Source organism: Allorhizobium ampelinum S4, from assembly GCF_000016285.1.
In the GTDB taxonomy this organism is placed as follows: Bacteria; Pseudomonadota; Alphaproteobacteria; order Rhizobiales; family Rhizobiaceae; genus Allorhizobium; species Allorhizobium ampelinum.
In genome coordinates, this window is record NC_011989.1 from 1,380,661 (window position 1) to 1,609,124 (window position 228,464).

Annotated in this window: 224 protein-coding genes, 8 tRNA genes and 1 pseudogene (1 of these 233 running past the window's edge); 144 read left to right on the forward strand and 89 right to left on the reverse strand. The window is 56.9% G+C overall.

Annotated features, from left to right (window positions below):
* Positions 1-6 precede the first annotated feature (6 nt).
* Entirely contained in the window at positions 7-639 is a 633-nt protein-coding gene (locus tag AVI_RS06450) for an ankyrin repeat domain-containing protein (RefSeq protein WP_015915605.1), read from the forward strand.
* 269 nt (positions 640-908) lie between these two features.
* Positions 909-1,205 carry a PAAR domain-containing protein gene (locus AVI_RS06455; protein WP_041696428.1) on the forward strand — a complete coding sequence of 99 codons (297 nt, stop codon included), beginning with the start codon at positions 909-911 and terminating at the stop codon, positions 1,203-1,205.
* Between the two features lie 278 nt (positions 1,206-1,483).
* On the opposite strand, the gene AVI_RS06460 is transcribed toward AVI_RS06455, so the two are convergent.
* Together AVI_RS06460 and AVI_RS06465 are read right to left on the reverse strand one after the other, a co-directional pair.
* Positions 1,484-2,200, reverse strand: a complete 717-nt coding sequence (locus AVI_RS06460; protein WP_015915607.1) for an N-acyl homoserine lactonase family protein — start codon at positions 2,198-2,200, stop codon at positions 1,484-1,486.
* 81 nt (positions 2,201-2,281) lie between these two features.
* A complete protein-coding gene (locus AVI_RS06465; protein WP_197522883.1) occupies positions 2,282-3,133 on the reverse strand; it encodes an AraC family transcriptional regulator in 852 nt (283 codons plus the stop codon).
* Between the two features lie 470 nt (positions 3,134-3,603).
* Here AVI_RS06465 and AVI_RS06470 point away from each other — a divergent pair.
* Positions 3,604-3,680 (forward strand) — tRNA-Pro (locus AVI_RS06470).
* 502 nt (positions 3,681-4,182) lie between these two features.
* Positions 4,183-5,211, forward strand: coding sequence for an extracellular catalytic domain type 1 short-chain-length polyhydroxyalkanoate depolymerase (locus AVI_RS06475; protein ID WP_015915609.1), 1,029 nt, complete (start codon positions 4,183-4,185; stop codon positions 5,209-5,211).
* 98 nt (positions 5,212-5,309) lie between these two features.
* On the opposite strand, the gene AVI_RS31025 is transcribed toward AVI_RS06475, so the two are convergent.
* The 6 genes from AVI_RS31025 to AVI_RS06505 all read right to left on the reverse strand — a co-directional run bounded on the left by AVI_RS31025 (position 5,310) and on the right by AVI_RS06505 (position 11,441).
* Positions 5,310-5,459, reverse strand: a complete 150-nt coding sequence (locus AVI_RS31025; RefSeq protein WP_015915610.1) for a hypothetical protein — start codon at positions 5,457-5,459, stop codon at positions 5,310-5,312.
* Between the two features lie 111 nt (positions 5,460-5,570).
* Complete coding sequence (locus tag AVI_RS06485; protein ID WP_015915611.1) at positions 5,571-6,830, reverse strand: glycosyltransferase; 1,260 nt, start codon at positions 6,828-6,830, stop codon at positions 5,571-5,573.
* A gap of 31 nt (positions 6,831-6,861) precedes the next feature.
* Entirely contained in the window at positions 6,862-8,088 is a 1,227-nt protein-coding gene (locus AVI_RS06490; protein ID WP_015915612.1) for an O-antigen ligase family protein, read from the reverse strand.
* On the reverse strand, positions 8,085-9,635 hold the full coding sequence (locus tag AVI_RS06495; RefSeq protein ID WP_015915613.1) for an undecaprenyl-phosphate glucose phosphotransferase: 1,551 nt from the start codon (positions 9,633-9,635) through the stop codon (positions 8,085-8,087). The genes AVI_RS06490 and AVI_RS06495 overlap by 4 nt, the downstream gene beginning before the upstream one ends.
* A gap of 100 nt (positions 9,636-9,735) precedes the next feature.
* Positions 9,736-10,872, reverse strand: a complete 1,137-nt coding sequence (locus tag AVI_RS06500; RefSeq protein WP_015915614.1) for a glycosyltransferase family 4 protein — start codon at positions 10,870-10,872, stop codon at positions 9,736-9,738.
* A complete protein-coding gene (locus AVI_RS06505; RefSeq protein ID WP_015915615.1) occupies positions 10,872-11,441 on the reverse strand; it encodes a polysaccharide biosynthesis/export family protein in 570 nt (189 codons plus the stop codon). Before AVI_RS06505 ends, AVI_RS06500 begins: the two co-directional genes overlap by 1 nt.
* A gap of 177 nt (positions 11,442-11,618) precedes the next feature.
* Here AVI_RS06505 and AVI_RS06510 point away from each other — a divergent pair, with 177 nt between their 5' ends.
* Complete coding sequence (locus tag AVI_RS06510) at positions 11,619-13,862, forward strand: GumC family protein (protein WP_015915616.1); 2,244 nt, start codon at positions 11,619-11,621, stop codon at positions 13,860-13,862.
* Between the two features lie 51 nt (positions 13,863-13,913).
* Here AVI_RS06510 and AVI_RS06515 read toward each other — a convergent pair whose 3' ends face one another.
* Positions 13,914-15,128, reverse strand: coding sequence for a GNAT family N-acetyltransferase (locus AVI_RS06515; RefSeq protein ID WP_015915617.1), 1,215 nt, complete (start codon positions 15,126-15,128; stop codon positions 13,914-13,916).
* Positions 15,129-15,207: 79 nt separating this feature from the next.
* A complete protein-coding gene (locus AVI_RS06520; RefSeq protein ID WP_041696430.1) occupies positions 15,208-15,417 on the reverse strand; it encodes a DUF2842 domain-containing protein in 210 nt (69 codons plus the stop codon).
* A gap of 155 nt (positions 15,418-15,572) precedes the next feature.
* Between AVI_RS06520 and AVI_RS06525 the strand changes: the two genes are divergently transcribed.
* Positions 15,573-16,667, forward strand: a complete 1,095-nt coding sequence (locus tag AVI_RS06525) for a COX15/CtaA family protein (protein ID WP_015915619.1) — start codon at positions 15,573-15,575, stop codon at positions 16,665-16,667.
* On the opposite strand, the gene AVI_RS06530 is transcribed toward AVI_RS06525, so the two are convergent.
* The 9 genes from AVI_RS06530 to rplM form a co-directional block, all read right to left on the reverse strand.
* Positions 16,647-17,474 (reverse strand): DODA-type extradiol aromatic ring-opening family dioxygenase, encoded by an 828-nt coding sequence (locus tag AVI_RS06530; protein ID WP_015915620.1) that lies wholly within the window; start codon positions 17,472-17,474, stop codon positions 16,647-16,649. The genes AVI_RS06525 and AVI_RS06530 overlap by 21 nt on opposite strands.
* A gap of 62 nt (positions 17,475-17,536) precedes the next feature.
* Entirely contained in the window at positions 17,537-18,415 is an 879-nt protein-coding gene (locus tag AVI_RS06535; RefSeq protein WP_139192374.1) for an aminoglycoside phosphotransferase family protein, read from the reverse strand.
* A gap of 4 nt (positions 18,416-18,419) precedes the next feature.
* Positions 18,420-19,352, reverse strand: a complete 933-nt coding sequence (gene argC, locus AVI_RS06540; RefSeq protein ID WP_015915622.1) for an N-acetyl-gamma-glutamyl-phosphate reductase — start codon at positions 19,350-19,352, stop codon at positions 18,420-18,422.
* Positions 19,353-19,421: 69 nt separating this feature from the next.
* Positions 19,422-20,375: an agmatinase gene (gene speB / locus AVI_RS06545; RefSeq protein WP_015915623.1), complete on the reverse strand. Its 954-nt coding sequence runs from the start codon at positions 20,373-20,375 to the stop codon at positions 19,422-19,424.
* Positions 20,376-20,433: 58 nt separating this feature from the next.
* Entirely contained in the window at positions 20,434-21,279 is an 846-nt protein-coding gene (locus AVI_RS06550; RefSeq protein ID WP_015915624.1) for a hypothetical protein, read from the reverse strand.
* Positions 21,280-21,397: 118 nt separating this feature from the next.
* On the reverse strand, positions 21,398-22,243 hold the full coding sequence (locus tag AVI_RS06555) for a CgeB family protein (protein ID WP_015915625.1): 846 nt from the start codon (positions 22,241-22,243) through the stop codon (positions 21,398-21,400).
* Between the two features lie 71 nt (positions 22,244-22,314).
* Positions 22,315-22,647, reverse strand: a complete 333-nt coding sequence (locus AVI_RS06560) for an antibiotic biosynthesis monooxygenase family protein (protein ID WP_041696434.1) — start codon at positions 22,645-22,647, stop codon at positions 22,315-22,317.
* 145 nt (positions 22,648-22,792) lie between these two features.
* The gene (gene rpsI / locus AVI_RS06565) at positions 22,793-23,260 is read right to left on the reverse strand and encodes a 30S ribosomal protein S9 (protein ID WP_015915627.1); all 468 of its coding nucleotides are present in this window, start codon (positions 23,258-23,260) and stop codon (positions 22,793-22,795) included.
* Between the two features lie 2 nt (positions 23,261-23,262).
* On the reverse strand, positions 23,263-23,727 hold the full coding sequence (gene rplM / locus AVI_RS06570; protein ID WP_015915628.1) for a 50S ribosomal protein L13: 465 nt from the start codon (positions 23,725-23,727) through the stop codon (positions 23,263-23,265).
* Between the two features lie 166 nt (positions 23,728-23,893).
* Between rplM and AVI_RS31030 the strand changes: the two genes are divergently transcribed.
* Together AVI_RS31030 and AVI_RS06575 are read left to right on the forward strand one after the other, a co-directional pair.
* Positions 23,894-24,052 carry a hypothetical protein gene (locus AVI_RS31030; RefSeq protein WP_156597737.1) on the forward strand — a complete coding sequence of 53 codons (159 nt, stop codon included), beginning with the start codon at positions 23,894-23,896 and terminating at the stop codon, positions 24,050-24,052.
* Positions 24,053-24,952: 900 nt separating this feature from the next.
* Positions 24,953-25,417, forward strand: coding sequence for a CoA-binding protein (locus AVI_RS06575; protein ID WP_015915630.1), 465 nt, complete (start codon positions 24,953-24,955; stop codon positions 25,415-25,417).
* Positions 25,418-25,498: 81 nt separating this feature from the next.
* Here the strand turns inward: AVI_RS06575 and AVI_RS06580 are convergent, their stop codons facing one another.
* Positions 25,499-25,843 (reverse strand): hypothetical protein, encoded by a 345-nt coding sequence (locus AVI_RS06580; protein WP_322267438.1) that lies wholly within the window; start codon positions 25,841-25,843, stop codon positions 25,499-25,501.
* A gap of 242 nt (positions 25,844-26,085) precedes the next feature.
* Here AVI_RS06580 and AVI_RS06585 point away from each other — a divergent pair, with 242 nt between their 5' ends.
* A complete protein-coding gene (locus AVI_RS06585) occupies positions 26,086-26,538 on the forward strand; it encodes a CoA-binding protein (protein ID WP_015915632.1) in 453 nt (150 codons plus the stop codon).
* A 139-nt stretch (positions 26,539-26,677) separates the two neighbouring features.
* Entirely contained in the window at positions 26,678-27,961 is a 1,284-nt protein-coding gene (locus tag AVI_RS06590) for an O-acetylhomoserine aminocarboxypropyltransferase (RefSeq protein ID WP_015915633.1), read from the forward strand.
* A gap of 65 nt (positions 27,962-28,026) precedes the next feature.
* Here AVI_RS06590 and AVI_RS06595 read toward each other — a convergent pair whose 3' ends face one another.
* Positions 28,027-29,157: a metallophosphoesterase gene (locus AVI_RS06595; RefSeq protein WP_015915634.1), complete on the reverse strand. Its 1,131-nt coding sequence runs from the start codon at positions 29,155-29,157 to the stop codon at positions 28,027-28,029.
* A 386-nt stretch (positions 29,158-29,543) separates the two neighbouring features.
* Here AVI_RS06595 and AVI_RS06600 point away from each other — a divergent pair, with 386 nt between their 5' ends.
* Positions 29,544-29,888 carry a cupin domain-containing protein gene (locus AVI_RS06600; protein ID WP_015915635.1) on the forward strand — a complete coding sequence of 115 codons (345 nt, stop codon included), beginning with the start codon at positions 29,544-29,546 and terminating at the stop codon, positions 29,886-29,888.
* 11 nt (positions 29,889-29,899) lie between these two features.
* Here AVI_RS06600 and AVI_RS06605 read toward each other — a convergent pair whose 3' ends face one another.
* Together AVI_RS06605 and AVI_RS06610 are read right to left on the reverse strand one after the other, a co-directional pair.
* On the reverse strand, positions 29,900-31,144 hold the full coding sequence (locus tag AVI_RS06605) for a cytochrome P450 (protein ID WP_015915636.1): 1,245 nt from the start codon (positions 31,142-31,144) through the stop codon (positions 29,900-29,902).
* A gap of 44 nt (positions 31,145-31,188) precedes the next feature.
* The gene (locus tag AVI_RS06610) at positions 31,189-32,424 is read right to left on the reverse strand and encodes a GGDEF domain-containing protein (protein ID WP_049777154.1); all 1,236 of its coding nucleotides are present in this window, start codon (positions 32,422-32,424) and stop codon (positions 31,189-31,191) included.
* A 396-nt stretch (positions 32,425-32,820) separates the two neighbouring features.
* Between AVI_RS06610 and clpP the strand changes: the two genes are divergently transcribed.
* The 6 genes from clpP (at position 32,821) to AVI_RS06635 (ending at position 40,343) form a co-directional block, all read left to right on the forward strand.
* Entirely contained in the window at positions 32,821-33,453 is a 633-nt protein-coding gene (gene clpP / locus AVI_RS06615; protein ID WP_015915638.1) for an ATP-dependent Clp endopeptidase proteolytic subunit ClpP, read from the forward strand.
* Positions 33,454-33,741: 288 nt separating this feature from the next.
* Positions 33,742-35,019, forward strand: coding sequence for an ATP-dependent Clp protease ATP-binding subunit ClpX (clpX, locus tag AVI_RS06620; RefSeq protein WP_015915639.1), 1,278 nt, complete (start codon positions 33,742-33,744; stop codon positions 35,017-35,019).
* Between the two features lie 587 nt (positions 35,020-35,606).
* Positions 35,607-38,027 carry an endopeptidase La gene (gene lon / locus AVI_RS06625; protein ID WP_041696436.1) on the forward strand — a complete coding sequence of 807 codons (2,421 nt, stop codon included), beginning with the start codon at positions 35,607-35,609 and terminating at the stop codon, positions 38,025-38,027.
* Positions 38,028-38,330: 303 nt separating this feature from the next.
* Positions 38,331-38,630 (forward strand): DNA-binding protein HupB, encoded by a 300-nt coding sequence (gene hupB, locus AVI_RS06630; protein ID WP_470207171.1) that lies wholly within the window; start codon positions 38,331-38,333, stop codon positions 38,628-38,630.
* A 193-nt stretch (positions 38,631-38,823) separates the two neighbouring features.
* Positions 38,824-39,009, forward strand: coding sequence for a DUF2256 domain-containing protein (locus tag AVI_RS29520; RefSeq protein WP_080516965.1), 186 nt, complete (start codon positions 38,824-38,826; stop codon positions 39,007-39,009).
* A complete protein-coding gene (locus AVI_RS06635) occupies positions 39,006-40,343 on the forward strand; it encodes an MFS transporter (protein ID WP_015915642.1) in 1,338 nt (445 codons plus the stop codon). Before AVI_RS29520 ends, AVI_RS06635 begins: the two co-directional genes overlap by 4 nt.
* Here AVI_RS06635 and AVI_RS06640 read toward each other — a convergent pair whose 3' ends face one another.
* Positions 40,344-40,862: a MarR family winged helix-turn-helix transcriptional regulator gene (locus AVI_RS06640; RefSeq protein ID WP_015915643.1), complete on the reverse strand. Its 519-nt coding sequence runs from the start codon at positions 40,860-40,862 to the stop codon at positions 40,344-40,346.
* A 219-nt stretch (positions 40,863-41,081) separates the two neighbouring features.
* Between AVI_RS06640 and AVI_RS06645 the strand changes: the two genes are divergently transcribed.
* From AVI_RS06645 to AVI_RS31035, 3 genes are all read left to right on the forward strand, one after another.
* Positions 41,082-42,680 (forward strand): AMP-binding protein, encoded by a 1,599-nt coding sequence (locus AVI_RS06645; RefSeq protein ID WP_015915644.1) that lies wholly within the window; start codon positions 41,082-41,084, stop codon positions 42,678-42,680.
* Between the two features lie 11 nt (positions 42,681-42,691).
* A complete protein-coding gene (locus AVI_RS06650; RefSeq protein ID WP_015915645.1) occupies positions 42,692-43,525 on the forward strand; it encodes a p-hydroxycinnamoyl CoA hydratase/lyase in 834 nt (277 codons plus the stop codon).
* A gap of 412 nt (positions 43,526-43,937) precedes the next feature.
* Entirely contained in the window at positions 43,938-44,099 is a 162-nt protein-coding gene (locus AVI_RS31035; RefSeq protein ID WP_156597728.1) for a hypothetical protein, read from the forward strand.
* Between the two features lie 17 nt (positions 44,100-44,116).
* On the opposite strand, the gene AVI_RS06655 is transcribed toward AVI_RS31035, so the two are convergent.
* The 4 genes from AVI_RS06655 to AVI_RS06670 form a co-directional block, all read right to left on the reverse strand.
* Positions 44,117-44,989: an AbiU2 domain-containing protein gene (locus tag AVI_RS06655; RefSeq protein WP_139192373.1), complete on the reverse strand. Its 873-nt coding sequence runs from the start codon at positions 44,987-44,989 to the stop codon at positions 44,117-44,119.
* Positions 44,956-45,648 carry a hypothetical protein gene (locus tag AVI_RS06660; protein WP_015915647.1) on the reverse strand — a complete coding sequence of 231 codons (693 nt, stop codon included), beginning with the start codon at positions 45,646-45,648 and terminating at the stop codon, positions 44,956-44,958. The genes AVI_RS06655 and AVI_RS06660 overlap by 34 nt, the downstream gene beginning before the upstream one ends.
* A gap of 256 nt (positions 45,649-45,904) precedes the next feature.
* On the reverse strand, positions 45,905-46,165 hold the full coding sequence (locus AVI_RS29525) for a hypothetical protein (protein ID WP_234617906.1): 261 nt from the start codon (positions 46,163-46,165) through the stop codon (positions 45,905-45,907).
* Positions 46,166-46,243: 78 nt separating this feature from the next.
* Positions 46,244-46,319, reverse strand: a tRNA-Val gene (locus AVI_RS06670).
* A 504-nt stretch (positions 46,320-46,823) separates the two neighbouring features.
* On the opposite strand from AVI_RS06670, the gene AVI_RS06675 reads away from it, so the two are divergent.
* The 21 genes from AVI_RS06675 (at position 46,824) to mce (ending at position 66,185) form a co-directional block, all read left to right on the forward strand.
* A tRNA-Asp gene (locus AVI_RS06675) sits at positions 46,824-46,900 on the forward strand.
* Between the two features lie 62 nt (positions 46,901-46,962).
* Positions 46,963-47,039, forward strand: a tRNA-Asp gene (locus tag AVI_RS06680).
* Between the two features lie 225 nt (positions 47,040-47,264).
* On the forward strand, positions 47,265-47,630 hold the full coding sequence (locus AVI_RS06685) for an NADH-quinone oxidoreductase subunit A (RefSeq protein ID WP_041697832.1): 366 nt from the start codon (positions 47,265-47,267) through the stop codon (positions 47,628-47,630).
* Positions 47,621-48,208, forward strand: a complete 588-nt coding sequence (locus AVI_RS06690; RefSeq protein ID WP_015915649.1) for a NuoB/complex I 20 kDa subunit family protein — start codon at positions 47,621-47,623, stop codon at positions 48,206-48,208. The genes AVI_RS06685 and AVI_RS06690 overlap by 10 nt, the downstream gene beginning before the upstream one ends.
* A 17-nt stretch (positions 48,209-48,225) precedes the next feature.
* Positions 48,226-48,828: an NADH-quinone oxidoreductase subunit C gene (locus AVI_RS06695; RefSeq protein WP_015915650.1), complete on the forward strand. Its 603-nt coding sequence runs from the start codon at positions 48,226-48,228 to the stop codon at positions 48,826-48,828.
* A gap of 19 nt (positions 48,829-48,847) precedes the next feature.
* Positions 48,848-50,038, forward strand: coding sequence for an NADH-quinone oxidoreductase subunit D (locus tag AVI_RS06700; RefSeq protein ID WP_015915651.1), 1,191 nt, complete (start codon positions 48,848-48,850; stop codon positions 50,036-50,038).
* Positions 50,038-50,277, forward strand: coding sequence for a hypothetical protein (locus tag AVI_RS06705; protein ID WP_041696442.1), 240 nt, complete (start codon positions 50,038-50,040; stop codon positions 50,275-50,277). The genes AVI_RS06700 and AVI_RS06705 overlap by 1 nt, the downstream gene beginning before the upstream one ends.
* An 18-nt stretch (positions 50,278-50,295) precedes the next feature.
* Positions 50,296-51,096 carry an NADH-quinone oxidoreductase subunit NuoE gene (gene nuoE / locus AVI_RS06710; protein ID WP_015915652.1) on the forward strand — a complete coding sequence of 267 codons (801 nt, stop codon included), beginning with the start codon at positions 50,296-50,298 and terminating at the stop codon, positions 51,094-51,096.
* Positions 51,097-51,099: 3 nt separating this feature from the next.
* Complete coding sequence (nuoF, locus tag AVI_RS06715) at positions 51,100-52,404, forward strand: NADH-quinone oxidoreductase subunit NuoF (protein WP_015915653.1); 1,305 nt, start codon at positions 51,100-51,102, stop codon at positions 52,402-52,404.
* 44 nt (positions 52,405-52,448) lie between these two features.
* Positions 52,449-53,180 carry a hypothetical protein gene (locus AVI_RS06720; RefSeq protein ID WP_015915654.1) on the forward strand — a complete coding sequence of 244 codons (732 nt, stop codon included), beginning with the start codon at positions 52,449-52,451 and terminating at the stop codon, positions 53,178-53,180.
* Positions 53,181-53,462: 282 nt separating this feature from the next.
* A complete protein-coding gene (nuoG, locus tag AVI_RS06725) occupies positions 53,463-55,544 on the forward strand; it encodes an NADH-quinone oxidoreductase subunit NuoG (RefSeq protein ID WP_015915655.1) in 2,082 nt (693 codons plus the stop codon).
* 12 nt (positions 55,545-55,556) lie between these two features.
* On the forward strand, positions 55,557-56,600 hold the full coding sequence (gene nuoH / locus AVI_RS06730) for an NADH-quinone oxidoreductase subunit NuoH (protein WP_015915656.1): 1,044 nt from the start codon (positions 55,557-55,559) through the stop codon (positions 56,598-56,600).
* Between the two features lie 40 nt (positions 56,601-56,640).
* Entirely contained in the window at positions 56,641-57,132 is a 492-nt protein-coding gene (gene nuoI / locus AVI_RS06735; RefSeq protein WP_015915657.1) for an NADH-quinone oxidoreductase subunit NuoI, read from the forward strand.
* Between the two features lie 155 nt (positions 57,133-57,287).
* On the forward strand, positions 57,288-57,902 hold the full coding sequence (locus AVI_RS06740) for an NADH-quinone oxidoreductase subunit J (protein ID WP_015915658.1): 615 nt from the start codon (positions 57,288-57,290) through the stop codon (positions 57,900-57,902).
* A gap of 32 nt (positions 57,903-57,934) precedes the next feature.
* On the forward strand, positions 57,935-58,243 hold the full coding sequence (gene nuoK, locus AVI_RS06745; protein ID WP_015915659.1) for an NADH-quinone oxidoreductase subunit NuoK: 309 nt from the start codon (positions 57,935-57,937) through the stop codon (positions 58,241-58,243).
* Positions 58,244-58,250: 7 nt separating this feature from the next.
* Positions 58,251-60,242 carry an NADH-quinone oxidoreductase subunit L gene (gene nuoL / locus AVI_RS06750; protein ID WP_015915660.1) on the forward strand — a complete coding sequence of 664 codons (1,992 nt, stop codon included), beginning with the start codon at positions 58,251-58,253 and terminating at the stop codon, positions 60,240-60,242.
* Complete coding sequence (locus tag AVI_RS06755) at positions 60,242-61,753, forward strand: NADH-quinone oxidoreductase subunit M (RefSeq protein WP_041696444.1); 1,512 nt, start codon at positions 60,242-60,244, stop codon at positions 61,751-61,753. The genes nuoL and AVI_RS06755 overlap by 1 nt, the downstream gene beginning before the upstream one ends.
* 17 nt (positions 61,754-61,770) lie before the next feature.
* Positions 61,771-63,210 carry an NADH-quinone oxidoreductase subunit NuoN gene (nuoN, locus tag AVI_RS06760; RefSeq protein ID WP_015915662.1) on the forward strand — a complete coding sequence of 480 codons (1,440 nt, stop codon included), beginning with the start codon at positions 61,771-61,773 and terminating at the stop codon, positions 63,208-63,210.
* The gene (locus AVI_RS06765; protein ID WP_015915663.1) at positions 63,207-63,995 is read left to right on the forward strand and encodes a biotin--[acetyl-CoA-carboxylase] ligase; all 789 of its coding nucleotides are present in this window, start codon (positions 63,207-63,209) and stop codon (positions 63,993-63,995) included. The genes nuoN and AVI_RS06765 overlap by 4 nt, the downstream gene beginning before the upstream one ends.
* A complete protein-coding gene (locus AVI_RS06770; RefSeq protein WP_015915664.1) occupies positions 63,992-65,659 on the forward strand; it encodes a ribonuclease J in 1,668 nt (555 codons plus the stop codon). The genes AVI_RS06765 and AVI_RS06770 overlap by 4 nt, the downstream gene beginning before the upstream one ends.
* A 121-nt stretch (positions 65,660-65,780) precedes the next feature.
* Positions 65,781-66,185, forward strand: a complete 405-nt coding sequence (gene mce, locus AVI_RS06775) for a methylmalonyl-CoA epimerase (RefSeq protein ID WP_015915665.1) — start codon at positions 65,781-65,783, stop codon at positions 66,183-66,185.
* A 30-nt stretch (positions 66,186-66,215) separates the two neighbouring features.
* Here the strand turns inward: mce and AVI_RS06780 are convergent, their stop codons facing one another.
* Positions 66,216-66,614: a RidA family protein gene (locus tag AVI_RS06780; protein WP_015915666.1), complete on the reverse strand. Its 399-nt coding sequence runs from the start codon at positions 66,612-66,614 to the stop codon at positions 66,216-66,218.
* Positions 66,615-66,771: 157 nt separating this feature from the next.
* Between AVI_RS06780 and AVI_RS06785 the strand changes: the two genes are divergently transcribed.
* From AVI_RS06785 to dnaE, 6 genes are all read left to right on the forward strand, one after another.
* A complete protein-coding gene (locus tag AVI_RS06785) occupies positions 66,772-67,365 on the forward strand; it encodes a TetR/AcrR family transcriptional regulator (RefSeq protein WP_015915667.1) in 594 nt (197 codons plus the stop codon).
* A gap of 155 nt (positions 67,366-67,520) precedes the next feature.
* A complete protein-coding gene (locus tag AVI_RS06790; protein ID WP_015915668.1) occupies positions 67,521-67,790 on the forward strand; it encodes a DUF1467 family protein in 270 nt (89 codons plus the stop codon).
* A 618-nt stretch (positions 67,791-68,408) separates the two neighbouring features.
* Positions 68,409-69,731 carry a proline--tRNA ligase gene (gene proS, locus AVI_RS06795; RefSeq protein ID WP_041697837.1) on the forward strand — a complete coding sequence of 441 codons (1,323 nt, stop codon included), beginning with the start codon at positions 68,409-68,411 and terminating at the stop codon, positions 69,729-69,731.
* A 19-nt stretch (positions 69,732-69,750) separates the two neighbouring features.
* Complete coding sequence (locus tag AVI_RS06800; RefSeq protein WP_015915670.1) at positions 69,751-71,058, forward strand: lipoprotein-releasing ABC transporter permease subunit; 1,308 nt, start codon at positions 69,751-69,753, stop codon at positions 71,056-71,058.
* 14 nt (positions 71,059-71,072) lie between these two features.
* The gene (locus tag AVI_RS06805) at positions 71,073-71,762 is read left to right on the forward strand and encodes an ABC transporter ATP-binding protein (RefSeq protein ID WP_015915671.1); all 690 of its coding nucleotides are present in this window, start codon (positions 71,073-71,075) and stop codon (positions 71,760-71,762) included.
* A gap of 581 nt (positions 71,763-72,343) precedes the next feature.
* A complete protein-coding gene (dnaE, locus tag AVI_RS06810) occupies positions 72,344-75,832 on the forward strand; it encodes a DNA polymerase III subunit alpha (RefSeq protein WP_049777155.1) in 3,489 nt (1,162 codons plus the stop codon).
* 73 nt (positions 75,833-75,905) lie between these two features.
* Here the strand turns inward: dnaE and AVI_RS06815 are convergent, their stop codons facing one another.
* The 4 genes from AVI_RS06815 to AVI_RS06830 all read right to left on the reverse strand — a co-directional run bounded on the left by AVI_RS06815 (position 75,906) and on the right by AVI_RS06830 (position 79,728).
* On the reverse strand, positions 75,906-77,141 hold the full coding sequence (locus tag AVI_RS06815; RefSeq protein WP_015915673.1) for a L,D-transpeptidase family protein: 1,236 nt from the start codon (positions 77,139-77,141) through the stop codon (positions 75,906-75,908).
* 248 nt (positions 77,142-77,389) lie between these two features.
* A complete protein-coding gene (locus AVI_RS06820) occupies positions 77,390-78,676 on the reverse strand; it encodes a DNA polymerase IV (protein WP_015915674.1) in 1,287 nt (428 codons plus the stop codon).
* A gap of 108 nt (positions 78,677-78,784) precedes the next feature.
* Positions 78,785-79,432 carry a hypothetical protein gene (locus AVI_RS06825; RefSeq protein WP_015915675.1) on the reverse strand — a complete coding sequence of 216 codons (648 nt, stop codon included), beginning with the start codon at positions 79,430-79,432 and terminating at the stop codon, positions 78,785-78,787.
* Positions 79,432-79,728, reverse strand: coding sequence for a DUF3572 domain-containing protein (locus AVI_RS06830; RefSeq protein WP_139191392.1), 297 nt, complete (start codon positions 79,726-79,728; stop codon positions 79,432-79,434). Before AVI_RS06830 ends, AVI_RS06825 begins: the two co-directional genes overlap by 1 nt.
* A gap of 254 nt (positions 79,729-79,982) precedes the next feature.
* On the opposite strand from AVI_RS06830, the gene AVI_RS06835 reads away from it, so the two are divergent.
* On the forward strand, positions 79,983-80,354 hold the full coding sequence (locus AVI_RS06835) for a response regulator (RefSeq protein WP_015915677.1): 372 nt from the start codon (positions 79,983-79,985) through the stop codon (positions 80,352-80,354).
* 187 nt (positions 80,355-80,541) lie between these two features.
* The gene (locus AVI_RS06840; protein ID WP_041696447.1) at positions 80,542-81,912 is read left to right on the forward strand and encodes a PleD family two-component system response regulator; all 1,371 of its coding nucleotides are present in this window, start codon (positions 80,542-80,544) and stop codon (positions 81,910-81,912) included.
* 1,039 nt (positions 81,913-82,951) lie between these two features.
* Here AVI_RS06840 and rpmG read toward each other — a convergent pair.
* The 5 genes from rpmG to topA form a co-directional block, all read right to left on the reverse strand.
* The gene (gene rpmG, locus AVI_RS06845; RefSeq protein WP_015915679.1) at positions 82,952-83,119 is read right to left on the reverse strand and encodes a 50S ribosomal protein L33; all 168 of its coding nucleotides are present in this window, start codon (positions 83,117-83,119) and stop codon (positions 82,952-82,954) included.
* Between the two features lie 93 nt (positions 83,120-83,212).
* Entirely contained in the window at positions 83,213-84,397 is a 1,185-nt protein-coding gene (locus tag AVI_RS06850) for an MFS transporter (RefSeq protein WP_015915680.1), read from the reverse strand.
* 253 nt (positions 84,398-84,650) lie between these two features.
* Positions 84,651-85,106 (reverse strand): DUF983 domain-containing protein, encoded by a 456-nt coding sequence (locus AVI_RS06855; protein ID WP_015915681.1) that lies wholly within the window; start codon positions 85,104-85,106, stop codon positions 84,651-84,653.
* 146 nt (positions 85,107-85,252) lie between these two features.
* The gene (rnr, locus tag AVI_RS06860; RefSeq protein WP_234617908.1) at positions 85,253-87,529 is read right to left on the reverse strand and encodes a ribonuclease R; all 2,277 of its coding nucleotides are present in this window, start codon (positions 87,527-87,529) and stop codon (positions 85,253-85,255) included.
* 98 nt (positions 87,530-87,627) lie between these two features.
* Entirely contained in the window at positions 87,628-90,342 is a 2,715-nt protein-coding gene (topA, locus tag AVI_RS06865) for a type I DNA topoisomerase (RefSeq protein WP_015915683.1), read from the reverse strand.
* Positions 90,343-90,592: 250 nt separating this feature from the next.
* On the opposite strand from topA, the gene AVI_RS06870 reads away from it, so the two are divergent.
* Positions 90,593-90,799 (forward strand): hypothetical protein, encoded by a 207-nt coding sequence (locus AVI_RS06870; RefSeq protein ID WP_041696451.1) that lies wholly within the window; start codon positions 90,593-90,595, stop codon positions 90,797-90,799.
* A 35-nt stretch (positions 90,800-90,834) separates the two neighbouring features.
* Here AVI_RS06870 and dprA read toward each other — a convergent pair whose 3' ends face one another.
* From dprA to AVI_RS06890, 4 genes are read right to left on the reverse strand one after another with little or no spacing between them, the layout of a single operon-like run.
* The gene (dprA, locus tag AVI_RS06875; RefSeq protein ID WP_015915684.1) at positions 90,835-91,986 is read right to left on the reverse strand and encodes a DNA-processing protein DprA; all 1,152 of its coding nucleotides are present in this window, start codon (positions 91,984-91,986) and stop codon (positions 90,835-90,837) included.
* Positions 91,987-91,992: 6 nt separating this feature from the next.
* Entirely contained in the window at positions 91,993-92,622 is a 630-nt protein-coding gene (gene plsY, locus AVI_RS06880) for a glycerol-3-phosphate 1-O-acyltransferase PlsY (protein WP_015915685.1), read from the reverse strand.
* 17 nt (positions 92,623-92,639) lie between these two features.
* Positions 92,640-93,932 carry a dihydroorotase gene (locus tag AVI_RS06885; RefSeq protein WP_015915686.1) on the reverse strand — a complete coding sequence of 431 codons (1,293 nt, stop codon included), beginning with the start codon at positions 93,930-93,932 and terminating at the stop codon, positions 92,640-92,642.
* A complete protein-coding gene (locus AVI_RS06890; protein WP_015915687.1) occupies positions 93,929-94,885 on the reverse strand; it encodes an aspartate carbamoyltransferase catalytic subunit in 957 nt (318 codons plus the stop codon). The genes AVI_RS06885 and AVI_RS06890 overlap by 4 nt, the downstream gene beginning before the upstream one ends.
* 307 nt (positions 94,886-95,192) lie before the next feature.
* Here AVI_RS06890 and AVI_RS06895 point away from each other — a divergent pair, with 307 nt between their 5' ends.
* The 4 genes from AVI_RS06895 to AVI_RS06910 all read left to right on the forward strand — a co-directional run bounded on the left by AVI_RS06895 (position 95,193) and on the right by AVI_RS06910 (position 97,976).
* Entirely contained in the window at positions 95,193-96,836 is a 1,644-nt protein-coding gene (locus tag AVI_RS06895) for an acyl-CoA dehydrogenase family protein (RefSeq protein ID WP_015915688.1), read from the forward strand.
* 60 nt (positions 96,837-96,896) lie between these two features.
* Complete coding sequence (locus AVI_RS06900) at positions 96,897-97,325, forward strand: GNAT family N-acetyltransferase (RefSeq protein ID WP_015915689.1); 429 nt, start codon at positions 96,897-96,899, stop codon at positions 97,323-97,325.
* A 133-nt stretch (positions 97,326-97,458) separates the two neighbouring features.
* Positions 97,459-97,659, forward strand: coding sequence for a hypothetical protein (locus AVI_RS06905; RefSeq protein WP_041696454.1), 201 nt, complete (start codon positions 97,459-97,461; stop codon positions 97,657-97,659).
* Positions 97,656-97,976 (forward strand): DUF6105 family protein, encoded by a 321-nt coding sequence (locus AVI_RS06910; RefSeq protein ID WP_015915690.1) that lies wholly within the window; start codon positions 97,656-97,658, stop codon positions 97,974-97,976. Before AVI_RS06905 ends, AVI_RS06910 begins: the two co-directional genes overlap by 4 nt.
* Here AVI_RS06910 and ruvX read toward each other — a convergent pair.
* On the reverse strand, positions 97,931-98,407 hold the full coding sequence (gene ruvX / locus AVI_RS06915; RefSeq protein WP_015915691.1) for a Holliday junction resolvase RuvX: 477 nt from the start codon (positions 98,405-98,407) through the stop codon (positions 97,931-97,933). The genes AVI_RS06910 and ruvX overlap by 46 nt on opposite strands.
* A 144-nt stretch (positions 98,408-98,551) precedes the next feature.
* Here ruvX and AVI_RS06920 point away from each other — a divergent pair, with 144 nt between their 5' ends.
* The 5 genes from AVI_RS06920 to AVI_RS06940 all read left to right on the forward strand — a co-directional run bounded on the left by AVI_RS06920 (position 98,552) and on the right by AVI_RS06940 (position 102,359).
* A complete protein-coding gene (locus AVI_RS06920) occupies positions 98,552-99,256 on the forward strand; it encodes a metal-dependent hydrolase (protein WP_015915692.1) in 705 nt (234 codons plus the stop codon).
* Positions 99,257-99,419: 163 nt separating this feature from the next.
* Entirely contained in the window at positions 99,420-99,707 is a 288-nt protein-coding gene (gene gatC, locus AVI_RS06925) for an Asp-tRNA(Asn)/Glu-tRNA(Gln) amidotransferase subunit GatC (RefSeq protein WP_015915693.1), read from the forward strand.
* Positions 99,708-99,778: 71 nt separating this feature from the next.
* Entirely contained in the window at positions 99,779-101,260 is a 1,482-nt protein-coding gene (gene gatA / locus AVI_RS06930) for an Asp-tRNA(Asn)/Glu-tRNA(Gln) amidotransferase subunit GatA (RefSeq protein WP_015915694.1), read from the forward strand.
* The gene (locus AVI_RS06935; protein WP_080516966.1) at positions 101,211-101,744 is read left to right on the forward strand and encodes a GNAT family N-acetyltransferase; all 534 of its coding nucleotides are present in this window, start codon (positions 101,211-101,213) and stop codon (positions 101,742-101,744) included. The genes gatA and AVI_RS06935 overlap by 50 nt, the downstream gene beginning before the upstream one ends.
* Positions 101,745-101,840: 96 nt before the next feature.
* Complete coding sequence (locus AVI_RS06940) at positions 101,841-102,359, forward strand: GNAT family N-acetyltransferase (protein ID WP_015915696.1); 519 nt, start codon at positions 101,841-101,843, stop codon at positions 102,357-102,359.
* Positions 102,360-102,371: 12 nt separating this feature from the next.
* On the opposite strand, the gene AVI_RS06945 is transcribed toward AVI_RS06940, so the two are convergent.
* From AVI_RS06945 to AVI_RS06955, 3 genes are read right to left on the reverse strand one after another with little or no spacing between them, the layout of a single operon-like run.
* On the reverse strand, positions 102,372-103,814 hold the full coding sequence (locus AVI_RS06945) for an ArnT family glycosyltransferase (RefSeq protein ID WP_015915697.1): 1,443 nt from the start codon (positions 103,812-103,814) through the stop codon (positions 102,372-102,374).
* A 15-nt stretch (positions 103,815-103,829) separates the two neighbouring features.
* On the reverse strand, positions 103,830-104,153 hold the full coding sequence (locus tag AVI_RS06950) for a lipid-A-disaccharide synthase N-terminal domain-containing protein (RefSeq protein ID WP_015915698.1): 324 nt from the start codon (positions 104,151-104,153) through the stop codon (positions 103,830-103,832).
* Positions 104,146-104,913 carry a glycosyltransferase family 2 protein gene (locus AVI_RS06955; protein WP_015915699.1) on the reverse strand — a complete coding sequence of 256 codons (768 nt, stop codon included), beginning with the start codon at positions 104,911-104,913 and terminating at the stop codon, positions 104,146-104,148. Before AVI_RS06955 ends, AVI_RS06950 begins: the two co-directional genes overlap by 8 nt.
* A gap of 346 nt (positions 104,914-105,259) precedes the next feature.
* Between AVI_RS06955 and gatB the strand changes: the two genes are divergently transcribed.
* The 5 genes from gatB to AVI_RS06985 all read left to right on the forward strand — a co-directional run bounded on the left by gatB (position 105,260) and on the right by AVI_RS06985 (position 108,934).
* The gene (gene gatB / locus AVI_RS06965; protein ID WP_015915700.1) at positions 105,260-106,762 is read left to right on the forward strand and encodes an Asp-tRNA(Asn)/Glu-tRNA(Gln) amidotransferase subunit GatB; all 1,503 of its coding nucleotides are present in this window, start codon (positions 105,260-105,262) and stop codon (positions 106,760-106,762) included.
* A gap of 6 nt (positions 106,763-106,768) precedes the next feature.
* On the forward strand, positions 106,769-107,287 hold the full coding sequence (locus tag AVI_RS06970) for a GNAT family N-acetyltransferase (protein ID WP_015915701.1): 519 nt from the start codon (positions 106,769-106,771) through the stop codon (positions 107,285-107,287).
* Positions 107,288-107,326: 39 nt separating this feature from the next.
* Positions 107,327-107,788, forward strand: a complete 462-nt coding sequence (locus tag AVI_RS06975) for a GNAT family N-acetyltransferase (protein ID WP_015915702.1) — start codon at positions 107,327-107,329, stop codon at positions 107,786-107,788.
* A 100-nt stretch (positions 107,789-107,888) separates the two neighbouring features.
* Positions 107,889-108,287, forward strand: coding sequence for an NADH:ubiquinone oxidoreductase subunit NDUFA12 (locus AVI_RS06980; RefSeq protein ID WP_015915703.1), 399 nt, complete (start codon positions 107,889-107,891; stop codon positions 108,285-108,287).
* Between the two features lie 254 nt (positions 108,288-108,541).
* Positions 108,542-108,934 (forward strand): DUF2155 domain-containing protein, encoded by a 393-nt coding sequence (locus AVI_RS06985; protein WP_234617909.1) that lies wholly within the window; start codon positions 108,542-108,544, stop codon positions 108,932-108,934.
* Between the two features lie 30 nt (positions 108,935-108,964).
* On the opposite strand, the gene aat is transcribed toward AVI_RS06985, so the two are convergent.
* The 5 genes from aat to AVI_RS07010 form a co-directional block, all read right to left on the reverse strand.
* Entirely contained in the window at positions 108,965-109,603 is a 639-nt protein-coding gene (aat, locus tag AVI_RS06990; RefSeq protein WP_015915705.1) for a leucyl/phenylalanyl-tRNA--protein transferase, read from the reverse strand.
* 9 nt (positions 109,604-109,612) lie between these two features.
* Positions 109,613-110,965 carry an acetyl-CoA carboxylase biotin carboxylase subunit gene (gene accC / locus AVI_RS06995; RefSeq protein ID WP_015915706.1) on the reverse strand — a complete coding sequence of 451 codons (1,353 nt, stop codon included), beginning with the start codon at positions 110,963-110,965 and terminating at the stop codon, positions 109,613-109,615.
* Positions 110,966-110,969: 4 nt separating this feature from the next.
* Positions 110,970-111,458 carry an acetyl-CoA carboxylase biotin carboxyl carrier protein gene (gene accB, locus AVI_RS07000; protein ID WP_015915707.1) on the reverse strand — a complete coding sequence of 163 codons (489 nt, stop codon included), beginning with the start codon at positions 111,456-111,458 and terminating at the stop codon, positions 110,970-110,972.
* A gap of 25 nt (positions 111,459-111,483) precedes the next feature.
* Entirely contained in the window at positions 111,484-111,921 is a 438-nt protein-coding gene (aroQ, locus tag AVI_RS07005; RefSeq protein WP_015915708.1) for a type II 3-dehydroquinate dehydratase, read from the reverse strand.
* Positions 111,922-112,046: 125 nt separating this feature from the next.
* A complete protein-coding gene (locus tag AVI_RS07010; protein WP_417883608.1) occupies positions 112,047-112,802 on the reverse strand; it encodes a DsbA family protein in 756 nt (251 codons plus the stop codon).
* Positions 112,803-113,115: 313 nt separating this feature from the next.
* Between AVI_RS07010 and AVI_RS07015 the strand changes: the two genes are divergently transcribed.
* Both AVI_RS07015 and AVI_RS07020 read left to right on the forward strand, forming a co-directional pair.
* Complete coding sequence (locus tag AVI_RS07015) at positions 113,116-114,273, forward strand: pyridoxal phosphate-dependent aminotransferase (RefSeq protein WP_015915710.1); 1,158 nt, start codon at positions 113,116-113,118, stop codon at positions 114,271-114,273.
* Between the two features lie 123 nt (positions 114,274-114,396).
* On the forward strand, positions 114,397-114,969 hold the full coding sequence (locus tag AVI_RS07020; protein ID WP_015915711.1) for a GNAT family N-acetyltransferase: 573 nt from the start codon (positions 114,397-114,399) through the stop codon (positions 114,967-114,969).
* 104 nt (positions 114,970-115,073) lie between these two features.
* Here AVI_RS07020 and AVI_RS07025 read toward each other — a convergent pair whose 3' ends face one another.
* The gene (locus tag AVI_RS07025; protein WP_015915712.1) at positions 115,074-118,181 is read right to left on the reverse strand and encodes an Rne/Rng family ribonuclease; all 3,108 of its coding nucleotides are present in this window, start codon (positions 118,179-118,181) and stop codon (positions 115,074-115,076) included.
* Positions 118,182-118,921: 740 nt separating this feature from the next.
* Here AVI_RS07025 and AVI_RS07030 point away from each other — a divergent pair.
* The 4 genes from AVI_RS07030 (at position 118,922) to pyrF (ending at position 125,187) form a co-directional block, all read left to right on the forward strand.
* Entirely contained in the window at positions 118,922-120,142 is a 1,221-nt protein-coding gene (locus AVI_RS07030; RefSeq protein WP_234895286.1) for an N-acetylmuramoyl-L-alanine amidase, read from the forward strand.
* 325 nt (positions 120,143-120,467) lie between these two features.
* Complete coding sequence (locus AVI_RS07035; protein WP_015915714.1) at positions 120,468-122,924, forward strand: penicillin-binding protein 1A; 2,457 nt, start codon at positions 120,468-120,470, stop codon at positions 122,922-122,924.
* Positions 122,925-123,028: 104 nt separating this feature from the next.
* Positions 123,029-124,157 (forward strand): peptide chain release factor 2 gene (gene prfB, locus AVI_RS07040; protein ID WP_139192372.1). Its coding sequence is split into 2 segments (ribosomal slippage): positions 123,029-123,097 and positions 123,099-124,157, totalling 1,128 coding nucleotides; the frame shifts between segments, so codons are not numbered across the junction.
* 130 nt (positions 124,158-124,287) lie between these two features.
* The gene (gene pyrF, locus AVI_RS07045) at positions 124,288-125,187 is read left to right on the forward strand and encodes an orotidine-5'-phosphate decarboxylase (protein WP_015915716.1); all 900 of its coding nucleotides are present in this window, start codon (positions 124,288-124,290) and stop codon (positions 125,185-125,187) included.
* A 6-nt stretch (positions 125,188-125,193) separates the two neighbouring features.
* Here the strand turns inward: pyrF and AVI_RS07050 are convergent, their stop codons facing one another.
* Both AVI_RS07050 and AVI_RS07055 read right to left on the reverse strand, forming a co-directional pair.
* Complete coding sequence (locus AVI_RS07050; RefSeq protein WP_015915717.1) at positions 125,194-125,739, reverse strand: hypothetical protein; 546 nt, start codon at positions 125,737-125,739, stop codon at positions 125,194-125,196.
* 42 nt (positions 125,740-125,781) lie between these two features.
* Positions 125,782-126,555 carry an NAD kinase gene (locus AVI_RS07055; RefSeq protein ID WP_041696464.1) on the reverse strand — a complete coding sequence of 258 codons (774 nt, stop codon included), beginning with the start codon at positions 126,553-126,555 and terminating at the stop codon, positions 125,782-125,784.
* 241 nt (positions 126,556-126,796) lie between these two features.
* Here AVI_RS07055 and AVI_RS07060 point away from each other — a divergent pair.
* Positions 126,797-126,872, forward strand: a tRNA-Thr gene (locus tag AVI_RS07060).
* A 64-nt stretch (positions 126,873-126,936) separates the two neighbouring features.
* Here AVI_RS07060 and AVI_RS31040 read toward each other — a convergent pair.
* The 3 genes from AVI_RS31040 to rlmB form a co-directional block, all read right to left on the reverse strand.
* Entirely contained in the window at positions 126,937-127,086 is a 150-nt protein-coding gene (locus AVI_RS31040) for a hypothetical protein (RefSeq protein WP_015915719.1), read from the reverse strand.
* Positions 127,087-127,308: 222 nt separating this feature from the next.
* A complete protein-coding gene (locus AVI_RS07065; RefSeq protein ID WP_041696466.1) occupies positions 127,309-127,500 on the reverse strand; it encodes a hypothetical protein in 192 nt (63 codons plus the stop codon).
* A 240-nt stretch (positions 127,501-127,740) separates the two neighbouring features.
* Positions 127,741-128,622, reverse strand: a complete 882-nt coding sequence (rlmB, locus tag AVI_RS07070) for a 23S rRNA (guanosine(2251)-2'-O)-methyltransferase RlmB (RefSeq protein WP_015915720.1) — start codon at positions 128,620-128,622, stop codon at positions 127,741-127,743.
* A gap of 218 nt (positions 128,623-128,840) precedes the next feature.
* On the opposite strand from rlmB, the gene AVI_RS07075 reads away from it, so the two are divergent.
* The 15 genes from AVI_RS07075 (at position 128,841) to rpoC (ending at position 145,516) form a co-directional block, all read left to right on the forward strand.
* Positions 128,841-128,925: transfer RNA gene (locus AVI_RS07075), tRNA-Tyr, on the forward strand.
* 26 nt (positions 128,926-128,951) lie between these two features.
* Positions 128,952-129,025, forward strand: a tRNA-Gly gene (locus AVI_RS07080).
* Positions 129,026-129,235: 210 nt separating this feature from the next.
* Positions 129,236-130,411 carry an elongation factor Tu gene (tuf, locus tag AVI_RS07085; RefSeq protein WP_015915721.1) on the forward strand — a complete coding sequence of 392 codons (1,176 nt, stop codon included), beginning with the start codon at positions 129,236-129,238 and terminating at the stop codon, positions 130,409-130,411.
* A gap of 267 nt (positions 130,412-130,678) precedes the next feature.
* Entirely contained in the window at positions 130,679-131,368 is a 690-nt protein-coding gene (locus AVI_RS07090; protein WP_015915722.1) for a glycosyltransferase family protein, read from the forward strand.
* Positions 131,369-131,370: 2 nt separating this feature from the next.
* Positions 131,371-132,228, forward strand: coding sequence for a 3-deoxy-manno-octulosonate cytidylyltransferase (locus tag AVI_RS07095; RefSeq protein ID WP_139192371.1), 858 nt, complete (start codon positions 131,371-131,373; stop codon positions 132,226-132,228).
* 137 nt (positions 132,229-132,365) lie between these two features.
* On the forward strand, positions 132,366-133,019 hold the full coding sequence (locus AVI_RS07100) for a hypothetical protein (protein ID WP_015915724.1): 654 nt from the start codon (positions 132,366-132,368) through the stop codon (positions 133,017-133,019).
* A 121-nt stretch (positions 133,020-133,140) separates the two neighbouring features.
* A tRNA-Trp gene (locus AVI_RS07105) sits at positions 133,141-133,216 on the forward strand.
* Positions 133,217-133,398: 182 nt separating this feature from the next.
* Positions 133,399-133,599 (forward strand): preprotein translocase subunit SecE, encoded by a 201-nt coding sequence (gene secE, locus AVI_RS07110; RefSeq protein ID WP_015915725.1) that lies wholly within the window; start codon positions 133,399-133,401, stop codon positions 133,597-133,599.
* A 16-nt stretch (positions 133,600-133,615) separates the two neighbouring features.
* Positions 133,616-134,146, forward strand: a complete 531-nt coding sequence (nusG, locus tag AVI_RS07115; protein WP_015915726.1) for a transcription termination/antitermination protein NusG — start codon at positions 133,616-133,618, stop codon at positions 134,144-134,146.
* A gap of 146 nt (positions 134,147-134,292) precedes the next feature.
* Complete coding sequence (gene rplK, locus AVI_RS07120; protein ID WP_015915727.1) at positions 134,293-134,724, forward strand: 50S ribosomal protein L11; 432 nt, start codon at positions 134,293-134,295, stop codon at positions 134,722-134,724.
* Between the two features lie 2 nt (positions 134,725-134,726).
* Entirely contained in the window at positions 134,727-135,422 is a 696-nt protein-coding gene (rplA, locus tag AVI_RS07125; RefSeq protein WP_015915728.1) for a 50S ribosomal protein L1, read from the forward strand.
* Between the two features lie 343 nt (positions 135,423-135,765).
* Positions 135,766-136,284, forward strand: coding sequence for a 50S ribosomal protein L10 (gene rplJ, locus AVI_RS07130; protein ID WP_015915729.1), 519 nt, complete (start codon positions 135,766-135,768; stop codon positions 136,282-136,284).
* A 68-nt stretch (positions 136,285-136,352) separates the two neighbouring features.
* Complete coding sequence (gene rplL, locus AVI_RS07135; protein ID WP_015915730.1) at positions 136,353-136,727, forward strand: 50S ribosomal protein L7/L12; 375 nt, start codon at positions 136,353-136,355, stop codon at positions 136,725-136,727.
* A 253-nt stretch (positions 136,728-136,980) separates the two neighbouring features.
* Positions 136,981-141,120 (forward strand): DNA-directed RNA polymerase subunit beta, encoded by a 4,140-nt coding sequence (gene rpoB, locus AVI_RS07140; RefSeq protein WP_015915731.1) that lies wholly within the window; start codon positions 136,981-136,983, stop codon positions 141,118-141,120.
* A gap of 184 nt (positions 141,121-141,304) precedes the next feature.
* On the forward strand, positions 141,305-145,516 hold the full coding sequence (gene rpoC / locus AVI_RS07145; protein ID WP_015915732.1) for a DNA-directed RNA polymerase subunit beta': 4,212 nt from the start codon (positions 141,305-141,307) through the stop codon (positions 145,514-145,516).
* Between the two features lie 149 nt (positions 145,517-145,665).
* Here rpoC and AVI_RS07150 read toward each other — a convergent pair whose 3' ends face one another.
* Positions 145,666-146,100 carry an NUDIX hydrolase gene (locus AVI_RS07150; protein WP_015915733.1) on the reverse strand — a complete coding sequence of 145 codons (435 nt, stop codon included), beginning with the start codon at positions 146,098-146,100 and terminating at the stop codon, positions 145,666-145,668.
* 10 nt (positions 146,101-146,110) lie between these two features.
* Positions 146,111-146,404 (reverse strand): hypothetical protein, encoded by a 294-nt coding sequence (locus AVI_RS07155; protein ID WP_015915734.1) that lies wholly within the window; start codon positions 146,402-146,404, stop codon positions 146,111-146,113.
* 679 nt (positions 146,405-147,083) lie between these two features.
* Here AVI_RS07155 and rpsL point away from each other — a divergent pair.
* From rpsL to AVI_RS07315, 32 genes are all read left to right on the forward strand, one after another.
* On the forward strand, positions 147,084-147,455 hold the full coding sequence (gene rpsL / locus AVI_RS07160; RefSeq protein ID WP_003507760.1) for a 30S ribosomal protein S12: 372 nt from the start codon (positions 147,084-147,086) through the stop codon (positions 147,453-147,455).
* A gap of 82 nt (positions 147,456-147,537) precedes the next feature.
* Positions 147,538-148,008 (forward strand): 30S ribosomal protein S7, encoded by a 471-nt coding sequence (gene rpsG / locus AVI_RS07165; RefSeq protein ID WP_015915736.1) that lies wholly within the window; start codon positions 147,538-147,540, stop codon positions 148,006-148,008.
* Between the two features lie 34 nt (positions 148,009-148,042).
* Positions 148,043-150,142 (forward strand): elongation factor G, encoded by a 2,100-nt coding sequence (gene fusA / locus AVI_RS07170; RefSeq protein WP_015915737.1) that lies wholly within the window; start codon positions 148,043-148,045, stop codon positions 150,140-150,142.
* A gap of 71 nt (positions 150,143-150,213) precedes the next feature.
* The gene (tuf, locus tag AVI_RS07175) at positions 150,214-151,389 is read left to right on the forward strand and encodes an elongation factor Tu (RefSeq protein WP_015915721.1); all 1,176 of its coding nucleotides are present in this window, start codon (positions 150,214-150,216) and stop codon (positions 151,387-151,389) included.
* Positions 151,390-151,710: 321 nt separating this feature from the next.
* Positions 151,711-152,019, forward strand: a complete 309-nt coding sequence (rpsJ, locus tag AVI_RS07180) for a 30S ribosomal protein S10 (RefSeq protein ID WP_006728688.1) — start codon at positions 151,711-151,713, stop codon at positions 152,017-152,019.
* A gap of 171 nt (positions 152,020-152,190) precedes the next feature.
* Positions 152,191-152,832, forward strand: coding sequence for a 50S ribosomal protein L3 (gene rplC / locus AVI_RS07185; RefSeq protein ID WP_015915738.1), 642 nt, complete (start codon positions 152,191-152,193; stop codon positions 152,830-152,832).
* Positions 152,833-152,844: 12 nt separating this feature from the next.
* Complete coding sequence (rplD, locus tag AVI_RS07190; protein ID WP_015915739.1) at positions 152,845-153,465, forward strand: 50S ribosomal protein L4; 621 nt, start codon at positions 152,845-152,847, stop codon at positions 153,463-153,465.
* Positions 153,462-153,755 carry a 50S ribosomal protein L23 gene (locus AVI_RS07195; RefSeq protein ID WP_015915740.1) on the forward strand — a complete coding sequence of 98 codons (294 nt, stop codon included), beginning with the start codon at positions 153,462-153,464 and terminating at the stop codon, positions 153,753-153,755. Before rplD ends, AVI_RS07195 begins: the two co-directional genes overlap by 4 nt.
* Before the next feature lie 11 nt (positions 153,756-153,766).
* The gene (gene rplB / locus AVI_RS07200) at positions 153,767-154,603 is read left to right on the forward strand and encodes a 50S ribosomal protein L2 (protein WP_015915741.1); all 837 of its coding nucleotides are present in this window, start codon (positions 153,767-153,769) and stop codon (positions 154,601-154,603) included.
* 15 nt (positions 154,604-154,618) lie between these two features.
* Positions 154,619-154,897, forward strand: a complete 279-nt coding sequence (gene rpsS / locus AVI_RS07205; RefSeq protein WP_015915742.1) for a 30S ribosomal protein S19 — start codon at positions 154,619-154,621, stop codon at positions 154,895-154,897.
* 2 nt (positions 154,898-154,899) lie between these two features.
* Positions 154,900-155,289 (forward strand): 50S ribosomal protein L22, encoded by a 390-nt coding sequence (gene rplV / locus AVI_RS07210; protein ID WP_015915743.1) that lies wholly within the window; start codon positions 154,900-154,902, stop codon positions 155,287-155,289.
* Entirely contained in the window at positions 155,289-156,002 is a 714-nt protein-coding gene (gene rpsC, locus AVI_RS07215; RefSeq protein WP_041696471.1) for a 30S ribosomal protein S3, read from the forward strand. The genes rplV and rpsC overlap by 1 nt, the downstream gene beginning before the upstream one ends.
* A gap of 37 nt (positions 156,003-156,039) precedes the next feature.
* Entirely contained in the window at positions 156,040-156,453 is a 414-nt protein-coding gene (rplP, locus tag AVI_RS07220) for a 50S ribosomal protein L16 (RefSeq protein WP_015915745.1), read from the forward strand.
* Positions 156,454-156,463: 10 nt separating this feature from the next.
* Complete coding sequence (gene rpmC, locus AVI_RS07225) at positions 156,464-156,664, forward strand: 50S ribosomal protein L29 (protein ID WP_015915746.1); 201 nt, start codon at positions 156,464-156,466, stop codon at positions 156,662-156,664.
* Between the two features lie 15 nt (positions 156,665-156,679).
* On the forward strand, positions 156,680-156,916 hold the full coding sequence (gene rpsQ / locus AVI_RS07230; protein ID WP_015915747.1) for a 30S ribosomal protein S17: 237 nt from the start codon (positions 156,680-156,682) through the stop codon (positions 156,914-156,916).
* A gap of 233 nt (positions 156,917-157,149) precedes the next feature.
* Positions 157,150-157,518: a 50S ribosomal protein L14 gene (rplN, locus tag AVI_RS07235; protein ID WP_015915748.1), complete on the forward strand. Its 369-nt coding sequence runs from the start codon at positions 157,150-157,152 to the stop codon at positions 157,516-157,518.
* A gap of 15 nt (positions 157,519-157,533) precedes the next feature.
* Complete coding sequence (rplX, locus tag AVI_RS07240; RefSeq protein ID WP_015915749.1) at positions 157,534-157,842, forward strand: 50S ribosomal protein L24; 309 nt, start codon at positions 157,534-157,536, stop codon at positions 157,840-157,842.
* Entirely contained in the window at positions 157,835-158,392 is a 558-nt protein-coding gene (gene rplE / locus AVI_RS07245) for a 50S ribosomal protein L5 (RefSeq protein WP_015915750.1), read from the forward strand. The genes rplX and rplE overlap by 8 nt, the downstream gene beginning before the upstream one ends.
* A 33-nt stretch (positions 158,393-158,425) precedes the next feature.
* Positions 158,426-158,731 (forward strand): 30S ribosomal protein S14, encoded by a 306-nt coding sequence (gene rpsN / locus AVI_RS07250; protein ID WP_015915751.1) that lies wholly within the window; start codon positions 158,426-158,428, stop codon positions 158,729-158,731.
* Between the two features lie 12 nt (positions 158,732-158,743).
* Complete coding sequence (gene rpsH / locus AVI_RS07255; RefSeq protein WP_015915752.1) at positions 158,744-159,142, forward strand: 30S ribosomal protein S8; 399 nt, start codon at positions 158,744-158,746, stop codon at positions 159,140-159,142.
* Between the two features lie 42 nt (positions 159,143-159,184).
* Positions 159,185-159,718: a 50S ribosomal protein L6 gene (gene rplF / locus AVI_RS07260; protein WP_015915753.1), complete on the forward strand. Its 534-nt coding sequence runs from the start codon at positions 159,185-159,187 to the stop codon at positions 159,716-159,718.
* A gap of 12 nt (positions 159,719-159,730) precedes the next feature.
* The gene (gene rplR / locus AVI_RS07265; protein WP_015915754.1) at positions 159,731-160,093 is read left to right on the forward strand and encodes a 50S ribosomal protein L18; all 363 of its coding nucleotides are present in this window, start codon (positions 159,731-159,733) and stop codon (positions 160,091-160,093) included.
* Positions 160,094-160,238: 145 nt separating this feature from the next.
* A complete protein-coding gene (gene rpsE, locus AVI_RS07270) occupies positions 160,239-160,808 on the forward strand; it encodes a 30S ribosomal protein S5 (RefSeq protein ID WP_015915755.1) in 570 nt (189 codons plus the stop codon).
* Positions 160,809-160,819: 11 nt separating this feature from the next.
* Entirely contained in the window at positions 160,820-161,023 is a 204-nt protein-coding gene (rpmD, locus tag AVI_RS07275) for a 50S ribosomal protein L30 (RefSeq protein WP_015915756.1), read from the forward strand.
* A gap of 16 nt (positions 161,024-161,039) precedes the next feature.
* Positions 161,040-161,519 carry a 50S ribosomal protein L15 gene (gene rplO, locus AVI_RS07280; protein ID WP_015915757.1) on the forward strand — a complete coding sequence of 160 codons (480 nt, stop codon included), beginning with the start codon at positions 161,040-161,042 and terminating at the stop codon, positions 161,517-161,519.
* A 341-nt stretch (positions 161,520-161,860) separates the two neighbouring features.
* Positions 161,861-163,201: a preprotein translocase subunit SecY gene (secY, locus tag AVI_RS07285; RefSeq protein ID WP_015915758.1), complete on the forward strand. Its 1,341-nt coding sequence runs from the start codon at positions 161,861-161,863 to the stop codon at positions 163,199-163,201.
* Entirely contained in the window at positions 163,198-163,848 is a 651-nt protein-coding gene (locus tag AVI_RS07290) for an adenylate kinase (RefSeq protein WP_015915759.1), read from the forward strand. Before secY ends, AVI_RS07290 begins: the two co-directional genes overlap by 4 nt.
* A gap of 229 nt (positions 163,849-164,077) precedes the next feature.
* Positions 164,078-164,446, forward strand: a complete 369-nt coding sequence (gene rpsM, locus AVI_RS07295; RefSeq protein ID WP_015915760.1) for a 30S ribosomal protein S13 — start codon at positions 164,078-164,080, stop codon at positions 164,444-164,446.
* Positions 164,447-164,578: 132 nt separating this feature from the next.
* Complete coding sequence (rpsK, locus tag AVI_RS07300; RefSeq protein WP_015915761.1) at positions 164,579-164,968, forward strand: 30S ribosomal protein S11; 390 nt, start codon at positions 164,579-164,581, stop codon at positions 164,966-164,968.
* Between the two features lie 99 nt (positions 164,969-165,067).
* Positions 165,068-166,078 carry a DNA-directed RNA polymerase subunit alpha gene (locus tag AVI_RS07305; protein WP_015915762.1) on the forward strand — a complete coding sequence of 337 codons (1,011 nt, stop codon included), beginning with the start codon at positions 165,068-165,070 and terminating at the stop codon, positions 166,076-166,078.
* A 119-nt stretch (positions 166,079-166,197) separates the two neighbouring features.
* Complete coding sequence (gene rplQ, locus AVI_RS07310; RefSeq protein WP_015915763.1) at positions 166,198-166,623, forward strand: 50S ribosomal protein L17; 426 nt, start codon at positions 166,198-166,200, stop codon at positions 166,621-166,623.
* A gap of 248 nt (positions 166,624-166,871) precedes the next feature.
* On the forward strand, positions 166,872-167,930 hold the full coding sequence (locus AVI_RS07315) for a purine-nucleoside phosphorylase (protein ID WP_234617903.1): 1,059 nt from the start codon (positions 166,872-166,874) through the stop codon (positions 167,928-167,930).
* A gap of 133 nt (positions 167,931-168,063) precedes the next feature.
* Here the strand turns inward: AVI_RS07315 and AVI_RS07320 are convergent.
* A pseudogene (locus tag AVI_RS07320) lies at positions 168,064-168,935 on the reverse strand (DUF817 domain-containing protein).
* A gap of 123 nt (positions 168,936-169,058) precedes the next feature.
* On the opposite strand from AVI_RS07320, the gene AVI_RS07325 reads away from it, so the two are divergent.
* The gene (locus AVI_RS07325; protein ID WP_015915765.1) at positions 169,059-169,442 is read left to right on the forward strand and encodes a ribosomal maturation YjgA family protein; all 384 of its coding nucleotides are present in this window, start codon (positions 169,059-169,061) and stop codon (positions 169,440-169,442) included.
* Between the two features lie 124 nt (positions 169,443-169,566).
* On the opposite strand, the gene sseA is transcribed toward AVI_RS07325, so the two are convergent.
* From sseA to bcp, 8 genes are all read right to left on the reverse strand, one after another.
* Positions 169,567-171,000 carry a 3-mercaptopyruvate sulfurtransferase gene (sseA, locus tag AVI_RS07330; protein WP_015915766.1) on the reverse strand — a complete coding sequence of 478 codons (1,434 nt, stop codon included), beginning with the start codon at positions 170,998-171,000 and terminating at the stop codon, positions 169,567-169,569.
* A gap of 17 nt (positions 171,001-171,017) precedes the next feature.
* On the reverse strand, positions 171,018-171,755 hold the full coding sequence (locus AVI_RS07335) for an alanyl-tRNA editing protein (protein WP_015915767.1): 738 nt from the start codon (positions 171,753-171,755) through the stop codon (positions 171,018-171,020).
* Between the two features lie 5 nt (positions 171,756-171,760).
* Positions 171,761-172,798, reverse strand: a complete 1,038-nt coding sequence (locus AVI_RS07340; RefSeq protein WP_015915768.1) for a cysteine synthase A — start codon at positions 172,796-172,798, stop codon at positions 171,761-171,763.
* 144 nt (positions 172,799-172,942) lie between these two features.
* Positions 172,943-174,394, reverse strand: coding sequence for a cryptochrome/photolyase family protein (locus AVI_RS07345; protein WP_015915769.1), 1,452 nt, complete (start codon positions 174,392-174,394; stop codon positions 172,943-172,945).
* 119 nt (positions 174,395-174,513) lie between these two features.
* Complete coding sequence (locus tag AVI_RS07350) at positions 174,514-174,738, reverse strand: hypothetical protein (protein WP_041696474.1); 225 nt, start codon at positions 174,736-174,738, stop codon at positions 174,514-174,516.
* 166 nt (positions 174,739-174,904) lie between these two features.
* Positions 174,905-176,194, reverse strand: a complete 1,290-nt coding sequence (locus tag AVI_RS07355) for a M23 family metallopeptidase (RefSeq protein ID WP_417883610.1) — start codon at positions 176,192-176,194, stop codon at positions 174,905-174,907.
* A gap of 143 nt (positions 176,195-176,337) precedes the next feature.
* Positions 176,338-177,120 carry a ferritin-like domain-containing protein gene (locus tag AVI_RS07360; RefSeq protein ID WP_015915771.1) on the reverse strand — a complete coding sequence of 261 codons (783 nt, stop codon included), beginning with the start codon at positions 177,118-177,120 and terminating at the stop codon, positions 176,338-176,340.
* Positions 177,121-177,221: 101 nt separating this feature from the next.
* Entirely contained in the window at positions 177,222-177,695 is a 474-nt protein-coding gene (bcp, locus tag AVI_RS07365; protein ID WP_015915772.1) for a thioredoxin-dependent thiol peroxidase, read from the reverse strand.
* A 220-nt stretch (positions 177,696-177,915) separates the two neighbouring features.
* Between bcp and AVI_RS07370 the strand changes: the two genes are divergently transcribed.
* On the forward strand, positions 177,916-181,341 hold the full coding sequence (locus tag AVI_RS07370) for a YhdP family protein (RefSeq protein WP_015915773.1): 3,426 nt from the start codon (positions 177,916-177,918) through the stop codon (positions 181,339-181,341).
* Positions 181,342-181,401: 60 nt separating this feature from the next.
* Here the strand turns inward: AVI_RS07370 and AVI_RS07375 are convergent, their stop codons facing one another.
* The 4 genes from AVI_RS07375 to AVI_RS07390 all read right to left on the reverse strand — a co-directional run bounded on the left by AVI_RS07375 (position 181,402) and on the right by AVI_RS07390 (position 187,104).
* The gene (locus AVI_RS07375; protein WP_015915774.1) at positions 181,402-182,574 is read right to left on the reverse strand and encodes a DUF2865 domain-containing protein; all 1,173 of its coding nucleotides are present in this window, start codon (positions 182,572-182,574) and stop codon (positions 181,402-181,404) included.
* Between the two features lie 191 nt (positions 182,575-182,765).
* The gene (locus tag AVI_RS07380; protein ID WP_015915775.1) at positions 182,766-183,410 is read right to left on the reverse strand and encodes an acyl-homoserine-lactone synthase; all 645 of its coding nucleotides are present in this window, start codon (positions 183,408-183,410) and stop codon (positions 182,766-182,768) included.
* Between the two features lie 300 nt (positions 183,411-183,710).
* Positions 183,711-184,451, reverse strand: coding sequence for a helix-turn-helix transcriptional regulator (locus tag AVI_RS07385; protein WP_015915776.1), 741 nt, complete (start codon positions 184,449-184,451; stop codon positions 183,711-183,713).
* Between the two features lie 346 nt (positions 184,452-184,797).
* The gene (locus tag AVI_RS07390; RefSeq protein WP_015915777.1) at positions 184,798-187,104 is read right to left on the reverse strand and encodes an NADP-dependent malic enzyme; all 2,307 of its coding nucleotides are present in this window, start codon (positions 187,102-187,104) and stop codon (positions 184,798-184,800) included.
* Between the two features lie 181 nt (positions 187,105-187,285).
* Here AVI_RS07390 and AVI_RS07395 point away from each other — a divergent pair, with 181 nt between their 5' ends.
* The 5 genes from AVI_RS07395 (at position 187,286) to AVI_RS07415 (ending at position 192,367) form a co-directional block, all read left to right on the forward strand.
* Positions 187,286-188,146: a UDP-2,3-diacylglucosamine diphosphatase gene (locus AVI_RS07395; RefSeq protein ID WP_015915778.1), complete on the forward strand. Its 861-nt coding sequence runs from the start codon at positions 187,286-187,288 to the stop codon at positions 188,144-188,146.
* Positions 188,147-188,333: 187 nt separating this feature from the next.
* The gene (locus tag AVI_RS07400) at positions 188,334-189,464 is read left to right on the forward strand and encodes an ABC transporter permease (RefSeq protein WP_015915779.1); all 1,131 of its coding nucleotides are present in this window, start codon (positions 188,334-188,336) and stop codon (positions 189,462-189,464) included.
* Positions 189,465-189,488: 24 nt separating this feature from the next.
* Positions 189,489-190,349, forward strand: a complete 861-nt coding sequence (locus AVI_RS07405; RefSeq protein WP_015915780.1) for an ABC transporter ATP-binding protein — start codon at positions 189,489-189,491, stop codon at positions 190,347-190,349.
* 6 nt (positions 190,350-190,355) lie between these two features.
* Positions 190,356-191,723, forward strand: coding sequence for an MlaD family protein (locus AVI_RS07410; RefSeq protein ID WP_015915781.1), 1,368 nt, complete (start codon positions 190,356-190,358; stop codon positions 191,721-191,723).
* Between the two features lie 29 nt (positions 191,724-191,752).
* Complete coding sequence (locus tag AVI_RS07415) at positions 191,753-192,367, forward strand: ABC-type transport auxiliary lipoprotein family protein (RefSeq protein ID WP_015915782.1); 615 nt, start codon at positions 191,753-191,755, stop codon at positions 192,365-192,367.
* Positions 192,368-192,385: 18 nt separating this feature from the next.
* Here AVI_RS07415 and AVI_RS07420 read toward each other — a convergent pair whose 3' ends face one another.
* Complete coding sequence (locus tag AVI_RS07420) at positions 192,386-193,810, reverse strand: aminotransferase-like domain-containing protein (RefSeq protein WP_015915783.1); 1,425 nt, start codon at positions 193,808-193,810, stop codon at positions 192,386-192,388.
* Between the two features lie 96 nt (positions 193,811-193,906).
* Between AVI_RS07420 and AVI_RS07425 the strand changes: the two genes are divergently transcribed.
* On the forward strand, positions 193,907-194,236 hold the full coding sequence (locus AVI_RS07425) for a DUF1127 domain-containing protein (protein WP_041696479.1): 330 nt from the start codon (positions 193,907-193,909) through the stop codon (positions 194,234-194,236).
* 25 nt (positions 194,237-194,261) lie between these two features.
* On the opposite strand, the gene AVI_RS07430 is transcribed toward AVI_RS07425, so the two are convergent.
* The 6 genes from AVI_RS07430 to AVI_RS07455 form a co-directional block, all read right to left on the reverse strand.
* Positions 194,262-194,819, reverse strand: coding sequence for an acyloxyacyl hydrolase (locus tag AVI_RS07430; protein WP_015915784.1), 558 nt, complete (start codon positions 194,817-194,819; stop codon positions 194,262-194,264).
* A 150-nt stretch (positions 194,820-194,969) separates the two neighbouring features.
* Positions 194,970-195,356, reverse strand: a complete 387-nt coding sequence (locus AVI_RS07435; RefSeq protein WP_041696481.1) for a hypothetical protein — start codon at positions 195,354-195,356, stop codon at positions 194,970-194,972.
* Between the two features lie 44 nt (positions 195,357-195,400).
* Positions 195,401-196,075 (reverse strand): phosphoribosylformylglycinamidine synthase subunit PurQ, encoded by a 675-nt coding sequence (gene purQ, locus AVI_RS07440; RefSeq protein WP_015915786.1) that lies wholly within the window; start codon positions 196,073-196,075, stop codon positions 195,401-195,403.
* 196 nt (positions 196,076-196,271) lie between these two features.
* Complete coding sequence (gene purS, locus AVI_RS07445) at positions 196,272-196,514, reverse strand: phosphoribosylformylglycinamidine synthase subunit PurS (protein WP_015915787.1); 243 nt, start codon at positions 196,512-196,514, stop codon at positions 196,272-196,274.
* A gap of 16 nt (positions 196,515-196,530) precedes the next feature.
* Positions 196,531-197,295 (reverse strand): phosphoribosylaminoimidazolesuccinocarboxamide synthase, encoded by a 765-nt coding sequence (gene purC, locus AVI_RS07450; RefSeq protein ID WP_015915788.1) that lies wholly within the window; start codon positions 197,293-197,295, stop codon positions 196,531-196,533.
* Between the two features lie 295 nt (positions 197,296-197,590).
* Entirely contained in the window at positions 197,591-198,151 is a 561-nt protein-coding gene (locus tag AVI_RS07455) for an RBBP9/YdeN family alpha/beta hydrolase (protein ID WP_015915789.1), read from the reverse strand.
* Between the two features lie 142 nt (positions 198,152-198,293).
* Here AVI_RS07455 and AVI_RS07460 point away from each other — a divergent pair, with 142 nt between their 5' ends.
* Both AVI_RS07460 and AVI_RS07465 read left to right on the forward strand, forming a co-directional pair.
* Positions 198,294-199,964: a tannase/feruloyl esterase family alpha/beta hydrolase gene (locus AVI_RS07460; protein WP_015915790.1), complete on the forward strand. Its 1,671-nt coding sequence runs from the start codon at positions 198,294-198,296 to the stop codon at positions 199,962-199,964.
* 814 nt (positions 199,965-200,778) lie between these two features.
* Positions 200,779-201,687: a GGDEF domain-containing protein gene (locus AVI_RS07465; RefSeq protein ID WP_187152380.1), complete on the forward strand. Its 909-nt coding sequence runs from the start codon at positions 200,779-200,781 to the stop codon at positions 201,685-201,687.
* A gap of 110 nt (positions 201,688-201,797) precedes the next feature.
* On the opposite strand, the gene AVI_RS07470 is transcribed toward AVI_RS07465, so the two are convergent.
* Together AVI_RS07470 and AVI_RS07475 are read right to left on the reverse strand one after the other, a co-directional pair.
* Entirely contained in the window at positions 201,798-202,421 is a 624-nt protein-coding gene (locus tag AVI_RS07470) for a glutathione S-transferase family protein (RefSeq protein WP_015915792.1), read from the reverse strand.
* 202 nt (positions 202,422-202,623) lie between these two features.
* Positions 202,624-203,838: an NADP-dependent isocitrate dehydrogenase gene (locus AVI_RS07475; protein WP_015915793.1), complete on the reverse strand. Its 1,215-nt coding sequence runs from the start codon at positions 203,836-203,838 to the stop codon at positions 202,624-202,626.
* A gap of 222 nt (positions 203,839-204,060) precedes the next feature.
* On the opposite strand from AVI_RS07475, the gene AVI_RS07480 reads away from it, so the two are divergent.
* Both AVI_RS07480 and murI read left to right on the forward strand, forming a co-directional pair.
* Positions 204,061-204,921 (forward strand): RNA methyltransferase, encoded by an 861-nt coding sequence (locus tag AVI_RS07480; protein WP_015915794.1) that lies wholly within the window; start codon positions 204,061-204,063, stop codon positions 204,919-204,921.
* On the forward strand, positions 204,890-205,711 hold the full coding sequence (gene murI / locus AVI_RS07485; RefSeq protein WP_080516968.1) for a glutamate racemase: 822 nt from the start codon (positions 204,890-204,892) through the stop codon (positions 205,709-205,711). The genes AVI_RS07480 and murI overlap by 32 nt, the downstream gene beginning before the upstream one ends.
* A gap of 30 nt (positions 205,712-205,741) precedes the next feature.
* On the opposite strand, the gene AVI_RS07490 is transcribed toward murI, so the two are convergent.
* Entirely contained in the window at positions 205,742-206,203 is a 462-nt protein-coding gene (locus tag AVI_RS07490; RefSeq protein ID WP_041697873.1) for an SRPBCC family protein, read from the reverse strand.
* 830 nt (positions 206,204-207,033) lie between these two features.
* Here AVI_RS07490 and AVI_RS07495 point away from each other — a divergent pair.
* From AVI_RS07495 to AVI_RS07505, 3 genes are all read left to right on the forward strand, one after another.
* A complete protein-coding gene (locus AVI_RS07495) occupies positions 207,034-208,326 on the forward strand; it encodes a hemolysin family protein (RefSeq protein WP_015915797.1) in 1,293 nt (430 codons plus the stop codon).
* A 142-nt stretch (positions 208,327-208,468) separates the two neighbouring features.
* Positions 208,469-209,983: a helicase HerA domain-containing protein gene (locus tag AVI_RS07500; RefSeq protein WP_041696486.1), complete on the forward strand. Its 1,515-nt coding sequence runs from the start codon at positions 208,469-208,471 to the stop codon at positions 209,981-209,983.
* 149 nt (positions 209,984-210,132) lie between these two features.
* Positions 210,133-211,023 (forward strand): alpha/beta hydrolase, encoded by an 891-nt coding sequence (locus AVI_RS07505; RefSeq protein ID WP_187152381.1) that lies wholly within the window; start codon positions 210,133-210,135, stop codon positions 211,021-211,023.
* Between the two features lie 46 nt (positions 211,024-211,069).
* Here AVI_RS07505 and pepT read toward each other — a convergent pair whose 3' ends face one another.
* On the reverse strand, positions 211,070-212,305 hold the full coding sequence (gene pepT, locus AVI_RS07510) for a peptidase T (RefSeq protein WP_015915800.1): 1,236 nt from the start codon (positions 212,303-212,305) through the stop codon (positions 211,070-211,072).
* Between the two features lie 797 nt (positions 212,306-213,102).
* On the opposite strand from pepT, the gene AVI_RS07515 reads away from it, so the two are divergent.
* Positions 213,103-213,807, forward strand: coding sequence for a carbonic anhydrase (locus tag AVI_RS07515; RefSeq protein ID WP_015915801.1), 705 nt, complete (start codon positions 213,103-213,105; stop codon positions 213,805-213,807).
* A 4-nt stretch (positions 213,808-213,811) separates the two neighbouring features.
* Positions 213,812-215,338 (forward strand): SulP family inorganic anion transporter, encoded by a 1,527-nt coding sequence (locus AVI_RS07520; protein ID WP_015915802.1) that lies wholly within the window; start codon positions 213,812-213,814, stop codon positions 215,336-215,338.
* An 81-nt stretch (positions 215,339-215,419) separates the two neighbouring features.
* Here the strand turns inward: AVI_RS07520 and AVI_RS07525 are convergent, their stop codons facing one another.
* A complete protein-coding gene (locus AVI_RS07525) occupies positions 215,420-216,409 on the reverse strand; it encodes a TerC family protein (RefSeq protein ID WP_041696488.1) in 990 nt (329 codons plus the stop codon).
* Positions 216,410-216,741: 332 nt separating this feature from the next.
* Between AVI_RS07525 and rpsD the strand changes: the two genes are divergently transcribed.
* The 6 genes from rpsD to AVI_RS07555 all read left to right on the forward strand — a co-directional run bounded on the left by rpsD (position 216,742) and on the right by AVI_RS07555 (position 222,089).
* Entirely contained in the window at positions 216,742-217,359 is a 618-nt protein-coding gene (gene rpsD, locus AVI_RS07530; RefSeq protein WP_015915804.1) for a 30S ribosomal protein S4, read from the forward strand.
* 155 nt (positions 217,360-217,514) lie between these two features.
* A complete protein-coding gene (locus AVI_RS07535; RefSeq protein WP_015915805.1) occupies positions 217,515-218,441 on the forward strand; it encodes a glutaminase in 927 nt (308 codons plus the stop codon).
* 140 nt (positions 218,442-218,581) lie between these two features.
* Positions 218,582-219,376 carry a ChbG/HpnK family deacetylase gene (locus tag AVI_RS07540; RefSeq protein ID WP_234613862.1) on the forward strand — a complete coding sequence of 265 codons (795 nt, stop codon included), beginning with the start codon at positions 218,582-218,584 and terminating at the stop codon, positions 219,374-219,376.
* A 96-nt stretch (positions 219,377-219,472) separates the two neighbouring features.
* Positions 219,473-220,360, forward strand: a complete 888-nt coding sequence (gene ttcA / locus AVI_RS07545; RefSeq protein ID WP_015915807.1) for a tRNA 2-thiocytidine(32) synthetase TtcA — start codon at positions 219,473-219,475, stop codon at positions 220,358-220,360.
* 43 nt (positions 220,361-220,403) lie between these two features.
* Entirely contained in the window at positions 220,404-221,240 is an 837-nt protein-coding gene (locus AVI_RS07550; RefSeq protein WP_015915808.1) for an inositol monophosphatase family protein, read from the forward strand.
* A 27-nt stretch (positions 221,241-221,267) separates the two neighbouring features.
* Positions 221,268-222,089 (forward strand): inositol monophosphatase family protein, encoded by an 822-nt coding sequence (locus tag AVI_RS07555; protein WP_015915809.1) that lies wholly within the window; start codon positions 221,268-221,270, stop codon positions 222,087-222,089.
* A gap of 73 nt (positions 222,090-222,162) precedes the next feature.
* Here the strand turns inward: AVI_RS07555 and AVI_RS07560 are convergent, their stop codons facing one another.
* The 5 genes from AVI_RS07560 to purL all read right to left on the reverse strand — a co-directional run bounded on the left by AVI_RS07560 (position 222,163) and on the right by purL (position 226,791).
* Positions 222,163-223,368: a multidrug effflux MFS transporter gene (locus AVI_RS07560; RefSeq protein ID WP_015915810.1), complete on the reverse strand. Its 1,206-nt coding sequence runs from the start codon at positions 223,366-223,368 to the stop codon at positions 222,163-222,165.
* A gap of 257 nt (positions 223,369-223,625) precedes the next feature.
* On the reverse strand, positions 223,626-223,961 hold the full coding sequence (gene grxD, locus AVI_RS07565; RefSeq protein WP_015915811.1) for a Grx4 family monothiol glutaredoxin: 336 nt from the start codon (positions 223,959-223,961) through the stop codon (positions 223,626-223,628).
* A 101-nt stretch (positions 223,962-224,062) separates the two neighbouring features.
* The gene (locus AVI_RS07570) at positions 224,063-224,263 is read right to left on the reverse strand and encodes a hypothetical protein (protein ID WP_041696492.1); all 201 of its coding nucleotides are present in this window, start codon (positions 224,261-224,263) and stop codon (positions 224,063-224,065) included.
* Positions 224,264-224,278: 15 nt separating this feature from the next.
* Positions 224,279-224,515: a BolA/IbaG family iron-sulfur metabolism protein gene (locus AVI_RS07575; protein WP_015915812.1), complete on the reverse strand. Its 237-nt coding sequence runs from the start codon at positions 224,513-224,515 to the stop codon at positions 224,279-224,281.
* Positions 224,516-224,553: 38 nt separating this feature from the next.
* The gene (gene purL, locus AVI_RS07580) at positions 224,554-226,791 is read right to left on the reverse strand and encodes a phosphoribosylformylglycinamidine synthase subunit PurL (RefSeq protein ID WP_015915813.1); all 2,238 of its coding nucleotides are present in this window, start codon (positions 226,789-226,791) and stop codon (positions 224,554-224,556) included.
* Positions 226,792-227,156: 365 nt separating this feature from the next.
* Between purL and AVI_RS07585 the strand changes: the two genes are divergently transcribed.
* The 3 genes from AVI_RS07585 to AVI_RS30485 all read left to right on the forward strand — a co-directional run.
* Positions 227,157-227,750 (forward strand): DnaJ domain-containing protein, encoded by a 594-nt coding sequence (locus AVI_RS07585; RefSeq protein ID WP_085946625.1) that lies wholly within the window; start codon positions 227,157-227,159, stop codon positions 227,748-227,750.
* 99 nt (positions 227,751-227,849) lie between these two features.
* Positions 227,850-228,053 carry a hypothetical protein gene (locus tag AVI_RS30480; protein WP_139192370.1) on the forward strand — a complete coding sequence of 68 codons (204 nt, stop codon included), beginning with the start codon at positions 227,850-227,852 and terminating at the stop codon, positions 228,051-228,053.
* A gap of 99 nt (positions 228,054-228,152) precedes the next feature.
* A protein-coding gene (locus AVI_RS30485; protein ID WP_139192369.1) for a helix-turn-helix domain-containing protein crosses the window boundary here: on the forward strand, positions 228,153-228,464 show its start. The gene runs 501 nt beyond the window's last position; 312 of the gene's 813 nt are visible here — the first part of the coding sequence; it begins with the start codon at positions 228,153-228,155; its stop codon lies off the right edge, out of view.

Below are 228,464 nucleotides of genomic sequence, written 5' to 3' on the forward strand. Positions count from 1 at the left end.
AAAGACATGAGCGTAAACTTAGACCGTTTGGAGAGATGGGAAGAAAAATTTCTGAGGGGCGATCATTCCGATGATTCGTGGGTTATATCCCAGTTGAAATCCGAGCCGTCTGTGAATGGCATTCCGTTGCTGTTTCGAGCAGCATACTCAACCGAAGGATTACGATTTCTGGCGGAAAACGGCGTGAATATTCTCCAAAGGAGTGAGGATGGCTCGACACTTTTAATGGAGGCCCGAAGTGGATTTGACATCGAAACATATCGGTGGCTGGCAGGAGAGTTTGCAAAAAGGGATGCCATTGACCTTCATGACGAAGAAGGGTTCACGGCGCTTTCCGTGAAAATCAAATTTGGAGAGTTAGAAGAAGCGCGCATTCTTCTGGAAAATGGCGCTTCAATTCGTACCTTTGCGACAGTGGCCCGATATGGGAACAGACGACTGACTATTCCGCGACAGGCTGTTATTTGCACGAGCAGGAGTGAGCTGGACCCACAGCAGGTGTCGATTGAAGCACTTAAGCTGTTGCAGGAATTCGGTTATGATCCCTCAAAGGAGGAGGTTGCGGAGCTCCTGTCCGGCGTCAGCGAGGATAAGCCAGAGCTTCGGAAATGGGTTTCCGAGAATTTGGCTTCGGGGTAGGCATATAATTCTTTCTATACTCGGCAAATTTGGCCGCACCGGAGATCGAGATGGACGACCCCATGTGGCGGAGAGGTGGTCTTTCCAGGTAGTTTGGTTTTTCTTCCAATTTCTTCGCGAAAGCAGTTCACAGGGCGGCTCCGAAGCTCCTGTTGACGGAGATATTGCGGAGCGGAGTGTGACATTGCGAGCCACGCCCAGCCATGGCGGCACGGATTTGTCGCTTTATAAGCTACTAACCCTCTGAATTGCAAAAGGCAGGTGAACCCATGTCCGGGAGAATGGTAACCTTGAAAGGCCACATGCACAGCTGCCCGATGGCCGATCCGAAAGCTCATATCGGCGGACCAGTCGTGTCGACGCAGCAAACTTTCGTAACGGTCGATGGTGTTCCGATCGCCACTGTCGGCGATACCTGCATTTGCACAGGCGTACCGACCTCAGACGGCGTTGCTGGCGGTTCCTCTGTCGCCAATATCAACGGTCGGAAGATCGCTCGAATTGGCGATCCTTGCAATCACGGCGGAAAGCTGACGCAAGGTGTGGCATGGATAACGTTTGAATGATCCGCGCCAAGCAAGGCGGCGTGATTTTAACGGATGTGAACACAAAGCGCTCAGGCGTTTGTTTCACACCGGGGATAAGCAACGATAGCGATTTTTCCCTCACCCCGCGTTAGCTGGATATTTCTTGGCGAAGTCTTGAGCTCCCGTTGAATTTTCGCATGCACTGATCAGTGCGACCGGCATATCCTGCTCGGGCTTTGATTGCAGGTGGCGTAAAGAGTCACGATTTTCACGTCAGCACGGCTGCAATGCAGGCTCGCGGGAGATTGGCATGTAGATCATTCGTAGAACGCTGGGGAGTGACGTAAGGATGCCCATTGCTCGGCATCATGTCCGTACACGACACATGCCGCGCATTCGCGTTCCGCGATGTCGGAGATCTTCTGCGTGCTTCGTCGAATGGCCGTTTCATCATCCATATCGGTGATAAACATTTGCCGCGTTGCAGCGTCAGCCATTGAGTGGTGCATAACGGCGTCAGCGGCAAGCAGCACGGTTCCTGTCTGCGGAAGACGAACCATCACAGACTGATGGCCGGGAACATGTCCGCTGGTTTCCAGCAATTCCACATCCGGCACCAGTTCGATGTCCCCTTCGATGAGACGATAGAGAAGCGACGTATGATTCCATGCAGCCCGGTTGGCCGCAAACCGGGGATGCCCGCCTTTCGCCAGCTCGTAGTGTTGTCTCTGGATTACGCATTCGGCGCTGGTGAACAGATCGTGGTTGCCGGAATGGTCATCATCGAGATGGGTGCATATGAGATAGTCAATGTCGGAAGGCTGAAAACCTATGGCCGCAAGGCGAGCAACGACCGTATCCTCCGGCCTCATTTCGACTGAGAGTCCTGGCGGGTTTCGCGGATCTTCGACGAAGGATCGCGGCCAGCCTGTATCAATCAGGATGTTGATGCCATCTGGTGTCTGGATGAGGTAACCCGGAACGGGCATATCGCCGGGCTGCATGAGGCCCAGGTGGAGCAGATAAAGGCGCATGGTTTGTTTTGATCTCCCTTCGACACAATCCGACTATTCACAGAGAGCGGCTGGTGTCTTGAAAGAATGGGACAGGCGGCGTCACAAATAATAGGCGATCCCGGGCACGGCGCCCTGCGCATCGAACTGATCGGCCAATGGTGCGCGCGCCGCACGGGCATAAGCACCTGGTGTTACGCCCAATCGCCGCTGCCAGCTTCTGATCTGATGGGCCTGGTCGCTGAACCCCTGCATTGGCTCGCCTCGACCGGACTGAACGCCCTTCAGGCTGAAATGCAATCGCTCCAGATCTGCGAGTTCCTTTGGCCCCACGCCGAGATGTCGGTGAAAAAGACGGTGCAGTTGACGGCGATTAATCTGGGCAGCCTCCGCGGCCGTGTCGACGGTCCCGCCACGGCGCAGGATTGAATGGGCCATAGCGATCTGCCGACCTTCCGAAACAGGCCGCGTGCGCATCATTCTGGAAAGCAGCCACTGATCCAGGAAAGCCGCGATCCGTCGAGGCTCCTGTTCCAGGCCAACACCATTTTTTAGAGATTGGGCGGAAGCATCACCGATAAGCTCAGCAAGATCAAGAAGCATGTTGGCACTGCATGATCCTGTATGGGGAAACAGCCGGACAAGTCCCGGAATCGTTAGCATCACCATGACGAAATAGGTGTTTAAACATGAATGCCATGCCCGGCTTCGAGACTGTAAGCCGAGAAAGGACACGCTCGGCACCAGTTCGCCATCCTCCGTCGCATTGGGACGGCCCATATTGACGGATAGTACCGCCAGAGGGATGGGGCTAGTTCGGATTAGACGTCCTGCATGTTCTCCTGACAGATCTTCAACGAACCAATAGGCTTTAATAAGCGCAGCGAGATCGGGAGCAGGAGGAATAATTAGGAACATGAAGCCTCCTTCCTTCTGGCTGCTTATCTCAGTCATCAAATGCGCTGATCCGGCTTTCGCAAAAGTCCCACTGCCTGTGCAGCGATTTTGCCGAAATCTATCCGAGTGTCGAGATCGAATCGGCCATAGGGACTAAAATGAACGTTGATCAGCGGTATGAGGTCTTAGCACTGAATAAGGTGAGCTATCGGGTCGGCTTTCGCGGCCTCGTGTCGAGCGTATGTGCTCTCGCATTCCTGGTTCATGGTGTATTTTTTCCATTATCAGGCGGGTAAGGGCGTAAATGTTGGTGTCGATGTTCTCATTACGTTCCGTTTTATTTTGAAGTCAAGAAAGGGCTGGATTGTCTTGTCGAAGCGTGCACAAAAGCAGAACATCCGTGGGACTTTTTGTCCCGCTGTTTGCATTTGATGTCTTTTTGTTCTGATTTTTATTATTTCAGCCGCATTTTTCGCTTGCGCGCCAAAGGCAGAAAACCTATAGGCATCTTGCTCTTAGGAGCGGGTCGGGGCGTAGCGCAGCCCGGTAGCGCACTTGACTGGGGGTCAAGGGGTCGCAGGTTCAAATCCTGCCGTCCCGACCATTTATTTCAATCACTCCCCCAATTTTGGGTGATTGCCTCTCTTCAAACCATATGCCTATTTTCAGCGTTACAGCGCCTTGCACTCAGGTTTGCTGAAGCCCTTTTATTTTGGGGAGAGGCTGCGGCTTTGTGCTCGCGTATTCCATTCAGGGCGTAAGCTAATCTCAAGAGTTTTATGTTTATAATGTATAATGCTTTTTTTGCGGTGCACATAATAGGCAGATTTTTCTGTAACCATCTATATTCTAAGGGCTATTCTCAGATTTTCTGGGCTTTGAAGAGATTGAACAGGCTGCAAAAGCGCCAAATGGTGCTGCACTGGTATCGATAAAGTCCGGTCTCTGCCTTATATTGGGTGCAGTGCAGCAATATGCCTTGTCGTTGGTCCTCATAACCTTCGAGATTAGCATGAGACGATATTCACCATGAGTTTCTGAGGGCCAGAAGTATTGGCGGCTTGTGAAGCAGACGAGAGAATGCAGCCGTCAGGAAGGCAGATGCGATGCGATTGAATGTTCCAAAATCGGTGGCCGCCATGGTTCGCCGCCAAAAAAAATTACAAAAGGCATTTGTGGATCTGGTTGAGAGTGCCACGCCGCGCGAAAAGGTCGCGCCGAAACCAAGAAAGCCCGCCCAGCCGCGCCTTGTTGAAAACACCAGCTTCGGTAGTAATCCCGGACATTTGCGGATGATGACCTATGTGCCTCCCGGCTTGCCGCCGCGCGCGCCGCTGGTGGTCGTGCTGCACGGCTGTGGGCAGACGGCCAAGGATTTCGATGACGGCAGCGGCTGGAGCCGTCTGGCGCGTCAGCATGGTTTCGCGCTGCTTTACCCCGAACAGCGCAACTCCAACAATCCGAATGGGTGTTTTAACTGGTTTCGCCCGAGTGCTGTTGCCCGTGATCGCGGCGAGACTGGCTCGATCCGCCAGATGATTGACACCATGGTCGAGGCTCATGGCCTCAGCACCGACAATGTTTTCATCATGGGCCTGTCGGCCGGTGGGGCGCTGGCTGCCGCGGCTCTTGCCGCCTATCCCGATATCTTCAAGGCGGGTGCGGTGGTTGCCGGGTTGCCGGTTGGTGGTGCGCGCGATGCAATGAATGCCTTGAACATCATGCATAACGGTGTGGCCAAAGCCCCGGATGAATGGGCGCAACTGGTCTATCAGGCCGCGCCCGAAGGTCGGGACTGGCCAAGGATTTCGATCTGGCAGGGTAGGGATGACAATGTCGTCCATCAGAAGAATGCCGATGCGCTGGTCATCCAATGGCTTGCCGTGCATGGCTTGCTGGACGGCAAGGCAAAGCCCGTGGCCTATGGCCGGAACGACGGCTATGTCTGGCATGACGAAGACGGTGCGATCAAGGTGGAATATGCCGTAATGGATGGCCTGGGACATGGTCTGCCGATCAAGGCGGGTGAGGGGCAGGCAATGCCCTATATGCTACCTGGCGACCTGCATTTGCCATCCCTACTGGTGGAAAGCTGGGGTCTTGACGGGACAGAAGGCAAACGCAAGGTCGCGTGATTTGCCTGCACTTGAAAATTACGCATGAATTATAAAGCCTTACAGAGCTGTGCGTTTTAAAACGCACAGCTCTGTAAGGCAAACGCGCGGGCTGGAGATTATTTCTGTTCGACGGCGACGCCGTCTTTGCCAATGCTGAGTTCAACGCCCTTGGGCTTGGTTTCCTCGTGATAGGCATAGGCCCCGAGGCCAACCACGATGACGACCAGTGCGCCGATGATCAAGTAAAGACCGTTTGTGCGGTTCATGCTGTCCCTCTTCTGTCCGTCCGCCAACTGTTTCGGCTGAACGCGCTGCTTAATGCGACAGAAGAGAAATTGTTCCATGCGTGTGAAAAAATACCTGCCAGTCTCCCTGGATCATTCGCCAATCTGATTGGCGAGCCGCAAGGTCGTGTGATCCCCGGTCGTTCGAAGTCTGCTGTCAGTTTCGTGTTTGATCATCGGGCATGGCGTGGTTTGCGGCAGTAGGTCCCGGTAGATCGCCAATGTTTCGGCCACCATTTTTTCAAGCCGATAATTGTTACGGCGGCTCAAGGCGCCAGCCGTAAGCTGTGCCCGCGTCAGGGGATCGCGAAAAGCGGCCATGGCGTCTGCAAGCGGCTTGATCTCATCGCTATTGGGAACGGCAAAGCCGTTGACACCATTTTCCAGCACGACGCTCGTTCCGCCCACGGATGTCAAAACGAGGGGAAGGCCACCGGCTGCGGCTTCCAGCATCGCATAGGACATGGCCTCGTATCGGCTCGGAGCAACCAGGATGTCAAAGGCCTGGATGGCGTCATGTCCACTTATATCGCTACGGATCTGGGCCTTGCCGTCAAGGCCAAGGGTCTGGATCATGGCGCGCAGTTCCGCTTCCCGCTCGCCGCTGCCGATCATCACCAGCCGGGCCTGGGGCATCAGGTCTGCAATGCTGGCAAAGGCGCGGATTAACCGCTCCGGGGCTTTCTGGGCCACAAGCCTGCCGATGAAACCGAAAACCAGTTGCTCATGGGCAATACCGAAGCGTGTGCGTGTTTCCGAGCGCCCGTCGCCGGGCGGATATTTGACGCCATTGGCGACAATGCGGAGGGTTCGGGCTGGAATACCCAGCGCCACGGCATGATGATATTCGTCCGGCGAAACGCAAATCACCCGGTCGCTGAAAAATCGTCCAAGCAGCCGTTCTACGCCGCCATAGACCAGGCGGCCTTTGGAGCCGAGCGTCGGGTCCATGGTGCGGAAGGCGTGGGGCGTGTAAAGCACCGGTGGATTGCGCCCGGGCAGGGTTGCCAGCCGGGTCAGCGCGCCTGCTTTGGAACTGTGGCCATGCACGATGTCGAATGGGCCTTTGTCGCGGATCAGCCGCCGCAGCGCCCGATAGGAGGCGAGATCCCAGGGGCCGACCGCACGATGCATGTCTAGCGCGATGATCTCGTGTAGCGGCAGCGCCAGCAATTCGGCAACGAACCGGCTCTCGGCTCTCAACGGAGAATAGACGGCGGTCACCGTCTGGCCGCAGGCAGCGAGGCCTGCACAAAGATCGATGAAATGACGGCCGGAGCCACCGCCGCTCGGTTCCAGCACCTGCAAGATTCGCAGACGCTGCCCACCGGCAATTTCCTGGCCATCCGTCACGTTTTCCTCCACCAAACGCTTCCCCCGATGTTCATCTGTGTCTTTGCCAATTGATTTCCAGTGCTCTGCATCCCCAAAGGATTCCGAACAGCAGGTACACATGTCGCCAGTGATCGATATCGATGACATTGCCGATCAGGGCGTGGCCGATCAGCACGATCCACGCAATCATCAGATAGGGTTGCCAAGGGCGGTCATAGAGCAGACATTTGAAGCCGAAGCAAATGCTCCAGATCAGCATGGTGATAAAACAGACAAAGCCGAGCCACCCATAGGATGTCAGGGTTTTCAGCCAGATATTGTGCTCATCCTCTGGAAAGATCTTGCTGAACACCATGGGGCCGATCCCGAGTGGCTTTTCCATCGACATCAGAAAGCCGATTTTGTGACGCTCGAAGCGACCGAGATGGCCGCCATCATAGTCCTGCACAAGCTGGGTGCGGCTGGAAAACAGGTCGCGCACCTGCTGGAATTGCAGAGCGACGGTCAGCGCCACAACGAGAGCGATGGCAGCCGTCAGCGCCAGCAGCACAATCTTCAGGCGGAAGGCACTGCTGCGCTCCTTGATCAGCAGGATCAGCACCATGGCAATGGCGCTAAACAGGAAAAGCGCCCAGGCCGCCCGTGAAAACGACAGGAACACCCCAAGTGCGAGGATCAGCAGGCAAAGGATCTTCCACGGTGCGTCCAACAGCCGGCCAGTCAAAAGCCCATGGATGAGATAGAGCGATGGAGCGATCAGAAACGGCCCAAACACATTGGGGTCCTGAAAAGCCCCCATGGCCCGGTCATAACGCGTAAACATTTCAGCGCCCGGAAAGGCGTGAAAATAGCCCAGAATACCCAGAAGGGACGTGGCGACTGCGGCAAGAACCCAGGCATTGAAAATCAACCGCAGCCGTTGATGCCGCTCCTCGACGATGGCCGCATAAAACACTGAGGTCACGGCCAGGAAGGTCGAGACGGCAACATAGAGGGGGCCTTGATCGAGGTCCGTCATTGTCGTCAGCGAGATCATGCCGCCGACATTGAAGGTGAGCATCAGCGCCAGAAGCGGTGCGACGCTGCGGGAAATCTTCAGACCCAGCAGGAACCACAGGGGAATCTGCGCCGCCATGAACAATTCGTAAGGGGCTGGCTCCATGAACACGAAGCCGAGCAGAAAGACGCCAAAACCGACCAGCGCCGATCCCGTCAGCGTTATGGCCGCAAAGCCTGGCCGGAAAGGCGGGCTGCGATGGTGGCTGACCGCGCTCAATAAGCGTTTTCCGTGTTGAACAGGCTGATCGGCGTCATCAACAGGATTTTCAGGTCAAACAGCAGCGACCAGTTTTCGATATAATAGAGGTCATGGGCGGTTCTGCCCTTGATCTTGTCGTCGGTATCGATCTCGCCACGCCAGCCCTTGATCTGCGCCCAACCGGTGACACCGGGCTTGACCCGGTGGCGGGCGAAATAGCTTTCGACGATTTCGCTGTAATGGCGGTTGCGGGTTTGCGCCATGACCGCATGCGGGCGCGGCCCGACCAGCGAAAGATCGCCACGCAATACATTGAACAGTTGCGGCAATTCATCCATCGAGGATTTGCGCAGCCAGCGGCCGACGGGCGTGACGCGCGGGTCGTTCTTGGTGACGGCCAGTTTGGCGGTCGGGTCGCTCATTTCCGTATACATCGAGCGGAATTTCAGGACTTTGATGACCTCATTGTTGAAGCCATGGCGCTTCTGCACGAAGAGCACCGGCCCTTTCGACGTGGATTTGATGGCGATGGCAGCCAGAACCATGACCGGCCAGAAGACGGCGAGTGCCGCCAGACTGAAAATGATGTCAAAGGCACGTTTGGCAACCTGGTCCCAGTCACGGATCGGCTTGTCGACCAGATCCAGCATCGGCAGGTCGCCGACATGGGAATAGGCGCGGGGTCTGAATCTGAGGCTGTTGGAATGGGCTGCCAGCCGGATATCCACCGGCAGGACCCAAAGTAGTTTCAGCAATTCCAGAATACGCGCTTCTGCGCTGATCGGCAGGGCGATGATCAGCATGTCGATCCGTGTTTCGCGCGCAAAAGCCACCAGTTCGGCAACGGTGCCGAGCTTGGGATAGCCCGCGACGATGTTAGGGGACCGGTCGCCTTGACGATCATCAAAAATACCGCAGATACGGATATCGTTATCCTGCTGGCTTTCCAGCGTGCGGATCAATTGTTTGGCAGGCTCCCCTCCGCCGACCACCACGGCGCGTCGCTCGATGATGCCGTTGCGGGTCCAGCTGCGAATGGCCAATGCCATGCCATAGCGTTCCAGCAGGAGAAACAGGGCAGAGGTTGCCGCCCAGGTCGCCAGCCAGCTGGCGCTAAACAGCTGGGCATTCCAGGCGAAGTGGATGCCGACCATCAAGGCGACAACCAAACACCAGCTGGTCAGGGCCCGCTTCACCGAGCGGAACGGACGGCGGAGTGTGTATATCTGGTAGCCATCGGCAAATTGCGTGAACAGGATAAAAACCACCGCACCAAGGGCGCCAAAGGCACCAATGTGCAGGAGAGTGTCAATCGGTCCGTCCATCGTCAGCCAGCCGGAAATCAGGCTGGTGGCGATCAGCCAGGAAAATTCCAGCAGACCGAACTGCCCGAGCATGATGCTTGGCGAGCGATTGGCACGGCGTAATTGCTCCGCCACCCGGCTGGCGAGTGGCGACAATTCGACCGTTGGAGACGATGAAGAGCCGCTTGCGCGGGTCTGTTCAGCCTCTTCCTTCAGTTTTTGACGGAGCTTTGCTACATCCAAAGTCTCTAGCGTCCTCATCGCGGCAATTCATTTTGCAACGTTGGATTACCGCAAATGTGCTAAAAAACCTTTAGCTTTGGCAGGACCCGTCCCACGATGATGCAGGTCGTGGCGGCTGTCAAACCGAATGATCGCGGTAGAGCGCCAGCATTTGCGCGGCCATGGCAGAGGCTGAAAATCGCGCATGGAAGAGCGTTGGGTCCGGCATGACAACCTGTTTCCAGTCCGGCTGGGTCAGGGCCTGCACCATGGTCGCGGCCAGTTCCTCGACATTGTCGGGCGCAACAAGTGCGGCGCTGGTTTTGCCGAGCGCCTCCGGAATGCCGCCAACGGCGCTGGCAATCACCGATTTTCCGGCGGCGATCGCCTCCAGCACGATATAGGGCATGGATTCGGCCCTGGAGGGGACGACGACAATATTGCTGAAGGTAAAGGCCTCCGAGACCCGCATGGCAGGCAGCAATTGCATGCGAAGCCCAAGGCCGCGCTGGTGAATCTGCTGCTCGTATCTGTCACGGTCCGGGCCGTCGCCGATGACTGCGGCGGTCAGCGGGCGACCCAGCAGCCGTTCAGCCTCCAGCACGGCGTTGATGAAGACGTCAGGGCCTTTCAGATCCCGCAACATGCCGATGAAAACGAAATCCACGGCTGCGTCACGGATTGGCACAGGTCGAAACTCGCTTTCGCTGATCCCGTTCAAAATCAATCGGGAGTCGCAACTCGGCTTTCCCACCTTTTGCCCGTAGGACCATTGCTCGAAGCCGCAGACAAAGGCGATGGCTTCGGTCTGGCGTTCCAGCAGCTTTTCCAGTGCAAAGATCAGTCTGCCAACTGGCCTGTTGCGGCGATAATGCAGGCTACCGCCATGCGGTGAATAGAGGCGGACAACCTTTGATCCCTGCATGCGAAGGGCCGTGCCAATGATGCGGGCGAGCGCGCCGCCTTTGGCGCCGTGACCATGCAGTATATCGGGTTTCAGGCTCTTTATATGCCGGTAGCAGGAGCGCACCGCGCTGATATCGTCAAATCCAATGGCACGCCGGATCGGCTGGCGAATAAGGCCGAGTTTCAGGCGGGGCTGCAATTCTGCGAACAGGGCGTCCTCATGGGCGCCACCCGTGCTGCTGTCGCAGATGATGCCGACGGAATGGCCAAGCGCGTCATGATGCTCGACCAGATCGCGCACATGCCGGAAAATGCCGCCAATTGGCGAGCGGAAACAATGAATGATCCGCAGCCCATTTTCATCCGGCATCAGAACAGCCGTTCGCGCACATAAACCGTGTCACCGGCGATGATCGGGTCGGTGATCGGCACTCGGCCCGTGGCGATGGTGCCGTTCACCTTGCGGGTGACATCCACGTCGCGCTCGTTGGCGCGGCTGGTGAACCCGCCAGCTACCGCGATGGCATTCTGCACCGTCATGCCCGGTACATAGGAATATTGCCCCGGTTGGCCGACTTCGCCCATGACGAAGATCGAGCGGTAGCGGTCGATCTCGATGCTGACGTCGGGATCGCGCAGATAGCCCTTGCGCAGCCGCTGGGCAATGGTGCCTTCCAACTGAGGCATGGTGGTGCCGCGCGCCGCGACCTGACCGATCAGCGGAAAGGCGATATAGCCGGCCTGGTCTACGGTATAGGTATTGCTCAGATTGGCCTGGTCGAACACGGTGATGCGCAACCGGTCGCCGCTATCCAGCCGGTAGGGCTGGATCGTCGCTTCCTGGAAGACTTTCGAAGCTGGCTTATAGGTGGCGCAGCTGGAAAGCACCGCCAGCAGGGTGACGGCAACAGCCAGCAAGATCTGTTTGGCGGTGACCATGCGCACGCTCCCATAGAAGATAATCATGTTCTTATCGGCCAGTATGGTTAAGGGAGTGTAAAGATCAGAGCGCAAGTCCCGCTAGCTTATCTTGCAATCACCGCGATGACCACACTCGGTTAACGCTTGAGTTACTATGTTCGTTTACGCTCCGGACAGATTTGAAGGAGGGATGGAATGTCGGGTCAGCCGGTCGCCGCCCATCAGGACGTGGATATCGATCTCTTGCAGCTGTTTCGCGCCGTCTGGCAGCGAAAGGGCAGGGTATTGCTTGTCACCTGTCTGGCCGCAGGCGTCGCCTTCGCCGGGGCCAGCATGATCCGTCCAACCTACCGCGCCGAAACCACGGTGCTGATTGAACCGCGTGCGCCCAATTACGATGCGGAAAACGCCAAATCGGCGGCCTCGGAACCGGTGCTGGACGAGCTGAATATTGCCAGTCAGGTGCAATTGTTCCGCTCGGTGGATCTGATCCGGCAGGTGGTGAAGGATCTCAAGCTCTATGAATTAACCGAATTCGATCCCGATCTGCATCCCTCAGCCCTGTCGGATCTGATGGTGATGCTGCATCTGAAAAAGAACCCGCTCGATCTGGCGCCTGAAGACCGGGTGATCCGTACTTTCCTGGAAAAGCTTCAGGTCTATCAGGTGGAGAAGTCGCGGGTTATCGGCATCGAGTTTTCCTCCAAGGATGCACGGCTCGCCGCAGCCATTCCCAATGAAATGGTCAAGGTCTATCTGGCAATTCAGAGCGGTGCCAAGCTTGATAGCAATGAGGATGCGGCCCGCTGGCTGGAACCTGAAATTTCCAATCTGCGTCAGAAGGTTTCCGACGCCGAAAAGAAAGTCGCGGATTATCGCCGCAGCGCCGATCTGCTGTCGACCGGCGAGGGCGGTACATTCGCCTCCAAGCAGCTCAATGATATATCGACGGAATTGGCGCGGGTGCGCACCGACCGGGCCAGTGCGCAGGCGCGGGCCGAAAACGCCAAGGCGTCGCTGAAGGCCGGGCGATCGACCGACAATCTCGATATCGTCATGGCCTCTCCTGCCGTGCAACAATTGAAACAGGCGGAAGCCGCGGTACAGGCACAGATTTCCGACCTCTCCACCAGTCTTCTGGATGGCCATCCGCGCATCAAGGCGCTGCGGGCACAATTGGCAAATCTGCGCCAGCAACTGGCCGAAGAGACCAGAAAAGTCGTTTCCAGTCTGGAAACCGAGGCCAATGTCGCTCGGATGCGTGAAGCGGAGCTTGACCGACAGCTGACCACCCTTAAGGCACAAAGTGCCAAGGCCGGGGACAGCCAGGTTGGGCTTGCGGCATTGGAGCGGGAAGCGAGCGCCCAGCGGCAATTGCTGGAAACCTATCTTGCCCGCTACCGCGAAGCCACCAGCCGGCTAGACAGCAATGCCAGCCCTGCCGATGCCCGGGTGATTTCCCGTGCGTCTGAGCCGAGTGAGCCGAATTTCCCCAAGGTTCTTCCAATAACAGTGGTGGCCGCCATGGCGGCTCTGGTTTTGAGCGTGATCGTCATCATGCTGGCGGAGCTGTTCAGCGGCCGGGCGCTGAAGCCTGTCGGCCCTGTTGATCCAGACCGCAGCGGGCGGTTTGCGGAGGAATATCCTCGCCGCCGGACCGGTGAACCTGCCTTTGACGAACCGGTAGCCGCGCCTGCAAGGCAGAAGCCAAGACTGGATACGGCGGCTGCCGCTGTCGCAGCGACGGCAGCCGCCGAACGGATCGAAAAGGAAACCCCGCCCATCGCACCGGCAGATACTGAAAGTGAAAGCGATCAGCATCGGGCGGCCTTTACCGATGCCGATCATGAGTTTTCAATCGCGTCGGTGGCGCGTTATCTGACGCGGCATGGTATTTCCAAAGCAGTGGTCATCTCGCCTTCCGGCGATGACGGTTCAGCGGCAACGGTGCTTTTGGCACGCGCTGTGGCCAAAGCCGAACGCACGGTGATCCTGATCGACATGACTGGCTCCGGCTATCCGACAGCGCTGATGGCCGAGCGAAACGATCTGCCCGGCGTGACCGATCTGCTCTGCGGCGACGTTACCTTTGGCGAAACCATCCATTCCGACAGATTGTCAAACGCCCATATCGTGCCGAAGGGCAATAGCGATATCCGTCAGGCGCTGCGCGGCATCGAGCGCCTGTCCATGGTGGTCGAAGCGCTTGCTGATGTCTATGATCTGGTCCTGATCGAATGCGGCCCGGCCAGCGCCGATAATGTCGTTGGCCTGTGCAAGGCCCAGGACCATGAAGTCATTCTCTCCGCGCCCAATCCGGACCGCAAGCAATTGGCACAGATCATGTCCTCCTTCGAAGCTGTGGGCTATAGTGATCTGGTGCTGATGAGCGACGACAGCCCGGTGCCACCGGATGATGGGGACCGGCGGGTGGCTTAGACTTTGCCTTAGGAAAGGTGGAACCCGGGTTTCCCTGACAGGTTCCAGGTTTCATTCCTTACCCTGATCATGTGCTTGCGCATCGCTACGAGCGCGGAGTTTTTGCAGCGCGCTATAGAGTTGGGGATGCCCCTTGATGAACGCCTTGGAGCGGGTCAGGCTACGCTCGGCTGTGGCTGCGAGGTGCCCCAGAGGGGTCACGGGCAGCAAAATATCGTGTTGCACGGTTTCCATAGGGCACCAGCTTCGCTTGTAGATCTGGTCGCCGAGGCCGAAGTCGAACAGGGCGGCCCCCTCGGCGCAGCATTGTTCAATCATCAGCCAGAACAGCAATTCGCCGGGGCTGGTCTCCGGGGCGATGCTTTCATCTATCGAGCCGAACTGGCAGATAACGTGATCGCCCTTGCGTGAAAGACCGGCGATGGCGGCAATCTTGCCGTTATGATGGCTGCCCGACAACCGCAGTGCATGCAGTTCCAGTGGCACGTTCAATCCACCTGCCTCGCTTTGCAGCAGCAACTGGAAGAATGCCTGTGTCTCCGGCTCCTGAAACACGTCCGGCAGACCGAGGGTTTCGAAGCGGACGGCTTTTTGCCGGAAGAACAGATCCAGCAGCCAGGCTTTCTGCTCCTCACCGCACGCAATAATATGCTCAAAGCCGCCGCTTGCTTCCAGCTTGCGGACCTGATTGCGGTATTTCTTGCGCCGCCGCTTGGCGTTGATCTGGGAGAGCGTCTGTTCGAAGTCGCCTAGAAGCGGCAGTTGGAAGGCATGGTTCTGATGTTCGACAGCCGGTAGGCCGACCAGCGGATGAGTAAATCCACGCCAGGAGAGCGGACTATTGCCGAGATGAACGAGATCGGCATGCCCGGTCATTGCCTGGACAATCTGCCTTCCCAACTGTTTGGCTGTGTCCGACTCGATTTGCTGGAGAAAAGCCGGGTCGAACAGGCCGGTATTGATATTGGTGAAGCGGGTGGCGATGAAACTGGCCTTGCGGACCATGGCGTGACGGGTGATTTCCAGCGGTAGGATGAACAGGCTGCGTCCGTTGCTGTTGCCATGCAGAATGGCCAGCGGATTGCCATGGGTTTTCACCCAGGCGCGGCACCAGTCGTAACCTTGATGCAGCGACAGATGGTTGTTGCGCTCCAGACAGCGCCAGTCGGCCTCCAGCGGCTCCATCACGGGCAGAACGTCCACGACGATATCTGCCACAAAAGTTTGACCGCTGGCCGTTTCAGTCAGCCGTTTCGGATCGATCATCGCCACGCTGCATTCTCCGGTCCTGTCGAAGCAGCACCAGTTTATCCGGTTTGTATTTAAGGATTATGCAATGCGCGGATTATTTGCGAACCGGACCCGCCATCCATTTGATGATCGCCATGGCTGGCAGAATCCAGACCACGCCCGACAGCAGGAAATAGGTGAGATGTACCCACCAGGGCGACTGTGCCAATGTCAGTGTGGCAATGGTGGTGGCCAGCACCGCGTAAAGCATGACAAGCACGACGATCAGAATCGTCCCGATGAATTTGCGCAGTCTGACCGGCATGCTATGACCCTGATTGCAGGACGCGACGCGATGTCGCAAACCTTCTGCCCTTGTTTTGCACCGGGTGCTGATGCAAATCAACTGGAATGCACCCGTTCCGCCCGCAAGACAGCGTTCGGACCGGGATTATGCCGTAGAATGGAGAGATTGGACCGATGACCATCGCCAGCACCGCTTCACCCGTCCCGGCGGCAGCCGGCCTCGACCGTCAGAGCCGCAACCGCCGCGCCCTTCGCCTCTGGCTTGGGCTGGTGATTCTGGCGCTGTTTGCCCTGGTTCTGGTCGGGGGCGCGACCCGACTAACCAATTCGGGCTTGTCGATTACCCAGTGGAAGCCGATCCACGGTGTCATTCCCCCGTTGAACGCGGCGGAATGGGAGGAAGAGTTCAAGCTCTACCAGCAGATTCCGCAATATGAACTGGTCAACAAGGGCATGACGGTCGAGGCGTTCAAGACGATTTTCTGGTGGGAATGGGCGCATCGCTTCCTGGCCCGCAGCATCGGCGTGATCTTTGCCCTGCCGCTGGTGTTTTTCTGGGCCACAGGACGGATCGAGAAACGTTTGCGCTGGCCTCTGGTTGGCATCCTGGCGCTCGGTGGCTTTCAGGGTTTTATTGGCTGGTGGATGGTGTCATCAGGGCTATCGGAACGCACCGAGGTCAGCCAATACCGCTTGGCAACTCATTTGGTTACAGCCTGTCTGATCTTTTCGGCCTGTGTCTGGGTGATGCGTGGCCTTGCCCGCCATAGCGCCGATCCGGCCCCGACCGCGCATTCGAGGCATTGGGCGATTGCGCTTCTTTGCCTTGTGCTGTTCCAGATCTATCTTGGCGCGCTGGTGGCAGGGCTGGATGCTGGCATGTCCTACAATACCTGGCCGCTGATGGATGGGGCGCTGATCCCCGGCGATCTTCTGGTTCAGCAGCCGGTCTGGCTGAATTTCTTCGAAAACCCGAAGACGGTGCAGTTCGTGCACCGCATCGGTGCCTATACCGTGTTGCTGGTGGCGCTCTATCACATGGTCTCGTCGCTGCGGGCCGCACCGGGAACGACCCATGCGCGCCGCAGCGTCGTGCTGTTTGCCATCGTCTGCTGTCAGGCAGTGCTGGGAATTTCTGCACTGCTGTTGCAGGTGCCACTGGATGCAGCGCTCGCCCATCAGGGCGGTGCGCTGATCCTGCTCGGCTTTACGGTCGCGCATCTGCGCGGCTTCTATGGTGCCTATCCGCTACCCAAACCTGTAGCCTGAATAGGCCTTGCCCAGCGCCAGACCGTTGAACGTCCGCACGCCCTTGTCGGTGCCCGCAGCCCCCGCGGCCACAAACAACGGCACAAGATGGTCATGGTCAGGCACATGGCAGGCAAGCGCGTCCGGGTTTTGATCCCAGAGGCTGAGCTTGGCTGCACGGGCATCCGGGTCGGGCAGTTCGACCGCTGCCGTCAGCCAGTCATCGAACCGTTTGGCAACGGCTTCGTGGTCGGCATCGCGGCGGCGAAACATCTGCATATTATGGTAGCTCATGCCGGATGCAATGATCAGTACATTGTCATCGCGCAACGATTGCAAGGCCTTGCCGATCTCCAGATGGCTTTCCGCATCCAGCGTATTCTTCAGCGACAACATCACGACAGGCACATCCGCATCTGGATAGGCGACCATCAACGGAATGAAGACACCGTGATCGAAGCCGCGCGTATCGTCTTCAGCCGAGGCAATGCCTGCCTGTTGCAGCAGGTCGCGGACATGGGTGGCCAGTGCCGGATCGCCCTTGGCGGGATAGGTTATCTCATAGGTATGGGCGGGAAAGCCGTAGTAATCATAAAGCATGCCGGGGGCTGCTGCTGTGCTGACGGTGACCTGCGGTTCCTTTTCCCAATGGCCGGAGACGATGAGAATGGCTTTCGGCGTGACGCCGAGATCGGCAGGCAGGCCTTGCAGAAAGGCCGCGAGATCGTCCCAGGGGCCTTTGCCCTGGTCGTCTTTCGGGAAATCCATGAAGGGCCATGGCCCGCCGCCATGAGGGATGAAATAAACGGGAAGACGGCTATCGGTCATGGCTTGCTCCTGAACATATGGCCGGAATATACGCCGTGGCGGCAACCAGCACGAGAGGCGGATCAGTCGACAAACTGTTCAGCAAGTATGGACCGGGCAAGCCGGGCAAAGCCAAGTCGCTCGGCAAGATTGGCATTGCCGGATGCGGTCAGTGGACGGCTCAGTGTCCAGGCGCAGGAGAGACCCGAATGAGCTGCGGCATAGCTGAGGATTTTGCGCGGCGAACAGCCCAGCGCCACCGAAAACCGCTGGCTGAGGTCCATCGCGCGCCGGGGATCGAGAACGAGATCTGGGGCGTGCAGCGGATTGCCGAACACATTGGCGACGTCATAGGCCGGATCGCCCAGCAGGCCCTGTGGATCGATGGCCAGCCAATTGCCACCGTCATCGCCGATGACATTATCGTGATGCAGGTCGCCATGCAGCGGTTTGATATCCTGTTGCTCCGCAAGCAGGCTGCGGGCAAGTGCTGCCGTCCAATGGATGATCTCGGCGATAGCAGGGTCCGAAATGGTTTTTTCGAGCGCAAACAGCGCGTTGAAATGGGCCTGTAGAGGCGTCAGCGCATCGGGAACAGGGGCGTGCGAGGGCGCATGCAGGCGCACCAGCACCTTGACGATGATCTCTGTTGCTGCCGGGTCTCCGACCTTGCCAAGATGATGGCGCAGCAACAGGTCGCCCGCATCGTCCAGCAGGGCGATGTCGCCAGCCTGAGCAATGAGCTTGATGGCACCACTGCCGTCCCGCCAGCGCAGAAAATCCAGGCCGGGCCGCTCACCACTGCCTTCTGGCTTCAGCGCTTTGGCAACCACCGGGCGTTCACCTTGCATGGCGCGGAAAACGAGACTGCTATGGGTGTCGGCGATTAGCCTGATATGCGAAAGCCCCCATGTCTCCATCAGAGATGGAGGAAAGACGGGGGCTTTCAAAAGGTTGTTCAAACGATCACGCCGACAGCATCAGGTCCATGTTTTGAACCGCTGCACCGGACGCACCCTTGCCGAGATTGTCCAGAACGGCGACGAGATTGACATGGCCGGTGCCCGGATTGCCGAACGCGAAGAGCTTCATCGTGTCCTGGCCCACCAGTTCCTCGGCGTCGACGCGACCGAGCTTGGCGCTGTCTTCCAGGGCGACGACCTTGACGATGTCCTGCCCGGCGTAATGGGCGGAAAGCGCCGCATGGATGCTTTCTACGGTCGCGCCATCGGCCAGATCCTCCAGGAACAACGGAACCTGCACGATCATGCCCTGCGGGAAGCGCCCGACAGATGGCGAAAACAGCGGGGCGCGATCTAGCAGGCCATGGGCCTTCATTTCTGGCACATGCTTGTGCTTGAGGTTCAAGCCATAGACATAGTTGTTGACGGTCAGATGCTCGGGATGGCTCTCGTCCTCCATCTGCGCGATCAGCTGCTTGCCGCCGCCGCTATAGCCGGACACGGCATTGACCGAGACCGGATAGCCGTCCGGCAAGATGCCAGCAGCCCGAAGCGGCCGGATCAGCGCGATAGCGCCCGTCGGGTAGCAACCGGGATTGGCAACGCAGCGGGCCGAGCGGATCTTGTCGCCCTGGGCTTTGTCCATTTCGGCAAAACCATAGGTCCAGTCCTGGGCAACGCGGAAAGCGGTGGACGTATCGATGATCCGCACATTGTTGTTGCCAGCCAGCATCGACACGGCCTCTTTCGAGGCATCGTCGGGCAGGCACAGAATGGCGATATCGGCACTGTTGAGCAGATCCTCGCGCAGGGCGGCATTGCGGCGTTGCTCTTGCGGAATCGACAGCAACTCCACATCGCGGCGGTCGGCCATGCGGCTGCGGATTTGCAGGCCGGTGGTGCCGTGTTCGCCGTCAATGAAGATTTTCGCTGTCATTTTACCCTCTCTTTTCAGGGAATTGCCCGCTTTTGCGGATTCAAATCCTGAATTGCTTGAATCAGTTTATCAACCAGATCGCGCCAGTCGTTCAGCGCGCAGACCCAGCATATACATCGCCACCGTTGCCCCCGCAATGGCAGTGATATCAGCATGGTCATAGGCGGGTGCCACCTCGACTATATCGGCTCCTCTTATGTCGAGCGGATGAAGGTTTTGCAGAACTGAGAGGATTTTTGCGCTGGATGGTCCACCTGCGACCGGCGTGCCGGTGCCGGGGGCAAAAGCAGGGTCGAGGCAATCGATGTCGAAGGTGAGATAAGCGGGTTGGCCCGCCGTATGTTCGAGGATCAGCGCTGCGATCTCGGCAGCGCGCATCTCCTCCACCTGATGACCGTAGAGCATGCGGATGCCGCAATCGTCAGGCGCATGGGTGCGGATGCCAATCTGGATCGAACGGGACGGGACGATCAGGCCCTCGCGCACCGCCCGCCCGACGAAGGAACCATGGTCGATCCGGTTTCCGTCATCGAACCAGGTGTCCTGATGGGCATCGAATTGCACCAGCGCCAGAGGGCCATGTTTGGCGACATGGGCCTTCAGCAGAGGCCAGGTGATGAAATGGTCGCCGCCAAGCGTCAGCAGGAAATTCGCCTTTGAGAGAATATCGGCCGCTTCCTTTTCAATGGTCGCTGGTGTTTCCCAATGGTTGCCATAGTCCAGACGGCAATCGCCGTAATCCACGGTGGGCATGGCCGCGAACAGGTCGCGCTCGAACGGATATTGCGGGTCATTGTCGAAAATGGCTGAGGCACGTCGAATCGCCTGTGGCCCGAATCGGGCGCCTGGCCGGTTGGAGGTGGCGGCATCGAAGGGAATGCCCCAGACCGCGGTGTCCACCCCATCCAGCAGTTTGGTATAGCGCCTGCGCATGAAGGAGAGCACCCCGGCATAGGTCGGGTCGGTGGCTGCCGATGTGAGATCGGTTGCCGTGAAGGCGTGGTCTATGGATTTATCTGCCAAGGTATTTGATCCGCGTCAGCTGTTCGATGCGGCAATCCTATAGAGGCCTCGGCCTCAGTCAAAGCAGCATTTGCGTGAACGCCGTCTGTGGATAGGGCGTGATGGCGTCGCGGGCGATGATGCGCTGCCGTGCGAGCCTTTCCGGGTCGCGCACCAGCTTTTCCGTGACATCGATGAGATTGTCATAGGTTGCGGCAACGATGCCCTGCGCAAATCGCTCCTCGATGTGTGTCGCCTGTCCGTTGACCTCACCGACAACAGGCACGCCGTTGCTGAGGAGATAAAAGACCCGCACGACCTCGAAAATCTGTGCGTCGAAAAAATGCATGTTCAATACGGTTTTGGAACGGGCGATCCAAATGTCACGGTCGCGCCCATAGGCGTTGAACATGCGCTTGACGGCAAGGCCCCTGTCGCGCAAACCATCGATGATGGCGGCACGCCGGTCGTTCATCGAGCCATAGAACAGCACGTCGATATCCTGGCGCGGCGCGGGCGTAATGCGATCCAGTTCCTTCTGGAAGCCCAATTGCAGATATTTGGCTGGCCGTCCGCCGATCTGGCTCAGGATTTCGATATTGGCCCGGCTATAATCCCAGATTTCCAATCCGGTCTCAAGCCAGGTGAGAATGCGCTCACGTACCGGCGCATCAATCGCCGAGAGCGGTTCGGCATTGACGATGATCGTGTTTGGCTTGAGATCGGCTATATCTTGGGGCGTCAGCAGATGGGCGCCGAAAATGATGTTGATTGCGTCATGCGCGAAGGCGTTAAAATTCACCATCGACTGATGCCCCAGCGCTCGCAGCGAATAGCCCAGTGCCTCAGCGACTTCCACGAAAGCCATGGAGTGTATGAAGCCGTCAGGCCTCACGATGCAGATATTGTATTTTTCAGAACTCATGTCACCGACCAGCTGTTACGAGGCCGTGATGCACGCTCGGTGCATGACGGTAAGGGCTGTGACCATGGCGCAGCTGGCTTTCGTAAACCTGTAGGCCGTCCATTTCTACCATCAGACATCAAAGAAGCTGTTGGGTGAAGGTCACTTGCGGATGACGCTTGATGGCGTCGCGGGCCAGGATGCGTTGTTTCTCGAGCCTGGCAGCATCACGCACCAGCTGTTCCGTAACGTCGATCAGATCACCATAGGGTGCGGCGACGATGCCCTGCGCAAACCGCTCATCAATCAGCGTTTCCGGTCCATTCACTTCGCCGACGACGGCCACGCCATTGATGAGCAGATAGAACACCCGCACGACTTCGAAAATCTGCGATTCCAGCAGATGCATGTTCAAAACCACTTTGGACCTGGCGATCCAGGCATCGCGCTCGCGTCCATACACATCGAACAGATGCTCGATGACAAGCCCTCGGGCTTGCAAGCCGTAGAGAATCTCTGCGCGACGTTCATTCATGGAGCCATAAAAAAGCACGTCGATATCCCGCACCGGTGCAGGCGCTATACGGTCCAGTTCTTTCTGAAAGCCCAATTGCAGATATTTGACGGGCCGCCCACCGATTCGGTTGAGGATCTCGATATTTGCGGGACTGTAATCCCAGATTTCCAAACCGGCATTGAGGCAGATGAGAACCCGCTCACGTGTCCGTTCTGAAGTTGCAGATAGCGGTTCGGCATTGACGATGATCGTGCTCGGATGAAGGCTGTGAAGGTCCTGCAAGGGGAGGAGATGCGCCCCAAAGATGATGTTGACGGTGTCGTCGGTCACTCTGTTGACTGAAAGGGCCGTCGGATACCCCAATTCTTTCAAGGAATAGTCGAGGGCCTCGGCGACTTCCTCGAAGGCTTTCGAGTGTCCGAAGCCTTTCGGCTCCACGATGCAAATATTGTAAGGCCGTTTTATCATCTTCAATTCCAAGGTTCCGCCTGCGTCACCGGTCAAACTGAAGCCAGTGGCAATCGGTAATCCTTGCTGTGTCAGGCTTTCGCAAAGCTGTAGGACCGCTCCACTTTTGCCACGCGCACCTCATAGCGGCTATACCATTCCGCACGGCCCTGGTTTTGCGCTGCCAGATGATCCACGACCTTTTTCCAGGCCCGGATCGAGTCTTCATCGCTCCAGTAGGAATTGGTTATGCCGAACCCGGTCGCATCGCGGGCGGATTCCACACCGAGAAAGCCTGGCTGCTGGCTGGCAAGCGTCACCATGGCCTCTGCCATGTCATCGTAGCCATTGCTGACTTCGGTTCTGACCGAGGAAAAACAGACGACGTAGTAAGGGGGAGAAGGCAGTTTGGCAAAACCGGACATCACGGGCGACTCTCTGTTGGGTTGAGGCATGGCGTGTTGTCAATTTGCTCCTTCAGCCGAAATAGACAAATTCAAATTGATGATCGATCATAAAAAAAGCGGAGCCGAAGCCCCGCTTTTCCAATGTAAAATTCCAGAAGCGCGATTAGCGCTTGGAGAACTGGAAGGACCGGCGAGCTTTTGCCTTGCCGTACTTCTTACGTTCAACAACGCGGCTATCGCGGGTCAGGAAGCCACCCTTCTTCAGAACCGAGCGCAGGCCCGGTTCGAAGTAGGTGAGTGCCTTGGAAATGCCGTGACGCACAGCGCCAGCCTGGCCGGACAGACCACCACCGGTCACGGTGGCGATAACGTCGAACTGACCGGTGCGAGCAGCAGCAACGACAGGCTGCTGCAGAATCATCTGCAGAACCGGACGGGCGAAGTAAACCGGGAAATCGCGGCCATTGACCGTGATCTTGCCAGTGCCGGGCTTGACCCAGACGCGGGCAATTGCGTTCTTGCGCTTGCCAGTCGCGTAAGCGCGGCCTTGAGCGTCGACCTTACGGACGTGAACGGGAGCCGAAGCTTCCTGCGCAGTGCCGAGATCCTTCAGGGAAGAGAGGTCAGCCATACTTAGGCGCTCCTTACGTTCTTGCTGTTCAGCTTGGCCACGTCGAGAGCGACAGGCTGCTGGGCTTCGTGGGGGTGGGCGGACCCGGCGTAAACGCGCAGGTTCTTCATCTGGCGACGGCCAAGCGGACCGCGGGGAATCATGCGCTCGACAGCCTTTTCAAGAACGCGCTCCGGGAAGCGGCCTTCGATGATCTGGCGCGCCGTGCGTTCCTTGATGCCACCCGGATAGCCGGTGTGCCAGTAATAGGTCTTGTCGGTGTATTTCTTGCCGGTCAGGACAACCTTTTCGGCATTGATGACGATGACATTGTCGCCATCATCGACGTGGGGAGTGTACGTGACCTTGTGCTTGCCACGCAGATAGGTGGCGATCACGGTGGCGAGGCGACCAACAACGAGCCCTTCGGCGTCGATGATGACCCACTTCTTCTCCACCTCTGCAGGCTTCTGAACGAAGGTAGACATGAGGTTCAACTTTCTTTTGGACCCTTTCAGCCGTTAACGGCCGGTCGGGCGTTTCTTGTTGCTTGTCTTGTGCGCTTTCACACGCACAAAAAGAATGCGGTCCATAGGGCCGCAAGCTGCCGGCTTTATAGTCGCGGTGCCGGGTTCGGTCAAGGATGGTTGCTTGATGGCGGAGTTCGAAAAATCCATAGAAAACAGAGGATTAGATGTGTGGTATTATTTTACCGCAAAATACTTTGCCGTCTTGTCTGGATTTCGGCCTTTTCCGTGGTGCAATCGGCTGGGCGGTCATGCTGAACTCGCCAACTGCTCTATGACGCTATGAGGCGCGCTTGTCTTTTTCCTCTCGGACGAGGGCGGGGAGCTCCGTGTTTGATGCCTGCTTCCTCCTGGAGAAGACATGAGGTGGTTGCTTCGTTTTGAGACAAGCCACTCTGTTATTTCGCCTTGTTTCTAGATAATTAATTTTCAATCAAGAGTAGTATAAACTTAACTCTGACATACGTAACCCGAGGCTATTGCGTTAACGCAGGCTTACGCAAGTGGGTTGATCGACAATCAAATCGATTTAAATTCTAGTGCGTCTAGCGGCATTATAAGTAAAATAATTTTTGCCTAAAACTACTTGTAATCATTAGGGAATTCAATGTTTGAGAGTGCTAAAATGCAAGTGAACAAAAAAAGAATATTAAGTGAACATAAAGGCATTAGACTTCATTGATGTGATGGTTATCACATCAAGCTTGAAAATTCCCTTAAAAAGAGCATACTAATGATAGCGATAACATGACGACCGCTTCACTGTCTCCTCTGGAGGTGGAGGGGTATTGGTGCGTCTTTATCTCAAGGGTTGTATTCGGCGTTTCCGATTCTGGGTCGGCAGAGGGATGGTTGTGCAAAGAAAGGTTACTTAATCGGGAAATGATGGCGCGAATGGGAGCGCGTAATGTGTCATTGCGGGACTTTACGTCTTTGCAAACAGTTAAGCCAAATTTGCTATCCTGCGACCGGGACCTAGAGTTTGCCTTAGGAAGAGTGGAGCCCGGTTTTCCTGAAAAGACAAACGACAGCACGAGAGCAAAGCATATCTTCAGGGTAGCTTTTCATGCTTTGAATTTTTGTTTTGCTGCATGTCGTCATCGCAAAACCGCTGCCCACTTTTAAGCGACAGGTTTTAGGGACGGATTGTCTGGAGAAACGGCTGTCAAGCCGGGAAGGATAAGCCATGAACCACGACCATTATTCCGATGACTATCTCTGCAAGATTCTGGCGCGCACCCACACCGTCGCGCTGGTTGGAGCGTCCGCACGCGATGACCGGCCCAGCCATTGGGTGCTCGGTTTTTTGCTCGGCAAGGGCTATCAGGTCTTCCCCGTGAATCCGGCGCTTGCTGGCACCACGATTCTTGGTCGCCCTGTGCATGCACGCCTTGCCGATATAGGGGTGCCGATCGATCTCATCGATGTGTTTCGCCGCTCGGAATCCCTCAGTGAGGTGGTGGATGAAGCCCTGGCGCTGGAGAGACGACCAAAAGCGATTTGGGGTCAATTGGGTGTCCGCGATGATGACGCGGCGGCAAAAGCCGAGGCGGCAGGCATCGCTGTCGTGATGAACCGAGCGCTGGTCGCGGAATATCCGCTGGTCTACCACGCCAGTCATATTGCCCATCGCTCCCCCACCGCCGCCTGATACCAAGCTGCACCAACGATAATCGCGCTGCCTTGCGCGATTATCGCCGTCTTGCGGGCTTATCCACGGGCTGCTTGTCGCTCAGAGGGAGTAATGCGGAACGAAGCGGATAAAGCCGTCCTGCAGGTTGTCCACCGGTTTGCAGTTCAGCACCGGGCAGGCAGGGTTGTCGCGTGTCGGTACTGTGGCGCGTTCGGCATACTCGCCTGGCGAACAGGAATTGGTGTTGCGAACGTAGCGATCATAAAGCGCCATGCCCGGCACCCGCTTCGAGGGATAGCGTAGAACGGCAGCCCCCTGGTCTCGCAGGATTTGCCGGACATTTTCGCAGGCAAGCGTGGTCGAGTTGTAGCGCTCTATCGCCAGTGCACTGCTACCCCATAAAGAAATAGCAACGCAAAAACCTAGTCGTATCATTGGGTTCATTGGAATATCTCCATCAAAAAGCATTTGCCAATGCCTATAGCATGTCGCGTGATTCCGGATTCACCCGACATGTTATAGGTTTTTGTTTTCGCATGTCTTTTTCTCAAAACCGCCGCACACTTTCGGGTGACGTGCTGTATATCCTCTTCTTAACTGGGGCGCTTTCGCTTACGATCAAGACAGGGCGCAGTTCCAAAGGATCACAGGAGCTACTCATGCAGTAGCGTCTTGGGGAGAATGACATGCAGCATGACGTTTATGAGAGCGATTATCTCAGGACCATTCTGGAAACGGTCAAGATCATTGCTCTGACCGGGGCTTCGCCCAATCCGGCGCGGCCAAGCCATGGGGTCATGCATTTTCTGCTGAACCATGGCTACCGCGTTATTCCGGTCAATCCGGGGCAGGCGGGAAAGGACATTCTGAGGCAGACTGTTTTTGCGTCGCTTGGGGACATTCCCGAGCCCGTCGATATGATCGATGTGTTCCGCGCCTCCGAATATCTGCCCGCAGTGGTGGATGAAGCCTTGGGACTCAAGCATTTGCCGAAGGTGATCTGGGCTCAGCTTGGCGTGCGCGACGACCAAGCCGCCGCCCGCGCCGAAGCAGCCGGGATCAAGGTGGTGATGAACCGCTGCCCGGCCATCGAATATCCGAGAATTTTTCAAGGGACACTGGAGCCGGACAGGCATTAGGCTGATCGGATAAGAGATCTATAGGCATCAAACGATTGTGCAATTGTCCAAAAAAGCCAGGACGTTCAAACAGGGCATGAGGTAGCGTTTCATCGGCATCGGTGTAATGCTCTGCCGCAATATTTCAGGGAGGATAACCATGGCAAACAACAATCCGGGCTTTGCGACGCTGGCCGTACATGCCGGTGCGCAGCCGGACCCGGCGACCGGCGCACGTACGACGCCGATCTACCAGACGACGGCCTTTGTGTTTGAAAATACCGATCACGCCGCCGCCCTGTTCGGCCTCAAGCAATTCGGCAATATCTATACAAGGATCATGAACCCGACCCAGGGCGTGCTGGAAGAGCGGGTGGCTGCTCTGGAAGGTGGCACGGCGGCATTGGCGGTGGCATCGGGACATGCCGCGCAGATGCTAGTCTTCCATACTCTGATGCAGCCGGGGGATAATTTTGTTGCCGCCAAAAAGCTCTATGGCGGATCGATCAACCAGTTCGGTCACGCCTTCCAGAATTTCGGCTGGCAGGTGCGCTGGGCCGATACCGACAATCCGGCAAGCTTTGAGGCGCAGATCGACGAGCGAACCAAGGCGATCTTCATCGAAAGCCTTGCCAATCCCGGTGGTACATTCGTCGATATTGCCGCGATTGCCGATGTTGCACGACGCCACGGCCTACCGCTGATCGTCGATAATACCATGGCCAGCCCTTATCTGGTCCGGCCTCTGGAATACGGTGCCGATATCGTCGTGCATTCCGCCACCAAATTTCTCGGCGGCCATGGCAATTCCATGGGCGGCGTGATCGTCGATGGCGGCACGTTCGACTGGTCGCAATCGGACAAGTTTCCGAGCCTGTCGCAGCCGCGCAGCGAATATGGCGATGTGGTTCTGCATGACGCCTTCGGCAATATGGCATTTGCCATTGCCTGCCGGGTGCTCGGTCTGCGTGACCTGGGACCGGCGATTGCGCCGATGAATGCCTTCCTCATCCTGACAGGCATCGAAACCTTGCCGCTGCGCATGCAGCGCCACTGCGACAACGCCCTCAAGGTCGCCCACTGGCTGAAGGCCCATGCCAAAGTCTCCTGGGTGCATTATGCGGGCCTGCCTGACGATCCGAACCATGCGCTGCAACAGCGCTACGCGCCGAGAGGCGCTGGCGCCGTTTTCACCTTCGGGCTGAAAGGCGGCTATGAGGCGGGCAAGACGCTGGTGGAAGGATTGCAGCTGTTTTCCCATCTTGCCAATATCGGCGATACCCGCTCGCTGGTCATTCATCCTGCCTCGACCACCCACGCCCAATTAACCCCGGAGCAGCAGGTGGCGGCCGGTGCCGGGCCGGAGGTCGTGCGCCTGTCCATCGGCATCGAGGACCCCGACGATATCATCGCCGATCTTCATCAGGCCTTGTCAAAACTCTGATGGGGCTTGCTGACGATGGGTGCTTTCAGAGCATTTCAGCGTTTCCGTGGAAAAGCTGAAATGCTCTAAATCCCGCCAGGCGCCTTCGCTTTCAGGGTAATCCTCGTCAGTTCTGACGGCACGCCGAGCCGGAGTGCAAAGCCGGGCCAGAGCGCTGTCCCATTGTTCACATAGAGCGTCATGCCACCGATGCCGTAGCGGCCTGAAACAAAGCCGTTATTGGCACGGGCGACCAGCCGGTCAAGGCCCAGAACCATGCCGCCATGCGTATGACCCGACAGTTGAAGAGCTATCCCTGACGCGGCCGCCTTGGCTGCCGACATCGGCTGATGGTCGAGGAGAATGATCGGCGCATCTGCAGGCGTCCCCTGGAGCGCCGCTGCGAGGTCCGGGGCTGGTGCGCCGTGCGCGGCGGCGGAGCGATCCGTGACGCCTGCCAAGGCGAGTTTTGCATCGCCTTTTGTGATCACAGCATGGGCGTTCGAGAGCATGTTCATCTTCAAGGTCGCGAGATGGGCCATCCAGCCCTGGAAATTGAAGAAGTATTCGTGGTTGCCAGGAATGGCGTAGACGCCGTCGCGCGCCCGCAAGTTTGCAAGCGGTGCGACATCATCCTGCCGGCTGGCAACGTCACCGTCGATAAAGTCTCCGGTGATGACGATGAGGTCGGCATCGAGCCCGTTGGTTTTCGATACGACCTCCTCGGTCCAGCGGGCGGGGAACAGGCGGCTGATGTGGAGATCGGTCAGTTGCACGATGCGGTAGCCGTCAAATGCCGGTGGTAGTCCTGCAATTGGAATTTCGATGTCCTTTAACGGCGGCACCCGGATTGCCTGGCTGACCGCGTATGCGGAAAGGCACAGCGCTACGCCTCCAAGGGCATATCGCAGACTGGCCGGAATCGACGGGAAATTGCCCTTGAACAGCATGATCACAAGGGAAATAACGTCCAGCACGATCTGGAACACGGCGAGCAGGATGATCGCGCCAAACAGGAGATTGAACGCGATGATCAGCGGGCGCGGGAACTCGGGCGAAAACACCGAACCGGACGAGAGGCGGCTGAAGAAATGATATTGCGAGGCGATCAACAGGAGAACTGCCAGCGCCACCTTCGCCGACCAGATCCAGGGCAAGGGCTGGATGAAGCGGATGGCGACGACCAGCCAGGGAAGTCCAAAAATCAGATGAAACATCAATTCTATTCTTTCGGGGTGTAGACGGGCAACGCGACCTGTTCCGTGCTGTTGTTTCCGGCTTCTTAACTGTCACGATCGGATGTCGCAGCATGTAGCGACTTGATTTGGTCAAGGCCTTGAATGTTGTTCGCACCAGTCCGTTAGACAAGAGCGTATCGACTACAACGGTGAAAACACCAATCTGGATCTCTGCTGCTGCATGAGTCTTTAAACGGGTTATGGCTGTAGACGGAAATCATGCAGCTTGCTGCCGTACAGATACGGAAATCGCTGTCTTGGTGGAGACATTTGGCGCAGCCAAGTCTATTCTGCAATCAAATCAGCATTGCCGACAATTGATGGCATTGATGAACCCCATTTAATGGATGTGCGAGACAGAGATCATGATCACATCGCTTCGCTTCGATTTGTCCGCCGTTCAACCGGAAGAGGGCGCTCCCGCCCCGGACAGGCTGGTCGCTGGAGATCCGCGCTTCCTGACCTGGAGTATCGATGAGCCCGGTCAAGGGCTCTATGCCGGTGTCTGGCAATCCACACCTGGCACGTGGCGGATCGTCTACGACGAATGGGAATATTTTTCCGTTTTGGAAGGCTATTCTATCGTCACGGAAGACGGTGGTGAGCCGATGCATCTGCGCAAGGGTGACAGGATGATTCTGCGGCCCGGCTTCACGGGACTTTGGGAAGTGGTGGAAACCACGACGAAGGATTACGTCGTTCGGTTTTGAGGCGGCTGCCGTTACCAGACGAGATCGAGCTTTTCCAACCCGTGGAAATGATAGAGATCCTTGACTTTTGGGGTGCCTGCCAGCGCCAGACCTGGCAGGCGCTGGAACAGCAGCGGCAGCACCAGTGACAGTTCCAGCCGGGCGAGTGGCGCACCGATGCAGAAATGAATGCCGGCGCCGAAAGAAAGATTGGCACCGTCATTGCGCTGCGGCTTGAAGGCCAGTGGATCTGGAAATTTGCGTGGGTCGAGATTGGCGGCGGCCAAGATCAGGCCGATCTTATCGCCTTGGCTGAAGGAGACGCCATCGATCTCGCAAGGCTCCAGGCAATAGCGCTGAAAAATATGCACCGGCGCGCAGATCCGCAGACATTCCTCGACCGTCCGCTCGGTGGCGGCTGTATCGCCAAACAACCCTGTTGGGTCCAAGCCGCTTTCGAGAATGATCCGCACTGCATTGCCGATCTGGTGGACGGTCGCTTCATGTCCCGCATTGAGCAGGACCACGGTCGTTGAGATCAGCTCGTCATCGGTGAGATACTGGCCCTTATGCTCGGTATGGATCATGTGGCTGAGCAGGTCGTCACGCGGCTCGCTGCGGCGCTCGGCAATGACACCGCGCAGATAATCGGAAAACTCCCGGGCCGCGCGCTCGGCGGCATCCTCATGGGCGCGGGTGCGGTTGAACACATACATGCCGACATAATCATGGCTCCAGGCCAGCAATTGCGGCCCCATCTCGTCGGGAATGCCGATCATCCTGGCAATCATTGTCACCGGAATGATTTCGGCGAAGGAAGACAGCAATTCCGTTTTGCCTTGCGCTTCGAAATCATCGATCAAGCTGTTGGCGAGCGCGAGAATATCCGGCGTCATTTTCTCGACATGGCGGGACACGAACGCGCGGTTAACCAGCGTGCGCAGCCGCGTATGTTCCGGGGGCTCCAGTTCCAGCAGTGACCAGGCCTCGGCAGCATCGAAGGCTCTCGTATGGGCGGCAGGCTCCGGCCAGCCCAGCTCTTCACGGCTGGCGATCTGAAGGATCTGCCGACCGAACCGCTTGTCGCGCAACAAACCATTGACCAGATCGTAACCGGTGAAAAACCATTGCTGCTGTTCACGCCAGAAAAATGTCGGCGCCTGGGCATGCAGCATGGCATAGACCGCATTCGGAGCTTCGAAAAAACCGGGATGACCCGTGTCGAGACTGACCGATCTCTGGTGGGGATCGACGGAGAAAAACGAGGAGTGCGGCATGATCGGTTCGTGGATGCTTTCTTGACGAGGCTGAAACAGCCTCCTCACTCGAGATGTTGCTGTGTCGAACGCTGGCTGAGACGGCGCAGGGCTGCGACCTGACGGTCTGCTTCATTGTCGATTGCCGCCGGTGTGCCGCGTTCCTCGTTGGGCGTCAGGCAAAAAACGGTTTCCCCGCGTGCCACGGCAGTTCTGTTACGGCCATCTGCCTTGGCCGTATAGAGGCCATGATCGGCCTGACGCATGGCTGTATCGAAGTCGAAGGCCTCGACAGTGGCCGCTGAGAGGCCAATGCTGGTGGTCAGCCTGACAACGCCCTGTTCTGTGGTGATCGGTGTTGAGGCAATCATGTAGCGGATCCGCTCGGCAACACCGGCAGCTTGGCGCAGGTCCGCAACAGCCATGACGGCGCAGAATTCCTCGCCGCCGGAGCGGGCGAAAATCGCGTCATTGCCAAGCGCGCCACCTGTCATCTGCGCAAAGCTGGACAAGACAGTATCGCCCGCCTGATGGCCGAATGTATCATTGATATGTTTGAAATAATCGAGATCGAACACCAGAAGTGCCAGAAGCCGGTCTCTGGCGACCGTGTGTTTCAGCTCGCCTACGGTTTCGATCAGACCACGCCGGTTCAGCGCGCCGGTGAGGGGATCGGTGCGCGACAATTGCTTCAGTTCCCGTTCGTTCCGGTCCATGACGATTCGGGCCAGAAGCACCATGGCCGACACCAGGCAGACAATGACGAACAGGCCGATATAATCGCTGAGGGCAACCTCGTGCTGGCCTTCCGGCATGCCGATCAGGCTGGCGGAACCGATCACCGCACATGACAGCGCTTGCAGGCTCCACAAGGCCGCGAGCATCCGACGATATTTCCGTGCTGTCATGCGTGACGTCATGGCCGTGACCGCGAGCATCACGAAACAAAGCATGCTGGCAAATTGATGGGTCGCCAGACGATAGGCGTAGGTGTCCCGTATGATCGGATGGATCAGGACGAGGCCCCAGAGCAGCAGCGGTGCCGCGATCCACCAGCCGGGTTTGCGCCCGTCAAACAGCCGCAACGCGCAGATCCAGAAACAGAAGCCGCACAGCACAATGGCATTGCCGCCGTAAATTGCCACAGGCGGCGGCAGGTCGTTGCGAAGCGCGATCAGCATTGCGCCAATGCCGTGACAGGCAAACCCGATGGCCATGTAACCATAATAGCGATGCCGTGGCGCGCGCAGCCATATGGTGATCAGCAGGACCGCCAGCGTGATTGCCTGGGTCCCCCACATCAAAAAAGCTGTCTTGATGTCGAGCAAGGCGGTCGGCCCTCGTCACATTCTGGTTTTATGCTTCCGAACGAAAGCCGGGATGGTCTCTCGGCGATCATAATCGATTTTTTCTTTTGGTTGCAAATTCCGATTGGACCTATCACGCCCTATTCACCATGTTGCCGATTTTCTGTGTATGGCTTGGCTGGGCAAGCCGCCGCCCACGGGTCGCTTTCGGTAAAACAGCGAGAATGCGAGAACCAATCCATGCAAGCGATTAAGGATATCGTGTGCTCGCGTCTTGAAGTGTTGGGGGCGAACACTCTATGTAGGGATTGACAGCATTTGAATTGATTCCCTCAGCCCGGATCGGCATCGGGCCTGACAGGCTTCGGGAATGGGTTGAAAAGGACGGACATGAGAAATCCAGTTGATACCGCCATGGCTCTGGTGCCTATGGTTGTGGAGCAGACCAATCGCGGCGAACGGTCCTACGACATCTACTCGCGTCTGTTGAAGGAGCGTATCATTTTCCTGACCGGACCGGTCGAGGATCATATGGCGTCGCTTGTCTGCGCCCAGTTGCTGTTTCTGGAAGCGGAAAATCCGAAGAAGGAAATCGCGATCTACATCAATTCTCCCGGCGGTGTCGTGACTGCTGGCATGGCGATCTACGATACGATGCAGTTCATCCGTCCGGCCGTCTCGACGCTGTGCGTCGGCCAGGCCGCCTCGATGGGGTCGCTGCTTCTGGCGGCCGGCGAAAAGGGCATGCGCTTTGCGACCCCCAACGCCCGCATCATGGTGCATCAGCCGTCCGGCGGTTTCCAGGGTCAGGCCTCCGACATCGAACGTCATGCCCGCGACATCATCAAGATGAAGCGTCGCTTGAACGAGGTTTATGTCAAGCACACTGGCCGCACGCTGGAAGAAGTCGAGCACACGCTTGACCGCGACCACTTCATGGAATCCACGGAAGCCAAGGATTGGGGTCTGATCGACAAGATCCTGACGACGCGCTCCGAAATCGAAGGGGTAACGCCTTCTTGATGTCTTTTGGCGGTGGGCTTTCGATGGAAACGCAAGGCCGGATCCATCCAGGGGGTTTAAACTGCCGCCGAAAGCGCTAATAGTTATTAAGGCTATGTTGAGCTTTTATGACATAGCCTGAATATTCTCAGAGGTTCTCGTTGCCGTCAGCTCATGAATGTGACTTTTGAGAGCTGAATAGTACCTCTGAACCGAATTTCGCCCGGATGGCCGGGCGTGCGGTATCGGGCGACATGACTAGACCGCGAGCCGGTAAATGGCGGTGCGGCGTGCTGGAAGGAAAAAGTTATGAGCAAGGTCAGCGGAAGCAACGGCGGTGACTCGAAGAATACCCTGTATTGTTCGTTCTGCGGCAAGAGCCAGCACGAGGTCCGGAAACTGATTGCCGGCCCGACGGTTTTCATCTGCGATGAATGCGTCGAACTCTGCATGGATATCATCCGCGAGGAAAACAAGAGTTCGATGGTCAAGTCGCGCGATGGCGTGCCGACACCGCAGGACATCATCAAGATCCTCGACGAATATGTGATCGGCCAGAGACAGGCCAAGAAGATCCTGTCCGTTGCTGTCCACAATCATTACAAGCGCCTCTCGCATGCCTCCAAGGGTGGCGATGTGGAGTTGGCGAAGTCAAACATCCTGCTGGTCGGGCCAACCGGTTGCGGCAAGACCTATCTTGCCCAGACTCTGGCGCGCATCATCGATGTGCCCTTCACCATGGCGGATGCGACAACGCTGACAGAAGCCGGCTATGTCGGTGAAGACGTTGAAAACATCATCCTGAAGCTGCTGCAATCGGCCGATTACAATGTCGAGCGCGCCCAGCGCGGCATCGTCTATATCGACGAAGTCGACAAGATCAGCCGCAAGTCCGACAACCCGTCGATTACCCGCGACGTGTCTGGCGAAGGCGTACAGCAGGCGCTGCTGAAGATCATGGAAGGCACTGTGGCTTCGGTTCCTCCCCAGGGCGGTCGCAAGCATCCGCAGCAGGAATTCCTGCAGGTGGATACGACCAATATCCTGTTCATCTGCGGTGGTGCTTTTGCCGGTCTGGACAAGATCATCTCGGCTCGTGGCGAAAAGACCTCGATCGGCTTCGGTGCGACGGTTGTGTCGCCGGAAGATCGTCGCGTCGGCGAAGTGCTGCGCGAACTGGAACCGGAAGATCTGGTCAAGTTCGGCCTGATCCCGGAATTCATCGGTCGTCTGCCGGTTCTGGCGACGCTGGAAGACCTGGACGAGGACGCGCTGATCCAGATCCTGTCCGAGCCAAAGAATGCCCTGGTCAAGCAGTATCAGCGCCTGTTCGAAATGGAGGACGTTGAATTGTCCTTCCACGAGGACGCGCTACGCGAAATCGCCCGCAAGGCGATTACCCGCAAGACCGGCGCTCGCGGCCTGCGCTCGATCATGGAAAAGATCCTGCTCGACACGATGTTCGAACTGCCTGAGCTTGAAGGCGTGCGCGAAGTGGTGATTTCCGATGAAGTGGTGCGCGGTGCCGCCCGTCCGCTCTACATCTATGCGGATCGCCAGGAAGAAAAGGCCAACGCTTCGGCGTGAACCTCCGCAATCTCTGAACAGCTTTGAAGCCCGCCGCGTGCGGGCTTCGGCGTTTCTTCGGGGTGGGGGGCGTTTAGGTGCTTTGATCTACGTTTCTCATCGGTTGTCTTTTCGGGAAAACCGGGTCCCACTTTTCCATGCCAAACTCTAAGTCGTTTGCAGGGCGTTTTTGAATAGTTTATGACTATTACAAGGTGCTTCGCGCGATGTGACAGATTCGGTCGAAGGCAGGTTTGCCCCAGGCGAGTGTTTGATCTCTTCGGATGCTGGAATGCCTGGCGTGCGCATCAGGGTAGGGCGGCTTCGGTCGCCGTGGTCGGGCAGCGCCGGTGCGTTTTGTTGTTGCTTGCTGTCGCGTCAATCAACCGTTTGTATTGTGTTTCAGCATGATGGGCTCGACCCTGATGGGTCTGAGCCGGAATCATGCAACAGGCCTCAAGCTGTTGCGCCACGGTGGTGGCACAGGGCACAAAGGCTTGAATTTTAGCTCTTGGGTCTCCACTTTAACCGGTGAGACAGGACCATGTCCCCCGCGGCTTTTGAGCGCGGATTTGGGTCCCGGCAACGGGACGATGAAAGGAACTGGAATGACTAAAGTGACCTCTGTCACCGGCGAAACCAATACCTATCCGGTATTGCCGCTGCGTGACATCGTGGTGTTCCCGCACATGATCGTGCCGCTCTTCGTAGGGCGCGAGAAGTCTATTCGTGCCCTCGAAGAAGTCATGGGCTCTGACAAGCAGATCATGCTGGCCACCCAGATCAATGCAAGCGATGACGATCCATCGGCAGATGCCATCTATGAGGTTGGCACTGTCGCCAATGTATTGCAGCTTTTGAAATTGCCTGACGGCACCGTCAAGGTGCTGATCGAGGGCAAGGCGCGCGCCCGGATCTCTGGCTATACCGGACGTGAGGACTTCTACGAGGCCCATGCCGATCTGTTGCCCGAACCCGCCGAAGATCCGGTGGAAGTCGAGGCTCTGAGCCGGTCGGTGGTGTCGGAGTTTGAAAATTACGTCAAGCTCAACAAGAAGATCTCGCCGGAAGTGGTGGGGGCTGCCAGTCAGATCGAAGACTATTCGAAGCTGGCCGATACGGTTGCCTCACATCTGTCGATCAAGATCACCGAAAAGCAGGAAATGCTGGAAACGGTGAGCATCAAGACCCGGCTTGAAAAAGCGCTCGGCTTCATGGAGGGCGAAATTTCCGTTCTCCAGGTGGAGAAGCGTATTCGCTCGCGCGTCAAGCGCCAGATGGAAAAGACCCAGCGCGAATATTACCTGAACGAGCAGATGAAGGCGATTCAGAAGGAACTCGGCGACGGCGAGGAAGGCCGCGACGAGATGGCCGAACTGGAAGAGCGCATTGCCAAGACCAAGCTGTCCAAGGAAGCCAAGGACAAGGCTGATGCGGAGCTGAAAAAGCTCAAGCATATGAGCCCGATGTCGGCGGAAGCCACAGTCGTGCGTAACTACCTCGACTGGCTGCTCGGCCTGCCCTGGAACAAGAAGTCCAAGGTGCGGATCGACCTCAACGCGGCTGAAAAAATCCTCGACGAGGATCATTTCGGTCTCGATAAGGTCAAGGAACGGATCGTCGAATATCTGGCTGTGCAGGCCCGTGCCACCAAGCTCAAGGGGCCAATCCTGTGCCTCGTCGGTCCTCCGGGCGTCGGCAAGACCTCGCTCGCCCGCTCGATTGCCAAGGCCACAGGACGTGAATATGTCCGCATGGCGCTGGGCGGCGTGCGTGATGAGGCCGAGATCCGCGGTCACCGCCGGACCTACATTGGCTCCATGCCCGGCAAGGTCGTGCAGTCGATGAAGAAGGCCAAACGGTCCAACCCGCTATTCCTGCTCGACGAAATCGACAAGATGGGCCAGGATTTCCGTGGCGATCCGTCATCGGCTCTGCTTGAGGTGCTGGATCCGGAACAGAACGCGACCTTCATGGACCATTACCTGGAGGTCGAATACGATCTGTCCAACGTGATGTTCATCACGACAGCCAATACGCTGAATATTCCCGGCCCGCTGATGGACCGCATGGAAATCATCCGTATTGCCGGTTACACCGAGGACGAAAAGCTCCAGATTGCCAAGCGGCATCTTCTGCCAAAGGCGATCAAGGAACATGCGCTGCGCCCGGAAGAGTTCTCGCTGGCGGATGATGCGATTGTCTCGATCATCCAGCAATATACCCGCGAGGCAGGTGTGCGCAGTCTCGAGCGTGAATTGATGAAGGTCGCCCGCAAGGCTGTGACCGAGATCATCAAGGGCAAGTCGACCTCTGTGGCCGTCACGGCGGCCAGCATCAACGATTATCTCGGTGTGCCGCGCTATCGTCATGGTGAGGCCGAAGGCGAGGATCAGGTTGGGATCGTCACCGGTCTTGCCTGGACGGAAGTGGGCGGCGAATTGCTGACCATTGAAGGTGTGATGATGCCGGGTAAGGGCCGCATGACGGTGACCGGCAATCTGAAGGAAGTGATGAAGGAATCGATTTCGGCGGCGGCATCCTATGTCCGCTCGCGCGCCGTCGATTTCGGAATTGAGCCTCCGCGCTTCGACAAGTCGGACATTCACGTCCACGTGCCGGAAGGTGCGACGCCTAAGGACGGTCCGTCGGCTGGCGTGGCAATGGCAACCGCCATTGTTTCGATCATGACGGGCATTCCGGTCAACAAGGACGTAGCGATGACAGGTGAGATCACCCTGCGCGGTCGCGTCTTGCCGATTGGTGGCTTGAAGGAAAAGCTGCTGGCCGCTCTTCGCGGTGGCATCAAGAAGGTTCTGATCCCGGAAGAAAACGCCAAGGATCTGGCGGATATTCCAGACAATGTGAAGAACAATCTTGAGATCGTCCCGGTCGCCCGGATGGGTGAGGTGATTGCTCATGCGCTGGTGCGCATACCTGAGCCGATCGAGTGGGATGGCACGGTGGAAACGCCTGCCGTCGGCACTGTTGAAGGTGTCGATGATTCAGGCGCAACCGTGGCGCACTGAGCCGTCTTTGCCACGATCCTGCCCAATTGGCGGGAAAACTTCGAAAAGGCTGGCCTTCGGGCCAGCCTTTTTTGTGCAAACATCACCAGAAGCCTTGTTTTTCAGGCGATTGCGGTGCTTTTGGCTTGCGACGGGCATGGGCATGAGTATTGTCCGCCCGACTTGGAATTTTTGAGTCATGCCGGAGGCCATCGAAAATGGCGGTCGGTATTGCTTTGTGATCCTCTCGGGCGCTTGGCGCTTTGCGGTGGTCGCGGTTCCTCGATGCGGGGATGCGTTAGCATCTTCGCCGCTTTGATATTCATGTCATACAGAAAGGGTGGAAACATGAACAAGTCCGAACTCGTAAACGCAGTTGCCGATAAGGCCGGTCTCAGCAAGGCCGACGCAGCTTCCGCCGTGGACGCCGTCTTTGACACCGTCCAGGCGGAATTGAAGAATGGTGGCGACATTCGCCTCGCCGGTTTTGGCGCCTTCACGGTTTCCCATCGCGAAGCCTCGAAGGGCCGCAATCCTTCGACTGGCGCGGAAGTTGATATTCCGGCCCGTAACGTTCCGAAGTTCACGGCCGGCAAGGGCCTGAAGGACGCTGTTAACAGCTGATCCTGCCAACGGCAAACATACCAGTTCTACCGAAAACCCGGCTCTCAAGCCGGGTTTTTTGTCTTTTTGCAGGAAGGAGGCATCTCGTTGCCGTTTCACTGATCCAAGATGATCGCTGCTTCGAAATAGCATTGAGTTCAATACAAAATGGCTGCCGCAAACGAGCTGCCAATGGTCCATCAGAGAGGCGCCCGTGGTCACGAAGAAAGCCGATCTCCCGACCAAGCTCTGCGTGGCCTGTCACAGGCCTTTCGCGTGGCGTAAAAAGTGGGCGCGCTGCTGGGAGGAAGTTCGGTTCTGTTCTGAGCGCTGCCGTAACCGCAGGGCATCGTTCCGAAAATTGGAGATGGCCCGTTCGAGAGTATCGCACACTTCATGAAGCCGCTGTCGAACCTGACTTTGCTATTTTACGCGCTTCCGGCCCTGCCTTTGGCGGCCATTGCTTTGCCGCTCTATATCATCGTTCCGTCCGTTTATGCCGGGCGGTTCGGTATTGCTCTGTCGGCCATTGGGGCCGCTTTGCTGGCCATTCGCTGTCTGGATGCGATAACCGATCCGCTGATAGGTTGGCTCGCGGACCGGATTCCCGGTCGGTATGGTCGTCGCCGTCTGTTCTTTCTATTGTCTTTGCCGCTGACGGCGGTCTCCGCTTTCATGCTGTTCAACCCACCGGAAGGGGCAGGGCTTGCGCATCTGGTGGTTTGGGGCTGTCTTCTGTCGATCGGCAGTACCTGGACAAGCCTGCCTTATACCGCCTGGGGTGCCGAACTCGAGACCTCCTACGATGGCCGGGTCAGGCTTTCGGCTTGGCGTGAGGGTACGACGCTACTCGGCACGCTGCTCGCCATCTCGCTGCCTTTCCTGGGGCAGGCATCCACGGCAGGCGCCCAGCCGGACCTGAATGCGATTGCTGTTATGGTGGCGGTGCTCTTGCCAATCTTTGGTGCCATTGCGGTATGGCGCGTGGCGGAACCGGTGGATTTTTCGAAAACCCGGCTTTCTCTGAAGGCAGGAGCGGGCTTTCTGCTGGCCAATAGCGCCTTTCTGCGGCTGGCGATGGCCTTCTTGATGAATTCTCTGGCCAATGCCATCCCCGCTTCGCTGTTTCTTTATTTCGTCGCGGCGCGGTTGGAGGCGCGTGAGCTTCAAGGGCCTTTGCTGTTTGCTTATTTCTTATCGGCGGTCGCCGGCGTGCCACTTGCGGTTTTCGTGGCGCGGCGGCTGGGCAAGCACAGGGCCTGGTGCTGGGCCATGCTGCTCAGCTGCGCGATCTTTGCCTTGGCCGGCCTGCTGGGGCCGGGAGACGCCTGGCTGTTCCTCGGCATCTGCGTGGTGACGGGCGTCTTGCTCGGCTTTGATCTGGCGCTACCGCCAGCCATTCAGGCCGATGTGATCGATCAGGACACACTGGCGTCGGGAGAACAGCGATCCGGGCTTTATTTCGCCGCCTGGAGTTTCGTCACCAAGCTGGCATTGGCGCTCTCTTCCGGCATTGTCTTTCCGCTACTGGCTTTGGCAGGCTTCCAGCCGGAAGGCGGCGCCCAAAGCGGGCAGGCGCTTTCGGTCTTGTCGGCGCTTTATGCTTTCTTGCCGATCCTGTTCAAGCTTTTCGCCATCGCTCTTATGTGGCGGTTTTCCATCGACAGCACGCACCAGCACGCCACTCGACAGAAAATCGAGCAGCGCCAGAGGGAAATATCAAACCCATCATGATCAGGTCTGTGGCGTCATGGATGGCTTGGGCAGGGCGCGACCATCCTGATAGATGCGCCGCAGAAAAGACAGCAGCTGGGCAAGCTCGTCTTTCGAAAATCGCTCGGTAAAACGGGCTTCATGGCCATGGCGAAGCTCTTTCGCCGCTGCCAGAACGCGCTGGCCTTCCTCGGTTACGAAGAGTTCCTGGCGCCGGCGATCCACCTGGGAGGGCCGGCGCTCGATGGCGCCCCGGCCTTCAAGCTTGTTGATCAGCGCCATCATGGTCGCCTTGTCCATGCGCAGGCTTTGGGCAAAATCGATCTGGCTGGCTCCAGCATTGTTGTCGATCAATTCCAGCACGGCAAATTGCTTCGGGGTTAAAGCCAGCCCCGACATGGTCGCCTGAAAATCCTGGAACACCGCCACATTGGCCAACCGCAAATGAAAGCCAAGAACTTTTTCCAGGTCGCCGAAGGCCACAGTTCCGGAAAATTCCGGGGTTTCGAAATCGTCAGTCGGCTGTTCCGGTCCGTCCATGCGCTCAATCCATGTTCGATAATGCCTTCAGGTTGAGGATGTGTAGCATCTCCAGCCTGATAAGATACGGCTCTATCCGGTGATAAACCCATAAGCCCAAAAGGCAAAGCGCCATATTTGACCTGTGCATCCCGCAGATTTCACTTGTGCCTCGAGAAAGATAATATAATATGTAATACATACTAAATGGCCGTCGGGAGAACTGGCCAGGGAGGATATATGTCGTACTATGGTGGCGCAGGTTTGCGCGAAACTTCGGCGTTTGCTGGCATGGTCGCGGAGGATCCGGTCCGGTTCCGCGCCAATAGCGGTCCAGATCGGCCAGCCGTCATGGAACTGGCAACCGGGCAATCATTGACATTTTCTGAATTCGATACGCTGATCGGGCGATGCGCCGCCGCTCTTGACGATGTGATCGCAAGGGCAGGGACGGGGCAGGACAGCCCAGCCCGTATTGCCTATCTCGGGCGCAATTCCATTGCCCAATTCGCGGTTTGTTTTGCCTGCCAGCGGATCGGTGCGATCTTCGTGCCATTGAACTGGCGCTTGAGCGCCCGAGAAATTTCGCTGATTCTTGCCGACTGCGAACCGACGCTATTGCTGTACGATGCGGAATTTGCCGAAGCCGGTAGTAGCTTCGAGGTCGAAAGCCTTGATGTGACCGGTAAGGGAGGCTTTCTGGATAAGGCCTCGGTTTTGGAGCCAATCGCACCTCGCTATTCATCTGCCGACCGTACATGCGTGATTCTCTACACATCCGGGACGACAGGCGTGCCAAAGGGCGTGCTGCTTAACGCCCGCAATCTGTTTTTCTCCGCCTTGAATTTTGCTTTCGTCGGTGAGGTGACGCCGGATTCGGTCGTGCTTTGCGACTTGCCGTTTTTCCATACGATCGGGTTGGTGGCCCTGGCGCGCACCGCAATGGTGATGGGCGCCCGACTGGTCATTTCTGACCGCTTCATTGCTGAACGCACGATTGCCACCATGGCGGACACCCAAATCGGCGTCAGCCATTATTGTGGTGTGCCGCAAATGGCCAGTACGTTGCGGAACTCGCCGAATTGGAACCCGGCTGCTTTGCAGGGTTTGAAGGCGATCTTTCTGGGTGGCGCGCCTTTGCCACCGGTGCTGATTGAGCGTTTTCTCGATGACGGCATTGCGCTGGTCAATGGCTATGGGATGAGCGAAACCGGCACGGCCTATCATATGCCGCTCGACCGCCAACTCATCGCCCGTCATCCGGGTAGTATCGGTTTTGCGGCCCCCTTGCTTGAAACGCGGGTTGTTGATTTCGATGGTGCCGATGTCACCGATGGCGGGATCGGTGAAATCTGGCTACGAGGACCAAGCGTCACAGAGGGCTATTGGAACCGTCCGGACCTTACCGAGGCTGCCTTCACCGATGGTTGGTTTCGCAGCGGCGATATGGCGCGGGTCCAGGACGGTGTCGTCTATCTCGCTGATCGCCTGAAGGACATGTATATCAGCGGCGGTGAAAACGTCTATCCGGCTGAGGTTGAAGCGGCTATTGCCGCCCATCCCGGCGTTGCCGATGTCGCAGTCATGGGCCTTGCCCATGCCGAATGGGGCGAGGTCGGCCTGGCACTGGTCGTCGCTGGCAACGACGGCCTACGTGATCACGATATCCTACGCCATTGCGCTGATCGGCTTGCCAGCTTCAAACGGCCCAAACACGTGGTGTTTGTGGATGCCATTCCCCGTTCGGCTTCTGGCAAGGTGCAGAAGCACATTTTGCGCCAATCCTATACTCACCTTTCATCCAGTTCGACACCGGCGTCCGGACAGCCCGGCGCATAAGGAGACATACCATGACAGTTGCAGAAAAATCCGACGCAGACACCGTGTTGGTCGACATCGAAGACCGAATCGCCTTCGTGACCTTCAATCGGCCTGAAAAACGCAATGCGATGAACCCGGCGCTGAATATCCGCATGGCGGAAGTCCTTGAGGAACTGGAAGCCGACGACCGTTGCGGTGTGCTTGTCCTGCGTGGTGCAGGAACCTCATGGTCTGCCGGCATGGATCTTCAGCAATATTTCCGTGACAATGACGACAAGCCCCGCCATGCGACATTGAAAAGCCGCCGCCAATCGGGCGGGTGGTGGCAGCGCCTGACCTATTTCGAAAAGCCGACCATCGCTATGGTCAATGGCTGGTGCTTCGGCGGAGCCTTCAATCCGCTGGTGGCCTGCGATCTGGCGATTGCCGCTAATGAGGCTACTTTTGGACTATCGGAAATCAACTGGGGCATTCTGCCGGGTGGCAATGTGACCCGGGCTGTTGCCGAGGTGATGAATCACCGTGATTCGCTGTATTACATCATGACTGGTGAGCCCTTTGGTGGCGAAAAGGCCCGGGATATGGGCCTGGTCAACGAATCGGTGCCGCTGGAAGAGCTGGAAACCCGCGTTCGCAAACTCTGCGCCAGCCTGCTCGAGAAAAATCCTGTGACAATGAAAGCCGCCAAGGACACGTTCAAGCGCGTCCGCAACATGCCCTGGGAGCTGGCCGACGACTATATCTATGCCAAGCTGGAGCAAATGCTGCTGCTGGACAAGACCCGGGGCCGTGACGAGGGCCTGAAACAGTTCCTGGATGACAAGACCTATCGCCCCGGCCTTGGCGCTTACAAACGGAAATAAGCTTCCGAAAGCATCGATAATTCATAGGAATGAAAGACCCGCGGAATCACCTGCGGGTCTTTTTTTGCCGAGCTCGGCGAAACTCGTCCAAAAAACGAGACACAAAGCTGCGTTGGCTGGCCACCTAAATCACACAAATATCGAATGTACAGGGAAAAATGGTGGGCGATGAGAGACTCGAAAACTCGGATATCTCGAAATTTACGCCGTCAAGTAATTGAATAAAAAAATAAAATTAAATTAGTATAATATAAATTGTGACCATGTGACGATCGAAAATTTGTGACCAGGGTCCGTCGCAGAAGTTCGTGTCACTACCAGATTTGTTAAAATTCTTCCTAATTTAAAAACGAAGCGCTGATCCACATCAGTTAATGAGCGGGCATTCTTTGCCAGGAAATAGGAGGTCTTTATGAAGACGTGGCAAGTGTTTCTCGGTCTACTGGTTTTTGCTCTCGCGATTCTCTGGTATGTTGGTGCTCCGTGGTGGGGATTTGCCGCAATTGGTGCTGTTATTGTTGTTCTTTTTGTCGTGATGTTTTGGCAGAAGCGTGCGGCGATGAAACAAATGTGAGGACAATGCCACTTCGATTAGCTCAAAGGGGCGCTCTGGTCGTAAAGTTGATCTGTTATCTCGGCCTCCCGTTGGGTGCCAAGCAATGCCCTTTCCCAAAATTCGTTTGCTTCGTCCTCAAATTCTTCCTCCAATCGCTGCAAGTCCGGGCTGTAGCCAGCAATAGCGACGTTGGCAACCTCCACAATCTTGCAGGCATCATCGACCAACCGGAACAGGTGGTTATAGATCACCTTCCACTCTGCAGGCTTGATGGAGGAATGAGCTATGGCGGTGTCTCTCATCTTCTTGAGTTCGCCGAGACCTGACCGCCCAAACCTTCCACGATACAGATTCCCATAGCCTTCGACTGCTAGCCCTATCGCTTTCTCACAGTCGGCAGCATACAGCCGTTTGCTACATTCATCGTGCGTCGGATGCCAACTGCGGGCTCTCTCTATCAGGGCGTCCCGGCATCGTTTCTGCCGCAGCAGTCGGATCATGAGCGGTATCGAGGCTTCATCTCGCGCGTTTGGGTGCCTGCCTACGTATTCAAGCTTCCCGGACTTTCGATTGCAATAGCGCACAGGGCGGGCATCAAATAGGCGAGCAAGGTGTAGGGCTAGGTCAAAGCCGAGGCTCGCTTTGATAACGTTATAGGCTCGCGCGCCGGGAAACTCCCGGTCCTGCATCTCGCCGACGATCTTGTTTCCGGCCTCTAACGTGGCCTCTATGCGCAACGCCTGTTCTATGTTCGCCCGGATCAACGGCATCATCTTAATCAGTCGATCAAGGGCCTCACTGGTTTTAAGTACAACAGGCTTCTTTCGCCGCATTGGCTTTCTAGGCTTCTGTGTCTGTCCTTTGGTCAAGGCAGTTACTTCATCTGTTCGAGAAGCACCGTCGCGCATTGAGCGAAGCCCTCTACTGCTTCGTCGTTGCGTGTCCTTTTGCCCGTTTCATCGGTTTGCGCCACGTCAAGCTCAAGGGGCAACTGAATATCGCTCGGGCCGCCCTTTTTGTTGAAGGCGACCGTGATCTTCTTTGACTCTAGGGCGGCGAGAACAATCTCAGCGGTTGGAGATGATTGGAACACGCTAAACAGACTGCCTGGAGTGTCGGACTCGTCGGCGCTGACAAGGCTATCTACGTTCGTCTCAAACTTCGAACCGATGAGGTAGGCCCGCGATGGCGGGGATGGATTAAAACTAAGGCTGGGCGGGGTGATCTCGTTGACGACTACTTTGAGCACCGCTCCAAGCTTGTCCCCAATACCCATGATGCCAATGCTGCCGTCCACCTTGATAAACTGCCCTTGGCGATAGGTGTAGTCGCGGATCCTTGCCTCGAACACGAGGTTGCAGCCTGCTAGCTTGCCGCCCGTCATGTAGGGCTGTGCGAAGACGCGCTGTGTTCCGGCTATCTTCGACATCATGACTTCCAGAAGCTCTTTCTCATTAACCTGAGCCGAGGCCGGGACGATGCTAAGTAAGGACAAAATCCACGCGCCAGCCAGCCGGACGAACTGTCGAGCCGTGAAGCGCGCTAGGGCGCGATAATCGAATTGCATTGATAGTTTCCCCTGCCTACGCGCGATTGTGCATGCGTCTGTAGGTATAGACAAGAAAAAACCCGCCGAGAGTGTCGGGGCCGCGCCTAGAGCGCACTCATATTCCACCTTGCAAACTTGGCCCGCACCTGCGGCTTCGTGCGCCCCGCAAACGTTCTGCTTGATCAAGATTAACGCTCAATCGCGCGTAAGCCGGGTTTTGCCGCATTATTTCAACATCAAAGTCGGTTTGGCTCTGGTAGCCGCGAACAACGATTTACTGAATGGTTAGCGGGTAGGGCGCTTCCTGCGGTTGTTGACCAGTTGCTGCCTCATGCTTCTGGCGAGCGATGCCGATTTGCAGCTGGATGGAAGCGACCGCTGCGGCCTGATTGCGAATGGCTGTCCGCCGATCACCGCCAAGCTGAATTTCGAGTTCTGCTCGATTGTCGAGATATGGTCGAAGTTGGGGAGGGATGACGACTCGGGCCGAATACCTGCCGTTACGTTCTTTCCAGTGCTGAGGCTTGCCAGCCATTAGAAAACCCATTTTGTGACGCGATTTGTGACAAACACCTTAGCGCAATGTCATTCTAATGATTTCAATGGGGAAAAATGGTGGGCGATGAGAGACTCGAACTCCCGACATCCTCGGTGTAAACGAGGCGCTCTACCAACTGAGCTAATCGCCCTTCGCGTCATCGGGTCGTGCCCGCCGCGTCGGTGGCTGTGATCTATTCGGTCGCTGAAAAAACCGCAAGAGGGTTTTTTGCTTTTTTTTGTTTTTTTGCGACGGCAAGATGACGGTTGGGTAAAAAATCCCGCAATTCCGGGCTTAAGGGGTCTTCTGTTGTCAACAGGCTAGGGGCTTCTGCGGTGCCTTAGTGTTTCGCCTCATGTCTGGACTGGCGGCTGAGAAAGAATGTTAAGCCCAGGACGGTCTGCGCGCCGCAGGGCTAAAGCAGGTGATGGAGAAGGACAGTGCGGTTTGATCTGCGGTTTCTTCCTGTCTGCTTCGATCAGTGTGCCGCTGCACAATCGCCGGTGTTTTTTATCCATCAACAGCGAAAAATCATTCTGTCACGTTTTTGTTTTCAATGCTGCTTGACACCCACCAAGGAACCACTTAGTTAGCCGCTCATCGAACGGCACATGACGATCGGTAAGCGGGGAAGCAAGCTTCCCACCAGGAAATTGCGGGTGTAGCTCAGTTGGTTAGAGTGCCGGCCTGTCACGCCGGAGGTCGCGGGTTCGAGCCCCGTCACTCGCGCCATCCTGGTACTAAAAAGTGAATGGCTTTCCATTCAGATGCCCTTGACACGGCATTGTCAATGCGCGGGTGTAGCTCAGTCGGTTAGAGTGCCGGCCTGTCACGCCGGAGGTCGCGGGTTCGAGCCCCGTCACTCGCGCCATTTCTTTATCTTTCCAAGCTGTTATTTTGTGTGAATTGCGAAGTCCTCTATACCGGCCTTCGCTCTTGGTGTTAAAGTCTTTGTGTGCATGTGCGAAATGCGGGAAGCGCACTTGCGCACGGGCGCTGGCTGCGCTAACCAACGGCTCGTTGCAACAGTCTTTTTGGCTTGTCGGTATTCTGCCGTGAACGTCGCCCGGCGTTTTGACAAGCAAGGATGGATACGATGACTGAACTCCTCAGTTCCTACCTTCCGATCGTGGTTTTCGTCGGAATTGCGATGGTTATCGGCATTGCCCTTTTGGTGACGCCGTTTGCCGTGGCATTCAAGGCGCCCGACTCGGAAAAGCTTTCGGCCTATGAATGCGGCTTCAACGCCTTTGACGATGCCCGCATCAAGTTCGATATCCGATTCTACCTCGTGTCGATTCTCTTCATCATCTTCGATCTTGAAGTTGCCTTCCTGTTTCCTTGGGCGGTCTCCTTTGGTGCGATCGGCTGGTTCGGTTTCTGGTCGATGATGGTGTTTCTCGGCGTGCTGACCGTCGGATTTATATATGAATGGAAGAAGGGAGCCCTGGAATGGGAGTGAGCCAAAGCGATCACCAGACCCTGGTTGCACCACAGCCCAAGGGTATTCTGGACCCTGCCACCGGCAAGCCGGTTGGCAATGACAGCACTTTTTTCGGCGAGATCAATGATGAACTGGCTGACAAGGGGTTTCTGGTCACCTCAACCCAGGCTCTGATCACCTGGGCGCGTACCGGGTCATTGATGTGGATGCAGTTTGGTTTGGCCTGCTGCGCCGTCGAAGGCCTGATGCAGGCGTCCGGCCCGCGTTACGACATGGAGCGCTTCGGCGTTGCACCGCGTGCATCTCCGCGCCAGTCGGACGTGATGATTGTTGCGGGAACCCTGACCAACAAGATGGCGCCCGCCTTGCGCAAGGTCTATGACCAGATGCCGGAGCCGCGCTATGTGATCTCCATGGGTTCCTGTGCCAATGGCGGCGGCTACTATCACTATTCCTATTCCGTGGTCCGGGGTTGTGACCGGGTCGTGCCTGTCGACATTTATGTGCCGGGCTGTCCCCCCACGGCAGAGGCGCTGCTCTATGGCGTCCTGCTGCTTCAGAAGAAAATCCGCCGCACCGGCACGATCGAGCGCTAAGGCGAGGGACCGACAAGATGAGTGAAGCCCTGCAAGTGCTGGCATCCCACATCACCGAAAACAGCGGTGGTCTTGCTTTGTCGAGCACCGTTGCCTTTGGTGAACTGACGGTCACCACGACCGTCGAAAATATCTATGCGCTGGTGACTTTCCTGCGTGACGACGCCCGTTGCGGCTTCATCAATATTATCGACATCTGCGGTGTGGATTATCCCGAGCGTGTCGAGCGTTTCGAGGTTGTCTATCACTTCCTGGCGCCGAAGCAGAACCAGCGCATCCGCGTCAAGCTGTCCACCAGCGAAGACAAGCCGGTTCCGTCGATCTGTCCGCTGTTTCCGGGTGCCGACTGGTTTGAGCGCGAGGCCTGGGATCTCTATGGCGTGATGTTTACCGGTCATCCGGATCTGCGTCGTCTGCTGACTGATTACGGTTTTGAAGGCCATCCGCTGCGCAAGGATTTTCCGCTGACAGGCTTTGTTGAAGTCCGCTATGATGACACGGTCAAGCGGGTGGTTTATGAACCGGTTGAGTTGAAGCAGGAATTCCGTAGTTTCGACTTTCTCTCGCCTTGGGAAGGCACGGATTACGTGCTGCCCGGCGATGAAAAAGCCGCGAAGTAAGGGAACGGAAGGCGAGACCATGACTGAACATTCCGTCCGTAACTTCACGATCAATTTCGGCCCCGAACATCCTTCCGCACACGGCGTTTTGCGTCTTGTGCTGGAGCTGGACGGTGAAATCGTCGAGCGTGTCGATCCCCATATCGGCCTCTTGCACCGTGGTACCGAAAAGCTGATTGAAGCCAAGACCTACTTGCAGGCATTGCCCTATTTCGACCGGCTGGACTATGTCGCGCCGATGAACCAGGAACATGCCTATTGCTTGGCGGTGGAAAAGCTCCTCGGCCTGGAAATTCCGATCCGCGGCCAGCTGATCCGGGTTCTCTATTCCGAAATTGGCCGTATCCTGTCGCATATCATGAACGTCACCACGCAGGCGATGGACGTCGGTGCCATGACGCCACCGGTCTGGGGCTTCGAAGAGCGCGAAAAACTGATGGTGTTCTATGAGCGGGCTTCTGGCGCGCGCATGCATGCCGCCTATTTCCGTCCCGGTGGCATTCACCAGGATATTCCGGCCCAGCTGGTCGAGGATATCGGTGCCTGGTGCGATCCTTTCCTGAAAGTTCTCGATGATATCGAGGGACTGTTGACCGAGAACCGGATTTTCAAGCAGCGCAATGTCGATATCGGCGTCGTCAGCCTGGAAGATGCCTGGAAATGGGGCTTCTCAGGTGTGATGGTTCGCGGTTCGGGTGCGGCCTGGGATTTGCGCCGCTCGCAGCCTTACGAATGCTATTCCGATATGGAATTCGATATTCCGGTCGGTAAGAATGGCGACTGCTACGACCGCTATCTGATCCGCATGATGGAAATGCGCGAATCGGTGAAGATCATGAAGCAATGCGTCAATCGCCTGCTCGGCGATGCGCGCATTGGCCCGGTTTCTTCTGTGGATGGCAAGGTTGTACCGCCGAAACGGGGTGAGATGAAGCGGTCGATGGAAGCGCTCATCCATCACTTCAAGCTTTACACTGAAGGTTTCCACGTACCGGCTGGCGAAGTTTATGCGGCCGTCGAGGCGCCGAAGGGTGAATTCGGGGTCTATCTGGTAGCGGACGGCACAAACAAGCCGTATCGCTGCAAGATCCGCGCTCCTGGGTTCGTGCATCTGCAAGCCATGGACTTCATGTCGCGCGGCCATCAGCTTGCTGACGTAACGGCGGTGCTGGGGTCTCTCGACATCGTGTTTGGTGAGGTGGATCGTTGATGCAGCTTATCCTTTCGGATCGGCAGTGTGGTGCTCGTCTTGCAACGTCGGTTGCAGGTTGGCGCTACGCATTGCAATCCGTTGGGACCGACCGGCACTGTCCCGCCAGGCCGTCTGCTCTGCAGGCGGCAATCGGGCTTTCTGCCGCATTGCTCGTCAGCGTCCGCGAGAAGGACAATCTGAACGCAGGCCGGGATGCTGTCATGGCGACGCATCAAGGTCTTCTGTTCAAAAACTGAGATAAGGCGTGAGGAAGTATGTCCGTTCGTCGTTTAGCCGAAGATCAATTCCAGCCCGCATCCTTCGCTTTTAGCGAGGAAAATGCCGTTTGGGCCGAAGCCACCATCCGCAAATATCCGGAGGGTCGTCAGCAATCCGCTGTCATCCCGCTGTTGATGCGGGCGCAGGAGCAGGATGGCTGGGTTACCAAGGCGACGATCGAATTCGTCGCGGACAAGCTCGACATGCCCTATATCCGCGTGCTCGAAGTGGCGACCTTCTATACTCAGTTCCAGTTGAAGCCGGTCGGCACCAAAGCCCATATCCAGGTCTGCGGTACCACGCCCTGTATGCTGCGCGGCTCGGAAGAGCTGATGAAAATCTGTAAGAAAAAGATCCATCCAGAGCCTCTGGAGCGTAATTCAACCGGGACTCTGTCCTGGGAAGAAGTCGAGTGTCAGGGTGCCTGCGTCAACGCGCCGATGGTGATCATTTTCAAGGACGCTTATGAGGATCTGACACCTGAGCGTCTCGAAGAAATCATCGACGCCTTCGAAGCCGGCAAGGGTGTAGAGGTCAAGACAGGCCCGCAGATTGAGCGGGTGTTTTCTGCGCCTGAAGGCGGGCTGACCAGCCTGACGGAAGAGATCACCCCGGTCCGTTGGGGCGAGGGGCAATCAGGGCAGGATGAGGCAGCGGTTCCTCCATCCAACGCGGCCCGCCCGGTCACCGATACGCCGGTTACCGATCCGAAGCTGAAGACGCCTGCTACCGACAAACCGGCAGCGAGCGAGAATGCGAAAGTCTCCGGCGACACTGCCGACAAGGCCAAGGGGTGAGAGATGTTACAGGATAAGGACCGCATTTTCACCAATATCTACGGCCTCAAGGATAAGTCCCTGAAAGGCGCGATGAGCCGCGGCCATTGGGATGGGACCAAGCAGATCCTGGAAAAGGGGCGCGACTGGATCATTAATGAAATGAAGGCCTCCGGTCTTCGCGGTCGTGGCGGTGCAGGCTTTCCAACTGGTCTGAAGTGGTCCTTCATGCCGAAGGAAAGCGACGGTCGCCCGCATTATCTGGTCGTGAATGCCGATGAGTCCGAACCCGGCACCTGCAAAGACCGGGAAATCATGCGCCATGATCCGCATACGCTGCTGGAAGGCTGTGTCATCGCCGGTTTCGCCATGGGCGCCCACGCCGCCTATATTTATGTGCGCGGTGAATACATGCGCGAACGCGAAGCGCTTCAGGCTGCGATCGACGAGTGTTACGAATACGGATTGCTGGGCAAAAACAACAAGCTCGGTTGGGATTATGACATTTACGTTCACCACGGCGCAGGGGCCTATATCTGCGGCGAGGAAACGGCTTTGCTCGAAAGCCTTGAAGGCAAGAAGGGCCAGCCACGCCTGAAGCCGCCATTCCCGGCCAATATGGGTCTCTATGGCTGCCCGACGACGGTCAACAATGTCGAATCGATCGCGGTTGCGCCGACCATCCTGCGTCGTGGCGCTGGCTGGTTCTCGTCCTTTGGCCGCCCGAACAATGTTGGCACCAAGCTGTTCATGATCTCCGGTCATGTCAACAAGCCCTGCACGGTTGAAGAGACCATGGGGATCACGTTCCGCGAACTGATCGAGCGGCATGCCGGCGGCATTCGCGGCGGTTGGGACAATCTTCTGGCTGTCATTCCCGGCGGTGCGTCCTGTCCGGTGGTCAAGGCGGAAGATATTATTGACGTCCCCATGGATTTCGATGGGCTGCGTGATGTGAAATCCTCGTTCGGTACCGCAGCGATTATCGTCATGGATAAGTCCACCGATATCATCAAGGCGATTGCCCGGCTGTCGCAGTTCTTCAAGCATGAGAGCTGCGGCCAATGCACGCCGTGCCGTGAAGGGACCGGCTGGATGTGGCGGGTGATGGAACGCATGGTGAAGGGCAATGCCCAGAAGCGCGAAATCGACATGCTGTTCCAGGTCACCAAGCAGATCGAAGGTCATACGATCTGCGCGCTTGGCGATGCGGCTGCTTGGCCGATCCAGGGTCTGATCCGTAATTTCCGGCCTGAGATCGAGGCCAGGATTGATGACTATACCCGCAAGGCCATGGACCATGGCGCGGTCATGGAAGCGGCTGAGTAACGAAGGCTCCGGTTACAGTGGTGCCGAGTAGCAAAGGTGATGCGATGGTTGAGGCTTCGAAACGGACGGGAACGGATGCATCGGCAAAGCCGGCTGACGCTAGCCGCGGCGCTGAGATGGCCGGATCGTCGCTGCATGCTCTTATGGCCAACCCGATGGCTGCCTTTGCGGCTGCCACGGTGCTTGGTTTCGGTTTTGCCACCCAGATGACCGGTGTGATGCTCGGTTCCATGCAAACAATGATGGACAAGCCTACCCGTCGGACGAAGGACGATGTGCCGGAAGATAAAGCTGATCATCAGGTTGCTGCCGCATCCGTTTCAGAGGTCAATTTGAAGCCTGAAACGCAGCTGCAGCCAGTCGATGCTCCGGTTTCGGATGCAGTGGTTCCGCCCAAAGTATCACCCGCACGCCGTCCAGTCGCAAAAACCAAGAGCAAGCCGCAGGCTGCCAAGCCGATAAAAAGCCCGGCAGTGCGTTCGGCCAAAAAACCGACAGTCGCGCCTGTGACGCCGGTAGAGGAGCCCGAAGTGAAGGCAGCGCCTGTTGCCGTCAAGCCCGCCCGGCGGCGCGGCAAGAAGGTTGATCTTAAGGCAATCGGCGGTGTCGGGCCGAAGGTTCAGGAAATGCTCAGTAAACTGGGTGTTCATGGCCTTGATGATATCGCCACCTGGACCCCCGAAGATGCGGCACGGATTGATGCGGAGCTTGGTCTCGACGGTCGCATCCTGCGTGATGACTGGATCGGACAGGCCCGCAAGCTGACCGGTGCTTGATTAGGCGGGTGTGACGGCATCGGTTTAGGAATTGTGGTTGAGATAGAATGTGTTACGACGTGTTTTGTGTCTCATGTATGAAGCACTGCACGGAAAAGATGGGCGAAGGCCTATTGGATGAATTGAGGGCGCTCTGCCGCCATGCATCCCACCTTGACTGATGGGATGCGAAGCAGGCGAGCGGTCGAGAACTGAGACATGCGTAGCGGAAAATCCTGTGCGATTTTCCTGGCCGGACTGAAAAAGCGGCGGCTGCGATGGACGTGAGACAGGAAGGCGAATATGGCAAAGCTGAAAGTCGACGGTAAGGAGATCGAGGTTCCCGATCATTTCACGCTGCTTCAGGCGTGCGAGGAAGCGGGTGCCGAAGTTCCGCGTTTTTGTTTCCACGAGCGGCTTTCGGTCGCTGGCAATTGCCGTATGTGCCTTGTCGAGGTGAAGGGCGGCCCGCCAAAGCCGGCAGCCTCCTGCGCCATGGGCGTGCGCGATATCCGCGGTGGCCCGAATGGTGAGTTGCCTGAAGTCTATACCAATACGCCAATGGTCAAGAAGGCGCGTGAAGGGGTGATGGAGTTCCTCCTGATCAACCACCCGCTCGATTGTCCAATCTGTGACCAGGGCGGCGAATGCGACTTGCAGGACCAGGCCATGGCCTTCGGTATCGACAGTTCCCGCTATGGCGAGGACAAGCGCGCCGTCGAGGACAAATATATCGGGCCGCTGGTCAAGACGGTGATGAACCGTTGCATTCACTGCACGCGCTGCGTCCGCTTCACCACCGAAGTGGCCGGCATTGCCGAACTCGGCCTGATCGGTCGTGGCGAGGATGCCGAAATCACCACCTATCTCGAACAGGCAATGACCTCGGAATTGCAGGGCAATGTCGTTGATCTCTGCCCGGTCGGTGCGCTGACCTCCAAGCCCTTCGCCTTCACGGCCCGTCCGTGGGAATTGGGCAAGACCGAATCGGTCGATGTGATGGATGCGCTGGGTTCGGCGATCCGCGTCGATACGCGCGGTCGTGAAGTGATGCGTGTCATGCCGCGCGTCAATGACAGCATCAATGAAGAGTGGATTTCCGACAAGAGCCGCTTCATTTGGGACGGATTGAAGACCCAGCGTCTGGACCGGCCTTATGTGCGGCGCAATGGACGTCTCCAGCCAGCAACCTGGCCGGAAGCCTTTGCCGAGATCAAGACTGCCGTCTCGGCTACCAACGGCTCGAAGATCGGCGCGATTGCTGGTGATCTGGCATCCGTCGAGGAAATGTATGCACTGAAGGAACTGCTGACTTCGCTTGGTTCCACCAGCTACGATTGTCGCCAGGACGGCACGGCGCTCGATCCTGTTCTCGGCCGTTCGTCCTATATCCTCAACTCCACCATCGAGGGTATCGAGGATGCCGACGCGCTGTTGTTGATCGGTTGCAATCCGCGCCTTGAAGCGGCGGTCATGAATGCGCGTATCCGCAAGCGGTGGCGTCGTGGTGGCTTCCCGATCGGCGTAATCGGCGAAAACGCCGATCTGCGTTATGATTATAGCTATCTGGGTGCGGGTACTGATACGCTTTCCGATTTGGTTGCTGGCAAGAACAGCTTCTTTGACGCATTGAAGGCGGCTGCCAAGCCCTTGATCATCATTGGCCAGGGCGCCTTGACCCGTGGTGACGGCGCTGCCGTGCTGGCTCAGGTCGCTGCGCTTGCTGTTGCCGTCGGTGCGGTCGGCGAGAGCTGGAATGGCTTCGGTGTTCTGCATACCGCAGCGTCGCGCGTCGGTGGCCTCGATCTCGGTTTCGTGCCGGGGCAGGGGGGCAAGACGGCAGCAGAAATGCCTGGTGCAATGGATGTCCTCTTCCTGCTCGGCGCCGATGAACTGGATCTGTCGGCCAAGACCGCAAAGCTGACTGTCTATATTGGTTCGCACGGCGACAACGGCGCCCAGAATGCCGATGTTATCTTGCCGGCTGCCGCCTATACGGAAAAGTCGGGCACTTGGGTGAATACGGAAGGTCGCGTCCAGCTTGGCAATCGCGCTGGTTTCGCGCCGGGTGAGGCTCGCGAAGACTGGGCTGTACTGCGCGCGCTTTCGGACGTGCTCGGCAAGAAGCTGCCGTTCGATTCGCTTGGCCAACTGCGACAGAAGCTCTATCAGGCCCATCCGCATTTTGCCGCGCTTGACGAGATTGCCATAGGCAATCCGGCGGAAATCGACGCCTTGGCGAAAAAAGGCGGGAACATGACCCAATCCGGGTTTGCGTCTCCGATCAAAGACTTCTATTTGACAAACCCGATTGCACGCGCGTCTGCGGTGATGGCCGAGTGTTCGGCATTGGCCCGCAATAATTTCAAGGCTGCGGCAGAGTAAGGGCAAGGGACCATGGACAGTTTCGTTTCTACCTATGTGTGGCCGGCGGCCATCATGATCGGCCAGTCCCTGCTGCTGCTGGTCTGCCTGCTGGTGTTCATTGCCTATATCCTGTTGGCAGACCGCAAGATCTGGGCGGCGGTGCAATTGCGCCGTGGTCCGAATGTGGTGGGTCCATGGGGGCTTTTCCAGTCCTTCGCCGACCTTTTGAAATTCGTGTTCAAGGAACCGATCATTCCGGCTGGCGCCAATAAGGCCGTTTTCCTGCTGGCGCCGCTGGTGGCCGTGACGCTTGCTCTGGCGACATGGGCGGTTATTCCGCTCAACCAGGGCTGGGTGATTGCCAATATCAATGTCGGCATTCTCTATGTGTTTGCGATTTCCTCGCTGGAAGTCTACGGCATCATCATGGGAGGCTGGGCGTCCAACTCGAAATACCCATTCCTCGGTGCCCTGCGCTCTGCGGCTCAGATGGTCTCCTACGAAGTGTCGATCGGCTTCGTCATCGTCACGGTGCTGCTGTGTGCGGGATCTCTGAACCTCACCGACATCGTCAATTCCCAGAACCATGGTCTCGGCACGATGATGGGAATGCCGGCCTCGCTGCTGGACTGGCATTGGCTGTCGCTGTTTCCGATGTTTGTGATCTTCTTCATCTCGGCGCTGGCGGAAACCAATCGTCCTCCCTTCGACCTGCCTGAGGCTGAATCCGAACTGGTCGCCGGCTTCATGGTCGAATACGGCTCGACCCCTTACATGATGTTCATGCTGGGTGAGTATGCAGCCATCGTGCTGATGTGCGCGTTGACCACCATTCTGTTTCTGGGTGGCTGGCTGCCGCCGTTGGACATTGCAGTACTCAACTGGGTGCCGGGTATTATCTGGTTCATCCTCAAGGCGACGCTGGTGTTCTTCATGTTCGGCATCACCAAGGCGATCGTTCCGCGCTACCGTTATGACCAGTTGATGCGCCTGGGTTGGAAAGTGTTCCTGCCGCTGTCGCTGGCCATGGTGGTTATTGTTGCATTCGTGCTGAAGCTTGGGGGCTGGGCATGAGCCTTCACCCCGCAGATTTCGGCAGAATTGGAGTTTGAAGATGGCAAGTGTTTCCCAGGCTGTCCGCTCGCTGTTTCTGAAAGAGTTCGTCAACGCATTTTTCCTGTCGATGCGTTACTTTTTCAAGCAGAAGGCGACTGTGAACTATCCGTTTGAGAAAGGCCCTGTCAGCCCGCGCTTTCGCGGCGAGCATGCGTTGCGTCGCTATCCCAATGGCGAGGAACGTTGCATTGCCTGCAAATTATGCGAGGCGATCTGTCCGGCCCAGGCGATCACCATCGAAGCTGGCCCGCGCCGCAACGATGGCACGCGCCGCACGGTTCGTTACGATATCGACATGGTAAAATGCATCTATTGCGGCTTCTGCCAGGAAGCCTGCCCGGTCGATGCGATCGTCGAAGGTCCGAATTTCGAATTCTCGACGGAATCACGCGAAGAACTCTATTTCGACAAGGCCAAGCTTCTGGCCAATGGAGATCGGTGGGAGCGGGAAATCGCGCGCAATCTTGCGCAGGATGCCCCTTACCGCTGAGATCGTCTTTTTGAGGAAACCGATGGCGGTTGGGCAAGATCTGTCCGTCCCGGTTTGAAATTGAAACGAAATGCATGGCTGGTCCGGCCCGGACCACTGGCATTTCATGGGACACGGCCGCGCCGCGCTCCTGAGGAAGATGAAAAGGCACCATCATGGGTCTTCAGGCAATCTTTTTCTACCTTTTCGCCTTTGTCGCGGTTGCGTCGGCGTTCATGGTTATTTCGTCACGCAATCCGGTTCATTCGGTTTTGTTCCTCATCCTCACCTTCGTCAACGCGGCTGGTCTGTTCATGCTGACGGGTGCCGAGTTCCTGGCGATGATCCTGCTGGTCGTCTATGTCGGCGCGGTTGCAGTGCTCTTCCTGTTCGTGGTGATGATGCTGGACATCGACTTCACGGAATTGAGGGCAGGGGCTTCGAAATATGGTCCCTTGGCGGCCTTGATCGGCGCCATCGTTGCAGCTGAACTGATCTTCGTCATCGGCGGCTCGGCGATTTCCCCAGCTGCAAAGCAGGCGATCACCATGCCGATTCCGGCACTGGCGGACCGTCAGAACACGGCCGCGCTCGGTGATGTGCTCTATACCAATTATGTCTTCTTCTTCCAAATCGCCGGCCTCGTGCTGCTGGTGGCCATGATCGGCGCTATCGTGCTGACGCTGCGTCACCGCCAGCACATCAAGCGGCAGAATATTGCACACCAGGTTGCACGTGGACCGGCGACTGCCATCAAGGTGGTCAAGGTCAAGCCCGGCCAGGGCATCTGAGCTGAAGGCAAGGGATCTCAAGGAAACGAACAATGGAAATCGGACTTTCCCATTATCTCACCGTCAGCGCGATCCTGTTCATGCTGGGCGTCTTCGGTATCTTCCTCAACCGAAAGAACATCATCGTTATTCTGATGTCGGTGGAGCTCATTCTTCTGGCGGTAAACGTCAACATGGTGGCCTTCTCATCATTCCTCAATGATATCGTCGGCCAGGTTTTCGCGCTGTTTATCCTGACCGTCGCGGCTGCGGAAGCCGCGATCGGCCTTGCTATCCTCGTTGTCTTCTACCGCAACCGCGGATCGATCGCCGTTGAAGACGTCAACATGATGAAGGGCTGATACGGCTATGCTATTGTATAAGACAATCGTCTTTCTTCCGCTGCTTGGCGCGCTCATCGCCGGCCTGTTCGGTCGCCAGATCGGCGCCAAGGCATCGGAATTCATCACGACAGGGTTCATGGTGCTGACTGCGGCCCTGTCTTGGTACGTGTTTATCTCGGTGGGCTTCGGTCATTCTGAGCTGATCAAGGTTCCAGTTTTACGCTGGATTCAGGTCGGCGGCATCGACGTTGAATGGGCGCTGAGGATCGACACGCTTACAGCGGTCATGCTGGTCGTCGTCAACAGCGTCTCGACGCTGGTGCATCTCTATTCCATCGGCTACATGCATCACGATCCGCATCGCCCGCGCTTCTTCAGCTATCTGTCGCTGTTTACCTTCGCAATGTTGATGCTGGTCACGTCAGACAATCTCCTGCAGATGTTCTTCGGCTGGGAAGGCGTCGGTCTGGCATCCTATTTGCTGATCGGCTTCTGGTTCAAGAAACCGTCGGCAACGGCTGCGGCCATGAAAGCCTTCATCGTCAACCGTGTCGGCGACTTCGGCTTTATTCTCGGCATCGCTACGCTGTTCGTTCTGTTCGGATCGATCAATTTCGAGACGATCTTCGCTTCGGCCCAGACATATCTGCCAGCCGAAGGCGCACCTGCCGGTGACGCTGTCATCAATCTGTTCGGTATGCATCTTGACAAGGGCCATGCGGTCACCGCAGCCTGCCTGCTGCTGTTCATGGGGGCCATGGGCAAGTCGGCGCAGTTCCTGCTGCATACCTGGCTGCCGGACGCGATGGAGGGGCCGACACCGGTTTCGGCACTGATCCACGCGGCAACCATGGTTACCGCCGGGGTCTTCCTCGTTGCCCGCATGTCTCCGGTCTTTGAACTGTCGCCGGACGCCCTAACGGTCGTCACCATCGTCGGTGCGATCACGGCCTTCTTCGCGGCCACCGTTGGTCTCGTGCAGAACGACATCAAGCGGGTGATTGCCTATTCGACCTGCTCGCAGCTCGGCTACATGTTCGTGGCGCTCGGCGTCGGCGCCTATGGCGCTGCCATTTTCCACCTGTTCACGCATGCGTTCTTCAAGGCCTTGTTGTTCCTTGGTGCCGGTTCGGTCATTCATGCGGTGGATGGCGAACAGGACATGCGTCACATGGGTGGGCTGCGCAAGCATATCCCCGTGACCTTCTGGGCGATGACCATCGGTAATCTGGCGCTGACAGGTGTTGGTATTCCGGGAACGATGATCGGTACGGCGGGCTTCTTCTCCAAGGATGCGATTATCGAATCCTCGTTTGCCGCCGGTACAGGCGTTTCAACCTTTGCCTTCGTGCTTTTGGTTATTGCGGCCCTGTTCACCAGCTTCTATTCCTGGCGCCTGGCGTTCATGACCTTCTTCGGCAAGCCGCGCGCCTCGCATGAAGTCATGCATCATGTGCATGAATCGCCTCAAGTCATGCTCGTTCCGCTTTACCTGTTGACGGCGGGTGCCTTGTTTGCTGGCTTCATCTTCCATGACTATTTCTTCGGCGAAGCCTATGCCGAGTTCTGGAAGGGCGCGCTGTTTACCGGTGCGCATAATGAAGTGCTCCAAGAGGTCCATCACGTTCCGACCTGGGTGAAGCTCAGCCCGTTTGTTGCCATGCTCCTCGGCTTGGTCACCGCGTGGTACATGTACATCAAGTCGCCGGAAACGCCGAAGAAACTGGCACAAAGCCAGTGGCTTCTCTACCAATTCCTGCTCAACAAGTGGTATTTCGACGAGCTTTATGACTTCCTTTTCGTACGGTCCGCCAAGGCGCTTGGCCGGTTCCTGTGGAAGAAGGGCGATGTTGCCACGATCGATGCCTATGGCCCGAATGGCGTTGCTGCCGGGGTCGCAGGTCTGACGCAGCGGGTTGTCCGGCTGCAATCCGGCTATCTCTACCACTATGCGTTCGCGATGCTGCTCGGGATTGCAGCGCTTATTACCTGGATGATGCTCGGGAGTTCGATCTGATGACCGATTGGCCAATTCTTTCAACGGTCACCTTTCTGCCGCTGGTCGGGGTTGCCCTGCTGCTGCTGATGAATGGCGACACCCCATCCGGACGCCGGAACGTTCTCAATATTTCGCTGTTGACGACGGTTGCGACCTTTATTGTCTCTCTCTTCATCTGGATCGGCTTCGATAACGCCAATCCAGGCTTCCAGATGGTGGAAAATCATCCCTGGCTTGGTACAGGCATCGCTTATCACCTCGGCGTCGATGGCATTTCCATGCTGTTCGTGGTGTTGACGGCCTTCCTCATGCCGTTCTGCGTGCTCGCCAGCTGGACGTCGGTCCAGAAGCGGATCAAGGAATACATGATCGCCTTCCTCATCCTTGAAGTGATGATGATCGGCGTATTCGTGTCGCTCGATATCGTACTGTTCTACGTGTTCTTCGAAGCTGGCCTGATCCCGATGTTCATTATCATCGGTGTCTGGGGTGGCAAGGATCGCGTCTACGCCTCCTACAAGTTCTTCCTCTATACGCTGCTCGGCTCGGTGCTGATGATGCTGGCGATTATGGCAATGTACTGGGATGCCGGCACGACCGACATCGCAGCGCTTCTGGCTCATAAATTCCCGCCGCACTTGCAGACGGTGTTGTGGCTGGCGTTCTTCGCCTCGTTTGCGGTGAAGATGCCGATGTGGCCTGTCCATACTTGGCTTCCCGATGCCCACGTCCAGGCGCCGACCGCTGGTTCGGTCATTCTGGCGGGGATCATGCTGAAGCTCGGTGGTTATGGGTTCATCCGCTTTTCGCTGGCGATGTTCCCGCTTGCCTCCGACTATTTCGCACCGGCGGTCTTTGCGCTTTCCGTTATCGCCATCATCTACACCTCGCTTGTGGCGCTGATGCAGGAGGATATGAAGAAGCTGATTGCCTATTCCTCCATTGCCCATATGGGCTATGTGACGATGGGTATCTTTGCGGCCAATACTCAAGGCTTGCAGGGTGCGGTTTTCCAGATGATCAGCCACGGTTTCGTCTCAGGCGCGCTGTTTCTCTGCGTCGGCGTGATCTATGATCGCATGCATACTCGCGAAATCGTCGCCTATGGCGGTCTCGCCAACAATATGCCGAAATACGCGCTGGCCTTCATGATTTTCACCATGGCCAATGTTGGGCTGCCTGGTACTTCGGGCTTTATCGGCGAATTCCTGACGCTGATCGGTGCGTTCCGGGCCAATAGCTGGGTGGCATTGTTTGCTGCCACCGGCGTGATCCTGTCGGCTGCCTACGCGCTCTGGCTCTATCGCCGGGTCGTTTTCGGAGCGCTGGACAAGGAGAGCCTGAAAGCGCTTCTCGATCTGTCGTTCCGCGAAAAGGTCACGCTTTATCCGTTGATCGCGCTCACCATCCTGTTCGGTGTCTATCCGGCCCCGATCTTCGACGTGACGACGGCTTCGGTGGATGCGCTTTTGAATAACTACACCGCTGCTCTGCAGGCTGCGCAAAATGTTGCGCTCCTGGTGAACTGACGACAGGATCATTGGACATGAATGCTGAAACTCTCCTTGCAAGCCTGCATCTCGTCACGCCGGAGCTTCTGCTTGCGGTTGGCGCGCTGGTATTGCTGATGATCGGCGTGTTCACCAACAAGACCTCGTTGGTGACAGGCCTGGCGGTTGCGCTTCTCGCCGCCGCCTGTGCGTGGATCCTGTTGATGCCCGCCGACGGTGTCGCCTTCGGCGGTGCCTATATCTCCGACGGCTATGCCCGTTTCATGAAGGTCCTGGCCCTGATCGGTTCGATCACCACCATGGTGATGGCGTTCGGTCAGGCACGCGCCAACGATCTCGACAAATTCGAGTTTCCGGTCTTGCTGGTGCTGGCGACCCTCGGCATTCTGTTGATGATCTCGGCCAACAGCCTGATCTCTCTTTATATGTCGCTGGAACTCCAGTCTCTGGCGCTCTACGTCATCGCTGCCATGAACCGCGACAGCGCGCGGTCGTCGGAAGCTGGCCTGAAATATTTCGTGCTTGGTGCCCTGTCGTCGGGCATGTTGCTCTACGGCATGTCGCTGGTCTACGGCTTCACCGGCAATGTCGAGTTCGACAAGATCGCTGCCGTGTTGGCCGCTGGTCACACCAATCTCGGACTTATTTTCGGTCTGGTTTTCGTGCTTGCCGGTCTTGCGTTCAAGATTTCCGCCGTTCCGTTTCATATGTGGACGCCGGACGTTTATGAAGGCGCGCCGACCCCCGTCACGGCCTTTCTCGCCGCAGCCCCAAAGGTTGGCGCTATGGCTATCCTGGTGCGTATCGTCATCGACGCCTTCCAGCCGATTACCGCTGAATGGCAGCAGATCGTCGTGTTCATCGCGATCGCCTCCATGGTTCTGGGTTCGGTAGCCGCCATCGGCCAGCGCAATATCAAGCGCCTGATGGCCTATTCCTCCATTGGTCATATGGGTTACGCTCTGGTCGGCCTGGCCGCTGGCTCCAAGCAGGGCATCGAGGGCGTTCTGCTCTATATGCTGATCTACCTGATCATGAACCTCGGTACCTTTGCCTGCATCATGGCGATGCGGACCAAGGAGGGGGAAGCGCTTGAAACAGTGGATGATCTGGCTGGCCTGTCGCAGACCCGTCCGTTCATGGCGTTTGTTCTGACGGCACTGATGTTCTCGCTGGCTGGTATTCCGCCGCTCGCTGGCTTCTTCGGGAAGTATTTCGTCTTCCTGGCGGCTATCGAGGCACATCTGTATGCCCTGGCGATCATCGGTGTTCTGGCCTCGGTTATCGGCGCCTATTACTACCTGCGGCTCGTCAAGGTCATGTGGTTCGACGATGCCAAGATCGAGTTTGCCGCGACGTCTGGCACGTTGCGGGTGGTCTTTGGCCTGTCCGGTCTGTTCGTCATTGGCTATGTGTTGATCGGTGGACCGATCGGCAGTGCGGCGTCGGCAGCGGCAGCGACCCTGTTCCGTTGAGCGACTATTCCACCCATCGTCGGAAGGCGCTCGACGCCTTCCGACATATTGCGCTGGACGAGGTGGATTCCACCAACCAGCAATGCCTGATCAGGGCCCGTGACGGTGATCCGGGAGATCTCTGGATCACAGCCAACCGCCAGACAGGCGGGCGAGGGCGTCGTGGCAGGCCTTGGGCCTCGGAGCCCGGCAATCTCTACAGCTCTCTTTTATTGATCGATCCGGCGCCTTTGGCCGATTTGCCTTCACTTCCTCTGGCCGTGGCCGTGGCCGTGCATGATGCGATTGGCATCGTTTTGCCGTCGGGTGCACCGCCTTTGGAAATCAAATGGCCGAATGATGTGCTGATTGGTCGTGCCAAGACCTCCGGCATTTTGCTGGAAGCGGAGCGGACACCGGATGGCCGCAACGCCCTGGTCATCGGTATTGGCATCAATCTTCGTTTCAAACCCACTGAAACGCCGTATCCCACGGCCTCGCTCGCCGAGCACGGCGCTGCCGTTACGCCCGATGAGCTTTTCACGCATCTTTTCGCCGCCATGGCCGATGCACTGGCGCTCTGGGATCGGGGCCGTGGCGTCAAGGCCGTGATGCAGCGCTGGCGGCAGGTGGCTTGTGGGATCGATGAGAAAATCACCGTCAATCTCCCGGATCGGTCGATTTCCGGTGTGTTTTCAGGAATCGATGATAAAGGGATATTATTGCTCGACCGGGGCTCGCTAGGCATCACGCCAGTTGCGGCGGGAGATGTGTTTTTCGAGCCGAATGGGCCAAGGAAAGAATGACAAAGACAGACGAACTGGTATTTCTGCCGCTGGGCGGCGTAGGTGAAATCGGCATGAACCTGGCGCTTTACGGCTTTGGCCCGCCGAAGAACCGGGAATGGATCATGGTGGATTGCGGTGTGACCTTCCCTGGTCCCGATCTGCCTGGTGTGGATCTGGTGCTGCCGGACATCCGCTTCGTTCTCTCGCAGAAAAACAGGCTCAAGGCGATCTTCATCACCCACGCGCATGAAGATCATTATGGTGGGCTAAACGATATCTGGCCGGGCCTGAATGTGCCGGTCTATGCCTCGGGTTTTACCGCTGGCATGTTGGAAGCCAAGCGGAATTATGAGGGAACCCGGGCTGAAATTCCGGTAACGCCCTTCAAGCCAGGCGACAAGGTCCATGTCGGCCCCTTTGTTGTCGAGGCTTCGGACGTCAACCATTCCATTCCCGAGCCGATGTCGCTGATTATTCGCACACCGCTTGGCAATGTCATCCATACTGGAGACTGGAAGATTGACCATGCGCCGTCGCTTGGCCCGCTGACCGATGAGGCGCGGTTCCGCGCTCTTGGTGACGAGGGCGTTCTGGCGGTGATGTGCGATAGCACCAACGCGATGCGGGAGGGCGTTTCGCCCTCCGAGCAGGAAGTCTCGGAAGGATTGCGCAAGATCATCCAAACAGCAGAGGGGCGCGTGGCGATCACCACGTTTTCCTCCAATGTCGGACGTATCCGCTCGATTGCCAAGGCAGCCGAGGCAGCAGGCCGCGAAGTCCTGCTGTTGGGCAGCTCCCTGAAGCGGGTCGTCGGTGTGGCGCGCGATGTCGGGCTGATGGAAGGCGTGCAGCCCTTTATCGCCGAGGACGAATATGGGTACATTCCCCGCGATAAGGTCGTGGTGATCCTGACAGGTAGCCAAGGTGAGTCGCGCGCGGCGCTTGCCAAGCTATCGCGCGATGAAATGCGCAACGTGGCGCTGACCAAAGGCGACACAGTTGTTTTTTCGTCTCGCGCTATTCCCGGCAATGAAAAGCCAATCAACGATATCAAGAATGGCCTGATCGAGCAGGGCGTCACCATCGTTACCGATAGCGACGCGCTGGTGCATGTCTCCGGTCACCCACGCCGCAACGAACTTTTGCAGATGTACCAATGGACGCGCCCGCAAATTCTTGTCCCTGTTCATGGCGAGGCGGCCCATCTAACGGCGCAGCAGAAACTGGCTCTGGAGGCGGGGATTGCGCAGGTGCCGAAAGTCCGCAATGGCGACATCCTGCGGTTGGCGCCTGGTCCTGCCGAAGTCATCGGTGAAGCGCCGTATGGCAGAGTCTTCAAGGACGGCAAGCTGCTGGGCGATTTCGAGCAGATGGGCATTGGTGAGCGGCGTAAGCTGTCTTTTGCAGGCCATGTGTCTGTCAGCGTTCTCCTGGACGAACGCTTTGAGTTCCGCGACGATCCGGAAGTGGTTGCCCATGGCCTGCCAGCGGAAGATCTGGAAGGTGATGACATGGAGGACATTCTCTATGACGCCGTGCTGAGCGCCGTCGAGAGCATTCCGCGCACTCGGCGCAAGGATCTTGGCGCTTTGCGTGAAAGTATCCGTCGTGCTGTGCGCTCTACGGCCAACGAGTGCTGGGGCAAGAAGCCGGTCGTTACGGTTTTTGTGACCAAGGTCTGATTGCCGGGGTCACTGGCAAGGGATATTTCTGGAGCTGGAATACCTCAGCTATCAACAAGGCATAGAGCGCCAGTCATCTTGTGATGGTGGCGCTCTATGGGCGCAGATATGGGAGAAGCGTTTGCTGGGTCGGGTCAATCATATCGCCATCGCCGTGCCAGATCTTAGCTCTGCCGTTGAGACTTACGCTGACACGCTTGGCGCGACGGTTTCCGAAGCTCAAGCCTTGCCGGAGCATGGTGTGACGGTGGTTTTTGTCGAACTCCCAAATACCAAGGTCGAACTGCTGGCGCCGCTGGGCGATCATTCTCCGATCAAGGCCTTTCTCGAGAAATCGCCCAATGGTGGCATGCACCACATTTGCTACGAGGTGGATGATATTTACGCTGCGCGGGACCGCCTGATCTCCAAAGGTGCCCGCGTTTTGGGAGATGGTGAGCCGAAAATCGGCGCGCATGGCAAGCCGGTGGTTTTTCTGCATCCCAAGGATTTTAATGGGACATTGATCGAACTCGAGCAACTTTAGCTCATGCTGGATCCTTATGGCGGTTCGGTTTCAATGAATTTTCGGAATACGGGCAATGACCTTTATTTCAAAATCGAAGCCAGCTAGCCAGGTGACCCCAACGGCCGTCCAGTTCGGATAGGGTGCGCTGTGAAAGATCTCCTGCTTGACAGGCATTATGATTGGAAACTGCTGTTCGGGGTCCGTGTGAAACGTCGTTACATCGACGATATCCTCCAAGCCGCATCCCGCAGCACCCAAGACGGCCTTGAGATTTTCGAAAGCCAGTTGGACTTGACGCTTGAAATCAGGCTCAGGTGTTCCATCGTCAAGGCTGCCGACCTGACCTGAGACAAACAACAGGTCACCGGAGCGAATGGCGGCGGAATAACCGTGTTCTTCGTAAAGAGCATGTCGATTGGCAGGAAAGATTGCTTCGCGCTCAGTCATTTTTCTCTCTTTTCTGGGTTATCGGATGACGATGCGAGTGGGTCTGCGCGACGCTTCACAACGCAGCCGTTATTTCGTATACGGTTCGTATCCAAAGTAACCGTATACGAACCGTATGTCAAATTCACATGCATGCCGTATGTGAAATGAGGTCTTAATGGCAAAGTCCCGACGAGAAACCATGGAGGAAAACCGCATCAAATTGATTGCGGCAGGCCGAAAAGCCTTTGCTGAAAAGGGATATGCGGCGGCGTCCATGGACGAGTTGACCGCTGCTGCGGGGCTGACGCGCGGTGCGCTTTATCATAACTTTGGCGACAAGCGGGGTCTGCTGGCGGCGGTTGTCGACCAGATCGATTCGGAAATGGCCGCCCGTGCCCAGGAAATCGGTTCTCATGCTGCGACAGACTGGCATCGCCTGCTGGCTGAGGGCGTGGCTTATATCGAAATGGCAATGGAGCCGGAGGTGCAGCGTATCGTGTTGCTTGACGGCCCCGCAGTGTTGGGTGACCCCTCCAAATGGCCAAGCCAGAACACTTGTCTTCAGATAACCCGGCGGGCTTTGGAGAGCCTTATTGCTCAGGAGGTCCTAAAGCGGGTTGATGCGGAAGCCGCCGCACGGCTTCTGAGCGGGGCCGCCCTTGATGCGGCACTTTGGATTGCGGCCAGCGACGATCCGGAAAATGTCTTGCCAAAGGCGGTCGAGGCTTTCTGCGCCATGGCTGAAGGCCTGCTTTGCAATCCGCGTTGATTGGCTTTCCAAAGCTGCCGGATTGTAGAATTACGGTGTGAAAGGTGCTGCCGATAACCTCGGGTTTTCCCCAGAACCGGTTTCCACTTTTCGGTCCGATGCTGTAGATTGCGCTCTTGTGACTGCGTTCGGGTGCATTTCGGGGAGGAAGAGTGATGTCGTGGGTTACCGGTGGAGCGATCTATTTCATTCTCTGGTGGGTTACGCTGTTTGCCGTCCTGCCCTTTGGAGTGCGGACTCAGGACGAAGAAAGCGCCATCGTTCCAGGCACCGTGGCCAGCGCCCCAGCAGGCTTCCGCTTCTGGCGGGTGATGGGTACCACGACGATTGTCGCTGCCGTCATCTTTTTTGGCTGGAATTTCGTGTCCGGCTATTTCGGCTTCAGCTTTGCTGACCTGCCGCACGTCATGCCTGATATTCGCTGAGGGCCTGATATTCTCGGAGCGCTGGGTTTGTCCCGTAAGCGGACAGCACCCGTATGGGCAAAAAAAAACAAGGCCCGAAGACCTTGTTATTGAAATGTCGCGTGACCTTTCACCAATTAAGGGGCTGCGAATGACCGCGCCTAAGATCTGATCCTCCCAAGACTTTAACCGCGAAATCGGCAGAAATTTAAGCTTTCTGCCTGTTTTGTGAGCGTAAACTAGCTCAACAAGGCAGACTTGTCATCAACTTTTTGCATTTTTGTTACAGCTTTCTAAAAAAAGAAATTGAGCTGGAAATTTTTGCTGATTTGTCAATATTTTGACATGGTTGAGCCGCGAGCGAATGCTCAGGCGTTAAGTGATTTGCCCCGGTTTTGGATCTGAATCTCAGTATTTTTGCCAGGTGTTCAGTCATGAGCCAGCCAAAACAAGCCGATCGTTAAGATGTCTCTGCATGAGGCAGATTGGGCCGCAGGGCCTTGTTATCCTTCGCCGCCGTGCACAAAAGGACGGGGCGGGTTTTCTTCCGTGTGCGAAACGGTTAGAAGGCTTCAAGAAAAACCAGATATACGGCTGATTCCGCACGAAATGCGGCTCGCCTCACCAATGGAAGTCGGTATGCGTCTCTCCCGTTATTTTTTGCCTATCCTGAAGGAAAATCCCAAGGAAGCGGAAATCGTTTCTCATCGGCTGATGCTGCGCACCGGCATGATCCGGCAGCAGTCACAAGGTATCTATTCCTGGCTGCCGCTGGGCAAGCGCGTGCTGGACAAGGTCAATGCGATCATTCGTCAGGAGCAGAACCGGGCAGGGGCAGTGGAATTGCTGATGCCGACGCTGCAATCGGCGGAGCTTTGGCAGGAAAGCGGTCGTTACGACGACTATGGCAAGGAAATGCTGCGGATCAAGGATCGGCAGGACCGGCCCATGCTGTACGGTCCCACCAATGAAGAAATGATCACGGACATCTTCCGGTCCTATGTAAAGTCCTACAAGAGCCTGCCGCTGAACCTCTATCACATACAATTGAAATTCCGTGATGAGATCAGGCCGCGCTTCGGCACGATGCGGTCGCGCGAGTTTTTGATGAAAGACGCTTATTCCTTCGATTTGACGAAGGAAAGCGCCATTCACTCCTATAACAAGATGTTTGCCGCCTATCTTCGGACGTTTGACCGGCTTGGTCTGCGCGCCATTCCAATGCGCGCCGATACCGGCCCGATTGGTGGCAATCACAGCCATGAATTCATCATTCTCGCCGATACCGGTGAATCGGAAGTCTTTTGTCACAAGAGCTTCCTGGATCGCGCCATTCCGTCTGCCGATACCGATTTTGACGATGTTGCTGGCCTTCAGGCGATTTTTGACGACTGGACGTCGCACTATGCCGCTACCTCTGAAATGCATGATGAGGCGGCTTACGGTGCCATGCCGGATGACGCGAAGATTTCCGCTCGTGGTATCGAGGTCGGTCATATCTTCTATTTCGGCACCAAATATTCCGAACCGATGGGCGCCAAGGTGCAGGGACCTGATGGTAAGGAACATCTTGTTCACATGGGATCCTATGGTATTGGGCCGACCCGCCTTGTTCCGGCCATTATCGAAGCTTCCCATGATGAAAATGGCATTATCTGGCCGGCTTCCGTCGCGCCTTTCGATGCCATCATCATCAACATGAAGGCTGGGGATGCCGGTTGCGATGGCGCTTGCGACACCGTGTACGGGGCGCTGACCAAGGCCGGCAAGGATGTTCTTCTCGACGATACCGATGATCGCGCCGGTGCGAAATTCGCACTCGCCGATTTGATCGGCGTTCCCTATCAGGTGATCGTCGGTCCGAGGTCGGTCGCCAATGGCGAAGTCGAGCTGAAGAACCGTAAAACCGGCGAGCGTGAAACCATGACCATCGAGGCCGCCATCAACCGTCTTGCCGGTTGAGCGACGCCAGGAGGCAAGATTGAGCAGTGAAACCGGAAGCTCTGCGGCAGGCGATACCGCAGTGCCGTCATCCGCAAAGCCGTTTTCCGCATTTGAGCGCATGGTGGCCTGGCGCTACCTGCGCGCTCGGCGCAAAGAGGCGGTGATTTCGGTCATTGCCGGCTTTTCCTTTGTCGGCATCATGCTGGGGGTTGCGACCCTGATCATCGTCATGGCTGTCATGAACGGTTTTCGGACCGAGTTGATTTCTCGTATCCTCGGCATAAACGGGCATATGATCGTTCAGCCGGTCGACAGTCCCTTTACCGACTTTGCCGATCTTGCCAAGAAATTCTCCGCAGTGCCCGGTGTCACCATGGCGCTGCCGCTGGTCGAGGGCCAGACGCTGGCCTCTGGCAAGGGTGGGGCTGGGACGGGTGCGTTGGTGCGCGGCATCCGCCCCGACGACCTGTTGAAGCTCAAGGAAGTGGCTGCGAATATCAAGACCGGCGACATGGTGGGCTTCACATCCGGCCAGGGCGTGCTGATCGGTTCGCGCATGGCCAACGATCTCGGTTTGCAGGCGGGCGATTCCATTACTCTAGTCTCGCCAGAGGGGGACGTGACTCCGATGGGAGTCAACCCGCGGGTCAAATCCTACAAGATTTCCGGTACGTTCGAGATCGGCATGTCGGAATATGATTCCTCGATCATTTACATGCCGCTTGAAGAATCGCAGCTCTATTTCAACGCGGAAGGCGTGGTGCAATCCATCGAATTGTTCGTCACCAATCCTGACGACATCGATGAACTGCGCCCCAAAGTCGAGGCGGCAGCGGGCCGGCAGGTATTCATCAGCGATTGGCGTCAGCGTAACCAGACCTTCTTCTCCGCCTTGCAGGTGGAGCGCAATGTGATGTTCATGATCCTGACATTGATCGTTATTGTCGCGGCGCTGAACATCATTTCCGGCCTGATCATGCTGGTGAAGGACAAGAGCAGCGATATCGCCATTCTGAAGACCATGGGCGCCAGTTCAAGTTCGATCCTTCGGATCTTCTTCATGACGGGTGCGGCCATCGGCATCGCCGGCACGTTCGCTGGCGTTGGACTGGGCGTGCTGGTCTGTCTGAACATCGAATCGATCCGGAATTTCTTCTCCTGGGTCTCCGGTACGGTGTTGTTTGATCCGCAACTCTACTTCCTCAGCAAATTGCCGGCGGATATGAGCTTTGGTGAAACGGTTTCGGTGATTATCATGTCGCTCACCCTATCCTTTATCGCCACCATCTTTCCGGCATGGCGGGCGGCCCGGCTCGACCCCGTGCAAGCCCTGCGTTACGAATAAGGAACAGCGGATCCATGGCGAACAACCCTGTTCTTGAAATTTCGGAGGTTTCGCGCACCTATGGGGAAGGCGAAACCAAGCTTTCCATTCTGAAAGGCGCCGGCCTAAAATTATACGAAGGCGAAACCGTCGCTCTCGTTGCTCCGTCGGGCACGGGCAAGTCCACCCTGCTGCATATTGCCGGGCTGCTGGAACATCCGACGGATGGCGACGTGCTGATTGGCGGCACCCGTTGCAATGAGTTGTCCGAGGAAGGCCGCACGGCCATGCGCCGCACCAGCATTGGCTTCGTCTATCAGTTCCATCACCTGTTGCCGGAGTTTTCGGCGCTTGAAAACATCATGATGCCGCAGATGATTGCGGGCTTGAGCATTCCGGAAGCCAGCAAGCGTGCCAAGGCTTTGCTTGATTACATGCGCATCGGCCATCGCGGTGATCACCGTCCCGCCGAACTTTCTGGCGGCGAACAGCAGCGCGTGGCCATTGCCCGTGCGGTTGCCAATGCGCCGCTGTTGCTGTTGGCGGACGAGCCGACCGGCAATCTCGATCCGGAAACTGCAGCTTATGTGTTTTCCGCGTTGGAAGCGCTGGTGCGCCAGTCCGGTCTTGCGGCGTTGATTGCGACCCATAATCACGAACTGGCCCGGCGGATGGACCGCTGCGTCACTCTCCAGGACGGCAGAATCGTCGATTTCGATTTGTAATCGCCCACGGGTCTGAAAAGAACCTTTCCATCAGCGATATCAAAACCCGTCGATCATCTGATCGGCGGGTTTTTCGTATGGCGCTTAGTGTTTGTCAGAGAAAAATGGAAACCGGTTTTGGTAGACAAACTCCGGGAAAAAATATCTGTTGACGAACAAACAAAAGGAGAACAAAATGGATACATAACAAGACAGGAGTGAGCTATGAGTGACATTCTGCATGACATCGCCGCATTCGCATCGCTGGCTGTTTTTATCGCCAGCTTGTCTGTTCTGGCGATGGCTTTTTGAAATGCCAGGCATCGTCTTGGCGCGACCTGATCTAGATGGGTCTGCCAAAGGCGCCTGACGCTTTAAGGGGATAGGTCGCGGTTAGGCTTTATGTCTTCTGGACATGGCGGGCCAAACCTAGGACAATAACCTCCATACAGCGCTGTGCGTTTTGTTAAATGCACATTGGACGCGGTAACACTTTACATCTGCTGCATTCCTTTTTTCGTGGGCTGATTTCAGTTTGACGAGGAAGTTTTATGGTGGCGATCTTCAGTGCACAGCGGCGACAAGCAAGCAGGATGGATGCAATGAGTGATATGGGCGCAAGCGGACAAGCTGTAGTGAATGCGGGTCCAGGTTTCGTCCATTTAAGAGTGCATTCGGCCTATTCGCTGCTGGAAGGTGCGCTGCCGCTGAAGAAGATCCTGAGCAAGGTTGCCTCTGACCAGCAACCGGCCATTGCCATTACCGATACCAATAACCTGTTCATAGCGCTCGAGTTTTCCCAGAAGGCGCTCAGCGATGGCTTGCAGCCGATCATTGGCTGTCAATTGTCCATCGATATGGAAGACGCCAATGAGGAAAAGCGGGGCAATAGCTCTCTTGCCAAATATCCGGCCATTGTGCTTCTCGCCGCCGATCCGGCGGGTTATGAGCGGCTGGTAGACTTGGTCAGCCGTGCCTATCTCCAGGGCGATAATACGCAGTCTGTGCATATCACCGCCTCCTGGTTAGAAGAGATCGGTACGGATGGCCTGATCGCCCTGACGGGTGCAACAGGCGGTCCGGTCGATCTGCCGGTGAAGGACGGTCATCACGCCCAGGCGCTGTCGCGGCTTCAGACGCTCAAATCCCTGTTCGGGGATCGGCTTTATATCGAATTGCAGCGCCACCAAGGTTATGACCGTGTGCATGAAAGCCGGATGATCGCGCTCGCTTATGATCATGATATTCCATTGGTTGCCACCAATGAGGCCTTCTTTCCGAGCCGTGACGATTATGATGCCCATGACGCGCTGATGGCCGTTGCCCATAATGCCATCGTGTCCGACGACCGGCGGTTTCGTCTGACCCCGGATCACTATCTGAAAAGCCGCAAGGAAATGCAGACCTTGTTTAGGGATCTGCCGGAAGCGCTTGAAAACACGGTGGAGATAGCCAGCCGCTGTTCTTTCGTTCTCGACACCCGCAACCCTATACTGCCGCGCTTTACCGGCGGTAGCGACGATCCTGAAGAGGCTGAGCGCGCCGAGGCTGGGGAATTGCGCCGCCAGGCCATCGAGGGATTGGATGACCGGCTGGCAAAGCTTGGCATGGCACCAGGCTATGATGAGAAGGAATATCGGGACCGGCTGGATTTCGAGCTCGGCGTCATCGAGCGGATGAAATTTCCCGGCTACTTCCTGATCGTTGCCGACTTCATCAAATGGGCCAAGAGCCAGGACATTCCCGTTGGCCCTGGCCGTGGTTCGGGTGCGGGTTCGCTGGTCGCCTATGCCTTGACCATTACCGATGTCGATCCGCTGCGGTTCTCCTTGCTGTTCGAACGCTTTCTCAATCCTGAGCGCGTCTCGATGCCCGACTTCGACATCGACTTCTGCCAGGATCGCCGTGAAGAGGTGATCCGTTATGTGCAGCGCAAATATGGGCGCGAGCAAGTGGCGCAGATCATCACCTTCGGGTCGCTCCAGGCCCGTGCAGCCTTGCGCGACGTTGGCCGCGTGCTGGAAATGCCCTATGGGCAGGTCGACAGGATCTGTAAGCTGGTGCCGAACAATCCGGCCAATCCGACCCCCTTGTCCAAGGCCATCGAAGAAGAGCCAAAGTTTCAGGAGGAGGCGGAGAAGGAGCCTGTCGTTGCCCGTCTTCTGGATATCGCCCAGAAGATCGAGGGGCTTTATCGCCACGCCTCGACCCATGCCGCCGGTATCGTTATCGGTGACCGACCGCTGTCCAAGCTGGTACCGATGTATCGCGATCCGCGCTCGGATATGCCGGTCACCCAGTTTAACATGAAGTGGGTGGAGCAGGCCGGGCTGGTCAAGTTCGACTTTCTCGGATTGAAGACGCTGACAGTGCTGAAAACCGCCGTGGATTTCTGCCGGTTGCGCGATATCGAGATTGACCTGGCGACAATTCCGCTGGACGACGAAAAAACCTATCAAATGCTGTCACGCGGTGAGACCGTCGGTGTGTTCCAGGTGGAAAGTGCCGGCATGCGCAAGGCACTGATCGGTATGCGACCCGACTGTATCGAGGATATTATCGCGCTGGTGGCGCTCTATCGTCCGGGGCCGATGGAGAATATTCCGGTCTACAATGCCCGTAAGCATGGTGAGGAGGAGATCGAATCGATCCATCCGACCATCGATTACCTTCTGAAGGAAACCCAGGGGGTTATCGTCTATCAGGAGCAGGTCATGCAGGTGGCCCAGGTTCTGTCGGGCTATTCGCTCGGTGAAGCGGATCTTCTGCGCCGTGCCATGGGTAAGAAGATCAAGGAGGAAATGGACAAGCAGCGCGCCCGTTTCGTCGATGGTGCGGTGAAGAATGGTGTCTCAAAGCCCCAGGCCGACAACATTTTCGACCTGCTGGCGAAATTTGCCAATTACGGCTTCAACAAATCCCACGCCGCAGCCTACGCTATTGTCTCCTACCAGACCGCCTATATGAAGGCCCATTATCCGGTGGAGTTTCTGGCAGCGTCGATGACACTCGATATGGCCAATACCGAAAAACTGGTGGATTTCCGCCAGGATGCCGGGCGTCTCGGTATTGAGGTCGTGCCACCGTCGGTTCAGACTTCTTTCCGGCACTTCCAGACGGGGCCGAACAGGATTTACTATTCGCTGGCTGCCTTGAAGGGCGTCGGCGATGCAGCCGTCGAGCATATCGTAACGGTCCGCGGCGATACGCCCTTTGCCGATCTCGAGGATTTTTGTCTACGGATCGACCCGAAGCAGATCAATCGCCGGGTATTTGAAAGCCTGATTTTTGCCGGTGCCTTCGATTGTTTTGGCCGCGACCGTCCTGAATTGCTGGCTGGCATGGACCGGATTATCGGCTATGCGCAACGCGCCCAGGAAAATGCCGTCAGCGGCCAGTCGGACATGTTCGGCTCTGGCGGCGCCACAGGGCCGGAGCGGATTTCCTTTCCGACCTATACACCCTGGCTGCCATCCGAAAAGTTGATGCGGGAGTTTCAGGTTCTGGGCTTTTATCTCTCGGCCCATCCGCTCGACACCTATAAACCGCTGCTGGAAAAGATGCGCGTGCAGAATTTCGTCGATTTTTCCGGCGCGGTGCGTCAAGGCGCGACGGCGGGTCGGCTGGCCGGGACGGTGATTTCAAAGCAGGAGCGCAAGACGCGAACCGGAAACAAAATGGGCATCGTGACCTTTTCGGATGCCACTGGCCAGTTCGAGGCTGTGCTGTTTTCGGAAGGCTTGAACCAGTATCGCGACCTGCTCGAATCGGGCAAGTCACTGGTGATCACGGTTGCCGCAGAAGAACGGCCGGAAGGCATTGGTCTTCGTATCCAGACGGCGCAGTCTTTGGAAGAAAAATCCTTGCAGATGCAAAAGACGTTGCGTGTCTATCTGCGCGATTCCAGTCCCTTGCGGGCGCTCGCCGCCCATCTCAATACCAAGGGTGATGGACTGGTCTCGTTCGTGGTGATCAAGGAGGATGGACGCCGCGAAATTGAAGTCGAACTCAATCAACGGTTCCGTATCACCCCGGAAATCGCCGCGGCCATGCGGTCCGCGCCGGGTGTGGTGGATGTTGAATTGGTATAGGCACTCTTTGTGGCGTCGCTGTCGCAAAACTGCTGCACGGGCGCAGGCCACATGGATTATTTCGGTATTGCCGTTATCCCGGCAGGTTGGTGATGAAGTCCGTGCCGTCAACCGTATCCGGGCTTAGTCCGTGGTCGGTAATCGTCATCACGGTTCCTGTCGTCATGGTCATTTCAATACGCTCGCGGATGTCGGCGGGGACGTGAATCCGATTGAAAACCGTATCCAACCCATTGGGGACGTTTGGCTGCATCTTGCCAATGGTGACAATCGACGAATTTGAGACCGTGGAAGTTTGCTCAAGGCTGGTCACCTGCCAATGAGCCTTCCCACCGGCACTCTCCAGGTTCGCTGCGAAAAAATGGGTGCCGAGTGGTTTTTCCGGCTGGTCGATGACAATAGGCGCATCGAAGACCGGCTTGAATGCCTGGCGTGCATAGATTTGGCCAACGGGTGGTATCGGCTTGCCAGCAGTTTTATAGAGAGCGCTCAGGAACGTCGGCGTAATCAGCGGACCCTTCAGGGGCAGACCTTTCCACCGTTTGAAGCCCTGGATGGCCGTGCGGGTCAGGGGGCCGGCATGACCGTCATGGCCGCCCGTCTCAAACCCCATGTCCTGCAACAGAAGTTGGGCGTCATGGATGGTTTCGGTTTCACCCCGAAACGTGATCAACAGGCTCAAAGGTGGTTGTCCGGCAATTACGGACGGGGGTTTGGGGCGGGGCAGATCGGCCATCGCCACTTCCACCGGTTCTGTACCGCTGGTGCCGTCCGTACCGCGCAGGCGGGCGTCGGACAGGATTTGCGGGCCTTGCTGTTGTTGCGTCGGGGTGAACAGGAACGGGTGTTCAATGGGAGCCGGTGCGACCGGAGCATCGCTGATCAGCACATGCGCACCCAGCCGGGTCATGCCGTAGAGCTCACGCGCAAATTGGCCGGGCAGGCGCACGCAGCCATGCGAGGCTGGCCGGTTTGGTACGCTGTTCGATTCATGCAAGGCAACGCCAGACCAAGTGATTCGTTGCATCCAGGGCATGGGCGCATTCGAATAAAGGTTGGATTCGTGATATTTCGTCTTTTGGATGATCGAGAAGATTCCAGACGGCGTCGTATGACCTTCCTTACCAGTAGAAACCTTCGAAGAGGCGATGATCCGGTCTCCATCATAGACCGTGAGAGATTGCGTCTGTTTCGACACGATGATTTGCAATGCGCTGCCGTCTCTGGCGGAGGCCTGCGACAGGCCTGCGCTCAACGCGAGCAGGGAAGCGGACAGGAACATCGAACGAAACATGGTGCGGACCGTCATGGTGCCCTCATCTGTAAACCGGGAAAACTGGGCCTTCAAAAGGTCGCCTGATCATGTGAGCAACGATGTGCCGAGAAATCAGTTGTTAAACGCCTATACCGCCGTGCGTTTTATAAAATGCACAAAGGATGCAGCCGCGTGCAGGCTGAATCCTAAAATAAACGTCGATCTTTAACGATTGCTTACCCGGCATGGCCGCTCACACAAAGTTGACGGGCAATGCTTTGACAACGGCGCTTTGATAGTGGCTATTTTTTATTGCTGTCGAAGGTGAAGCCGGTTTCGACCATGCCCTTGCCGAATTTCATCCGCAATTGGTCCATGGCGGCTTCCGCCTTGGCGCGGCGGGCGGCATCCGGATCGACCAGATCCGGGGGGTCGGCCAGGCTTGGGTCGGCAAAATCGCTGATGCCGATACCGATTAGCCGAAATTTCGTGCCATCGGCTTCCTTTTCCAGCATTTGCAGGCCCGTGCGAAAGATCCGGTCGGCAAGTTGAGTGGGATCGTCCAAGCGCCGGTTGCGGGTGCGTAATTTGAAATCGGCGCTCTTCAGCTTCAAGATAACGGTGTGTCCAGCCAGTTCCTGCTTTTTCAAGCGCCAGGCGACTTTCTCCGAGAGCTTGCGCAGATGGGGGACAAGGTCTTCCCGGCGGGAAATATCGTCAAAGAACGTGGTTTCGGCGGAGACGCTTTTGGCCGGGTCATTGGTATGGACGTCCCGGTCGTCTATGCCTTTCGATAGCCGTGCCAGTCGTTGGCCCATGCTGCCATAGCGGCGGATCAGGTCGCTTTCCTCCATGGTTTGCAATTGTCCGATGGTGCGGATGCCGTCTTTTTCCAAGGTGCTGGCGAAGGCCTTGCCGACGCCCCAGATCGTGGTGACAGGGCGGGGCGCCAGAAAGTCCAGCGCTTCGGCCTCGCCGACGACCGAAAATCCCCGCGGTTTTTGCAGGTCGGACGCCACTTTCGCCAGAAATTTACAATAGGATAGACCAACAGAAACGGTGATGCCGATCTCGCTTTCAATACGCCGGGCAAGCCGTGCCAGCACAAGCGCGGGTGGCGCGTGATGCAGGGCCTCAGTCCCTTTCAATTCCAGAAAGGCCTCATCAATGGACAGGGGTTGCACCAGAGGGGTCAACTCCTCCATCATTGCCCGGACCTGCCGACCGACGCGGGAATATTTTTCCATATTCGGTGGAATGACTACGGCGTCAGGGCAAGCTTCCAACGCCTTGAACATCGGCATGGCCGAGCGCACACCATGGATGCGGGCCACGTAACAGGCGGTGGAAACCACACCGCGCTTACCACCGCCAATGATCAATGGCTTGTCGATCAGGTCTGGATTGTCGCGCTTTTCAACAGAGGCATAAAAGGCGTCGCAATCGATATGGGCCAATGTCAGCTTAAACAGTTCCGGGTGATAGACGAGGCGAGGGCTGCCGCAAGCCGTGCATCTCCGCTTGCCTTCCGCCTGTAGGGAAAGGCAATCACGACAAAAGCCGGAATGGAGGGGCGGCGCAGCAGACATGGGCGAGAACATATGTTGAACATCGCCACCATAAGCCGGGTTTTCAGTGCCTGCAAGGGGAACCCTTGCTAATCTCCATGGCCTGAAAAAGTAAAAGACGGAAGCGGATCAGACCCGCGCCTGGAAATGGCGGAGAACTCGCTCGCTGGCATCGTGCCAATCGTCGGCACGCAATACATGGGGGCCGGGCGGCGGCGCGTGGCGATGAATTTCAGACTGAGGCCCGATCTGCACCAGTAGACAGTCCGGTGCATGCTCTCCCACGGAATGGAGATTATGGGCCATGTCATCCATGAAGGCGAAGGGCAGGGGCCTGTCACCATGCAGGGCTTTCACAACTGGTCCCTTTGGGCTTTCCGTGGCCAGGAGGGGGAAATCCAGCCCCAGCCGGTCCAGCAGACGGCGCCGCTGGGCGGTAAAGGCGGGGGGCATGGCGGTCAGAAACACAATATCGGCAATCTTGCCGATCCGTTGCAGCACGGCCACGGCATCGCCAAACGGCGTCTGCCATTCTTCCTGCTTTTCGAAAAACGTCAGCAGGAGATCCGTGACAATCTGATCTTCCAGCGCAAGCTGATCCTTGGCTGACACGATATTGCCATGCAGTCGAAAGGATTTCGGCAAGAGACGATGGCCCAGGCTGTCGAGATAGGCCTCGAAGGGTACCAGGAATTCCAGCACGACGTCGTCGACGTCACTGATCAGCAATGGCCGGTCCGCCAATTGAACGTGGTTGAAGTCGACAATCTCGCCCATCAGATTTCACCGGAATCAAGTGCAGGCCGAACATAGACGTGATAGGCTGCAATCACATCTTCCGGGCGGGTCTGGGTGGCGGAGCAGAATTCCAGCAAGGTCGGTTCATGCTGCATGAGAAACTCCAGAAGTCCGGCCAGAAATTCCGGGTCATTGACGGCCAGGCGCAATTGCTGAGGCTCCAGGCCGGTCAGGGACAGAAACCGTCCCAGCATGTCCGGCTCACTCGCTAGCCAACCCAGTACGGCAATCGCCGTTTGTTCGGCGTGCTCTGCTGAAACCGTCTTGATCGTCACTTTGTCTCGCACAGTCTATGCCCATTTCAGTTTGTTTCGTCCGGCAGTTCGTTCTATCCGGCCAACTCGCTTAAACCGGTTGTTATTTTCGGTTTATCACGGTTAAATTGTCTTGACTGACTTGTGTCGCAATGTGCCGGGGAATTACCTATTTCTCAACCAAATCGCGCTAAATTCTATTTCACAAAAGAATGAATCTTTATGTCTGTTACGCCTGTCATCCACCATGGAGGGCGGGAAAGCAAGGATTGAAAATGCCGAAAAAGGTGATGATCGTTGAAGATAACGAGCTGAACATGAAACTGTTTCGTGATCTGATCGAAGCGTCGGGCTATGCGACCATCCAGACCCGTAACGGCATGGAAGCGCTGGAATTGGCCCGCAAACATCATCCCGATCTGATCCTGATGGACATACAGCTACCGGAAGTTTCCGGCCTGGAAGTGACCAAATGGCTGAAGCAGGATAGCGAGCTGCACGTTATTCCCGTGATCGCGGTGACTGCCTTTGCCATGAAGGGCGATGAGGAACGTATTCGCCAGGGTGGGTGCGAGGCCTATGTGTCGAAGCCGATTTCCGTGCCAAAATTCCTGGAAACGATCAAGACCTATCTGGGCGACGCCTGAGGCGCAGGCAGCGCGGGGTTCTCAAACCCATAGGCGATCGCCGTGAGATCTGGTCAAATGCCTGATGGACCGCGGCGCTCTGGAAGTTATGAATTCTATCTGAAGTGCCAGTCTGTCGGGGTGGCGCAATGTTCATGCAGAGCCGGTCGCGCGAGTGCGCCAGGCATGCTTCAAGGGGTGATGGCTGATGACAGCCCGTATTCTGGTTGTTGATGATGTTCCTGCCAATGTGAAGCTGTTGGAAGCGCGGCTGCTGGCGGAATATTTCGAGGTATTGACGGCGGAAGACGGGTTGAAGGCGCTGGATATCTGCGACCGCACCCAGGTGGACGTCGTCCTTCTTGATGTCATGATGCCAGGCATTGACGGCTTTGAAGTGTGCGAGCGGCTGAAATCCAGCCCGCGCACGGCCCATATTCCCGTGGTGATGGTCACGGCACTGGACCAGCCTTCGGACCGGGTGAGGGGATTGAAGGCTGGCGCTGACGATTTTCTGACCAAGCCGGTCAACGATCTGCAACTGATCTCCCGGGTTAAAAGTCTGGTGCGTCTGAAAACCCTTTCCGATGAATTGCGCATCCGCGCCGAGACGGCGCAGAAAATGGGCATAGACAGCAACATTCATCTCGGCGACGGTCGTATGGACGAGGTCGGCCAGGTTCTGCTGGTCGATAGCCGCGCCAGTTCGCAGGAGCGCATCATCAAGGCGTTGAAGCCTGTGGCCGATGTTGTTGCGATGTCCGACGCCCAGGCCGCGCTGTTTGAGGCGGCGGAAAGCAATTTCGACCTGGTTATCGTCAATGGCACGCTGGAGGATTACGATCCGCTGCGCCTGTGTTCGCAGCTGCGGTCGCTGGACCGCACCCGCTTCATTCCGATTTTGCTGATTGCCGACCAAGGCGAGGAATACTTGATCGTGCGGGCGTTGGATCTGGGCGTCAACGATTACATTGTCCGGCCGGTCGACACCAATGAGCTTCTGGCGCGCACGCTGACCCAGCTACGCCGCAAACGGTATAATGACAGGCTGCGCAGCAGCGTGCAGCAAACCATTGAACTGGCGGTGACCGACGATCTTACCGGACTTCACAATCGGCGCTATCTCGATACCCACATCAAAGTGTTGTTCGAGCGCTCCAGTCTGCGCAAGCAGCCGCTTTCGGTGTGTCTGGTGGATATCGATCGGTTCAAGCTGGTCAATGACACCTATGGCCATGAGGCGGGCGATGACGTTCTGCGGGAGTTTGCTGCTCGTATTCGCGCTACGGTGCGCGGAGCCGATCTTGCCTGCCGCTATGGCGGTGAGGAATTCGTGGTCGTGATGCCGGATACGTCGCAAGAGATGGCCGGTACGGTGGCCGAGCGCCTGCGCGAGATGGTAGAGAAAAAGCCATTTCGGTTGCAATCTGGCGGCGAACTGAATGTTACGGCATCGCTTGGCATCGCTACGGCGGGAGATGAGGTCGCAAGTCCGGAACAATTGTTAAGACAGGCTGACCGCGCGCTCTATCAGGCCAAAACCGAGGGCCGTAACAGGGTCGTGTCGGCGGCGGCTTAAAGTAATTTCAGCACAGGTGTACCTTTGTGTTTGGGGTCACGTGGAGCCCGCTCTCCCGCATCATCAAAAATTCATCTGCCGTGATTTTCCGTTACATCCATGCGCGTGTTCAAGGATCCGGTTTGGCAAAAATTTGCTCCTGACATGGAAAGCCATGTTTGCCCGGACTTTTCCGAGAGCTTGTAGATGTGCTCGATACATGTCTATTTTTTTTTAAAAAAATAAAAAATATACCATAAATAAATAAGGGTATAGTTTTATTTTTGTACTCTGTTTTGGATAGAAATGGAGGTGTAATAGAAAGTTATGTTTTTCGAATTGTTGATAACGACGATTTTTCGTCGATATCGAGAGTTTTTTAGAGAAAATACTTGCCTCTCTGGAGTGTTAATTCTATTTGTTTTTACGAAGCGGAAATGAGCAGAATTTAACCATGCCGACATCGAAAAGATGCAACGGTTAAGAAAATGTTGATTTTTTATTTCATATGCGCATAGTTGGGACAACTACGATGCATCCATAGCAAGCTGTGCTTTAACGTATGCTGTGGTTCTTAATAAATGCCGTTTTTATAAGCTGCTTAGAGATATCCATCGATCCCTGTGGATCTGAGAAATTAAGCAGTAAAAACTGACGAATAACAGGTTTAACCAATACCCCATGGTGCTCAGGTCCGCCGCATCTCCTGGGTCGTGGGGTTGGTCGGCAGGTGTGCGATTATCAAGCGGTTCCTCGTGCCGTTATTGCATGCCCGCCGACCCCCATTCCAACGCCGCTTCCCAACGCCGCTTCCTTGTCCGGAGGCGGCGTTTTGCGTTTCGCGGTCGAGATGGTTTCCGATGCATTCTAACCTGCGCCCCTCTCTATGCGTGGGGTCACTGTCCTCGCGCCGACAGCGTCCTTACGCCTATTGCCCCAGGCAGGATCGGGCTCGGCTTTTAAAGTCGGTCTGCGTGGCGTGCTGGCCCATCCTCAAAACGGCATAAAAAAAGCGCGCCGGATGGAGCGCGCCTTTCAATCTTCTTACGAAGAACCAGGATCACTTGATCTTGGTTTCCTTAAACTCGACATGCTTGCGAGCGATCGGGTCGTATTTGGTCTTCGTCATCTTGTCCGTCATCGTACGGCTGTTCTTGGTGGTGACGTAGAAGAAACCCGTATCGGCTGTCGACAGCAGCTTGATCTTGATGGTTGTAGCCTTGGCCATGGTCGTCCTGCCTTACATGAATAACACAAAGCCGTGACGACCTTCAGGGCCCACGGCAAATCTGGGCGGAAACTACAAATCGCCACCGAAAAGTCAACCCCGCACACCCTTGAAAAACAATCGTGCGACGGAAAGAACCACATATAACGCAAAGAAGCCGGCAATCGACCAGGCAAAACCGGCATTTCCGCCCATGTCAATCGCTGCACCCACCACTTGTGGTCCGGCCACCGTGCCAACGGCGTAGCAGAAAACGAAGGCGGCATTGGCGGCGGCAAGGTCTGAGCCTGTGAGTCGGGAGCCGAGATGACTGAGGCCGATTGTGTAGAGGCCCGACACGCAGCCGCCCCAGAATAGCAGGATGACGGCCATCGCCATCCAGCTATGGGAGATCAGCGGCAGCAGCAGCGATCCGATCAGACCGACCGTCGCCAGGGCGCCGAGCAGCAAGCGGCGATCCCTAAGCTTGTCGGAGAGCATGCCAAGCGGGATCTGGAACACCATATTGCCAACCCCCATCACAGTGAGCAGCAGGGCTGACTGGGCCTCTGTGAAGCCGATACGGGTGGCATAGACGGGCATCAGTGACAGTCCACCGACTTCCACCGCGCCGAACACGAAGACGGCGGCTGTGGCGGTTGGCACCAGGAAGATATAGCGGAAGAAATGCATCTCTGGCTTTTCATCCAGCGCCGGGCTTTCGTTGCGGGCAACGAAGATCGGCACCGCTGCCATGAGGATGGCAACCGCACCGATGGCAAAGGGCAATACGCCTTCACTGCCGACAATCGAAAACAGCAAGGGGCCTGCTGCAAAACCGACCGATAGGACCGTGGCATAAATGCCGAGCACCAGCCCGCGCCGCGACGGGGGGGCGGCCGCATTGATCCAGAATTCCGACAGGATGAACAATGTCGTCGTGGCGCCGTGAAACACCAGTCGCAGGGGAAACCACATCCAGAAGGCTTCGGCGTAATAGAAGCCGAGCGAACTGAGCGCTGCCAGCAGCACCGCCCAGATCATGGTCTGCGCCACCCCGACACGGTGCGCGAGCCTGGTGGTGATTGGCGCGGCAATCATCGCCGCAACGCCTGCCATGGCTGAATTCAGCCCGATCAGGGTGGAGGGAATGCCGCGTTTTTCCAGAATGATGCTGAGCAGCGGCAATCCAAGCCCGATGGCAATGCCCACAGCGGAAATCGATGAGACTGCGGCAATCAGCGATGGCCAATGGATCTCTTCACGATGTCCGGTAACAGGGTCTCTGGTGTCAGACATGGAAGGTCCTTAGAAGAAAATGCACGCAATGCGCGGTGAAGGATAACAGCGCAAGGCGTCATGCCAGGGCAACAAAGGCCGATTACATCTCATAATATGCCAGCGATCCTCCGGGGCTTTACTCCATAATGGCAAAAATCGAAACCGGTTTAAGCCACTATGCAGAAAACTACTTATTTGATTGTCTTAATACGTCGCCCGACCTGGGTTGGTTTGGCCTGGCTGGTCCATCCGATATGGCTCGTTGAAACCGTCACTTTGGCGGATAGCGCTCGTCGTAGTCCTCGATCACCTCAGACTCGTCCCCGAAACCATGCATGCGCAGCGCCCATTGCAGCCCGACCACGCCGCCCTTGATGGGCTGGATGATCAACAGAGAGACGATGACGGCAATCGGTGTCCAGATCGCCAGATGCGCCCAGGTTGACAGCACGAAGACCAGATCGGTCATCATATAGCCGCCCAGCAGCACATGGCCGACGATCATGATGACGATATAGGGCGGCAGGTCGTCGGCCCTCTGATGGGAAAGATCCTCGCCGCAGGCTGCGCAGGTATCGACCGGCTTCAGGAAGGCCTTGAACAGGCGACCGGAGCCGCAGGCCGGACAGGTACACATCAGACCGCGCAGGATGGAGCGTCCAAGGGGGCGAACCGCATCCTTGCCGCCGCCGAAGCGGATAACGGGGGGAGACTGGCTGACAGACATGCGGTTCCTCCTGAACTTCTATCAAATCCTATAGGCTTTGATCAAAGATGGGGCATGAAAGTTGATATTTCATCGCGGCATTTGCGCACAAGCGCTTCGACTGGCTTCATTTACGAAGCCCAGATATACGAACTCGGCGCGTAGTTTCAACGCCTTCCACGCGGTGGTCTTGTTCCCGGTGTCTTGCCGGGACCAGGCCGTCCGCGCCGCGTCGCCTTGTGGAAGGAACGGATGCCGGTCGGCATTTTCTTGCCTTCGCTGAGGATTTCAAACCGCAAGGCACCGGCCAGCGGCACGGCTTCCACCAGCTTGACGCTGACGCTATCCCCCAATTGATAGCCAAGCCCGGTCTTTTCGCCGGTCAGTGCCTGATGTGCCTCATCGTAGATGAAATAGTCGCGGCCAAGCGTTGAGACCGGAATGAAGCCATCAGCGCCATATTGCGGCAGGGAGATGAACAGGCCGGATTTGGTGACGCCTGAGACCTGCCCGTCGAATTCGTCGCCGATCCGTGTTGCCAGATGGTGAGCGATCAGCCGGTTGATCGTGTCGCGCTCGGCTGCCATGGCGCGGCGCTCGAAGGTGGAAATTTCGGCGGCGACATCGGCCAGCGCCGCTTCTTCATCGGATGTAATGCCGCCTTCGCCAAGCCCTAGCGTGCCAACCAGCGCCCGATGCACGATCAGGTCGGCGTAGCGGCGGATGGGGGAGGTGAAATGCGCGTATTTCAAAAGGTTCAAGCCGAAATGGCCGATATTCTCGGGGCTATAGACCGCCTGACTCTGCGAGCGCAGCACCATTTCGTTGACGATGGTCTGATGCGGCGTGTCCTGCGCCTTGGCGAGGATACCATTGAACGAATTGGAGCGCAGATTGCCGCCCTTGGCCAGTGAAAAGCCGATGGTGGCCAGGAACTCGCGCAGCACTTCCTGCTTGGCCAATGTTGGCGTATCGTGGATGCGGTAGACCAGCGGCTGTTTTTTCTTCTCCAGCGTCTCGGCGGCGGCCACATTGGCCTGGATCATCATTTCCTCGATCAGCTTATGGGCGTCCAGCCGTTCTGGTACAAAGACCCGATCCACTGTGCCATCGGCTTTAAGGATGATTTTGCGCTCCGGCATGTCCAGTTCCAGTGGCTGACGGCGGTCGCGGCCACGCTTCAGGATCGCATAGGCGGCCCAAAGCGGCTTCAGGATCGGCTCCAGCAGCGGCCCAGCCTTGTCATCCGGGTTGCCGTCAATAGCGGCCTGTGCCTGTTGGTAGGACAGTTTGGCCGCACTCTTCATCATGATGCGATGAAAGGTATGGCTGGCCTTACGGCCTTCATGGGAAAACACCATGCGCACGGCCAGCGCCGGCCGGTCAACGCCCTCGCGCAGCGAGCAGAGATCGTTGGAAATCCGCTCCGGCAGCATCGGCACGACCCGGTCGGGGAAATAGACCGAATTGCCGCGCTTCAGCGCCTCGCGGTCCAGCGCCGACTTACTGCGGATATAATAGGAGACGTCGGCAATCGCCACGGTGACGATCACGCCGCCCGGATTATCGGGCGAGGGGTCCGGCTCGGCATGAACAGCGTCGTCATGGTCCTTGGCGTCATGCGGGTCGATCGTGACCAGCGGCAAGCTGCGCCAGTCCTCCCGATGCGCCATGCTGGCCGGTTTGGCGGCATCGGCCTCGTCTAGCACCGATTGCGGGAAGATATGTGGAATGCCATGGGCATGGATGGCGATCATCGAGATGGCTTTTTCTGATGCCACCGAGCCAATCACCGACAGAACCTTGGCGCGGGCAAGACCCAGACGGCTGGAGAGCCGCCCGACTTCCACCTCGACCAGATCGCCGTCGCGGGCGTCGCCGACATCGGCGGCCTCGATGACCATTTCCTCGCCGCGCCGCTCGATCGGCATCAGCCTGCCGCCGGTATCACCGGCCATTTCACGGTAGACGCCCAAAAGCGCGCCGCGCCGCTTGTCGATCACTTTGATGATCCGGGCGGTATAGGCGGGACCGATATGGTCCTTGGAGGGGAAAATCTTTGCCAAAACCCGGTCGCCTAGTCCGCCAACCGGCGTCTTGCCCTTGGCGCGGTCCGCGCTGGACTGGCGGATGGAAACGGCAGGGGCAGCGCCCAGTTCATCCGGCCATTCGGCGGGACGCCCGATCAGGTCGCCATCCTTGTCACGGGTGGTGATGTCGAGAACGGTCACGGGCGGCAATGCCCCAGGTCGGCTCAGCGACTTGCGGTTCTTGTTGACCAGCCCGTCTTCTTCCAAAGCCCGCAGGGCTTCCTTCAATTCAATACGGGCTTCGCCCTTCAGGCCAAAAGCCTTGGCGATTTCGCGCTTGGATGCCCGGTCGGGGTTGTCGGTGATGAACTGCATCAGGATTTCACGGGGCGGCACCGCCCCGTGAATGATCACCGTTTCATTCTTGTCCGCTGCCTTTTTCGCCGCAAGCTCCGCCTTCCGCGTTCTGTTGGTGAGGCTGCGGGTGTCGGGTCGCGGGGATTTGCTCAAGGTCAGGCTTTCTCTGTTTTTGCGGCGGGCTTTGCCTTGGGCTTTGTTGCCTTCGGCTTGGCAGCTGCTTTCTTTGGTTTGGCGTCGGCGGCGTCATCCGCATCGGCCTTGGTGGCTTTCGCAGCCGGTTTTTTCGCAGGCGCCTTCTTTGCGCTGGCGGATTTGGCCGCAGGTTTCGCCTTGGTCTTGCCGCTGCCTTCCTTGGCTGCGCGCTCGACGATCAGGGCAATCGCCTCTTCCATGGTCACGGCTTGCGGGTCCATGCCTTTGGGAATGGTCGCATTGATCTTACCCCAATTCACGTAGGGACCATAGCGGCCATCGCGCACGGTAATCGCACCGCCATCGGGATGATCGCCGATCTCTTTCAGGGCGGCAGGTGCGGCGCGGCCACGGCCACCGGGGTTGGCCTGCTTTTCAGCCAGAACCGTGACGGCTCGGTTGAGGCCGATGGTCAACACATCCTCGATACCATCGAGATTGGCATAGGTGCCATCGTGCAGCACGAAAGGTCCGTAGCGGCCAAGCCCCGCAGTCATCATCTTACCGGTTTCCGGGTGAAGGCCGACTTCGCGCGGCAGCGACAGCAGTGACAGCGCCTTGTCAAAATCCACATCGGTCGGCGACCAACCCTTGGGCAGGGACGAGCGCTTGGCTTCCTTGCCATCGCCACGCTGGACGTAAGGGCCGAAACGGCCGCTGCGAAGTGTGATCTGTTCACCGGTTGTCGGATCTTCACCCAGTGCTTTCGGTTCATTGCCGACGGCTTCCGCTTCCGTGCCGCCATCGGCGGACAATTGGCGGGTGAAGTTGCATTCCGGATAATTGGAGCAGCCGACAAAAGCGCCGTACTTACCGAGCTTCAGCGACAGATTGCCGGTGCCACAAACCTGGCAAATGCGCGGGTCCGAGCCATCTTCGCGCTTCGGGAACACCAGCGGGGCCAAGGCCTCGTTCAGGGCGTCGAGCACGTTGGTGACGCGCAATTCCTTGGTGCCTTCGATCTGGGCAAAGAAATTCTGCCAGAATTCGCGCAGCACGTCCTTCCAGTTCAGCTCACCGGCAGAAATCTTGTCGAGCTTTTCTTCAAGATCGGCGGTGAAATCATATTCGACATAGCGGGTGAAGAAGCTTTCCAAGAACGCCGTCACCAATCGGCCCTTGGCTTCGGGGATCAGCTTGCGCTTGTCGATAACAACATATTCACGGTCGCTGAGCGTCTTCAGCGTTGCGGCATAGGTGGAGGGCCGGCCAATGCCAAGCTCTTCCATCTTTTTGATCAGGGTCGCTTCCGAATAGCGCGGTGGCGGCTCGGTGAAATGCTGGGTGGCGTTGACCTTTTGCTTGGCCAGCGCCTCGCGGGCGTTGATCTCCGGCAGACGGCCATCTTCATCATCGTCGTCGCTCTTTTCGCCTTCCTCACGGTGGTCGGTATAGGCGGCGATAAATCCGTCGAAGCGGATGACGGAACCAACGGCGCGCAGACCGGCTTTTTCACCGGCCTTGTCGGCGAGGATTTCAGCGGTGGTCCGCTCGATTTCGGCAGACGCCATCTGACTGGCAATGCCGCGCTTCCAGACCAGATCGTAGAGGCGCAACTGGTCGGCATCGAGATAGCGGCGCACCTGATCCGGCGTCCGGTTGAAATCGGTCGGGCGGATGGCTTCATGCGCTTCCTGGGCGTTTTTCGCCTTGGTGGAATAGAAGCGCGGCTTTTCCGGCATGTAGCGCGGGCCGAATTGCTGGGTAATTGCGGAGCGGGCGGCCTCAATGGCTTCCGGGGCCATCTGGACGCCATCGGTACGCATATAGGTGATCAGACCGACGGTCTCGCCGCCAATATCAACGCCTTCATAAAGCTTCTGCGCCACCTGCATGGTGCGTGAGGCGGAAAAGCCGAGCTTGGAGGAGGCGGCCTGTTGTAGCGTAGAGGTTGTAAAGGGTGGCGACGGGTTGCGCTTGACGGGCTTAGCCTCAATCGATTCCACCACATAGTTGGCGCCGTCGAGCAGGTCTTTCAGCCGGTTGGCCATGTCGCCATTGCCAACGCTGCGCGCTTGCAAGCGCTTGCCATCCGCGGACACCAGACGAGCCAGGAATTCATCGCCGCGTGGAGTCTTCAGAAGCGCCGACAGGTTCCAGTATTCTTCCGAGACGAATCGTTCGATCTCGTTTTCCCGGTCGCAAACCAGCCGCAGGGCCACCGATTGGACGCGGCCTGCCGAACGGGCACCGGGCAGCTTGCGCCACAGAACCGGCGACAGGTTGAAGCCAACCAGATAGTCCATCGCACGGCGCGCCAGATAGGCATCGACCAGATCGCCATCGATATCACGCGGGGCAGCCATGGCGTCGAGCACGGCTTTCTTGGTGATGGCGTTGAAAACCACGCGCTTCACCGGCTTGTCGCCGATCACCTTCTTCTTCTTCAAGAGATCCAGCACATGCCAGGAAATCGCTTCACCCTCACGATCCGGGTCGGTTGCGAGAAACAAGGCGTCGGCCCCCTTCATCGCATCGGCAATGTCCTTCATGCGTTTGGCGGAGGCGGTGTCCACTTCCCATAGCATCTCGAAATCCTGATCCGGCAGGACCGAACCGTCCTTGGCAGGCAGGTCGCGGACATGGCCGAAGGAGGCGAGCACCTTATATCCCGGTCCGAGATACTTGTTGATCGTCTTGGCTTTGGCAGGGGATTCGACAACGACTACATTCATTCTGTTTCTCTGAACATGGCCCCGTTTGTTGCATATGGCGTCGATTCTGGCGAGGGTTCAAGCATCGATGGTTCGACATGGACAGGGATTGCGCCGGGGTCAAGTCCCCTCATGCATTTTATCCATCACACGTTTGCACAACCAAAAGTTTATGAAAATGGTATTGCAATCATAAATCAATTCTGTATCATATGTTGCATAGGTAGCAATTATACATATTCAGGTTGTATTTCCACGACGGGAACACGTAATGACGGGCAGTGGCGCATCGGAACTTCATAGCCGGGAAAGCATAGCCTATGTGCGCCAGATGCTGGGTGAATTGCGGCTGGTTGCCGAGAAGGAGGGCGCGCAAATGCTGTGCTACCTGATCGAGATGGCTTTTGAAGAGGCCGGCGACCTTCAACGCCGCCACAAAGCGCCAAGAATGATCTCAAACGCCAAAAGAACGCTTTGAAAATCGTTCAAGGCGCTGATGAGCGAAGTCCAACTTTAATCCAGCGGTGCAATGGAAACCAGGCCACCGGGATGGCGGTGCAGGCGCCCGGCGATATCCAGTTCCAGCATCACCAGATAGACGGCGGATGGCGGCAGTTGCGTGTGGCGAATGATATCATCGACCTCGACCGGCGTTATGCCCAACGCATCGATGATCCGGCTGCGATCCTGTTCGCCGGGTGGCTGGTTGAAGGTCTCGCTTTCTTCATAGACCGGCTCCTCCACCTGTGGCTGGGAAAACAAGTCAATACTGCTGAGCGGGGATAGCGCCTCGAGAATATCCCGGGCCTCGGTGGTGATCGTCGCACCGTTTTTCAACAGTCCATTGGTACCATGACAGCGCGGATCGAGCGGCGAGCCCGGCACGGCAAACACCAGCCGTCCGAAATCGGCAGCCAGCCGCGCCGTAATCAGTGAGCCGGAACGACTGGCGGCTTCTATCACCACAACCCCAAGTGAGGTTCCTGCAATCAAGCGGTTGCGTCTTGGAAAATCGCGGGCGCGAGGCTCCCAGCCAAATGGCATTTCGCTGATCGCCACACCCTTGCCATCCCAGATGTCTTTCAGCAGATCGACATTCTCAGGCGGGTAGGGCCGGTCGAGCCCACCGGCCAGGGCGGCCATCGTGCCAGTGTCCAGGCTTGCCCGATGCGCGCCCGCATCGATACCGCGCGCCAGACCTGATGTGATGGTGTAGCCGGTTGTGCCGCAATCGCGTGCCAGCAGTGCTGCCATTTTCACGCCGCTGATTGAGGCATTGCGCGATCCGACAATGCCGATGGAGGGGCGGATGGCGGTACTGCCCAAGCCTTTCATCGCCAGAATCGGCGGCGCCGCGTCGATCTGGCGCAGCGCCGGGGGATAGTCCGGCTCGCCGATACCGACGAATCGCGCGCCGAATTTGCGGGCAAATTCCAGCTCGCGTTCGGCCTCAGCCACTGTCGCAATGCGGATGGAACGGGTGGCGCCGCCGCGCTGCGACAGTTCGGGCAGCATGTCCAAGGCACGTTCGGCGGTGCCGAAATTGTTGATCAGGTCGCGAAAAGTGGCCGGGCCGACATTGTCGGAGCGGATCAGCCTTAGCCAGGCGGTTCGTTGTTTTTCCGTCAGGGCGATACCTGAGCGTCCCGAACCGCCTGCCGACATGGTGTGCTATCCTTTTTTACCGATCTTGCTCTCGGTGCCTGAAATCAATCGTTCAATATTCGCCTTGTGCTTGCCCCAGGTGATCACGGTCATCGCCGAGGTGATCATGGCAGCTTCCGGCTGACCAAGTATCCACAATGCAACCGGAATAACAAGGGTTGCAACCAGTGCTGATAGCGAGGAATAGCGGCTGAGAAAGGCAATCGACAGCCAGACGATGGCAAAGACCAGCACCATCAACGGAAAAATGCCGAGCAATGTGCCGATATAGGTGGCCACGCCCTTGCCGCCCTTAAAACCCAGCCAGACCGGGAACAGGTGGCCGATAAAGGCAGCAAAGCCCCCAAGCAGGCCCGGCAGATGGACCGTATCGGAGCCGAACAGTTTCTGGGCGATCAGCGCCGCCGCCGTTGCCTTCAAGGCATCCAGCAGCAGTGTGGCTGCGGCCAGCTTCTTATTGCCGGTGCGCAGCACATTGGTGGCGCCAATATTGCCGGAACCAATATTGCGCACGTCGCCCAGGCCCGCCATCCGGGTCAGGAGCAGTCCGAAGGGGATGGAGCCGAGCAGATAGCCAATCGCCAGCGAAGCGATAAGGGCAGTGATCGTCACCTGGCTGTAATCGAGGCTGGGCATGGCCGGCTCCTATACGTTCAAGACAGAGAAAACACCGGACGGCCCGCCACATAGGTGGCGACAGCGCGGCCGGAGAAGCGGGCGTCTTCAAAGGGTGTATTCTTGGAGCGCGACAACAGCGTCTCCTTGGCAACCAACCATGGCTCGTCCAGATCGATGAGTACGATATCGGCCTTTGCACCCGGCTTCAATGTGCCGGCATCCAGCCCGAAAATTGCAGCGGGCCGGGTGGACATCGCATCGATCAGCCGCATCAGCGGCACCTGACCGGCATGATGCAGCCTGAGAGCCGCTGCCAGCAAGGTTTCCAGACCAACCGCGCCATCGGCAGCATCGCCGAACGGCAGGCGCTTGGTATCGACATCCTGCGGATCATGGGCTGAAACGATGATGTCGATATCGCCGCTTGCCAAGGCCTCGACCATCGCCACCCGATCATCCTCGGCCCGCAGCGGCGGGGCCAGTTTGAAGAACGTCCGGTATTCACCGATATCGTTTTCGTTCAGCGACAGATTGTTGATGGAAATGCCGCAGGTGACGTTGGCGCCGCGTGCGCGGGCAAGTTTGATGGCCTCCACCGAGCCGGGCACCGAAATCTTGGCGGCATGATATTTTGCCCGCGTTAGCCCGGCGATACGCAGGTCGCGTTCCAGCGGAATGATTTCGGCTTCCTTCGGCACGCCGGACAAGCCCAGCCAACTGGCAAACAGGCCTTCGTTCATCACGCCATTGCCGAGATATTTTTCGTGCAGTTCCAGCGAAATCACCGCGCCGAATTCACGCGCATAGGTCATCGCCCGGCGCAGCACCAGCGTATCATCCAGTCCATGGCGGCCATTGGTGAAGCAGACGGCGCCCGCCTGTTGCAACAGGCCGAATTCGGTCATTTCCTCGCCGCGCAGCCGACGGGTCAGGGCCGCTGCCGGGTAGATATTGACCGGCGATTTTTCCCGCGCCGCATTCTTGATGAATTCCACCAGGGCGATGTCATCGATGACAGGATCGGTATCCGGCATCATCACGAAGGAGGTCACGCCGCCAGCCGCTGCGGCCTTGCCGGCGGAGGCCAGTGTTTCGCGGTGCTCACCACCGGGTTCGCCGACAAATACCTGCGCATCCACCAGACCCGGTGCCGCGACCAGACCTTTGCAGTCCCTGATTTCGGCGCCCTCTGGCGCGCCCTGATTGCGGGCATCGGCACCGGAGGCCAGAATGCGGCCATCGGCACCGACGATAATGCTGCCAACCTCATCCAGCGAACGCGACGGGTCGATAATGCGGGCATTGGTGAAGACAAGCGGTTTGTTCATGCGCCAACTCCTTCGCTACGCGGGCCGTTATTGTCAGAGATCAGTAGCGATTCCATCACGGCCATGCGCACGGCGACACCCATCTCGACCTGGCTTTCGATGACGCTTTGCGGCCCATCGGCCACATCGGAGGCGATTTCCACCCCCCGGTTCATCGGGCCGGGATGCATGACCAGGGCGTCTTCCTTGGCGGCTTTCAGCTTTTCGGCATCAAGCCCATAGAAGTGGAAATATTCGCGGATCGACGGGACAAACGACCCTGCCATGCGCTCGCGCTGCAAGCGCAACATCATCACGACATCAGCATCCTTGAGACCTTCCTTCATATCGTGGAAGACTTCGACACTCATATCGGCAATGCCAGAGGGCAGCAGCGTGGCGGGGGCCACGACCCTGACCCGCGCACCCATGGCGTTGAGCAGGAGAATATTGGAGCGGGCGACGCGCGAATGCAGCACGTCGCCGCAGATTGCAACGATGATCCGCGACAGCTTGCCCTTGGCGCGCCGGATTGTCAGCGCGTCGAGCAGCGCCTGGGTTGGATGTTCATGCTGGCCGTCGCCGGCATTGATCACCGCGCAGGCAACCTTTTGCGACAGAAGCGCTGCGGCACCGGCCGAGGCATGGCGCACCACCAGCACGTCCGGGTGCATGGCGTTCAGCGTCATCGCCGTATCGATCAGCGTCTCGCCTTTCTTGACCGACGAATTACCGACCGACATGTTCATCACATCGGCACCGAGCCGCTTGCCCGCCAGCTCGAAGGATGACTGGGTGCGGGTGGACGCCTCGAAAAAAAGGTTGATCTGGGTCAGACCGCGCAGGGTGGAGGTCTTTTTTTCACGCTGGCGGCTGATTTTTACCGCTTCGTCAGCTTTATCGAGCAGATAGGTAATATCGGTTTCGGTAAGGCCCTTGATGCCAATCAGATGGCGATGGGGAAAGAAGACCATGCGCATGTTCTCCTAGAGTTCGTCAGGGAAAAATGGAGCCCGATTTTCCGACAGGACAAACGACAACGAAAGGCTTTGGAGTCTCTCCGCTTCGTAGTGAAAGCATGAGACTCCGAAGGGGTCGCGCGGTCTATAAAGACTGCGATGATCAGGAGCAAGCCTGCTTGAGACGTGCAAGCCTTTGTCCCCCGTTTTGGTCGCTTGCCCCGACCCATGCTGTCGCAAATGCGCGCAAACGTGTTAAAGACCATCGACAAAGATCGATTTGCGGCATTGCTGTAAGACAAAGATAAAAATTGGAACGCGGATGAGCCGTACGGAAGACAAATTGCTGGAACTCAATCAGCCAAGGCCCTGGTCCGGCGTGAACGCCTTTCGCACCGATCCGCTGGTGGTTGATATTACCAACGGCCTCAGCCGCAACCTGCGCGATGAATATGATACGCTGGGCCGCTATGTGACCTCGCATGAGGCGCAGGAACTGGCCCGCATGGCCAACCACAATCCGCCGGAACTGCGCACTCACGGGCCACGCGGCGAGCGGCTGGATGTGGTGGAGTTTCATCCGGCCTGGCACGCGCTGATGCGCCGTTCCATGGCAACCGGCCTGCATTCCTCCGTCTGGGAAAATTTAGCGGATGCACGCGGCCAGGACCACAAGGCCCGCGCCGTGCGATTCTATCTCACCGCCCAGCTTGAATGCGGCCATCTCTGCCCGCTGACCATGACCAGCGCCTCGGTCGCCGCCCTGATGGGCTCGCCCCGAGTGCAGAAGGAATGGGCGCCGAAGATTCTCTCGCGCAAATATGACAGTTCCAACCGCCCCGCCATGCAGAAATCGGCCATTACCATTGGCATGGGCATGACGGAGAAACAGGGCGGCACCGATGTGCGCGCCAATATCTCCACCGCCACACGGGTAGGCGAGGGGATCTACCGGCTCTCCGGCCACAAATGGTTCATGTCGGCACCGATGAGCGATGGGTTCGTTATGCTGGCGCAGATGCCGGAGGGTGTTGGTTGTTTCCTGGTGCCGCGCCTGTTGGAAGACGGTTCGGCCAATGGTTTGCAGTTCCAGCGGCTGAAGGACAAGATCGGCAATCGCTCCAATGCCTCCTCCGAGGTCGAATTTACCGATGCCTTCGGCTTTTTGCTGGGCGAGCAGGGCGGCGGCATCCGCACCATCCTGGAAATGGTAACCCTGACCCGGCTCGATTGCGCACTTGCGTCCGCTGGCATCATGCGCGCTTCGATGGCCGAGGCTGTCCACCATGTGCGGGGCCGCTCGGTGTTCGGCAAGAAGTTGGTGGACCAGCCGATCATGACCCGCGTTCTGGCCGATATGGCGCTGGATGTGGCGGCGGCCACGGCGCTGTCCTTCCGGCTGGCCGAGGCTTTCGACCGTGCTCGTGACAATCCCGCCGATGCGGCTTACGCACGGGTGATGACGCCGGTGGTGAAATACTGGGTCTGCAAAATGGCGCCGCCGCTGATCTATGAAGCGATGGAATGCATCGGCGGCAGCGGCTATGTGGAAGAACGCGCCATTGCCCGCCATTACCGCGAGGCCCCTGTTAACGCCATCTGGGAAGGCTCCGGCAATGTCATGGCGCTGGACGTGCTGCGCGTGCTGGCCCGTGGCAAGGATCTGTTCGAAATGGTGTTTGCCGAGCTGGAACGCGATCTCGGCCCGTCAGGCCGCAAGACCGTCGAAGTGCTGCGCGCCGCCATGGCGCTCTGCGAACGCGACGAGGGTGCGGCCCGCCTGCTGGTCGAGCAAATGGCACTGGCCGCCGCCGCCGCCGAGCTTTACCGCATGGGGGCGGGCAAGATCGCCGATGCCTTTCTTGAGACACGCCTGACAGGCGGCTGGCGAAATACCTACGGCGTGCTGGATGCCCGATTCGACAGTCGGTATCTGATTGATTTGCTGTATCCGGCGGTGGATTGAGACGCGGTTCCGGAACGCAGTTTTTAGAAAGCTTGATACGCGCAAGGAGGTGGCGTCATCATGCGGGTGCCCCGTATTGAAATCGTCGAGGATAACGTGACTTCGCAGCAGAAGGCGTCAATTCTCGATGCTTTGCTGACCTACAATAATGCGATGGCTCAGCACGCTTTCTATGTCGAATTCGCGATTCTTTTGCGGGACCCGGAGAGTGGTAATGTTATCGGCGGTTTATATGGTCTGACGGATCATGGATGGAGTTTTGTAAAGCTTCTTGTTGTGCCTGAAGCCTATCGGGGATTGGGTCTTGGCCGACGCCTGATGGAGGAAGCAGAGGCGATTGCCCGCCGACACGAAAGTGAAGGGATCTGGCTGGAGACCTTCGATTTTCAGGCCCGTCCGTTTTATGAAAAGCTAGGATTTCAGCTGTTCGGCGAGCTTGAGGCAGGCGAAAAAGCCCATGGACAATATTTTCTGAAAAAGCGCTTTTGAGATTGGATTTCCGTCCGCAATAAATCTATCCACAGCCCCATCCCCCCAAAATTAACCTTAATAAAAGGTTTACGTTGTGCGGCATTCATTAACCGTTAACTCTGCTGGTGAATGCAACCAATAGGGGCGGGTAATGATGACTGGCCTTCGGAAATATGTGGCACTGGGCGTCATGATGGCGTTTTTTGCCGTTTTGGCATTGGATATTGCGGTGCCAGCATTGGTGCTGTGCACCATGGCGGCGATCAATTGGCTGGTGCTGAAGGCACCGGATGATCTTTTTGCCCATCTCCTGCCGCGTCAATCTCTATCCGCCAAGGGGAGGCTGGCATGAAATATCTGCTGATCTTCTGGGCCGGGCCAATCCTGCTTTTGGGAAGCTGGTATTATCTTTCGCTCAACGACATGAGCTTCGGCTTTTTCATGCTGACCCGCCAGACCCATGATCTGGTCTTTACCATCTATGGCAATGTTCTAGGCATCGCGCCGGAAAGCATTCCGCCGCTGGTCATGCGTGCCATCGTTATCGATAGCACTGTGCTATTCAGCCTGGTGGCCTTTCGCCGCCGCAAGCAAATTGCTGCCTGGTGGAAAGCAAGGCAGCTTCAGAGCGTGGATGCAAGGCCAGACAGCCTGTCCAGCGCCCCTTGAAGAATGAAGCTGGCGGCTGCCGAATCAATCCGTTCGGCGCGCTTGGCTCGCGATACGTCCATTTCCAGCAGCGCGCGCGTTGCCGCAACCGTCGATAGCCGCTCATCCCAGTAGACGAAGGGAATGTCGGTTTTTTCGGCCATGGCGCGCACAAAGGCGCGGGTGGCCTGAACACGCGGCCCGGAAGAGCCATCCATGTTGATCGGCAGGCCAATGACGAAGGCGGCGACTTTTTCCTTGGCGGCAAAGGCCAGCAAAACCTCGGCGTCTTTGGTAAATTTCGTCCGCTTGATCACCGTGCGCGGCGAAGCGAACCGGCGTCCGAGATCCGACATGGCAAGACCGATGGTCTTGGTGCCGAGATCAAGCCCCGCCACGGCCTGACCCGGTTGCAGGCTTTGCGCCAGTTCTTCGATTTCCAGGGTCGCCATAACTGTTTCTCAAAATGTGAATAGTGTGTTCATGCCAAACTGTGTGGATACGGGGGTATCCTCGCCGTTTGGTCTTTTCTTGCGCTGCTTATGCCATATGTCTTGGCGGGCAAACCATTTTCATTCATCCATAGAGGATATTCCATGAAACTCACCTGGCTCGGCCATTCGGCTTTTCGTCTCGAAACCGCCAAGGCCACCATTCTGATCGACCCGTTCCTGACCCACAATGCCAGCTTTTCCGGGCTGGATAGGAAGGATATGACCAAGGGCGTCACGCATATTCTGCTGACCCACGGTCATGGCGACCATGTCGGCGATACGGTGGCGATTGCCAAGGATACCGGTGCAACCGTGCTGGCCAATGCCGATCTCGCCGCCTGGCTTGGTGCCAAGGGTGTGTCCAAAATCGAGATGGGCAATACAGGCGGCACGATCGATCTGGGCGGCTTTACTGCGACCTTTACCAATGCGCTGCATTCCTCCGCACAGATCACCGAGGATGGCGTGTCGCATGCGCTCGGCAATGCCAATGGGTTGATGCTGCATTTCCAGGATGAGGCATCCCTGCTGCATATGGGCGATACCGATATTTTCTCGGATATGGCGCTGATCAACGAATTGCATCAGCCCGATATTGGTATCGTGCCGATTGGTGACCGTTTCACCATGGGCGGTGCGGTTGCAGCACTTGCCTGCCAACGATTCTTCAACTTCAAGACCGCTATCCCCGCCCATTACGGCACCTTCCCGATCATCGACCAGACCCCGGAAAAATTCGTGGGCGGCATGGAAGGCTCGAAAACCGAGGTCAAGGCACCCAAGCCGGGCGAAACGCTGTCGCTGTGAAATGATGCCTTGCTGAAATCGTTGTTTTCGCCCCTGGGTCATTCTCTCTAGGGGCGAAAATGCGAGGCCAGGGGTGAAAATTCGAGGGTGGTAAAAGCCTGCCCGTTGCGCGGGCGCGGTTCGGCGATTATAGCGGGTCTGATAATCGATCTGGAGAATGCCGATGTCCGTTGATCTCGCCACCGTCAAGCGTGTTGCCAAGCTTGCCCGTATTGCTCTGCCCGAAGACGAGGCCGAGCGGGTCATGGGGGAGTTGAATGGCATTCTTGGCTTTGTCGAACAATTGTCGGAAGTGAATGTCGATGGCGTCGAACCGATGACGTCGGTCATGCCAATGGCTATGCGCAAGCGCAAGGACGCCGTCACCGATGGTGGTAAGGCCGATGACATCGTTGCCAATGCGCCGGAAACCGACCGCCATTTCTTCCTGGTGCCCAAGGTTGTCGAATAAGCTGGTCCGGTTATCCACCGTTCCATCGACGCCCTCGACGCCGCCGCGCCAACTATAAAGTGACCGTATTCATGAGCGAACTCACCAGCCTCACCATTGCCGAAGCCCGCGAAAAGCTGGTTTCCAAGGATATCACCGCCGTCGAACTGACCGATGCCTATCTGGGCGCCATCGAGGCTGCCAATGGCGCCATCAATGCCTATGTGACGGTGACGCCGGAGATTGCCCGCGATATGGCCAAGGCCTCGGATGCGCGGCTGGCCACCGGCAAGGCTGGCGCGCTGGAGGGCATTCCGCTTGGCGTCAAGGACCTGTTCGCCACCCGCGACGTCCATACCCAGGCCTGCTCGAACATTCTCGACGGCTTCAAGCCGAAATACGAATCGACCGTTACCCAGAACCTCTGGAACGAGGGCGCGGTGATGTTGGGCAAGCTGAACATGGACGAATTCGCCATGGGTTCGTCCAACGAAAACTCCTTCTATGGTCCGGTGGTCAATCCATGGCGTGCCACGGGATCTGAGGAAAAGCTGGTGCCGGGCGGCTCATCCGGCGGTTCGGCGGCGGCTGTGGCTGCACGGCTTTGCGCGGGTGCCACTGCTTCCGATACCGGCGGCTCCATCCGCCAGCCGGCAGCTTTCACCGGGACTGTTGGCATCAAGCCCACCTATGGCCGCTGCTCGCGTTGGGGTATTGTTGCTTATGCCTCGTCGCTCGATCAGGCCGGTCCAATTGCCCGCGACGTGCGCGATGCCGCCATCCTGCTCAAATCCATGGCCAGCATAGACGAGAAGGACACGACCTCGGTCGATCTGCTCGCTCCAAACTATGAGGCGGCCATCGGCCAGTCCGTCAAGGGCATGAAGATCGGCATTCCCCGGGAGTACCGCGTCGATGGCATGCCTGAGGAAATCGAGGCCCTCTGGCAGAAGGGCATGGCCTGGCTGAAGGAGGCCGGTGCCGAGATTGTCGATATTTCCCTGCCGCATACCAAATACGCCTTGCCAGCCTATTACATTGTCGCCTCAGCCGAAGCGTCATCCAACCTCGCCCGCTATGACGGTGTGCGCTATGGCTTGCGTGTTGATGGCAAGGATATTGCCGACATGTATGAAAAGAGCCGCGCGGCGGGCTTCGGCAAAGAAGTGCAGCGCCGCATCCTGATGGGCACATATGTGCTTTCGGCTGGCTACTACGACGCCTATTACCTGCGTGCCCAGAAAGTCCGCACGCTGATCAAGCGCGATTTCGAACAGGTGTTTGCTGCTGGCGTCGATGCGATCCTGACGCCGATCACTCCGTCCTCGGCCTTCGCCATTGGCGATAAGGATCTGGCCGCCGATCCGGTGAAAATGTATCTCAACGACATCTTCTCGGTAACGCTGAACATGGCGGGCCTGCCGGGCCTCTCGGTTCCTGCTGGTCTCGACGCCAAGGGTCTGCCGCTTGGCCTGCAACTGATCGGCAAGCCCTTCGAGGAAGAAACCCTTTTCAAAACCGCCCATGTCATCGAACAGGCCGCCGGAAAGTTCACGCCCGCTCAGTGGTGGTAAGCCGTTGATCCTGCGGCCGATGATGGAGGTTGACCGGCAGATAGTCGGTCACATCGGCTGGGACAGCTGGCGCTCCACCGGACCGCTCGACCGTACCATGACCGATCCGGCTGTAGCGCAAAAGGTCAAGGAGGCGTTTTTGCGCTTCCCTTTTGAGCCTGCGCTGGATGTCATTGTCGCCGAGGTCGAAGGGACGATTGCCGGTTGGGGCGCGCGTGAGGCGGAGCGGGATGTGATTTCCGATATCTGGATCTCGCCTGACCATCAGCGGCGTGGCATTGGCCGGTCGCTGGTGCTGCACTTTTGCGAGACAATGCGGTGCGAAGGGGTAAAACAGGCCCGAATTTCCACCCACCAGAACAATTTTGCTGCCCAGGCCCTTTATAAAAGCTGCGGTTTCGAGACAGTCTGGCAGGGTATGGAGCGCGACGCCGTCATGGAGCTGGAAATTCCCAAGGTCCGGCTACGGCGGCGGCTTTACTGAAGCACCTCCTCATCAAAGTGTTCATAAAACCTTAACGCCACTGGCGCTGTTGCATTCCCGGTGATCTACTCGACCGATCATCCATGTGAGGAGCCGATGTCGACGATTCGCAGCGCGCATTCCGACGAAGCAGGGGTTTTGGCCGATATCGGCTTTCGCGCCTGGGAACAGGCGATGATTCCCGTCGGTGAAACGCGGACGATGGTCGATACTGCCCGCAGCGCATTTACCAATTTCGCCCGCTCGAATCTGATCACCATGTCCGTGGTCGAACATGCAGGTCACCCCGTCGGCTGGGCGGCGCGCGAAAATCTCGATGACAAGATCTCCGATTTCTGGATCGATCCCGATTACCAGCGGCGCGGCTATAGCAAGGCGCTGCTTGCCTCCATCGAGGAGGATATCGTTCACTTGGGCTTTGAGGAAGCACATCTCGAAACCCATGCCCGCAACCGTCAGGCCGTCGGTTTTTTTGAACACCACGGCTATAGTGTCCACTGGCTGTCGGTGGTCTATAATCCGAAGTTGGACCGGGATGTTGAAACGGTGGGCATGTCGAAGCGTCTCGTTGAAAAACGCAGCTTTACCTATGGCCCCGGCGGTGGGTTCGAATAGGGCGCAATGCGTTTATGTCAGCTGGTTGGTCAGGCAACTGGCGGAAATGGCGTAGGCTTTCAGCTTGCGTCCCATGAGATATCCGTACTTTGGCGTCAGGTCTGCCACAGGATCGACCACTGCGCCGTGGCAGGTGACATTGGCTCCGGTCACATACAGCACGGTTTCCGTGCCGAGCGCCGAGGTCAGCGGAAATTCCTGTTCATAATAATTGCGCGGAAAACCACCGGCGGTCCGGGCCTTGATGGCGAAGGGTTCGTCGCGCAGCGTGTGGAAGAGATCGGCAAGAATATCGCGGTTATCAGCGACGATGGTCGCGGTGCCGGTCCTCGCGGCCGTCGTAGCAATCGCCCAGCTCAGATCGGTTCGTCCCAGATAACGCGCCAGCACCGATTGGCCTTTTGGTGTCGTGACGTCCTGAGGAAAAGCCGTCAGCAGCGGAAAGGCGACGGCGATGATGCCATTGATCGCCAGTGAGATTTTCAGCGCCCGAGGCGAGGACTGGAGCAGATACCAGACCGCCAACATGGTGCCGGCTGCGTAAGCGGTTGCTGCCCAATTGGCATAGGCGCGCGACATCAAGGCCTGGAAAACGATGGCGAGAATGATCGGCCAAGAGAGGATGAACAGATGTTTTTCGGTCGTGGAGGCGCGGCCCCGCAGCAGCCGGTAAAACACAATCAGCAGGGCGGCAAACAGCACCGGTCCGACCACGCCGAACTGACTGCCGAGAAACTCTGCCGCCTTGCCGATCTTGAAGTTCAGCCCATGCCAATCGGCATTTTCCGAAGTGTGTTTCAGCGTGGCGCCGCCATGGGTGCTGTTCCACCAGATATTTGGAGCGATAACCGCGACTGCCGCGAAGATGGCAAGCACGGTGTCTCTGAGCGCGATGCGTGCCTTGGGCAGGGCGATGGCGGCAATGATCGCAGTCGCGGCGAAATACAGCATCGCATATTTCGAGAGAGTTCCGAAGCCGATTGCGATGCCCATCAGAACCGCATAGCCAGCCGCGCGTCGCTCGATCAGATGCGAATAACACAGTAGCGTCAGCGCCAGGAAGGGAAACAGGATCGTGTCGGTGGACATGAAAACCGATGACAGCGCCACGCCCGGCAGGGTCGCATAGCTCAGTCCCGTCCACAGCCCGGCCTTTTCAGAGCCCGTCAGCCGGGCCGTTGCCGGGATCAGCAGCAGCGCCGTTGCCATATGGAACAGCGGGCTTGCCACACGGATCCAGAAAATATCCTGGCTGCCGCCGATCAGCGTGAACAGATGGATCACCCAGGCGATCATCGGTGGCTTGGAATAATAGCCGAAGTCGAGATGGGTGGACCACAGCCAATATTGCGCCTCGTCCACAAACAGGTCTGTACCGTCGAAATGCAGCATCACGATGCGGTAAAGCGTAATCGCGAGGATGAGGAAGACGCTGGTGCGAAGGGTGATGCGCATCTGGGACCGCCGGGTTCAGGATTTGGATTCGGAGGGCAGATCGGTCTTGCGGCCCTGATGCAGCAGCATCAGGTTGCGGATATAGACGATAATGCCAAGCCCCTGGCCGAGCATGATGATCGGTTCGCCGCGGTGGATGCCATAGGCCAGCAGCATGATGCCACCGATCACCGAAAACCACCAGAAGGCGGCGGGAATGACCGAGCGTTTCTGTTTTTCCGAGACAAGCCACTGGATGATGAAGCGCAGCGAAAACATCAGCTGGGCCAGCACGCCCAACCCTAGCCAGATCAGGTCGGCGGTATCGTGGATTTTGAAATAGGCGAGAAGATCATTCATGGGGTGATGGTCCGATATCCTGCGGGCGCACGGTCTTGCGGCGTTTGATCAGCCAGCTGACGCCGATCAGGTCATGAATGCCGACCAGGGCGCGCTGAAGATTGTTATAATTGGAGGTTCCGGCATGGCGGTGCCGATGACCGACATCCACATGCGCCACCCGCCAGCCATAGGCGGAAAACAGCGCCGGCAGATAGCGATGCATGTGATTGAAAAACGGCAGGTCCAGAAACGCATCGCGCCGAAAGGCTTTTAGCCCGCAGCCCGTGTCGCGGGTCTTGTCCTGCAAGATGCTTTGGCGGATGCCATTGGCCAGACGCGAGGCAACCTTCTTCGACAGCGTATCCTGCCGTCTGGCGCGTTGCCCAGCGACCAGGCCAAGGTCGCTATCGACACTTGTCGTGAGAAGCGGCGCGACAAGACGGGGAATTTCCGAGGGTGGGTTTTGGCCGTCGCCATCCATGGTGCAGATGATCGGTGCCCGCGCCGCGTTGACGCCCGAGTGGATCGCCGCCGATTGACCGCCGGACACGGGATGGTGCAGCACCCGTACCCATGGCTTGACGCTCGCCGCCTGCTTCAGCCGGGCAAGGGTGGCATCAGTTGAGCCGTCGTTCACGAAGATCGCTTCGAAATCTTCACCCTGACAGGCCGTCTCGATTTCCCCTATCAACAGGTCGATATTGTCGGCCTCATTCTTCATGGGCACGACAACGGCAAAACGAGGTGAGGCAAAATGGGGGTGGGGCTGGTCGGTCATCTCTGTTCCAACGGCTTTCTATGCCGCCCCCATAGCCTGTTTTCAAGGGCGCGTCATCCGCCTTGAGCGCCTGTTGTCGGTGCTTTTCCCTGCATTTTAAAGGACCGACCCAATTTTGCCCGGTCATGCCCGGTTTTCAACGGTGCCAAGCTGCCCAAAGCGCGGTGGCAATGCTGCTTCGTCTTGCGCGTTCCGCGCATTTGTTCTAACCGGGAAGATGAAAATCACCTGTCGGAGCATTGCTGTTTTTTCCCGATTGCCGACCGCTCCGGCTTCTTTCTGTTTGTGCAATTCCTTTGGCGAAACCTCTCGTGTTTTGCCGGAATTGGTCTGAAAAGAGCATGTCATGACCCTTGTCGATACGCGCACCCCCGACCCGAAACGCCTGATTCCCGGCGCCACCGGCGATTGGGAAATCGTTATCGGCATGGAAGTTCATGCCCAGGTGTTGAGCCAGTCCAAGCTGTTTTCCGGGGCCTCGACCACCTTTGGCAATGCACCGAACGACAATGTGTCGCTGGTTGATGCGGCGATGCCCGGCATGTTGCCTGTTATCAACGAGGAATGCGTTCGCCAGGCGGTGCGCACCGGTCTCGGCCTGAAGGCGAAAATCAACAAGCGTTCAATTTTTGACCGCAAGAACTATTTCTATCCCGACCTGCCGCAGGGCTACCAGATCTCGCAGTTCAAGGACCCGATTGTCGGGGAAGGCAAGATCATCATTTCGCTCGGACCCGATCGTCAGGGGAATTTCGAGGATATCGAAATCGGCATCGAGCGGCTGCATCTGGAACAGGATGCCGGCAAGTCGATGCATGACCAGCATCCGACCATGTCCTATGTCGATCTGAACCGTTCCGGCGTGGCGCTGATGGAAATCGTTTCCAAGCCGGACATGCGCTCATCTGACGAAGCCAAGGCCTATATGACCAAGCTGCGCTCGATCGTGCGCTATCTCGGCACCTGCGACGGTAATATGGACGAAGGCTCGATGCGCGCCGACGTTAACGTTTCGGTGCGCAAGCCGGGCGGCGAATTCGGCACGCGCTGCGAAATCAAGAACGTCAACTCCATCCGGTTCATCGGTCAGGCCATTGAATATGAAGCTCGTCGCCAGATCGCCATTTTGGAAGACGGCGGCTCGATTGATCAGGAAACCCGGCTGTTTGATCCGGGCAAGGGCGAGACCCGCTCGATGCGCTCCAAGGAGGACGCGCATGATTATCGATATTTCCCCGATCCCGACTTGTTGCCGCTGGAATTCGACGATGCCTTCGTGCAGGCCTTGAAGAAGGATCTGCCGGAATTGCCCGACGACAAGAAGGCGCGTTTTGTCGCCTCCCTGGGCCTTTCCGTCTATGATGCTTCGGTGCTGGTGTCTGAAAAGGCGATTGCCGATTATTACGAAGCCGTGGCTGCGGGCCGCGACGGCAAGATTGCCGCCAACTGGGTTATCAACGACCTGCTGGGTGCCTTGAACAAAGCCGGCAAAGGCATTGAAGAGACTCCGGTTTCACCTGCCCAGCTCGGCGGCATTATCGATCTGATCAAGGCCGAGACCATTTCCGGCAAGATCGCCAAGGACCTGTTTGAAATCGTATTCAACGAAGGCGGTGATCCCGCCGATATCGTTGAGAGCCGTGGCATGAAACAGGTGACCGACACCGGCGCCATCGAAAAGGCTGTGGATGAAATCATCGCCGCCAATCCGGATCAGGTCGCCAAGGTGCTGGCCAAGCCGACGCTGGCTGGCTGGTTTGTCGGTCAGGTGATGAAGGCGACCGGTGGCAAGGCCAATCCGCAGGCGGTGCAGGCGCTGGTCAAGGCCAAGCTCGGCCTGGAGGAGTAAAGTCCGATGTTCTTCATCCGCACCGCCAATGACCGAGATCTGGAAAAGGTGCGGGTGCTGCTGTCGGAAACCTGGCATGCCACCTATGACAGCATCTATGGCGTGGCCAAGGTGCAGAAGATCATCGATACCTGGCATTCGGCTACTGCCTTGAAGGCGCGGCTGGCGAAAAAGGGCGGCGAATTTCTGGTGGCTGACGATGGCAAGCGCCTCGGCGGCATGGGTTTTGCCGCTATGGCAGACAATATGGCCAAGACCGCCATTCTGCATCAGCTGTACGTCCATCCCAGCTTTCATCGTCAGGGCATTGGCACTGACATTCTGGCCGAACTGGAAACCTGTTTTCCCGACGCCGAGATCCTGCGGCTGGACGTGGAGCCGAAGAATACAGGTGCGGTGGCTTTTTACACCACTCACGGCTTTATGGAGGTCGATCGCACCCAGAACTGCGGGGTGGCGGGTAGCGGCATTGAAGGCCTGGTCATGGAAAAGCCGCTGGTCAATGTTTTATCCGGGCCATTCTAGGGCATTTATAGCTGTCAGCCCGAAACCTTCAGGATCATCATGCTCCCCTTGATTATTCGTCCGGCGCAAGAAAATGATATTGTCGCCATTGTTGCGCTATTTGCCGCTGACGATCTTGGTGGCCACGGAGATACCACAGACCCCGATGCCCTGCCGGACTATCTTGCTGCCTTTCGGCGCATCGCCGCGTCGAGCAACGAAATTCTGTATGTTGCGGAGCGTGATGGCGCGGTGGTTGGCACTTTCCAGACCATGATCACCACGACATTGACCGGGCGCGGTTCGTCTTCGATGATCGTCGAGGCCGTGCAGACACGGGCGGATTGCCGGGGGCAGGGGATTGGTGCGCAAATGATCGAATTCTGCCTGGAACGGGCAAGGGCTGAAGGTCTACGCCTGGTGCAGTTGTCTTCGAACGCAGTGAGGCTTGACGCGCATCGATTTTACGAGCGATTGGGCTTTAGCAAGAGCCATTTTGGCTTCAAGTTCAAGTTGAAATGAACAGGGCTTTGACCCGACTCTCTGGACAAGCGCCCGTCAAGGCGTCATAAGCAAATCATCATTGAAAGCCGCCGGACCGTGGCGGAGCCGAGGAAAAGACATGAAGCAGCTTTTGTTGCAGATTTTCACCTGGTGGAGTGGCCAGACCGTCGGAACCCGTTTCTTCACCTGGCGTGAAGGTAAGCGCGTTGGCGAAGACGAGGCAGGCAATGTCTACTATGAAGGCGGCATGAGCAGCTTCGGCCTGCAACGTCGCTGGGTGATTTATAACGGCTACGCTGACGCCTCCGCCATTCCGCCCGGCTGGCATGGCTGGATGCATCACCGCACCGACGTGCCGCCCACCAAGGACAATTACGTGCCGAGGGAATGGGAAAAGCCGCATGAGGCGAACCTGACCGGCACCGCCAAAGCCTATCGTCCGCAGGGCTCGATTGCTGCAACCGGTGCTCGTCCGCGCGTCACCGGTGACTACGACGCCTGGACGCCCGGCAACTAACAGAGATTTTGTGAGCGCATGACGGTGTTAACGCGTTATGCGCTCTTCCGGTTTTGGCCACAAATTTCCGGTACATGGGTTTGTCAGCGTTTTCCTGCTGATATTTGTTTTTGCGCATAGGGTGGACGTGTCTGCAATTCGGACCTCCGGTCCGACTGCTGGCGCATTTGAAAATTGGCCCATCTGAGCGACGACGGCCGGAAACGACAGGAATACGATCTGTGAAACAGACGAAAAGGGTGTTGAGAGCGGTTCTGGCAGCAACCAGCCTCACCGTAGCGTTCTCGATAACGGCCACTGTTCCAGCCGATGCCGCCCGCATTTCCAACGCCGTCGCGGTCTTTTCGGGTTTGGACAAGATAACCGGGCGGATTACCGAGTTCGACGTCTATCTCAATGAGACAGTCCAGTTCGGCGCCTTGCAGGTGACGCCCAAGGCCTGTTACTCCCGCGATGAAACCGAGGCGCAGCATGTCGACGCCTTCGTGCAGGTCGACGAAATCACCCTGGACCGTCGCATTCGCCAGATCTTTTCAGGCTGGATGTTTGCCGATAGCCCGGCGCTGAACGCCATTGAGCACCCGATCTACGATGTCTGGCTGAAGGATTGCAAGCAGACCTCCGACGTGCCGAAACCGGCGAAATAAGCCCAGAGCTGTATGTTGGAAAGCTGTTTGTTACGGACTTATTTCTTCCGGCAATAAAAACGGCACATTGGCCATAGTTACGGCCTCTTCCAGCATCTTGCTGTACTCGTCTTTCGCCACATCTATCGCCCCGAAGGTTTTCAGATGCTCGGTGGTAAACTGGGTGTCGAGAAGCACGAAACCCTGCGCCCGTAGCCTTTCGACCAGATGCACAAGACAGATTTTCGATGCGTTGGAACGGCGGGAAAACATGCTTTCGCCGAAGAAGGCCGCCCCCAGGGACACGCCGTAAAGGCCGCCGACCAGCTCATCACCTTCAAAGGCTTCGACGCTATGGGCGTGGCCCATCTGAAACAGGGCTGTGTATAGATCGCGGATTGTCTGGTTGATCCAGGTGCTGGGCCGGTCCGGTGCGGGCTCGGCGCATTTGTCCAGAACCGCTGCAAAAGCCGTATCGAAGCGGATATCAAACGGCTTTTGCCGGATAATCTTGGCGAGGCTTTTGGAATAGTGAAAGCTGTCGAGGGGAATGATGCCCCGCAGGTCCGGCTCGACCCAGAACAGTTCCGGGTCGTCGCTGGATTCGGCCATGGGAAACAGGCCGATGGAATAGGCGCGCAACAGGATATCGGGCGTTATACTTCTATCCTTGCTGCTGCGCCGCCCCATTCTTTGTCCTTATTTCGTGGACGTCTTGGCCAGATAGTGCTCCAGCCAATGGATGTCGTAATCGCCCTTGGCAATATCCGGATTGTTGATCAGATCCTGGAACAATGGCAGGGTCGTCTTGATCCCGTCAATGACAAATTCATCGAGAACCCGGCGCAGGCGCATCATGCATTCTTCGCGGGTGCGACCATGCACGATCAGCTTGCCGATCAGGCTGTCATAGTAAGGCGGGATCTTGTAGCCGGCATAGGCGCCGGAATCCACCCGCACCCCAAGCCCACCTGGAGCGTGGAAATGGGTGATCGTGCCCGGAGACGGCGTGAAGGTGCGCGGGTCTTCGGCATTGATGCGGCATTCGATGGCATGGCCTCGGAATTCCACTTCTTCCTGTGTCACGGAAAGTCCAGCGCCCGATGCAACGCGGATCTGTTCATAGACCAGGTCGATGCCGGTGATGGCTTCTGTGACCGGATGCTCCACCTGCAAACGGGTGTTCATTTCAATGAAATAGAACTCGCCGTTTTCATAGAGGAACTCGATCGTGCCAGCGCCACGATATTTCAGCTTTTTCATGGCGTCGGCGCAGATCTGGCCGATCTTCATCCGCTGTTCCTGGGTCAGGGCAGGGGAATTGGCCTCTTCCCAGACCTTCTGGTGACGGCGCTGAAGCGAGCAATCGCGTTCGCCCAGATGAATGGCATTGCCTTCACCATCGCCGAATACCTGGATTTCGATATGCCGGGGCGTACCGAGATATTTTTCCATATAAACGGCGTCGTTACCGAAAGCAGCAGCGGCTTCCGAACGGGCTGTGGAAACGGCTTCTTCCAGTTCTGCTTCGGTGTTCGCGACTTTCATCCCGCGTCCACCGCCGCCTGCCGTTGCCTTGATCAGCACCGGAAAGCCGATTTCACGGGCGATCTCCAGCGCTGTTTCCGGCTTCACTTCGCCAGCAGAACCCGGAACTACGGGAATGCCGAGGGATTTTGCGGTTTCCTTGGCGGTAATCTTGTCGCCCATTAGCCGGATATGATCGGCGGTCGGTCCGATGAAGGTAATGCCATGGGCGTCGAGAATATCGGCGAACTTGGAATTTTCCGAGAGGAAGCCGTAGCCGGGATGGACGGCGTCCGCCCCGGTGATTTCGCAGGCGGCAACGATCTGGTGAATGTTCAGATAGCTGTCACGCGAGGGCGGTGGGCCGATGCAGACGCTTTCGTCGGCAAGGCGTACATGCATGGCGTCGGCATCCGCTGTGGAATGCACGGCAACGGAGGCAATGCCAAGCTCCTTGCAGGCGCGCAGCACGCGAAGGGCGATTTCGCCGCGATTGGCGATGAGTATTTTTGAGATGACTGGCATCGGCTTACTCGATGATGACCATGGCTTCGCCATATTCGACCGGGCTTGCATCGTCGATGAGGATTTCGACGACCTTGCCGGAACGAGGCGAAGGGATCTGGTTCATTGTCTTCATGGCTTCGATGATCAGCAGCGTCTGGCCTTCCTTGACCGTCGAGCCGACTTCGATGAAGGGCTTTGAACCGGGGGCGGGGGACATATAGACCGTGCCGACCATGGGAGCCGTTACGGCTTTGGACAGATCGCGGGCAGCAGGAGCCGCTACCGCGACCGGAGCAGGTGCTGCGGCAGGTGCCGGGGCACCATAAGGCGCGCCATATTGCATCTGCGGCATTGCCATCATCTGCGGAGCCACCATTTGCGGCGCGGCGCGGGAAACGCGAATTCTCAGCGCATCCTGTTCCACTTCGATCTCGCTCAGATCGGTCTCGTTCAAGATATTCGCCAGCTCGCGGATAAGCGCCTGATCGATGCCGGTTTTCTTCTCTGCCATGGAGGTTGTTCCTGAATTTCTTGTTCTATCGTGTGAGGTTATCAAGCGCTTGCAGCGCCAGGAGGTAGGAATGCGGTCCGAAGCCGCAAATAACTCCCTTGGCGGCGGGCGCTATCATCGAGGTGTGGCGGAATTCTTCCCGCGCGTGGACATTCGAAATATGAACTTCAACGACCGGAACAGCAATCGCCCGCATGGCGTCATGCAGTGCGATTGATGTATGCGTATAGGCACCGGCATTGAGCGCGACACCGACAGCTTTATCGCCTGCTTCATGTAGCCAATCGACCAGATCGCCCTCATGATTGCTCTGGCGGCAGTCGACGTCAATGCCGAGTTGCTCACCCAATCGAACGCAATCCGCTTCGATGTCGGCTAGTGTCTTGCCGCCGTAAATCCCGGGCTCCCGCTTGCCAAGCGCATTCAGATTGGGGCCGTTCAGCACGAAAATTGTTCTGCTCATTGCTGTTCCGTCGCGTTTTCGACCGCCTCCTATAAACCGGCATCCGTTGAAGGAAAAGCCCTTTGCGCTTTTCTCCCTATGGCTTCACTGTAAAATCAGCTGGATATCGCGACTATCTGGTGGATTCAGCAGGTTGATTTGCCGCAGGTGCGAACATTCGTCAGCTTCTCCTGGAGAGCATCTGCGCCGATGGCACCGGAAACTAGTTCATTGCCGATCACATAGGCGGGTGTGCCGTTGATGCCTAGGTCCTGGGCCAGTTGATAGACCTTTTTGACGGACGTGTCATTGGGGCTGTCAGTCATTTCCTTACGAAGGGCTGCTTCCGAAACCCCCAGCATCACACCCGCATCTATGGCGCTTTCCTGCGTGGCGCGACCTTCACTGCCAAGCAGGGCATGGTGGAAGTCGCTGTATTTTTCCGGTGCCAGCTTGCGGAATGCGTCCGCAACGCGGTGCGCGGCGACCGAATCCGGCCCAAGAATCGGGAATTCCTTCAGGACGAACCGCACATTCTTATCGGTCTTCAGGATGGTATCCATGTCGGCCAGCGCATGGCGGCAATAGCCGCAATTATAGTCGAAGAACTCAACGATGGTCACGTCACCCTTCGGATTGCCAAGGACGATATCATCCTTCGAATTGAAGATCTCAGCCTTGTTGAGTTCAATGCCGCTGGAGGCCTGGCTGGCGCGGGCCGCTTCCTGCTTCTTTTGCAAGGCGTCCTGCACGTCGAGCATGATTTCCGGATGGGCGATCAGATATTCCTTGATGAAGGCGCCGATTTCTTGCTTCTGCTTGTCATCCAGCGCGTAGGCTGGCGCGCCGAGGCCGGTCGAGGCAATGAGCGTTGCCAAAACGGCAGTGCGAAAAAATCGTATCTTCATGTCAATCCTCGTCTCTGGCCATTGTCTTCGGCCATCATTTTTGGCCTGCGTTTTCGGCGGCATGCATGTCCGCCTCGCCGGTCTTGGGGCTTTGTGCCAGCCGCAGCGCTGGCGGTCTAGTCTGTCCGGTTATTTTCGTGGTCAATCCACCTCGAAATGGACGTGTGACCGTAGCTCATTCCCTGACCGGGAAAAGCGGGAAAACGCATTCCGGCATGGCTCTTACCATTGTGATAGGGTGCGCAATGCGGCAAATGTCAGGCGCATTTCTGTTTCAGCCTCCTAATAGAATAGAAAGAGATCCATCTTGGTTATGCTTTCCACCCGCAGTGCTGTCGAACCGTTTCACGCCATGGATATTCTGGCCGAGGCCAACCGCTTGAAGGCCGCTGGCCATCCGGTGATTTCGCTTGCCGTGGGCCAGCCTGGGGCACCAGCGCCCGAGCGGGCGATCCGAGCGGCGGAAGTGGCGTTGCGGGCGGGCCAGATCGGCTATACCGACGCCCTCGGCCGTGCCGATCTGCGTCAGGGGCTTGCCGATTATTATCGTCGTCGCCACGGCACGGAGGTCGCGGCGGAGCGGATCATGGTGACGACGGGCTCGTCGGCGGGCTTCAACCTGGCATTTCTGACGCTGTTTGAGGCAGGCGACGCGGTGGCCATCGCCCGGCCCGGCTATCCCGCCTATCGCAACATCCTGAAGGCGCTGGGATTGGTGGTGATTGAAGTGCCAGTCGGTCCCGAGACTGATTTCACGCTGACTCCCGACAGTCTGGAGCGTGCGGCAAGGGCAGCGGGTGTACGGCTGAAAGGCGTGCTTCTGGCCAGCCCCGCCAATCCCACTGGCACCGTCACCGGCCGGGCTGCGTTGCAGCGTCTGGCACTGTGGTGCGACGACAATGGTGTCAGCTTCATCTCCGACGAGATCTATCATGGCCTGACCTATGGCGTGGAGGAAGCGAGCGCGGTGGAATTTGCGCCTGATGCCGTCGTCATTAATTCCTTCTCCAAATATTATCGGATGACTGGCTGGCGGATCGGCTGGATGGTCCTGCCTCCAGCATTGGTGCGTGGCGTGGAATGCGTGGCCCAGAGCCTCTATATTTCGGCGCCCGAATTATCGCAGATTGCCGCCATGGCCGCGCTGGAAGCAGGCGATGAGCTGGAAGAATACCGAGCCGGTTGCCGCGCCAATCGTGATTTTCTCCAGGCTCGGCTGCCCGCGCTGGGCATGCCGCTGCTGTCTCCCATGGATGGCGCTTTCTATGCCTATGTCGATGTCAGCCGCTTCACCAATGACAGCATGGAGTTTGCCCGAAGATTGCTGGCGCAAACCCATGTGGCGGCAACGCCTGGCCTCGATTTCGATCCGCTGGAAGGCCACCGGGCCTTGCGGATCTCCTATGCGGGAACATTGACCGACCTGACCGACGCCACCGACAGAATCGCCAACTGGCTTGCGTGAGTTTTATGAGATATCAATGGTTTGAGATCGATTTCAGACTCAATGTGGCAAGCTCTTGAATCAATCTGTGAAAGGGTTGATTCTGTTTGTCAGGATCGTTCAAGACGCAGCAGGGGATGCCAAATGCAGGATGAGCCAATGGTGTCGCGCGTGCCTGTTCTTGAAACCGAAAGGCTGCGGTTACGCGGTCATCACCTCGAGGATTTCGAGGCATCTGCCCGGATGTGGGCGGATGAGAGAGTGGTGCGCTATATCAGCGGGAAGCCATCGAACCGATCCGACAGCTGGTCGCGGCTGCTGCGCTATATCGGCCATTGGCAGGCGCTATCCTTCGGCTATTGGGTTGTCGAAGACCGGATCAGCGGCGCCTTTCTCGGCGAAGTCGGCTTTGCCAATTACAAGCGCGATATCACCCCACCCTTGGACGAGGTGCCGGAAATTGGCTGGGTGCTGATTGCCGATGCCCATGGCCGGGGCATTGCCACCGAAGCCGTCACCGCCGCGCTTGGCTGGGGCGACCGGCATTTTGCCCAAGGAGAAACAGTCTGCCTTTTCGACCCACAGCACCAGGCGTCGATCCGGGTTGCGGAGAAAAGCGGTTATATTCGTAAGGGTGAGGTGACCTATATGGGCAGACCGACGCTGGTCATGAACCGCATGAGGCCATCATCGGTGGCGGCGACAGATTTCGGTTGATCACGCCGTTTCACAGAGCGTACGACTCATGAACGCTTACCATTAAACGAAAACGGCCACGCTGGAGCGTGGCCGTTTTTGAATGTTTAAGACGCAAGTCCCTCCTAGAGGAAACCGCGCTTCTGCCACCATCCGCCCTTCTTGGGCTTCGGAGCTTCCTCGCCGTTGGTCACCGAGGTAACGACCGGTTCGGATGTGCTGACATTGGACGACCGATTGGCGCGCACCGGCTTTTCGGCACTGGCATCACTTACGGCCTCTGGCTCGCTCGCAACTTCAGGAGCAGGCGCTTCGACCGCAGGCTCTGGTGCAGAGACGTCCTGAGCAGGTGCCGGTACTGACGTCTCTTCCGAGACGGGGGAGGCGGCGACAGGCTCGGCAGCAGCCGGTGCTTCGACAACCACAGCCTCAGGCACAGCAGCAGGTTCCGTTACCGTTTCGACGCTGTCGGCGGCTTCGGTTTTGGCTGACGCTTTCGGCTTGCGAGCCCGGCGTGGCTTGGCAGCCACTGGCTCATCGGCTTTCACGGCCTCTGTTGCTGGGACACTGACCTCGGCAGCCACCACAACACTGTCGGCGACGGCATCGGACGGAACCTCAGCGACGGCGACAGCCTGATCGGCATCGGCTTGCACTGACTCTTCAGCAGAATCGTCATCTTCAGCAGTGTCATTACCTTCGGCATCGGCGCTCACACCATTTTCATCGCGACCGCGACGCCCACCACGCTTGCCACGACGGCGGCGCTTGTTGCGGCGCTGGCTTTCGCTGTTGCCGTCTTCAGACGCGTCAGAGGCCTCGACGCTATCATCGCGATCTTCTGCCGTATCTTCGGCGTCGTCTTCGCCTTCGCTGTCATCGTCGCCTTCGTCACCGCCGGCAGCGTTCTGCTGTCCATCGGCATGGCCATTGCCATTCTTGCCACGGCGGCGGCGGCGGCGCTTGCGCTTGCGGTTGCCGTCTTCGGCGGCGTTTGCTGCAGCATTGCCACTTGATGCGGGCTGTGCCTGAACAGGAGCCTCAACGACGTCCTCGTCATCCTCTTCCTCGATCTCAATGATCGGGTCGTCCTCTTCCGGCTCACTGATCAGCGGCAGCAAGGTTTCGATGCGGACCGGATTGGCAACCGGCTCGCCCTTGTCGATGGCGAAATGCTGGTGACCGACGCTGGCATCCGAGTCGATGATGATCGACACGCCGAAGCGGTTTTCATAATCGACAATCGAGCCGCGCTTGTGGTTGAGCAGGTAAAGCGCCGTTTCCGGCAGGGTACGCACGGTAATATCGTGCGTGGTGCTTTTCAGCAGATATTCTTCGACGCCGCGCAGTACATGCAGGGCAACGGAGGACTGCGAACGGATCAGGCCTGTGCCGGAGCAATGCTGGCAGACCTGGGTGGTCGATTCCAACACGCTGGCGCGAATGCGCTGACGCGACATTTCCAGCAGACCGAAATGCGAAATACGTCCGACCTGAATACGGGCGCGATCGTTTTTCAGGCAATCCTTCAGCTTCTTCTCGACGGAGCGGTTGTTGCGCTTCTCTTCCATGTCGATGAAGTCGATGACGATCAGACCTGCAAGGTCGCGCAGGCGCAACTGGCGGGCCACTTCTTCCGCGGCTTCCAGATTGGTTTGCAGGGCGGTGTCTTCGATGGAATATTCGCGGGTCGAACGACCCGAGTTCACGTCGATGGACACCAGCGCTTCGGTCTGGTTGATGATGATATAACCACCAGACTTCAGCGTCACCTGCGGCTGCAACATCCGGTCCAGCTGGGCCTCAATGCCGGAGCGCGAGAAGATCGGGTGAATGTCGCGGTAGGGCTGAACCACCTTGGCGTGGCTCGGCATCAGCATTTTCATGAAGTCTTTCGCTTCACGATAGCCTTCTTCGCCTGACACCACGATCTCGCTGATATCCTTGTTATACAGGTCGCGGATCGAGCGCTTGATCAGTGAGCCTTCCTCGTAGACGAGGCAAGGTGCGGTGGAATTCAGCGTCAGGGTGCGAACGTTTTCCCAGAGACGCATCAGATATTCGAAATCGCGCTTGACCTCGACCTTGGTGCGATTGGCACCTGCGGTGCGCAAGATAACGCCCATGCCCAGCGGCACTTCCAGATCGCGGGCCACTTCCTTCAACCGCTTGCGGTCGGCGGGGTTGGTGATTTTGCGCGAAATGCCGCCGCCGCGTGCCGTATTCGGCATCAGAACAGAATAGCGGCCTGCCAGAGACAGGTAGGTGGTCAGCGCAGCACCCTTGTTGCCACGTTCTTCCTTGGCGACCTGCACCAGAAGAATCTGGCGGCGCTTGATAACTTCCTGGATGCGATATTGCTTGCGCGGCGTGCGGCGCACCCGGTCGGGAACCTCTTCCATGGCGTCTTCGGCGCCAACAGATTCGATTTCTTCCTTCTCGCCGTCATCATCATCGTCGTCGTCATCATCGTCATGACGATGGCGGCTATCGGTTTCTTCGGAGATCGAGTCCGTGTCGACCATGGCGGCCATGCTGCCATTGCTCGATCCGTCATCTGGTGTCTCGTCACTTTCGACGGCCACAGGTTCTGCGACGGCTTCATCGGCGCTGGCTTCAACCTCGCCTGCCTTCTTGCGGGGCTTGCGCGGACGGCGTGCCTTGGGCTTTGCTGCAGCCTCGGGGGCTGCCTCGTCTGCTTGCGGCTCAGCCGGTACTGCGTCGGCCTGCACTGCGTCAGTCTGTGACGCCTCGGCTTGCGGCGCATCTGCGGGCTGCTCGGCTGTGGTTTGCGCGTGATCGTCATCCGCCTGATTGACGGCGAGACCAGCGACTTCTTCGGCTTCATTGGCGAATTCGGCCGGATCGGCAATCACCGGCTGGTCGCGTTCGCCGGGATCTCTGCTGCGCACCGGCTCGAAATCGCCGTCGTCGTGACGGCCATGCTCTTCGGCTTCAGCCTTCAGCAAGGCCTGACGGTCGGCAAGCGGGATCTGATAATAATCGGGATGGATTTCTGCAAAAGCCAGGAAGCCGTGACGATTGCCGCCGTAATCGACGAAGGCGGCCTGCAAGGAAGGCTCGACCCGTGTGACTTTGGCCAGATAGATGTTGCCGCGGATCTGTTTCTTATGCTGGGATTCAAAATCGAATTCTTCGATCCTGTTACCGCGAACGACAACGACGCGCGTCTCTTCTTCGTGAGACGCATCGATTAGCATTTTGTCTGCCATGTAAGCTCTGCTCCTCGGCGCGACCGGTGGCGAGCAATGCCGCAGGCCTGGTGCCAAGCGGGGCTGATCTCGTGAGCGATGCGCCGGATATCGGTGCTCTCGTCTGCGGTATCTTTCCTGGCAGCAGTCCGTCAGCGTTCAGGGCATCAAAGGCCCCAAGGCGGACAACATCGGACAAAGGCTGCTGCAACGACATCAAATACCAAAACAAAAGCGACAATGACAAAGGCCTCTTAATAAGGCCCAATGAATGCTCAAAAGAGCGTTTGGCGGTCTCCCGCCCTGTTATTTTGCCGGAGATTCCAGCTGGACGATTCAGTTTCGGGACAAAAATGCCTTGGCGGCGGATGAAAAATCAGACAAATGGCGCCAGGTCCGTTTTGGTTGGCAGCCGTCGGATGACTCTATCCCGTCGACAATTTTAACCCTTATTTCTGTTGTATGTCGTCTGTGTCACATTGGCAAGCGGCAAAGCCTGCCCTGCCATAATATTGATAAGACCAATAGATTAGAATTATTGCACTTGCGCGCTGCGATGAGGAATGATGGATAGCCGGTATGCGCGCTCCGGTTTATGGTTAGGATCGCATCCTGTGCCGCCGGTGGTTGTAATTTCCAGTTGCCAATCGGTTCGGTCGTTTGGGCAGGTTTGAAGGATGGGTGTGAATGATCGGGACTTTCAAAGCGTGAGCGATATGGTATCGCGGCATGGACGGATGGTGCGTTCAACGATGGTAAGCATGAGGCAAGGCAAGCGGCCTGGCGTGGCGATCCTGTGGCTATTGGCCTGTATTATCGCGGGCTTGGCGCCTGCAAAAGCCTTTTCGGCGGAACGTCTCGCCGTGTTTGCAGCCCGTATCGCCGGTGACGATGCCCGCACCCGTATCGTCATGGATTTCGACCAGAAGCCGGAAACGACCGTGCGCTATATCGGCAATCCGGATCGCATCGTCGTCGATCTGCCAGCCACCGTCTTTGCCTTTCCAGCCGAGGCACTTGTCGCCCGCGGCCTGTTTCGGGAGATCCGTTTCGGCTCCATCGACGCTACCCATTCGCGTATCGTGCTGACCACGGCGCGGCCTGCCAAACTCGTCCTCACCGACATTCGTAAAAATGACGAGGGGCAGGGATTTCGACTGATTCTCGATGCGGAGATGACCGATAATGACACATTTTCCAAGCTGGTCGCCTCCCAGGCCTGGGAGGCCGATGCCTACAGCAATGGCAAGAGCCCGCGCATAGAACAGGCGGCGCCCGCGACGGATGGCGAGTTTCTGATTGCCGTCGATGCCGGCCATGGCGGTATCGATACCGGGGCCACAGGCAAGGCCACCAATACGCCGGAAAAAACCGTGACGCTGGGCTTTGCCAGGGCGCTGGCTGTCGAGCTTAACAGGCAAAAGGGCGTCAAGGCCTTCCTGACCCGCGATGGCGATACGTTCCTGTCCCTGTCGCAGCGCGTGACGCTGGCCCGGCAGAAAGGCGCAAACCTGTTTATTTCGCTGCATGCCGATATGCTGGGCCAGGCCAATATTCGCGGCGCGACCGTTTATACCATTTCCGACAAGGCATCCGACCATCTTGCCGAGGCCGCAGCGGCGCGTGAAAACCAATCGGACGAGGTTGGTGGTGTCGATGCGAGCGCCGAACCGCAGGAAGTCTCCGATATCCTGGCGGACCTTACCCGGCGGGAGACTCAGGCCTTTTCCATCGCCATGGCCAAATCGGTGGTGACGTCGTTCGACGGGCAGATCAACCTGATCAACAATCCGCATCGCTTTGCCGGATTCCGAGTGTTGCAGGCCCAGGATGTGCCGTCGGTGCTGCTCGAACTTGGGTTTCTGTCCAACAAGGAGGACGAGAAGCTCTTGCTCGATCCGGCCTGGCGCGGCAAAGTGGTGAAACTGATCGCCGAGGCGGTGAAGAAATATCGTCAGCCGCTTGTTGCCAAAGGTGGTTGACGCTCGGGATGCCAAACCGCGATACATTTTGGCTGGAAATGCTCTAAAGGCAAAGCCTCGGTGTTTACTGTGAATGCCTCTGCGTGTGCCGATCTATCGAAGAATAATGCGGAAACATGAAAGTTGATCGCGATGGCTGTGTGTAACAGGGGCGAGGCCCTATTTTACGCACATTGTCACAACAACACCAGGAAACACCCGGGCGGTGGTGTTCAATACGCCTCCCGACTTGTAATTGGTGGCGTCGTATGCAAAACGCCACGATATAAGCGATGCTTGACATACAGGCGTATGCGAACCGAAAGCGATTGCCGGTAGCTTCACGATGATAAGACTGATTGGATATCTCTTCGGATTGGCTTCCGTTGCCGCGCTTGCCGCGGCAGCCGCTGCTGCCATCTATCTGACGACCATTACCAAGGATCTACCTGATTACGAGGTATTGAGCCGGTATGCGCCGCCGGTGATGACCCGCGTCCATGCCGGTAACGGCGCGCTGATTGCCGAATATGCCCATGAACGGCGGCTGTTCATGCCGATCCAGGCCATTCCAGATCGTGTGAAGGCGGCTTTCTTGTCGGCGGAAGACAAGAATTTCTACACCCATCCCGGTGTTGATATCTGGGGCCTTGGCCGCGCCATCCTGGTGAACTTGCAGAATTTCGGCTCCGGTCGCCGTCCCGTCGGCGCTTCGACCATCACCCAGCAGGTCGCCAAGAACTTTCTTCTGTCGTCCGACCAGACCATGGACCGCAAGATCAAGGAAGCCATTCTCTCCTTCCGCATCGAGCAGGCCTATTCCAAGGACAAGATCCTTGAGCTTTATCTGAACGAGATTTTCTTTGGCCTGAATTCCTATGGTATCGCTGCGGCGGCACTCACCTATTTCGACAAGCCGGTCACCGAACTGACCATTGCCGAAACCGCTTATCTTGCTTCTCTGCCTAAAGGCCCGGCCAACTACCATCCCTACCGTCATACCCAGGCTGCTATCGAGCGCCGCAATTGGGTTATCGACCGGCTGGTGGAGAACGGCTTCGTCAGCCAGGCCGATGGCGACACTGCTAAAAAGGAAGACCTGGGCGTCAACCTGCGGCGCGGTGGTGGCAATGTCTTTGCCTCGGATTATTTCTCCGAAGAAGTGCGCCGTCAGATTATCGATAAATACGGCACCAAGTCCCTTTATGAAGGCGGGCTTTCTGTGCGCACCTCGCTCGATCCAGAGCTACAAGTCGCCGCCCGCAAGGCGCTTCAGGATGGTTTGCTGAGCTATGACGAACGGCGTGGCTATCGCGGTCCGATCACCCATATAGACATGGGGTCCGACTGGGGCGTGCCGCTGGCCGATGTGGCTAGCCTTGCCGACGTGCCGGAATGGGAAGTCGCGGTCGTGCTCTCTACTTCCAAGACCGAGGTGCAGATCGGTCTGAAACCGGATCGTGACGGCGCGGGCAAAGTCGTGCCGGAGCGTCTGACAGGCACCATCAAGGCCGATGCCATGGACTGGGCCTATCGGTCGGGACGTGGCGACCGCAAAACCGCCAAATCGCCTGACGGTGTCTTGCAGCCCGGTGACGTGGTCTATGCTGAAAAGATCGGCGCCGATACCTCCACCAATTATCGCCTTCGGCAGCCGCCGAAAGTCCAGGGCGGTTTCGTTGCCATGGACCCGCATACAGGTCGCGTTTTGGCGCTGGTTGGCGGCTTCTCCTACGCCCAATCGGAATTCAACCGTGCGACACAGGCCATGCGTCAGCCGGGTTCGTCCTTCAAACCCTTCGTCTATGCGGCGGCGCTGGATAGCGGCTATACGCCTGCTTCCGTGGTGCTGGATGCGCCGGTGGAATTTGTCTCCGGCGGCGAGGTCTGGCGGCCACAGAACGATGGCGGCGGCTCCATCGGCCCGGCAACGCTGCGGTTTGCCATCGAGCATTCACGCAACCTGATGACGGTGCGTCTGGCCAATGACATGGGCATGAATCTCGTGGCCGAATATGCCGAGCGCTTCGGCATTTACGACCATATGCAGCCCGTGTTGTCGATGTCGCTCGGGGCAGGGGAAACCACCGTCATGCGCATGGTCTCGGCCTATGCGGTGATCGCCAATGGCGGCAAGCAGATCAAGCCGACGCTGATCGACCGGATCCAGGATCGCTACGGCAAGACGATCTTCAAGCATGAAGAGCGGATTTGCGAAGGCTGCAATGCCGACGAATGGCATAATCAGGATGAGCCTGTTCTGGCCGATAACCGGTTGCAGGTGCTTGATCCGATGACCTCCTATCAGATCACCTCAATGATGCAGGGTGTTATTCAGCGCGGCACGGCCTATGGCAAGATCAAGCTGGACCGCGACGTGGCGGGCAAGACCGGCACCACCAACGACGCGAAGGATACCTGGTTCGTCGGCTTCACCCCGAATATCGTCGCCGGTGTTTATATCGGTTACGACAATCCGACCCCGATGGGCCGGGGCGCGACGGGGGGCTCGATGTCAGCACCTGTATTTAATGAATTCATGCAGACCGCAGTGAAGGGCACACCGCCCAGCAAGTTCAAGGTGCCTGACGGTATGCAGATGATTGCCGTCAACCGCAAGACCGGCATGGCGGCGGTCGTGGGCGATCCAGATACGATTGTCGAGGCTTTCAAGCCCGGAACCGGCCCGGCCGACAGCCTCTCGGTGATCGGCATGGACAGCAATATGCAGCCGGATGAGATCATGAAAAGCTCGCCGCAGGTCAACCAGGCCGTTCAGTCCGGGACGCCCGGCCTGTTTTAACAGAACGATCAAGCTTGTCGCCATGCCCCGGACTTTACTTCCGGGGCATCGGCAATTATGGACCGGGCACGATATCGAAAAACAAGATTCCGAGAAAAGGACCCATGCGTAACGAAATCGAAAATGTCGTCGACGAAATCAAGCAGGCCATAAGCCTGCTGAGGAGGCATCTTTGACTGGGATCAGGCGGTAAGACGACTGGACTGGTTGAACAACAAGGCAGAGGACCCCAACCTCTGGAACGACGCGGCCGAGGCCCAAAAGCTGATGCGCGAGCGCCAGCAGTTGGAAGACAGCATTGCCGGCGTGCGCCGTCTTGAACAGCAGATGAAGGATAATATCGAGCTGATCGAGATGGGTGAGGAAGAGGGCGACGAGAGCATCGTCAAGGAGGCCGAGGACGGCCTGAAAGCCCTCAAGGCCGAATCCGGTAAATTGCAGGTCGAAGCCATGCTGTCGGGTGAAGCTGATGGCAATGACACCTATGTCGAAGTGCATTCGGGGGCTGGCGGCACGGAAAGCCAGGACTGGGCCAACATGCTGTTGCGCATGTATACCCGCTGGGCCGAGCGCAGTGGCTTCAAGGTGGAATTGCTGGAAGTGCATGACGGCGAAGAAGCTGGCATCAAGTCGGCCACCATCCTGGTCAAGGGCCATAATGCCTATGGCTGGATGAAGACTGAATCGGGCGTGCATCGCCTGGTGCGCATTTCGCCTTACGACAGCAATGCGCGGCGTCATACCTCGTTCTCCTCCATCTGGGTCTATCCGGTGGTGGATGATTCGATCCAGATCGACATCAACGAAAGCGACTGCCGTATCGATACCTACCGCTCCTCCGGTGCGGGCGGCCAGCACGTCAACACCACCGACTCGGCAGTGCGCATCACCCATATCCCAAGCGGGATCGCGGTCTCGTGCCAACAGGAACGGTCGCAGCATAAGAACAAGGCCAAGGCCTGGGACATGTTGCGCGCCCGTCTCTACGAAGTCGAGCTGAAGAAGCGCGAGGAAGCGGCCAATGCCGAGGCTGCCTCCAAGACTGATATCGGTTGGGGCCACCAGATTCGCTCCTACGTGTTGCAGCCCTATCAGTTGGTCAAGGATCTGCGCACTGGTGTCGAAAGCACGGCGCCCGACGACGTCCTGAACGGCGACATCAGCCCCTTCATGGAGGCCGCTCTCGCCCATCGCATCAGCGGTAGCGCGGATGCTGTTTCCGATATCGACTGATGTCGGGCCATGTTCGGCGATTCTTATGCCGGGCCTCTTGTACGCAGTGAAATGCAAACCGTCTGAGCTTCTGTTCAGGCGGTTTTTTTGTATAATGATTGTCGGATCGTGAGCAAAAGGAAAGCACCTCATGCCGACATGGACTGAAATCGTCAAAGCCAATGTCGAGCGCTATGGTGATCTGGTCGCTGGAATTGATCCAGCGCCGGGCGATGTTCCCGCCGTCTTCGAGAATGGCGATGGATGCTGGATCGAAGACTATGTGGACTTTCTTCTCGACACGATCGAGGGGCATGTTGGCTTCGTCAAGTTCCAGTCGGCTTATTTCGAGGCTTGCGGCATCAAAGGCTTGAAGGCTCTGTCGATGGGCATGGCACGAGCGCGGGCGTCGGGCATTGGCGTTATCCTCGATGCAAAGCGTGGCGATATCGGTGCAACGGCGTCAGCCTATGCGAGGGCTTATCTGGTTCCCGGCGCTGAAGGGGGAAGCGGTGACTTCGAGGCGGATTGCCTGACCGTCAATCCGCTGATGGGACCCGACACGCTTGCCCCCTTTGTCGAGGCCGCGCAGGCGTATGGCAAAGGCCTGTTTGTCCTCTGCCGCACGTCCAATCCGGGCGCAGGCTGGCTACAGGACAAGATGACGGGCAACCAGCTTATTTCGGACCGGCTGGCTGGGCTGATCGGTGGTTTTATACCTGACACGATTGAGGACGGTGATCTCAGTGCCATTGGGGCGGTTATCGGTGCGACGGTTCCTGCGGAAGGACGTCGCCTTAGACAATTTATGCCCCGTTCGATCATTCTTGCACCGGGATTGGGTGCGCAAGGCGCCGATCCGCTGGCCATCCACTCCTTGCGTGGAACCGTACCCGGTGACTTGCTGATACCCGTGTCTCGTGGCCTGACGAGGGTTGAAGACAGAAGCCTTTCCCTGGGCGCGTATGCCGAGTTGATCCTCGGCAGGCTGGACAGTTTCAAGCAGTCCATTGCCTATGATTACAGCCGGCCAAGGAGCAGAGCGGTCTGATTGCGCTCAGTGGCTTTCACGCTCGACCTGGATTTCGCCGAATTCATCGACAACAACTGTCCAGCTCTCCGGATCGTTCGAGCGGGCGTCTTGCTTCAGATAGACCATTGCCGAAAGGCCGAAGCCACGATTGACCCCGGAGGGGTCTTCGCTGCGAATATCGGTGACATAGGGATGCAGATCGGTGATTTCCTGCAATTCAACGGTGTCGATAATCTGTGGCCCTTGATCGGTAACGGAAATCTGGCTGAGGAAAACCTTGGCGGTGCGATCTGGCTGGCGCAGGGCGTAGAGCCGGTAATAGCCGCGCCGTGTCCCATCCTTACTTGCGTCGATGACGCCAGGGCTTTTGACGATGCCGGTGCTGTTTGCCGTGCCGGGATCCTCCCAATAGCCACCGCTGATCAGGAATGTCACGGCTGGCGGCACCGTTTCGGCTTCCTGTGCCAAGGCGGCGGTGTTCGTGAACGAAAAGGGGACGGTGCAGACCATCAGTGCCACGGCAAAAGCGGTGGCGGATGCTGAAAAATTCAGGCGTCCCTTCATCTGCATTGGTTCACTCCGGCTTACGCCCTTTGTGCTGCACACTATGTTTTAATTGGCAAATTGCTCGGCGAGGATTCGCTCCGACCAGGAATGATCGGGATCTGACAATATCCGCGCGGTAATATCCTTGGCCTGTTCGATCTGCACGGTGAGCACCGACTTGACCTCGATATTGTCGGCGACAGCATTCACCGGTCGCTTTCGCTCCTCCAAAACCTCGATCATCACCGTGACCCGGTCGGGAAGCAAGGCGCCACGCCAGCGCCGGGGCCGAAACGGGCAGACTGGGGTAAGTGCCAGGAGAGGCGCATCGAGCGGCAGAATCGGGCCATGGGCGGAAAGATTATAGGCGGTGGAGCCGACCGGCGTCGCCACCATCAACCCATCGCAGATCAGCTCATCAAGGCGCTCCTGGCCGTCGATCAGTACCCTCAGTTTCGCCGCCTGATAGGACTGCCGCAGCAACGACACCTCGTTGATGGCAAGCGCGACGGTTTGCGTGCCGTCTTCGCTGAGTGCGGTCATTTTCAGGGGATGAAAATCATTCTCGGTAGCGATGGCGATTCGCTCCGGCAGGTCTTCCACCCGGTAATCATTCATCAGGAAGCCGACGCTGCCCCTGTTCATGCCATAGATCAGCCGCCCAGAATTCATCGTGTCATGCAGGTTTTGCAGCATGAAGCCATCGCCGCCCAGCACGACCAGCACATCAGCCTCTTCGGGTGGCGTGTATCCGTAGGTGCGAATCAGCTCTTCGCGGGATGCAAGCGCCTCCGGGGTGTTCGTTGCGACGAAAGAAAGCGACCGGAAGGAACGCGCCATGCGAAAAAACCTGTTGGAAAGGGCCTTCTTCGTACATGATAAACTCACCCTGCGCCAAGTTTTTTCGCGTTGTTAAAACCCTGGAAATCCGGGTTGCGGACGGGGAACGCGATGGATGGCCTTGAGGAGACGCGGCAGTTCAAAACCAGACCCAGCCAGATCTGGCTTGAGCCATCCTGCATCACGCTTTTTCATCGTAGCCTCTTTACAGCGCGGAAAAATCTGGTAGTCAGACGCCACTGCCCTTGTAGCTCAGTTGGTAGAGCACCTGATTTGTAATCAGGGGGTCGCGGGTTCGAATCCTGCCGGGGGCACCATTCTTTCACATCAATTCCATCGTTTGAGCTGCCGATCCTAGGATCGGCGCGGCTGCGGCTTTCTTCAAAGCCCGCCGGGTGCGATAAACGCGAAATAAGCCCAGGCGAGCGCAAAAGCTGCGACAACACAGAGAGCGACAACCAGTTTGCGCAGTCCCGGGCGCGGTTGCTTCGGCGGTACGGGTTTTCTGAATTTTATGACATTGTCGCTCATGGGTGCCTCCTCTCATGGGCTATGATTCAGCCATGCATGATCGGCGGCATTTATTTCACGCAAAGCTTGCGGCATGGTTACGATGGACCAGAAAATCAGCGGACCGGGAATCGGTGGATGTGACAGTCGGTGACGTCCATGAACGGGATGGCATCGCCTGGCCACGGATACAAAGAATTCCCGCCGCTTCACAATGCGCCGGGGATTATTCAAAGATATTTGTCAGGCCATTCCGGCAGGATCACCAATTGGCAGCAAAGGCGGGCTCGGCACCGGATCATTCGGATTTTTGGTGTCGCCCTGATCCTGGATTGGCGGTTTTACCGCACCATCCTGCTTACGGTCTGGAATACCGGGCGTGCCCTGCGGGCCGCGTGGTGCGCCATCTGGTCTTTCGGGAATTGTGGTTGGCATGGTTATCCTCCTTCTTATGTTCATAAGGACAACCGTAGGGCTGGGCATTGGTTCCCAAGATTTTGATGACTCGCCAAATGTCGAACCTACCGGGCTGTGATCAGCAAGCAGTATTGGCAAACGACCGGGCGGGAATGATAGGCGATGCCTCGGAGGCACTATTCTCTGGGATGCATTCCTGAAAAGACTTGGGATATCGTCGGTTCCGAGGTCGAGGACAGGGGAACCGACGCTCTGATGTTAGCTTTGGCGCAGCAGGAATTGGCGCGAGGCATAGAGGGCGATAGCCGCCGCATTTGACACGTTCAGCGATTTGATTTCACCGGGCATGTCGAGCCGCGCCAGTGCGTTGACCGTGTCACGGGTCTTTTGGCGCAGGCCCTTGCCTTCGGAACCAAGCACCAACGCCAGCTTGTCACCACTGAATGTCTCTTCCAGCGGGCGTGGCCCTTCCGAATCGAGCCCGATGGACACGAAACCGAGCTTGTGCAATTCGCCCAGCGCCTCGGCGAGATTGGTGATCTGGATATAAGGGATCAATTCCAGCGCACCGGAGGCTGATTTTGCGAGTACACCCGATTCGGTTGGGCTGTGGCGCATGGTGGTGATCACCGCGCCAGCACCGAAGGCGACGGCGGTGCGCATGATTGCCCCGACATTATGCGGATCGGTCACCTGGTCGAGCACCAGCAACAGCGGGCTTTCCTTCAGCGCTTCAAGACGGCGAGGCGGCAGTGGCCGGGTCTCCAGCATGACGCCCTGATGAATGGCTTCCGGCCCCAGATGCTTGTCGAGATCCTGCGGCGTGACGATTTCCACAGGAAAGGGCAGGGCATCGACCGGGCCTATCTCCAGCCGTACCAGCGCATTCTGGGTCAGTGACAGCTTGATCGGCTTGCGTTCGGGATTGTTGAGGGCGGCGCGCACCGTGTGCAGGCCATATAAAAATACCTGGTCGGGGGCGATCGGTGGCGGTGTCCAATCGGCGTTGGACTTGCGCCGTTTTTGCGGTTGCGGGGTGGGAATCTCGCCGCGCTCACGCTTTGCATCCCGCACCTGACGGCGCAAAGTTGCATAGTGGCTGTCGCGGTCGGACGTGTCGTTTGGGTTATCTTTGCTCATGGCGCCTTATAGCGGGCTTGCGTGCCAGGGGATAGAGACCCCGGGTTTGCCGGGATGCCTGAACGAGGAAAAAACATGAAAATTTTCCGTCTAAGGCGTGTTGACATCTCCGTTTCGGGCCGTCATATAGCCGCCACGGAACGCGGTGAGCCAAGCTTGAAAGCGAAGTTCGACGCTCCGGGATAGTAAGCTTGGTTGCTTGATCCGGTCGAAATACTGGAGGGATGCCCGAGTGGTTAAAGGGGACGGACTGTAAATCCGTTGGCTCAGCCTACGTTGGTTCAAATCCAACTCCCTCCACCATTTCGACACCTGGATCTAAAACCGCCGCGGGTATAGCTCAATGGTAGAGCAGCAGCCTTCCAAGCTGAATACGCGGGTTCGATTCCCGCTACCCGCTCCAGCTTTCAATAGTCTCTCTCAGCTGTTTCGCCATATGCGATCTGTGCCTTTATCACGCGCATTTGCAGGAATTGCGCTGCTGGACACTCTCGCAAAGCACCCGCTTTGGGCCATGCGCATTTATGGCTTGCGCAATCGGACCGAAAGCCTTAAACGGCGGCACTAAACCGGTTCGCCGCGTCAACCTTTTACGTTCACAGGAAGCATTCAAATGGCAAAGAGTAAGTTTGAGCGCAACAAGCCGCACGTTAACATCGGCACGATCGGCCACGTTGACCACGGCAAGACGTCGCTGACGGCAGCAATTACGAAGTATTTCGGTGAATACAAGGCGTATGACCAGATCGACGCCGCTCCGGAAGAAAAGGCCCGCGGCATCACCATTTCGACGGCGCACGTCGAATATGAAACGCCTGCCCGTCACTACGCTCACGTTGACTGCCCCGGCCACGCCGACTACGTCAAGAACATGATCACCGGTGCAGCGCAGATGGACGGCGCGATCCTGGTTTGCTCGGCAGCTGACGGCCCGATGCCGCAGACCCGCGAGCACATTCTTCTGGCGCGCCAGGTTGGCGTTCCCGCGATCGTCGTGTTCCTGAACAAGGTTGACCAGGTTGACGACGAAGAGCTTCTGGAGCTGGTCGAACTGGAAGTGCGCGAACTTCTGTCGTCCTACGACTTCCCGGGCGACGATATTCCGATTGTCAAGGGTTCGGCTCTTGCTGCTCTGGAAGACAGCAACAAGAAGATCGGCGAAGACGCGATCCGCGAACTGATGGCGGCAGTTGACTCCTACATTCCGACGCCTGAGCGCCCGATTGACCAGCCGTTCCTGATGCCAATCGAAGACGTGTTCTCGATCTCTGGCCGTGGTACGGTTGTGACGGGTCGCGTTGAGCGTGGTATCGTCAAGGTTGGCGAAGAAGTCGAAATCGTCGGCATCCGCGCCACCTCGAAGACGACCGTTACCGGCGTTGAAATGTTCCGCAAGCTGCTCGATCAGGGCCAGGCTGGCGACAACATTGGTGCCCTGGTTCGCGGCGTACAGCGCGATGGCGTTGAGCGTGGCCAGATCCTGTGCAAGCCCGGTTCGGTTAAGCCGCACAAGAAGTTCATGGCAGAAGCCTACATCCTGACGAAGGAAGAAGGCGGCCGTCATACACCGTTCTTCACCAACTACCGTCCGCAGTTCTACTTCCGCACGACGGACGTTACCGGTATTGTTTCCCTGCCGGAAGGCACGGAAATGGTTATGCCTGGTGACAACGTCACGGTTCAGGTTGAACTGATCGTTCCGATCGCCATGGAAGAAAAGCTGCGCTTCGCGATCCGCGAAGGTGGCCGTACCGTCGGCGCCGGCATCGTCGCTTCGATCATCGAATAATGATTTCTTCCCTTAGGGGATGAAATGGAACCCCGCTGGCAACAGCGGGGTTTTTGCGTTTAGGACGTTACGGTTGAACTGATTACGTTTCTAAGGAGCCGCGTTCCTCAAATTGGACGCTATTGCGATGGAGACCATGAGAAAATCTGCAAAACGGCAAGCCGTACTGCAAATTCTTGGTGGCTAATGCAGTTAAGCGCTTGGTTCTCTTGTCCGCAGCGGTCCCTATCCTTTAAAAGAAACAGACGTACAATTTCAGGAGTTGCGGTGTTGGACAACAAGCTTCAGATTTTCATTGGCTTCGATACAAAGGAAGTCGTGGCCTATCATGTGCTCGCGCAGAGCATTCTTGAACATTCGTCCATTCCCGTCGCCTTCACACCCATCGTTCTCGACAATCTGGCCGGTATCTTCACGCGCGAACGCAATCCACTGCAATCGACGGAGTTTTCCTTCTCCCGGTTTCTCGTGCCTTATCTCAGCGATTACCAGGGCTGGAGCATGTTCATGGATTGCGACATGCTGGCGCGCGCCGATCTGGCCGAACTCTGGGCGCTGCGCGACGACCGCTACGCCGTGATGTGCGTCAAGCATGACTACCAGCCAAAGGTGGAAACCAAGTTTCTCGGTCAGACTCAGACCAAATACGAAAAGAAGAACTGGTCGAGCGTCATGCTGTTCAACAACGCCAAATGCACGGCGTTGACCAAGGATTACGTCAATACCGCCACCGGTCTGCAACTTCACCAGTTCAAATGGCTTGAAAATGATGACCTGATCGGTGGGCTGCCGCTGCATTGGAATTATCTGGTCAACGAATATGACCATGACCCGGCGGCCAAGATCGTCCATTTCACCGATGGCGGCCCTTATTTCGAACAATACAAGAATGACGATTACGCAGAAGAGTGGTTTGCTGCCCGCGAACGCATGCTGCACGTCACACAGAGCCTGTGACCATGATAGTCCAGAACGGCAGCGCGCGCCCCACGACCGCCAGCATCCAGGCCTTTACGGACTGGCAGGCGTTGCTCGGCCGTTTCACTCACATTGTCCTCGTCGCCAACAGCGAGGAGGCCAATGTGGACAGGCTGCGGCGCGAACTGCCGCAAACCGCCTTGTTCGTTTTTTTCAATAAGGTCTACAAGATTCTCGACAAGCCGTTCGATCGCCCGTCTCTGCTGGTGGCGCGCAGTGGTTCCGTCGGCGCCAACATCGTTTACCGCAAGGAAGTCAAGAATGTGCTTGGCTATTTTCCGGGCGATGAATTTCTGGGCGTGATGAATGTCAGGGCCCATCCTGGCGAATTGTTCAGTGATGCGACAAAATTCGAGGGGGCTGCGGTCGGCCATCTGGATCTCTCCAGCCATTTTTCCAGTTTTTACCCTGAAGATCATATTCCGACCAGCGGTTTTGCCTTGGCCTTGTGGCTGAGCGAGCACCTGCCCGAAAAGACCATTCTGTTGGATGGATTTTCAGCGCGGCGCAGTGAGAAGTGGAAAGTCTTTCATCTGCATGACTGGACATTCGAACAGGTCGTGCTGCGATTGTTCATCCATTCCGGCAAACTGGTCGCGCCAGGGGCAGCCGAGAAAAATGCTTATGCTGCGCTGCTGCAACGATTTCCGGACTTGAGCGAGGGGGCGGTTGCGCTGTCTGCTGCCGACGTGCTGGCCAGCCGCCTTGAAGGGTCAAACAAGGAAATCGATAAGCTGATTTCCGTCACCAAGATCCTGCGATGGTTTTATCAGCTCTCCAAAAAGCTGAAGCCGAAAACCAGAAAACAGCGATTGAACGCCAAAAAGGCGAAGAGCTGATCAAAGCCTTGTCATGCTGCAACGCAAAAACGTGATTTGCGGCTGCGACAGCTGCCCTGTAACATAGTGATATAACTATCTACACCGTCCCGCTTTGCTTGGGGCCGAGCCCACCCTGAACACATAAAGATGCGTCTATGATTCGTCTGATGTGCGCGGTTGCGATTGCGCCTTTTTTGATTCTACCATTTGCCTGGGTTGGCCAGGCTGCCGACTTTGGCCGACCGCTGATCTGGAACGTCTCACGCAACGGCACGAGCGGCGTTGCCATTCAAACCGGCGTTCAGTTGCGTAATGCCTTTGAACCGAAAATAGGTGTCGATACCTCTGTTATCGCCACCAAGAGCGGGCAGGTGGATCAATCCACACTGCCGTTACGGCTTTGGGGGCGGGTGCGGCTGGAAGGGAACGACAAAACGAATGGGCCTGCGACCTACCTCAATACCAGTTTCACGCCCGCAACGGGTGCTTCCAGCCTGTCGATGGAACGCGCCTGGAACTGGACACTGACGCCTGATTTCACGCTTGGCTCGACGCGCATTATCGAGGTGCGCCGGGTCAGTGGTGATGGGGCGGGGCTGTCGGCAAGCCAGCGGCTGGATTTGTCCATGCCGGATTGGTCGGCGTCGCTTTATAGCGAAGCGGGTATCGATCAACTGGATGCGACGACGACGGGGTCTGTCGGTATTGAGAAAAAGGTTTTCGGCGATGTTGGTCTTTCCGCCGCGATGACCAATCTGCTCGATGCACCTTCGACGACCTTCCGGGCGAGCTATAGTCGTCACTGGTAGGAAAATGGTATTTTGTCCTGAATGTGCAAAAAACCCTCTTGCCAATCGTCACCGACCGTCTTAAACGGAGCGCCAAGCAACGGACGGGATCGCCATCGGCGCATCACTCGGACGTGCAGATAGGGGTATAGCTCAGTTGGTAGAGCGGCGGTCTCCAAAACCGCAGGTCGTAAGTTCGAGCCTTACTGCCCCTGCCATTTTTCACACAGTGTTGGAATTGATTTTTTCGGCTGGTGGGTTTTGGCGTTGTAGAATTTGTTTAAATGTCGGTTTTGCCCTTGTTAAAGTGAGAATCGGCGTTTATGTAACACTCAAACAGACACGCGGTGCGTGGGGCTGATCTTTTCAGCTTTACGTGCCGTAAATGCGTGGGCATTAGATGGCATCGAAGACTAATCCATTTGCGTTTTTGCAGCAGGTTCGCTCCGAAACGTCCAAAGTCACTTGGCCGTCGCGCCGCGAGACTGTGATCTCGACGCTGATGGTGTTGGCCATGGTGATTTTTGCCTCGCTGTTTTTCTTTGCGGCGGATCAGGTTATCGGCTGGGTTTTGAGCCTTGTCCTGAATCTCGGCAATTAACAGGACGGGAACGAACATGGCTGCACGTTGGTATATCGTCCACGCATATTCGAATTTTGAAAAGAAGGTTGCGGAATCGATCGAAGAGAAGGCTCGTCAGAAGGGTCTTGGACATCTCTTTGAAAAGATTCTCGTTCCGACCGAAAAGGTGGTCGAGGTTCGTCGGGGCCGCAAGGTGGACAGTGAGCGCAAATTCTTCCCCGGCTATGTGCTGGTGCGGGCGAATTTGACCGATGAGGTCTACCACCTGATCAAGAATACCCCGAAGGTCACGGGCTTCCTGGGTTCCGACAATAAGCCGGTTCCGATTCCTGACTATGAGGCTGATCGGATTCTCGGTCAGGTTCAGGAGGGTGTCGAGCGTCCCAAGTCCTCGCTTTCCTTCGAGATCGGCGAGCAGGTTCGCGTTTCCGACGGTCCTTTTGCATCCTTCAACGGTGTTGTTCAGGATGTCGATGAAGAGCGGTCGCGCCTTAAGGTCGAAGTGTCGATCTTCGGCCGCGCTACACCGGTCGAGCTTGAATACAGTCAGGTCGAAAAGGTCTGATTGCTGCGGGAGGGTAACCTCCCGTTTCGCGTGGGAGTGCGGCGGTCTCTTAAGCCGGACCGTTCATACGCACCACGCAACCGCAGCCGCCGGCATGTCCGGCATGAGTGGGCCGGGCAACCGGTCTGATAGAAAGGCAGAGAGAAATGGCTAAGAAAGTTGCAGGCCAGCTCAAGCTTCAGGTCAAGGCAGGATCGGCTAACCCGTCCCCGCCAATCGGTCCTGCGCTTGGTCAGCGTGGCGTAAATATCATGGAATTCTGCAAGGCGTTCAATGCCGCTACGCAGGAAATGGAAAAGGGCATGCCGATCCCGGTCGTCATTACCTATTACCAGGACAAGTCCTTCACCTTCATCATGAAGCAGCCGCCAGTGACTTACTGGTTGAAGAAGGAAGCTAAGATCCAGTCCGGTTCTAAGACTCCGGGTAAGGGTGGAAAAGCTGGTACTATCACTAAGGCTCAGGTTCGCACGATCGCTGAAGCCAAGATGAAGGACCTGAATGCTGCCGACGTTGACGGCGCTATGGCAATGGTTGAGGGTTCTGCCCGCTCCATGGGCCTGGAAGTGGTAGGTTGATCATGGCAAAGCTTGCAAAGCGTATTCAGAAGATCCGCGAAGGCGTTGATCCCACCAAGCTGGTTGCTCTGTCCGACGCCATTTCGATGGTCAAGGAACGTGCCGTTGCTAAGTTCGATGAAACCATCGAAATCGCCATGAACCTGGGCGTTGACCCACGTCACGCCGACCAGATGGTCCGTGGCGTTGTCAACCTGCCGAACGGCACTGGTCGCGACGTTCGCGTTGCCGTCTTCGCGCGTGGCGCCAAGGCTGATGAAGCCCGTGCAGCTGGCGCTGAAGTTGTTGGCGCCGAAGACCTGGTCGAAATCGTCCAGGGTGGCAAGATCGACTTCGACCGTTGCATCGCAACGCCTGACATGATGCCGCTGGTCGGCCGTCTCGGCAAGGTTCTCGGCCCGCGTGGCATGATGCCGAACCCGAAGGTTGGTACGGTGACCATGGACGTTGCTGGCGCTGTTAAGGCATCCAAGGGCGGCGCTGTCGAGTTCCGCGTTGAAAAGGCTGGTATCATCCATGCCGGTATCGGCAAGGCCTCGTTCGAAGCCAAGGCTCTTGAAGAAAACATCAAGGCTTTCGCTGACGCCGTCATCAAGGCAAAGCCTGCTGGCGCCAAGGGTAACTACGTCAAGCGCGTAGCGATCTCCTCGACCATGGGTCCTGGCGTCAAGATCGACCCTTCGTCGGTCACAGCTTAATTTTTCGGGGTGTTCCACCCCGTATTCAAGAATTCCCGGTCCTTCGGGGCCGGGAATGTCCGGTTTTATAACCGGATTTCCTGTCCGAGATTGTGGGCGGCCTTGCGGCCTTAATATCTGCCTGCATGAGACGGGTAAGACCCGAAATTCTTCACGGACGCCAAGGCGTTACGGAAGTGTCGGTTCGAGCCTTGTGTGCCTTGTGCCTGACGCCTTCGGGTGACAGTGCGGGGGGACAGGATCCTCAAGCGTCGCTTGGGATCTGACGAGTTTAGATCCCTTGAGGCAAAGGCAAACCCGATGGGGCCTGCAGGATTGCGGTCCCGTCTACTGGAGACAGACAGTGGAAAGAGCGGAAAAACGCGAATTCGTCACAGAACTGAACGAAGTCTTCAAGGCTTCTGGTTCGGTTGTTGTGGCCCACTATGCTGGTGTCACGGTTGCGCAGATGAACGACTTCCGTTCAAAAATGCGCGCTGCTGGCGGCACCGTCAAAGTCGCGAAGAACCGTCTGGCCAAGATCGCTCTTCAGGGCACGGAGTCGGAAGGGATGACAGATCTCTTCAAGGGCCAGACGCTGATTGCTTACAGCGTCGACCCGATCACGGCTCCGAAAGTCGTCATGGATTTTGCCAAGACCAACGACAAGCTCGTTGTTCTCGGTGGTTCCATGGGAACAACCACGCTCTCCGTGGATGCAGTCAAGTCGCTTGCGACCCTGCCTTCGCTGGACGAGCTGCGTGCAAAGCTGGTCGGCATGATTCAGACCCCGGCTACTCGCATCGCAGGCGTTGTTCAAGCACCGGCAGCTCAGCTTGCTCGCGTGTTTGCGGCTTATGCCAAGAAGGACGAAGCCGCGTAAGGCGGTTTTTCGCTGTTCATACCCAAACCAGTTCGTTTCGAACCGAACACTGATAAAGGACTAGTAAAATGGCTGATCTCGCTAAGATCGTAGAAGACCTCTCCTCTTTGACCGTTCTGGAAGCTGCTGAGCTTTCCAAGCTGCTCGAAGAAAAGTGGGGCGTATCTGCAGCTGCTCCTGTGGCTGTTGCTGCTGCCGGCGGTGGTGCTGCCGCCGTTGTTGAAGAAGAAAAGACTGAATTCGACGTTATCCTGACGGATGCCGGCGCAAACAAGATCAACGTCATCAAGGAAGTTCGCGCGATCACAGGCCTCGGCCTGAAGGAAGCCAAGGACCTCGTTGAAGGCGCTCCGAAGGCTGTCAAGGAAGCCGTTTCCAAGGCTGAAGCTGCAGACCTGAAGAAGAAGCTTGAAGACGCTGGCGCCAAGGTTGACGTCAAGTAATTCATACTTTCGGCTCCGGCGAGGGTGCAAACTCTCTCCGGAGCCGTTCTCCTGACGGAAATTATTACCCAAAAGCCGGTAAAACGGCTTTTGGGTAATGGGTTCTCAAGAGGATGGTTCCGATCAGGCGCTCAAGGCAAACCGGCCTTTCCGCCTGAACTGGAACGAGATTGATGATCCATGATTGACGGAGCCGCCTGGCCAGCGGTGTTCGTCTGTTGCAGGCCCGGGTGCAAACTGACAAGGAGCGACGATGGCTCAGACCCTTTCCTTTAACGGTCGCAGGCGCGTACGCAAGTTTTTCGGAAAAATTCCAGAAGTCGCAGAAATGCCGAACCTCATCGAGGTTCAGAAGGCATCCTACGATCAGTTCCTCATGGTTGACGAGCCCGAAGGTGGTCGTCCCGACGAGGGACTTCAAACCGTTTTCAAGTCCGTCTTCCCGATCACCGATTTTTCCGGTGCCTCGATGTTGGAATTCGTGTCCTACGAATTCGAGCCGCCGAAGTTCGACGTCGATGAATGCCGCCAGCGCGACCTGACCTATGCGGCACCGCTCAAGGTGACGCTGCGCCTGATCGTGTTCGATATTGATGAAGATACGGGCGCCCGCTCGATCAAGGACATCAAGGAACAGTCGGTCTACATGGGCGACATGCCTTTGATGACCAATAACGGCACGTTTATCGTCAACGGCACCGAGCGCGTTATCGTGTCGCAGATGCACCGTTCGCCGGGCGTGTTCTTCGACCACGACAAGGGTAAGAGCCATTCCTCCGGCAAGCTGCTGTTTGCCGCTCGCGTCATTCCTTACCGCGGTTCCTGGCTCGATATTGAATTCGACGCCAAGGACATTGTCCACGCTCGTATCGACCGCCGCCGCAAGATCCCCGTGACCTCGCTGCTGATGGCGCTGGGTATGGACGGCGAAGAGATCCTTTCGACCTTCTACTCCAAGTCCGACTACAAGCGGGATGGCAAGGGCTGGCGCGTGCCGTTCCAGGCGGAAACGCTGAAGGGCTCCAAGACGCTCGTCGATATGGTCGATGCCGATAGCGGCGAAGTCGTTGTCGAAGCCGGCAAGAAGCTCACCCCGCGTCTTCTGCGCCAGTTGCAGGACAAGGGTCTGAAAGCGCTGAAGGCGACTGACGAGGACCTCTACGGAAATTATCTGGCAGAAGATATCGTCAATTTCGCAACCGGGGAGATCTATCTCGAAGCCGGTGACGAAATTGACGAAAAGACCCTGCCAATCATTCTTGATGCGGGCTTTGAAGAGATCCCGGTTCTGGGCATCGATCATATCAATGTCGGCGCCTATATCCGCAACACGCTGGCTGCCGATAAGAATGAAAACCGCCAGGATGCGCTGTTCGACATCTACCGCGTCATGCGTCCGGGTGAGCCGCCAACCATGGATTCGGCAGAAGCCATGTTCAACTCGCTGTTCTTCGATAGCGAGCGCTATGACCTTTCGGCTGTTGGCCGCGTCAAGATGAACATGCGTCTCGATCTCGAAGTGGCCGACACCGTGCGCGTTCTGCGCAAGGAAGACATCCTGGCTGTGGTCAAGATGCTTGTCGAGTTGCGCGACGGCAAGGGCGAAATCGACGATATCGACAACCTTGGCAACCGCCGTGTTCGTTCCGTTGGTGAATTGATGGAGAACCAGTATCGCCTGGGTCTTCTGCGCATGGAGCGCGCCATCAAGGAACGCATGTCGTCGATCGAAATCGATACTGTCATGCCGCAGGATCTGATCAACGCCAAGCCTGCCGCTGCTGCTGTGCGCGAGTTTTTCGGCTCGTCCCAGCTCAGCCAGTTCATGGACCAGGTCAACCCGCTGTCGGAAATCACCCACAAGCGCCGTCTTTCGGCTCTTGGACCGGGTGGTCTGACCCGCGAGCGCGCCGGCTTTGAAGTGCGCGACGTGCATCCGACCCATTACGGCCGTATCTGCCCGATTGAGACGCCTGAAGGCCCGAATATTGGTCTGATCAACTCGCTTGCCACGTTCGCCCGTGTCAACAAATACGGCTTCATCGAAAGCCCGTATCGTAAGATCATCGACGGCGTGGTGACCAAGGACGTGATCTACCTCTCCGCCATGGAAGAGGCCAAGTATTACGTTGCCCAGGCCAATGCCGAGCTGAACGCTGAAGGCAAATTCGTCGAGGAATTCGTCGTTTGCCGTCATGCTGGGGAAGTGATGCTGTCGCCGCGCGACACCATCAACCTGATGGACGTTTCGCCGAAGCAGCTCGTGTCTGTTGCCGCCGCTCTTATTCCGTTCCTGGAAAACGACGACGCCAACCGCGCGCTGATGGGCTCAAACATGCAGCGTCAGGCTGTGCCTCTGCTGCGCGCGGAAGCCCCGTTTGTCGGCACTGGCATGGAGCCGATCGTGGCGCGTGACTCCGGTGCGGCTATCGGCGCCCGTCGTGGCGGCGTGGTCGACCAGGTGGATGCGACGCGTATCGTTATCCGCGCAACGGAAGATCTCGATGCCGGCAAGTCCGGTGTTGATATCTACCGCCTGCAGAAGTTCCAGCGTTCCAACCAGAATACCTGCGTCAACCAGCGTCCACTGGTCGCCGTCGGCGATATTCTGAACAAGGGCGATATCATCGCGGACGGTCCGTCGACCGACCTCGGCGACCTCGCGCTTGGCCGTAACGCGCTTGTCGCGTTCATGCCTTGGAACGGCTACAACTATGAGGACTCGATCCTCATGTCGGAGCGTATCGTTTCGGAAGATGTCTTCACCTCGATCCATATCGAGGAATTTGAAGTCATGGCCCGCGATACCAAGCTTGGGCCGGAAGAAATCACCCGCGATATTCCGAACGTCTCGGAAGAAGCGCTTCGCAACCTCGATGAAGCCGGTATCGTCTACATCGGTGCGGAAGTGCAGCCGGGCGATATCCTGGTCGGCAAGATCACTCCGAAGGGCGAGAGCCCGATGACGCCGGAAGAAAAGCTTCTGCGCGCCATCTTCGGTGAAAAGGCCTCTGACGTTCGCGATACCTCGATGCGTATGCCTCCGGGCACGTTCGGGACCATTGTCGAAGTTCGTGTTTTCAACCGCCACGGCGTTGAAAAGGACGAACGCGCCATGGCCATCGAGCGCGAAGAAATCGAACGTCTCGCCAAGGACCGTGATGACGAACAGGCAATCCTGGACCGCAACGTCTATGGTCGTTTGCTCGACACGCTGCGCGGTCAGGTTTCGATTGCCGGTCCGAAGGGTTTCAAGAAGGGCGTCGAACTCAACAACGCCGTCATTTCTGAATATCCCCGTTCGCAATGGTGGATGTTTGCCGTTGAAGACGAGAAGGTTCAAAGCGAGCTGGAAGCGCTTCGTGGTCAGTACGACGAATCCAAGTCGCGCCTTGAGCAGCGCTTCATGGACAAGGTCGAAAAGGTCCAGCGCGGCGATGAAATGCCTCCGGGCGTCATGAAGATGGTCAAGGTCTTTGTTGCTGTGAAGCGCAAGATCCAGCCAGGCGACAAGATGGCCGGCCGTCACGGCAACAAGGGCGTCGTGTCGCGCATCGTTCCGGTCGAGGACATGCCGTTCCTCGAAGACGGTACGCATGTTGATATCGTTCTGAACCCGCTGGGCGTGCCGTCGCGTATGAATGTCGGCCAGATTCTTGAAACCCACCTTGCCTGGGCTTGCGCCGGCATGGGTCGCAAGATTGGACAGATGCTTGAGGATTACCAGAAGCATCTCGACATCACCGAGCTCAGGACCGAACTGGTCGATCTCTACGCCAGTGAGTCGCATGACGAAGTCGCCAGATTCGACGACGAATCGCTCCTGCGATTGGCTGATCAGGCCAAGAGTGGACTTTCCATCGCCACGCCGGTTTTCGACGGTGCGCATGAAAGCGACGTTTCGGAAATGTTGACCCGCGCCGGTTTGCACACGTCGGGCCAGTCGGTTCTCTATGATGGACGGACGGGTGAAACCTTCGACCGTAAGGTCACCGTTGGTTACATGTACATGATCAAGCTCAATCACTTGGTTGACGACAAGATCCATGCACGCTCCATCGGCCCTTACTCGCTCGTCACCCAGCAGCCTTTGGGCGGCAAGGCACAGTTCGGCGGTCAGCGTTTCGGGGAAATGGAAGTATGGGCTCTGGAAGCTTACGGCGCTGCCTACACCCTACAGGAAATGCTGACGGTGAAGTCGGACGACGTGGCCGGACGTACTAAAGTCTACGAAGCCATCGTGCGGGGCGACGACACGTTCGAAGCCGGTATTCCAGAGAGCTTCAACGTTCTCGTCAAGGAAATGCGGTCGCTTGGTCTGTCGGTCGAGTTGGAGAATTCTAAACTCGAGACGGCCGATACCGTCAACCCGTTGCCGGACGCTGCGGAATAACAGTGACAGTGGGGCGCGCGCGTTTCGATGCGCGCGCCGTCCTCCGCCAGTTGTAAACATCAACCGGCGTGGGGACTTTTGCCGCATTCAGCGGTTATTGTCGTTTTAAGGCGCGGTGTGGCTTCCCGGGAAGGGCCACATCCGTCGCCAAGCTGAGGGCCCCTGGCCCCACAAGGAGATAGGCATGAACCAAGAGGTCATGAACCTTTTCAACCCGCAGGTCCCTGCGCAGCATTTCGATTCCATCCGGATTTCGATTGCCTCGCCGGAGAAGATCCTGTCCTGGTCGTATGGCGAAATCAAAAAGCCTGAGACCATCAACTACCGCACTTTCAAGCCGGAGCGCGACGGTCTGTTCTGCGCCCGTATCTTTGGTCCGATCAAGGATTACGAGTGCCTGTGCGGCAAGTACAAGCGCATGAAGTACAAGGGCATCATCTGCGAAAAGTGCGGCGTGGAAGTCACCCTGTCGCGGGTTCGCCGTGAGCGCATGGGCCATATTGAGCTGGCCGCTCCGGTTGCCCATATCTGGTTCCTGAAGTCGCTGCCTTCGCGCATTTCGACCCTGCTCGACATGACGTTGAAGGATGTGGAGCGCGTTCTCTACTTCGAAAACTACATCGTGACTGAACCGGGCCTCACCGCTCTGAAGCAGAATCAATTGCTCTCTGAAGAAGAGTATATGATGGCTGTGGACGAATATGGTGAAGACCAGTTCACCGCCATGATTGGTGCTGAAGCCATCTTTGAAATGCTGGCCTCGATGAATCTCGAGCGCATCGCTGGCGAATTGCGTCAGGACCTTGCCGACACCACGTCGGACCTGAAGCAGAAGAAGCTGATGAAGCGTCTCAAGATCGTTGAGAACTTCATGGAATCGGGCAATCGTCCTGAATGGATGATCATGAAGGTTGTTCCCGTGATTCCGCCGGACCTTCGTCCGTTGGTTCCGCTGGATGGTGGCCGTTTTGCGACCTCCGACCTGAACGATCTCTATCGTCGCGTCATCAACCGTAACAACCGTTTGAAGCGTTTGATCGAGCTGCGCGCTCCGGGCATCATCATCCGTAACGAAAAGCGCATGTTGCAGGAATCTGTAGACGCGCTGTTCGACAACGGCCGCCGTGGCCGCGTCATCACCGGTGCCAACAAGCGTCCGTTGAAGTCGCTGTCCGATATGCTCAAGGGCAAGCAGGGCCGCTTCCGTCAGAACCTTCTCGGTAAGCGCGTCGACTATTCTGGTCGTTCGGTTATCGTGACTGGTCCAGAACTGAAGCTGCACCAGTGCGGTCTGCCAAAGAAAATGGCACTCGAACTGTTCAAGCCTTTCATCTACGCCCGTCTCGACGCCAAGGGTTATTCCTCGACCGTCAAGCAGGCCAAGAAGCTGGTTGAAAAGGAAAAGCCGGAAGTTTGGGATATTCTCGACGAGGTTATCCGCGAACATCCCGTTCTGCTGAACCGCGCACCGACACTGCACCGTCTGGGTATCCAGGCCTTCGAACCAATTCTGGTTGAAGGCAAGGCCATTCAGCTGCATCCGCTCGTCTGCACGGCCTTTAACGCCGACTTCGACGGCGACCAGATGGCTGTTCACGTGCCGCTTTCGCTGGAAGCCCAGCTTGAAGCCCGCGTGCTGATGATGTCCACCAACAACATTCTGCATCCGGCAAACGGTGCGCCGATCATCGTTCCTTCGCAGGACATGGTTCTCGGTCTCTACTATTTGTCGATCATGAACCAGAATGAGCCGGGCGAAGGCATGGTCTTCTCCGACATCGGTGAATTGCATCACGCCCTTGAAAACAAGGTGGTGACGCTGCACTCCAAGATCCGTGGTCGTTTCAAGACCGTGGATGCGGACGGCAAGCCTGTTTCGAAGATTTTCGAAACAACACCGGGCCGTATGCTGATTGGCGAACTTCTGCCGAAGAACGTCAATGTGCCGTTTGACACCTGCAATCAGGAAATGACCAAGAAGAACATCTCCAAGATGATCGACACGGTCTACCGTCATTGCGGCCAGAAGGACACGGTGATTTTCTGCGACCGGATCATGCAGCTTGGCTTCCGCCATGCATGTAAGGCTGGCATTTCCTTCGGTAAGGATGACATGGTCATTCCTGACTCCAAGGTGAAGATCGTTGGCGACACCGAATCCTTGGTGAAGGAATACGAACAGCAGTATAACGACGGTCTGATCACCCAGGGTGAGAAGTACAACAAGGTCGTTGACGCCTGGGGTAAGGCGACTGAAAAGGTTGCGGAAGACATGATGGCCCGCATTAAGGCTGTTGAGTTCGATCCGGAAACTGGCCGCCAAAAGCCGATGAACGCGATTTACATGATGTCTCACTCCGGTGCGCGTGGTTCTCCGAACCAGATGCGTCAGCTGGGTGGTATGCGTGGTCTCATGGCCAAGCCATCGGGCGAAATCATTGAAACACCGATCATTTCGAACTTTAAGGAAGGTCTGACCGTTAACGAGTACTTCAACTCGACCCACGGTGCCCGTAAGGGTCTTGCAGACACGGCCTTGAAGACCGCGAACTCGGGTTACCTGACCCGTCGTCTGGTTGACGTAGCGCAAGATTGCATCGTTAATCTGGTCGATTGCGGTACCGACAAGGGCCTGACCATGACGGCGATTGTTGACGCCGGTCAGGTTGTGGCTTCCATTGGTGTGCGTGTTCTCGGTCGTACGGCGCTGGACGATATCGATCATCCGGTCACGGGTGAGCGGATCGTTGACGCTGGTCGCATGATCCTTGAAGCCGATGTCATTGAAATCGAGAAGGCTGGTATTCAGTCGATCCGTATTCGTTCGGCTCTGACCTGCGAAGTTCAGACCGGCGTATGCTCGATCTGCTACGGTCGCGACCTTGCCCGTGGTACACCTGTGAACATGGGTGAAGCTGTGGGTGTTATCGCCGCGCAGTCCATCGGTGAGCCAGGTACCCAGCTGACCATGCGTACGTTCCACTTGGGCGGTACGGCCAACGTGGTTGACCAATCGTTCCTGGAAGCCTCCTATGAGGGGACTATCCAGATCAAGAACCGCAACATGCTGCGCAACTCTGACGGCATTTATGTCGCCATGGGCCGTAGCATCGCGGTGACGATCCTGGACGAACGCGGTGTTGAGCGCTCCTCGCAGCGTGTTGCCTATGGTTCCAAGTTGTTTGTCGACGATGGCGACAAGGTCAAGCGCGGTCAGCGTCTGGCTGAGTGGGACCCATACACACGCCCGATGATGACCGAAGTGGAAGGTGTCGTTCATTTTGAGGATCTGGTCGACGGTATCTCCGTTCTGGAAGCCACCGACGAATCCACTGGTATCACCAAGCGTCAGGTTATCGACTGGCGTTCGACGCCACGTGGCGCCGATTTGAAGCCGGCAATTGTCATCAAGGACACTCAGGGCAATGTGCTCAAGGTTCCGCGTGGTGGTGAAGCCCGGTTCCAGCTGTCGGTCGATGCAATCCTGTCGGTTGAACCCGGCCAGCGCGTCTCCCAGGGTGACGTTCTTGCTCGTTCGCCAATGGAGAGCGCCAAGACCAAGGACATCACCGGTGGTCTGCCGCGTGTTGCCGAATTGTTCGAAGCCCGTCGTCCGAAGGATCACGCCATCATCGCTGAAATCGATGGTACGATCCGGTTGGGCCGCGACTACAAGAACAAGCGTCGCGTTATCATCGAGCCGGCGGAAGACGGTGTCGAGCCTGTCGAATACCTGATCCCGAAGGGCAAGCCCTTCCATCTTCAGGAAGGCGACTATATCGAAAAGGGTGACTATATCCTCGACGGTAATCCGGCTCCGCACGATATTCTGGCGATCAAGGGTGTCGAGGCGCTGGCAAGCTACCTGGTCAACGAAATCCAGGAAGTCTATCGCTTGCAGGGCGTTGTGATCAACGACAAGCACATCGAGGTGATTGTTCGCCAGATGCTGCAGAAGGTCGAAATCACCGACAGCGGCGACAGCCAGTATATCGTTGGCGACAATGTCGACCGTATCGAGCTGGACGAAGCCAACGAACGTCTGGTTGAAGAAGGCAAGAAGCCGGCCTTTGGCGATCCGGTATTGCTCGGTATCACCAAGGCCTCGCTGCAGACGCCGTCCTTCATCTCGGCTGCGTCCTTCCAGGAAACCACCAAGGTTCTCACGGAAGCGGCAATTGCCGGCAAGACCGATACACTGCAAGGCCTGAAGGAAAACGTCATCGTCGGTCGTCTGATCCCGGCCGGTACCGGTGGTACCATGACCCAGATCCGTCGTATCGCCACCTCGCGTGATGACCTCATTCTCGAGGAACGTCGCAAGGGAACCGGTGCGGATCTCGCAACCCCGATGCTGCGCGATATGGCAGGCGAGGGTGCTCCTGCCGCCGAGTAATCGGTGCAGCAATCGAAATAAAAAAGCCGCCCGGAGCGATCCGGGCGGCTTTTCCGTTTTATGATGTTGCCTAGCGAAGGTCGGAGTTTGTTCGGGCTTATCAGTGGGAAACGTAATCCGGTGCTTGGCTCAATGAGAACCATACAGATCTAAAGAAGCAGGGGCAGGGCGGCGTCATGCTCATAGCCTAGCCGCTGGCTTGCCTCATCTTGGGTTAACCAGAAGAAGCAAAACCGCACTGGAGCACCACCGCCGTGGGGCGTTGTTTCGCTGTGAATCCAGCTCTGCGGATAGAGTGTGTGAAGCAAAGGCAGGTGAAAAAAGTGGCGCCTGTGGTGGATGGAAACTCCATCTCGAACATTCCGATAACAGACAGAAGTCAGAAAGCGGGGAGGCGAGGGACAGGCAAAGCCCGTCTCCTCTTCGAATTCACGACAAACTGCAGCGCTGGGGCTTTCCCCATGTTCAATGGTACCACCAGGCACCTGCGGTAGAATATGCGGAAAATCCGGCTCAACGAAAACCAAGAGCCGGTCGCGGTCGGCTGCATAGACAAGGACCTTTTCAATGACATGTCCTGTCATTCATGCTCACTCAGTTGAAGCGGATGATTGCCACTTCGCCTTCGAGTGCGCCCTGATAGGCCGAGGCATGCGGCTCGTCTGACGGAGGCTCGGTCACCATGCCGATCTGGTCCAGGTCGGCTTCCAGAAAGCCTTCCTCGGCCAGTGCATTCAAAGCCTCGCGCACGGCGGAATCGTCATCGGGGGCGCTCAGCAGAATATGCAGGTCGATCCCTTCGGTGCCCGTTTCTTCATAGGCCTTGGCAATGATGATGAAGACCATCGGTCCGTCCGAATTATTGTCATTGTCAGGGGTCGAAATCATCAGTCGGTCCTTATGACGGGTCGCCTTTCTTCTGGCTCGAGACAGGCGAGCCGCCAGGTGACCGCGATAGCAACGGTTAGAAAGTCTTGTAGCCGGGAATCGTTTCGGCACAATAACCTAATCGATAATTTCATCGTTATAGAGCCATCCGCCGTCGTCAAGCTGAAGGCTGGATGCAAATCCCAAAACACCCAGCTTCATGTGCAAAATCCGCCGTTTGGCAGGCATGAAAACGATTCTTCTATCGCAGGCTGAAAATCGGCATCCTCAAGCCCGGAATTGGCCGATGACAATTGCATAATCGACCGAAACCCGTCATAACCGCAAATAGGCCGGGACCAAAGCGGCCACAGGGCTTTGGAGAGCTATTAATTTCGCGCCATGGCTTGACGGAACGGGGTGAAAACAGTAGTACGCCCCGCATCGGAGCCAATGCACGGTTATGATTTTCAGGACATATTGTTCTGAAGTTTGCCCCAGGCTTAGGATCCAAACGCACTTTGAAGACATGAATGCTGCACGCATGACGCAGTCGCATGCGTCCTCTGCTTTTTGTGGTCCATCCGGAAGTCCGGATCGGGCCACATTCGCGCATGGCGAAAATTGTGCGAGCGCCGCCGGAAACGGCACAAACGGGCCTGAAAAGGCTCAAGTGACAAGAATTATAAGGGATGGTTCTATGCCTACCGTAAATCAGCTGATCCGCAAGCCGCGTCAGGCGCAGGTAAAGCGCAACAAGGTTCCTGCCTTGCAGGAAAATCCACAGAAGCGCGGCGTTTGCACCCGCGTTTATACCACGACCCCGAAGAAGCCGAACTCGGCTCTGCGTAAGGTTGCCAAGATCCGTTTGACCAATGGCTTCGAAGTCATCGGCTACATTCCGGGTGAAGGCCATAACCTGCAGGAACACTCTGTGGTCATGATCCGTGGCGGCCGCGTGAAGGACTTGCCTGGCGTTCGTTACCACATCATCCGTGGTGTTCTCGATACCCAGGGTGTCAAGAACCGTAAGCAGCGCCGTTCCAAGTATGGTGCAAAGCGTCCGAAGTAAGTCGGAAGCCTTCTTTGAAATTCAGCGCTGCGCGAGGTTCTCCGCGTGATAAAGCGTTCTAACCGTTGAGAGACGAAGTAAAATGTCCCGTCGCCATAAAGCAGAAAAGCGTGAGATCAACCCGGACCCAAAGTTCGGTGATCTGGTCGTCACCAAGTTCATGAACGCCATCATGTTGCACGGCAAGAAGTCCGTTGCTGAAAGCATCGTCTACGGTGCCTTCGATGTCGTTGAAGCCAAGTCCAAGGCAGAGCCGATCGCAATCTTCCATCAGGCGCTTGAAAATGTTGCCCCGCATGTTGAAGTTCGCTCGCGCCGCGTTGGTGGTGCAACATACCAGGTCCCCGTCGACGTCCGTCCGGAGCGCCGTCAGGCGCTCGCCATTCGCTGGCTGATCATCGCCGCCCGCAAGCGCAACGAGACCACCATGGTCGATCGTTTGTCAGGCGAATTGCTTGATGCGTCCAACAATCGCGGCAGCGCTGTCAAGAAGCGTGAAGACACGCACAAGATGGCCGACGCCAACCGCGCCTTCTCGCATTACCGCTGGTAATCTTAGACGATCGAATATCGAAAGGCAGTCCACTATGGCTCGCGAATATAAAATCGAAGACTACCGCAATTTCGGGATCATGGCGCATATCGACGCCGGCAAGACCACGACGACTGAGCGGATTCTCTACTACACCGGCAAGTCGCACAAGATCGGCGAAGTTCATGATGGCGCAGCCACGATGGACTGGATGGAGCAGGAGCAGGAGCGTGGTATCACCATCACCTCTGCTGCGACCACGACCTACTGGAAGGGTCGCGATGGCAAGATGCGCCGCTTTAACATCATCGACACCCCCGGCCACGTTGACTTCACGATTGAAGTAGAACGTTCGCTTCGGGTTCTCGATGGCGCTATCGCGCTCCTCGATGCCAACGCAGGCGTTGAGCCGCAGACGGAAACTGTTTGGCGTCAGGCTGAAAAGTACAACGTTCCGCGGATGATCTTCTGCAACAAGATGGACAAGACCGGCGCTGACTTTTACCGTTCGGTAGAAATGATCAAGACCCGTCTCGGTGCCACCGCTGTTGTTATGCAGCTGCCAATCGGCGCTGAAACAGAGTTCAAGGGCGTTGTTGACCTGATCGAGATGAACGCTCTCGTTTGGCGCGATGAATCTCTGGGCGCGGCTTGGGACGTTACGGAAATCCCTGATGACCTGAAGGAAAAGGCCGTTGAATATCGCGAAAAGCTGATCGAGACCGTTGTCGAGATCGACGAACAGGCGATGGAAGACTACCTGAACGGCATCATGCCTGATAATGACAAGATCCGCGCTCTCGTTCGTCAGGGCACGATTGAAGTCAAGTTCCATCCGATGTTCTGCGGTACTGCCTTCAAGAACAAGGGCGTTCAGCCTTTGCTCGACGCTGTTTGTGAGTATCTTCCTTCTCCGCTCGATATCCCTGCTATCAAGGGTATCGATGTTAAGACCGACGGTGAAATCGAACGTCATCCTGATGACGCCGAGCCTTTGTCGATGCTGGCGTTCAAGATCATGAACGACCCCTTCGTCGGTTCGCTGACATTCTGCCGTATCTACTCCGGCAAGCTCGAAAAGGGCGCATCGGTCATGAACACGGTCAAGGAAAAGCGCGAACGCGTTGGCCGTATGCTCCAGATGCATTCCAACAGCCGTGAAGACATCGAAGAAGCCTTTGCAGGCGACATCGTTGCCCTGGCTGGCCTGAAGGAAAGCACCACGGGCGATACGCTCTGCGATCCCCTGAACCAGGTTATCCTGGAGCGCATGGAATTCCCCGAGCCGGTCATTCAGATCGCCATCGAGCCGAAGACCAAGGGCGACCAGGAAAAGATGGGCCTCGCGCTCAACCGTCTTGCTGCTGAGGATCCGTCGTTCCGCGTCAAGACCGACCAGGAATCTGGCCAGACGATCATCGCCGGCATGGGTGAACTTCACCTCGACATCATCGTCGACCGTATGCGTCGTGAGTTCAAGGTAGAAGCAACTGTCGGCGCGCCGCAGGTTGCCTATCGCGAAACCATTACGCGTCAGCACGAAGAAGACTACACTCACAAGAAGCAGTCTGGTGGTACGGGTCAGTTCGCCCGCGTCAAGATCATCTTCGAACCCAATCCTGAAGGTGATGAGTTCAAGTTCGATTCGAAGATCGTCGGTGGCTCTGTTCCCAAGGAATACATCCCTGGCGTTCAGAAGGGTATCGAAAGCGTTCTGTCTTCCGGTCCGCTGGCTGGCTTCCCGATGCTCGGCGTCAAGGCGACGCTCATCGACGGTGCTTACCACGATGTTGACTCGTCGGTTCTGGCGTTCGAAATCGCGTCTCGCGCTTGCTTCCGTGAAGCAGCAAAGAAGGCTGGTGCACAGCTGCTTGAGCCGATGATGAAGGTTGAAGTTGTGACCCCCGAAGATTACGTCGGTGACGTGATCGGCGACCTGAACTCCCGCCGTGGTCAGATCCAGGGCCAGGAAAGCCGTGGTATCGCCGTTGTCATCAACGCGCATGTGCCGCTGGCCAACATGTTCAAATACGTCGACAACCTGCGCTCCATGAGCCAGGGTCGCGCTCAGTACTCGATGGTGTTCGATCACTATTCGCCCGTTCCGAGCAATGTCGCTGCCGAAATTCAGGCAAAGTACTCCGGTCAGAAATGATCGGGGTAACCCGCCGGAACTGATAACAGGAATTTCCCCCTTCATGGGGATGAGATAATGGAGAGCCGAAAATGGCAAAGAGTAAGTTTGAGCGCAACAAGCCGCACGTTAACATCGGCACGATCGGCCACGTTGACCACGGCAAGACGTCGCTGACGGCAGCAATTACGAAGTATTTCGGTGAATACAAGGCGTACGACCAGATCGACGCTGCTCCGGAAGAAAAGGCCCGCGGCATCACCATTTCGACGGCGCACGTCGAATATGAAACGCCTGCCCGTCACTACGCTCACGTTGACTGCCCCGGCCACGCCGACTACGTCAAGAACATGATCACCGGTGCAGCGCAGATGGACGGCGCGATCCTGGTTTGCTCGGCAGCTGACGGCCCGATGCCGCAGACCCGCGAGCACATTCTTCTGGCGCGCCAGGTTGGCGTTCCCGCGATCGTCGTGTTCCTGAACAAGGTTGACCAGGTTGACGACGAAGAGCTTCTGGAGCTGGTCGAACTGGAAGTGCGCGAACTTCTGTCGTCCTACGACTTCCCGGGCGACGATATTCCGATTGTCAAGGGTTCGGCTCTTGCTGCTCTGGAAGACAGCAACAAGAAGATCGGCGAAGACGCGATCCGCGAACTGATGGCGGCAGTTGACTCCTACATTCCGACGCCTGAGCGCCCGATTGACCAGCCGTTCCTGATGCCAATCGAAGACGTGTTCTCGATCTCTGGCCGTGGTACGGTTGTGACGGGTCGCGTTGAGCGTGGTATCGTCAAGGTTGGCGAAGAAGTCGAAATCGTCGGCATCCGCGCCACCTCGAAGACGACCGTTACCGGCGTTGAAATGTTCCGCAAGCTGCTCGATCAGGGCCAGGCTGGCGACAACATCGGTGCCCTGGTTCGCGGCGTACAGCGCGATGGCGTTGAGCGTGGCCAGATCCTGTGCAAGCCCGGTTCGGTTAAGCCGCACAAGAAGTTCATGGCAGAAGCCTACATCCTGACGAAGGAAGAAGGCGGCCGTCATACACCGTTCTTCACCAACTACCGTCCGCAGTTCTACTTCCGTACGACGGACGTTACCGGTATTGTTTCTCTGCCGGAAGGCACGGAAATGGTTATGCCTGGTGACAACGTCACGGTTCAGGTTGAACTGATCGTTCCGATCGCCATGGAAGAAAAGCTGCGCTTCGCGATCCGCGAAGGTGGCCGTACCGTCGGCGCCGGCATCGTCGCTTCGATCATCGAATAAGACGTCTTCATACAGACGAATAAGCGCGGCATTCAATGCCGCGCTTCTTTATTTCCGGGAATCAGTTGACGAATTGACGGGGACGTTGTATGCCCCCGCCACGAACAAGGAAGAGCAGCGTATCGCTCCTCTTTCCTCTGGCTCTGCTAAGTTTCGCGACCCGGTCTTGGGTTGCACTGGTAGGGCCCCTGATGCAGTAAGGTGACATGGACGTCGAACCGTCCTTGTGATTTTTGACAATACGGGGCCGGCCAGAAATTGGTAATTCACTGTCTTTGCGTGAGCGGGGACGTTTAAGAAAAACGAATAAGGACACGTCGAATGAACGGCCAGAATATCCGTATCCGCCTGAAGGCGTTTGATCACCGGGTTCTCGATGCCTCTACGCGGGAGATCGTTTCTACCGCCAAGCGCACCGGTGCAAGCGTCCGCGGCCCGGTTCCGCTTCCGACCCGTATTGAAAAATTCACCGTCAACCGTTCGCCTCACGTCGACAAGAAGAGCCGCGAACAGTTTGAAATGCGCACGCATAAGCGTCTGCTGGACATCGTTGATCCGACTCCGCAGACCGTCGATGCTTTGATGAAGCTCGACCTGGCTGCTGGCGTAGACGTCGAAATCAAGCTTTAAAAACCAATTCCGGCGAGAGCCGAAATAACAAGGAAGGTACGTGGCAAGACCTGCCAACGACTTCTCGAAACGGGAAACCTGAAAGTCTGGAAGGACTGGAATGGAATCCTTAAACAAAGAGGCGGGCAAGGGCCATAGGGCCCTTGTTTTACTCTCAAGAGGAATGAACCGATGCGTTCAGGTGTGATTGCACAGAAAGTGGGAATGACCCGGGTCTATAATGACGCCGGCGAGCATGTCCCGGTAACAGTACTACGCTTGGATAACTGCCAGGTCCTGGCTCAGCGGACTGTCGATAAACACGGCTACACTGCCGTTCAGCTCGGCGCCGGTCAGGCCAAGGTCAAGAATACATCCAAGGCAATGCGCGGCAATTTTGCCGCTGCAAACGTCGAGCCCAAGGCTAAGCTCGTCGAATTTCGCGTTTCCGAAGACAACCTCATGGATGTCGGCTCCGAGCTGAAGGCTGGTCATTTTGAAGCCGGTCAGTTGGTTGACGTGACCGGCACCACGATCGGTAAGGGTTTTGCCGGTGCCATGAAGCGCCACAATTTCGGTGGTCTTCGTGCAACCCACGGCGTGTCCGTCTCGCACCGTTCACACGGCTCGACCGGTTCCAACCAGGATCCGGGTAAGGTCTGGAAGGGCAAGCGTATGGCCGGTCACATGGGTCAGACCCGCGTCACCACCCAGAATCTGGAAGTCGTTTCGACCGATGAAGATCGTGGCCTTATCCTGGTGAAGGGCGCTGTGCCCGGTTCCAAGGGTTCCTGGATCATCGTGCGCGACGCCGTCAAGTCGGCAGCGAAGTAAGGGAGCCAAACCATGGAACTCAACGTCAAAACCCTCGAGGGGACGGATGCCGGTACGGTTTCCCTGTCCGACGCCATTTTCGGCCTCGAACCCCGTCAAGATATCATTGCTCGCATGGTTCGTTGGCAGCTTGCCAAGAAACAGCAGGGCACACACAAGACCAAGACCCGTGCCGAAGTATCGCGCACCGGTGCCAAGATGTACAAGCAGAAGGGTACGGGCCGCGCTCGTCACCATTCGGCTCGCGCTCCTCAGTTCCGCGGCGGCGGCAAGGCCCACGGCCCAGTCGTTCGCAGCCACGAGCATGATCTTCCCAAGAAGGTTCGCGCGCTCGCTCTGCGTCACGCTCTGTCTGCCAAGTTCAAGGCTGACGAACTGATCATCGTCGATCAGCTTGTTGCTGCCGATGCCAAGACCAAGGCCGCCGTTGGCGTGTTCGAAGCTCTGGGGCTGAAGAATGCGCTGGTGATCGGTGGCGTCGAACTCGACGTCAATTTCAAGCTCGCTGCCGCGAACATCCCAAATATCGATGTTCTGCCGGTTCAGGGCATCAACGTTTATGACATTCTGCGTCGCGGTAAGCTCGTGCTTTCCAAGGCTGCGGTTGAAGCTCTGGAGGAGCGGTTCAAATGACTGATCTTCGCCACTACGACGTGATCGTATCTCCATCGATCACTGAAAAGTCCACGCTGGTTTCCGATTTTAACCAGGTGGTCTTCAACGTCGCCCGGACTGCTTCCAAGCCTGAAATCAAGGCTGCCGTCGAAGCACTGTTCGGTGTCAAGGTCACAGCTGTGAATACGCTGCTCCGCAAGGGCAAGACTAAGCGTTTCCGCGGCTTCGCCGGTAAGCAGAAGGATGTGAAGAAGGCGATCGTTACGCTCGCCGAGGGTCAGTCCATCGACGTCTCCACCGGTCTCTGAGGAACAGAAAAATGGCATTGAAAAATTTCAATCCGACAACCCCGAGCCAGCGTCAGCTGGTCATCGTTGACCGGTCGGGCCTTTACAAGGGCAAGCCTGTCAAGTCGCTGACCGAGGGTCTGTCTTCGAAGGGCGGTCGCAACAATCTCGGTCGCATCACCGTTCGCTTTCAGGGCGGTGGTCACAAGCGCACCTATCGTCTGGTGGACTTCAAGCGTCGTAAGTTCGACGTAGAGGGCACTGTCGAGCGTCTGGAATACGACCCCAACCGTACGGCGTTTATTGCGCTGATCACCTATGCCGATGGCGAGCAGGCCTATATCCTGGCTCCGCAGCGTTTGGCAGCCGGTGACAAGGTTATCGCATCGGACAAGGCTGTCGACGTCAAGCCCGGCAACGCTATGCCGCTGCAATACGTCCCGGTCGGCTCCATCGTTCACAATGTCGAGCTGAAGCCCGGCAAGGGCGGTCAGGTTGCCCGTTCCGCTGGTGCCTACGTTCAGCTGGTCGGTCGCGATGCCGGCATGGCTATCCTGCGCCTTAGCTCGGGTGAACAGCGCTTGGTGCACGGCACTTGCCTTGCAACGGTCGGCGCCGTGTCGAACTCCGATCACGGCAACATCAATGACGGCAAGGCTGGTCGTTCGCGTTGGCGCGGTAAGCGCCCGCACGTTCGCGGTGTCGTCATGAACCCAGTCGACCACCCGCACGGCGGTGGTGAAGGCCGCACCTCCGGTGGCCGTCATCCGGTTTCCCCTTGGGGTAAGCCGACCAAGGGCAAGCGTACGCGGTCGAACAAGTCCACGGACAAGTTCATCATGCGTTCCCGCCACCAGAAGAAGAAGTAAGAGAGGTAGTCAGAGATGGCTCGTTCAGTATGGAAAGGCCCCTTCGTTGACGGCTACCTTCTTAAGAAGGCGGAAAAAGTTCGCGAGAGCGGTCGTAGTGAAGTGATCAAGATGTGGACCCGTCGGTCGACGATCTTGCCCCAGTTTGTCGGTTTGACGTTCGGCGTCTATAACGGCAGCAAGCATATCCCGGTCAGCGTCAACGAAGACATGGTTGGCCATAAATTCGGTGAATTCGCTCCGACCCGGACCTATTACGGTCACGGTGCGGACAAGAAAGCGAAGAGGAAGTAACGATGGGCAAGGCAAAAGCCGAACGCCGGCTGAAGGATAACGAGGCGCAGGCCGTTGCGCGCACGCTCCGCGTCAGCCCTCAGAAGCTCAACCTGGTTGCAGCTTTGATCCGTGGCAAGAAGGTCGACCGCGCTCTGGCCGACCTGACATTCTCGCGCAAGCGCATTGCAGATACAGTGAAGAAGACACTGGAATCAGCTATTGCAAACGCTGAGAACAATCACGACCTCGACGTCGATCAGTTGATCGTCGCCGAAGCCTATGTTGGTAAATCGATCACCATGAAGCGTTTCCACGCTCGTGGCCGTGGCCGCGCATCGCGCATTGAAAAGCCATTCTCGCATCTGACGATTGTCGTGCGCGAAGTCGAAGCCAAAGGGGAGGCCGCATAATGGGTCAGAAAATCAATCCAATCGGTTTCCGTCTGGGCATTAACAGGACCTGGGATAGCCGTTGGTTCGCCGACAACGCTGAATATGGCAAGCTTCTTCATGAAGACCTGAAGATCCGCGCCTATTTGATGGATGAGCTGAAGCAGGCCGGTATCGCCAAGGTGGTTATCGAGCGTCCGCACAAGAAGTGCCGCGTCACGATCCACTCGGCGCGTCCGGGCCTGATCATCGGCAAGAAGGGTGCAGACATCGAAAAGCTTCGCAAGAAGCTTTCCGAGATGACCAATTCCGAAACGCACCTCAACATTGTTGAAGTGCGCAAGCCGGAAGTCGATGCAACGCTGGTCGCTCAATCGATCGCCCAGCAGCTCGAGCGCCGTATCGCGTTCCGTCGTGCGATGAAGCGCGCCGTACAGTCCGCCATGCGTCTGGGTGCCGAAGGCATCAAGATCACCTGCGCTGGCCGTCTCGGTGGTGCCGAAATCGCTCGTACGGAATGGTACCGCGAAGGTCGCGTGCCGCTTCATACGCTGCGTGCCGATATCGATTACGGTGTAGCGGAAGCTACAACCGCTTATGGTATTTGCGGCATCAAGGTCTGGATCTTCAAGGGCGAAATCCTTGAGCATGATCCAATGGCCTCCGAGCGCCGGGCGCTGGAAAGCGACGCCCAAGGCGGCAACAACAACAACCGTCGTCGCGAGAACGCCTGATTAGGCGCGCCCGGAGAAAAGTTCGGAGAATAGATAAATGTTGCAGCCAAAGCGTACCAAGTACCGCAAGCAGTTCAAGGGACGCATCAAGGGCGTTGCCAAGGGCGGTTTCGACCTGGCGTTCGGTGAATTCGGCCTGAAGGCTCTTGAGCCCAACCGCGTCAATGCACGCGAGATCGAAGCGGCTCGCCGCGCGATCACGCGCTACATGAAGCGCGCAGGTCGTGTGTGGATCCGGGTATTCCCTGATGTGCCGGTTACGGCAAAGCCTACCGAAGTCCGTATGGGTAAGGGTAAGGGCTCTGTTGAATACTGGGCATGCAAGGTCAAGCCCGGCCGTATGATGTTCGAGATCGACGGTGTGTCCGAGGAAATCGCCCGCGAGGCGCTGCGTCTCGGCTCGGCCAAGCTCTCGGTGAAAACGCGCTTCGTACAGCGCATTGCAGAGTAAGGATCAAGCCATGAAAGCCGCAGATGCACGCGCCATGAGCGCTGATCAGTTGAAGGATGAGTTGGGCAACCTGAAGAAAGAGCAGTTTAACCTGCGCTTCCAGAAGGCAACTGGCCAGCTTGAAAAGTCCTCGCGCATCAACGAAGTCCGCAAGGACATCGCCCGCGTGAAAACCATTGCCCGCCAGAAGGCGGCAGAAGCCAAGGCCTAAAGGACCAGAAGAACAATGCCGAAACGCATTCTGCAGGGCGTCGTGGTCAGCGACAAGAACGAGAAGACCGTTGTAGTCCGGGTTGAGCGTCGATTCGCTCACCCGCTGCTTCAGAAGACCGTTCGTCGCTCGAAGAAATACAAGGCTCACGACGAGAGCAATCAGTATAAGATTGGTGACGTGGTTTCCATTGAGGAATGCGCACCGATTTCCAAGGATAAGTGCTGGACGGTCGTTTCCGCCCAGGCTTAATTTGCAGAGAAATGGGGGAGGCCACTTGCGCCTTTCCCAAAAATCTGTAGAAGCACCGCAACGGCGCAAGAACGCTCCATCGAGAGCGTTCTTTTGCTTTGAGCGCAGGGAAGGTCCTTTTTAAGGAAACCACCTTGGCAAGATCCTCCTCCGCTCGAAAAGACATAAAGATCCATAAGCCGGAATAGGGGGCATCGCCCAACCGTTCCGGTATAACGAGAAGGCGACCTGACATGATTCAGATGCAGACTAACCTCGACGTTGCCGATAATTCCGGCGCGCGTCGTGTCATGTGCATCAAAGTGCTGGGCGGTTCTAAGCGCAAATACGCTTCGGTCGGCGACATTATCGTCGTTTCGATCAAGGAAGCTATTCCGCGCGGCCGCGTGAAAAAGGGTGATGTGATGAAGGCCGTGGTGGTTCGCACCGCCAAGGACATCCGTCGCGCCGACGGCAGCGTCATCCGCTTCGATAACAACGCAGCCGTTCTTATCGACAACAAGAAAGAGCCAATCGGCAGCCGTATCTTCGGACCGGTTCCGCGCGAACTTCGCGCTAAGAACCACATGAAGATCATCTCGCTGGCTCCTGAAGTTCTTTAAGGGGAGCGATTGACGATGCAAAAGATTCGTAAGGGCGACAAGGTCGTCGTACTCACCGGCAAGGACAAGGGTCGTTCTGGTGAAGTCATTCAAGTGATGCCGAAGGAAGACCGTGCGGTCGTTCAGGGGATCAACGTCGTAAAGCGCCACCAGCGCCAGACGCAGACCCAGGAAGCCGGTATCATCAACAAGGAAGCCTCTGTGCACCTTTCCAACCTTGCTATTGCAGACAAGGACGGCAAGCCGACTCGCGTTGGTTTCTCCGTTGTCGATGGCAAGAAGGTTCGCGTTGCCAAGCGTTCGGGGGAAGTGATCGATGGCTGAGACCAAGTATGAGCCACGGCTCAAGGCAGAATATGTAAGCCGCATTCGTCAGGCGCTTCGGGAACAGTTTTCCTACGCCAACGAAATGCAGATCCCGAAGCTTGACAAGATCGTCATCAACATGGGCGTGGGCGAGGCAACTGCCGATTCCAAGAAGCCCACGGTTGCTGCTGCGGATCTGGCCGCGATTGCTGGTCAGAAGCCGGTCATCACCCGGGCTCGTAACTCTATCGCTGGCTTCAAGGTCCGCGAAGACATGCCGATTGGCGCAAAGGTCACCCTGCGCGGCGCTCGCATGTATGAGTTCATGGACCGTCTGATCAACATCGCGCTTCCGCGCGTTCGCGACTTTCGTGGTCTGAACCCGAAGAGCTTTGACGGCCGTGGCAACTTCGCCATGGGCATCAAGGAACACATTGTGTTCCCAGAGATCAACTACGATAAGGTTGATCAGATGTGGGGCATGGACATCATCGTTTGCACGACGGCTCCAACGGATGACGAAGCACGGGCTCTTCTAAAAGAGTTCAACTTCCCCTTCCGTCAATAACCGTAACGACGAGCGTAGAAGAGGAACTTCAATATGGCGAAGACAAGCGCAGTTGAAAAGAACAAGCGCCGCCGCAAGACAGTTGCCCAGCAATCCGCCAAGCGCGCTGAGCTGAAGGCAATCATCATGAACCAGTCCCTGTCGATCGAGGACCGTTTCAAGGCAACCCTGAAGCTGGCCGAAATGCCGCGTGATGGCTCCAAGACCCGCATCCGTAACCGTTGCGAAGTCACCGGTCGTCCGCGTGCATTTTATCGCAAGCTCAAGATGTCGCGTATCGCACTTCGTGAGCTTGGCAATTCCGGCAAGGTGCCGGGTATTGTAAAGTCGAGCTGGTAAGGAGACGGGCAAATGACGATGACTGATCCGTTGGGCGATATGCTCACCCGTATCCGGAATGGTGCTGCCCGCCGTAAGGCTTCGGTGGTTACTCCGGCTTCCAAGCTGCGTGCGCGCGTTCTGGATGTTCTTCAGGCTGAAGGCTACATTCGTGGCTATTCTGAAATCGACCATGGTAACGGCAAGGCCGAGATCACGATCGAACTGAAATATTATGAAGGCGCGTCGGTGATCCGTGAGATCGGCCGCGTGTCCAAGCCGGGCCGCCGAGTCTATGTCTCGGTTAAGTCCATTCCGCAGGTCGCGAACGGCCTCGGCATTACCATCCTTTCGACTCCGAAGGGCGTAATGGCCGATCACCAGGCTCGCGAACAGAATGTTGGTGGCGAGGTTCTCTGCTCTGTCTTCTAAGACAGCGCAGAGATCTCCCTAGCGAACAGACAGGATAATCACATGTCTCGTATCGGTAAAAAGCCCGTTCAGGTTCCTGCAGGGATCACGGCCTCGGTTGATGGCCAGAAAGTAACTGCCAAGGGCCCGAAGGGCGAACTCTTCTTCGTCGCAAATGACGAAATCTCGGTTGCGCTTGAGGACAATGCAATTGTCGTCAAGCCAGTCAACGACTCCAAGGATGCGCGTTCAAAGTGGGGCATGTCCCGCACGATGATCGAAAACATCCTGAAGGGTGTCAAGGACGGCTACGAGCGCAAGCTCGAAATCAATGGCGTTGGTTACCGCGCATCTTTGCAGGGCAAGAACCTGCAGCTGGCGCTCGGTTTTAGCCACGACGTTGTGTATGAGCCGCCGCAGGGCATCACTATCGCCGTTCCGAAGCCGACGGAAATCGTGGTTTCCGGGATCAACAAGCAGCAGGTCGGTCAGGTCGCTGCCGAGATCCGCGAATATCGCGGCCCCGAGCCCTATAAGGGCAAGGGCGTCAAGTATGCCGAAGAGCGGATCGTCCGCAAAGAAGGCAAGAAGAAGTAAGGAACGCGCGAAATGGCAAGCAGAAAAGAAGCACTTGTACGTCGTGCCAACCGCGTACGGCGTCAGATCAAGGCGGTGGCCAATGGCCGTCCGCGTCTGTCGGTACATCGCTCTTCGAAGAACATCTACGTCCAGGTTATCGACGACGTGGCCGGCCGTACGTTGGCTGCCGCATCGACGCTGGACGGCAGCCTGCGCTCTTCGCTGAAGACCGGCGCCGACACGGCAGCAGCCGCTGCTGTTGGCAAGCTGGTCGCCGAGCGTGCTGTTGCCGCTGGTGTGAAGGAAGTCGTGTTCGATCGCGGCGCCTTCATCTATCATGGCCGCATCAAGGCACTGGCAGAAGCCGCCCGCGAAGGTGGTCTGTCGTTCTAAGGAATAGCCGCCCGGATGCTCTTGTATCCGGGCGGTTTCGCGGCTTTGCCGCATAGACCGGAAAGAGCCTGACCCGTTAGGGGAGGGTCTTATTCAAGATTGTAATCTGCCGATTGCACCCGGAAAAGAAAAAAGGAAAAGGACAATGGCACAAGAAAAGCGTGGTTCGCGGGACGACCGTCAGAACCGTGAAGAGCGCGATAGCGAATTTGTCGACAAGCTGGTCGCCATCAATCGCGTCGCCAAGGTCGTCAAGGGCGGCCGTCGTTTTGGTTTCGCTGCTCTCGTCGTCGTCGGCGACCAGAAGGGTCGTGTTGGCTTCGGTCATGGCAAGGCACGTGAAGTGCCGGAAGCCATTCGCAAGGCAACCGAGTCCGCCAAGCGCGACTTGATTTTCGTACCGCTGCGTGATGGCCGTACGCTGCATCATGACGTTCATGGCCGTCACGGCGCCGGCAAAGTGCTGCTGCGGTCTGCTAAGGCTGGTACCGGTATCATCGCCGGTGGTCCGATGCGCGCCGTTTTCGAAACGCTCGGCATGCATGACGTTGTTGCGAAGTCGACCGGTTCGTCGAACCCTTACAACATGGTTCGTGCAACGTTCGATGCGCTGAAGCACCAGGTTCATCCGAAGGACGTCGCTGCACAGCGTGGCCTGAAGTATGCGACCTTGCAGGCTCGTCGTGCCGCGTCCGGCAACGGTTCTGAAGAATAAGGAGCTGGACAATGGCCAAGAACACTGAAGCCCAGAAGACGATCACGGTCGAGCAGATCGGTTCGCCTATTCGCCGCCCGGCTGTACAGCGCCAGACGCTTATCGGCCTGGGTCTCAACAAGATGCATCGGGTCCGCACGTTGGAAGATACGCCTTCGGTTCGTGGCATGATCCGTGCTGTCCAGCATCTCGTTCGCGTCGTCGACGAGAAGTGAGACGGAGGAAACTGTCATGAAACTGAATGAAATCAAAGACAACGAAGGCTCCAGCAAGGACCGTATCCGCGTAGGTCGCGGTATCGGTTCTGGCAAGGGCAAGACCGGTGGCCGTGGCGTCAAGGGTCAGAAGGCGCGTTCGGGCGTTGCCGTCAATGGCTTCGAAGGCGGCCAGATGCCGATCTATCGCCGCCTGCCGAAGCGTGGCTTCAACAACATCTTCGCTTCCGAATTCACGACCGTTTCGCTAGGTCGGATTCAGACAGCGATCGATGCAGGCAAGCTCGACGCTTCAGCCACCATCGATGCAGCAGCTCTCAAGGCTGCTGGTGTGATTCGCCGCCTCAAGGACGGCGTTCGCGTCCTCGGTGACGGTGAGTTGACGACGAAGGTAACGATTGAAGTTGCCGGCGCTTCCAAGCCAGCGGTCGAAAAGATCGAAAAGGCGGGCGGCACGATCAAGCAGCTGTCAGCTGCTGCGGAAAAGTCGGAATAATCGATTAATATTATCGCCCGGGGTGCTTCACACCGGGCGATTTTTCTACCATATGTGTGCCTCGCGACCCATTGGCGGCTCCTGTGTCGCTTTCTCCCCAAATCATCCTGGTTTGGGGAGAAAGCGACACAGCACTTTTTGAGTGATAAAGCAGCTTTCGTGTGTTTGAAAAAATGCACAGCGCTTTATGTTCCGTCTTCCGGGAATTTCGGAAACAGAGGGAGAGGCATCTGGTTGCACTGCAATCGCTCCGCCCCCGGTTTTCTGCGAGAGAGAACGAACTTTACCTTCGGCAGGCTGTCCATCGTCAAGCCGCCGTATATGGTGACGCGGAGAATTTTATGGCTTCTGCAGCGGAACAATTGGCCTCGAACCTGAACTTTTCAACCTTTGCGAAGGCAGAGGATTTGAAAAAGCGCATCTGGTTCACGCTGGCCGCCCTTCTTGTCTATCGTCTAGGTACCCACATTCCGCTGCCTGGCCTCAACCCAGAGGCCTACGCGGCTGCCTTTAAAGGCCAGTCCGGTGGTATTCTGGGACTGTTCAACATGTTTTCCGGTGGCGCGGTGCAGCGCATGGCGATTTTCGCCCTGGGGATCATGCCCTATATTTCCGCCTCGATTATCGTCCAGCTGATGACATCAGTTGTTCCTTCTCTTGAAAACCTCAAGAAGGAAGGTGAGCAGGGGCGCAAGATCATCAATCAATATACCCGCTACGGCACTGTTCTGCTCGGCACGCTGCAAGCCTATGGAATTGCGGTTGGCCTGGAGCATGGGAATGGCTTGGTGACCGATCCTGGCTTGTTCTTCCGGCTGTCTACCGTCGTAACGCTGCTGGGCGGTACGATGTTCCTGATGTGGCTCGGCGAGCAGATCACGTCGCGTGGTATTGGTAACGGTATTTCGCTGATTATCTTCGCGGGTATTGCCGCTGGTCTGCCGACTGCTCTTGCTGGTACATTGGAGCTTGGCCGCACCGGCGCTTTGTCCACAGCTTTGATCCTGACGGTGATTCTGGTGGCGATTGGCGTGATTGCGCTGATCGTGTTCTTCGAGCGCGCCCAGCGCCGCTTGTTGATCCAGTATCCGAAGCGTCAGGTCGGCAATCGGATGTTCCAGGGTGACACCTCGCATCTGCCACTGAAGCTGAACACCTCGGGCGTGATTCCCGCGATCTTCGCATCTTCGCTGTTGCTGCTGCCGGCGACTGCTGCTGGCTTCACCGGTGGCTCAACGCTGCCGGCCTGGGCGACCACCATCATCAGCGCGCTTGGCCATGGCCAGCCTGCCTATATGGTGCTCTATGCGCTGCTGATCGGCTTCTTTGCATTCTTCTATACGGCCATTGTTTTCAATCCGAAGGACACGGCCGATAATCTGAAAAAGCATGGCGGCTTCATTCCGGGGATTCGTCCCGGCGAGCGCACGGCTGAATATATCGATTATGTGCTGACGCGAATTACCGTTGTTGGCGCCATTTACCTTGTCTTCGTCTGTATCCTTCCCGAAATTTTGGTTTCTCAGACCGGGGTGCCCTTATCCCTTGGTGGTACGTCGCTTTTGATTGTTGTCAGCGTTACCCTGGATACGGTAGCACAGGTACAGGGTCACCTGATTGCTCAGCAATATGAGGGGCTGATCAAGAAATCGAAGTTGCGTGGAGGAAAGAGGGGACGATGAGGTTAATTCTATTGGGGCCTCCGGGTGCGGGTAAAGGCACGCAGGCCCAGAGGATTGTCGACAAGTACGGTATTCCGCAACTATCGACGGGGGATATGCTGCGGGCGGCTGTGTCGGCGCAGACTGAGGTCGGTAAGCGCGCCAAGGCGGTGATGGATGCCGGAAAGCTTGTGTCGGACGATATCGTCATTGCGATTGTTTCCGAGCGGATCGATCAGGATGATTGCAGCAATGGCTTCATTCTCGATGGGTTTCCGCGGACCTTGATCCAGGCGGATGCTACGGAAAAGATGCTCGCGGTTAAAGGCCTTGAGCTTTCGGCTGTGGTTGAAATCAGGGTCGAAGATGAAATCCTGGCGGATCGGATCGCTGGCCGTTATACCTGTGCCAATTGCGGGACGGGTTATCATGATGAAAATCTCAAGCCGAAGGTGGAGGGGGTTTGCGATAAATGCGGATCGACTCACTTCAAACGCCGTCCCGATGACAATCGCGATACGGTAAAGACCCGTCTGCAGGCCTATTATAAGGAGACTTCTCCTCTGATTGGCTATTACTACGCCAAGGGAAAGCTCCATTCTGTCGACGGTATGGCCGAAATCGACCAGGTTACGGCGGAAATCGAGACGGTCTTGTCCGGTCTCTGATCGGATATCCATGAAATTCTTTAGCGGAACGGTTGCTTTTCGTCACTGATTCCGCTAGATAGCGCGCCAACTCGCTAAAGATCAACGGTCGGCGCGTTCTTCCTACGGAGGAAGGCGGGTTCGGTCGTTTTGACTTGTTGAGAACCCAAAAATCAATCGGCGGCCTTGTCACGGCTGTCAAACGACACACCACTTGCCGGACGGCAACTGGAACGCAAGGAGAATAGGCGTGGCACGTATCGCTGGCGTCAACATCCCAACGGCAAAGCGCGTAGTTATCGCGCTGACCTATATTCATGGGATTGGTCCGAAGTTCGCACAGGAAATCATGGAAAAGGTTGGCCTTTCCGCCGACCGCCGCGTTCATCAGCTGACAGATGCTGAAGTTCTGGCTATCCGTGAAACCATCGACCGCGATTACCAGGTCGAAGGCGACCTGCGTCGCGACACCGCAATGAACATCAAGCGTTTGATGGATCTGGGCTGCTACCGCGGTCTTCGTCATCGTCGCGGTCTGCCTGTTCGCGGTCAGCGTACACATACCAATGCTCGTACTCGCAAGGGTCCGGCAAAGGCTATCGCTGGTAAGAAGAAGTAAGTTTCGCTGTATGGCGAGCTTGAGGCTGGCACGTCAGTGCCGGCCTTGTTGCAGTTTTGGAAAGGGCACGTTGTCCTTTCCGGTGGAGCCGCTGGTGTTACGGCGGTGTCGAGATCAATGAAAGGGAATTGAATGGCCAAGGAAGCCACACGCGTTCGCCGTAGAGAGCGCAAAAATATTTCGTCGGGTGTTGCGCACGTCAACTCGACATTCAACAATACGATGATCACCATCACCGACGCGCAGGGCAATGCAATTGCCTGGTCGTCTGCTGGTGCAAAGGGCTTCAAGGGTTCGCGTAAGTCGACCCCGTTTGCCGCTCAGATCGCTGCTGAAGATTGCGCCAAGAAGGCTCAGGAACACGGCATGAAGTCGCTGGAAGTCGAAGTTTGCGGTCCGGGTTCTGGCCGTGAGTCGGCTCTGCGCGCTTTGCAGGCTGCGGGCTTCATGATCACCTCGATCCGCGATGTGACCCCGATCCCGCACAATGGCTGCCGTCCTCGCAAGAAGCGCCGCGTCTGATCATTCTTCGTCCGGCCGGGATATGCGTACATGCGGTCCCGGTTCTTCTCATGCTCGGTCGTCACGATTGAATAGTGGCGACGAACGGAAGGTAAACATATGATTCAGAAGAATTGGCAGGAACTGATCAAGCCGAACAAGGTTGAGTTCTCCTCCAGCGGTCGCACCAAGGCAACCCTGGTTGCCGAACCGCTTGAGCGGGGCTTCGGTCTGACGCTCGGCAACGCGCTTCGTCGCGTTTTGCTGTCGTCGCTGCGCGGTGCTGCCGTGACGGCTGTCCAGATCGACGGTGTTCTGCATGAATTCTCGTCGATCCCGGGTGTTCGCGAAGATGTCACCGACATCGTTTTGAACATCAAGGAAATTGCCATCAAGATGGACGGCGACGATGCCAAGCGCATGGTTGTCCGCAAGCAGGGTCCAGGCGTCGTGACCGCTGGAGATATCCAGACGGTTGGCGATATCGAGATCCTCAATCCGCACCACGTCATCTGCACGCTGGATGAAGGCGCGGAAATCCGGATGGAATTCACGGTCAACAACGGCAAGGGCTATGTCCCGGCTGATCGTAACCGGGCAGAAGATGCTCCGATTGGGCTTATCCCGGTCGATAGCCTTTATTCGCCGGTCAAGAAAGTGTCCTACAAGGTGGAAAACACCCGCGAAGGCCAAGTTCTTGACTACGACAAGCTGACCATGACGATCGAGACCGACGGGTCTGTTTCGGGTGAAGATGCGGTGGCTTTCGCTGCTCGTATTCTCCAGGACCAGCTGTCTGTCTTCGTCAACTTCGATGAGCCGCAGCGTGAAGCTGAAGAAGAAGCCGTTACCGAACTGGCTTTCAACCCGGCGCTGTTGAAGAAGGTCGACGAACTCGAACTTTCGGTCCGTTCGGCCAACTGCCTGAAGAACGACAATATCGTGTATATTGGCGATCTGATCCAGAAGACCGAAGCCGAAATGTTGCGCACGCCGAACTTTGGTCGCAAGTCGCTGAACGAGATCAAGGAAGTTCTGGCTTCCATGGGCCTGCATCTGGGTATGGAAGTTCCTGCCTGGCCGCCGGAAAACATTGAAGATCTCGCCAAGCGTTACGAAGACCAATATTAATCTTAGATAAGGCAGGTTGAACTCTGCCTTTCCAGTCAAACTGCGGATCTTGATCCGTATGTGTCAGGAAACGGCAGGGCCGCAACAAGCGCGGGAACCTGCATTGAAGGAGAATAGCCATGCGCCATCAGAAAGCCGGCCGCAAGCTGAACCGTACCGCCAGCCACCGTAAGGCAATGTTTGCCAATATGGCGGCTTCGCTCATCACCCATGAGCAAATTGTCACGACCCTGCCAAAGGCGAAGGAAATTCGCCCGATCGTAGAACGGCTTGTCACGCTCGGCAAGCGCGGCGACCTGCACGCTCGTCGTCAGGCCATTTCGCAGATCCGCGATCAGGATGCTGTTCGCAAGCTGTTCGATGCGATTGCTACTCGTTACGCTAGCCGTAACGGCGGCTACCTGCGTATCATGAAGGCTGGTTTCCGTCAGGGCGACAATGCTCCTCTGGCCGTTATCGAGTTCGTTGAGCGCGATGTCGATGCCAAGGGTGCAGCTGACAAGGCTCGCGTTGCGGCTGAAGCAGAAACCGCTGAAGCAGCATAAGCCATAAGCGACGTTAAGTCGTTTGTTTCAGGGCCGGATGGGAAACCATCCGGCCTTTTTCTGTTTTTTGGCTTGCAGCCGGAAAATTTTTCGAGGGAGTCATGTTCATGCGTCACTCGATTGTCAGTTAATCTGCAGGATTGATTATGCCTTAGTCCTATGGTTTTGACCTGAAATTCTGTCCGGGCTAAGAAGGAGATCTCCTCCCTGCAATGGTGCCATTGCCCTTCGATAAAGAGATCTATCCTATGATGCCAAGATTGCCTGCATTCGCCACTGCGATGATTGTCACGGCCTTGACGGTGGCGTCCAGCGCCATTGTCAGTCAAGCCGCGTCGTCGGCTTCCAGCCGGGGAGTGAAAACAATCGCTCCGAAAGTTCTTGTCATCACGATGTTTGGCGAGGAGACCAAGCCTTGGCTGGCGGGACGCAAGCTGACGACTAAGGTTAAGGTGCCTGGTATGTCGAAAGAGTATCCTGAGGTCGCTTGCGATCGTCAGGGCCTCTGCGTGATGACCACGGCAATGGGCTATGCCAATGCGGCGAGTTCGACCATGGCGGTCGCGTTCGATCGTCGGTTTGACCTTCGCAACACCTATGTGTTGATTGCAGGCATTGCGGGCGTCAATCCGAAGGAAGGAACTCTGGGATCTGCGCTCTGGGCCAGATATGTGGTGGATGGCGGATTGCGGCATGATATCGATGCCCGCCAGATCGACAAGGATTGGCCGGACGGGCAGGTGCCACTGGGTGCGGCAAATCCGACCGGCAAGCCGACCTGGGCGGCGGGGACAGAAGTCTACGCGCTGAACGAGGCGCTGGTCCAGAAGGCCATGGCGCTGACCGGTTCCGTCGAATTGTTGGACAGCGATGCCGCCAAGACTTATCGCGCCGCCTATGCCTCGCCGGCAGCCAAGGCTGCCCCGTCTGTGAAGATTTGCGACACGGTCTCAGGCGATACCTATTGGCATGGGGTAAAGGATGCTGAAGCCACAGAACGGTTTGCGGCATTGGTCACCGATGGGAAAGCCCATTACTGCACCACCCAAATGGAGGATAATGCGACGCTGACAGCTTTGAAGCGGGCGTCGGAGGCCAGGCGCCTCGATTTCAACCGTATTCTGGTGTTGCGCACGGCTTCCAATTTTGATCGTGAGCCGTTTGGCCGCACCGCGATCGAATCGCTTACGTCGAAGTCCGGCGGCTTCATGCCATCAGTCACAAATGCTTATAGGGTGGGGAGTCGGTTCGCCGATGCCGTTATCGCGGACTGGAAAACGTGGAAGGAGCGCGATGGCGGAAAATAAACCATATTATGTGTATCTTGAGCGCCTTATTCGCTTTTGAGCTCCACAATAAAAATCAAGGCATTGAGGACGCGGTGTGTTTTCGCGCCTTCATGTCCTGACAGCCGGGTTCGCCATAAAGTCGATGCGCTTACTATTGAGGTATGTGTATCCTTGTTTTGATATGCTTCAATTGCGTGACGATCACAAATGACATGATCACCAACAAGGACCACGAACTCCATTTACCAAGATGAACCATGGACCAATAGTTCATCTGGTTCGGATAGCGCCAGATACCAAAAAATGTGCTGATGTTTTCGGCAAGCCATATAAAAAATCCTATGAGGATAAATGCCACAAACAGAGGCATCCATCGGTCTTTGTCATAAGGACGGAAAATCACAGTGGTTCGGGCGTAGAGGCCCAGCGCGCAAGCGGCAATATACCAGCGGTAGTCGCCGATATAGTGATGGGTGAAAAAGTTTGCATATATTGCCACTGCGACTAGCGCCGTCATCCAATACGGTGGGTGATGGCGAACACGCAGGTCGAATAACCTCCAAGCTTGTATGATGTAGGAGCCGACACCCGCGTACATGAAGCCGGAAAATAGAGGAACACCGAAAATTTGCTCAATCCGGGATCAGGATAAGACCAAGATGGAAGTGCGCCGGAGGTCTTGAAGACTTCAAGAGCAAAACCAAGTGCATGGAAGAGCGCGATTGCCTTGGCTTCGTCCCAAGTCTCCAGTTTGCCGATCAGCATGATCGCTTGGATGGCAAGAGCGATAAACAACAGTATATCGTAGCGGGCAACACCAAGAATGCCACCGCGCGGCACGAGGAAAACCGCCAGAAAAAACAGTCCGACGAAAAGACAGGCGCGGGCCTCCTTTATTCCAAAATAGAGAAACTCGACGATAAATCGGCGCAGACCTGAGAGACTGTTGAATGGCCGACTCTGCTCAAGAATGTCATCAAGGCGATGAAGTGAGAACGCTTGGCGTGTGCGGGGATCTGTCATACGATCTTGCCTGCTACATAATTCACTGGAACTTGTATGCATCAAAAATGTGCGATGTTGGAGAGGGACGGTTTTTGAAGAGGATCCAACTTTTCTATCGTCAGGACCGGAGATTATAGCCCATTGCAAAGAAAGCTTATTTTATTGGTAGCGTCGCTAGGCGTGATTATTGCGGGTCTTCTGTTGCGGGTTAAAGGCTATCAGTTTGGTTTGCCGTTCTTTTTCGTCAAGTATGGCGGGTCGATCTTGTGGGGAGCTATGGTCTATGGGTTGACCGCTATGGTTTTGGTTGCATTCCGCCGGTCTTTGGTCGCTTCTTTGGCAGTTGCAATTGCTGTCGAATTGTCCAGGTTGATCCATACGCCGGAGCTGGATGCTTTTCGTTTGACTATGGCGGGTGCCTTGCTGCTCGGCCGAATTTTTTCACCGTGGAACATCGTGGCTTATTGTTTGGGCATTGTCATCGCTAGCGTGCTGGACCGGCTTGCATTCTCACCTAAGAAGTGAGTGTCCGAAAGGTTGATGGTGTTGCCCGTCGATTATCCCATTGCTGAACTGAATGGATTCGAGCCTGTCGGGTTCAATCTAAACCTGACAGGCTTGAAGACGAATTGACCGGCGTCACAGCTGATCACTGAATGTTGTAATCCCGCTTTAAAATGTCCAGCAAACTGGATTCCGAGGGTGGCTCCACCAACTCGTTCCACGTTTCAACCGGTGAAAAGCCGAATTGCTGGTAGAGTTGCAGGGCGCGGGGATGGTCGAGTGTATTTGTCATCACCGAGATTTTGGTTGGTGCGGTCGACCAGGCGGCATAGAGGGCCTGAAGCAGGAACCATTTGCCGATTCCAAGTCCCAGTGCATGTTCGAACAGGCCGAAATAGGACAGCTCGACCGTATTGTCCTGTTGCTGGGTCAGCTCAAAGAAGCCCGCTGGGGCGCCATTGACGTAAAGCACACAGATTGACACATCCGGGCTATGGATGGTTGCCTTCAGCTCGGCATCGCTCATCTGCAGGCGCTTGTACCAGTGCCAGCGGGAGCCGACCTGCCGATAGAGGAAGCGGTAATAGGGTAGGGGCATTTCAGTGGCGCGGATGATTGCCGTCTGGATATTGATCGGCACTGGCAAGCTGGACTTCGGGGGCGCGGTCATTTCCAGTTTGGTGACATGGGCGGTTAGAAGCGTGGGTAACTCGCCTTCAATCGTATCTGCTGGTCCGGTTACCACCGGAGTGTCCTTGCGAGATCCCCATTCTGACCAGGAGCCGTCATAGAGCGTATTGTCATGATGGCCGAGCGATTGTAGCGCCAGCGTCACTGCTGCAGCCGTAACCCCGGAGCCGCAGCTGGTGACGATCGGGCGTGTCAGGTCAATGCCCGCCTCGGTAAAAATCGCCCGTAGCGCGGAGAGATCTTTTAACCGCCCATTCTCGCTCAAAATCGAGGCAGGCACAGACCGTGCCCCCGGCATATGGCCAGAGCGCATGCCGGCCCTTGGTTCGGCATCCTGACCGGTGAAGCGTCCTGCGGGGCGAGCGTCTGCCACCTGCTTCAAGCTATCATCGACAATGGTGCGCATCTCGGCGAAGGATGTTACCTGGGCTTCGTTGAATGTTGCATTGAATGTTGCGGGTGCAGGCTCGGGTAAGTCGGTTTCCAAAGGCAGGCCCTGCTGCTTCCAGCCATCCAGACCACCATCGAGAACAAACACATCGCGCGCACCCATCACACGCAGCATCCACCAGACGCGCGGTGCGGAATAAACTCCGGGGCCGTCATAGACAACAATAGTATCCGTGTCGGCAATGCCGAGCTTGCCAACGGCCTCGGAAAATCTCTCTGGCGATGGCAAGGTGTGGGGCAAGGAGGAGGAATGATCTGCGATTTGGTCTTGATCGAAAAACACAGCGCCAGGAATGTGACCACTGGCATATTCATCTGCCGCATTACGGTTGTGAACCGGCAAATACACCGATGCATCGACGACCTTGAATTGAGGTGCGCCCAATTGCTTCTGTACCCACTCGGCCGATACGACGAAACGGCTTTTCTCCGCAGACATGCTTCTCTCCATGCTTGTCAGGCAGAGGGTTCCAGCGTACCGAAGCGAATACGGAAGCGCCGGTTCTCCTTGCCCTTTTTCTCGATCTTGGCGATGTGAATCGCACCGACCTCCTGGGTCTCGGAAACATGTGTGCCGCCGCAGGGCTGGCTGTCAACGGATGAATTCTCTCCGATGCAAACAAGGCTAACGCGACCCAAACCCATCGGTGGGCGCACATTCTTGGATTTGACAATATCCGGATTGGCTGCCAGTTGCGCGTCGGTGATCCATTCCAGGTAAACCGGATGGTTTTCCTCCACCAACCGCATCAGATCCGCCGTCACCGTTTCGCGGTCGATGGCGTCGCTCATGTCGAAATCCACCCGGCTTTCATCCTCGCCGACCGCAGCACCGGTAATGGGAAACGGGCAGACCACCGACAGCAGATGGCAGGCGGTATGCATCCGCATCAGCTTGTAGCGGCGTGGCCAATCCACATGCAGGACCAGTTTTTCACCTAGGTCAGGACTTGGCTGGCCCTCCAGGGGCAGGTGTAGAATGATGCTCTTGTCCGGGCCGTGGCGCGTCAGGCCAAGCTGGATGGTCGAGCCATCGGCGCGTTCGAGAAAACCGGTATCGCCTGGCTGGCCGCCGGATGTGGCGTAAAAGCAGGTCTGGTCAAGCTCGATTGAGCCGTCGTCATGCACGGCTGTCACCACTGCCTCTGCCGTCGAAAGGTAAAAGTCGTCACGAAACAGAGGCAATGTTGGCATGGGGCTCAGACAGGTTCGAAGGGAATGGAAATGTCAGTTTTGCCGCCTAGCCATGTCGGTTGCGGCAGGCCCTTTTCCTTGAGGAAGGCCGGATTATAGAGCTTCGACTGGTAGCGATTGCCATAATCGCACAGGATGGTCACGATGGTATGACCCGGCCCAAGATCGCGCGCCAGCCGGATGGCACCGGCAATATTGATGCCGGAAGAGCCGCCAAGGCAGAGGCCTTCCTGTTCGACCAGATCGAAAATGATCGGCAGGGCTTCGCTGTCGGGGATGAGGTAAGAGAAATCAGGCGTAAATCCTTCCAGATTGGCGGTAATCCGGCCCTGGCCGATGCCTTCGCTGATTGAGGAACCAGAGGATTTCAATTCGCCATTCCGGTAGAATTCATAGAGCGCGGCTCCTTCGGGATCGGCAAGGCCGATTTTGACGCCGGGCTTCAGATTTCGCAGTCCGATCCCCGTGCCTGCCAGCGTGCCACCGGAGCCGACCGCGCAGATGAAACCATCAACAGCACCGCCGGTATCCTCAAATATCTCCCGGGCTGTTGTCTCGATATGAGCGTCCCGATTGGCGGTATTGTCAAACTGATTGGCCCAGATCGCGCCGTTCGGTTCGGTTTTGGCCAGCTGGGCCGCAAGGCGTCCGGAAAGCTTCACGTAATTATTCGGGTTCTTGTAGGGAACAGCGGGAACCTCGACCAGTTCCGCACCAAGCAGCCGCAGCGCGTCCTTCTTTTCCTGGCTCTGGGTTTCAGGAATGACAATCACGGTGCGGTAGCCAAGCGCCTTGGCGACCAGCGTCAGGCCGATACCGGTATTACCGGCCGTGCCCTCGACGATCACCCCGCCGGGTCGCAGCAATCCGCGCCGTTCGGCATCGCGGATGATGTAGAGCGCGGCACGGTCCTTGACGGACTGGCCGGGATTGAGAAACTCGGCCTTGCCCAAAATCGTGCAGCCGGTTGCCTGCGAAGCGGCTTTCAGCCGGATCAGCGGCGTGTTGCCGATGGCGTCTAGAACGGAGGGGTGGAATGCCATGAGCGCACTTTCTGTTTCCCGAACAATAGAAAGTGTGTTTTCGGTCTACAAGCCCTGCATGACAAGAAATGCAATTTCTTGCTGTGGCATCAACCCGGAAAACCTTGCCTCAGTATGTGGGTAAAGCGTCCGTGCACCTGTTATTCAGTCCGGCGAGCCGGTTGATTTATAAGCCTCAAGGGCCACGGCTCTGGCTCTTTTGTGATCTACCAGTGGCGCTGGATAGGTTTTGCCAAGCGTAATCCCCGCCTTTTCCAACAGGGGGGCGGGGGCTTCGAATGGGCGATGGATCAGGTTGTTTGGCAGTTTTGCCAGCTCTGGCACGAATTGGCGGATATAGTCGCCGTCCGGATCGAATTTCTCGCTCTGGGTAATCGGGTTGAAAATCCGGAAAAACGGTGAGGCATCGGCGCCGGAGCCAGCCACCCATTGCCAGCTGGCGGCATTGGACGCTGGATCGGCATCGACCAATGTGTAACGAAACCAGGCTTCGCCTTCGCGCCAGTCGATCATCAGGTCCTTGATCAGAAAGGAAGCGACAATCATGCGCACACGATTGTGCATGACACCATGTCGCCAAAGCTGGCGCATGCCTGCGTCGACAATCGGATAGCCAGTCTGGCCCCGCTGCCAGGCGGATAGAAATTCCGCGTTCTTCTTCCAGGGAAAGTCATTGAAGCGGTCGTTCCAGTTTTGGCTGGCCAGATCGGCAAAGTGAAACAGCAGATGGTAGGAAAATTCGCGCCAGACCAGCTCTTTTCGAAAATGCACATAGTCGTCGGTGGACACATCATCGCCAAGGCCGATGGTTGCATGCCAGATACGCGCCGGAGAAATCTCCCCGAGCGCCAGATGCGGCGACAGGCCGGATGTATGGGGCAGGGCGGGGAAATCCCGCTGCGTGCGGTAACCCTTGAGGCCATGATCGATAAACTGGCTCAGTTTGTCCTGAGCGCCGGGCTCTCCCGGAGTCCAGATTTCCGAAAACTCCTTTGCCCAATCTGGCTTGGTCGGCAGCAGTTGCCAGTCTTCCAACCGGTCGCTATCCGGCCAATGGGCAGGGTTGTGCAAGGTCTTGGGTCTCTCGACGGGCGGCGGTGGATCGCCTTGCTTTTCAAGAGCTCGCCAGAAGGGTGTGTAGACACGGAAAGGCCCGCCGCTCCCGGTTTTCACCTTCGACGGTTCATGCAGCAGGAAGCCGGCATGGCTAGTGGCTTCAAGCCCGTCGCTGCGCAGAGCGGCTTTCAGCTCCGCATCGATGGCCATGCCGGACGGATCGTAACGGCGATTCCAGTGGACGGCTTTGGAGCCGGTTTCCTCAATCAGATGGCGCAGGACCTGGCCCGGTGGGCCGCGGCGAAGAACCAATCGGCTGCCGTAGGATTGAAGTGACTGGTCGAGGCTGACGAGTGAGTGATGCAGCCACCATGCCTGTGCCGGACCGAGCGGGCCGGTACCCATTTCCTCAGGCTCGCGAATGTAGAGAGGGATGACCGGGCCTGCGGCCTGCAATGCCGCCAGAAGCGCCCTGTTGTCATCGAGACGCAGGTCCTTGCGGAACCACAGGATGGTTGGACTAGGGTGGGCATTTGGCATGGCAGCTCGCTAAGGCAGGAGTAACCTATACCATTACGCTGGGCGAAAGGTGTTGGATCAATCTTTGCTGTGTTTAGAGCATCGTTCAGAAAACCGGTTCGCCTTTCGCCGCCGATGCTTTAGGCGCCACCCGCTCTGCCGGCCTGCCGGTTTTGCTCCTGGCGGATCATCTGCATGATCTGGGTCGCGCTTTCGCGCACGTAAAGCATATGGAGTTTTTCCGCCACAGGCGCCGTGGTCAGCAAGCTGGTATATTTTTCTCGTTCATACCAGCGAAAATCAACGACATTGTCCATATTGACGAAGAAGGGAAACCCGTCGCCGTCATGCAGTTCAAGCCACATAGTACCGTTCCGCTTTGTCTATTGAGCTGCTTTGTTTGCAACTCGGTCCCCTGACTAATCCTTGTATCTGCAGATATGCAGTAACAGACATTTATGAATAACGGGTTGCCTTGGTAAGTCCTGCCAATCTCATAGCCCGTTACGAGAGTCCTCCTGATGTGAGGGCTTACTCAATAAATGGCTTCAGTGTCATTCCGGAAGCCAGAAAGCTCATCGGATTGATCGGGTTGCCGTTCTTGCGAATTTCATAATGCAGGTGTGGCCCGGTGGAGCGCCCGGTCGATCCGGAAAGGCCAATCAACTGGCCAACCTCGATTTTTTCGCCCGGACGAACGAGGATTTTCGACATATGGCCGTAACGGGTGGACAGTCCCTGACCATGATCGATTTCCACCATATTCCCATAGCCGCCCGTCGGTCCGGCCGTAATGACGGTTCCAGCACCGGCACTTTTGACGGGAGAACCATTTGTTGCGCGGAAATCTATGCCGGTATGCATGGCCAGCCGTCCAAGCAGCGGGTCAGGGCGGTTGCCGAACGGGCTGGTGATTTCACGTGTGGCGGCAGGGTTTGAAAAAGGCATGTCCTTTGCCGTTTCGCGGGCGGCATCCAGGCGATTGAGGGCGCTATCCAATCCGTCGAGACTGGTATCGATTCCGAGTTTCGGGTCGGCATCGACCAGGGGGCCACCCATTCCGTCCTTGCCAGCATCAGGCGTGTCGATCCGGATGCCATTGTCGGTCAAGACCTGCTCGATGGTGTTGGCCTTGTCGCTCGCCTCGGCGGTCAGTGCATGGATGCTTGATTTCTGTTGTTGTTCGATGGATTTCAGCGACAGGGTCACGTTGCGGAAAACCCGGTCGGCCCGGTCGGCGCCGCTTTCATGGGCAGGCATAAAGCCCAATGCCGGGCCATCGCTTTCCTGTGTGTCTGCGGGGCCGGTATGGAGCATCCGATTCAGGGCGGCCAGTGCATTGCCCTTACCCACAGGTGCGACGGACGCGGATTTATCCGGCATCACAGGCGCTGAAGGCTCATTCGGCGTCAGGCCGGATTCCTCTGCACGGTCCAGAAGCGATCCAAGCTTGCCGGAACGGGCAGAAAGCGCCATCTGCTTTTCGAGCAGGGTTTGAAGCTTTTCCTCCACCACCTGCTGGTCCAGCAATTGCCGGGACGTGACCCGGTCGACCTGGGCGCGCAAGGCGGAAATCCGGTCTTCGTAATCGTGCTGCAAATGCGCCTGGCGGGCCATGGAGGCACCGATCAGATTATCGCGCATGATGAGATAGGAGGTCGCGCCGAGATAGCCGACCACGCCGGCAACCGCCAGGCAAAGACCTGCACCTGCCATCCACGGACGCAGGGTCATATGGCGAATGGTTTCCCCGGATGCGAGGATAAGGACATGCTGTTGGCGCTGACGCTTGCTGAAGCCCTTGCGGCTGCGTGTCTTCATCATGCCGACCTCGTGCATCGTTACAGCCGCTGCGCGTGGCGCATGGCCAGACTGTAACTTCTGATCCAGATTGCAGACCCGATTCTGTCGAGGTGATTACATCCTGTTAAGGTTAACAAAATGTTGCTTATGGCCGAGATGTTTCAAGCGTGGCTGATGGAGGAAAGCACCCGATAAAAGGAGGGTGTCAGCCCGGCTTCAGCCCGGGCAATGTCGTTGAACGGTGCTTTCAGCGCCCCCCGGAAATTGGTGCGCACCAATTGCTGGAAGGTTTTGGCAGGATCGCGTTTTTCGCGGGCGCAGAGAAAGCGAAACCATTTGGCGCCGACGGCGACATGGCCTTTCTCATCGTCATAAATCACCTTCAAGACGTCCGCGCTCTCGATATCGCCGGTCTCGCGCATTTTTTCCTGAAGGGAAGGTGTCACATCCAGTCCGCGCGCCTCAAGAATCAGCGGCACCACGGCTAGCCGGGCTGTCAGGTCGGTGCGGGTGCTATGGGCGGCCTGCCAAAGTCCATCATGGGCTGGCATATCGCCATAATCGGCCCCGAGCGCCCGGAGCCGGTCGCGCACCAGACCGAAATGCTTGGCTTCTTCAAAGGCCACCTGCATCCAGCCGTCGAAAAACGAATGTGGCACCGGTTCGCTGGCAAAGCGGGCAACGATATCGAGCGCGAGATCAACGGCATTCAATTCGATATGGGCCAGTGAATGCAGCATAGCGATCCGGCCCTTCAGCGTGTGCAGCGACCGTTTTTCCGTGGCTTTCGGCGGCACCAGAACTGGATTGGCGGGACGCCCCGGACGATCCGGCAGCGGCGGATCGAGCGGCGAGCGCAGCGATAGAGTCCGGCCATGCCAGCGGCGGGCGGTTTCCTGCGCAAGACCAGTTTTTTCATCAAGGTCGGTTGCGGCGATTGCCATCGTCGCACCCGCTCTCAGGGATTTTATCATGCTATGAGACATGCTTGGCATTTATTGCATAATTTCTGAAATCTCTATCGATTTCGGGCGAAATATTCCAGCTATGCTGCTTTGTCTTTTACGGCTTGCAGCACCGCCTCAGCATGACCAGGGACTTTCACCTTGCGCCAGACGCCTGCGATCCGGCCATCGGCATCGATCAGGAAGGTGCTGCGCTCGACCCCCATATAGGTCTTGCCATACATGCTTTTTTCCTTCCACACGCCGTAGGCTTCCAGCGTGGTCTTCTCCTCGTCCGAGCCGAGCATGACGGCAAGTCCGTGTTTGGCGACGAATTTATCGTGGCTTTTCACCGTATCAGGGGAAATGCCGATGATAACAGCACCGGAACTCTCGAATTCCGGTGTCAGGGATGTGAAGGACGTGGCTTCTACGGTGCAGCCGCTGGTATCGTCCTTGGGATAAAAATAGACAACCACCTGCTTGCCCTTGAAGGAAGAGAGGCTCACCGTGCCGCCGCCATCGCGCGGTAGCGTGAAATCCGGAGCCATGTCCCCAATCGACAATTCCGCCATGCTGATACCTTTCTTTTGCCCGGTTTGTGGAAATATAAGGCCGGGACGGATATATAGCGCAGATGACGCGCGTCCAGTGTAATGAATTTGCCATCAGAATTCTGTTTGCTGCGTGCAGTCAAGACAGATGTCGAATTCGGTCATTCATTGGAATCATAAGGTTGCCGGTGCGCTAACAGCCCGTCGAACTTCAGGAAATATCGGAGATACAGGCCAAGGCATGGGAGAAATCCGGGGCGAGAAAATCCGTTTTCGCAAAGGCGACATTGTTGCCCTCGAGACCTTGCCGTCCTCGCAGGTCGATGATCCCTTGATTGTGCACTGCCCGCGCCGACGTGGCCCTCTGACCAGATTGATGCGGTTTGGGGCCTATATCGTGCTGTCGCTGATGGCCATGCTGGGGGCGGCGGCCATTGCGATTGAAACCGGTACGCTGGACCAGGCCCTGTCGACCGGTGCGCGCGCTGCTTTTCAATCTGCGATTGGCGACGACCTGAAAGCCGATATCGACCAGACCTCCATCCGTCTTTCCAAGAATTTGCATCTGGCGGTCGCCGCGCAGAATGTCACCCTGACCGATCCGAAGACCCAGCAGGTGGTCTCCAAAGCCGGCGACGTCAAACTGGTCATCGATCCGATCTCGCTGCTGATGGGGCGGGTTTCCGTGACCGAAATCGACGTGACTGGCATCGATTTCGATAGTTCACGGCTGTTGCAGGGCGGCGATCTGGATCTTGCCACGCTGCGGATCGACAAGTTTCCGGCGTTCATGGAGACGATGTTCGGCAATCTCGACGATGTACATGGCTTCATTGTCCGGGGAGGTCTGGATCGGCTGCGCCTTGGGGGTATTACCTTGCCTGCCAAAAATGGAATTGGTCAGCCGGTTGATGTGCAGGTCAACGATCTGACATTGACACGCAGGAAGGACGATTCGCTTGCCATCCAGGGTGAGACGTCTATCAACGGCAAGGTCAGCATGATCTCCGCCGAGGCGATGACTGACGGAGCCCGCACCACGTCGTTGACTGCAACGGTGACGGATCTGATCGCCACGCCCTTCCTGATCAAGCGCACGCCCACAGGGGTCTGGCGGGACGGGGCCGATACCAGCATCAATATCGATTTCTATGCCTTGCGGCAATCACAAAGCCAGAAACCGGCTCTCTCGGCGCGATTGCGGACGGAAAACGGCATCCTCTACGTTGATGGCGACAAGCAGGACCTGACGCGGGCCGACATCAATCTCGCCTATGATTTTGACAAGCTGACGGCGGAAATCCGGCCCTCTGAGGTGGATTTCGGCCCGACCCATGTCCCGTTCTCCGGCGGGTTCATCGATCTTGATCGGTTGCAGTCAGTGCCGGGCGATGCCCGGGGTATCGGCATCGACCTGCTGGTCGATCAGGGCACGGCTTCGGTGGAATCGTCGGGAGAGCAGCCGTTTCCGTTTTCTCTCAAGGCCTTTGGACAATTCATTCCCAGCCAGCGTCATTTGACATTCAGCGAGTTGGCGGTGTCGACGCCACATGGCAGCATGCAAGCCACGCTCAATGTTCAGTTTGGCAACGCCTCGCCGGAAATCCGTTTCAACGGCAAACTGTTCGAGATGCGCACCGCCATGGTCAAGCAGCTCTGGCCCTATTGGATGGCCATGAAGCCACGCACCTGGGTCCAGGCCAATCTGTTCGGCGGCACGATCAGCAATGCCTCGATTGATGTGCTCATTCCTGCCGGGCGGATGAAACCTATACCCCAACCTCTGGATCTGGGGCCTGACGAGCTGAAAATCGCTTTCGATATCAGCGGTGCGCGAATGAACGTCACTGGCGATCTGCCGCCGATTCGTGATCTTGCCGGACATTTTGACCTCACAGGGCCGGATCTGGAAGTGCGCATCGATGGCGGCACGTCCTATTTCCCTTCGGGACGCAAGGTCAAGTTGGACAAAGGCACATTTGCGATCGCCAATACCTACAAGAAGCCGTTGATGGCCAATATCGCCGTTTCCGTCAGCGGCCCGGCTGACGCCATGGCGGAACTTGCAACCTTCAAGCCCATGCAAGCCTTGCAACGCACGGAATTCGTGCCGGAGGATTTTGCAGGCGAGATCAAGGCCGATGTTCAGCTCTATGGCGGCATCATCGCCGATCAGAAACCTCCACCGGAAGTGTGGAAGGCCTCTCTGGATATGAAGGGGGTCGATCTCAAGCGGCCCTATATGGACAAGAAGATCACCGGCTTCGATGGCACGCTGGTCGTGGATCCGCAAAATGCTGTACTGCAAGGGGACGCCCAGATCGATGGCGTGCCGGTGGAGATCGACTTCTCCCAGCCGGTCGACCGCGGTTCCAATAGAGCGCCTAGCTGGACGGTGAAAGGACAGCTGAACGACAGCCAGCGCGCCAAGCTCGTGCCGGGCCTTGGCGACATTGTTGGTGGCACCATCGATCTGGAAGTGTCGCGCCTCGATGACAATCGCCAACTGGTGAAAAGCGACCTGTCGCGCGCGACTTTGAACGTCCCGGTTATTGGCTGGACCAAGGGTTCCGGCATTCCCGCCAAGGTGTCGATGGAATTGCAGGACAAGTCCGGCCTGTTCATGCTCGACAAGTTCAATCTCGACGGCGACGGGTTCGGGGCGACTGGCAAGCTTGTGGTATCCAAAACCAATGGGCTGGTTGGGGCGGATCTCGACCATGTCAAACTGGCCTCCGCCGATGATTTCGGCCTTTCGGTTCAGGTCAACAAGGGTGTCATCAACGCAAAGGTCAGTGGTAGCAGTGTTGATGGCCGTGTTTTGCTGAAGAAGCTGAAATCCGGCAGCTCTTCCAATGGTGCGACTGGCGACGGTCGATCGTCAAGCAATTCGACCGATGTCGATATAAGTGTCGATGTCGATAAGCTGATTGGCTTCAATGACGAAGCCCTTTCCGGCGTCAGGCTGGTCTATGGTTCCCGATCGGGGGCAGTAACGGCGCTGAAAATGAGTGCCGTGACCGACACCGGCCAAGCGGTCGTTGTCCAGTCGGCCAAGGCTGGAAATGGCAATGAGATATCGCTGATTTCCAGCGATGCAGGCACGTTGGTGCGGTTCGTCGATCTCTATAGCCATATGCGCGGCGGCATGCTGGATGTGAAAATCCGTGGCGATCTGAACAAGAACTGGATGGGCAATGTTGATCTGCGCAATTTCCGGGTCGAGAATGAGGATCGGTTACAGAAAATCGTCACGACCCCGGCAACCGATGATGGGCGTAGCCTGAATACGGCGGTCAAACGTGACCTGGATGTCAGCTCGGAAAAATTCCAGCGGGCCTTCGCCCGGCTGATCTATCAGGACGGCGTGCTCAGGACCGATAACGGCATTGTCCGGGGCGAACAGGTCGGCGCATCGTTCCAGGGCACCATCAAGGATACCAGGGGCCAGATGGAAATGACCGGGACATTCATGCCCGCCTATGGTCTCAATCGGCTGTTTGCGGAAGTGCCGATTATCGGTGCCATCCTTGGCAATGGCCGGGACCGTGGCCTTTTGGGCATTACCTTCAAGCTAAAAGGCCCGGTCGATGCCCCGCATCTGGTGGTGAACCCGCTATCGATTATCGCCCCCGGCATGTTCCGCCAGATCTTCGAATTCCAATAGCCCGGTTTATCCGCCCCATAGATCGGATAAAAACCGGAATCGGTACGATGCTGAAGAAGCCTATTCCTGAACCGGTTGTGCGCCTGGAAGCGCTGGATGAACGAGGTCAATCTGGCTGGTGTTGGACGGCAGGAACGTTGGGCCAACGCGGCGTACCGATTGGCGTCCTGGATCATAGGGTCGGCTCACTGCCTCAGGTTCAGGAACTGGCTTATTCGTGGCTTCCATGCCAGTCGTCGCCTTTTGGTCGGTCGACGTTTTGACCTGCGCACCAGGCGGGGCATCCATCTGTCTGGTGCTGGCGGCGGATCCATTGGATGTGATGGAAATGACTGAGGACCCGCCAGAATCAGTCCCTAAACCAGGCTTTGGAGCATTGGTCTGCAAGCCGTCAGAGTTGCTCCTGTTGCAACTGCATTGTCCCGGCTGCCCGGGTACCCGGCTGAGATAGGCAAAAGCATGGGGCATATCGCGATAAGGCTGGCCGGTCACGGTTGAAACCATATCCTTGGCCTCGTCGGTGAGGCGGGAATAATAGAGTTCGGCTTCGGTACCTGGACAAAGCCGGTTGCATGTTTCGGCATCGCGACCAAAATCGCGGGCGGGTGTGCTGGGCGAGATCGGGAAAAAGCCGCCATCGCAGGTTCGGACGCAGAGCGTTCTGTATCCGCCCTGTCCCGAAGGCAGCATAAGGCCGTTGCTGGATGATGAAATCGGCGCCTCGTTGCGCAATGGGTAATCCGGATAGACCGGGGCCTCAAAGGGCCTGGCCGTCTCCTCGCTGTCATCCGTGTCCTGGAGTGCCGGGGCCGGTTCGGTGATATCACAGCCATTCGATTGCAAAGCAGCCGTCAGTTCCTCGTGGCGGGGATTGACGCCGCCCTTCATGCCCGCCGCATTGCGTTCGATCAGAAGCTGACGCTTGTTTTCCTGCATGACGGCAAGGCTCTCCTGCATTGGCGCGCAGAGATCCTGTCCATGTCCGTCGAGAATGGCGATACTGGAGGAGCATCCGGCCTGTTGCAGGGTGCGTTGCAATTTACGGATCTCGAAATCCTGCCGGGTCACAGCTCCCGAATAGGCGCGCACGTCCTGAGAATTGCTAATTACGACAGGTGTCTGGGCAAGCTCGGCCCGAATAGCCTCGCAGCTTGGGGCGGCCCGCACCGGACCGGCTGGCCCGAGGGTAATGAAACAACAGGACGCGACAACGATGAGAGCGATAGCGCGCATGCGGATCCATATTGGGCCATGCTATTGGGCCGGTTGACGGGACACTAATCAAGCCAAGTGAAAAGGAACATAGGGCAGGGCGTTGGAAACGCCAACCCGTAATCCTGTTTTAGCAATCCCGTCTGGCAGGGCCAAGAGGCCGACCATACGAACAGCCATTGTCGGCGGCTCTTCGTATATGAGACGCCACGTCAGGCGGCGCGTGCCTGTTCCAGCGACATGGGTGTGTCGAGCAGGCGTCCGGTGATGGCAGCAATGTTTTTCATGGCATCGAGCATGCCGGTATCGATCTCCCAGGCAATTGCCACGGCATGAACCGAGCCGATCTTATGCGGCGCGCCAATTCGTTCGCCGGGGCAGCCCATGCGGCGAAACATCCGCTCCAAAAACACATCTGTCACGGTGACGATATGCGTAAGCCCCGATGCAAGGGCCAGTTCACCAACACCACACATCAGCTCGGCTGCGGCAATGCTGACCTGGTTGGAAGATCGGTCCAGGGAAATTTCCGGGTCGATGCAGAACCGGCTCGATTCCCACATGGCAATGTCACGAATGGCCGGCTTTCCGTCCAATAGAATGGGAAAGGTATCATCCAGCATATTCGGGCCAAGCGTCGGCAGCAGGCGGAGCGAGCCGCGCAACCGGCCTGTCCTGTCGTCATAAGATAAAACGTAAATCGGATTGGCATCATCATAGTGATCCATCTCGAAATCGCCCTGTACAACGACATCCCATTTCAAAAGATCATGAAATACTTTTTTTCGCAGGCGAAACATGTCTGCCAATGCCGCCTGTTGCGTCTGCTTATGTCGGCTGTTCAGAATTTTGAGCATGCGTGTCTCCTTAATTGGAAGGTGACACAATATGAGTGTAAAAAAATCCCAATAAAACTGACGGTAGCGACAGTTTAACTGACAAGAATTGACCGTTAAACTGCTCCGATTCACCATCTCATACCAAGGCATCGAAGATGTGGACCACTCCCCGTCTTGAAGGCATTGAAAATATCTAAAACAGACATGCGGCATGAAATTTTTGCATAGGCAATATGGGCCGCCACCTATTCATGATAGTTCGGATCACTCAGCTGCCGAGAGGTCTGGCTAACATAAGATATGGAGGGCGGTGGCCTGTTATAATGGTGCTTCCGGTGGGATCAGGCCGCGTTGCAGGGCCTTTGCCACCGCTTGAGTGTTGGAGACGGCGTCGAGTTTGGTGCGGGCATTGGCCATAAAATACCGCACGGTCCGTTCAGAGATTCCAAGGATCACGGCGGTTTCCCAATAGCTTTTGCCCGCAGCCGTCCATCGCAGGGTTTCCTGTTCCCGTCGGGTGAGGGTGGGCACACCTCCGAGGCGGGTACCATCGCAGCGTTTCACTAGGCCTGCGTGGAATTTTCCCGCCAGAAGATGGATGTCGCGGTCATGGCAGCGGCGAAAGCGTCGCCACTCCTCCTCACATGCATTGCTTGCAATAGCGAGAATTGCGCCGCGTCCATCGACCGAAAGCAGCGGATAACTGACGGCTTGCCTCGGCAAGGGCAGATCGCGCAGCTTGCTGCGCAACAGAAGGCCCTCTTCGCTCAATTGCGCGAGGTCATGCATATCCACCGGTTCCATGGCCCGGCTGAGTTGTGACAAGACGTTACGCAAAACAGGCGCATCGAGCATGAGGATAGGGTCTTTTGCCTGCTTATCGAATGTATGCCCGTATCGATATACCAGAGCGCCAGCCGAGGTGATGGAAGCGTCCATGTAAAGACAGCCGGACAGGTTGTAGCTGATTTGCAGGCGGTTCAGGAAATCGGTCCATTTCGCGCTGGTGGCGGTCTCCAGCCAATCGAGCAAATTAAAATAAATGTCATCGTCAAACATGAAAGCCCCGCAATTTTTAAGGGTTTATTTTCTACCTTTGAGGGCAAATGTCCACGTGTTGAATAAGGTTTCAGGTCTGCGATTTTATGTCTTGCGAAGACAACTGTGTCCGGTTCGAACACCGACAACTCCGTTTCCCAAGGAAACAGAGCAAGGGAAACAGAGCATAAGAGGATGATAAACAGATGGTGTCCGAAGAATATCATCTTCGCCCGGCTCGGCATGACGTTTGCCAGGAAAAATGGGCCCCGGTCTTCCTGAAAGGAAGCGTAAGCAGGCAAAAAAAATCACCCAGGTTCGGAATGAACCTGGGTGATTACAGAATACGAAAGACCCAAAGTGGGGGTCAGACCTGCTGGTTGGCTTCCACCACGGCAAGAGCGGCCATATTGACAACGCCACGTGAGGTGACGGACGTCGACAGAACATGCGCTGGCTGGGCGGCTCCCAGAAGGATTGGGCCGACATGCAAAGCATCGGTAAAGGTGCGAACGAGACCCAGCGAAATATTGGCGGAATCGAGGTTGGGGAACACCAGCAGGTTTGCATCGCCCGACAGCGTGCTGTTGGGAATGGCGCGTCGACGCAAAGTCTCAGACAGGGCCGAACCGCCCTGCATTTCACCATCGACTTCCAGCTCAGGCGCTTCCTTGCGCAGGATCTCAAGCGCTGCGCGCATCTTGCGGGCGCTTTCGCAATTGCGCGAGCCGAAATTGGAATGAGACAGAAGTGCGGCTTTCGGCGTGATGCCGAACTGGCGAATGGCCTGGGCGGCCAGAATGGTCATTTCCGCCACTTCTTCCGCCGTTGGATTTTCGGTCACGAATGTATCGGTCATGAAAACCGCACCACGCTGGGAAATCAGCAGGCTGAGACCGGAAAAGTCCCGGACATTCGGCTTTTTGCCGAGAATTTGACCGACATCGTGAACATGCCTGTCAAACCGGCCTTCAACGCCACAGATCAGCGCATCTGCTTCGCCGCGCTTCAACGATAGCGCGCCGATCACGGTGGTATTGGTGCGCACGATGGTTCTTGCGGCTTCGGGATTGATACCGGACCGTCCAACCAGCGCTACATAATCGTCCACATAGTCTCGGTAGCGTGGATCGTCTTCCGGATTGACGATGGCAAAATCGATGCCGGGCCGGATGCGCAGGCCAAAGCGTTTCAGGCGCGTTTCGATAATCTGCGGACGACCGATCAGGATCGGTTCACCAATTCCGTCTTCCAGCAGCACCTGGGCAGCGCGCAACACCCGTTCATCCTCGCCTTCGGCAAAGATCACCCGCTTTTTCACAGCCGCTTTTGCATTGGCAAAGATCGGCTTCATGATGAAGCCGGAGCGGAACACGAAACGGCTCAGAGTATCGAGATAGCTGTCATAATCGGCAATCGGCCTGCGGGCGACGCCACTCTCTTCGGCGGCTTTTGCCACGGCGGGCGCAATGCGCAGGATGAGGCGTGGATCGAAAGGCGAGGGGATCAGATATTCAGGTCCGAAAGTCGGCGAGTCGCCGGTATAGGCCCTGGCTGCCACCTCTGAGACTTCTTCGCGGGCGAGTGCTGCGATGGCCTTGACAGCGGCCATCTTCATCTCTTCGTTGATCGTGGTCGCGCCGCAATCCAGAGCGCCCCGGAAGATATAAGGGAAGCAGAGAACGTTATTGACCTGGTTGGGATAGTCCGACCGGCCGGTGCAGATCATCGCGTCGGGACGGGCAGTGCGCGCCAGTTCCGGCATGATTTCGGGCTTTGGATTGGCCAGAGCCATGATTAGCGGGCTTGGCGCCATCTGTTCCAGCAGTTCCGGCTTCAGGACTCCCGCAGCGGACAGGCCGAGGAATACATCTGCACCGCCGATGCTTTCAGCAAGCACCCGCTTGTCGCTTTCCTGGGCATAGACCTCTTTCCAGGGGTCCATCAGCTCGTTACGGCCCTTGTAGACCAGGCCCTCAATGTCATGAACCCAGATGTTTTCACGTTTCGCGCCAAGTGCAACCAGAAGGTTGAGGCAGGCAAGAGCCGCGGCACCCGCGCCTGACGCGACGATCTTGACGTCGCCGATGGTTTTACCGGCCAGTTCAAGGCCGTTCAGAATGGCTGCGGCGACGATGATCGCGGTGCCGTGCTGGTCATCGTGAAACACCGGAATATTCATCCGGTCGCGCAATTGCTGCTCGATTTCGAAGCATTCCGGCGCCTTGATATCTTCAAGGTTGATACCGCCGAAGGTCGGCTCCAGCGAGGCGACGGTGGAGACCATGGCATCGACAGTCATGGCGTCGACCTCGATGTCAAACACATCGATACCGGCGAATTTCTTGAACAGGACGGCTTTGCCTTCCATGACCGGCTTTGAGGCCAGCGGGCCGATATTGCCGAGGCCGAGGACAGCGGTGCCGTTGGAAATCACCGCGACCAGATTGGCGCGGGCCGTGTAATCGTCAGCGGCTTGTGGATTATCGCGAATCGCAAGGCAGGGAGCCGCAACACCCGGGGAATAGGCAAGCGCCAGATCGCGCTGGTTGCCCAGCGGCTTGGTTGCCTGGATCTCTAATTTGCCGGGGCGGGGATGCAAATGGTAGAACAGAGCCTGTTCGTCCAGATCGCCAGAGGCGGGCGAATTCGTCTTGGTTTTGTCGTCGGTCATGCTTCTTGCCGCTTCATCGTTCAACTCTTCCCATCTCTTACAACAAATCGTTCCACGGACCAGAACATATTTCTGGTGGGCATGGCAATTGCAGCCCATCGGTGTGTTGCCCGTGTCATCATCCTGAAACACGAGTCTGATTTTGAGAGCATGCCAAAGCTGATCGTAAAGGACCATTCCCGTGAGCGACGAAACCGAAACGCGACATGTGAGAACCCTCTTCATTTCGGATGTGCATCTCGGCTCTAAGGCCGCAAAAACTGATTTTTTGCTGGATTTTCTGCGTGTTTACGATGCCGACACCATCGTTCTGGTTGGCGATATCGTCGACGGCTGGCGGTTGAAACGCAGCTGGTATTGGCCTCAGGGCTGTAATGATGTGGTGCAGAAATTGCTGCGCAAGGCGCGCAAGGGGACAAGAATTGTCTATATCCCCGGAAATCACGACGAATTCCTCCGGGGTTTTCCCGGAACCCATTTTGGAGGAATCGAAGTGCTGGACCAGATGATTCACGAGACGGCGGATAACAAGCGCTATCTGGTTCTGCATGGCGACCAGTTCGATGTGGTGGTGCGCAATGCGCGCCTGCTCGCCTATATGGGTGACTGGGCTTATGACATGGCGATTGCCATCAACGTGGTTCTGGCGGCTGTCCGCCGCCGGATGGGCATGCCCTATTGGTCATTTTCTGCCTGGGCCAAGCTACAGGTCAAGCATGCGGTCAATTTTATCGGAGAATTCCAGAAAGTCGTTGCCGACGAAGCGCGCCGCAACGACGTGCATGGGGTGATCTGTGGCCATATCCATCATGCTGTCATGGAGGATGTCGGCGGTATCCATTACATCAATACCGGTGATTGGGTGGAAAGCTGCACTGCGGTGGCCGAACATCATGACGGTCATTTCGAATTGATCGAATGGGGTACGCGCTATAATGCCGCTGATCAACCGCGCCTGCTGGGTCCGCCGGAGCCGATTCGCATTTTTCCGGTGGAAAACCCCGCTGGAACAGAAACGCAGGCGGCACGCTGCAACGCCTAAAATGGTTATAGGTGACAAAAGCCTGTGGACCGAAGTGTTGCCCATAGGTTGATCGACACTTTTCCCGCAAAGATCAGTGGAATTGTCGCGCGGGAACGATATATAGTCGTCAGCATCAAGCCGATGGCGGCTTGCCCACTCTCTGAGTGATGGCTTTGAAAGTGTATACGTTTTGAGTTCCGGTCAGATGGACAATGCCACGGTCGATGCCGAACAGCTGGAAGGGGAGGCCGGGCAGCGGCTTCGCCTGAGTGGTTCGTGGCGCAATACCACGGTTGATACCGTGATTCCAAAACTGCTGGAACTGCGCGAAACGTTGAACGGCCATGTCGAGATCGACATCACCGGCATTTCAAGTCTTGATACATCCGGCGCTTGGATCATCCGCCGCATCGAGCTGGCCGCTTCCAAGCAGGGCGATGTGCAGATTGTCGGTGGCAGCGACGCGATGCGGGAGCTGATTTCCGCGCTGCCCGAACAGCCGCCTTTGCCAGAAAAGGTCGTGGATCGCCGCCCCTTCTTCCAGCGGGTGTTAGAGCCGGTTGGCAAGATGAGCGTCAGCCTGTTTGAAGACGTGTTGGCCATGAGCTATGTGCTCGGCTCGGCGGTGCGTGGCACGCAATCCAAGGAAAGACGCGGCGGGCGGGCGTCCATTGCTTCCATCGTCAATCAGTTGGACCATATGGGTCTTCGGGCGGTACCGATCATCCTGCTGATGTCCTTCCTGATCGGGGCGATCATCGCCCAGCAGGGCGCCTTCCAGCTTCGCTATTTCGGCGCCGAAGTCTTCGTGGTCGACCTGGTCGGCATTCTGCAATTGCGCGAGATCGGCGTTCTGTTGACCGCCATCATGATCGCTGGCCGTTCGGGCAGCGCCATCACCGCTGAAATCGGCTCGATGAAGATGCGCGAGGAAGTGGATGCGCTGAAGGTTATCGGCCTCAACCCAATCGGCGTTCTGGTGTTGCCGCGTATCGTCGCTCTGGTCATTGCACTGCCGCTTCTGACGGTTATCGCCAATTTTGCGGCGCTTTACGGTGCCGCGGTCGTTTCCTTTGCCTATTCCGGCATTACCTTTCAGGTCTTTGTTACCCGTCTGCATGACGCCGTGGATTATGCCACCTTCGCTGCCGGCCTGATCAAGGCGCCGTTCATGGCTGTGGTGATCGGCATCGTCGCGGCGGTGGAGGGTATGAAGGTTGGCGGTAGCGCCGAGTCGCTCGGCCAGCACGTCACCGCCTCGGTGGTGAAGTCGATCTTCGTCGTCATCCTCATGGATGGGCTGTTTGCCGTATTCTACGCAGCGATCAATTTTTAAGGGGCCGCCGTGGAACAGCAAGACCTGAACAATCAAGACAGAGACAATCACCCGACACAGGAAGTGCCGCCGCTCAAGGAAGGGCGCGAAGCGGTGCTGTCCGTGCGTGGTCTGACTGTTGGTTTCGGTGAAAAACTGGTGCTGGACAATCTCGATCTCGATGTCTATCGCGGCGAAATTCTCGGTTTTGTCGGGGCTTCGGGTGCGGGGAAATCGGTGCTGATGCGCACGGTGTTGAGGCTTTTGCCGCGCCAGGCCGGTCAGATCCATATTCTGGGCGCAGACTACGATGCTGTCAGCGCTGCCGAGCGTTCCAATCTCGATACACGTCTTGGTGTGCTGTTCCAGCATGGCGCCTTGTTTTCCGCCCTGACGGTCAAGGAAAACATCCAATTGCCGATGCGGGAATATCTGAAGCTTCCGCAAGTGCTGATGGATGAACTGGCCTATCTGAAAATCCAGATGGTTGGCCTTTCTGCGGATGCCGGGGACAAATACCCCTCGGAATTGTCCGGCGGCATGATCAAGCGGGCGGCTTTGGCGCGTGCGCTGGCGCTTGACCCGGACCTGGTGTTTCTCGATGAACCGACCTCCGGCCTCGACCCAATTGGCGCTGCCGAGTTCGATGATTTGATTGCCCGTCTGCGCGATACGCTGGGGCTGACCGTCTATATGGTGACCCATGACCTCGACAGCCTGTTTTCGGTCTGCGATCGCATCGCTGTGCTCGGACAGAAACGAGTCTTGGTTGAAGGACCGTTAACGGATATGCTCGCCTGCGACGATGACTGGGTCAAATCCTATTTCCGGGGCAAACGGGCGCGCTCCATTCCCAAACATCAGGAAATGCGCGGCACCCGCGCGATTGCCGGCACGATTGATTGAGATCCTATGGAAACCAAAGCAAATTACACCATCGTCGGCTTGTTCACGCTTCTTGTGATCCTTGCGGCATTTGGTTTTGTCTACTGGATGGCCGAATATGGCCGTGGTGGTCCAATGTCACCACTGACCATCCGCATCCCTGGCTCCGCCAATGGTCTGAGCGTCGGCTCTCCGGTGCGTTTCAACGGCATCCAGATCGGCTCGGTCGTTTCCTTGAGCATCGACCGTGATGATCCGGCCTTTTCCATCGCTGAGACACAGGTGCAGCAGGATGCGCCTATTCGCTCCAATACCAAGGCGGCGCTTGAGGTTCAGGGCCTGACCGGTGCTGCCTATGTCGAAATGTCGGGGGGCGTTGGTGGCGACGATTTGCTGAAGAAAGCCCAGGAGACCGGCAAGACAGCGGTCCTGGTGGCCGATCAGTCCAGCCTGACCAATCTTCTGGCGACGGCTGACAAGATCATGAAGCGCGCCGATGATGCTATTGCCAATGTTCAGGGCTTCGTCGCCGATGCGCGCGGGCCGTTGACGAATACGATGCGCAATGCTGAAACTTTTTCCAAGGCTCTGGCTGACAATGCCGATGGTATCGACACCTTCCTGAAGAGCGTCAGCGCGCTTTCCGATACGATTACAGGTCTCTCCGGGCGGCTTGATTCGACACTTGCCGCAGCCGAAGACCTGCTGAAGGCAGTGGACCGCAACAAGGTCAACCAGATCCTGACCAATGCCGAAACCTTTACCGGCAAGATTGCCGATGCCTCCGACAAAGTCGGCGTCGCCGTCGACAATTTTTCGGCGACGGCAAAGACCTTCAACGATTTCGGTGTGAAGGCTGAAGGAACGCTAGGACAGGTCAACGCGCTGATTGCCGCGATCGATACGCAGAAGGTCTCGCGCGTCGTGGATGATGTTTCGGTGGCCGTTACCGACGCCCGCAGTGCTGCTGCCAATGTCCAATCGGTGACCGAGACCTTCAAGGATCGTAAACCGGATATCGACCAGGCCATCAGCGACTTTACCCAGCTTTCCAACCGGTTGAACAACGCCTCGACCAGGGTTGATGGTATTCTGGCCAAGGTCGACGCGCTGCTGGGCTCCGACGACACCAATTCTCTTTCGGCTGAGGCCAAGCGCACGCTTCAGTCCATTCGCGCCGTGGCTGACAATCTCAACCAGAAGATCGGCCCGATTGCCGACAACCTGTCGAAATTCTCGTCTTCGGGCCTGAAGGACATTCAGACGCTGGTCAACGATACGCGCAGCACCGTGAAGAACCTGGATGACACGATCAGCAATTTTGACCGCGATCCGCAACGGCTGATCTTCGGTGGCGACAACGTCAAGCAATATGATGGGCGGACAAGACGGTGACAGGTTTTTCCGTGAAAAAGGGACAGATGATGGGGTATTCTTTAGCGGTTCTGCGTCCAATGGCGGTGTTGCGCGCCGCTTGTGCCCTGTCCATTCTCGGCGTGATGCTGGCGGGCTGCGGCACGTCGCCGAATGACACATATGATCTGGCCAGTATCCGTGCCGCCACCACGACCCAATCTGCTCAGAAACGGCAGGTTCTGGTTGCCGATCCGACCGCGCTGAAAGTGCTCGACAGCGACATGATCGTGGTGCGGGTGTCCGGTACGGAAATGCAATATCTGGCCAAGTCGCAATGGAGCGACAAGCTGCCACGTATGGTGCAGTCAAAACTGGTCGAGGCTTTCGAAAATACCGGTAAGCTCGGCGGCGTAGGCAAGCCGGGGCAGGGCCTGGCAATCGATTATCAATTGCTTTCCGATATCAGGACCTTCGAGGTCGAGGCTGGCGGTATTCGCCGGGCCAATGTCGAGATTTCCGTCAAGCTGCTCAATGACCGCAATGGCAGTGTGATTTCCCAGAAGGTGTTTTCCGCCAGCGTTCCCGCCCGTGGCGGCGATAATCAGGCGCTTGTCAACGCTCTGTCGCAGGCTTTCGCCAAGGTTAGCGGCGATATCGTCAACTGGACGCTGACGACGATCTGATCCTTTGAGGCAACGCCGTTACATGACGGCGTTGCTGCCGACCGGGATCTGGTCGAGAATCCGTCTGAGCGTGATCAGGCCACCTTCGGCGATGCTTCGATCCCGCCCTTCGCTGAAGCCAGCGCGGATATGGTGGAAGACCCGCGATGAACGGGCCGGTTTGAACTCATCCTCATCGTCGATCAACACGCCCTGGTCCAGTGCGGCCTGCTTGAATGTGCCAGAGAGCCATGGCTCCGGCAGTTTCAGCCAGAAATACGGCAGGCGTGGATGCGAGCGGAATTCGTAACCTTCGAACAACTGCCGGACAATCTGTTCCCGAGCCGAAAGCTCTTCCAGCACCCGCCCGCGAATATCGTCGGCAGCCCCCGACAGAACCAGGCGCGCCGATAGTTCCGCCAGCAAGAAGGGCAGGCCGCCGCAGACCATTTTCTGGGTGACGCGGACGCGCTGGCTCATATGGTCAGGGCAGGCGACCCAGCCGCCGCGCACCCCGGCCGCCACGGATTTAGACAGGCTGTTGAGCAGAAATGTCCTGTCTGGCGCCAGTTGGGCCAGCAAGGGAATGCCATCGTCGACCAGCGCTCCATAAATGTAATCCTCGATCAGCCAGACATTATAACGGCGGGCGATGTCGATGATCTCCAGCCGCCGTGACAGGGGCAGGCAGGATAGCGTCGGATTTTGGCCCGATGACATGATGAAGGCTGCCTTTGGGTGCTCGCGTGCGCAGACCCGTTCAAAGTCCTCCGGCATGATGCCGTCATGGTCTGAATCCACCAACGCAATCTGGCGACCCATCAGCGAGGCGCTACGGGCAATCTGTGAATAGGTCAGGTGTTCGCAAACGATCCGGTCACCGGTGCCGCTGATCGCGGCGATCACCGCATTCACTCCGGCATGTACACCCATCTGTGGAACGATATTGGCAGCCTCTGGGCTCCAGTCGCCATTCGATAGCCAGCGGCGGCCCGCTTCCAGCCAGTCCGGTAGCAGGGTCCGGGTGTAGCTGGCGATCTCGTCCGGTTGATCGCGGGCAATATCTGTCATCAAACGGCCGATAATGTCCGCCTGGCCGACATCGATGGCAGCGGTGGTGTCAAAACGCAGCTTGCCCGGCGGCGGCGACAGCGTTCGCGTGCCGCCATAGGTGAGGGTAACCGGGTCGCGATGAATATCGGTTTCGCTCTCGGCCAGGCTTGACTGGACGTAAGTGCCGCGCCCGACTTCACCGGTCACCAGCCCACGTTCCCGCAATAGCGCATAGGCACGGGTAATTGTCCCGATTGTTACCTTCAAATCAAAGGCAAGATCCCGCTGCGGCGGCAGCTTTGCGCCGGACGACAACCTGCCGGTCTTGATATCCGCCTCTGCCCGATCCGCAATCCTGATATAAAGCGGACCCTCTGCTGTCGAAAGGTCGGGGAGCCAATGTGTTACCATGACAATTATCCTTATTGTCACCTTCAATAGTGCGATTGTATCTATAAATGCACGGATAACAAGTGACGCAATCGAAGATTACGAGATTTCAGGATCATGGTGATGGTGACAATAGATACAATTATCTTGCGGGGCACGGATGTTGCTGGCAATGCCCAGTCAAGTAATCATCACGGCAGTGGTTTGCGTGGTCCTGTATGGCGGCTCTTGGAAAATATCGGGACGGTGAGGGGACGTCTGAAGCGGTGGCAGGTTACGCGCCGGACCCGAAAGGACCTTACGGATCTGGATACGCATCTGTTGCACGATATCGGCATATCGCGTGACGAAGCCCGCCTGGAAATGCGTAAGTCTATTTATCTTCACTGGAGGGCTGAACTTTTGCCACCGCATCATCATGCGCCGATCAAGTTCCCCATGCTGTAGTCCAGCCGATCATTGAGCATGATCGTCAGAATTTATAACCGACCATCACGCCCGCCCGGGTCATCCCATCATTTGGATCGCAGAGATCGGCGTTTGAAGCGTGCTCGATCTGCCCCATGATGCTCCAGGTCTTGTTGATGCGGTAGCCGAGCGCCGCATATTCGCGAAACAGCACGCGGCAGCCAAGATCCGGGCCGTTGCGGTGTTGCTCATCAATGGCGCCATCATGAATGACGCCGCCAAAGCCTGCTTCGATAAAGGTTTTGGAGGAGAAGATGTCCGTCGTCCAGCTGAAGCCGGCATAGATCTGATTGTTGAGGCTGTCGCCACCGATTTCTCCGCCGACATGAACCCTTGGCCGTGCGAGGCTGTCAAGGAAACCGGAGGCGGAATCGCGGGAGAATGGGTCGAACAACATGGTGACTTCACCGGCCCCGCCATGTTCATGGCCCTGGATCGAGGTGACGGCCCCGAAACGCAACTCGTCAAAAACAGTGTCGCCAGCAAATGCGGATTGGGTGGTGATCGTAAACAGTAAAAGGCCGGTCAAGGCCGGTGCTTTTATCGAAGACAGCGCAATCATTATTATTCAAATTCCTCGTTCGAATCCCGATGATTCGCCGAGGTTTAATTTGCCAATTTTTCCAAGCAAACGCAGTGTCAAAATCGCCACGCTGGACATTTATCGCAGCGGGCAAGGCGATGTAGCGCGCTTCAATGTTTCATCGAAACATTAATGGCAGGCTGACGATCCGTTTGCCCAACGCCTGACGTCGGCGGAAATACGGCCTGACAGAGGCTCGTTCATCACGGGTCCAAAGGCCTGAAGCCTAGCGGGCGTGCCTTGCGCCATGACCACCAGCAGGGGACGGATGTCGCCACTGCCCTTGCGCACCAGAAGAATGCGCGGCTGGCCTGAATAGGAGGTCAGTTCGGCATCCATGCGATAGGATTTGAAGGCCGGATCTCCGGACTTGAACCAGCAGGATGAGGCGCTGACCATAACCCGCTCCATCACGTCAAGGGCGCTTTGCGGTTTTACGGCGGCAGGCGGCGTCGGCTTGCAAGCACCCAGCATGGCGAGACCCGCAAGGGCGATCATAAGAAGTGGCTTGCGCATGGGTGAATCCGAGTCCGGTTTTAAATTCAAATCAACAACCGGTCTCAGGCTGCGGCGACGACGTCGAGAGCGGACGCAAACAGGCCCCGACCGTCATTGCCGCCATGGGCGGCTTCGATCAGGTTTTCCGGATGCGGCATCATGCCCAGCACATTGCCATTGGCGTTGATCACGCCAGCAATATTGTTGAGAGAGCCATTTGGATTGGTGCCTTCGGCGTAGCGAAACACCACCTGGCCATTGCCTTCGATGGATTGCAGTGTGTCGGGGTCAGCAAAATAATTGCCGTCGTGATGGGCGACCGGGCAGCGGATGATCTGGCCTGCAGCATAAGCGCGGGAGAAATCTGTATCGTCATTGACGACTTCCAGCTTCACTTCGCGGCAGACAAATTTCAACGACGCATTGCGCATCAGCGCGCCTGGCAGCATGCCGGCTTCCAGCAGGATTTGGAAACCGTTGCAGACACCGAGAACCTTGACGCCTTGATCGGCTTTGGCCTTGATGGCCTGCATGACCGGCATGCGCGCGGCAATGGCGCCGCAACGCAGGTAGTCGCCATAGGAAAAGCCGCCGGGAATGACGATGAGGTCGACATCCGGAATTTCGGTTTCCGTCTGCCAGATGGTGACGGGTGGGGTGCCGGAAATCTTGGTCAGAGCCGCGATCATATCGCGGTCACGGTTCAGGCCGGGCAGTTGAACAACGGCGGATTTCATGGCGTCGGCTCCCAATTGACTGTCTGCTCCAGACACTTCTGGGTTGATGTTTCAACCAGACGACCTCTGGATCTCTTGTGATGTCATTTGCCTTGGAAAGATCGGCTTGCGTTCTTCCCAAGGTAAATCCCAAAGCATCATGCGTCTTATTAAGCGCATTGCCGCATTGCCGTCCCCGTCACCGGGAACAGTCCGTTCAATCGATCGAGATCGCGTAATTTTCGATCACGGTATTGGCCAGCAGCTTTTCGCACATGGCTTTCAATTCCGCTTCTGCTGCGGCCTTGTCGGCGGTATCGAGCGACAGGTCGAAAACCTTGCCCTGGCGGACATGGTTGACGCCACCGAAGCCGAGCGCGCCGAGCGCTCCTTCGATAGCCTTGCCTTGCGGGTCCAGAACGCCGTTTTTCAACGTAACGGTGACGCGAGCCTTAATCACGAATGTGTCTCCAGAACTACTTGACCAGAACCGGGCCGGTGCCGCGAACGGGTTCGTTTTCATTGATGATGCCGAGACGGCGTGCCACTTCCTGATAGGCTTCCAGCAGCCCGCCCATATCGTGGCGGAACCGGTCCTTGTCCAGTTTTTCGTGGGTTTCGACGTCCCAAAGGCGGCAGCTGTCGGGCGAAATCTCGTCGGCCAACACGATGCGCATCATGTCACCTTCGTAGAGGCGGCCGCATTCGATCTTGAAATCGACCAGCTGAATGCCAATACCGAGGAAAAGCCCGGAAAGGAAGTCATTGACGCGGATGGCCAGTGCCATGATATCGTCCAGCTCAGCCGGATTGGCCCAGCCAAACGCGGTGATATGCTCTTCCGAGACGATCGGATCTTCCAGCGCATCGGACTTGTAATAGAATTCGATGATGGAGCGCGGCAGAACCACGCCTTCCTCGATGCCGAGACGCTTGGACAGGGAACCGGCGGCGACATTGCGCACAACGATTTCCAGCGGGATGATTTCCACTTCCTTGATCAGCTGCTCACGCATGTTGAGGCGACGGATGAAGTGGGTGGGAATGCCGATCTTGTTCAGATGCGTGTAGACATATTCGCAGATGCGATTGTTCAACACGCCTTTGCCGTCGATAACATCATGCTTTTTCTTGTTGAAGGCTGTTGCATCATCCTTGAAAAACTGGATCAGCGTGCCCGGCTCAGGACCCTCGTACAGGATCTTGGCCTTGCCTTCGTAAATACGGCGGCGACGGTTCATGACGGTTTGTCTCTATTGTTGGCGTCGCACAAGGGACGCTCTGTGTCACTGGTTGAGGCGGTCCATAAAGGAAAACGCGGCTTTTCACAATCCGGCTCTTGCCCCTTCCTTGTTTTTCTGGTCGCGCCCTTGTTCGGGTGCGTCCCTACTGACTGCCTGCTTCCTCCCGAACAATCCCCAATGCAGATATTATCGGCCAGGGAGAATCGCGATCCGTCACAGCAGCCCAGGATATTATCTTTAGCACAGCGGTGCCGAACCACGAAATCCATGGCCGTAGAAAGCCATGGATAAGTCAGTCCTCGGCGGAAAGCTTGCTGAGAAACTGAGCAAACACCATGGTGCCTTCCGGCCAGGGACCATGACCGGACTCGGCATTGAGATGGCCTGCCTCGCCTGCATCGACGACAAGTCCTCCCCAAGCCTTTGCAATATCCTCGGCATGGTCATAGGTGCCAAACGGATCGTTGCGGCTGGCGACGATCAGTGTTGGAAAAGGCAGGGGCGTACGGGGATAGGGACCGAACGTCATCAGGTGGCGGGGCCGGATTGCCGAATTGGCCACGTCCGGCGGCGCCACGAGAAAGGCACCGGCCACCTTGCGTTGGAAATGCGGCACGGCATGCACGATCGTTGGCACACCCAGCGAGTGGCCCACCAGCACGACAGGTTTTTCGGCACGGTTGACCTCTTCCACCAGCCGCTTCACCCAATCTTCCCGGACAGGCTTTGCCCATTCGGCCTGCTCAACGCGGCGCGCGGTGGACAATTTGCCCTCCCAACGGCTTTGCCAATGGTCCGGCCCGGAATTGGTATAGCCGGGAACGATCAAAATTTCTGCTTGCGATGCCTTCATGCCGCTTATCTGCGATCCGTAGCGCCTTGCGTCAAGAGTATGAGCGCGTCAAGGACAAAAGAAAATGGTTTGTCTTGCCTACCAATATTGACGGGGGCCCACGGACGGGATTACCTTGCCCGGCATATTCTGGGAGGAATTCATGTCAATATTTGCTGTGCGGAGTGCCGTGTTTACGGCTCTGATTTTTCCATTATTTATGTATGCATCGGGCGCCTATGCCGCCGTCACATGCGGCGATATCAGCAATAGCGGCGGGCATCCGCCCGAATTGACCATAACTGAGGCAAAATCCGTTTCTGGCAATGCCGAGATGCCGCGCAGCCATTGCCTGATCCAGGGGGAGCTGGCGGCTCACCAGGGTATTGACGGCAGAGCCTATGCCATCCACTTCGAAATGCGGCTTCCGGACGATTGGAATGGCCGTTTCGTCCATCAGTTCAACGGAGGCAATGACGGCAAGGTTTTGGCCGCCACCGGCCCGTTGCTTGGCGGCAACAAGGCGGACAATGCGCTCAGCCGTGGCTATGCGGTGGTCTCCAGCGATGCCGGTCATGACGAGGCGGCTTTTTCCGATAAAGGGCTCGCCGGTTCAGCTGCCTTTGGCTTCGACCCGGTCGCCCGCCAGGATTATGGCTACAGTGCCGTCGCCAAGCTCAATCCTTTGGCCATGCAACTGGTGGAACAGTATTATGGACAAAAGATTGCCTTTCGCTACGGCATCGGTGGCTCGAATGGTGGCCGCCATGCGCTGATGGCCGCCACAAGGCTGCCGGAGCAATTTGATGGTCTGCTGGTCGGCTATCCTGGTTTCAATTTGCCCAAGGCTGCTCTTCAGCATGCCTGGGACGTGCAGTCCTGGGCCAAGGTCGATCAGGATATCGCCAAAGCCTTTTCTCCCGCCGACATGGCGCTTCTTGCTAAGGGCATTCTTTCCGCCTGCGATGCCTTGGATGGTCGGGTCGATGGGGTTGTCGGCAATGCGGATGCCTGCCAGAGCCGTTTCAATCTCGCCTCCCTAGCCTGCAAGGCTGAAAAACAGCCGGATTGTCTTAGCCAGAACCAGATCGCCGCGCTTCGTGCCAGCCATGCAGGCCCGAAAAACAGCAAGGGCCATGCGCTGTACAGCAATTGGGATTGGGACCCGGGCATGGGGTCTGCCAATTGGCGTCTTTGGAAATTGCAGAGTCCTGTTGCCGCTTGGGGCGGCAAACCGATCATTGCTGTGATGGGGGCGGGTTCGCTGGCTCAGATCTTCACCACGCCGCCCGTGCCGGTTAATGGAACGCCGGAGGATCTGCAAAAGTTTTTGCTCGACTTTGATTTCGACCGGGATGCGCCGAAGATTTTTGCAAAATCAGGCCCGTTCACGGAATCCGCTGCAGATTTCATGATACCGCCCGGTAGCGCCAATCCGCATTTGAAGGCATTTAAAGCGGCGGGCCACAAGATGATTGTTTTTCATGGCAATGCCGATCCGGTATTTTCAGTGCTCGATACGGTCAAATGGTATCGCAAACTCGACAGTAATAACGGTCGCAAGGCGGGTGATTTCGTCAAATTCTACCGTATTCCCGGCATGCCACACGGGGCGGGTGGCCCCTCATACGACGATTTCGATTTCTTCACACCGCTTGTCGCCTGGGTGGAGAAGGGCGCGGCACCCGGTCCGGTATCAGCAGGGATCACCAAGGACAACAAGGAGGCGTCAGCACTGACGCCAGGGCGCTATCTTTACTGCCCCTATCCCCTGGTTACTCATTACGATCAAGCCGCCGCTGGCTCGGATGCTGTCCACTTCAAATGCCGTTAAGATAAATGAAAACATCGGACCGGGAGCTAGCTTTCCCCTTTCCAGGCCGATAGCGGCTTTGTTATGAAGGCATCGCGCATTTTCACATGCGCGATGCCTTCATGATTTTATAAATCATTCAGTCGTCCGTTTAGGTCGAGATTCTACGTGACTGACGTTGCACGTATTGGTAGTTTTTCTTAATATTGATTTATGTCTTCTGTTGAGCAGGCAAAAGCAATCATTGGGCGATTAATTTTAAAATAAACCAATAGATAGAATTACTGATCCATAATTTAGTTTATTTTCCAGCTGTATTGCCGATTTTTAAGTCGAATTCTCTCCGTATGAGAGAAATTGGATCGAATATCAGTGGCCAGTGGATTTTTAGTGAGCGACGGGCGATAATTGTAAATATTATTTAAGGTCACTGGGTGCAGAAATATTTCTTCTCCGCAGGGGTGGGGCGTGACAAGGCAACCGTATTTTGGGTTAACATCTCTTGGTTTTACTCTTCAATATTCCAACGCTGATGATCTGCCTCTTGGTCGGATGGACCTTGAATTCTGTCCTGATGAGCATCAGTTGGTTTTTCGACCGTAAATCCAACCAGTTGGGTATGTGGAGTATCGGTTTTTGGTGTGTTTCAATCGGTACATGCTTGCAGGCTTTGCGCGGTATCGTTCCTGAATCTCTTGGTATCGGGGTTGGTGGAGCACTGGTGCTTTTGGGGTCCGGACTGGTGTGGGTTGGGTTTCGGATCTTCGATGGATTTTCCCGTTCCCGATGGTTTGTGGTCGCAATAACTGCGATTTGGCTCCTATGCTATTTTGGAGTGAAGATTTTTTCCGCCAATCCGGATTACAGAATCGTCCTCTACACAATTTTGACTGTTGCGCAGCTCAGCGCTTTGGTCGCTTCGATTTGGTCCGGGTGGAAGCGTGACCATTTTCCAGTTCGCCTCGTCATTATCTTCATGCTGCTGTCCTACGGCTTCGTCATGTTGATGCGCATTCCGCTGGTGATGATCTGGCCGGTGACCGAGATTGGTGGCGTTGCCCAAACGCCATGGGTTCCGGTTGTTACCTTTATTTTATACGTCAACAGCCTTGGGCTGGGGATTGGCATTTTTGCGCTCAGCAGCCACCGAAGCCTCATGCAGTATAAGCATGCCTCCGAGATCGACATGCTGACCGGTGTTCTCAATCGCCGCGCTTTCTATGAGCGTGCCCAGTCACAAATGCACAAGAATGCCGGTGTTCTGGCGTTGATCGATCTCGATCATTTCAAATACATCAACGATGCGCATGGACATGCCGGAGGGGACGCAGCCTTGTGTGCCTTCGGGAAAACGATGATCGAGCAACTCGATGCGAACATGGTGTTTGGCCGGCTTGGCGGGGAAGAGTTTGCTTTGTTCATGCCGCAAATGACAGGTGGTGAAGCGCTGTCCTTTTGCGATGGGTTGCGGCAATCCGTTGCCCGGCTCACCACACCCTGGCGTGACGCGACAATCACCATGACCATCAGTATCGGCATGCATGAGGTGGTCAAAGCTGGCGCGGATCTGGATGCGGTGTCTCTTCGGGCGGATGCAGCGCTTTACCAGGCTAAGGATCAGGGACGGGATCGTTGTATTTTGAGCGCTGCGGAGGAAGCCGTGGCGCAGAAACCGGAGGAGGGGATGGCGGCCGTCATCGCGCTTACCGGTGCAAAACCAGCGGCGGTACCTGAACTATCGTGATGTGTTGAAAATTGCTGGTAAGGGGAATGCCAAGCGCCATCTTTGAGGGCGCTTGGCAAATTCTTTTTCATCAGAGGTCCGATGTGTTCAATCGGATCTGAAACTCACGGTCATGCGGTGGCTGCTGCCTGGGCTTCGGCGTCGATTTCGCTCGCACGGCGGTAGGCATCGCGATCGGTCATCCGGGCAATGTAATCGGTAAAGACCGGACGTGCTGGCACGCTGTTGACCCTCAACGAGAAGGACAGATGCGATGCAAGATAAAGATCGGCAGCGCTAAAGCTTTCGCCAGCGATATACGGGCCCGCGGCAATTGCCGAAGCAACCACATCCATCATGGTATCGATACTGCCATAGCCAACCATACCGCGGCGTTCATCGGGGACGGCAAAGCCACAGGCCTGGCCAATGACGGCGGCTTCCACCGGACCTGCAGTGAAGAATAGCCAGCGATAATAGTTGCCGCGGTTGCCAAGATCAGGGGCAAGGCCTGCCTCAGGAAAAGCATCGGCCAGATAGGCAAGAATGGCTGGCGTTTCCGTCACCACCGTTTTGCCGTGGCGGATAGCCGGGACTTTCCCCAGCGGGTTGATGGTGGTGTAGTCAGCCGCCTTCATCGCGGGACCATAGGCGACCAGTTCGGTCTGATAGGGTTGGCCGATCTCCTCCAGCATCCAGCGAACGATGCGTCCTCTGGACATGGGATTGGTGTATAAAACGACTTGCTCGGTCATGGTACTCTCTTCCCCATAAAATCATAGAATACGAAGGCGCAAAGACGCTCACGGATCTTCGCCTGACAAGAATTTCGAATATCCCAAATGTGTGAAAGGCTTAAGATATTCGACAATAAAATACGGAAAGTCATTTTCAATGGCTCTCCCTATAACGCGAAAACCCGGCGCGATGGCCGGGTTTTGCAAAACGTGTGACGGCTCAGGCAGCCATTGCAGCCCGGAGGTTTTCATCGACCTTGTCGAGGAAAGCAGTGGTCGACAGCCACGGCTGGTCGGGACCGATCAGCAGCGCCAGATCCTTGGTCATGTAGCCAGCTTCGACAGTGTCAACGCAGACCTTTTCAAGGGTGAGGGCGAACTTGGCCAGCTCGGCATTGTCGTCCAGCTTGGCGCGGTGCGCGAGGCCACGGGTCCAGGCAAAGATCGAGGCGATGGAATTGGTCGAGGTTTCCTGGCCCTTCTGGTGCTGGCGGTAGTGACGGGTCACGGTGCCGTGCGCGGCTTCGGCTTCGACCGTGCGGCCATCCGGCGACAGCAGAACCGAGGTCATCAGGCCGAGCGAGCCGAAGCCCTGCGCAACCGTGTCCGACTGGACGTCGCCGTCATAGTTCTTGCAGGCCCAGATATAGCCGCCGGACCATTTCAGTGCAGAGGCAACCATGTCGTCGATCAGGCGATGCTCATAGGTAATGCCGGCGGCGTCGAACTGAGCCTTGAATTCGGCCTGGTAGACTTCCTCGAAAATATCCTTGAAGCGACCGTCATAGGCCTTCAAAATGGTGTTCTTGGTCGACAGATAGACCGGCCATTTGCGCATCAAACCGTAGTTCATCGAAGCACGGGCGAAGTCGCGAATCGAATCATCCAGGTTGTACATGGCCATGGCCACACCTGCGGACGGTGCGTCGAACACGTCCTTCTCGATCACCTGGCCGTCTTCGCCGACGAACTTGATGGTCAGCTTGCCCTTGCCGGGGAATTTGAAGTCGGTTGCCTTATACTGGTCGCCGAAGGCATGGCGGCCGACGACGATTGGCTGGGTCCAGCCGGGGACGAGGCGGGGAACGTTTTTGCAGATGATCGGCTCGCGGAAAATAACGCCGCCGAGGATGTTGCGGATCGTGCCGTTCGGGCTTTTCCACATTTCCTTCAGGTTGAATTCCTTCACGCGGGCTTCGTCTGGCGTGATGGTGGCGCATTTGATGCCGACGCCGTGCTTTTTGATGGCGTGGGCGGAATCGATCGTCACCTGGTCATTGGTTGCATCGCGGTTTTCTACCGAGAGGTCGTAGTATTCAATCTCGAGATCGAGATAGGGAAGGATCAGCTTTTCCTTGATGAACTGCCAGATGATACGGGTCATTTCATCGCCGTCGAGATCGACGACCGGGTTGGCAACCTTGATCTTTTGCATAAGTCTTCCTCATCGATAGGGCGGCTTTAATTCGACCGCGTCTCTGTCCATATGACCGGAGTTGCCTATAGCATTCTCGCAAGCCAAGGCAAACAGGAAGCCGCGTGTGGACTTCATTTTAGCTTGAGCGCGCTTTGCCTTCCGCCTCTTGCATTTTGGGCTGTTTATGCCCATGCAGACGTAAATTTGCAGGGTTAAGTGAATAATTGCAGGAAAGGCGCCATGGCAGGCACAAACAGCGAGCGCGAGCTTATCGCCGAGGGACCGGCGATTATTCTGGTGGAACCGCAATTGGGCGAGAATATCGGCATGGTGGCCCGCGCCATGGCGAATTTCGGGCTGGCGGAGCTGCGTCTGGTCAATCCGCGTGACGGCTGGCCCTCGGAAAAAGCCCGGTCCGCCGCATCCAAGGCCGATCATGTCATCGATGGTGCCAAGCTTTACGATACGCTGGAAGAAGCACTGGCCGATCTGAATTTCGTCTACGCGACCACGGCTCGCCAACGGGACAATTTCAAGCCTGTTGCCTCGCCGGTGACGGCGGCCTCAACTTTGCGAACCCGGTTTCTGGCTGGTGAAAAAACCGGAATTCTGTTCGGGCGGGAAAAATCCGGCCTGAAGAATGAGGATGTGGCTCTGGCCGATGAAATTGTCACCTTTCCGGTCAATCCTGCTTTTGCGTCGCTGAATATCGCTCAGGCTGTGCTGCTGATGTCTTATGAGTGGATGAAATCCACCATGGAAGATGTCACCCAGACGCCGTTTCAGGGCGTCGACCAATTGCCTGCCAGCAAGGAGGAAGTTATCGGCCTGTTCGAGCATATGGAGGATGCACTTGATGCAAGGGGATATTTCCGGCCGATCCATAAAAAAGCACGAATGATCGACAATCTGCGCGCTGTGCTGACGCGACGTGGTTTCACTTCACCGGAAATCAATGTCATGCGTGGCGTGGTCTCGTCACTCGACCGGTTCTCCCGCCGCAATCCGCGCGGCGCTGGAGCGCCTTTGGAGGGCGACGCAGTGGACGGCATTGAGAGGGACGAAGCTGATGGTAGCGGGCATGAACGAGATCAGGACTAAACTAAAGCCGATTCTGGTGTTTGATTCCGGTATTGGCGGCTTGACTGTCCTGCGTGAAGCCCGGGTTCTGATGCCGGAGCGTGGCTTTATCTATATCGCCGACGACGCTGGTTTTCCCTATGGCAATTGGGAGGAGGAGCCGCTTAAAGCGCGGATCGTCTCCTTGTTTGCCTCTCTTCTGGCGCAATATGATCCTGAGGCGGTGATCGTTGCCTGTAGTACGGCCTTCACGCTGGCCGGTGCCGCGCTACGGGAAGCCTTTCCCGGTATGCGCTTCATCGGCACCGTCCCCGCCATCAAGCCTGCCGCAGAGCGTAGCCGGTCCGGCCTGATTTCCGTGCTGGCAACCCCTGGCACCGTCAAGCGCGCCTATACCCGCGATCTGATCCAGTCCTTTGCCAGCCAGTGCGAGGTCAACCTTGTCGGCTCTCAACATCTGGCCCGGCTTGCTGAGGCCTATATTCGCGGTGAGTCGGTGGAAGAGGCAGTGCTGAAGGCGGAGATCGCGCCGTGTTTCATCGAAAAACAAGGCGCGAAGACCGATATCGTCGTGCTCGCCTGTACCCATTATCCGTTTCTTGCCAACGTCTTCCGCAAACTGGCTCCCTGGCCGGTGGATTGGCTTGACCCTGCGGAAGCCATCGCCCGCCAGGCGCGGCGTCTGGTGCCTGTTGTGGACGAGGGCGCGCATTCGGACGACTATGATTTCGCGGTTTTCACGTCGGGCCAGCCGGTATTTTCCACCCATCGGCTGATGCAGGGTTTTGGCCTGCGCGTGGCAGCAGGCTGACGTTTGTTACGGAAATAGCCAGAAGCTAAATTATCGCGTTCGCGCGTGTAGGCTCTCAGTCAATTGTTCGACCAGGCAGGCAAGCTGTCGCAGACATTCGTCCCAGGCCAGTCGGACTCCCTCTTGCGATACCGTATCCGGAATACCGGATTGAACGATTGACAGGTCCGTTCCTCTTGCTGTCGGTTTCAGCTGGATGACGGTCTCAACCCGCGCAGTCCAGAACGGGTCATCCATTCTTTCTGTGTAGCGAATGCGCTCATTGAGGACCAATTCATCGAATTCGCCAATCATCACGTAACTTAAATCTGACGTGGTGCTGCTAAAACGAATCCTGTAACCGCCACCTTCGCGTCCATCGAAATGAAGCGGTTGGCAGGTAAAGTCCTTCCTCTGCATCCATTGTACAACAGCCTGCTCGTCAAGAAACGCTTTATAGACGCGACTGATCGGAGCCTGGATGAGTTTATCAACGCGAATGGAAAATGCCATTCCGAGACCTTTCGCGCCCATAGGGCTATAGGTGTTCTTAAAAACAGTAGATATTCAAGGTTGTTTCATCGTTTTGGAAGTGGATACACTTTAAACAGCACCCGTCCGGTGTTGCGGCGATCTTTATAGGACGCCATGCGAGGGTCAACTATCTAAAGATTTCAAACTATTTTTTTTTGTTATTTCGTCTCACGCGAAATGCGATGCCGAGGCTAAGTCGCTAACGTTGAATTATTTAGAAGTGGGCTTTAATTATCCAGATAAAAACTATTGAGCATTCAACGTGTTATTGCGATTTTTATCAAATCGGACCTGCTTGAAGAACACCAATATCTGGAAAATCTAGAGTGCTACAATGACACAGAAAGCGCGATGTCATTATCGGAAAAACACCAAAAATGCTTCATCGTTTTCAAGCGAAGGCAGGCAACCTGGTCTTTGTAGGGCTCATCCTAGGGTTGTTTTTCTTGATAAATGTCAGTTATTCGCGGCAAATATTGTATGAATGTCTTCTGATGTTGGCTTTTGGTGGCGTCTTGAATTTTTGTCCGGTTCAATTGCCGCTTTATATCGATGCTCCACACGCTCGCGCATTCTCACCCTCAAGAGGGTGCAAAAACTTTAAGTCCCTGATGCATCGAGATTTTGGGGCACCGATATGCTTTGTCTTCCCGTGCGATTTGTCTTTTTCGGCAAAGCGGGCGACCGTATTTTTATGGCCAAGCACCATCCATTGAAATTGTCGCGAGTCATTTGGAATGCGGCGGTGACTTGTGCTACAGATTTTATCCCGCCGCCATTCATGCGGCTCCTAAGAGATTTGAAACAGCTTGTTTGCCGAAATCGTCATTGTTGTCCTGCTCACCATCTTGAACGGCGTATTGGCAATGTCCGAACTGGCGGTCGTCTCCGCCCGTCCGGCGCGTCTGCGAGTTCTGGCCGAAGCCGGTCATCGCGGTTCTGCCGTTGCCATCCGGTTGGCTGAAAATCCCGGTCGTTTTCTGTCAACCGTGCAGATCGGTATTACCCTTGTCGGCGTTTTGTCCGGCGCATTTTCGGGAGCCACTCTCGGTGCTCGATTGACGCAGTGGCTTTTGCTGCAAGGCATGTCAGAGGCTCTGGCCAATACGCTCGGCGTCGGCTGCGTCGTGGTTGGCATCACCTATCTGTCGCTGATCGTCGGTGAGCTCGTGCCCAAGCAGATTGCGCTGCGAAACCCTGAAATGGTCGCCTCGCGCATGGCGGGTGCCATGCTGATCCTGTCCAAGGTTTCGCTGCCGCTGGTCTGGCTGCTGGACGGCTCGGGGCGGGCGGTCCTGTCGCTGCTCGGCCAGAAGGGCGCATCGTCAGGCACGGTGACGGATGAGGAAATCAAGACGGTCTTGGCCGAAGCACAAAGTGCTGGTGTCATCGAATCGGAAGAATCACAGATGATTTCCGGCGTCATGCGCCTGGCGGACCGCACTGCACGGGGTCTTATGACGCCGCGCCGTGATGTCGAACTGATCAGCGTCGATGACACGATTGAGGAAATCCGCCAGGCGCTGCGTGAAAGCCAGCATTCCCGTCTGCCGGTGCGCAATGGCAATTCCGATGAAATCGTCGGGGTCATGCTGGTGAAAAATTTCTACGATGCCTTGGCCAATGGCGGCACGGTCGACATCCGCTCGATTATCAGCGATGTGCCGATCGTATCGGATCTGGCGGGTGCCATCGATATCATCCAGTCGATCCGCAAGACGGTTCTGCACATGGTGCTGGTCTATGACGAATACGGCCATTTCGAAGGCATTATCACGTCAGGCGATATTCTGGAGGCGATTACCGGTGCCTACCAGGAAGAGGGCGAGGAAGAGCCGGCTCTGCTGATGCGTGAGGACGGTTCCTATCTGGTCGCCGGCTGGACGCCGATTGACGAATTCATCGAGCATATCCGTGTGCCTGTGGATGACGACCCGGATTTTACCACGGTCGCAGGCTACGTGCTGGATGAGTTGAAACGCATTCCGGCGCTAGGCGAAAGCTTCGTCAAGAATGGCTGGAAATTCGAAGTCGTCGATCTGGATGGCCGGCGCATAGACAAGCTGCTGGTGTCGCCAGTTCTGGCAGACGATCCGGATTGATTTAAGCCGCGATTGCCTGTGGGTTTCGGCGAGAAGACACAGGCATCTTCTTTTACTTTCTGTTAGGAAAAGCGGATTGAACGGCGTTGCCGCATCGCGGTGCAGGAACGCGTCATCATTCAATCGTGAGGGAATATACAAGGTGCAGGTCGGGATCGATATGGGAACAGTGGCGGGTGGCCAACCTGCCAGGCTCGATATCGAGGAGCTATTGGCGACCCGTCTTCTTGTTCAGGGCAATTCCGGTTCCGGAAAATCGCATCTTCTGCGGCGTCTATTGGAGCAATCTGCCCAATGGGTGCAGCAGGTCATCATCGATCCCGAAGGGGATTTTGTCACGCTCTCGGATAAATACGGCCATCTGGTCGTAGACGGGGAGCGCAGCGATGCCGAATTGATCGGGATTGCCAACCGCATCCGCCAGCACCGCGTTTCCTGCGTGCTGACGCTGGAAGGGTTGGATATTGAGCAGCAAATGCGCGCAGCCGGTGTGTTCCTCAACGGCCTGTTCGATGCGGAGCGTGAGTATTGGTATCCGGTTCTGGTCGTGGTCGACGAGGCGCAGATGTTTGCCCCCTCGGTCGGCGGTGATGTCTCCGAAGACGCCCGCAAACTGTCGCTTGGCGCGATGACCAATCTGATGTGCCGTGGCCGAAAGCGTGGCCTGGCGGGTGTGATCGCTACGCAGCGTTTGGCAAAGCTTGCCAAGAATGTCGCGGCTGAAGCCTCCAACTTCCTGATGGGTCGCACCTTTCTCGATATCGATATGGCGCGTGCAGCCGACCTTCTCGGTATGGATCGCCGCCAGGCGGAAATGTTCCGCGACCTGAAGCGCGGCAATTTCGTCGCACTCGGCCCGGCGCTTTCGCGCCGTCCGTTGCCCATTGTGATTGGCGATGTGGAGACCTCAGCGCGCTCCTCCAGTCCGAAACTGATGCCCTTGCCCGATGCGCCGCAGGACGTGGAAGATCTGATCTTCACGCCGGATCCTGAAGAGTTTACCCGCCCGCTCGTTCGCCGTGCGCCGCCAGCTCCGCGCCCGACCACCGATATTCTGGCTGAATTGGCCCGTGCAACGCCGGTGAGCGTCGAGGATGTCGCCCCACAGAGATCGTCACAGCCGGAAATCACCGCCGAGGAACGCGAGGAGCGGATGGCGGCGGTGCTGGCAGAAATTCTCGATGATCCGCAGGCGGCCTATCGCACCGATTCTGTTCTCTATCAAGAATTCCTGGTTCGAGCCCGCATGCGCCGGGTCGGCGGTCCACCAATGGCGATGGGTGAATTTCGTCGCCGCGTCGCCGTGGCGCGGGCCGACGTCGATGACGAAACCGCGTCCTCTGACCGCTGGCAGGAGGCGCTGTCTTTATCAACGCGGGTTTCGGATGACTTGCAGGGCGTTTTTCTGCTGATCGCCAAGGCGGCCATCCGGTCCGAGCCTTGCCCTTCCGATTTGCGGATCGCCCGAGCCTATGGCACCCATTCCGCCCGCCGCGCCCGCCGGCTGCTTGGCTATTTCGAAGAGCAGGGCATGGTCGTGGTGCATACGGATTTTTCCGGAAAACGCATCGTGGCCTTCCCTGATCTGGAAGCCGAAACCAAGCCCGGTGATCCGAACGCAGCCGATATGCCGGATAGCCGCAGTGCTGCGGAATAGAGCTTATGCCACGGTTTTGAACATGGAGCCTTGTTGACGGGCCAAGTTGTGCCGCAATGGCTGCCCATGCTTGGCCAATGACCAAGTTTTCCCTAGCGCTCCGACGGAGGCATGTCCTGAGCCTTGCTTCTTTCAGTTTCCTGAGTCTCGTGACATCAGGGCAAGCCGCATCTCTGGCAGCCGGTGAGGTGCCCCTCTGGCCGGGCCGGGCGCCGGGCGGTGGTGGCCCTCGGCTTGGCCGACGCACCATTCACAAGGCGGCATTGCTGCGTATCGCCACGCCAACGCTGCGGATGGTCCGTCCGCAAACCTCAAATGGGACAGCCGTGCTGATTGCACCCGGCGGCGGTTATCATTTCGTTGAGGAACGCAAGGAGGGCGAGGCCGCCGCGCAATGGCTCGCCGCCCGTGGCGTCACCGCTTTCATTCTCACCTACCGTCTTCCGGGCGAAGGTTGGTTTGTCGGTCCCCGCGCGCCCTTGCAGGATGCCCAGCGGGCCTTGCGGCTGATCCGGGCGCAGGGTGATGCACTTGGCCTCGACCCTCAGAAAATTGGCAGTATGGGATTTTCCGCCGGTGGGCATTTGATGGGCATGCTATCGACACGCTTTGCTGAGCCGGTCTATTCGCCGGTCGACAGTGCCGATACACTGTCGGCAAGGCCGGATTTCACCCTGCTGGCCTATCCGGTGATTACCCTGAAGGCTCCCTATAATCATACCTGGACCCGGGTTGAGATGGTCGGCAAACATCCCAGCGATGCCGATGTAGCGGCCTGGTCGGTCGAAACCCATGTCAGTTCCACTTGCCCGCCTGTCTTTATGGCCCATGCCAAGGACGATCCGGTTGCCAATATCGAGCATTCCCGGATGATGCAGGCGGCTTGCCGCAAGGCCGGTGTTTCCGCCGATCTGGTCGAACTTGAGCAGGGCGGTCACGGCTTTGCCATGGGCGAAGGGAGCATGGGGAAAACGCCCAGGCCGCCGGTGCTCTGGACACCGGCGCTTGAGGCATGGATGCGGGACCACAATCTGATTTGATCCAGCATCGTACCGAAACCGGTTTTCGGTACGATGCTATAGCGCGTCAGTTTGCCCGTTCTTCCCAGACCTTTGCCAGTTCCACAATGGTTTTCACGGCGACTTCCATGTCCTGAACGCTTATCCATTCCAGTGGCGAGTGATAGGCATGACCACCAGTATAGATGTTGGGGCAGGGCAGCCCCATGAAGGACAGACGCGAGCCATCTGTGCCGCCGCGAATGCTGTGCAGCACGGGGGTAAGACCGACGCGGCGCACCGCTTCCTCGAGATTATCCATCACCATCGGATATTGGTCGAGCACCACTTTCATATTGCGATACTGCTGCTTGACCTCGAATGTGTAGGTCGATCCTGGATAGTCGCGCATCACATCGCGGGTAATCTCTTCCAGCAGCGCTTCCTTCTGCGTGAGTCCCGCATCGATGAAATCGCGGATGATGAATTTCAGATGAGCTTCATCCATGGAGCCGCTGATGTCGGTAGGGTGAATGAAGCCCTGGCGGCCCTCAGTGGTTTCCGGGGTCTGGTCCTTTGGCAGCCGGGCAATGATGGCGCTGGCGATCTTGATAGCGTTTTCCATCCGGTCCTTGGCCGTGCCGGGATGGATCGCAACACCGGTAATGGTGATATCCACGCCATCCGCCGAAAATGTCTCGTTCTCGATCTCGCCGACAGTGCTGCCATCCATGGTGTAGCCAAAAGCTGCGCCCAGCTTTTTCAGGTCGACCTTGTCTGCCCCGCGCCCGATTTCCTCATCGGTGGTGAAAAGGATTTTAATGGCGCCATGCCGGATGTGCGGATTGTCGATGATAAACTGCGCCGCCGTCATGATTTCGGCAATACCGGCCTTGTCGTCTGCACCCAGCAGCGTGGTGCCATCGGTGGTGACAATGTCATGGCCGATTTGCGTGTTGAGCTGCGGATTTTCGCTGACGCGGATGATTTGATTGGTATCGCCGGACAGAACGATATCCCCACCCTGATAGTTTTTCAGCAGTTGGGGCTTCACATTCGTGCCGGTGAAATCCGGTGCCGTATCCATATGCGAGCAGAAGCAGATCACCGGAACCGGCTTGTCCACATTGGCCGGAATGGTGGCATAGACATTGCCGTGCTCATCCAGATGCGCATCTGAAAGGCCCATGGCCAGCAATTCACTCACCAGCACATGGCCGAGGTTCTTCTGTTTTTCCGTGGAGGGCTGGCTGGTTGATTCGGGGTCTGATTGTGTGTCGATGACGACATAGCGCAGGAAACGGTCGAGAATTGTATCGGGCATGCGGGCGGTCCATCACGGTTTGTGGCTATGGTTGCTGGCCACGGTTTGGGGCGGGGTCGGGCTTTGCCCATCCGCGGGATATGCGATGCCGACCTGCGGCACCTGCAATTCTTCAGTATTCATTTTGCGACATTGTTGACGCAAAAGAGACCCTGTAAATGTAAGCGTTTCACAAGACGCAGGTTTGCTCAACCCATTTGTAATGCATCCGCATTTTTATCTTTCACCATTGGCAGCGGACAATACTCAAGCAAACACTGTCGGAAATGACCCTATCGACTCGCGGTTCCTTGACATGACATCCGCCGCGTTATTGTTCGCCAAGACTAAGAGAATGCCATAATATTTATTTTTCTCTATGCATCCTAAGAGAGTATTTCGATTTAATATTGCGACGCGGAAAAATAGCTTTCCTTTAATAAGGACTTGCGGAATTGAACGAAATTTGAAAATTTCAATATTTTAAATTTCTATGATTTTTATCAAGTCTAGCATTCAAATCGTTGTAATTCATATATAAAAAATCCTGAATTTTTACCGTTCGATAAACAGACTTTTGAAATAATAACAGAAAAGTGATCCATGTTTTTGCTGCATGGCAACAGAAATCACAATTTCGTCCTCCAAATAAATTACTCTCGGTTGTGTAGGCAAGGAATGGTTAAAGGGATCCGTTTGATCCAGCCTTGCACGATAACCAGCCGGATTGCTGTTCCATATCCGCGTAGCTCACAACACGGATGCAATGCATCCCGGCATCAATATCTAGCCAGCTATTTATCAGGAGGATTTTTGCAATGAGTGATTTTTTGAAGCGCGTTTCGAGTTTTCGTGAAGACGTATTTCCGACCCATTCGGGACTCTATCGTAAACTGGCCCGGGAAGGGCAGCAGCCCCAGGCCTTGATGATTTCCTGCGCAGACAGCCGGGTCATGCCGGAAGTGATTACCCAGTCCGGCCCTGGTGAACTGTTCGTATGCCGCAATGCGGGCAACATCGTCCCGCCGTTCTCGACCATGAATGGCGGCGTTTCCTCGGCCATCGAATATGCGGTGGTGGCGCTTGGCGTGCGTGACATCGTCGTGTGCGGCCATTCCGATTGCGGCGCCATGAAGGGTCTGTGCAATCACGAACTCCTGGCGCCGATGCCCAATGTGGCCGCCTGGTTGCGCCATAGCCACGCCGCTTATTCCATCGTCTGCGAGGCCTATCCTGATGATTTGCCGCACAAGGACAAGGTGCGGGCTGTGGCAATGGAAAATGTGGTCATTCAAATCGATCACCTGAAGACCCACCCCTCGGTCGCCGCCAAACTCGCCACCAATGACATTAACCTGCATGGCTGGTTCTTCGACATCGAGACCGGTGAGGTGCAGGTTTATGATGGCGCGGAGAAGCGCTTCCTGGTGATCGAGGGTGAAAAGGCGCTGCCAGTGGCGGTTTCCGGGCGTGCCACGCCGCATATCATGGCCGATCCTCTTGTAGCGGTGGCGGCGGAGTGAGGTGATGGAAAAAACCAGTTCTGCTCTGACACGGGACATTGCCTCGTCCATCGTTGTCTTTCTCGTCGCCATCCCGCTTTGCCTCGGCATTGCTATCGCTTCCGGTGTGCCGGTGGCGATGGGCCTCGTCTCCGGCATTGTCGGCGGCATCGTTATCGGCGTCATCGCCGGTTCACCCTTGCAGGTCTCCGGCCCGGCGGCAGGCCTTGCGGTGATCGTTTTCGGCTTCGTTGAGGAATATGGACTTGTTCTTCTGGGGCCTGTTCTGATCGTCGCCGGGTTTTTGCAAGTCCTCGCCGGTTATCTTAAGCTCGGTTCCTGGTTTCGCGCCATTTCGCCTGCCGTCGTGCATGGCATGCTGGCGGGAATCGGTATCCTGATCGTTCTCGGCCAGGTCCATGTGTTGATGGATGCCAAGCCCGCTGCCGGTGGGGTTGAAAATGTCGCGGCCATGGATGAGACCATCGGTAAGGTGTTCAGCGGCGGCCTCAGCAATCACAGTATGGCGCTGATGATCGGCCTGATCTCTTTGTTGGCCATGGTTGGCTGGGAAAAATTGCGGCCAGCCCGGCTGCGGCTGGTGCCGGGGGCATTGATCGGCGTCGCTGCCGGGACCTTGCTGGCGGTCGGCCTCGACCTGCCGATTGCCCGTGTCCAGGTTCCGGCCACCCTGCTGGAAGGCATTCGCTTACCAACGATGGAAAGCTTTGCCGGGCTTGCCCAACCGGGAGTGATCGCCACCGTGTTGATCATCGCGGTGATTGCCAGCGCCGAAACCCTGCTATCGGCTGCTGCCGTCGATAGGATGCATGACGGTGAGCGCACCCGTTTCAACAAGGAACTGGTGGCGCAGGGCGTCGGCAACAGCCTGTGCGGCCTGCTGGGCGCTCTGCCGGTAACCGGCGTCATCGTTCGCTCGTCTGCCAATATCCAGGCAGGCGCTGCAACACGTCGTTCCACTATTCTCCATGGAGTCTGGATCCTGGCCCTGGTGGCGCTTCTACCGCAATTGCTGGGCGTCGTGCCTTTGACCGCCCTGGCTGCGGTGCTTTTGGTGACAGGCTGGCGACTGGTGAGCTTGCAGCATGTGCGCCACCTGTTCGATCATCACGGCTGGGTGCCGGTCGCGGTCTGGGCCACGACGGTCAGTCTTGTCGTCGTCCAGGATCTTCTGGTGGGCGTTGCGGTCGGCCTGTTTCTCTCGATTATGGAAATCATTCCGGTACTTCGCCGCAAACTGCATATCGACCACCATGAGAATGATGAGTCGATCCAGTTGAAGCTGAACGGCGTCGGGACCTGCCGGGACGTCCCAGCATTGCTGGCAACACTGGAATCGCTTCCAGACGGAAAGAAGGTGCTGATTACGCCCGCAGGGCTGCATTATGTTGATCACACCTATGCCGAAACCCTGACAGAATGGGTGACACGCGAAAGACGGGCAGGGCGGCCGCTTGAGGTGAGCGCCTCCAGTCAGCTTGCCCCGAAAGTTGCTTCCATGGTGGATCGGCTCTGCGTCAAGCCTGCATAAGGAAACGACACGACAGATCCAGACACAGAAAAGGGGCGGCCCATAAAGCCGCCCCTTCTTTTATGTTGGCTGGAGAGAAGGTTACCCTTCGATAACATCCTTTTTCGCGTCCTTGCGGGTCGCCCACAGCGATCCGACGATACCAGCCGCCAGGATGGCGAGCGTGATGGTTAGCGACAGCAGCGGCGGGATCTTGGTGATGCCCAGCATGTCGGCAAGAAAGATCTTCGAGCCGATGAAGATCAGAACGACCGACAACGCATATTTCAGGTAAGCGAAGCGGTGGATAAGGGCGGACAGCGCGAAATACAGGGCGCGCAAGCCGAGGATGGCGAAGATGTTCGAGGTGTAGACGATATAGGGATCCGTGGTGATCGCAAAAATCGCCGGGATCGAATCAACCGCAAACACCAGGTCAACGAATTCCACCATGATCAGCGCGAGAAGCAGCGGCGTGATATAGGTTTTAAGCTTACCAGTCGTTTCGTCTTGCTTACGCACCACGAAACGGTCGCCTTCCAGCTTGTCGGTGACAGGCAGGTAGCGCCGCGCCAGCTTCAAAGCCGGGTTGTTGGCGACATCATATTCGCTATCTGCCGATAGCAGCATTTTGACGCCGGTAAACACCAGGAAGGCGGCGAAGAAATACAGAACCCAGTGGTAGCTTTCGACAATGGCCGCGCCTGCCGCGATCATGATGCCGCGCAGGATGATCACGCCGAGGATACCGTAGAGCAGCACCCGGTGCTGATAGGCGCGAGGGATGGCGAAATAGCCAAAGATCATCGCGATGACGAAGATATTGTCCATCGCCAGGCTTTTTTCGATGACAAAGCCCGTCAGGTATTCAAGCCCGGCCTGCGGACCTGATTGCCACCATATCCAGCCGCCAAACAGCACGCCCAGAGTGATATAGAAGGCCGAGAAAGCAAAGCTTTCGGCCATGCCGATCTCTTTGCTGTTCTTATGCAGAACACCAAGATCGAGAACGAGGAGGAAAAGAACGACTGCAAGGAAGAAAAGCCACATCCATGTTGGCTTGCCCATAAAATCAACCCAAAGAAAATCCATAAAGGGATTCCTTTGCCGGAGGGTTTTTGTTGCAGTTCCGACATCACGGGTATCCGGCACTCGCGTCAGAGGGGCCCGGAACTGCTGATTATTGCGTAAATGTGGCGGGCTTCGCGCCGTTTCAAGGCCGAGTGCTTGACATTTATAATGGCTCTGCGTAGAGACCCCTCCAACGCCGGGTGGAAACGCCCGGTGTTTTTACGACATGTCCCGTGGAGGCTCCGCTTTTTTAGGTGTGAGTCGCCTGTCAGGAAAGCCGAAAGGCGATCCAGAGGAGGGCGTGTTTCCCAAAATGGGTTCTAAAAGGCCCAATAACAACAAGAGGAAATACGATGAGCAAGCGCGCATCTTCCAAGTACAAAATTGACCGCCGTATGGGCGAAAATATCTGGGGCCGCCCGAAGTCCCCGGTTAACCGTCGCGAATACGGCCCCGGCCAGCACGGTCAGCGCCGCAAGGGCAAGCTTTCCGACTTCGGTGTGCAGCTGCGCGCCAAGCAGAAGCTGAAGGGCTACTACGGCGACCTGCGTGAAAAGCAGTTCCGCGCCACCTACGACGAAGCCAACCGTCGCAAGGGCGATACCTCCGAAAACCTGATCGGCCTGCTGGAATCGCGTCTGGACGCCATCGTCTACCGCGCCAAGTTCGTGCCGACTGTGTTTGCTGCCCGTCAGTTCGTCAACCACGGCCACGTTTCGGTCAATGGCGTCAAGGTCAACATCGGTTCATACCGCTGCAAGGCTGGCGACGTTATTGAAGTGCGTCAGAAGTCCAAGCAGCTGGCCATCGTTCTGGAAGCTACGCAGCTTGCCGAACGTGACGTTCCCGATTACATCGAAGTTGATCACAACAAGATGGTTGCGACCTTCGTTCGTGTACCAACTCTGTCGGACGTTCCTTACGCTGTTATCATGGAACCGCAGCTGGTCGTCGAATTCTACTCGCGTTGATTTCGATCTGAAATTGGAAAAAGCCGCCTTTACGGGCGGCTTTTTCTGTTTGCAGCGCAGCAAAATTCGATAATGATGCCTGTCGGCTTCTGCACGAAAAACGTGACTGTCATGCATCTGCCGGGATGAGCAACAGCTCGGCATGGGGAAACCAGATGGATTTGCAGGCAATTGTTGACGACATTGTCGGTGAGATGCAGCCCCGGCTCGGGGAAGGCAAGGTCGCGGACTATATTCCCGAGCTTGCGACGATTGATCCAAAGCAATTCGGCATCGCCATCACCACCGTCGACGGCCAGACCTTCACTGCGGGCGATGCGGCAATTCCATTTTCGATCCAGAGCATTTCCAAGGTGTTCATGCTGACGCTGGCGCTTGGCAAAACGGGGGAGGGCGTGTGGAAGCGGGTCGGGCGCGAGCCCTCCGGCTCGTCCTTCAACTCCATCGTTCAGCTGGAGCATGAGCATGGCATTCCGCGCAACCCCTTCATCAATGCGGGCGCAATCGTTGTGACGGATATGGTGCTGGCTGGACACAAGCCGCGCGAGGCCATCGGTGAGTTCCTGCGCTTTATGCAGTTCCTGGCCGATGACGACAGTATCACCATTGACCGAAAGGTGGCGCAGTCTGAGCAGACGACTGGCTACCGTAATTTCGCGCTGGCCAATTTCATGAGCGGTTTTGGTAATCTGCACCATGCCGTGGAAATGGTGCTGGGTGTTTATTTCCATCAATGCGCGCTGGCGATGAGCTGTGTGCAACTCTCCCATGCGGGTCTGTATCTTGCCAACCGGGGTACAAATCCGCTTAGTGGCTTTTCCGTGGTCTCGCCGAAGCGGGCGCGGCGCATCAACGCCTTGATGCTGACCTGCGGCCATTATGATGGCTCGGGGGATTTTGCCTATCATGTCGGCCTGCCCGGCAAGAGCGGTGTGGGCGGCGGCATCCTGGCGATAGCGCCGGGCAAGGCCTCTATTGCAGTGTGGTCTCCGGGATTGAACAAAGTTGGCAATTCGGCGCTTGGATCGGAAGCGCTCGAACTGCTGGCAACCCGGACCGGCTGGTCGGTTTTTGGAAATTGATGTGAGAACGGTTTTTGCTTCTCGGTGAAAAGCAATGCCTGGAGAATGCAGGGTCGATAGGCATAAAGTTCGGCGCGCATTCATGCCGTGACTATGATATAGCGGGCAAAAGGCCTGCAGGAGTGGGACAAGTCTTGAACGTGATCTCGGATATGAAAATCAATGCGGCGCCGCTATGCATCGTTGCCGATGGCTACGGCCTGTCGCCTGGCGTTAATCAGGCAATCAGGACGCTGCTTAGCGAGGGCAAGGTGCGTGGCACCGGCTGCATGACCGTGTTTGCCGATTGGCGCGACGAGGCTTCTCTGTTGCTGCCCGTGATCGACAGATGTGGCGGCGCCATCGGCCTGCACCTGACGCTGACCAATTTCCTGCCTTTGAGCGGCGTGCAGCCCATGTGTTCTTTCCGACGCCGTCTGACCCAGTCCTTCATGGGCGGTGTCGACAAGGGCAAGCTGCAACGCGAGCTTGATGCGCAGCTCAACGCTTTTATCGATGTGATTGGCCGCGTGCCTGATTATATCGACGGCCATCAACATATTCATTTCCTACCCGTGGTGCGAGAATGGCTGGTGGCGCGGCGTGATCTGCTGATCAGCCCGCGCGGCAACAGTCCCTGGCTGCGCGGTGAGCCGGATGCGCGACTGGCGACAAGCCTTGCCCAGCGCGCCAAGATCAGCCTGGTGCAGCGCATGGCACGCGGTTTCAACACGGAAATGCAGGCGGCGGGCTATACGATCAAGGGACCGTTGACCGGTTTTTACGAGCGCGGCAAGCCGAACGGTTTTGCCGATGCGCTTCGCTATTTTCGCAGCCATGCGCCGCGTGACGCCGTTGTCATGTGTCATCCTGGCCATTCGGATGCGATCCTGCGGGCGCGTGACCGGCTGATGATGGCCCGCGAGGTTGAATTTGCCGAGCTGATGCGCCAGTAAGGGAAGATCGTAAGAGAAAATCCGTCCGATAGGCATTGGCGGCAATTCACGGATCGACGGTATTAGCCAAATTAGCGGACAGGGGCGCATCCGAACATGAACCTTGCATTTGCGGGAAGCGCGACGGAACGCACCGAGGCCGATGAGGCCGAAGACGCGCAGGAGAATGTTCGTCATCCCCTGTTTAGGGCCGCACCACAATCGGTATCCTTCAACAAGCTACGCAAGCGGTTGCTGCGCCAAGTGCGCCAGGCAATGGACGATTTCGGCATGCTCAACGGCCAGAAGCGCTGGCTGATTGGGCTTTCCGGTGGCAAGGACAGCTATGGTCTGCTGGCGTTGCTGATGGATTTGAAATGGCGCGGCCTGCTGCCCGTCGAGCTGATCGCCTGCAATCTCGATCAGGGGCAACCGAATTTTCCCAAACATGTCCTGCCGGATTACCTGAAATCCATCGGCATGCCGCATCGCATCGAATATCGAGATACTTATTCCATCGTCAAGGAAAAGGTCCCGGCGGGCGGCACCTATTGTTCGCTCTGCTCGCGGCTGCGGCGCGGTAATCTCTACCGCATCGCCCGCGAAGAAGGCTGTGATGCGCTGGTGCTCGGCCATCACCGCGAAGATATTCTTGAAACCTTCTTCATGAATTTTTTCCATGGTGGCCGGTTGGCGGCTATGCCGGCCAAGCTGTTGAACGATGAGGGCGATCTGTTCGTGCTGCGGCCATTGGCCTATGCGGCGGAAGACGACCTCGCCAAATTCGCTGCCGCCATGCAATTTCCAATCATTCCCTGCGATCTCTGCGGATCGCAAGATGGTTTACAGCGCAATGCCATGAAGGACATGCTGGCTGGAATCGAAGCCAAGATGCCAGGCCGCAAGGATGCGATGCTGAGGGCATTGTCGCATGTGAACCCCTCGCATCTGCTTGATCCGGCACTTTTTGACTTTTCCGGGCTGGTTGTCACGAAGCCGTCATAAGGCGGGCGCATCGAGTTTTTGACATTTCACCAGCCTCAAGAAAGTGCCTCCCGTGTTTCAAGATCGTGATATCGACGCCGTCCTGCAAATCGTCAAGGACGCCGCCGCCAGCCAGATCGTGCCTCGTTTTCGCCGTCTCGGTGTTTCCGATATTTCCGAAAAGAAATCCTCTATCGATCTCGTCACAGAGGCCGATCTTCTGTCGGAAAAGCAGATGACGGACGCTTTTCTGGCCCGCTGGCCCGGTGCCTTGATCGTCGGTGAGGAGGCATGCGAAACCAATCCAGGCGTGATCGACGCGTTGAGGGATGCGGAGCTGGCATTCGTCATCGATCCGGTCGACGGAACGTTCAATTTTCAGGCTGGCCTGCCTTTGCATGCCACCAATCTCGCCGTTGTGGTGCGCGGTGAGACTGTGGCGGGGATTATCCACGAATCGGTACTTGGCGATACGCTGGTGGCCTCCCGCGGTGCCGGTGCGCAGTTTTTGCGTGCCGATGGCGAGCGCGTTCCGGTCAAGGTGGCTGCCCCATGCGATCTCTCGGCCATGGTGGGAACGATTTCCATCAATGAATTGAAGGGTGAGGAAAAGCGCCGCATTGCCGGTAATCTCACCAAGACAAAGATGGCGTTTGCCTTCAATTGCTCTGCCTATGAATATTGGCTGGTTGCCACCGGTAAGGTCCATTTCATCGGCCATTACAAATTGATGCCCTGGGACCATCTGGCCGGTGTGCTGATCCATCAGGAAGCGGGCGGGGTGACTGCCCGGTTCGATGGCAGCCCCTATCTTCCCGGTGACACCACCGGTGGCATCCTGACGGCACCGGATCGCGACAGCTGGGAGATGATTCTACGCGAAGTGATCCAGGCGCGATAAGACTGACAAACTCTAAAAGGAACAGACATGGCCGATATCGACATTGCAGCCCTTGCCAATCTTCTGCAGGAAGCGGCAGTCACGGAAATCCTGCCGCGTTTTCGCAATCTGGGCGAGGGCGATGTGCGGATGAAAACCGAGGCCATCGATCTGGTCACCGAGGCCGATGAAGCAGCGGAGCGGTTGATCCACAGCTGTATCAAGGAGTTGATGCCGGATGCTGTCTTCATTGGTGAGGAAGCGGTTGCCGCTGATCCGGCCCTGCTGAACAAGCTGGCGGATGCGGAGTTGGCCGTGGTAGTCGATCCCATCGACGGTACCTTTAATTTTGCGGCCGGCCTGCCGCTGTTCGGGGTTATGCTCAGCGTCGTACGTCAGGGCGAAACCGTTGCTGGCCTGATTTACGACCCGATGGGCAACGACTGGGCAATCGTTGAAAAAGGCAGTGGCGCCTGGCTCTGCAAACCCGATGGCAACCAGGAAAAGATGGAGGTGCGCCCGGCACCCGATCTTGCCCAGATGATCGGCATTGCCAATGTCGGCTTCTTCGAACTGGAGGCGCGCCGCAAGCTGCTGGTCAATCTGGCTGAGGTGCGGCTGTTCACCAGCTATCGCTGTGCCGCCCACGAATACCGCATTCTCTGCCAGGGCCATATGCATTTTGCCATGTATAACAAGCTAATGCCCTGGGATCACCTGGCCGGCACGCTGATGGCCCAGGAGGCAGGCGCCTATGCCGCGAGGTTCGATGGCTCTGCCTACCTGCCGCACCACACCAACGGCGGCCTGCTGATTGCCCCAGACAAAGAAAGCTGGACCGAATTGCGGGAAAAGATTTTCAACGTTTAAAATCTCCGTTTACCCCATAAAAAAAGCCACGGCAGGTGACCTGCCGTGGCTTTTTTGTTCGGATATCCAATTGTCAGACCTTTGGATTATGCGGCTGAAACAGCTTGCCTTTTTCGGCAATCAGCACGAAGACCAACCCTATCACACCCAGGAAGAAGTAGCCTGCGACCAGCGGGCGGGATGTTCCATCGAAGGCCTGACCGACTATGGCGCCAAGAACCGAGCCGCCGACGGTGGAAATGAAGCCGAGGACCGAGGAGGCCGTTCCGGCGACATGGCCGAGCGGTTCGATGGCAAGCGTCTGGAAATTGCCGCCGATCCACCCAAACTGGAACATTGAGACGGCAAAGAACGTCATGAACACCACGAAGGGCAATGGTGTTGGCCCGAAGGTTTCGGCCAGCAGCCAAAGGGCATTGATGGCGATGAATCCGAGAAGCGAGCCATGAGACAGGCGCCGCATGCCAATCCGGCCCACCAGCTTCGAATTGACATAGGACGACAGCGCCATGAAAATCGCCACGGCAGCAAAGGCGAATGGAAACCAGACGCCCAGACCATAAATGCCCATGTAGATCTGTTGAGCAGAGTTAATGAAGCCGAACAGCGCCCCGAAGATGAAGGTGCTTGCCAGTGTGTAGAACAGGGCAATGCGGTTGGTCAGGACGATCTTGAAGCCCTGGAGGATAACTTTCGGGGTGAATTCCCGTCGATTTTCGGGATCGAGTGTTTCCGGTAGCCGCATCTGCATCCAGATGCTGGTGAGAATGCCGCCAACAGCAATGAACAGGAAGATCAGGTGCCAGTTGCCGAAGAACATGATGATCTGACCGGTTCCGGGGGCGACGACCGGGATAATCATGAAAACCATCATGATCAGCGACATCACCTCCGCCATCTGGCGTCCGCCGTAGACATCGCGCACGATGGAAATGGTGATCACCCGGGTTCCAGCGGAGCCGGCACCCTGGATGAAGCGCAGGATCAGCAATCCGGCGAAGCTTGGCACAATGGTGATGGCCAGTGCTGCCAGAACATAGACGATGAGACCGATCAACATCGGCGTGCGCCGCCCGAAACGATCCGACAGCGGGCCATAGATCAATTGCGCGCAGCCAAACCCGATCAGGTATGACGTCACGACATATTGCCGGTGATTTTCATTGACGACATTGAGGGCTTCGCCGATCTGCTGCAAGGCAGGAAGCATGATGTCGATCGCCAGCGCGTTCATTGCCATCAATGCGGCGCAGAGAAAGACGAATTCCAGCTTGCTCATGCCTTGCAAGGCAGCTGGAGCGGAACGAATGGGAGCTGTCATGGGAAAACATGTCCTGGAAAATCAAAAGGCGTCGCAAGGCGCGACGCCCTTATCAGATACTGCATTAATCCCTCAATCGGAATCGATTATGAGAGCCGTGCTGTCGATAGGCTTGTAGCTGACCGCTGTGTGCGTCAAATTTGCCGCACCGCAATATGCGCAAAGGGGTCGATGGGGACAAGCCCGGAATACCACCGGGCTTTATCCAGTTCGCGTCAGGCGGCGCCGCGAACGGCAATGCCCTTTTCCTCGAGGTGAGACTGCAACTCACCGGCCTGGAACATTTCCCGGACGATATCGCATCCGCCGATGAATTCGCCCTTCACATAAAGCTGCGGAATGGTCGGCCAGTTGGAATAGGTCTTGATGCCTTCGCGAATTTCCTGGTCGGCGAGCACATTGATGCCCTTGTAGTCGATGCCGAGATAATCGAGCATCTGTACGACCTGGCCCGAAAATCCGCATTGCGGAAACTGGGGCGTGCCCTTCATGAAAAGCACGACATCATTGCTTTTTACAGCATTATCAATGAATTCGTTTACACCGCTCATGGATTTATCCTTTCACATGCGGGTCAAGGCCGCAGTATTCCATTGCCTATATAGGCGCATTTTGCCGAAATTTCAAAAGTCAAAACGGAAACAGACAGTCATCAGCCCCGGTTGCGGGTCACGCGCCGGGCCTGACGGGCAGCCTTGTTGCGGTTATTTGCCCGCGTCGGCTCGACCTTCTTGTCGGCAGCAGGCGCATTCAAGCGTTGCAGCTTGGCCTGTTTGTATTTCTTTCGGTCGGACATTTCAGCTTTCACCGATTTGATCAGTGAGGAGAAAAACGAGGTAATCGGGTTGCTCATGATGATGTGATACCGTCAGGCTTCGGGGATGGAGGTTTGCAGGGCGAGCGCATGCAGCACCCCGCCCATATTGCCTTTCAGGGCATCGTAGACCATCTGGTGCTGCTGTACGCGCGACTTGCCGCGAAAGGCTTCGGCAACGACTTCAGCGGCATAGTGATCGCCATCGCCCGCCAGATCGCGGATGACGACCTTGGCGCCGGGAATACCCGCTTTGATCATGTCTTCGATATCGCCGGGCTTCATAGCCATGGTTCTGCTCCCATTCTGATCTTTTTGCGCGCCTGGTTTTACTGCGCGGCGGCCAGGGTTTCAGCCTTGCCATCCATGAAATTAGGGAACCACGATTCATGCGTGTTGCGCAATTCCTCTACAGCGATTGTACACACACCGTCGATGACAAGTGCATCGCCGCCCACCTTGCCAAGACGGCGGAACGGTACGCCAGCGCCTTCGGCATTGGCGCAGATGAAATTGGCGAGGTCAGCTGGAACCGTCACGACATAGCGAGCCTGGTCTTCGCCAAACAGCAGGGCATGGGCTGGACCGCGGCTTTCCGACAAGTCGATGGTAAGGCCCTTGGCCGAGGCCATCGCCATCTCGGCCAGAGCAATCCCGAGGCCACCGGAGGAAATGTCATGGCAGGCGGTTACCTGACCATTGCGGATCGCCGAGCGGATGAAATCGCCATTGCGGCGCTCGGCATGCAGGTCCACTTCGGGCGCTGGGCCATCGGTGCGGCCAAGAAGGTCACGCAGATAGATCGAGCTGCCGAGATGCGTGCCATCGGTGCCGATCAGCAGGACATGATCGCCGTCCTGGGCGCCACCAATTTTCGCCATCCGGCTCCAATCGGGCAGCAGGCCAACACCAGCAATGGTCGGGGTCGGCAGGATCGCGACGCCATTGGTTTCGTTATACAGCGAGACATTGCCCGAGACGATCGGGAAATCCAGTGCCCGGCAGGCTTCGCCGATGCCCTTGATGGCTTCCACCAACTGGCCCATGATCTCCGGCTTTTCCGGATTGCCGAAATTGAGGTTGTCGGTGGCGGCGAGCGGCTCGGCCCCGGTCGCTGTAATGTTGCGCCAGCATTCGGCCACGGCCTGCTTACCGCCTTCAAACGGATCGGCTTCGACATAACGCGGCGTGACATCCGAGGAGAAGGCCAGTGCCTTGGTCGGATGATTTTCTACCCGCACTACGCCCGCGTCACCGCCGGGAAGCTGAAGCGAATTTCCCTGGATCAGCGTGTCATATTGTTCATAGACCCAGCGGCGGCTGGACTGGTTGGCCGAACCGACCAGCGACAGAATAGCGGCGCGGTAATCGGCTGGCTCGTCCACCAGATTGGCGGGCAGGGGGCCGCGCTTGTCTGACTCGCGCCATGGGCGGTCATATTCGGGTGCCTGATCGCCGAGATCCTTGATTGGCAGATTGGCGACTTCCTCGCCTTGATGCAGGATGCGGAAGCGCAGGTCATCGGTGGTTTTGCCGACAATGGCAAAGTCTAGGCCCCATTTGACGAAGATCGCCTTGGCGACCTCTTCCTTGGATGGCTCCAGCACCATCAGCATGCGCTCCTGGCTTTCCGAGAGCATCATTTCATAGGCGGTCATATTTTCTTCGCGCACCGGCACGGTGTCGAGGTCAAGCTCGATGCCGAGATCGCCCTTGGCACCCATTTCCACCGCCGAACAGGTGAGACCTGCGGCACCCATGTCCTGAATGGCGATGACCGCACCGGTCTTCATCAGTTCAAGGCAGGCTTCCAGCAGGCATTTTTCGGTGAAGGGGTCGCCGACCTGTACGGTCGGGCGTTTTTCCTCGATGGATTCGTCGAATTCCGCTGATGCCATGGTCGCGCCACCGACGCCATCGCGGCCAGTCTTGGCTCCGAGATAGACGACCGGCAGGCCAACGCCCTTGGCCTCGGACAGGAAGATCGCATCCGACTTTGCAAGGCCGGCGGCAAAGGCGTTGACCAGGATATTGCCGTTATAGCGCTCGTCGAATTCCACTTCGCCGCCCACGGTGGGAACGCCAAAGGCATTGCCATAGCCGCCAACGCCAGCCACGACGCCGGAGACGAGATGCCGTGTCTTCGGATGATCCGGTGCGCCGAAGCGCAGCGCGTTCATGGCGGCAATCGGACGCGCGCCCATGGTGAAAACGTCGCGCAGAATGCCGCCGACGCCGGTCGCAGCACCTTGATAAGGTTCGATATAAGAAGGATGGTTGTGGCTTTCCATCTTGAAGACCACGCAATCGCCGTCATCGATATCGACCACGCCTGCATTTTCGCCGGGGCCTTGAATGACGCGAGCGCCCGTGGTGGGCAGGGTGCGCAGCCAGCGCTTGGAAGATTTGTAGGAACAATGCTCGTTCCACATGGCCGAGAAAATACCAAGCTCGGTAAATGTCGGCTCCCGTCCGATCAATTGCAGAATCCGGTCATATTCCTCCGGCTTCAGGCCATGGGAGGCTACCAGTTCCGGGGTGATCGGGATGGAATTCGGGATCGTCATGGCTCTCTCTTGCACTGGGAGTGAGAATTTTGCCGCCCTTTTATAACAGGCAATTCATTCGCGCGACTGGAAAATGTGGCTGCTGCGGGTAAAATGCGGCCTTTCCAAGGTTTGCGTGTCGATGGCTTATCCGTGGCCGGATCTGCGCAAATTCCAGGGCTGGTGAAAGCGCGGTTTATGGCATCTCAGACAATCTGTTTGGGGATAGACCATTTCTTTTCACATTTTCGCCCCGGCCTGCGGTAAACTTATGCGCGATGTAAGCGAGGCAGATGAGCCTGTGTTACAGCCATGCGAAACGTCTGCCCGCTTTGCCGGGCCGGTTGGAATTCTAGACAGGTGCCTTTGTGATCGATCCTTATGTCATGCTGGGTTTGGAGCGCGATGCCGATGAGGCGGCGGTCAAGGCGGCGTATCGCAAGAAGGCCAAGAGCGCCCATCCAGATGCCGGCGGCGACCCGGATGAATTTGGCAGGATCACTACGTCCTATGATCTCTTGAAGGATCCGGTTCGCCGTAAGGTCTATGATGATACCGGCTATGATCCGCAATTGGCCGATGTTGCCGACCTGAAGGGCTTGATGGTGCTGGAATCGCTGATTAACGACATGATTCTTGACGAGCGCGAGCCCGGCAGTTTCGATCCGGTCGCGGGCCTGCGCCGCAAGTTGACGGACGATATCCTCAAAGCCCGGTTTCATATTCTGGAACTGGAGCGTCACCGCACCCGTATCCGCAAGCATGTGGATCGTATTGGCCGGCGACCTGAAACCGATGTGCTCGGCTCGATGTTGCGCGCCCGCACCCAGTCGATTGCCGAAGCGATCAAGAATGCCGAAACCCAGATCGACGCCATCGAGCGCGCCTATTCGATGCTAGAGGGCTATTCCTACGAGCTGGAACCACTGGTGGAGACGCTGTCCGATCCTGTTCCGGATCTGCCGAAGGCGGCCGAATAGCATCGGCCCGAAAAGTGTGGAGCGGTTTTCGGATAAGCCGATGCTTGGAAGAAGCCATCGGCCCGAAAAGTGTGGAGCGGTTTTCGGATAAGCCGATGCTTGGAAGAAGCCATCGGCCCTAAAAGTGTGAAGCGGCTTATCGCGCGCACCATCATTCAAAAAAATAATCCAAACAGAAAAGCGTTGCGGTTGTCTGTTGGTTCGTGTCGATTCGCCCTGGCTTGGCTGCCTCAAAAAAAGACATTCAATTTCCATTGGAATAAAAATGGATCATTTTGGAGCGTAGCTTATTTGGTTCGTTAACGCGCCCTTAAGTCCTGTCGACAGAAGCCGATAAGGATACGTCGGGTCCGATTAGCTTATTCAATGGACTTCAATTCATCGCTTTCCCGTTGAAAAATATTGTCTTTTTCAAGGATTAATTTCGAATTACCGAGCTTTTGGCCGAGAGTCTGCTGGCTGGTATTTAAATATGACGGTCGTGAAAACGAATTTTGTCGTGAGGCGCCATTGCGGCACAGTTTCAATTTTCGTAATTTGCGACGTCAGGATAATTTTTTCTGCGGCGTGGAACCAATTGAGATGGCGAACATTTCTGTTGCGGTTTTAAACGGTTCAACGGCGTGGCAATCCGATGGGCGCGTATTTTTAACCCGGATGCGCGGCAGACGGATTTCGATCTGGATCTATTTTAAGCTGGCAATCATGCGGGTA

Coding starts and splice junctions, on each gene's coding strand:
- AVI_RS06450 (WP_015915605.1), top strand. CDS start 7: ATGAGCGTAAACTTAGACCGTTTGGAGAGATGGGAAGAAAAATTTCTG.
- AVI_RS06455 (WP_041696428.1), top strand. CDS start 909: ATGTCCGGGAGAATGGTAACCTTGAAAGGCCACATGCACAGCTGCCCG.
- AVI_RS06460 (WP_015915607.1), bottom strand. CDS start 2,200: ATGCGCCTTTATCTGCTCCACCTGGGCCTCATGCAGCCCGGCGATATG.
- AVI_RS06465 (WP_197522883.1), bottom strand. CDS start 3,133: ATGACTGAGATAAGCAGCCAGAAGGAAGGAGGCTTCATGTTCCTAATT.
- AVI_RS06475 (WP_015915609.1), top strand. CDS start 4,183: ATGCGATTGAATGTTCCAAAATCGGTGGCCGCCATGGTTCGCCGCCAA.
- AVI_RS31025 (WP_015915610.1), bottom strand. CDS start 5,459: ATGAACCGCACAAACGGTCTTTACTTGATCATCGGCGCACTGGTCGTC.
- AVI_RS06495 (WP_015915613.1), bottom strand. CDS start 9,635: ATGAGGACGCTAGAGACTTTGGATGTAGCAAAGCTCCGTCAAAAACTG.
- AVI_RS06500 (WP_015915614.1), bottom strand. CDS start 10,872: ATGCCGGATGAAAATGGGCTGCGGATCATTCATTGTTTCCGCTCGCCA.
- AVI_RS06505 (WP_015915615.1), bottom strand. CDS start 11,441: ATGGTCACCGCCAAACAGATCTTGCTGGCTGTTGCCGTCACCCTGCTG.
- AVI_RS06510 (WP_015915616.1), top strand. CDS start 11,619: ATGTCGGGTCAGCCGGTCGCCGCCCATCAGGACGTGGATATCGATCTC.
- AVI_RS06515 (WP_015915617.1), bottom strand. CDS start 15,128: ATGATCGATCCGAAACGGCTGACTGAAACGGCCAGCGGTCAAACTTTT.
- AVI_RS06520 (WP_041696430.1), bottom strand. CDS start 15,417: ATGCCGGTCAGACTGCGCAAATTCATCGGGACGATTCTGATCGTCGTG.
- AVI_RS06525 (WP_015915619.1), top strand. CDS start 15,573: ATGACCATCGCCAGCACCGCTTCACCCGTCCCGGCGGCAGCCGGCCTC.
- AVI_RS06530 (WP_015915620.1), bottom strand. CDS start 17,474: ATGACCGATAGCCGTCTTCCCGTTTATTTCATCCCTCATGGCGGCGGG.
- argC (WP_015915622.1), bottom strand. CDS start 19,352: ATGACAGCGAAAATCTTCATTGACGGCGAACACGGCACCACCGGCCTG.
- AVI_RS06550 (WP_015915624.1), bottom strand. CDS start 21,279: ATGAGTTCTGAAAAATACAATATCTGCATCGTGAGGCCTGACGGCTTC.
- AVI_RS06555 (WP_015915625.1), bottom strand. CDS start 22,243: ATGATAAAACGGCCTTACAATATTTGCATCGTGGAGCCGAAAGGCTTC.
- AVI_RS06560 (WP_041696434.1), bottom strand. CDS start 22,647: ATGTCCGGTTTTGCCAAACTGCCTTCTCCCCCTTACTACGTCGTCTGT.
- rpsI (WP_015915627.1), bottom strand. CDS start 23,260: ATGGCTGACCTCTCTTCCCTGAAGGATCTCGGCACTGCGCAGGAAGCT.
- rplM (WP_015915628.1), bottom strand. CDS start 23,727: ATGTCTACCTTCGTTCAGAAGCCTGCAGAGGTGGAGAAGAAGTGGGTC.
- AVI_RS31030 (WP_156597737.1), top strand. CDS start 23,894: ATGGCGGAGTTCGAAAAATCCATAGAAAACAGAGGATTAGATGTGTGG.
- AVI_RS06575 (WP_015915630.1), top strand. CDS start 24,953: ATGAACCACGACCATTATTCCGATGACTATCTCTGCAAGATTCTGGCG.
- AVI_RS06580 (WP_322267438.1), bottom strand. CDS start 25,843: ATGAACCCAATGATACGACTAGGTTTTTGCGTTGCTATTTCTTTATGG.
- AVI_RS06585 (WP_015915632.1), top strand. CDS start 26,086: ATGCAGCATGACGTTTATGAGAGCGATTATCTCAGGACCATTCTGGAA.
- AVI_RS06590 (WP_015915633.1), top strand. CDS start 26,678: ATGGCAAACAACAATCCGGGCTTTGCGACGCTGGCCGTACATGCCGGT.
- AVI_RS06595 (WP_015915634.1), bottom strand. CDS start 29,157: ATGTTTCATCTGATTTTTGGACTTCCCTGGCTGGTCGTCGCCATCCGC.
- AVI_RS06600 (WP_015915635.1), top strand. CDS start 29,544: ATGATCACATCGCTTCGCTTCGATTTGTCCGCCGTTCAACCGGAAGAG.
- AVI_RS06605 (WP_015915636.1), bottom strand. CDS start 31,144: ATGCCGCACTCCTCGTTTTTCTCCGTCGATCCCCACCAGAGATCGGTC.
- AVI_RS06610 (WP_049777154.1), bottom strand. CDS start 32,424: ATGTGGGGGACCCAGGCAATCACGCTGGCGGTCCTGCTGATCACCATA.
- clpP (WP_015915638.1), top strand. CDS start 32,821: ATGAGAAATCCAGTTGATACCGCCATGGCTCTGGTGCCTATGGTTGTG.
- clpX (WP_015915639.1), top strand. CDS start 33,742: ATGAGCAAGGTCAGCGGAAGCAACGGCGGTGACTCGAAGAATACCCTG.
- lon (WP_041696436.1), top strand. CDS start 35,607: ATGACTAAAGTGACCTCTGTCACCGGCGAAACCAATACCTATCCGGTA.
- hupB (WP_470207171.1), top strand. CDS start 38,331: ATGTCATACAGAAAGGGTGGAAACATGAACAAGTCCGAACTCGTAAAC.
- AVI_RS06635 (WP_015915642.1), top strand. CDS start 39,006: ATGAAGCCGCTGTCGAACCTGACTTTGCTATTTTACGCGCTTCCGGCC.
- AVI_RS06640 (WP_015915643.1), bottom strand. CDS start 40,862: ATGGACGGACCGGAACAGCCGACTGACGATTTCGAAACCCCGGAATTT.
- AVI_RS06645 (WP_015915644.1), top strand. CDS start 41,082: ATGTCGTACTATGGTGGCGCAGGTTTGCGCGAAACTTCGGCGTTTGCT.
- AVI_RS06650 (WP_015915645.1), top strand. CDS start 42,692: ATGACAGTTGCAGAAAAATCCGACGCAGACACCGTGTTGGTCGACATC.
- AVI_RS31035 (WP_156597728.1), top strand. CDS start 43,938: ATGAAGACGTGGCAAGTGTTTCTCGGTCTACTGGTTTTTGCTCTCGCG.
- AVI_RS06655 (WP_139192373.1), bottom strand. CDS start 44,989: ATGCGCGACGGTGCTTCTCGAACAGATGAAGTAACTGCCTTGACCAAA.
- AVI_RS06660 (WP_015915647.1), bottom strand. CDS start 45,648: ATGCAATTCGATTATCGCGCCCTAGCGCGCTTCACGGCTCGACAGTTC.
- AVI_RS29525 (WP_234617906.1), bottom strand. CDS start 46,165: ATGGCTGGCAAGCCTCAGCACTGGAAAGAACGTAACGGCAGGTATTCG.
- AVI_RS06685 (WP_041697832.1), top strand. CDS start 47,265: ATGACTGAACTCCTCAGTTCCTACCTTCCGATCGTGGTTTTCGTCGGA.
- AVI_RS06690 (WP_015915649.1), top strand. CDS start 47,621: ATGGGAGTGAGCCAAAGCGATCACCAGACCCTGGTTGCACCACAGCCC.
- AVI_RS06695 (WP_015915650.1), top strand. CDS start 48,226: ATGAGTGAAGCCCTGCAAGTGCTGGCATCCCACATCACCGAAAACAGC.
- AVI_RS06700 (WP_015915651.1), top strand. CDS start 48,848: ATGACTGAACATTCCGTCCGTAACTTCACGATCAATTTCGGCCCCGAA.
- AVI_RS06705 (WP_041696442.1), top strand. CDS start 50,038: ATGCAGCTTATCCTTTCGGATCGGCAGTGTGGTGCTCGTCTTGCAACG.
- nuoE (WP_015915652.1), top strand. CDS start 50,296: ATGTCCGTTCGTCGTTTAGCCGAAGATCAATTCCAGCCCGCATCCTTC.
- nuoF (WP_015915653.1), top strand. CDS start 51,100: ATGTTACAGGATAAGGACCGCATTTTCACCAATATCTACGGCCTCAAG.
- AVI_RS06720 (WP_015915654.1), top strand. CDS start 52,449: ATGGTTGAGGCTTCGAAACGGACGGGAACGGATGCATCGGCAAAGCCG.
- nuoG (WP_015915655.1), top strand. CDS start 53,463: ATGGCAAAGCTGAAAGTCGACGGTAAGGAGATCGAGGTTCCCGATCAT.
- nuoH (WP_015915656.1), top strand. CDS start 55,557: ATGGACAGTTTCGTTTCTACCTATGTGTGGCCGGCGGCCATCATGATC.
- nuoI (WP_015915657.1), top strand. CDS start 56,641: ATGGCAAGTGTTTCCCAGGCTGTCCGCTCGCTGTTTCTGAAAGAGTTC.
- AVI_RS06740 (WP_015915658.1), top strand. CDS start 57,288: ATGGGTCTTCAGGCAATCTTTTTCTACCTTTTCGCCTTTGTCGCGGTT.
- nuoK (WP_015915659.1), top strand. CDS start 57,935: ATGGAAATCGGACTTTCCCATTATCTCACCGTCAGCGCGATCCTGTTC.
- nuoL (WP_015915660.1), top strand. CDS start 58,251: ATGCTATTGTATAAGACAATCGTCTTTCTTCCGCTGCTTGGCGCGCTC.
- AVI_RS06755 (WP_041696444.1), top strand. CDS start 60,242: ATGACCGATTGGCCAATTCTTTCAACGGTCACCTTTCTGCCGCTGGTC.
- nuoN (WP_015915662.1), top strand. CDS start 61,771: ATGAATGCTGAAACTCTCCTTGCAAGCCTGCATCTCGTCACGCCGGAG.
- AVI_RS06770 (WP_015915664.1), top strand. CDS start 63,992: ATGACAAAGACAGACGAACTGGTATTTCTGCCGCTGGGCGGCGTAGGT.
- AVI_RS06780 (WP_015915666.1), bottom strand. CDS start 66,614: ATGACTGAGCGCGAAGCAATCTTTCCTGCCAATCGACATGCTCTTTAC.
- AVI_RS06785 (WP_015915667.1), top strand. CDS start 66,772: ATGGCAAAGTCCCGACGAGAAACCATGGAGGAAAACCGCATCAAATTG.
- AVI_RS06790 (WP_015915668.1), top strand. CDS start 67,521: ATGTCGTGGGTTACCGGTGGAGCGATCTATTTCATTCTCTGGTGGGTT.
- proS (WP_041697837.1), top strand. CDS start 68,409: ATGCGTCTCTCCCGTTATTTTTTGCCTATCCTGAAGGAAAATCCCAAG.
- AVI_RS06805 (WP_015915671.1), top strand. CDS start 71,073: ATGGCGAACAACCCTGTTCTTGAAATTTCGGAGGTTTCGCGCACCTAT.
- dnaE (WP_049777155.1), top strand. CDS start 72,344: ATGAGTGATATGGGCGCAAGCGGACAAGCTGTAGTGAATGCGGGTCCA.
- AVI_RS06815 (WP_015915673.1), bottom strand. CDS start 77,141: ATGACGGTCCGCACCATGTTTCGTTCGATGTTCCTGTCCGCTTCCCTG.
- AVI_RS06820 (WP_015915674.1), bottom strand. CDS start 78,676: ATGTCTGCTGCGCCGCCCCTCCATTCCGGCTTTTGTCGTGATTGCCTT.
- AVI_RS06825 (WP_015915675.1), bottom strand. CDS start 79,432: ATGGGCGAGATTGTCGACTTCAACCACGTTCAATTGGCGGACCGGCCA.
- AVI_RS06835 (WP_015915677.1), top strand. CDS start 79,983: ATGCCGAAAAAGGTGATGATCGTTGAAGATAACGAGCTGAACATGAAA.
- AVI_RS06840 (WP_041696447.1), top strand. CDS start 80,542: ATGACAGCCCGTATTCTGGTTGTTGATGATGTTCCTGCCAATGTGAAG.
- rpmG (WP_015915679.1), bottom strand. CDS start 83,119: ATGGCCAAGGCTACAACCATCAAGATCAAGCTGCTGTCGACAGCCGAT.
- AVI_RS06850 (WP_015915680.1), bottom strand. CDS start 84,397: ATGTCTGACACCAGAGACCCTGTTACCGGACATCGTGAAGAGATCCAT.
- AVI_RS06855 (WP_015915681.1), bottom strand. CDS start 85,106: ATGTCTGTCAGCCAGTCTCCCCCCGTTATCCGCTTCGGCGGCGGCAAG.
- topA (WP_015915683.1), bottom strand. CDS start 90,342: ATGAATGTAGTCGTTGTCGAATCCCCTGCCAAAGCCAAGACGATCAAC.
- AVI_RS06870 (WP_041696451.1), top strand. CDS start 90,593: ATGACGGGCAGTGGCGCATCGGAACTTCATAGCCGGGAAAGCATAGCC.
- dprA (WP_015915684.1), bottom strand. CDS start 91,986: ATGTCGGCAGGCGGTTCGGGACGCTCAGGTATCGCCCTGACGGAAAAA.
- plsY (WP_015915685.1), bottom strand. CDS start 92,622: ATGCCCAGCCTCGATTACAGCCAGGTGACGATCACTGCCCTTATCGCT.
- AVI_RS06885 (WP_015915686.1), bottom strand. CDS start 93,932: ATGAACAAACCGCTTGTCTTCACCAATGCCCGCATTATCGACCCGTCG.
- AVI_RS06890 (WP_015915687.1), bottom strand. CDS start 94,885: ATGGTCTTCTTTCCCCATCGCCATCTGATTGGCATCAAGGGCCTTACC.
- AVI_RS06895 (WP_015915688.1), top strand. CDS start 95,193: ATGAGCCGTACGGAAGACAAATTGCTGGAACTCAATCAGCCAAGGCCC.
- AVI_RS06900 (WP_015915689.1), top strand. CDS start 96,897: ATGCGGGTGCCCCGTATTGAAATCGTCGAGGATAACGTGACTTCGCAG.
- AVI_RS06905 (WP_041696454.1), top strand. CDS start 97,459: ATGATGACTGGCCTTCGGAAATATGTGGCACTGGGCGTCATGATGGCG.
- AVI_RS06910 (WP_015915690.1), top strand. CDS start 97,656: ATGAAATATCTGCTGATCTTCTGGGCCGGGCCAATCCTGCTTTTGGGA.
- ruvX (WP_015915691.1), bottom strand. CDS start 98,407: ATGGCGACCCTGGAAATCGAAGAACTGGCGCAAAGCCTGCAACCGGGT.
- AVI_RS06920 (WP_015915692.1), top strand. CDS start 98,552: ATGAAACTCACCTGGCTCGGCCATTCGGCTTTTCGTCTCGAAACCGCC.
- gatC (WP_015915693.1), top strand. CDS start 99,420: ATGTCCGTTGATCTCGCCACCGTCAAGCGTGTTGCCAAGCTTGCCCGT.
- gatA (WP_015915694.1), top strand. CDS start 99,779: ATGAGCGAACTCACCAGCCTCACCATTGCCGAAGCCCGCGAAAAGCTG.
- AVI_RS06935 (WP_080516966.1), top strand. CDS start 101,211: ATGTCATCGAACAGGCCGCCGGAAAGTTCACGCCCGCTCAGTGGTGGT.
- AVI_RS06940 (WP_015915696.1), top strand. CDS start 101,841: ATGTCGACGATTCGCAGCGCGCATTCCGACGAAGCAGGGGTTTTGGCC.
- AVI_RS06945 (WP_015915697.1), bottom strand. CDS start 103,814: ATGCGCATCACCCTTCGCACCAGCGTCTTCCTCATCCTCGCGATTACG.
- AVI_RS06950 (WP_015915698.1), bottom strand. CDS start 104,153: ATGAATGATCTTCTCGCCTATTTCAAAATCCACGATACCGCCGACCTG.
- AVI_RS06955 (WP_015915699.1), bottom strand. CDS start 104,913: ATGACCGACCAGCCCCACCCCCATTTTGCCTCACCTCGTTTTGCCGTT.
- gatB (WP_015915700.1), top strand. CDS start 105,260: ATGACCCTTGTCGATACGCGCACCCCCGACCCGAAACGCCTGATTCCC.
- AVI_RS06970 (WP_015915701.1), top strand. CDS start 106,769: ATGTTCTTCATCCGCACCGCCAATGACCGAGATCTGGAAAAGGTGCGG.
- AVI_RS06975 (WP_015915702.1), top strand. CDS start 107,327: ATGCTCCCCTTGATTATTCGTCCGGCGCAAGAAAATGATATTGTCGCC.
- AVI_RS06980 (WP_015915703.1), top strand. CDS start 107,889: ATGAAGCAGCTTTTGTTGCAGATTTTCACCTGGTGGAGTGGCCAGACC.
- aat (WP_015915705.1), bottom strand. CDS start 109,603: ATGGGGCGGCGCAGCAGCAAGGATAGAAGTATAACGCCCGATATCCTG.
- accC (WP_015915706.1), bottom strand. CDS start 110,965: ATGCCAGTCATCTCAAAAATACTCATCGCCAATCGCGGCGAAATCGCC.
- accB (WP_015915707.1), bottom strand. CDS start 111,458: ATGGCAGAGAAGAAAACCGGCATCGATCAGGCGCTTATCCGCGAGCTG.
- aroQ (WP_015915708.1), bottom strand. CDS start 111,921: ATGAGCAGAACAATTTTCGTGCTGAACGGCCCCAATCTGAATGCGCTT.
- AVI_RS07020 (WP_015915711.1), top strand. CDS start 114,397: ATGCAGGATGAGCCAATGGTGTCGCGCGTGCCTGTTCTTGAAACCGAA.
- AVI_RS07025 (WP_015915712.1), bottom strand. CDS start 118,181: ATGGCAGACAAAATGCTAATCGATGCGTCTCACGAAGAAGAGACGCGC.
- AVI_RS07030 (WP_234895286.1), top strand. CDS start 118,922: ATGAGGCAAGGCAAGCGGCCTGGCGTGGCGATCCTGTGGCTATTGGCC.
- AVI_RS07035 (WP_015915714.1), top strand. CDS start 120,468: ATGATAAGACTGATTGGATATCTCTTCGGATTGGCTTCCGTTGCCGCG.
- pyrF (WP_015915716.1), top strand. CDS start 124,288: ATGCCGACATGGACTGAAATCGTCAAAGCCAATGTCGAGCGCTATGGT.
- AVI_RS07050 (WP_015915717.1), bottom strand. CDS start 125,739: ATGCAGATGAAGGGACGCCTGAATTTTTCAGCATCCGCCACCGCTTTT.
- AVI_RS07055 (WP_041696464.1), bottom strand. CDS start 126,555: ATGGCGCGTTCCTTCCGGTCGCTTTCTTTCGTCGCAACGAACACCCCG.
- AVI_RS31040 (WP_015915719.1), bottom strand. CDS start 127,086: ATGAGCGACAATGTCATAAAATTCAGAAAACCCGTACCGCCGAAGCAA.
- AVI_RS07065 (WP_041696466.1), bottom strand. CDS start 127,500: ATGCCAACCACAATTCCCGAAAGACCAGATGGCGCACCACGCGGCCCG.
- rlmB (WP_015915720.1), bottom strand. CDS start 128,622: ATGAGCAAAGATAACCCAAACGACACGTCCGACCGCGACAGCCACTAT.
- tuf (WP_015915721.1), top strand. CDS start 129,236: ATGGCAAAGAGTAAGTTTGAGCGCAACAAGCCGCACGTTAACATCGGC.
- AVI_RS07095 (WP_139192371.1), top strand. CDS start 131,371: ATGATAGTCCAGAACGGCAGCGCGCGCCCCACGACCGCCAGCATCCAG.
- AVI_RS07100 (WP_015915724.1), top strand. CDS start 132,366: ATGATTCGTCTGATGTGCGCGGTTGCGATTGCGCCTTTTTTGATTCTA.
- secE (WP_015915725.1), top strand. CDS start 133,399: ATGGCATCGAAGACTAATCCATTTGCGTTTTTGCAGCAGGTTCGCTCC.
- nusG (WP_015915726.1), top strand. CDS start 133,616: ATGGCTGCACGTTGGTATATCGTCCACGCATATTCGAATTTTGAAAAG.
- rplK (WP_015915727.1), top strand. CDS start 134,293: ATGGCTAAGAAAGTTGCAGGCCAGCTCAAGCTTCAGGTCAAGGCAGGA.
- rplA (WP_015915728.1), top strand. CDS start 134,727: ATGGCAAAGCTTGCAAAGCGTATTCAGAAGATCCGCGAAGGCGTTGAT.
- rplL (WP_015915730.1), top strand. CDS start 136,353: ATGGCTGATCTCGCTAAGATCGTAGAAGACCTCTCCTCTTTGACCGTT.
- rpoB (WP_015915731.1), top strand. CDS start 136,981: ATGGCTCAGACCCTTTCCTTTAACGGTCGCAGGCGCGTACGCAAGTTT.
- rpoC (WP_015915732.1), top strand. CDS start 141,305: ATGAACCAAGAGGTCATGAACCTTTTCAACCCGCAGGTCCCTGCGCAG.
- AVI_RS07150 (WP_015915733.1), bottom strand. CDS start 146,100: ATGACAGGACATGTCATTGAAAAGGTCCTTGTCTATGCAGCCGACCGC.
- AVI_RS07155 (WP_015915734.1), bottom strand. CDS start 146,404: ATGATTTCGACCCCTGACAATGACAATAATTCGGACGGACCGATGGTC.
- rpsL (WP_003507760.1), top strand. CDS start 147,084: ATGCCTACCGTAAATCAGCTGATCCGCAAGCCGCGTCAGGCGCAGGTA.
- rpsG (WP_015915736.1), top strand. CDS start 147,538: ATGTCCCGTCGCCATAAAGCAGAAAAGCGTGAGATCAACCCGGACCCA.
- fusA (WP_015915737.1), top strand. CDS start 148,043: ATGGCTCGCGAATATAAAATCGAAGACTACCGCAATTTCGGGATCATG.
- tuf (WP_015915721.1), top strand. CDS start 150,214: ATGGCAAAGAGTAAGTTTGAGCGCAACAAGCCGCACGTTAACATCGGC.
- rpsJ (WP_006728688.1), top strand. CDS start 151,711: ATGAACGGCCAGAATATCCGTATCCGCCTGAAGGCGTTTGATCACCGG.
- rplC (WP_015915738.1), top strand. CDS start 152,191: ATGCGTTCAGGTGTGATTGCACAGAAAGTGGGAATGACCCGGGTCTAT.
- rplD (WP_015915739.1), top strand. CDS start 152,845: ATGGAACTCAACGTCAAAACCCTCGAGGGGACGGATGCCGGTACGGTT.
- AVI_RS07195 (WP_015915740.1), top strand. CDS start 153,462: ATGACTGATCTTCGCCACTACGACGTGATCGTATCTCCATCGATCACT.
- rplB (WP_015915741.1), top strand. CDS start 153,767: ATGGCATTGAAAAATTTCAATCCGACAACCCCGAGCCAGCGTCAGCTG.
- rpsS (WP_015915742.1), top strand. CDS start 154,619: ATGGCTCGTTCAGTATGGAAAGGCCCCTTCGTTGACGGCTACCTTCTT.
- rplV (WP_015915743.1), top strand. CDS start 154,900: ATGGGCAAGGCAAAAGCCGAACGCCGGCTGAAGGATAACGAGGCGCAG.
- rpsC (WP_041696471.1), top strand. CDS start 155,289: ATGGGTCAGAAAATCAATCCAATCGGTTTCCGTCTGGGCATTAACAGG.
- rplP (WP_015915745.1), top strand. CDS start 156,040: ATGTTGCAGCCAAAGCGTACCAAGTACCGCAAGCAGTTCAAGGGACGC.
- rpmC (WP_015915746.1), top strand. CDS start 156,464: ATGAAAGCCGCAGATGCACGCGCCATGAGCGCTGATCAGTTGAAGGAT.
- rpsQ (WP_015915747.1), top strand. CDS start 156,680: ATGCCGAAACGCATTCTGCAGGGCGTCGTGGTCAGCGACAAGAACGAG.
- rplN (WP_015915748.1), top strand. CDS start 157,150: ATGATTCAGATGCAGACTAACCTCGACGTTGCCGATAATTCCGGCGCG.
- rplX (WP_015915749.1), top strand. CDS start 157,534: ATGCAAAAGATTCGTAAGGGCGACAAGGTCGTCGTACTCACCGGCAAG.
- rplE (WP_015915750.1), top strand. CDS start 157,835: ATGGCTGAGACCAAGTATGAGCCACGGCTCAAGGCAGAATATGTAAGC.
- rpsN (WP_015915751.1), top strand. CDS start 158,426: ATGGCGAAGACAAGCGCAGTTGAAAAGAACAAGCGCCGCCGCAAGACA.
- rpsH (WP_015915752.1), top strand. CDS start 158,744: ATGACGATGACTGATCCGTTGGGCGATATGCTCACCCGTATCCGGAAT.
- rplF (WP_015915753.1), top strand. CDS start 159,185: ATGTCTCGTATCGGTAAAAAGCCCGTTCAGGTTCCTGCAGGGATCACG.
- rplR (WP_015915754.1), top strand. CDS start 159,731: ATGGCAAGCAGAAAAGAAGCACTTGTACGTCGTGCCAACCGCGTACGG.
- rpsE (WP_015915755.1), top strand. CDS start 160,239: ATGGCACAAGAAAAGCGTGGTTCGCGGGACGACCGTCAGAACCGTGAA.
- rpmD (WP_015915756.1), top strand. CDS start 160,820: ATGGCCAAGAACACTGAAGCCCAGAAGACGATCACGGTCGAGCAGATC.
- rplO (WP_015915757.1), top strand. CDS start 161,040: ATGAAACTGAATGAAATCAAAGACAACGAAGGCTCCAGCAAGGACCGT.
- secY (WP_015915758.1), top strand. CDS start 161,861: ATGGCTTCTGCAGCGGAACAATTGGCCTCGAACCTGAACTTTTCAACC.
- AVI_RS07290 (WP_015915759.1), top strand. CDS start 163,198: ATGAGGTTAATTCTATTGGGGCCTCCGGGTGCGGGTAAAGGCACGCAG.
- rpsK (WP_015915761.1), top strand. CDS start 164,579: ATGGCCAAGGAAGCCACACGCGTTCGCCGTAGAGAGCGCAAAAATATT.
- AVI_RS07305 (WP_015915762.1), top strand. CDS start 165,068: ATGATTCAGAAGAATTGGCAGGAACTGATCAAGCCGAACAAGGTTGAG.
- rplQ (WP_015915763.1), top strand. CDS start 166,198: ATGCGCCATCAGAAAGCCGGCCGCAAGCTGAACCGTACCGCCAGCCAC.
- AVI_RS07315 (WP_234617903.1), top strand. CDS start 166,872: ATGATGCCAAGATTGCCTGCATTCGCCACTGCGATGATTGTCACGGCC.
- sseA (WP_015915766.1), bottom strand. CDS start 171,000: ATGTCTGCGGAGAAAAGCCGTTTCGTCGTATCGGCCGAGTGGGTACAG.
- AVI_RS07335 (WP_015915767.1), bottom strand. CDS start 171,755: ATGCCAACATTGCCTCTGTTTCGTGACGACTTTTACCTTTCGACGGCA.
- AVI_RS07340 (WP_015915768.1), bottom strand. CDS start 172,798: ATGGCATTCCACCCCTCCGTTCTAGACGCCATCGGCAACACGCCGCTG.
- AVI_RS07345 (WP_015915769.1), bottom strand. CDS start 174,394: ATGCCAAATGCCCACCCTAGTCCAACCATCCTGTGGTTCCGCAAGGAC.
- AVI_RS07350 (WP_041696474.1), bottom strand. CDS start 174,738: ATGTGGCTTGAACTGCATGACGGCGACGGGTTTCCCTTCTTCGTCAAT.
- AVI_RS07355 (WP_417883610.1), bottom strand. CDS start 176,194: ATGAAGACACGCAGCCGCAAGGGCTTCAGCAAGCGTCAGCGCCAACAG.
- AVI_RS07360 (WP_015915771.1), bottom strand. CDS start 177,120: ATGGCAATCGCCGCAACCGACCTTGATGAAAAAACTGGTCTTGCGCAG.
- bcp (WP_015915772.1), bottom strand. CDS start 177,695: ATGGCGGAATTGTCGATTGGGGACATGGCTCCGGATTTCACGCTACCG.
- AVI_RS07370 (WP_015915773.1), top strand. CDS start 177,916: ATGGGAGAAATCCGGGGCGAGAAAATCCGTTTTCGCAAAGGCGACATT.
- AVI_RS07375 (WP_015915774.1), bottom strand. CDS start 182,574: ATGCGCGCTATCGCTCTCATCGTTGTCGCGTCCTGTTGTTTCATTACC.
- AVI_RS07380 (WP_015915775.1), bottom strand. CDS start 183,410: ATGCTCAAAATTCTGAACAGCCGACATAAGCAGACGCAACAGGCGGCA.
- AVI_RS07385 (WP_015915776.1), bottom strand. CDS start 184,451: ATGTTTGACGATGACATTTATTTTAATTTGCTCGATTGGCTGGAGACC.
- AVI_RS07390 (WP_015915777.1), bottom strand. CDS start 187,104: ATGACCGACGACAAAACCAAGACGAATTCGCCCGCCTCTGGCGATCTG.
- AVI_RS07400 (WP_015915779.1), top strand. CDS start 188,334: ATGGACAATGCCACGGTCGATGCCGAACAGCTGGAAGGGGAGGCCGGG.
- AVI_RS07410 (WP_015915781.1), top strand. CDS start 190,356: ATGGAAACCAAAGCAAATTACACCATCGTCGGCTTGTTCACGCTTCTT.
- AVI_RS07415 (WP_015915782.1), top strand. CDS start 191,753: ATGGGGTATTCTTTAGCGGTTCTGCGTCCAATGGCGGTGTTGCGCGCC.
- AVI_RS07420 (WP_015915783.1), bottom strand. CDS start 193,810: ATGGTAACACATTGGCTCCCCGACCTTTCGACAGCAGAGGGTCCGCTT.
- AVI_RS07425 (WP_041696479.1), top strand. CDS start 193,907: ATGGTGATGGTGACAATAGATACAATTATCTTGCGGGGCACGGATGTT.
- AVI_RS07430 (WP_015915784.1), bottom strand. CDS start 194,819: ATGATTGCGCTGTCTTCGATAAAAGCACCGGCCTTGACCGGCCTTTTA.
- AVI_RS07435 (WP_041696481.1), bottom strand. CDS start 195,356: ATGCGCAAGCCACTTCTTATGATCGCCCTTGCGGGTCTCGCCATGCTG.
- purQ (WP_015915786.1), bottom strand. CDS start 196,075: ATGAAATCCGCCGTTGTTCAACTGCCCGGCCTGAACCGTGACCGCGAT.
- purC (WP_015915788.1), bottom strand. CDS start 197,295: ATGAACCGTCGCCGCCGTATTTACGAAGGCAAGGCCAAGATCCTGTAC.
- AVI_RS07455 (WP_015915789.1), bottom strand. CDS start 198,151: ATGAAGGCATCGCAAGCAGAAATTTTGATCGTTCCCGGCTATACCAAT.
- AVI_RS07460 (WP_015915790.1), top strand. CDS start 198,294: ATGTCAATATTTGCTGTGCGGAGTGCCGTGTTTACGGCTCTGATTTTT.
- AVI_RS07470 (WP_015915792.1), bottom strand. CDS start 202,421: ATGACCGAGCAAGTCGTTTTATACACCAATCCCATGTCCAGAGGACGC.
- AVI_RS07475 (WP_015915793.1), bottom strand. CDS start 203,838: ATGCAAAAGATCAAGGTTGCCAACCCGGTCGTCGATCTCGACGGCGAT.
- AVI_RS07480 (WP_015915794.1), top strand. CDS start 204,061: ATGGCAGGCACAAACAGCGAGCGCGAGCTTATCGCCGAGGGACCGGCG.
- murI (WP_080516968.1), top strand. CDS start 204,890: ATGGTAGCGGGCATGAACGAGATCAGGACTAAACTAAAGCCGATTCTG.
- AVI_RS07490 (WP_041697873.1), bottom strand. CDS start 206,203: ATGGCATTTTCCATTCGCGTTGATAAACTCATCCAGGCTCCGATCAGT.
- pepT (WP_015915800.1), bottom strand. CDS start 212,305: ATGCCCGATACAATTCTCGACCGTTTCCTGCGCTATGTCGTCATCGAC.
- AVI_RS07515 (WP_015915801.1), top strand. CDS start 213,103: ATGAGTGATTTTTTGAAGCGCGTTTCGAGTTTTCGTGAAGACGTATTT.
- AVI_RS07520 (WP_015915802.1), top strand. CDS start 213,812: ATGGAAAAAACCAGTTCTGCTCTGACACGGGACATTGCCTCGTCCATC.
- AVI_RS07525 (WP_041696488.1), bottom strand. CDS start 216,409: ATGGATTTTCTTTGGGTTGATTTTATGGGCAAGCCAACATGGATGTGG.
- rpsD (WP_015915804.1), top strand. CDS start 216,742: ATGAGCAAGCGCGCATCTTCCAAGTACAAAATTGACCGCCGTATGGGC.
- AVI_RS07535 (WP_015915805.1), top strand. CDS start 217,515: ATGGATTTGCAGGCAATTGTTGACGACATTGTCGGTGAGATGCAGCCC.
- ttcA (WP_015915807.1), top strand. CDS start 219,473: ATGAACCTTGCATTTGCGGGAAGCGCGACGGAACGCACCGAGGCCGAT.
- AVI_RS07555 (WP_015915809.1), top strand. CDS start 221,268: ATGGCCGATATCGACATTGCAGCCCTTGCCAATCTTCTGCAGGAAGCG.
- AVI_RS07560 (WP_015915810.1), bottom strand. CDS start 223,368: ATGAGCAAGCTGGAATTCGTCTTTCTCTGCGCCGCATTGATGGCAATG.
- grxD (WP_015915811.1), bottom strand. CDS start 223,961: ATGAGCGGTGTAAACGAATTCATTGATAATGCTGTAAAAAGCAATGAT.
- AVI_RS07570 (WP_041696492.1), bottom strand. CDS start 224,263: ATGAGCAACCCGATTACCTCGTTTTTCTCCTCACTGATCAAATCGGTG.
- AVI_RS07575 (WP_015915812.1), bottom strand. CDS start 224,515: ATGGCTATGAAGCCCGGCGATATCGAAGACATGATCAAAGCGGGTATT.
- purL (WP_015915813.1), bottom strand. CDS start 226,791: ATGACGATCCCGAATTCCATCCCGATCACCCCGGAACTGGTAGCCTCC.
- AVI_RS07585 (WP_085946625.1), top strand. CDS start 227,157: ATGCTGGGTTTGGAGCGCGATGCCGATGAGGCGGCGGTCAAGGCGGCG.